Below are 230,686 nucleotides of genomic sequence, written 5' to 3'. Positions count from 1 at the left end.
CTGCAACTTGGCAGCTGGGTGCTGGAGGAAGCATGTGCCCGCCTGCGCGCCTGGCAGGAAGATCCCGGCCTGCGCGCGCTGACGCTTGCTGTCAATGTGAGCGCCGCGCAATTCCACCAGCCCGGCTTTTGTGAGCAGGTGCGCGGCGCTGTGGCGCGCCACGCGATCGATCCGCGCCTGCTCAAGCTGGAACTGACCGAGGGTATCGTGCTGAAAAACGTGGAAGTGACGGCACAAAGCATGGCCGCGCTGCGCGCCATGGGCGTGCGCCTGTCGCTCGACGATTTCGGTACCGGCTACTCGTCGCTGCAATACCTGAAGCGTTTGCCGCTGAGCCAGCTGAAAATCGACCAGTCGTTTGTGCGTGACCTGGTCAACGACCGCAGCGACCAGGCCATCGTCACCACCATCATTGCCATGGCGCGCAGCCTGGGGCTGGACGTGATTGCCGAAGGGGTGGAGACGTCGGCCCAGCGCGCGCTGTTGCAAAAGCTCGGCTGCTTCCACTACCAGGGTTACCTGTTCGGCCGGCCGGTGGCGGTGGCCGAGTTCGAACAGTTGGTGCTGGACCAGGTGAGCGCCAAACCGCGCGCCTGACCGGCTGCTTGCCGCCGCTGCTGTCGTGCACCGGGTAAAGTTTCCAGCCTGAGTCTGACCTCGCCGCTGGCTGTGCTCCTACAAGCGAACCCGGCCAAGGGTGAAACAATAGTCCTTTGTGCTACCAAGGAGTCACCATGTCCAAATGTACTTTCGCGGCGGCATTCGGTGTTGCCGCCCTGTGCCTGGCTGCACTGTCGCACGCCCAGACCACGTCGCCGGTCCAGCCCACCGGTACCACGGGCGCGACCGCTTTTCATCCTGCCGGACAGGGCAAGGCCGAGGCCGACGCCAGCACCACGTCGGCCACCGACAAGTCTGGCAATGCGGGCATGCAGCCGACGACCAAACCCGGCTTCGACAACAAGCCGCCCAAGGGCGTCAAAGAAAATTGCCACCGTCCGCAGGGCGGGGTAGATGCCAGCGGCGGTGAGAACCTGACCGCCACCGGCAAGCAGAATACCGCGTGCACGGGTAACAAGTCCGACAAAGCGGGCAAGCCTGCCAAAGGTTAATCTTTGTCTGCAGCTGGGGCGGCGCCCGCCTCGGCTTCCAGGTTGCCCTTGATGCGCATGAGCAGCGACAGCAACTGCGTGCATTCTTCAGCGCTCATGCCTTGCACTGCCAGGTTCGAGACGTGCGCACCCATGCCTTCCAGGCTGTCGATCACGTTGCGCCCGAGCGGCGATAGCCGCAAGCGCGTGCTGCGGCGGTCGGTTTCATCGACTTGTGCGTCAAGCAATTGCTGGTCGCGCAAGCCCTTGATCAGGCGCGCCACCTGCGCCTTGTCGCGCCCCGAGTGGGCCACCAGTTCGCTCTGGCTGGCGCCCGGGTGACGGGCGAAAAATCCCAGCACCTTGTATTCCATGTGGGTCAGTTCGTGCGCGGGGTCGCGCGTGCTGTCGCGCAGTCCGCGTAATTGCATCGAGCGGTACAGGTGCATGACGTTGTGGACAGCGTCGAATACGGCGTCCGCCGGCTTGTACTGCGATTGGTTGACAAGATCAACTGTTTTCGGTAAATTGGGGGACATTGTCAACTAAGGTGAAAATCATGAGTGAGAATAATCGCATACAACGCGTGCGTCACGAAACCAGGATGCGCGACGTGACGGTGGTGCAGGTCGAGCAATTGGCGCCGGATTTCGTTAGCGTAACATTCGAGGGCGAGAGCCTGGCCGATTTCGTCTCGTCTTCCTATGACGACCACGTCAAGTTCGTCCAGCAGATTGGTGACGAGCGCGTGATGCGCGACTACACCCCGCGTCGCTACGACCGCGCCGCGCGCCAGCTGACCATCGAATTCGCACTGCATGAGCAGGGCGCCGCTTCCGACTGGGCCCGCGGCGTGGCCGTGGGCCAGCCAGCGGTGATTGCCGGACCGCGCGGCTCGATGATCATTCCCATGGATTACGAATGGCAATTTCTGGCCGGCGACGACACCGCCTTGCCGGCGATCCGCCGCCGCCTGGAAGAATTGCCGGCGGGCGTGAAAGTGCAGGTGCTGGTGACCGGTCCGGCGGCGTCACAGCTGGACTTTGCCAGCGCAGCGACGGTCGAACTGCGCATCGTGCCCGACGCCGCTGCGCTGGTGCAAGCGTTGCGCGACCTGGCCTTGCCGGAAGGTGATGGCTTTGTCTGGTTTGCTGGGGAAGCGGCGGTCGCCAAGCAGATCCGCGATATTGTTTTTGTGGAGAAAGCCTTTCCACGACAGGCGGCGCGCATTTCTGCCTACTGGAAGCAAGGCGCCCTGGGGCATCACGAGAACCTCGAATAAATCAGGCGGACACGTCTAAAAATCCGGCAATAACAAGGTGAAAAATAAAGTCGTTGCATTCTTGCTGAAACGTTAGATTGCGCGCATTTGTGCGCGGTTGGTGGTGCGACAATCGAGACCTTCTTCAAGGAGAATCACGATGTCCAGCAGCCATACCTATCGCCCCGACCTGGTGTCGTCGGAAATCGTCCAGACCGGCATCGAGCTGGCGGACCAGCAAGGACCGGCCAGCGCCGCCGCCTATCTCAGCGGGCGTGGCGTACTGCCGACGGTCATCAACCGGGTGGTGTCCGAGCCCGCGCAGCGCCGCAACATGGGACGCTTGCGCGGCAAGGACGAGCACGCGCTGGCCGAAGAAGCCTCGCGCTTTAAATTCATGCTGTGATGTTGTTGCTTTGCCACGGCGACCGGCCTGCCAACCACGCAGCCGGCGCCGTGGCTTTTCCCCGCCTGACAAGGGTGGCGGCTGCTAATTCCCCACGGTTTGCCATGACTCCCATGTTGCGATGCAATACGGATAAATCTTTACAAAATCCGGTATTACGCTAAAGTTCAGTCATCAATGATAACGCTAACTTTTGATCCACCCGCGTCATCAAACACTTTCCCTTATTTGTGAGCCGAGTCCTGCATATGCCAGTCCATGTTTTGAGAATAAAAATGTTAGCGCTAACTTTGGGTCGTGCATGAGCCAAGTACGCTGGGTGGTGATGGGTGTGAGCGGCTGTGGCAAGAGCACCGTCGCCCAGGCGCTGGCTGCGCGCCTGAACGTGGCGTTTGTCGAGGGCGACCAGTTTCACCCGCCCGCCAATGTGGCCAAGATGTCGGCCGGCCTGCCGCTTGACGACGACGACCGCGCTGGCTGGCTGCTGGCCTTGCAAGCGGAATTGCACCGGGCGGCCGGGCAGGGCGTGGGGCTGGTGGTGTCGTGCTCGTCGCTGAAGCGACGCTACCGCGACCTGCTGCGCGCCGGCGATCCGGCACTGCGCTTCGCCCACCTCGACGGTCCGCGCGAATTGATTGCTGCCCGGATGCAGGCACGGCACGACCATTACATGCCGCCTTCACTGCTCGACAGCCAGTTCCACGACCTGCAACCGTTGCAGGCCAACGAGGCGGGCGTGACGCTGTCGATCACGCTGGCGCCGGATGAACTGGTGGCGCGCATCCTCGCCACCGACTAATTTTTCAAGAGAGCCTGAGTAGAAACAACCACAGCAGCGGACCGTCAGCAGTACCGCGCGGACAACACACATAAAACAAACGAAGATCGGAGACAACATGCAACACCCAACCCCAACCCCAACCCGTCATACCATCATGCGCCTGGCCGTGGCCAGTGCTTGCGCCTGTTTCGCGTTATCTGCGCAGGCACAGCAGGCTGTCGCCCCGGCGCAGCAGGCGCCAGCCGATACAACGCCGGCCACTGCCGCGCCAACCGCAGCGCCCGCTGCAGTGGAACCGGTCGCTGCCCCAGTCCAATCGGCACCGGCAGCCATCGAGACGGCGCCGGGATCGGCTGCCGAAGTGGCAAAAGAGAACGTGGTCACCGTTTCCGGCTCGCGCATCGCCGCGCGCGGTTTCACGCAACCGACGCCTACCACGTCGCTTGGCGCCGAAGACCTGGCCAAGACTGCCAAGCCCAACCTGTTCAACGCGATTGCCGAACTGCCGGCCCTGCAGGGCAGCACCGGCCGCACCACCAGCACCAACAGTACCAGCAGCGGCGTGCAGGGGTTGAGTTCGCTGAGTCTGCGCGGCCTCGGTGCGATCCGTACCCTGACCCTGCTTGACGGCCAGCGCGTGGTGGGCGCCAATGTCACCGGCGTGACCGACGTGAGCCAGTTCCCGCAATTGCTGATCAAGCGGGTGGACGTGGTCACCGGCGGCGCCTCGGCCTCGTACGGTTCGGACGCCATCGGCGGCGTGGTCAACTTCATCACCGACAAGAAATTCGAGGGTTTCAAGGCGAATATCGAAGGTGGCATGACCAGGTACCACGACGACAAGAACGGCTCGCTGCAAGCAGCCTGGGGCAAGGCGTTCATGGACAACCGCCTGCACGTGACGGCCAGCGCGGAATACGGCCGCGAGAAGGGCATCGAGTCGCCCGGTTTCGGCGAAGTGGGGCCGAATGGCCGCACCTGGTACAAGAACCCGGCGTTCCAGGTCCGTCCCTTGAGCCAGACCAATGACGGCAAACCACAGTACACGGCCATCGAGCATGCCCAGCAATACCAGTATTCGAAATTCGGCCTGATCACCAGCGGCCCGCTGCAAGGCACGGCGTTTGGCGCCAATGGCCAGCCGTACCAGTTCAACTACGGCTCCAATGGGGTGCCGACCGGTACCGGTTCGGTGACCAATTGCGTCAACCCTTTCTGCGTCGGCGGCGACCTGAGCGGCAGCGTGGGCGCCGGCACCAACCTGGCCATGGACCTCACGCGCCAGGTGGGTTATACCCGCGTGGGCTTCGATATCAGCCCCGACCACGAAATTTACTTTACCGCCAACTACGGCAAGGTCAAATCGCATTTCTCGCCCAACCCTGGCGCGGCCAAGAACGCCAACCTGAACATCCGCTGCGACAATCCCTACCTGCCAGCGTCCATCGTTGCCGCGTGCGCCGCCAACAATATCACCAGCTTCCAGTACGGCACGGCGAACGCCGTGTTCCCGGAAAATATCAATGTCCATCCCACCCGCGAAATGAAGCGGGTAGTGGTAGGCGCCAACGGCAAGTTCCAGCTGGGCGGCAAGGAATGGTCGTATGACACCTACGCCGAACACGGCGTCAACCGTACCGACATCATCGTCCATGACATGACGCTCAATGCGCGCTACAACGCGGCGATTGACGCCGTGCGCGCGCCCGACGGCACCATCGTCTGCCGTAACGCGGTGGCCGCTGCCGCTGGCTGCCGGCCGTTCAACATCATCGGCGACGTGCCGGTGGACCAGGCGGCCTGGCGCTATATCGCGCCGGCCAACGGCCCGCAGCAGCACACGCGCCAGACTCAGGACGTGGCCAGCATCAACTTCAACGGCGAAGCGTTTTCATCGTGGGCCGGTCCGATTGCAATCGCCACCGGCGCCGAGTACCGCCGCGAACACTACAAGGTCACCGGCGATCCGTACGGCAACGGCATCTTCGCCGACAGCCCCAACACCGCCGACTACCCGGCCGACCCGCTGCTCAATACGGCGGTGGGCAACAACTGGTATGCCGGCAACTATCACAATGCCCAGGGCACGTATAACGTCAAGGAAGCGTACGTGGAGCTGAACGTGCCGGTATTAAAATCCCCCACCTGGGGCGAAGCCAACCTCAACCTGGCCGATCGCCACACCCGGTACAGCACTTCGGGCCACGTGGAAAGCTGGAAACTGGGCGCCAACTGGAAGACCGGCCTCGACGGCTGGCGCCTGCGCGCAGTCACGTCCAAGGACGTGCGGGCGCCGAATCTGAGCGAGTTGTACGCGGCGCAGGTAGTGGTGAACAATATCGTGCAATACCAGGGCAACACGGTGGCGATCCAGCAGCGCAGCGTGGGCAATACCCGCCTGCGTCCCGAGATCGCGCGCAATACCATCGTCGGCATCGTGCTGTCGCAACCGTCGTGGGCGCCGGGCTTTTCGGCATCGATCGACTACTTCGACATCAAGGTCGATGGCGTGATCTCGGCGCTGACGGCGCAACAGGAAGTGGATTTGTGCGTGGCCGGCAACCAGGAAATTTGCGGCGCCGTGTCGCTGGGAAACCCGGTGGCCACCAACAACTTTGTGACGGTGCAGGCATTCAACCTGGCTTCGCTGCGCAGCAAGGGCTACGACCTTGAAGGCTCGTATCGGATGAACCTGAAGGACTGGGGCCTGCCGGGCCGCCTGACCTTGCGTGCACTGGTCACCCGCAACATCAGCTTCCTCACCGATCCGGGCGTGGTGGGCACGATACCGTCTGAAGGCGCCGGCAACAACCTCGGCACCACGCCGCGCTGGAAAGGCCTGGCGTCGCAGTCGTGGGATACCGACCAGTACAGCCTGACCCTGGCCCAGCGCTGGATCAGCAAGGGCGTGTACAGCAACGAGTACATCGAATGCCAGACCGATTGCCCGGTCTCCACCATCATCCATCCGACCATTGCCAACAACAAGATGAAGGGCGCGTTTTACGTGGACCTGGGCGGCAGCTACAAATTTTCAGACAAGCTGACCGGCTTCTTCAAGATCGACAACATCGGCGATGTCAATCCGGCGCCGGCGCCGCAGACCAACCTGAGTTTCGGCATCAATCCGCAGCTGTACGATGTGCTGGGCCGCGTGTACCGCGCCGGGTTGCGCTATAACTTCTAAGGAAGGGAAATGCGCCGATGCCGACCGGTTGGCGGACTGGCCGGATCGAGCGTGGGCTGCCTGGTGTCGGGGGCAAGGCGAGGGGGGAGGCGTCGCCAGCGATGAGCAAATGAGCGAGGATTAATGCGTCAGCTTGAGGATCAACGCGGCAATCAGCGCCATTTGCAACACGCCCACCGAGACCACCCAGCGGATCAATTCGCTTTTGACCTCGGCAGCACTTCTGTCGATTTTCAGGTTAAGGGTGGCACCAAGGTTATCGATCGATGCCTTGATGCCGACCAGTTCCTGCGCAACGTCGTGCTTGCTTGCGTAACGCTCGGCAGCATGGGCCTTTTCCTTGCCGATGACTTCAGCAAGGACTTCAGCCTGGGCTTTTGCCTGTGCGTTGGTGAAGCCAGCGCTCTCCAGGCGTTCCATCATTTTCAGGGTGTCGAACGGTATCGATGTCATGAGATCCTCCAATCAGCAAGGCTGACCTGATTGCACCGCACATGCCTTGATCAATATCATATCACCGGTTCAAACCCGTGTCTCCGCCTGCCCGGCACCACTACTTTACCGCGACAACTGGCGCCGCACCTCGCCGACGTTACGGCCCACTTCGCGCACCACCTGGATCAGCCTGGACGGGGTAACGCGGAATTCCTGGGCCCAGTAAGCGACCGCCTGGGCGATGTTCGGGTTGATGTAAGCCTGGTGGCGGAAGTCTCCGGTATTGTTTTGATGTTGGGTGTTCATGATGTCTGTCCGATAATTCTTGGGCGCCCATCATGGCACTTTGGCCTCCCACACTCAGTGCCCTCGCTCACATAAATGAATATACCGGATGTTTTCTTGACGCATGACCAAGCTATCACGATAATAGCAATCATTCTCAATTAAAATCAGGTCTTGCCGTGAAATCCTTGTCCTCCGCGCCCAGCCCCCGCGCGCTTGTTGTGCTCGTGTCCGCCGTGTTGACTGCCTGGGTTGCGCCTGCCGCCGGGGCCCAGGAAGTTACCGACGCCAATACCGTGATCGTCTCCGCCTCGCGCTCCAACATCGCCGCCAACCAGGCGCCGCAAACGGTGGTGATCATCAAGCAGGAAGACATCGAGAAGCAACTGGCCATTTCCGGCAATTCGTCCGACGTATTGTCAAGCATCCTGCCGTCGTACACGCCCAGCCGGGGCAAGATGAATGGTTCGGGCGAAACGCTGCGCGGCCGCACGCCCTTGATCCTGGTCGATGGCGTGCCGCAATCGAACCCGATGCGTCCCACCGGCCGCGAAGCGCACACCATCGATTTTTCGATGGTCGAGCGGATCGAGATCGTCCAGGGCGCCAATGCCATCAACGGCCTGGGCGCCACCGGCGGCACCATCAACATCATCACCAAGCGGCCGGAAAAGGGCGCCTTCAACCAGTCGGTCGATGTGCAGACCACGCTGCCCACCACCGACATCGGCAGCGATACGGCCAACTACAAAACTTCGTACAACGCCAGCGGGCGTAACGACAAGTTCGAATACCTGTTCGGGCTCAGTTACGAAGACCAGGGCCTGTACCTCGATGGTAAGGGCCGCTCGATCGGCGCCGACACCACTCAGGGCGACCTGATGGATTCACGCAGCTACGACGCGCTGGTCAAACTCGGCTACTGGTTCGACGACAACCAGCGCCTGCAACTGTCCGTCAATCGCTACAAGATCAAGTCCAAGGCCAACTACCAGGTGGTGGCCGGCGACCGCGCGCTGGGCATCCCGAGCACCTCGGTCAAGCTCACGCCGGCAGGCACGCCGCCATGGAACGACGTGTGGACCTCGAGCCTCAGCTACCGCCACGCCAACCTGGCCGGCATGGAACTGACCGCGATGATCTTCAACCAGGAATTCGAAGGACTGTTCGGCGCCGACATCTCGGCCACCTTCCAGGACCCGCTGATCGCACCCACCGGCACCTTGTACGACCAGTCGCGCTCCGTCGCCTCGAAGTACGGCAGCAAGGTGGGCCTGGGCCGCGACGATCTGTTGAACGGCCGCCTGAAGCTTACCGTCGGTTTCGATACCCTGTTCGACAAGGGCAAGCAGGACCTGTACCTGACCGGCCGCACCTACGTGCCGAACTCCGAGTACCGCAACTACTCGCTGTTCGCCCAGGGCGAGTACAAGCTGACGGACAGCCTGACCGCACATGCCGGCGCCCGCAAGGAAAAAGCCGATCTCACGGTGGACACCTACCGCACGCTGGCCCAGTACCGCCGCGTACTGGTCCAGGGCGGCAAGCTCGATTTCAGCGAAGAGCTGTATAACGCCGGCCTGGTATGGAATCCGGCGGCGGGCCTGACGCTGTTTACCAGCTACTCCGAAGGCTTCGGCATGCCCGATATCGGTCGCGTGCTGCGCTCGATTAACACGGTGGGGCAGAGCGTCGCGAACATGCGCGACCTGGCGCCGATTCTGACCAAAAGCGTGGAACTGGGCGGCCGCTATCACAAGGGCGCCTGGGACCTGGACGCCGCCTACTTCCGCGCCGATTCCGACTTCGGCACGCGCGTGATCGCGGTCAATGGTGCCTTCATGATGGCGCGCGAAAAGACCCGCACCGAAGGCCTGGACCTGGGCGCCGCCTACCGCTTCAACACCGCGCACCGCGCCAAGGTATCGTATGCCTACACCAAGGGCCGCTACGACACCAACGGCGACGGCTCGCTCGACGGCAAGCTCGATGGCCTGAACGTGGCGCCCAATCGCGTGATCGCCACCTGGAACGCCGACTGGAACGACCGCTGGTCCACCTTCGTGCAGGCGCAGCACGCGTTCAGCCAGTCGTTCGACGAGGCGGCCAAGGAATTCAGCGGCTATTCGCTGGTCGATGCCACCACCGGCTACAAGCTGGGTAAAGGCAATGGCGAGCTGCGCCTGTCGGTGGCCAATCTGTTCGACAAGGACTACATCACCTATTACTCGCAAAGCGCGCTGGTCGAACCGAAGCGTTACTTCGCCGGACGTGGCCGCACGTTGAGCCTCGGCTACGCGCTGCGGTTCTAAGGTGACGCCAACTGACGCCAGCGCCGGCTCTTCCGGCGCGCCGCCGTCCGTGCCGGGAGAACTGCGTCAGCAGGACTATCGGCACAAGCCGCACGAACCGCACAGGGCGCGTGATCACGCTCGCGCGCCGGATGCACTATACCAGCCGCCGGCGTGGCTGGCCCTGGCGCTGCGCGTGGCCGGCGCCATCGTCGGCGGCTACGCGGTTACCGCCCTGGCCGTGGCGGCTTGCAGCGCCGCGCTGGCGCATGCCGGCATGGTGCGCTCCGAGGCGGTGGCCTTGTGCGCCATGCTGGGCTTCGTGTTTTACCTGGTGCTGGCGCTGTGGGCCTTCAGCGTGCGCAGCGTCGTGCGTTTGTGGCTGCTGCTGGGCGGCTTGGCAGTGGTGCTGGCTGCGTTATGGTGGGCGGCAATCTGACATGGGCGATACGTTGACCAAGTCGATGGCGCTGCTGCACACGTGGGCCGGCGTGATCATCGGCAGCCTGCTGTTCGCGATATTCTGGTTCGGCACCCTGAGCGTGTTCGGCAGCGAGATCGACCGCTGGATGCTGCCGCAAACCCGCATCGCGCAAGTGCATGCGCCACTGTCGCTGGACCGGTTGGCGGCAACCGCCGTGCCGCAGGTGCCGGCCGGTGCCAGGCAATGGCGCATCGACCTGCCCACCAGCCGCAACCCGGTGGCGGAACTGACCTGGCGCGACGCCAAGGGCGCCGAGCATGGCCGCTTCATCGACCCGAATACCAACACCTTGCTGGCGCCGCAGCAGTCCGATGCGGCCACCGGTTTCCTGGTGCCGTTTCACTATACCCTGCACATCAAGTGGCTGGAGCTGGGCAAGTGGCTGGTGGGCCTGGCAGCGATGAGCATGCTGGTGCTGCTGGTCTCCGGCGTTGTGGTTCACAAGAAGATCTTCAAACAGTTTTTCACGTTTCGTCCGCACAAGCGCTTGCAGCGCAGCGCACTGGACCTGCACAACCTGACCGGCGTGGTGGCGCTGCCATTCCACGTCATGATCGCGCTCACGGGCCTGATCATCTTCATTACCATCTACTTCCCGCAACTGCATGCGGGCGCTTACGGCGAGGGCGCCAAGGCCAAGGCGGCGTTCATGGCCGAAGCCTACGGCAAGTACACGCGCAAGCCGGCCAAGGCGCCCGGCCAGTTGGGCTCCATCGACGCCATGCGCGCGACCGCTGCAGCCGCCTGGGGCGGTGGCGCGCCGTATTTCGTGCGCGTGTTCCACCCCGGCGATGCCAACAGCTATGTCGAGCTGCGCCGCTCGTACGCCAGCGACGTCACGATGAATTTGGACCAGATTTTCTTCGATGCGCAAACGGGCCGGGTGCTGGCGCGCTTCGAGGCGGGACCGGTGATGACCGCGCAACGCTTCATCTCGGGCCTGCACTTCATCCGCTTCGACCACGCGCTGCTGCGCTGGCTGTATTTCGCGGGCGGGCTGGCCGGCTGCGCGATGATCTGCACCGGCTTCCTGTTCTGGATCGAGGGCCGGCGCGCGCAGCATGCGAAGCGGGGATTGGCCGGTGTGCGCGTGGTGGAGGGACTGACCATCGGCAGCGTGACCGGCATCGTGCTGGCCACGCTGGTGTTCATGGTCGCCAACCGGCTGCTGCCGACAATCGATAGCCATGCCGAGGGCAGCGCGCTGCACGAAGTGCAGGCGTTCTATGGCGCGTGGCTCGCGGCATTTGCGCACGCGTGGTGGCGCGGCCGCGCCGCGTGGCGCGAACAGGCGATCGTCATCGGGGTGCTGGCGGTGCTGGCGGTGGCGCTCAATTGGTCCACTACCGGCGATCATTTGCTGACCGCCCTGGTTCAGGGTCAGCGTGGCGGCGCCGGGGGCGTGGGCGTCGCTGGGGTCGATTCTGTGTTGCTCTGCGTGGCGCTGGCAGCTGCTTACATCGCCAGGCGTTTGCGCACTTCGTAAAGATTGCGGCCTACTTCGCGCACGACAGCGATCAGGCGCGCCGGCGGAATGTGGAACTCCTCGGCCCAGTAGCGCACTTCCTGCACGTGGTTGGGATTGATAAAGCCCTGGCGGCTAGCTACAGTCGAATTAGTGTTTGAATATGCTTGCATGATCGTCCAGCTCCATTCTGCGTAAGGGTGTCTCAGCGCCGTTCTACTGTGCCACTGCTGGCATTCGGTGTCGAGACATTCCCTTAACGCGCGAAGCCCGCCGGTGGTTGACACCAGCAGGAAGACGAAACAAGTGTTGCTTATTTACCCGGATCCTTCATGTTGGGGAACTGGTCGAACTCGATGTTATAGACCTCGTTGCCAACCTTTTCCACCTTGCGCACATACACCGTCTGGACGATGTCGCGGGTGGCCGGGTCGATTGCGATCGGGCCGCGCGGGCTATTGAGTTTGATCGTCTTGAGCACTTCCATTGCCTTGTCGCCGTCGATCTTGCCGTTCAACTTGCGGGCCACTTCGTAAATCGCGGCCATGCCGTCGTAGGCCGCCACCGCCATGAAATTGGGACGGCCGCCGCCGGGATTGGTGGCCGCAAAACTTTTCAGGAATGCGGCGTTTTCCGGCGACTTGTGGGCGGCCGAATAGTGGAAGGTGGTGATCACGCCCAGCGTGGCGTCGCCCATGGCCGGCAGCACGTGGTCGTCGGTCAGGTCGCCGGTGGCGATGACCTTGATGCCGGCAGCGGCCAGGCCGCGCTCGCGGTAGCCCTTCATGAAGGCGATGCTTTGCTCGCCGGCCGGCACGAAGATGAACACCGCGTCGGGCTTGGCGTCCTTGATGCGCTGGATGTACGGCGCGAATTCCGGGTTGCGCAGGGGGACGCGGATCGCTTCGGTCACCGTGCCGCCGCCTATTACCAGTTCGGCCTTGAAGGCGGCTTCCGCATCGATGCCGGGACCGTAGTCGGCCACCAGGGTCACGACTTTCTTGATGTTGTTCTTGGCCGCCCACGTGGCCATCGGCGCCGAGATCTGCGGCAGCGTCATCGAAAAGCGGGCGATGTAACTGGACTTGGTGGTGATCGACGACGTGGCCGCGTTCATGATGATCATCGGCTTCTTGGCCTGCTGGGCAATCGGCGCCACGGCCAGCGCTTCGGGCGTCAGGCCAAAGCCGGCCAGGAAGTCCACCTTGTCGCGCACCACCAGTTCCTGCGCCAGGCGCTTGGCGATTTCCGGCGCCGGGCCGGTCGTGTCCTTGACGATGATCTCGATTTTTTTACCGGCCACGGTGGACCCGTGCTGCGCCATGTACGCCTTGATGCCGCCTTCGATCTGCTTGCCGTAGTCGGCAAAGGGGCCGGAGAACGCGGCGATCACGCCGACCTTGATGGTGTCCTGGGCGTAGGCGTTCGGGCCGATGGCCAGCGTCGCCGCAGCCAGCGCGATCGTGGTCAACGCTGTCTTTACAAAATTTTTCCTGTTCATGCCGGTCTCCTGTTTTTGTCTATGAAATGCGCGGTGTAGCCCCGCGTGGCGCTGCTCGCAATGTTGCATTGTGGCCTAACGATGATATCAGGCAGCTTGACATCGCCTCGCGACGATCATAGTATCCAATTTATGTGCGATTAACAACCAGATGTTCGTTAATCGCACATGCTTATAAAGAGACAATAAAACAAACAGGAGACAGCAATGAAAAACAGTATCCGTGGCGCCGTGGCGCTGATGGCATGCGTAGGTGCGTCCGCAGCGATGGCCCAGTCCAGCGTCACCGTGTATGGACTGCTCGACACCGGCGTGGTCCACACCACCAACGCCAACGCTGCCGGCGATTCGGTCACCAAGATGCCATCGCTGACCGGTTCCTTCCCGTCGCGTATCGGCTTCCGCGGCGCCGAGGACCTGGGCGACGGCCTGCAACTGGTGTTCACGCTCGAAGCGGGACTGACCATGGACAGCGGCTCGATGGGACAGGGCAACCGCCTGTTCGGCCGCCAGGCATCGGTCGGGTTGAAGGGCGCCTTCGGCACCGTTACCCTGGGCCGCCAGATCAACATGACGTATATCGCCGGCATGAAGTCGGACGTGATGGGTCCCAACCTGTTCGCCATCGGCAGCATCGACCCGTACCTGCCGAATGCCCGCAGCGACAACGCCATCGGCTACCTGGGCAACTTCAACAATTTCGTGATCGGCGCCACCTACAGCACCGGGCGCGATGTGTCGGCCGCCGGCGGCCCGGCAGCGACGGGCTGCCCCGGCGAAGTGGCGGGCAACTCGAAAGCCTGCCGCCAGATCACCGGCCTGTTCGGCTACGAAACGCCGGCGTGGGGCCTGAATGCGTCCTACGACATCATGTACGGCAACGTCGGGGCGGCCGGCGGCTTGACCAGCAGCGACAACAGCGACAAGCGCGTGACCGCCAACGGCTATGTCAAGGTAGGCGAGGGCAAGATCGGCGCCGGCATCGTGGACCGCACCACGCGTGCCGCGACCGGCCTGTCGGAATCGGATTTGTACTTCCTGGGCGTGAGCTATCCGGTCACGCCACTGACCACGCTCGACACGCAAGTGGCCCGCCGCGATCTGAAGAACAGCAACGCCGACGCCACCATGGTGGTCGCGCGTCTGACCTATTACTTCTCCAAGCGCACGGCCAGCTACGTCGGCATCGGCCGCATGAAAAACAGCGGTCTGTCGGCAATCGCGCTCGATGCCGGCGGCACCGTCGGCGCGGGAAAAACGCAGAATGGCTTTATGGCGGGCTTGCGCCATTCATTCTAATCGGCCATATCACCGGCGCCATGGCGTCGTTGCAGCGCCTTGCCCTGGCGCCGCTGAAATGGCCTCACTTACGGCAGCAGGATTGAGAGTTCCTGTGCCCCCTTGAGGAGCACGGGCAGGAACTCTTTCTCTAGCTCCTTGACGCTGACACGCGCGGCTTGCGCACCCACGTTGAGGGCGGCCAGCACGGTGCCCGAGGCGCCGCGTACCGGCACTGCGATCGACCGCAATCCCAGTTCCAGTTCCTCGTCGTTGACGGCGTAACCCTGTTCGCGCACGCCGGCCAGGATTTCGCGCAGGCCTTTCTGGCTGACGACGGTGTTCTTGGTCATCGCGCGCAGCTTGGTGTTGGCCAGGTAGCGGTCGAGTTCTGCGGGCGGCAGGTGGGCCAGCATCACGCGGCCCAGCGACGTGCAGTAGGCGGGCAAACGGCTGCCGGTATTCAAGGCGACCGACATCACGCGCGACGTGGCGGCGCGCGCCACGTACAGCACCTCGCCGTCGTCCAGCACTGCCAGCGAGCTCGATTCGTTGAGCGTGCGGCTGATGCTGTTCAGGTAGGGCTGGGCCGACACCGTCAGCGGCGTCGATGACAGGTAGGAGTAGCCGAGCGTGAGGACCTTGGGCCGCAGCGAGAAGTTGTTCAGCTCCGCGTCCACGTACCCGAGCTCGCGCAGCGTATGCAGGCAGCGGCGCACGGCGGCGCGCGGGATGCCGGTCTTCTGGCTGATGTTGGCGATGGTTTGCGGCTTGCGCGAATCGCTGAACGCCTGCACCACGGCCAGGCCGCGCGCGAGCGACGTCATGAAGCTGGGGTCAGTCATGGCGTCGATCTGTTCGGCGATGGTGGGCTCGCGGTCCTCGTCGGCAGTTGCAGGGACAGGCGCAGCGGTTTCGGTTGGTTTGGCTTTTGACATGACGTGATTTTAATCCAGGCGATCGATTCGATAGACGGTTTTTCTTGACCACCGCCGGAGCAAGTCATACACTGAGTGTGCGGTGATCAATCATTAGTTCGATTATCGCACAAACCGAAACAAGAAGAATCATGAAAGCACACGATGATCGACAAAACTTTTGAATCACTGGAGCGCGCGGTAGCCGACATCCACGACGGCGCCACCGTCATGATCGGCGGCTTCGGCAACGCCGGCATGCCGTCGGCGCTGATCGACGCGCTGATCGCACAGGGCGCGCGCGAACTTACCATCGTCAACAACAACGCCGGCAATGGCGAGACCGGCCTGGCCGCGCTGTTGAAGGCCAAGCGGGTGCGCAAGATCATTTGCTCGTTCCCGCGCCAGGCCGACTCGCAGCATTTCGATGCGCTGTACCGCGCCGGCGAAATCGAACTCGAACTGACACCGCAAGGCAACCTGGCCGAGCGCATCCGCGCAGCCGGCGCCGGCATCGGCGGTTTCTTCACCCCCACCGGTTACGGCACGCTGCTGGCCGAAGGCAAGGAGACGCGCCTGATCGACGGCCGCCATTACGTGCTCGAAGCACCGATCCACGCCGACTTCGCGCTGATCAAGGCGCTGCGCGGCGACCGCTGGGGCAACCTGGTGTACCGCAAGACCGCGCGCAACTTCGGCCCGATCATGGCCATGGCGGCCAAGGTGGCCATCGCCCAGGTGCGCGACGTGGTGGCGCTGGGCGAACTCGATCCCGAAACGATCGTTACGCCGGGCATTTTCGTCCAGCGTGTAGTCAAGGAGGCAGCATGACCGATATCACCAAACCCGCAAAACGCTTTACCCGCGACCAGATCGCCGCACGCGTGGCGCAGGACATTCCCGAAGGCGCTTACGTCAACCTCGGCATCGGCCTGCCAACCAAGGTGGCCAACTACCTGCCGGCGGAACGTGAAGTCTTCCTGCACAGCGAAAACGGCCTGCTCGGCATGGGCCCCGCACCGGCGCCGGAAGACGAGGACGAAGACCTGATCAACGCCGGCAAGCAGCCGGTTACGCTGCTCACCGGCGGCGCGTACTTCCACCACGCCGATTCGTTCGCGATGATGCGCGGCGGCCACCTCGACGTGTGCGTGCTGGGCGCGTTCCAGGTGTCCGAACATGGCGACCTGGCCAACTGGCATACGGGGGCGCCCGATGCGATTCCCGCCGTGGGCGGCGCCATGGACCTGGCCATCGGCGCCAAGCAGGTGTTCGTGATGATGGACCACGTCACCAAGTCCGGGGAGAGCAAGATCGTCGAGGCGTGCAGCTACCCGCTTACCGGCGTGGCGTGCGTGAACCGCATCTACACCGACATGGCGGTGCTCAACGTGACCCCGAACGGTTTGGCGGTACTGGAAATGGCGCCCGGCCTTACCTTCGAAGAACTGCAGGCGGCCACCGGCGCCACGCTGGTGCAATGAAAGGATTGATGATGACCGATGCTTATATCTGCGACGCGGTACGCACCCCGATCGGCCGCTACGGCGGCGCCCTGAAAGACGTGCGCGCCGACGACCTGGGCGCGGTACCCTTGCGCGCGCTGGTCGAACGCAATCCCGGCGTACAGTGGGACCAGGTGGACGACGTGTTTTACGGCTGCGCCAACCAGGCCGGCGAAGACAACCGCAACGTGGCGCGCATGTCGTCGCTGCTGGCCGGTCTGCCGGTGGAGGTGCCCGGCACCACCATCAACCGCCTGTGCGGCTCCGGCATGGACGCCGTAGGCACGGCGGCGCGCGCCATCCAGTCCGGCGACGCCAGCCTGATCATTGCCGGCGGCGTGGAATCGATGACGCGCGCGCCGTTCGTGATGGGCAAGGCCGACAGCGCCTTCTCGCGCAACGCCTCGCTGCAGGACACCACCATGGGCTGGCGCTTCATCAACAAGGCATTAAAAGATGCCTATGGCGTGGAGACCATGCCTGAAACGGCGGAAAACGTCGCCACCGATTACCAGGTGAGCCGCAGCGACCAGGATGCGTTCGCGCTGGCGAGCCAGAACAAGGCCGCCGCCGCGATTGCCGCAGGCGTGTTCAAGCGCGAGATCGTGCCGGTCACCATCGCGCAAAAAAAGGGTGATGCGATCGTCTTCGCCCACGATGAACATCCACGCACCACCACAGTCGAAGCGCTGGCAAAGCTCAAGGGCGTGGTGCGGGCCGACGGCAGCGTCACTGCCGGCAATGCGTCGGGCATCAACGACGGCGCCTGCGCGCTGTTGATTGCCAGCGCCGAAGCGGCGCAGCAGCACGGCTTGAAGCCGCTGGCGCGCATCGTCGGCATGGCCACGGCCGGCGTGGCGCCACGCGTGATGGGCGTGGGGCCCGTGCCGGCGGTGCGCAAGCTGCTGCGCCAGACCGGCCTCACGCTCGAACAGATGGACTGGATCGAGTTGAACGAGGCGTTCGCGTCGCAGGGCCTGGCCGTGCTGCGCGAACTGGGTCTCAGTGATACCGACCCGCGCGTCAATCCCAACGGTGGCGCGATTGCACTCGGCCATCCGCTGGGCATGAGCGGCGCGCGCCTGGTGACCACCGCCACCTGGCAGTTGCAACACAACGGCGGGCGTTACGCGCTGTGCACCATGTGTATCGGCGTGGGGCAGGGCATCGCGATCATCATCGAGAAAGTCTGAAACGGTGTGATTTAATGTAAGTCTGAGAATGGCAGGAGACAAAATGAAACAACGACACCAACACGGCGCCGCAGAGCGCCTGGACATGAAACGGGGGCAGCCATGTTAGCCAACTTCGCGGGCGTGCTGTTCGATGGCATCGCCTATGGCAGCTTGCTGTTCCTGATCAGCGTGGGCCTGTCGGTCACGATGGGCATGATGAACTTTATTAACCTGGCCCACGGCGCCTTTGCCATGCTGGGCGGGTATGTGAGCGTGACCGTGTTGTCCGCCCTGGGCGTGCCGTTCCTGGCGTCGCTGCCGCTGGCGTTCATCGCGTCGGCCCTCGTGGGGCTAGTGCTCGAGCGGCTGCTGTACCGGCGCCTGTACAAGGCCAGCCACCTGGACCAGGTGCTGTTCTCGATCGGTCTCACCTTCATGTCGGTGGCCACTGCCACCTACTTCTTCGGCCCTACCCAGCAGCCGGTCACGCTGCCGGAATGGCTGCGTGGCCAGGTGCATGTCCTGGGCCTGGACGTGGGCGCCTACCGGGTATTCCTGATCGGCGTGGTGGTGCTGGTGACGATTGCTCTCGGCCTGCTGATCGAGCGTACCCGCTTCGGCGCGCAGATCCGCGCCTCGGTGGACAACCAGACCGCGTCGGCCGGCCTCGGTATCAATGTGAGCCTGGTATTCAGCCTGACGTTTGCGCTGGGCTCCGGCCTGGCCGGCCTTGGCGGCGGTCTCGGTATCGACGTGCTGGGTCTCGACCCGAGCTTCCCGATCAAGTACATGGTGTACTTCCTGCTGGTGGTGGCTGTAGGCGGCGCCGGCACCATCAAGGGTCCGCTGGTGGCGGCGCTCATCCTCGGCGTGTTCGACGTGGCCGGCAAATACTATGTGCCGGAAATCGGCGCCTTCGTGATCTACGCGCTGATGGTGGTGCTGCTGATCCTGTTCCCCGCTGGCCTGATCAGGAGGAAAGCATGAACGCCATGACCGACACCTTGAAACCCGCAACCGTTGCGAAGACCACCATGACCACCATTCCAACCGCGCATCTGAACCTGCCCAACGACCGCTGGAAGCCGCTGGAAATCGTGTTCTGGCTGCTGCCCATCGCCGCCTACTTCGCCTTCCCCGGCTACCTGGTCCTGATCAGCCAGATCATGATCATCGGCCTGTTCGCCCTGTCGCTGGACCTGATCCTCGGCTACGCCGGCATCGTCTCGCTGGGCCATGCCGCGTTCTTCGGCCTCGGCGCCTACACTGCCGGCCTGCTGGCCGTGCATGGCTGGGGCGAGCCGCTCAGCGGCCTGCTGGCGGGGGCCGTGGTGGCCGGCATCTTCGGCTTCATCGTCTCGTTCCTGGTCGTGCGCGGCCAGGACCTCACGCGCCTGATGGTCACGCTGGGCATCTGCCTGATGCTGCACGAAGCGGCCAACAAGGCTTCGTGGCTGACCGGCGGCGTCGATGGCCTGTCGGGCATGATGGTCGGTAACCTGTTCGGCAAGTTCGAATTCGACTTGAACGGCACGGTGGCCTTCTGGTACAGCTTTGCGGTGCTGTTCATCCTGTTCGTGGTGCTGCGCCGGCTGGTCAAGTCGCCATTCGGTCTGAGCCTGATCGGTATCCGCGAAGGTGTGCGCCGCATGCCGTCGCTCGGCGTCAACGTCAATCGCCGCCTGGTCGCCATCTACACCGTCTCGGCCGTGATTGCCGGTGTAGCCGGCGGCCTGCTGGCGCAGACCACGCAGTTTGTCGGTCTCGATTCGCTCGGTTTCCCCCGTTCGGCCGAACTGTTGATCATGCTGGTATTGGGCGGCACCGGGCGCCTGTACGGCGCGCTGATCGGCGCTGCCGTGTTCATGGTGGCGCAGGATTACATCTCCGGTCTCAATCCCGCTTACTGGCAGTTCTATATCGGCTTGCTGCTGGTGCTGATCGTGCTGTTTGCGCGCGGCGGCATCCTCGGTGGCCTGGAAAAACTGGCGGCTGGCTTCAAATCGAAAAAGGAGGCAGCATGAGCACCGTCGGCACCGACATCACCTTGCGCACCGAAGGACTGTCCAAGCGCTGGGGCGCATTCCTGGCCAACAGCGATGTGAGCCTCACCTTCAAGCCCGGCGCGCGCCACGCGCTGATCGGTCCCAATGGCGCGGGCAAGACCACCTTCATCAACCTGCTGACCGGCAGCTTCATGCCCAGCAGCGGCAAGGTGTTCTTGGGCGGCGAGGATATCACCCAGTTGCCGCAGCATGAACGCGTCCATCGCGGCATGACGCGCACGTTCCAGCTCAACACCCTTTTCGCCGGCATGACGGTACTGGAATCGGTGGCGCTGGCGATCTCCGAGCGGCGCGGCCTGCAGTCGGTCTGGTACAAGACCGTGGCCAACCACCCGGACGTGATCGACGAGGCGATGGCGCTGCTGGCCACCCTCAAGCTCAGCGACCAGGCCAACAGCATCACGCGCAGCATGGCCTATGGCAAGCAGCGGCTGGTGGAAATCGCGCTGGCGCTGGCCACCAGGCCGCGCATCCTGCTGCTCGATGAACCGGCGGCGGGCATTCCGTCAGCCGAGAGCAAGGAGCTGTTCGAAGTGCTGGCCAATTTGCCGCGCGACGTGACGGTGCTGTTCATCGAACACGATATGGGACTGGTGTTCCGCTTTGCCGACCGCATCACGGTCATGGTGGGCGGCAAGGTGCTGACCGAAGGCACGCCCGAAGAAATCGCGGCCGATCCGCGTGTCAAAGAAGTGTACCTGGGGGAGGCGGAGCATGCGTGAATTACTGAAGCTCGATAAAGTCACGGCCGGCTATGGCGAGTCGATCGTCCTGGAAGACGTGTCGTTCACCATGAAAGAAGGCGACAGCCTGGCGCTGCTGGGCCGCAATGGCGTCGGCAAAACCAGCCTGCTGGTGACGCTGATGGGATTGACGCGCCTGCACGGCGGCGGCATTCACTGGGACGGCGCTGACATCGGCCGCATGACCACCCACAAGCGCGCCCGTGCGGGTCTGGGCTGGGTGCCGCAGGAGCGCCATATGTTCCCGTCGCTCACGGTCGAAGAACATCTGACCGTGGTGGCCCGTCCTGGGCCGTGGAACCTGCAAAAGATCTACGAGATCTTCCCGCGCCTGCACGAGCGCCGCACCAACATGGGCAACCAGCTGTCGGGCGGCGAGCAACAGATGGTGGCGATCGCCCGCGCCCTGATGACCAACCCGCGCATCCTGCTGCTGGACGAGCCGATGGAAGGCCTGGCGCCGATCATTGTGCAGGACCTGGTGCGAGTGATCCGCAAGCTGGTGGACGAGGAGGGCATGTCGGTGATCGTGGTGGAACAGCATGCGCGCCTGGCGCTGTCGTTGACCAAGCGCGCCATCGTGCTCGATCGCGGCCGCATCGTGCACGACTCGGACAGCGCCAGTCTGCTGGCCGATGGCGACAAGCTGGACAAGCTGGTCGCGGTGGCTTGATGTCTCCTATTTGACGCTGCCGGTGGCAGCAGTGAGCGGCGCGCGGCTCTGCTCATTGTTTTCCTGGACCAGCTTGGTGAGCAACGCCATGAACTGCAACTGTTCCGGCCCCGTCAACGGCGCCAGCAAACGGCGCCGCAGCCGCTGCGCGCCCGGGATCATGTCGGCCAGTTGCTGCTCGCCCGCGCCGGTGATGGTCAGCGCGCGCTGGCGGCGGTTGGTCGGAATCACCTTGCGCTCCAACAGTCCTTTTTCCTCGAGCCGCGCGCACACGGTGGCGCCGGTGGACGTATCGATGCCGGTGAGCGCGGCCAGCGACACCTGGTCGGTGCCCGGATGGGCCGCCAGGTTGCGCAGTACCGCGTACTGGATCGGCGTCAGGTCGCTGCCCATTTCATCGTAAAAGATCGACACCGATATCTGCTGCGCGCGCCGCAGCAGGTGGCCCGGGTGTTCGTACAGGTCGATCAATTTGCTTTCGGTGTCAGGCATGGCGGTCCTTGGCGCCGCTGGTGCGGCGCAATATGAAAAGAGTTGGGTGCGGTGGTTTACTTCTCCGCTTTCAGGACTATACTTTACGATATTCAGTGTACTGAATATTAAAAACAAAGGAGACAATATGTACCCGAAAAATACCTGGTATGTAGCCTGCACACCGGACGAAATCGACGGCAAGCCGCTGGGCCGCCAGGTCTGCGGCGAGAAGATCGTGTTCTATCGCGGCGCGGACGGCAAGGTGGCGGCGGTAGAGGATTTCTGTCCACATCGCGGTGCGCCGCTGTCGCTCGGCTTTGTCCGCGACGGCAACCTGGTCTGCGGTTATCACGGCCTGGAAATGGGTTGCGAAGGCAAGGTGATCAGCATGCCGGGCCAGCGCGTGCGCGGCTTCCCGTGCATAGTCAGCTACGCGGTGGAGGAGCGCCACGGTTTCATCTGGGTGTGGCCCGGCGACCGCGCACTGGCCGACCCCGCGCAGATCCCTTACCTGGAATGGGCCGAGAGCCCCGAATGGGCTTACGGCGGCGGCCTGTATCACATCAACTGTGAATACCGCCTGATGATCGACAACCTGATGGACCTCACCCACGAAACCTATGTCCACGCATCGAGCATCGGCCAGAAGGAGATCGATGAAGCGCCGGTGACCACCCGCGTCAACGGCGAGGAAGTGATCACCAGCCGCTACATGGAAAACATCATGGCGCCGCCGTTCTGGCGCGCGGCCCTGCGCGGCAATGGCCTTGCCGACGACGTGCCGGTGGACCGCTGGCAGGTGTGCCGCTTCACGCCACCGAGCCACGTGATGATCGAAGTCGGCGTGGCGCACGCCGGTAACGGCGGCTACGACGCCGCGCCGCAGTTCAAGGCGTCGAGCATCGTGGTGGACTTCATCACGCCGGAAACCGAAACCTCGCACTGGTACTTCTGGGGCATGGCCCGCAACTTCAAGCCTGAAGACAAGGAACTGACCGCGACCATCCGCGAAGGACAGGGCAAGATCTTCAACGAAGACCGCGAGATGCTGGAACTGCAGCAGGCCAACCTGATGCGCCACCCGGAACGAAAGCTGCTGGCGCTGAACATCGACGCCGGCGGCATGCAGTCGCGCCGGGTGCTGGAGCAGTGGATGGCCAAGGAAGCCGCGCCGGCTGCCCCTGCGGAGCAGCCGGCATGAGCGCCGGTCTGCTGAGCGTCCGGGTGAACCGCCGGACCCGCGAGGCGGACGACATATGCAGCTATGAACTGGTGAGCGAAGACGGCAGCGAACTGCCGCCGTTTGCCGCCGGTGCGCATATCGACGTCCACGTGGCGCCAGGGCTGGTGCGCCAGTACTCGCTGTGCAACCCGCCGCACGAGCGCCACCGCTACGTGATCGGCGTGCTGCGCGATCCGGTGTCGCGCGGCGGCTCGCGCGCCATGCATGACGGCATCGCGGCCGGCGCCCGGCTGCAAATCAGCGCACCGCGCAACCTGTTCGCCCTGGCGGACGCGCCGCGCAGCCTGCTGCTGGCCGGCGGCATCGGCGTTACGCCCATCCTGGCGATGGCCGAGGCCTTGTCGGCGCAGGGCGCGCAGTTCGAACTGCACTACTGTGCGCGCGCGCCCGAACGCATGGCGTTCCGCGACCGCATCGCCGCTTCGCCCTTCGCTGCTGTCTCGCACCTGTATTTCGATACCGGCGAAAGCGCCCGCAAGCTGGATCTGCCGGCGCTGCTGGCCAGTCTCGATCGCAGCACCCACATCTACTTTTGCGGGCCGGCCGGCTTCATCGACCACGTCAAGGCGGCGGCCGCGCAGCAGCAATGGCCGGCCAACCAGCTGCACCTCGAATATTTCGGCGCTGTCGTGGTGGAGTCGACCGGCGACCAGCCATTCGACGTGGAGCTCAAGTTCAGCGGCGCGGTGTACACCATCCCTGTCGGCGTGACCGTGATGAAGGTGCTGCAGGACGCCGGCGTGTTCGTGCCGGCGTCGTGCGAGCAGGGCGTATGCGGCACGTGCCTGACGCGTGTTCTTGAAGGTGTGCCCGATCACCGCGACCAGTACCTGACCGAAGAAGAACAGGCCGCCAACGACCAGTTCACCCCGTGTTGTTCCCGTTCCAAAACTCCCAGACTGCTGCTGGACTTATAAAAATACCCAAGGAGACATGATGACGAACCATATCAACCAGCCACGCCGCCGCCTCGTGTTGGGCGCTGCCGCTTTATCGACCGGCCTGCTGCCGCTGTCCGCATTTGCCGCCAACCCGTTCAAGGTGGGCCTGATCCTGCCGATGTCCGGGCCGTTCGCCTCCACCGGCAAGCAGATCGAGGCGGCCGTCAAACTGTATCTCGCCCAGAACGGCGCCACGGTGGCGGGCCGGCCGGTGGAAATCCTTCTCAAGGACGACGGCGGCGTGTCGCCCGACGTCACCAAGCGCCTGGCGCAGGAACTGGTCTCGCGCGACAAGGTGCAGGTGCTGGCCGGCTTTGGCCTGACGCCGCTGGCGTTTGCAGCGGCGCCGGTCGCCACGCAGGCCAAGGTGCCGATGATTGTGATGGCCGCCGCCACCTCGGTGATTCCGCAACGCTCGCCGTACATCGTGCGCACCGGTTTTACATTGGCCCAGGTGACCGCGCCCATGGCCCAGTGGGCGGCAAAAAACAAGATCCGCACGGTGGTGACGCTGGTCAGCGATTACGGCCCCGGGCTAGACGCCGAAAAAGTGTTCGTCAAGGGCTTTACGGAAGGCGGCGGCAAGGTCGTGGAAACGGTGCGCGCGCCGCTGCGCAATCCTGACTACGCGCCGTTCCTGGCCAAGGTGCGCGACCTGAAACCGGACGCGCTGTTCGTGTTCGTGCCATCGGGCGAAGGTGCGGCGGTGCTCAAGCAGTTCACCGAGCGCGGACTGGCCGCAGCGGGCGTACGCCTGATCTGCACCGGCGACGTGCTCGATGACGACCTGATGGCCAGCATCGGCCCGGCAGCGGCCGGCGTGGTGAGCAGCCACCACTACTCGGCCGCGCATCCGTCGGCCGAGAACAAGGTGTACGTGGACGCGTTCCAGAAAGCGAACAAGGGCATGCGTCCGAACTTCCACTCGGTGGGCGCGTACGACGGCATGCACCTGCTGTACCAGGCGCTGAAAAAAACCGGCGGCGACAGCAATGGCGACAAGCTGCTGGCGGCAATGAAAGGGATGGCGTGGACCAGTGTGCGCGGACCGGTGAGCATCGATGCAGCAACGCGCGATATCGTGCAGACCGTGTATATCCGCAAGGCGGAGCTGGTGGGAGGAGGGTACTACAACGTGGAGTTCGACCAGGTGGAAAAGGTGCGCGATCCCGGCGTATAAGCCAGACAGGGAGAGAGTCCGTCACCGGCTGTCGCAGCGATGACGGACCCCGAGACTTACAAGTTTGCGATAAACCCGCGTACTGCAGCGCTGAACGCTTCCGGCTGCTCGATATAGCTCAAATGCGAAGCGTCTTTCAGCACCTCCAGCTGGGCACCTTCAATGCCCTCGGCCAGCACCTGCGCCATTGCCACCGGCGTGCCCTGGTCCAGTTCTCCCGCAATCACCAGCGTCGGCGCCTTGATCTGGCCCAGGCGCGCCGTGGTATCCACGGTTCCCACCGCGTGGCAGCAGCCCGCATAGCCGACGTTGTCGGTCGCTGCCACCCGGCGGCGAAAGCGCGTCACGGTGCCCGGATGCGCAGCGCGGAAGGCGTCGTGGAAGTAGCGGCCCATCACCGCATCGGCGATCGGTTCGATGCCTTCGAGCTGCACGGTGGCGATGCGCTGGCGCCAGACTTCCTGGGCCGGCGCCGGGTAGCCGGACGTGGTGTTGGCCAGCACCAGCGCTCGTACCAGGGCCGGATGGCGCAGCGCCAGCTCCTGGCCGACCATGCCGCCCATCGACAAGCCGATCCACACCACCGGGCCGGTATCGAGCTCGCGCAGTAGTGCGGCCGCGTCGTCGGCCAGGTCGGCCATCGCGTAGGCGCCGGGCGGTGATTCCGAACTGCCGTGGCCGCGATGGTCGTAGGTGATGACGCGGTGATCAAGTGCCAGCTGGTTGGCCAGCTGGTCCCACATGGTCAAATCGCAACCGAGCGCGTGGCTCAGTACCACCGTGTGGCGTGGCGCCTTGCCATTGCGTGGTTCGCGCACCGTGTAGTGGAGGGCTGGCCTGCCGCTACTGCGTCCTGCGCGGCCCACGCCCGGATGGCTTGCTGCCAGCGGCGCCGAGGGTTCCAGTTCGTAGCCGATCTGCGGACCGACTTCGCGCAGGATCGCCATGGCGTGGGTGAATGCGGTGTTCGCGGCCGGCACGCCGGCGTAGATGGCGGACTGGATCAATACTTCCTTCAATTCGTCGGGCGTGAGGCGGTTGCTGTCGTCGCCCAGCAGCGCGGCGCGCACGTGCAGGTCGAATTCTTCCCAGCGGCCCAGCGCGATGGTGATCGAGAGGACGATGGCGCGGCGCGTTTTCTGCTCCAGGCCGGGGCGTCCCCAGATCTCGTTCCAGGCGAAACGCGTGATCAGGTTCTGGAAGTCGGCATTGAACTGGTTGGCGTTGCCGAGCGAACGCTCCACCCACGCGTCGCCGAGGATGGCGCGGCGGTTGCCCAGCCCGCGCTCGAAGTCGTGGTCGATCGGGTCGAAACTCATAAGATACTCACTTGGAAAAATGGTGGATGTCGTCGCGCAGGCGGCGCAACTGTTCCTGCGCCAGCTTGTGCGCCGGTGCGGTGGCGGCGACGGGGTCGAACAGGGTGCGCAGGTGCGCCAGGTCGATGGCGGCTTGCAGTTGCGGGTCGGCGGCAATCGCCTCTTCCAGGACGTCGGCCAGGTGGCGCCCGCTGGTCAGCGATTCGCCCGTCATTTTTTCCAGCAGCGCGTGGGCGGCGGACTTGCCGATGGTGGCGGCCAGGTAGCTCGACGCGGCCTCTGCGAACACCAGCCCTTGCAGGCTGTCGATATTGCGGCGCATGCGCGCGGTGTCGATGTGCAGGCCGGCGAACGCTTCGTCCAGCGCCTGCAAGGCGCCGTGCGCGCTCAGGAACAGCCCGGGCCACTCGGCCAGTTCGGCCTGCCAGTTGCCCAGGCCCCGTTCGTGCTGCTGTCCCATGGCGGCCAGCAGCGCGGCGGCGTGTTGCGGAGTGCGGGTGGCGGCGGCCAGCGCGATCATCGCCGAGACAGGATTGCGCTTGTGCGGCATGGCCGACGAACCGCCCCGGCCATTGCCCGAAGGCTCGGCCAGTTCCGCGATCTCTCCTTGCGCCATCAGGCTCAGGTCTGTTGCCAGCTTGCCCAGGCTGCCCGTCAGTACCGCCACTTCCAGGCCCAGGCGCACCCATTCGTCGCGCTGCGTGTGCCAGGCCGCGTCGGCCAGGCGCAGATCGAGCGCTTGCGCCATGCGGGCGCCCACGGCGGCGCCTTGCTCGCCCATCACCGCCAGCGTGCCCACTGCGCCGCCCAGTTGCAGCTGCAAGGCGCGCTGCGCGCATTCGCGCAAACGCGCGCGCGCGCGCACCAGCGGCGCCAGCCAGCCGGCGAGCTTGAAGCCGAAGCTGGTCACCTGTGCCGGCTGCATCAGGGTACGCGCCAGCACCGGCGTGGCCAGGCGTTCTCCAGCCAGCAGCAACAGGCGGCCGGTGAGGTCGTGCAGGCCGTCGTCGAGCAGTTGCAGGGCGTCACGCGTGGCCAGCACCATGGCCGTGTCGATCACGTCCTGGCTGGTGCTGCCCCAGTGGACCTTGCTCGCAGCTTCCTGGTCGTACAGGGCCACGGTCTTGGTCAGCTCCTTGACCAGCGGGATGGCCAGGCTGCCGGCGCGGCGGCCGGCGGTGATCAGGGCGGGGATGTCGTACAGCTGGGCGTTGCACACGCCGGCAATCGCCCGCGCAGCCGATTGCGGCAGCAGGCCTTCGTCGGCCTGCGCCTGCGCCAGCGCCTGCTCGAAACGGAACATGCCCTGCACGATGGCCGCGTCGTCGAACACGGCGATCATGTTGGTAGTGGTCAAAAAGCTGTCGAAGATCGATACACTCACTGCGGCTCCAGGCTAAACGTAGTCGAAGAAGGCGGTTTCCATGTCGCCTTGCATGCGGATGTCCCAGCGATACTGGCCGTCCGATGTTTTCGTTGCGAGCAGGGTGGGGCGGCGCGTGGCCGGCACCTGTTCCAGTATCGCCGATTTTGCCAGCTCGGCGTCGTCGGCCAGGAACACGGCGGTGAACTGGTGCTTGACCAGGCCGCGCGCGAACACGGTAACGTAGGCTACCGGCTGGCCGGGCGCCAGCGCGATATCGGCCAGGGTAAAGGTGAAGCCGCCCTGGTCGTCGCTGGGGATGCGGCGGAAGGCGGGAATATCGCGCGCTGCTTCCACTCCGGCAGCGCCGGGCTGCCAGGCCTCGATCTGGGCATCGTTGATCGGCACGCCGTCGCCATCGTAGATGGTGCCGGCAATCGTGATGCCGGCGGCAGCCGCGCTGGCGACAGTGCCAAGCTCCACCGCCCACTGCCACGCTTCGTGCGAGAACGGACCGATGGTTTGGGAGGTTGTGATAGGTGTGGTCATGTGGTGCTCCTCAGATGCCCATGGGCGTGGCGTTGCGTCCGCGCAGGACGATATCGAATTCGTAGCCCAGCATCTGGTCGCTCACCGTCTCTTCGAGACTGAAACGCGAAATCAGGCGCTGGCGCGCGGCCAGGTCGGGAATGCTCTGGAAGATCGGGTCGTAGTCGAACAGCGGGTCGCTGGGGAAGTACATCTGTGTGACCAGGCGCTGCGCATACACATTGCCGAACAACGAAAAATGGATGTGGGCGGGACGCCAGGCCTTGTGGTGGTTGCCCCACGGGTAAGGGCCCGGCTTGATGGTCACAAAACGGTAGCGGCCTTCGTCGTCGGTCATCATCTTGCCCCAGCCGTTGAAGTTAGGGTCGAGCGGCGCGTCGTGCTGGTCCTTCTTGTGGCGGTAGCGGCCAGCCGCATTGCATTGCCAGACTTCGACCAGCGAATTGCGCACCGGCTTGCCGTCTTCATCGACCACGCGGCCGGTGACCACGATCTTTTCACCCAGCGGCGCGCCGTCGCCTTGCGCGGTCAGGTCGGTGTCGAACGGCAGCAGGATGCGCGGGGAGGGCGCGATGTTCTCGCTCACCGGCACTGGCGCGTTGATGCGCAGCGCCGGCTGCAACGGGCCGCGCTTGAGCGTGGATTTATACGGTGGATAAACGAGTTCGGGATAGACGCCGGCGGCGATGGTGTCGAATTTCACAGCTGTCTCCTTGGTGTTGGTGCCAACGATGTTAGGCAAAGCACCGCGCTGCCACAAGACGCCTGGTGCGTGCTATATTCGACATGCGCACGTTTTGTGCGCATAGCGCCCAAAACCGCATTTATCTGCTTATGACAACCGACATCGACGACAATCCCAGCCCGCGCGACCTGGTGGGCGGCCTGGAAAAAGGGCTGCAAGTGATCCAGGCGTTCGACCAGGAACGCAGCCGCCTCAGTATCGCGGACGTGGCCGCGCACACGGGCCTCACGCGCGCGGCGGCGCGGCGCTACCTGATCACGCTCACGCACCTCGGCTATATGCGGCACGAGAACAAGCTGTTTTCGTTGACGCCGATGGTGCTGCGGCTCGGCCAGTCGTACCTGCATTCGGCGCGCTTGCCGCGCCTGGCGCAGCCGCTGTTGTACCGGCTCGCGTATTCGCTGGGCGAGGCGTCGTCGGTGGGCATACTCGATCATGACCAGCTGGTGTGCGTGGCGGCGGTGAGCGCCGGCCAACTGGTTTCGAGCACGCTGCAGCCGGGCACCCGGGTACCCGCGTGGTGTACCGCCAATGGCCGCATGCTGCTGGCCAGCCTGCCGCCTGCGCAGCTGGACGCCTACCTCGAGCGCGTGCAGCCCGAGCAGATCACCGAGCACACCATCGCCAGCAAGGAACGCCTGGCGCTGGAGATCGCCCGCGCCCGCGCCCAGGGTTACGCGCTGGTGGACCAGGAGCTGGAACTGGGCTTGCGCACGCTGTCGGTCCCGCTGCGCAATTTCCGCAACGAGGTGGTGGCGGCCATGAACATCAGCGTCCACGCGGGCCGCATGCCGCCGGGCGAGATGGTGGAGCGCTGCCTGCCGGCGCTGATCAAGATCCAGGTGGAACTGAACGCGCTATTGTGACGGCACGCGCAGCCGGAACGCCTTCGGCGTCACGCCCACGCGCTTCTTGAACAGGCGGCTGAAATACGCCGGGTCCTGGAACCCCAGCTCGTAGGCGATGCTGGCAATGCTGGCCGGGACATAGGTGAGCTTGCGGCAGGCTTCGAGCATCAGCCGGTCCTGGGCGATGTCGAACGCCGATTTGCCGGCCAGTTTGACGCACAGGCGGTTCAACCGGGTGGGCGTGGCGCGCAGCGCGCCGGCATAGTCGGCCACCTGCCATTGGTCCTTGTAGTGCTGCTCCACCTCGGCGCGAAAGCGCGAAAACAGTTCGAAGTCCAGGCGGCCCGACTGGTCGGCGATGCGGTGCTCGGCGTGCACGCGCACCAGCAGCAGCAACACGCAGCGCGCCAGCCAGTCGAGCATCAGGGTGTGGCCGTGCTGCGGCCAGGTCGCCTCGGCCAGCAACTGCTGCAGCAGCACCTCCAGGCGTGCGCGCATCTCGGGCAGGGCCGCCAGGTCGATCGCCAGCGGCGCCATGAACAGCGACGCGTACAAATCGGCCTGGTTTTCAGCCGCCGAAAACACCACGTTCTGGTCCACCGTCAGCACATAGCCGTGCGCCTCGGGCGCGAAGTCGAAGCCGTGGGCCACGGCCGGGTTGATGGTGATGACGGTCGGCCCCTGGCACTCCCACACCTCGTCTTCCACGCCGGCGCGCACTTCGCCGCCGAACAAAAAAAGTACCTGAAACATGCCCGGATGCGTATGGCGGTCGATATGCCAGTCGTACACGCGGCTGCGGGTTTCGATCAGCTCGATATGAACGGATTCTGCGTTTTCCGCCCGTGTTTGCTCGCCGTACAGGGCGAAGCGCGGAATTGCGGCGGTGGTGTTTTCAAGTAGCGGCGCAGTCTTGGGCATGGCGGGTGCGGTAGGAGGTCTGTCGAAATAGTACAAGTTTTATGCGCTTTCCTCCATGTTTTTTCTGCCGGTGCGGCGCTACGATGCAGCCATAACACTTCAAACAACAACCCGGAGACACACCATGCATACCCAGGTAGCCATCATCGGCGCCGGCCCCGCCGGCCTTCTGTTATCCCATCTGCTGCACTTGCAGGGCATCGAATCGGTCGTCATCGAATCGCGCTCGCGCGACGATATCGAGGCGACCATCCGCGCGGGCGTGCTGGAACAGGGCACGATGGACATCCTCAACGAGTCCGGGGTTGGTGAACGCATGCGCACCATCGGCGCGCTGCACCACGGCGTGGAGCTGTCGTTCGACGGCAAGCGTCACCGCATCGACCTGACCGAGTTGACGGGCAAGGCGATTACCGTCTATCCGCAGCACGAGGTGATCAAGGACCTGGTAGCGGCGCGCCTGGCGGCCCAGGGCCAGATTCTGTTCGAGGTGTCCGGTGTGGCGCTGCATGGCGTGGAGACCGACAAGCCGTCGGTGACGTTCATCCATCGCGGCGAGGAGGCCCGTATCGATGCCGATTTCATTATCGGCGCCGATGGCTATCATGGCGTGTCGCGTGCGTCCATGCCGGGGCAGGAGCAGCGCCGCGATTTCCAGCGCATCTACCCGTTTGGCTGGTTCGGCATTTTGGTGGAATCAAGCCCGTCGTCCGACGAGTTGATCTACGCGCAGCACGATCGCGGTTTTGCGTTGGTCAGCACACGGTCGCCAACCGTACAACGCCTATACTTCCAGTGCGACCCGAAAGACCATGTCGATAACTGGTCCGACGACCGCATCTGGTCCGAACTGCACGCCCGGCTGGAAAACAACGATGGCTGGAAGGTCAACGAGGGCCGCATCTTCCAGAAGGGGATCATCGCCATGCGCAGTTTCGTGTCCACGCCGATGCAGGCAGGGCGCCTGTTCCTGGCCGGCGATTCGGCGCACATCGTGCCGCCCACCGGCGCCAAGGGCATGAACCTGGCGGTGGGCGACGTCAAGCTGCTGGCGCGCGGGTTCGAACAGTTCTACAAGCAGGGCAGGGATGCGCTGCTGGCCGGTTACACCGACGATGCGCTCAAGCGCATCTGGCGCGCCGAGTACTTCTCGTGGACCATGACGCGCCTGCTGCACACGTTTGCCGACGCCACGCCGTTCGAGCGCGAGATGCAGAGGGCGGAACTGGCCAATATCGTCTCGTCGCGGGCAATGGCCACGGCGCTGGCGGAAAACTATGTCGGTGACTTCTAGTAGCAGGTTTCCGCCCGGGTGATCCGGGTAGGACTGGTCTTACGCTGTGTTATGTTCCTAACCTACATCAGGCGTGTAGGTGGTCCTATAAGGTAGCGAACATAGCGGGGATATAGTGTTGTTCATCAGCCGGCACTTGTAAATAGGCGCCGGCAGCAGACAACAACACTATTCGAAGAGGCCCGCCATGTTCCACGCTACTCAAACTTCCGTCTCCGCCAACACCATCGGCAACGCAGCTCGCACCATCGCGACGGAAGCTTCTGCTACCGTGAGCCTGACCGGCGCCCAACAGAACGAACTGCTGCGCGCCCTGTCGCGCGAAGAGCTGATCGCCATGTTCGCCGACCTGGAACTGGTACCGCTGCAGGCCGGCAAACACCTGTTCGACATCGGCGACAAAATGGACTACGCCTTCTTCCCGACCAACGCCATCATCTCGCTGCAATACGTGACCGAAGAAGGCGGCGCCACCGAGATCGCAGTGGTCGGCCGCGAAGGTGTGGTGGGTGTGTCGATGTACGAGACCGAACGCGCCAACTGCTCGGCCGTGGTGCAAACCTCGGGCTACGGCTACCGCGTTCGCGCCTCGGTGCTGCGCAATGCCTTCTTCAGCGGCGGCGCCCTGGCCCAGCAACTGATGCGCCACACCAGCGCCCTGTTCGCCCAGCTGGCGCAAACCGTCGCCGGCGTGCGTCACGGCAGCATCGAACAGCGCCTGTGCCGCTGGCTGCTCGAACGCCTGGACCGCTCGCTGTCGAACGAACTCAAAGTAACCCAGGAAATGATCGCCAACATGCTGGGCGTGCGCCGCGAAAGCATCACCTGCTCGGCCGGCAAGCTGCAGGAAGAAGGCCTGATCGTTTATCGTCGCGGCACCGTCACCGTCATTGACCGCGCCGGCATGGAACGCCGCGCCGGTGGTTGCTACACCCCTGCATAATCCTCGTTTGCACTGAACCGCCCGGTCCCGGTGCGGCTCAGTGCAGATAGCGTGGCGCCTGCTGGAGCTGATCCAGCTTGCGCTGCACCACCTGGTACCAGGCGTTGGCCCAACGCGAAGCCCTCACCGATTCTTCCACCGTAGCAGCGGACATGGTCCGCTGCACGGCCACCATCTGCCGATGCAGAGCGTAGGCCGCTGGGGGATGCTTTTTGACGGTGTTGTGCGAGGTATCCATGGGTTCATTCTGCCCCGGCTCCGATTTCCCGGCTGTACGCTGCCTCACCTTGGTTGATCTGAACGAGAATACGTAAACCGCATAACGATGGAAGTTTTCATTCGTTTTCCAAGTTTGCGGCCGTCTCTATACTTGATTCCGTAGCAGTTCGCGGAGGTCAGGATGGTTGGGCATTATGCAAGGTCGGAATATCTCGATAGTCTTCAGCGCGCCGAAGTGGCATGCGAACGCGCCCGCCCCCTGTGGCGTGCCGAGTGGCCCACCTGGATGCTGATTGTGGCGATCTACGGCGGCTGGCTGCTCACGTTGGCCAACTGGCGCGTATTGAGTACTGTCCCGGCAACGCTGCTCATGATCTGGTGGAGCGCCTGGTACATGTCGCTCCAGCACGAGCTGATACACGGCCATCCTACGCCGTGGCCATCGGTGAATCGCCTGTTCGGCTACGCGCCGCTGGCGATCTGGTATCCGTACCGCCTGTACCGCGAAAGCCACCTGGCGCACCACGTCGATTCGCATCTGACCATGCCGGCGCTCGATACCGAGAGCCAGTACATCTGCCCGCGCGAGTGGGCGGGCATGAGCCGGCCGGTGCGGCTGGTGTACTGGTTCAACAAGACGTTCTGGGGCCGGGTGCTGGTGGGGCCGGCGCTGGCCATCGGCGGCACCCTGTTCGAGGCGGTGCGCCAGCCCTGGCGCGGCGACTGGCGCTACGTGCCGATGTGGCTTGCGCATATCGCCATGGTGGCGGCGCTGCTGTGGTGGATATCATCCGCGTTCGGCGTGCCGGCGTGGTGGTACCTGCTGACGATATCGTACCCGGCGCAATCGCTGGCCATGGTACGCTCGTACCACGAGCACCGCCCTGCGCAAGACCACAAGCAGCGCATCGTGCTCAACGAAGCAGGGTGGTTTTTCCGCCTGCTGTTCCTCAATAACAATCTGCACCTGGTGCACCACGACCTGCCGTCGTTGCCATGGTATTTGCTGCCGCGCGTGTACCGCGCCAGGCGCGATATCTACAATGCGCGCAGCGGCGGTTTTCACGTGGACGGCTACGGCGAATTGATGCGCCGTTACGGTTTTACCGCCATCGACGCGCCGGTGCATCCCCTCATGAATGATCATGCACTGGAAAACCGCGCTGCCCATGTATAACGTCTCGCCCCGTTTGCAGCAGGGTTACGACACCCTGCTCGCGGTGCTGATCGATGAAGCCGGGGTGCGCGCCACGCCGGACCATCCAGCCTCCCTGATCGATTTCTGGCGCCGGCCCGACCTGCTGGTGAGCCAGACCTGCGGCTACCCGTATGTCACCCAGCTGCGCGGCCAGGTGCAGTTGCTGGCCACGCCCGCCTACGACTTTCCCGGTTGTGACGACTGCGATTATTCGAGCGTGATCGTCACCCGCACCGGCAGCGGCATCGCCAGCCTGGAACAGGCGCGCGGGCGCGTGGCGGCGATCAACGACGCCCACTCCAACAGCGGCATGAACGCGCTGCGCCATGCGGTGGCGCCATTCGCTGGCGGCGGCGAGTTCTTTGGCGCGATAAAGTGGTCGGGCAGCCATTCGGCCAGCCTGGCGCTGGTGGCAAGCGGCGATGCGGACATCGCCGCCATCGATTGCGTTACCTATGGCTATATCGCGCAGGAGTACCCGGAGCGGCTGCGCGCGATCTCGGTGCTCGACTACTCGGCGTCTGCGCCGGGGTTGCCGTTCATCGCGGGCGGGCAGGTGCCGGCACACTTGGTGGAGCGCCTGCGGGCAGCGTTGTTGTGGCCGAGTGCGCGGCTGCGCGCGGCCATGGATGTGTTGCGCATCAAGGGTTTCGATTATCTCGACGATGCGGCGTACGACCGCATTACCCGGATGGCTGGCGCCGCGCTTACAGCGTAGCCTTGCCGTTCCACAGCGGCACCGCCGTCGCATCGAGCTTGCGCGGCAGCAGGCCTTCGTTGTGGAAGGCGTCGGCGATGCGCTGCTGTTCGGCCAGCGCGTCCTTGACCACCAGCCGCACTTCGTAGCTGCGGCGGCCGTTGGCCAGTTCCACGGTTTTCGCATCCAGGCCCCACGCTGGCGCCAGCAATTCTGCCGCTTCCTTCGGTGACTGCTTGACCCATTTTCCGGTCTTGCGCAGCGCTTCGAATACCACTGCCAGCACATCGGGGCGCGCCTGCGCATACGCGGTGGAAGCCAGGTAGTAGCGCTGGTAGTCGGCGACACTGCGGCCATCGGCCAGGATGCGCACGGTGGATTGGCGCTGCACGCCGGCCAGGTACGGATCCCACGTGACCCATGCAGCCACGCTGCCGCGCTCGAAAGCGGCGCGGCCGTCGGCCGGCGACAGGTAGGCCGGCTCGATATCCTTGAAGCGCAGACCCGCTTTTTCCAGCGCCGCGATCAGCAGGTAATGGCTGCCGGCCGCCTTGGTCACCGCGATCTTTTTCCCCTTCAGTTCCGCCACGCTGGCAATCGGCGAATCGGCGCGCACCACGATGGCCTGCGCCGAGGGCGACGGCGACTCCTGGGCGAAATACGTCAGCTGCGCGCCGGCCGCCTGGGCGAACACGGGCACCGTGTCGGCCACGTCGGCGCTCAGATCGACGCCGCCGACATTGAGCGCTTCGAGCAGCGGCAGGCCGCTGGAAAATTCGTGCCAGCTCACCTTCACACCGAGCGGCGCCAGGTCCTGCTCCAGCTGCCCGCGCACCTTGAGGATGGTGAGCAGGGTGGACGATTTCTGATAACCGATGCGCAGCGTGGACGCGGGCTTTTGCGCAAACGAAGCCAATGGCAGCAAGGCGATGGCGGTGAGCAGGGTACGACGGCGCAACAAGGTCATGACGACTCCAGGTAGGGTGGTGGTCGCATTCTAGGGCGCTGCGCGGCGTAGCGGGAACGAATGGTTTCGCGTTTGATTATAGCGTTTGCAACTATGGATGCCGGTATCAGATCCGATATGCGCCATGAAATGATATTATTCTCAAAGAACATATTTAATTATGATAAATAATTAGTTCTAGCATAATTATCGTCAGCATAAGATCGTTCCAACTTGATCATTCGTGGAGCTCTTATGCCTGTCAGTCGTCGCAATTTCCTGGTTCAACTTGCCGCCAGCAGCGGGTATGCCGCCGCTGCCGCCGCCATGACCACGCTCGGTCTCGGCGCTGCCACGGTCGTTGCGGCGGCAGGTCCGGCGCCGGTGCTGCCGCAGCTTGCGCCCGGCTCCGGCAAGGGCAAGCGGGTGCTGGTGCTGGGGGCGGGGATTGCAGGGCTGGTGTCGGCGCACGAGCTGCGCAAGGCCGGATACGAGGTACAACTGATCGAAGCGCGCGACCGCGTGGGTGGCCGCAACTGGACCATCCGCGACGGTACCCGCATCGATTACACCGATGGCAGTACGCAGGTGGCGCAGTTCGAGCCGGGCCACTATTTCAACGCCGGGCCGGCGCGCCTGCCCAGCCATCACCAGGCCATTCTCGGTTACTGCCGCGAGTTCGGCGTGCAGCTCGAAGCGGAGGTCAACACCAGTCGCAGCGCCTACTTCCTGCCCGACCCCGCCCGCGGCGACAAACCGATCCAGCTGCGGCGCGCCATCAACGACGCGCGCGGCCACATCGCCGAGCTGCTGGCCACGTCGGTGGGCAAGGGCGCGCTCGATGATGAACTCAGTGCCGGCGACCGCGCCAAATTGGTCGAGTTTCTCAAGGTGTATGGCGACCTGACGCCGCAGGGTCAGTTCAAGGGCACCGAGCGCTCCGGCTACAAGGTCTTTCCCGGCACCGCCGACCAGGTGGGCGAGCGCCAGGAGCTGCTGTCGCTCGACGCGCTGCTCGACCCCGACCTGTGGACGTCGCTGATCTTCGACGAGCTGCTGATTTTCCAGCCCACCATGCTGCAACCGGTAGGCGGCATGGACCGCATTCCCGCCGCGTTTCACGAGCGCCTGAAAGACGTGGTAAGGCTGGGGACCGAAGTCAAATCGATCCACAACCAGGCCAGCAAGGTGGCGGTGGTGGTGCGCGACCGCGCCAGCGGCAAACAACAGACGCTCGACGCCGATTTCGCCATCGTCACCTTCCCGCTGCCGGTGCTGGCAAAAGTGGAAAACAACTTCGCCCCCAACGTCAAGGCGGCCATCGCCAGCGTGCATTACGACACGGCCAGCAAGATCGCCTGGCAGGCCCCGCGTTTCTGGGAGCTTGATACGCAGATTTACGGCGGCATCTCGATTGTCAAGCACGAGACAGGCCTGATCTGGTACCCGAGCGGCGGCTACCACCAGCCGACCGGCGTGCTGGTGGGCTGCTACAACATCGGCCAGGTGGCGCGCGACTTCACCGCCAAGCCACTGGCCGCGCAATTCGCCTCGTCGCGCGACGTCATCGACCGTGTGCATCCCGGGCGCGGTTCTGCGCTGCATCACCCGGTCAGCGTGGCCTGGCACAAGGTGCCCTACAGCCTGGGCTCCTGGGTGCACTGGGCCACTCCGGCCGAAAAGGAATACACGCTGCTCAACCAGCCCGACGGCCGCGTGCACTTCGCCGGCGAGTACCTGAGCCAGATCGGCGCCTGGCAGGAGGGCGCGGTGCTGTCGGGCCACCACGCCGTCGCCGCCATCGCTGCCCGCAACGCATAACCATCCACCCTAGAAGAAAGCCACACCATGAAAACCTCCATCCTCCTCGCCAGTCTGCTGATCTCCGCTGCCACCATTGCGAATGCCCAGCAAATCAAGCGCACGCCGATTCCGAATTCGAATTTCCCGATTTCGGTGGCCGTCACCGTGCCTGCCGGCGCCGACACCATTTATCTGAGCGGCGTGCTGCCGGACGTGGCCGATCCCACAGCCGCCAAGGGCACGCCGGCCGCCTATGGCAACACCGAGACCCAGACGCTGTCGGTCCTGCGCAAGCTGCAGGCGGCGCTGGCCAGCGAGGGCTTGAGCTTTGCCGACGTGGTGTCGCTGCGGGTGTTCCTGGTGGGCGATCCCAGGCTCGATAACAAGCTCGATTTCACCGGCTTGAACAACGCCTTCGGCCAGTCGTTCGGCACCGCCGCCCAGCCCTCGAAGCCGGCGCGCACCGCGCTGCAAGTGGTGGCGCTGCCGCTGCCCGGCGCGCTGGTGGAAATCGACCTGGTCGCCGCCCGCGTCAAGAATTAACCCTTACAGTTACCGGAGCCCTGCATGAAGCCATCCCGTACCAAATTAGCCATCGCCATCTCCGTGCTGTTTACCGCCGCACCCGTGTTGGCGGAAGACGCCGCATCCCCCATCGTGGTCCAGGATGTGGTGGTCACCGGCACCCGCGACATCACCCGCTCGGCCGCCGAGAGCCTCAGTCCCATCGATGTGATCAGCGCCAAGGATTTGCAGCGCACCGGTCAGACCGACCTGCGCGACGCGCTGGTCAAGCTGCTGCCGTCGATTAACCGCCTGGCGCAAGCTGGCGACGCCGCCAATCTCACCAGCGCGCTCACGCTGCGCGGCCTGAGCCCCAACCACGTGCTGCTGCTGGTGAACGGCAAGCGCCGACACACCACCGCCAACATCAGCGCCGACCCGGGCGCGCAGCAGGGCGCCACGCCGGTCGATATCGACCTGATTTCCGTGAGCGCGGTCGATCACATCGAGGTACTGCGCGACGGCGCCGCCGCCCAATACGGCTCGGACGCCATCGCTGGTGTGATCAACGTCATCCTCAAATCGTCGAGCCAGGGCGGCACGCTCACCGCCACCAGCGGCCAGTACTACAAGCGTGACGGCTTTACCCTGGGCGGCGCGGCCGACGTGGGCCTGCCGCTGGGCGCGGACGGCTTCGTGCACCTGAGCGCCGAGTACCGCCGCCACGAACACAGCGTACGCAGCGGCCCCGATGAGCGCACCGGCGGCTACGACAACCGCACCCTGGGCGACCCGCGCATCCGCCGCGAATCGTTCAGCGCCAACGCCGGCATCCCGCTCGGGCCCGACGTGGAACTGTATGCATTCGGCACCGCCGCCCACCGCGCCGGCGCCACCGTGCAGAACTTCCGCCTGGCCTCGCGCCTGCCGCAGGTGTTCCCGAACGGTTTCAGCCCCGTCGAGACCAGCAACGAAACCGATGCCGCGCTCACCGCCGGCATCAAGGGCACCGACCTTGGCGGCTGGCGCTGGGACCTGAGCGCCAGCTATGGCAGCGACAACGTCAAGATCGGCATGAACGATTCGGCCAACACCGACCTGTACGCCGCCACCGGCGCCACGCCGACCAGCTTCCACCTGTCGAAGTTCCACAATATCCAGCAGAGCGCCAATGGCGATATCGCCCGCTCGTTCGAGACCGGCGTGCTGCCGGCCGCACTGAGCGTGGCGCTGGGCGCCGAGTACCGGCGCGAGAGCTACGAGATCGGCGCCGGAGATCCGGCCTCGTACTTCGGCAGCGGTTCGCAAGCTTTGCCCGGCCTGTCGCCGGCCAGCGCAGGCAAGCACTCGCGCAACATCAGCGCGGCGTACCTCGACCTGTCCACCAAGCTCACTAAACAGTGGGAAGCGGAAGTGGCGGCCCGCTACGAGCGCTTTTCCGACGCGGGCAGCACCCGCAACGCCAAGCTGTCCACGCGCTACGAGTTCGATCCGCGCTATGCCATCCGCGCCACCGGTAGCACCGGCTTCCGCGCGCCGTCGCTGGCGCAGTCGTATTACACCAGCCTGGCCGTCTCGCCCACCACTGCCGGCGGCCAGCTGGCAGTGAATTCGGATGCCGCCCGCACCCTGGGCGCGGCGCCATTAAAACCGGAAAAATCGCGCAGCTATAACCTGGGCCTGGTGGCGCAGCCCATCGATAAACTTAACCTGACGCTGGACGCTTATCACATCGAGATCCGCGACCGCATCGTGCAGGGCGGCACCTACAGCGGCGCGGCCGCGATCAATGCACTGACCGCTGCCGGCATCGCGTTGCCCACCGGGCTGTCATCGGTGAGCGCCAGTTATTTTGCCAACGGGGTGGAAACGCGCACGCGCGGCGTGGACCTGGTGGCGGGTTACCCGGCCGATTTCGGCAGCGCCGGCCGCATCGACTGGGACTTCAGCGCCAACATCAACGACAGCAAGGTGACCAAGGTGGCCAACGACCGCAATGGCCGTCCGCTGCTGAACGCCCAGCAGGTCGGCTACCTGACCACGTCCACGCCGAAAAACAAATTGATCGTCGGCGGCACCTGGAGCCTCGACCAGTGGAGCGTGACCCTGCACGCCACCCGCTACGGCAAGACCGAGACCGAGGCCACTTTCTATTCGGGTCCGAACATCTATTCGACGTCGGTGTTCAACCACATCGAGAACAAGCCGAAGACCATCACCGACCTCGAAGTGCGCTACGCGGCCACAAAGAATCTGCAGCTGGCCGTGGGCGCCAACAACCTGTTCGACGTGTATCCGACCGAGACGCCGGCCGCCAGCCGCTACCTGGGCGTATACCGCTTCGACACGTCGGCATCGCAGATCGCCTTCAACGGCGGCTACTACTACGTGCGCGCCAACTACAAATTCTGAATTTGAAACGATACTGCTAAGATGGCGCCTGATACCGCATGCCTTACACCGAAACCCTTATGAAAATTGATGACATCAGCGCCTTCGTGGCCGTGGTGCGCAACCAGAGCATCAGCGCCGCTGCCGACGCGCTGGGGCTCACCCAGTCGGCCATCACGCGCCGCGTGCAAAACCTGGAGCAGGCGCTGGGCGTGGAACTGCTCGACCGCAGCGTCAAACCGCCCAAGCCCAGCGCCATGGGCAAGCAGGTGTACGAGCAGTGCGCCAAGGTGCTGCTGGAGGTCGAGCGGCTGCGCGACCTGGTGCAGGAAGACCATGCACCCACCGGCGTATTCCGCATCGGCGTGATCCAGACCATCGGCGACGTGGTGCTGCTCGACACCCTGCAAAAGCTCAACCAGGCCTTCGACGGCCTGCACACGGAAGTGGCGTCCGGCTGGGGCGCGCAACTGGTGCAGCGCGTGGACAAGGGCGAGATCGATGCGGCGGTGGCGCTGTTCCCGGCCACCAAGGTGCTGCCCGACGGCCTGCGCGGCCGCACGCTGGGCCGCATCGAACTGGTGGTGGTGGCGAAAAAGGATGCGCTGTCGCGCCGCGCCTACAAGCTGCGCGATATTTTCGGCCAGGGCTGGGTGCTCAACCCGGACGGCTGCGGTTTCCGCGCGGGGCTGGCGCGGGCACTGGCCGAGCAGGGACTGTCGTTCAAGATCAACCTCGAGACTTTCGGCACCGACCTGCAACTGGGACTGGTGGCCAACGGTGTGGGGCTGGGCCTGATGCCACGGCCGATCCTCGAGCGCAGCCGTCACCGCGCACAGCTCGACATCGTCAACGTCACCGACTTCAAGCCGGTGCTCGATATCTGGCTGGTGCAGCCGCTGCAACCGGGGCCGGTGCAGCATGCGATCGATCTGTTTGCGGAATCGGTGGAGCAGGCGTTTGCGGCAGCGCCGTTGAAAATTGTGGCGCGCTGACCACGTATAACGATATACAAAATAGCGGCTTAGTAAATGGGCCCCGCTTACCTAGAATGGTGGCGGGGTCTTTTTTTGCGCTCGTCACTTGTTTGCGTAATGCGCATGGTCCGGCATCAAGATTATTCCAGAAAATCATATATCAATAGTCGAAACAATTAGTTCTATCATAATCATTTGCTTTCTATACTAGGTTTCATCGGCTGCACAGCCCTCGATAACCAGCACAGGAAAGCACAATGTCGGTACTCACTCCCGCCTTCAACGCCTCGCCGCCCGGCGCCCGCCGCTGGGCAATCGGCAAGACCATCACGCCCCTGGTCAAGCGCGCCATCGGCCCGCTGGTGCTGCTGGTGATCTGGGAAATCGCTTCGCGCACCGGCGTGCTGCCGGAGCGCATCCTGGCCGCACCGTCGCAAATTTTTGTCACCCTCGGCGAGTTGATCGCGTCCGGCGAAATGGGCAGCAACGTGCTGGTATCGCTGCAGCGCGTGTGCACCGGCCTGGCCGTCTCGCTCACTCTGGGCACCGCGCTGGCGCTGATCGCCGGCCTTACGCGCCAGGGCGAAATGGCGGTCGATTCCACCATGCAGATGGCGCGCACCTTGCCGTTCCTGGGCCTGGTACCGCTGTTCATCCTGTGGTTCGGCATCGGCGAGTTCACCAAGATCGCGCTGATCGCGTTTGCCACCACGTTCCCGATGTACCTGACCTTGTACAGCGGCATACGCGGCATCGATTCCAAGCTGGTGGAGGCGGCGCGCCTGTTCGGCCTGTCGTACCCGCAGCTGATCGTGCACGTGATCCTGCCCGGCGCGCTGCCATCGTTCCTGGTGGGCCTGCGCTACTCGCTGGGCGTGAGCTGGCTGTCGCTGGTGGCGGTGGAGCAGATCAACGCCACGGCGGGCCTGGGCTACCTGATCAACAACGCCCGCGACTTCATGCGCACCGACGTCATTGTCGTCTGCCTGCTGGTCTACAGCTTGCTGGGCCTGGCCACCGACTTGCTGGTACGCGCCATCGAACACTATGCGCTGGCCTGGCGTCCGACTTTTATCAAGGATTGATTCATGCAGACCATACCACTCGATCTGCCGGGCGCTCATTTGCGTAACGATGTGCGCAACGAAGGTGTCCGCCCACAGGTACAAACCGTGCCAACCCCGGTCACCACGGATACCCAGGTGCGCGCACGCCAGCTGACCAAGCGCTTCGGCGACAACACCATCCTCGACCAGCTCGATCTCGATATCCGCCCCGGCGAATTCGTCGCACTGCTGGGCCGCAGCGGCTCGGGCAAGACCACGCTGCTGCGGGCGCTGGCCGGCCTCGATCGCATCACGTCCGGCACGCTCGACGTGCCGCAAGCCCGCGCCGCCGTGTTCCAGGAGCCGCGCCTGATGCCATGGAAGCGCGCCTGGCGCAACGTCACCCTCGGCTTGAACATCGACCAGCCGCGTGAACGCGCCAACCAGGCGCTGGCCGAAGTCGGGCTGGCCCACCGCGAAAACGCCTGGCCGGCCACGCTGTCCGGCGGCGAAGCGCAGCGCGTGGCGCTGGCCCGGGCGCTGGTGCGCGAACCGAAGCTGCTGCTGCTTGACGAGCCGTTTGCCGCGCTCGATGCGCTGACTCGTATCCGCATGCACCAGCTGATCCTGGCGCTGTGGCGCGAACACCGGCCGTCGGTGCTCTTGGTGACCCACGACGTCGATGAAGCGGTGCTGCTGGCCGACCGCGTGCTGGTGCTGGAAAAGGGCCGCATCGTCTCCGACATCGCGATCACCCAGCCGCGCCCGCGCAGCGCCGAGCGGCCCGAGTTCCAGCGCGTTCGCGCCCAGTTGCTGCAATTGCTGGGCGTGGAGATCGAAGCGGCGCCGGAACCGGTAGCCCCGGTACCGACGCCGGTACACACCCCGTTCAACTTCAGCAATTTTTCGATTTAACCCAGCGATCCGACCATGCCTACCTCCGTCCTCCGCTTACCGACCGCAGACCACACGCCGCAACTGGACAGCCCGGAATTTGCCGCGCTGCTGGACACCTTGACGGCGGAATTCGCCGCCACCGCTGCCGACCATGACCGCGATGCCAGCTTCCCGCACGCGAACTTCGAACGCCTGCACCAATTGGGCCTGCTGGGTTTGACCGTGCCGCGCGCCCTGGGCGGTCTCGGCGCCGACCTGGCGCAAACCACGCGGGTCGTGGCGGCCGTGGCGCGCGGCGAACCGTCCACCGCGCTGGTGCTCACCATGCAGTACTTGCAGCATGCGTCCGACCGCAAGGCCAGGTGGCCGCAGCACCTGCTCGATCGGGTGGTGCGCGAAACCTTGCGCGACGGCGCCCTGATCAACGCGCTGCGGGTGGAGCCGGAACTGGGTACCCCGGCGCGCGGCGGTTTGCCCAACACCATCGCCCGCCGCACGCCGGAAGGCTGGCGCATCAGCGGCCGCAAGATTTACTCGACCGGCATTCCGCGCCTGACCTGGCTCGGCGTGTGGGCCCGCAGCGACGATGCCGAACCGCTGGTCGGCAGCTGGCTGGTGCGGCGCGATACGCCGGGCATTACCGTCATCGAGAACTGGGACCACCTCGGCATGCGCGCCACCGGCAGCCACGAAGTGGTATTCGACAACGTGCTGGTGCCGCTCGACCACGCGGTGGAAGTGGCGCCCGCCGGCGCGGCGCCGGACCTGGAACCGGCACTACTGCTGTGGATGTCGGTGCTGCTGTCGGCCATTTACGACGCCGTGGCCCGTTCTGCGCGCGACTGGCTGGCAACCTGGCTGGAAGAGCGGGTACCGGCCAACCTGGGCGCGCCGCTGTCGTCGCTGCCGCGCTTTCAGGAAGCGCTGGGCCAGATCGATGCGCAGCTGTTCTCCAACCGCGTGCTGATCGACGCCGCCGCCAACGGCTCCATCGCCTCGAAAGACGCGTTCCAGATCAAGTATCTGGTGACCAACCAGGCCATCGAGGTCGTGGAAAAAGCGATCGAATTGAGCGGCAACCCGGGACTGTCGCGCACCAATGCGCTGCAACGCCACTACCGCGACGTGCTGTGCAGCCGCATCCACACGCCGCAGAACGACACCATCCTGGTCAATGCCGGCCGCGCGGCGTTTGCTGCGCGCGCGGCCAAAAAAATATCTCCCGCCGGCGGCGCCGGCTTATCTTCAATCACTGCAAAGGAAGCATCATGAGCATCGAATTCATCGGCTTTAGCGCTACCCAGGAAGTCTCCGAAACCGTGCTGCCGCAAGGCCCGGTCGTCAACAAGGCGTTCCTCGGCGCGGTGGCCCGCGCCCACGAATACGCAGGTTTCGACCGCGTGCTGGTGGCGCACAGCAGCGCCTCGGTGGATGGTTTCCAGGTGGCGTCGTACATCGCTTCGCAAACCGAGAAGCTGGGCATCCTGCTGGCCCACCGTCCGGGCTTTGTCGCCCCCACGCTGGCGGCGCGCCAGTTCGCCACGCTAGACCACTTCAGCGATGGCCGCCTGGCGGTCCACGTCATCAGCGGCGGCGACGACACCGAGCAGCAGCGCGACGGCGATTTTCTCGACCACGGCCAGCGCTACGCCCGCACCGACGAATACCTCGACATCGTCAAGCAGACCTGGTCGTCGAGCGGCGCCTTCGATCACGAAGGCCAGATCTACCGCCACAAGGGCCAGAACGCCGGCGTGCGCCCGGTGAACGGCCACAGTGTGCCGGTGTACTTCGGCGGCTCGTCCGACGTCGCCATCGAGGTGGCCGGCAAGCACGCTGACGTGTATGCGCTGTGGGGCGAATCGCTGGCGCAGGTTGGCGAGACCATTGCCCGCGTGCGCGCTGCCGCCGCCAAGTACGGCCGCGCCGACAAGATCCGTTTCAGCCTGTCACTGCGGCCGGTGCTGGCGGAAACCGAGGAAAAAGCCTGGGCCAAGGCCGACGCCATCCTCGCCACTGCCACCGAGCGCGTGGGCCGCAACGACCACTTCAGCCGCCGTCCGCAGCAACCGCAAAACGTCGGCTCGCAGCGCCTGCTCGACACGGCTGCGCAGGGCAAGGTGGTCGATGAGCGGCTGTGGACCGGCATCGCTGCGCTGACCAAGGCGGCCGGCAATTCGACCGGCCTGGTAGGCACGCCGGAACAGGTGCGCGACGCGCTGCTCAAGTACTGGGAACTGGGCGTGACCACGTTCCTGATCCGTGGCTTCGACCCGATCACCGACGCGCTGCAATACGGCCGCGAACTGATTCCGCTGGTGCGCGCTGCCGTTGCCGAGCGCGAAGCGCAGGACCAGTCCCAGCGCCTGGCCGCTTAAGTCATACAGTCATACAGTCATACAGTCATAAAGTCACAAGAGGAGAAGCACATGAGCGATGTCATCGTAGCCAGCCAGTTCGACCCCAAGGTCAACGCCTTGCTGGCGCAGCGCGCCGGGTTGGCCGTGGTCGATGTGCCACCGGGCCCGTTGACCGCGCTGCCGCCGGGCGCCGACGTGGTGTTTGCGCTGCCGGCGCCCAAGGGCCAGTCCCTGCTGCACACGCCCGCGCCCAGCGGCTGGCAGGACGTGCGCTGGGTGCAGCTGGCGTCGGTGGGCATCGACTATTACCCGGACTGGCTGTTCAACGGACCGGTGGTGACGTCGGCGCGCGGTACCGCGTCCGTCGCCATTGCCGAATATGTGCTGGCGGCGATCTTCACTGCCGCCAAGCGGGTGCCGGAGGTCTGGCTGGAGCAGGCCAGCGACTGGCGCCGCCTGTCGCTGCGACTGGTGCAGGGCACCACCCTGGGCCTGTACGGCTTCGGCTCCATCGGCCAGGCGCTGGCGCAGCGCGCGCTGGCGCTGGGTATCAAGGTGGTGGCGCTGCGCCGCTCCAGCGCGCCGTTCGAAGTGGAGGGCGTGGAGCGGGTGGCCACGCTGGAGGAACTGATCGCGCGCTCCGACCACCTGGTACTGGCCGCGCCATCGACGCCCGAAACGCGCCACGCCATCAACCGCGCCACCCTCAAGCACGCCCGGCCCGGCCTGCACCTGATTAATATCGCGCGCGGCAACCTGGTCGATCACCAGGCACTGCTCGATGCACTGAACGAAGGCGCGCTGGCGCTGGCCACGCTGGACGTGACCGACCCCGAGCCGCTGCCGGCCGGCCATGCGTTCTACGGCCACCCGCGCGTGCGCCTCTCGCCCCATATCTCGCCCAGCACCGAGCAGATCGTGCCGGCGCTGATCGACAAGTTTTTGCTGAACCTGGACCGCTTCCGCAGCGGCGCTCCCCTGACCGACGTGGTGGACACCGCGCGCGGCTACTGAACAAGAAGAGGATCATTATGAGCAGCCCATCCCCCCTGCATTCCGCGCCGCTGTCGCGCCCCCATTTGCGTACCGTGGGTAAAGCGGTGCCGCGCCCGGCCATCCACAACGCCCCGCGCGACGCCAACGGCAACATCATCTTTGCCGAGCCGCCACCGCCACCGACCCTGGAAGCGCAACGCCAGCACCGCAAGGAGCGGCTGGCCGTGTCGTTCCGGCTGTTCGCGCGCTATGGGTTCGACATGGGCGGCGCGGGCCACATCACTGCGCGCGATCCCGAGTTCCCGGACCACTTCTGGGTCAATCCGGCCGGCGTGTACTTCGGCCACGTGCGGGTATCGGACCTGATCCTGGTCAGCCACGACGGCAAGGTGGTGGAGGGGGACGGCCTGCTCAACCGCGCGGCGTTTGCCATCCACTCCGAGCTGCACAAGGCGCGCCCGGACGTGATCGCGGCCGCCCATTCGCACGGCTTGTACGGCAAGGCCTTTGCCGCCCAGGGCCGCCTGCTCGATCCGCTCACGCAGGACTCGTGCGCCTTTTACGAAGACCACGCGATCTTTTCGGACTTCAGCGGCGTGGTGCTCGATACCAGCGAGGGTGAGCGCATCGCCAAGACGCTGGGACCGCGCAAGGCCGTGATCCTGCAAAACCACGGCCTGCTGACCGTGGGTTCCTCGGTGGAGTCAGCCGTGTGGCGCTACATCTCGTTCGAGAACGCGGCGCAGGCGCAATTGCTGTCCGAGGCGGCCGGTCCCACCAAGCCGATTCCGCACGAGGTGGCGCGCCACACGGCCGGCCAGATCGGGTCCGACGCCGGCGGCTGGTTCAGCTTCCAGCCGCTGTGGGACGTGATCACGCGCGAAGAGCCGGACCTGTTCGATTAATCGTTTTCAAAAAGGGGAATCCCATGTCCAGCGCCACACTCTCTCTGCGCGACCGCTACCCGGCACAAGCCGCACCTGTCGCCCAGGCCGATGCAGTCGTCGTCACACCTGCTGCCAACGACAGTTTTGTGACCTCGTATCCGGTCCTTGGCGACGGCGGCGCGCGGGCCTGGTGGCGCCGGCCCGGCGCGATCGTCTCCATCGTGCTCCACGGCGTGGCAGCGGTGGCGATCTGGAACTTCAGCAGCACGGTCATCAAGGCGCCGCCGCCACCGCTGGTGGTGCAGCTGATCCACCTGCCGCCGCCCAAGGAAATCACGCTGCCCAAGCCGGAGCCGCTGCAGCAAAAGACCCTGGCGCCGCCGCTACCGGTGGTGCAGCCGGTGCCGGTACCAAAAATAGCGCCGGTACCGCTGGAGACATTCACGCCGCCGGCGCCGGTGCCAGTTGCTGCCGTTACCACGCCGGCGCCTGTCGCGCCAGCACCCGTGGCGCCGCCGGCACCACCGGCGCCAGTGGCCCCCGCAGCGCCAAGGCAAATCAGCACCGAGGGCATCCCGACCGACTACGTGAACCAGGTCTATGCCCGCATCAACAGCAGCACCGATTATCCGCGCGAAGCGAAGATGCGGCGCCAGCAGGGCAAGGTTGGCTATCGCCTGACACTGAGCCCGCAAGGCGCGCTGCTGTCGTTCGATATCGATTCTTCCGGCATACCGGCGCTGGACGAAGCGGCGCGCGAGGCGATCCGCCGGGCGGCGCCGTTCCCCAAGCTGCCCGACCTCGGTGGCGCCAGCTACCTGCTGGCCGGGAACATCGTCTTCAAGATTAACTGAGCAAGCATCAACACTTAATTCAACTCGTACAGGCGGTAGCTATGGATTCGAATGCATCGAAGGGCGGCGCTCGTCGTCAATTTCTACAACGTTCCGCCAGACTGGGCGCGGCGGGCGGCATCGCCGCGCTGTTCGGCGGCTGGAGCACCGGCGTGCGCGCCAACGCGGTCCAGGCCCGCAATGCTTTCCTGCGCGTGGGCACCTACAAGGGCGGCGACTCGTATTACTTCAAGGAGGCGGGCGTGGACCAGATCCCGTACCGCACCCAGCTGGCCGAATTCGCGGCCGGTAACCTGATCGTGGAAGCGCTGGCCGCCGATTCGCTGGACCTGGGCGGCATGAGCGAGATCCCGCCTATCTTTGCCGCCGCCAGCGGTGCCAAGATGAAGGTGGTGGCGGTGCTGCGCGGGGATGTCAACAACCAGGTGGTGCTGGTGCCGAAGGGTTCCAAAATTGCCGATCCGGCCCAGTTCAAGGGCAAACGCATCGGCTATGCGCGCTCCACCACGTCGCACTATTTTTTGATCAAGCTGCTCAAGGAAAACGGCTTGACCTTCAAGGACATCGAACCGGTGGCGCTGGCGCCGCAGGATGCCTTTGCGGCCTTCAAAAGCGGCCAGCTCGATGCCTGGGTGATCTTTGGCCTGGTGGTGGAACTGGCCAAGAGCCAGGGGGCGCGTGTGCTGCGCACGGCCGACGGCTATTTGTCCGGTAACTACGTGATCAGCGCCGCCACCAAGGCCATTGCCGATCCGGTCCGGCACGCGGCCATCGGCGACTACCTGCAACGCATCTCGAAGGTGTACGACTGGATCAACCGCAATCCGCAGCCCTGGTCCGCCAAGAGCGGCCAGATCGCGGGTGTGCCGGCGCAGTACTTCCTCAACCAGGTGAGCCAGCGCAGCCAGCCCTACAAGCTTACCGCCATCGACGACGCGGCCATCGCCTCGCAGCAGCAGGTGGCCGACGTGTTTGCCGATGCGGGCCTGCTGGCGCGCCGCATCGATGTGCGCCCGTTGTGGGACCGCAGCTTTTCAACCTATCTGTAACCAATACATCCAACAAGAGGGAATTACGGCATGCAGCAGACCACTTATAACAATAAATCGCCACGCCTGACGGCATTGCAACTGGCACTGGCGGCAGCAGGCTTGCTTGGCGCTGGCGTGGCCATCGCACAAAGCACTGCGGCACAAACCAGCGTGGGCCAGGTGCAGGACGTGGTGGTGACCACCGGCGTGCGCGGCGAGGCCCGCACCGTGGCCGACAGCCCGGCGCCGATCGACGTGATCAGCGGCGAGCAATTGATCCATACCGGCCGCGCCGAATTGGGCGAGGCGCTGGCGCGCCTGCTGCCGTCGTTTAACTTCGGCACCAACCAGGCTGGCGTCAACTCGGTGGTGCGGCCGGTGAGCAACCGCGGCCTGGGACCGGCATATACGCTGGTGCTGGTCAACGGCAAGCGCCGCCACAACTCGGCGCTGCTGACCAACGGCGGCGGCGACACCAGCGGCGTCAACGCCATCGATCTCGATACCATTCCACTGTCGATTATCGACCATATCGAAGTGCTCAAGGACAGCGCTGCCGCCCAGTATGGCTCGGATGCGGTGGCCGGCGTGGTCAACGTGATCCTCAAGACCGGCAATCATGGCGGTCAGCTGGGAGTGAGCTACGGTGAGCTGAAAGAAGTGGACGGCAATCCGAGCAACGCCAAGATTGAAGGCAATGCCGGTTTCCGCCTGGGCGAGGACGGGTTTGTGAACATCGGCGTGGCGGCGCGCAAGCGCGGCCAGTCGTGGAAAAACTTCCCATCGACGAACCTGGTGGCGTATTCGCCAGCATCGAACCCCAAGAACGCCACCTGGAACCGCGACGGCGCCCACAACGGCGATCCCGGCATCGAAGCCTACGACGTCGGCTTCAACCTGGAAAAGCCGCTCGACAAGGACACCACGCTGTACGCGTTCGGCACGGCCGGCACCCGCAACACGGTGGCCGGCAATAACTTCCGCCGCCCGAACGGTCTGGCGACCTTGGCCCAGGTATACCCGGACGGCTACTTCGCCATCAATAACATGAGCGCCTTCGACTTCCAGCTCAATGCCGGCGCACGTGGCCGCACGGCCGGCTGGAACTGGGACATCAGCACCGGCTACGGCAAGAACCGCGCCCGCCAGTACAGCAACCTTACCCTGAACCCGTCGCTGGGGCCGACGTCGCCGACCAGCTTCGACAACCTGGCCACGTACCAGTTCGAACAGTGGACCACCAACGAAGACTTTACGCGCGCCTTCGACGTGGGCCTGAAAAAGCCGCTGCAATGGTCGTGGGGCCTGGAGCAGCGCCTCGAGCGCTTTTCCACCTATGCGGGCGACCGCCTCGGTTACATCAACGGCGGCTACATCTTCCAGCCCGGCGACCAGGAAGGCAATCCGAACGTGGGCCGGCCGGCAGCGGTGGGCGCGCAGGCTGGCGTGGCCCTTTCACCCGATGACGCTACGCGCGTAAAACGCACGGTGCTGGCGATCTACAACGACATCGGCTTCTACCCGGTGGAGCAGTGGTTCGTGGGTGCGGCGGTGCGCGCGGAGCACTACAACGACAGCGCCGGCAATACCGCCAGCGGCAAGCTCAATACGCGCTACGATTTTTCGCCGGTGGTGGCGATACGCGGCACCGCCGGTTCCGGCTTCCGCGCGCCGTCGCTCACGCAGATCGGCTACTCGCAAACCGACAACCGCACCAACATCAACCCGGTAACGGGCGAGGTGGCGCCAAGCCTGTCCAAGCTGCTGCGTAACGACTCCGACCTGGCCCGCCGCTTCGGCGCGCGCGACCTCGATCCGGAAAAGTCGGTGAACTTCGGCTTGGGGCTGGTGCTCAAACCGGCCGACAATATCAACATCACGCTCGACGGCTACCAGGTAAAAGTAAAAGACCGCATCGTGCGCACCGGTTACATGTTCGGCCCTGCATTCGCACCGACGCTGCGCGCGGCCGGACTGACCGGCACCGAGTGGGTGCAGTACTTTGCCAACGCCATCGACACCCGCACCCGTGGCGCCGACCTGGTGACCGATCTGACCAGCGACTACGGCAGCTATGGCCTGGTGCGCTGGGGCGCGGCAGTGAACTGGAACCGCACCAAGGTCCAGCGCATCAACGCCACGCCTTCGGAGATCACCGCGCTGGGCGCCAATACCGGCGGCAGCTCGGTGTGGTTCGGCTACTCGGCCGGCGGCGGCATCGGCGACTTGAGCGCCACGCCGCGCACCAAGATCATCCTGTCGGCGCGCTGGTTCGCGGGCGACTGGGAAGTCAATGCGCAAACCACGCGTTTCGACTCCTACACCTGGCAAACCACCGCCAACCGCGCCCAGGATTACCACTTTGGCGCCAAGTGGCTCACCGATTTCGACGTCAGCTACGCGGTCAGCAAGAGCATCAAGCTGGTGCTGGGCGCAGCCAACGTGTTCGACACCAAGCCTGACCGCAACGGCCCCGGCGACGCCAACTCGGGCAGCAGCGGTTTTACCTACGGCCCGTCGCCATTCGCACCGAGCGGCGCCTATTACTATGGCAAGGTGGCGTATGACTTTTGAACCCGACCGCCTGCGCCGCCTGCTGACCATGCTGCCGGCGGCGGCATTGCTGGGCGCCTGCGGTAAGCAGGGTGGCGCAACTGGCGCCACCGCTGCTGCCGGCGCTGCGCCCGACCTCTCTAAAGTCACGCTGGTACTGGGTGACCAGGTCAAGCTGTTGCGCACCAAGGCCGAAGCGGCCGGGGTGCTCGACAACCTGCCGTACCAGATCAAGTGGGCCAGCTTCCAGGGCGCCGCGCCATTGTTCGAGGCGGTGGTGTCAGGCGACGTCGATACCGCGATGGCGGCCGACACGCCGGCACTGGCTGCCGCTGCCGGCGGCGCTCGGGTAAAAGTGGTGGCGGCCAGCGTGTCGTCGCCGACCGGTGTGGCGATCCTGGTGCCGCCAGGTTCACCGATCAAGACGGTGGCGGACCTCAAGGGCCGCAACGTGATCGTCTCGTCCGCGCGCGGCAGTGTGTCCCACTACCTGCTGTTCGGCGCGCTGCGCGAGGCGGGGCTGAAACCGGACGACGTGGTCACCGGCTTCATGCTGCCCAGCGACGCCGCCGTGGCCTTTTCGAGCGGGAAGATCGAAGCGTGGGCCACGTTTGGCACGTACCAGGCCAATGCCGAAATCCAGGGCGCGCGCATCCTGCGCGACGGCGTGGGCATCAATTCCGGCATCGGCGTGATCGCCGCGTCGGACGCGGCGCTGGCCGATCCCGGCAAGCGCGCGGCGCTGGCGGACGTGCTGCGGCGCCTGGCGCTGTCGAACACCTGGGCCAATGCCCATCCCAAGGAATATGCCGCAGTTTTCCAGCAGCTGACCGGCCTGCCGCCGGACGTGGTGAAGCTGGTGGTGGGCCGCGACCGCCCGCAACTGCGCGCCGTGGACCAGGAGATCGTGCGCCAGTTGCAGGATGTGGCCGATACGTTTTATGCAGCGAAGCTGTTCCCGAAGCGGGTGGATGCAAGTGCGCTGGTCGATGCCAGCGTGTTCCGCCCGGTCTGAAAACCATACAAGGAATTGATACAAGGAGTCATCATGAGCACACATCAAGCACCGCGCCAACTCAAACTCGGCTTCATCCTCCACGGCGTAGGCCCTGGCTGGGGCGACTGGCGCCATCCCGATGCCGATCCCACGGCCAGCACCAATATCGACTTCTACCTGCGCCAGGCCAAGCTGGCGGAGCAGGGCAAGTTCGACTTCTTGTTCGTGGCCGACAGCGTGCATATCACCGAAAAATCGAGTCCCCATTACCTCAACCGCTTCGAGCCGCTCACCATCCTCTCGGCGGTCGCCACCCATACCAAAAACATCGGCCTGGTGGGCACGCTCACCGTCAGTTACAGTGAGCCGTACACGGTGGCGCGCCAGTTTGCGTCGCTCGACCATATCAGCCGTGGCCGCGCGGGGTGGAATGTGGTCACCTCGTGGTTGTCGGGCAGCGCCGAGAACTACGGCAAACCGACGCACCCGCCGCACGAGGTACGCTACCGCATCGCCGCCGAACACCTGACCACCGTGCAGGGACTGTGGGATTCGTGGGAGGACGACGCGCTGGTGCACAACAAGGAGACGGGCCAGTTCATCGATCCGGCCAAGCTGCATACGCTTAACCACCAGGGCGAGTTCTTCTCGGTGCGCGGACCGCTCAATATCGCCCGCTCGCCGCAGGGGCAGCCGGTGATCTTCCAGGCCGGCGCATCGGAAGACGGCCGCAATTTCTCGGCGCGGTATGCCGACGCCTTTTTCACCGAAGGCTCCACCATCGAATCGTCGCAGGCGTACTATGCCGACATCAAGAAGCGCGCCGCCGCCTTCGGCCGCGCGCCGCACCAGGCCAGCGTGCTGCCGGCGCTGCGTGCCATCGTGGGCGCCACCGAAGAAGAAGCGCAGGCGCTGCATCGCCAGGCCGAAGGGCTGATCCGCATCGAAGATGCGCTGGTGGCGCTGGCGCGCTCCTTCAACGAGCATGACCTGACCCAGTATCCGCTCGACGGCCCGTTCCCGGACATCGCCCAATATGGCGCCGACAGCAACCGCAGCTCGTCGGAGCGCATCATCCGCACCGCCCGCGAGGAAAATCTCACGCTGCGCCAGGCTGCGCTGCGTTACGCCAGCCCGCGCAAGGAGTTCGTCGGTACCGGCGTGCAGGTGGCCGATGCGATCCAGCGCTGGTTCCTCAACGACGCTGCCGACGGTTTCATCCTGTTCGAGGCGCTGCCGTACCAGCTCGATGCTTTCATCACCCACGTGGTGCCGGTGCTGCAGGAGCGCGGCCTGTTCCGGCGCGAGTACGAGGCCACCACCTTGCGTGGTAATCTGGGCCTGGACGTGCCGGAAAACCGCAACACCGCCGCGCGCCGCCAGGCCGCGTAATCAGGGAGTAACCATGGCAGACACCATCGCCACCGGACAGCCGGCGCCGCCCCGGCTGCGCCGCTTCATCGAGGACCTGGGCCGCGTGCTGGAAGCGGGCGCCGACGAACCGCGCGTGGTGCGCGAGGGCGCGACACTGCTGCGCGACCTGGTGGCCCACGACGACTGGCTGCCCGACGACCTGGCCCAGCCCGACGCCCAATACTATCGCCAGTACCTGCTGTACCGCGATCCGCAGGCGCGCTTTTCCGTGGTCAGTTTCGTGTGGGGCCCGGGCCAGTCCACGCCCATCCACGACCATACCGTGTGGGGCCTGATCGGGCTGTTGCGCGGCGCCGAGATTTCGCAGGACTTCGAGCGCACGGCCGACGGCGCGCTGGTCAAACTGGGAGCGCCGCAGCGGCTCGAGACCGGCGATGTGACCGCCGTCTCGCCATCGCTGGGCGACATCCACCAGGTCTTCAATGCCTACGCCGACCGCGTGTCGATCGGCATCCATGTCTATGGCGCCGACATCGGCGCGGTGGACCGCAGCGTCTTCTCGCCTGAGGGCGCTGTGAAACCTTTTCGTTCCGGCTACGCCAATCAACCATGACCCAAAATCTTACCGTCACCTATCAAGACGTGCGCGCCGACCTGCTGGCCGGCCGCGAAATCGCGCTGCTCGACGTGCGCGAGGAAGACCCGCACGCCCAGGCCCACCCGCTGTTTGCCGCCAACCTGCCGTTCGGCCGCATCGAGCTCGATGCCTATACCAAGCTGCCGCGCCGCAACGTGCGCATCGTCACGCTCGATGGCGGTGAAGGCCTGGCCGCACCGGCCGCCGCGCGCCTGCGCCAGCTGGGCTACCTCGATGTGGCCGTGCTGGCGGGCGGCGTCGATGGCTGGCGCGATGCCGGCGGCGAGTTGTTCCGCGATGTGAATGTGCCCAGCAAATCGTTCGGCGAACTGGTGGAGGAACAGCGCCACACGCCATCGCTGTCGGCGCCGGAAGTGCAGGCGCTGATCGACGGCGGCGACAACATCATCATCCTCGACGCCCGCCGCTACGACGAATACCAGACCATGAGCATCCCGGGCAGTTATAGCGTGCCGGGCGCCGAGCTGGCGCTGCGCGCGCGGGAACTGGCGCCCGATCCGGCCACCCGCATCATCGTCAACTGCGCCGGCCGCACGCGCAGCATCATCGGTACCCAGTCGCTGATCAACGCCGGCGTGCCCAATCCCGTCTCGGCGCTGCGCAACGGCACCATCGGCTGGACCCTGGCGGGGCAGAAGCTGGCGCACGGCCAGTCGCGCACCTATCCGCCGGCCACGGAAGCCAATCATCGCCAGGCGGCTTCGGATGCTCGCGCGCTGGCCGACCGCGCCGGCGTGCTGCGCGTGGCGCATGAAGGGTTGGCGCAGCTGATCGCGGAAGCCGGCCGCACCACGTACCTGCTGGACGTGCGCAGCCCGGCGGAATTTGCCGATGGCCGCCTGCCGGGCTTCCGCTCCGCGCCTGGCGGCCAGCTTGTGCAGGAAACCGAGCAGTTCGCACCGGTGCGCGGCGCGCGCTTCGTGCTGGCGGACACCGACGGCGTGCGCGCCAACCTCACCGCGCACTGGCTGCGCCAGATGAACCACGAGGTGTATGTGCTCGACGGCGCGCAGGCGCAGCATTTCAACGTGACCACGCCGTGGAGCGCCGACCTGCCGCCGCACGCGCCGGTGGAGGAAATCGATCCGGCCACGCTGGCGCGCTGGCTCGATGACGATGCCGACGGCACCGTGGTGCTGGACTTTACCTCGGGCGTCAACCACGTCAAGCGCCACATTCCCGGCGCCTGGTTCGCGCTGCGTTCGGACTTGAAGGCGGCGCTGGCGCGGCTGCCGGCAGGCGCGAAGCGCTACGTGCTCACCTGCGGCAGCAGCCTGCTGGCGCGCTACGCGGCGGCCGACGTGCAGGCGCTCACCGACTTGCCGGTCGTGGTGCTGGCGGGCGGCACCACCGCGTGGGCCGACGCAGGGCTGCCGGTGGAGTCGGGCGAGCAGCGCCTGGCGTCGCCGCTGATCGACCGCTATCGCCGGCCGTACGAAGGCACGGACAACCGTGCGGAGGCCATGCAGGCGTACCTGGACTGGGAGTTCGGCCTGGTGGCGCAGCTGGGGCGCGACGGTACCCATGGCTTCCACGTGGTTTAAGCAATAACTTTATAGTTAATCCGTTAGTATAATTGCCCATTGGAAATGGTGCGGGTATAGTGGCAGGAGGCCGCGTCAAGATGGTCGCCACCCCCTCACCTCCATGGAAAAGTCTATGAGTATCACTAAACGCTTGATCTTGACCTTGTCAGTGGCCTTGCTGGCCCTGATTTTCGTTGGCGTCACTGGCCTGTCCCAGCTATCCAACGCCCACCACCGCCTGGACATGGTGCAAACCCGCCTGATCCCGAGCATTGAAGGACTGAACTCCGCCAAGAGCTATGCCGCCGCCACGCGCCTGGCCGGCTACCGCCTGTCGGTGTTCTCCAACCTGGAAGACAAGACGGCGCTCGACAAAGCCTACAACGACGCCCACGCCAAGTTCGACGAGGTGCTGGCCAGCTACGAGAAAAATCGCATTTTCGATGAGACCGACCGCAAGATGCTGGAAGAGGACAAACAGCACATGGCCGCCTACCGCCAGGCGCTGGTGCCGTTCATCGCGGGCGCCCACGCCGGCGACATGGACGCCGTGCGCGCCACGCTGATGCCGGGCACGCCGCTGGCGCTCACCGCCGCCGCGCTGACCAAGGGTTTCGACGACCACATCGCCTACAACAACAAGCTGATTGCCGACATCCGCGACGAAAGCGTGAAAGCCTACGATTTCGCCTTCACCCTGCTGGTAAGCGTGGTGGCGCTGGCGCTGCTGGTCACCGGTGCGCTGGCCTGGCAGCTGTATAAACTGATCAAGGGCAGCCTGGAATCGATCCGCAGCACGCTGGTGCACGTGAGCGAGACGCTGGACCTCACGCGCAAGATCCCGGTTGCGCGCATGGACGAAATCGGCCAGACGGCGGTGGCCTTCAACCAGCTGCTGGCGCAGATCGGCCGCGTGATCGACACCGTGCGCGAGTCCACCGGTGCAGTAGGTTCGGCCTCGAGCCAGATCGCCGCCGGCACCGGCGACCTGGCGCAGCGCACCGCCAGCCAGGCGGCGGCACTGGAAGAGACGTCCGCCAGCATGCATCAACTGACGTCCACTGTCGGCCAGAACGCCGACAACGCGCGCCAGGCCAACCAGTTGGCCCGCTCGGCCTCGCAGGTTGCCTCCGAGGGCGGCGCGGTGGTGGAGCAGGTGGTGGTGACCATGGGGTCGATCAACGAATCGTCGCGCAAGATCGTGGACATCATCTCGGTCATCGACGGCATCGCCTTCCAGACCAACATCCTGGCCCTGAACGCTGCCGTGGAAGCAGCGCGCGCCGGTGAGCAGGGCCGTGGTTTTGCCGTGGTGGCGAGCGAAGTGCGCAACCTGGCGCAGCGCTCGGCCGCCGCCGCCAAGGAAATCAAGACGCTGATCGACGACTCGGTGGAAAAAGTAGGTTCGGGCACCAGGCTGGTGGAACAAGCCGGTACCACGATGCACGAAGTGGTATCGAGCATCCGCCAGGTGACCGACATCGTGGCCGAGATCAGCGCCGCCACCCAGGAGCAGAACGACGGCATCGCCCAGATCCACCGCGCGATCACGGAGATGGACGGCACCACCCAGCAAAACTCCGCACTGGTCGAAGAAACCGCCGCCGCCGCCGAGACGCTGCGCGAACAGGCCGACATGCTGGAGCAGACGGTGGCCGCATTCACCATCGCGGCGGGGCAGGGTGCCAAGCCGGCAGCGAAACCAGCACCAGCCAAGGCTGCACCACGCGTGACGGCCAGGGCGCAGCCGAAGTTGAAGGCGCCGGCGGCGACTGCCGATGAGTGGGAAGCGTTTTAACCGGCATGGCGGCTTGTTTGACACTGCCGGCAGAAGAACACTCTGAAAAACTCAAGGCCATCGCAAGCTGCTCTGCATGGTTCATGCACGCGCTTCGCGCGGCCAGGTCGCTGGGGCTGCCTTCCTGGTGCATTGGTGCGGGCGCGGTGCGTAACCTGGTGTGGGACCACCTACATGGCTACGCAACGCCATCAGATCTTGCCGATATCGACCTTGCGTACTTCGACGCGCAGGAGTTACCGGAAGAAGAGACGCGGCACCAGGAAATAATCGCTCATGCCTGTCCGGGTTTGCCCTGGGAGGTGACGAATCAAGCCCATGTCCACCTGTGGTTTGAAAAGTATTTCGGATATCCTGTCACGCCGCTGCACAGTCTCGCGGAGGCGGTGGCGACATGGCCGGAGTTTGCCACGTCGGTCGGCATCTGCCTCGACGAAAATGACGCACTGCATATCATCGCGCCTTGGGGCCTCGATGATTTATTCGAGATGCGAGTCCGGCGCAATCCAGTGCGTGTGAGCGAGGAGACGTTTTTAAACCGCACCCGGAGCAAGCGTTATGCCGAGCGTTGGCCGAAGGTCTCAGTGCAGGAAGCTTAAGCTCAGCGAAATATACATCCTGCTGCTCCGCTACGGTCTTAGGTGACGCGCCATAAAATCGCCGATACGCCGCTCGTATTCTTCAGGTGCAAACACATGCAAGTCGACATGTGCCGCGCCATTTACTACCCATAATTGCTTCGGCTGCGCAGCCGCCGCGAACAGGCGTCGGGTCTCATTCAATATCGTGTGCTGATCCAGGTCGCCGGCGGCAATCAGCACCGGCGCCTTCAGTTCGGCCATATGGTCGATCGGGCGCAGTTCATCCAGGCCGATGTTCAACCGCAGCGGCAACTGCCATAACAGCAAGGACGACAGCGGCCCGCCGATGGCGCCGAGCCGTATGCGCAGGCGGTCTGTAACAGCTTCCTCGATGGTGGGATACATCGACTCGAGCACCACCGCATCCACCCGTCCGCAGTCGCGGCACAGCACCAGCGATGCCGCGCCGAGCGAGACGCCGATCACGCCGATACGCTGGCCTGGCGTCCGGCGCCGCAGTTCGTCGAGTGCCACGCGCACGCCTTGCGCTTCACGCAGGCCGAACGTCACCGTATTTGCCGTGCTGGCGCCTTGCCCGGGCAGGTCGATCAGCATGACGGCGTAACCTTCGCGCTGCAACCAGCGCGCACGCTGCGCCATTTGCCGCCGGTCGCTGTGGATACCGTGCAGCAGCAGGACGCCGCCTTGGCCGCGACCGGCCAGATAGCTGCCAGCGATCAACTGATCGGCACTGGCCCGCAGCGACAGGCTCTGCGCTTCGAGACCCGTTAGTGGCACCTGGTAGGGCGATACCGCGATCAAGGATGAACCCACCATCCAGATGGCGGAGGTACCGAGCACGATGGCTGCCAGGGGCAGGGTAACGAGGAGGGTACGCAGGCGCATGGGGCAATGGCTTTGGTCGAGGGTGTAAGGCAGCTTTCATGGCATAGCTGCGGTTAAGCTGGTTTGGTGAGATTGATTTGCATTAATTGTAACCTGTCAGCACACTGTGGGAATTCCACGATCACGCTGCGCACTTTTCAGGAAAACCCGATGAAGCTTGGTCCGTCATTGCTCACAGTAGAGCGCTCATCTCGTACTACGGCACCACCTGGTCCAGACTCCCCTGGTCAAAGATCAACGTCTTCACCGGCCCATCCACCTGCACATTGACGGTATTTTTCTGCGCCGGAATCAGGTCTGTCAGTACCGCGTTATGGATGCGCGATCCTGCGCCGAGGCGGGTGCGGGCGATTTCCTGGAAGATCACCACGCTGTCCGCATCGGCCTTCATGCCGATCCAGGTCAACGGCAGGCGTTCGCCCTTGCGGCCCGATATGGTGAACTGCTTTTCGGCGTACTTGCGCAGCAGCGCTTCGCTGCCCGGCTGGCCCAGGTCCACCACGCGGCCGGCCTGTTTGGTCAGCAGCGTAGCGACATCGTGCGCGGTGTAGGTGTGGACGATTTCGGTGCTGCCGGTGCGCGCGTTGTAGCTGATGTCGGCGATGCCCATGTGGTAGTTATGGGCGCTTGCCGCCGCGCTGGAGAACACCAGCGCGGCGGCGCCGCAGCGTAGCAAACGCAGAACCATCAATTACCTGCTTCGGCCTTGGACTTGTCGTCCTTGGCCTTCAACGGCGTATTGTAGTCGCGCATCAGGTTGACCTTGTCACGCTCGGTCTTGAACAGCTCCAGGCGCGACTGGGTCGGCTTGCGCGGCCAGGCGTTGTTGCTGGTGTCGATGTCGGCGGTTTCCCAGTACGGGTCCTGGGTCAGGCCCACCATCGGCTCGTCGGTGACGATCAACTTGGTGATCTTCTTCGGCGAGTAGCGCCATACTTCGGCCGGAATGCGCTCAACGTACTTCTTGCCGCTCTTGAGCTCAATCTCCAGGATCAGCGGCATCACCAGTCCACCCACGTTGGAGAAGTCCACCAGGTACAGATGCTTGCCCTGGTCCAGCAGCTGCTTTTCCCACGGTTCGAGCTTGTCCACCGCTTCGGCATACGTGTTGCGGTCCTTGTTGGTGACCGTGAATTCGTCATGCTCGTTGTAGAAGTCCTTCAGCTCCGGGTGCGCGTCGGTGCGCTTCGGCAGGGACTTGTTCAACTGCTGCGAAATCGAGATCGGTTGCGCTTCCTTCTGCGCGCGGCGCCATGCCTTTTCCTTTTCCGGGTCCTTGGTGTTGACGCCGTACTCGCTGATGCCATCGATGCTGATGTCCACCGCGTCGGTCGTGTAGAACCAGCCGCGCCAGAACCAGTCGAGGTCCGTGCCCGACGCGTCTTCCATGGTGCGGAAGAAGTCGGCCGGGGTAGGGCGCTTGAATTTCCAGCGCTGCGCGTATTCCTTGAACGCGTAGTCGAACAGCTCGCGGCCCAGGATGGTTTCGCGCAGGATGTTGAGCGCGGTGGCCGGCTTGGCGTAGGCGTTGTTCCCGAACTGCAGCAGCGACTCCGAGTTGGTCATGATCGGCACCTGGTTCTGGCTGCGCATGTAGTCGACGATGTTGCGCGCTTCGCCGCGACGCGACGGGTAGTTGTCTTCCCACGCCTGCTCGGCCAGATACTGCACGAAGGTGTTGAGGCCCTCGTCCATCCAGGTCCACTGGCGCTCATCGGAATTGATGATCATCGGGTAGTAGTTGTGGCCTACCTCGTGGATGATCACGCCGATCAGGCCATACTTGGTCTGCTGCGAATACGAAATTTCGCCGGTCTTCTTGTCCTTGGTCGGACGCGGACCATTGAACGAGATCATCGGATACTCCATGCCGCCCACCGGGCCGTTGACCGAGATCGCGGTCGGATACGGGTAGTCGAAGCTGTACTTGTTGTACTGCTCGATGGTGTGCACGATCGACTGGGTGCTGTACTTCTCCCATAGCGGATTGCCTTCTTTCGGATAGTAGGACATGGCCAGCACATTGGTGCCGCCCTTTTTGTAGCCCTGCGCATCCCAGATGAACTTGCGGCTCGACGCCCATGCGAAATCGCGCACGTTGGCGGCCTTGAAGTGCCAGGTTTTCGACGCGGTACTGACCGATTTTTCAGCTTGCTCTGCTTCGGCCTGGGTGACGATCACCACCGGCTTGTCCGACGTCCTGGCCTTGGCCAGGCGGTCGCGCTGCGCTGCGCTCAAAACATCGCCGGGGTTTTGCAGTTCGCCGGTGGAGGCCACCACGTGGTCGGCCGGCACCGTCAGTTTCACATCGTAGTCGCCGAATTCCAGCGTGAACTCCCCGGAGCCGAGGAACTGCTTGTGCTGCCAGCCCGTCACGTCGTAGTAGGCCGCCATGCGCGGGAACCACTGGGCGATTTCGAACAGGTCGTTCTTGTCCGCCTGGAAGTGCTCGTAGCCGGAACGCCCGCCCAGCACCAGCTGCTCGTTGATGTTGTACGACCAGTCGATATTGAAGCTGTAGGTCTGACCCGGCTTCAACGGCGTTGGCAGGTCGATGCGCATCATGGTGCGGTTGATGACGTGCTTGAGCGGCTGGCCGCCGGCTGTCACCGCGCTGATCTTGAAGCCGCCATCGAAGTCGCGGCCGGCCAGCACGCCGCGCAGTCCCTCGAACTTGAAGCCGTCTTCGGCACCGCGTGGCTTGGTCCACGCGTCGCGCGACGGCTGCGTGAGCATCATGCGCGCGTCGGAATCCTTTTTGTAGATGTTCTGGTCCAACTGCACCCACAGGTACGTGAGGGTGTCGGGCGAATTATTGTGGTAGCGGATTTGCTCCGAGCCGGTCAAAGAGCGCTTCGATTCGTCCAGCGTGGCGCGGATGGTGTAGTCGGCGCGCTGCTGCCAGTAGGCCGCGCCGGGGGCGCCGGAAGCCGTGCGATAGGTGTTGGCGGTAGGGAGAACTTCGTCCAGTTGACGGAATTTGTCGTCGAAAGGTTCCGCCGCAAACGCGGATACGGTCAAGCATAAGGCCATGAAGCCGAAGGTTGTGCGCATAGTTTGTGTTCCTGCTCTTTGCCCGAATAAAAGGAAGTAGTGTATAGCAACCTTCTGAATTATTTCCCGCAGATACAATAATATACAAACCAACATATGGTTTATACGATTAGTGTATTTGGATAGTCACAGCTGTCACCAAGCCAGTGCAAAGCCGGACCGGACTGCACTGTTTTGAACCTGCCTGGCGCAGGTCTGCCACAGCTGCTGCACCATTGTCGAGCTGCCGGTGGTCAGCCGCCTGCCGCGCACCGGCGTGTACTACAGTTGACTAACGCACCCGTCCCGCCACCGCGTCCTGGAACTCGAAGCGGGCATCGTCGGGCGCTGCGATAGCGCGCGGTTCGACATCGAGCAGCATCACCGGCGAGCCGGCGCCGGGGAGCGCCCGCGGCCACTTCGGCAGGCCGCGGCCATTGGGGTTGCCGGTCTTGATGAAGTTGGCGAAGTAGCCTTGCATCTGCTTCGACAGCGCGCGGTCCTCGGGTGTCCACGCATAGGTCTTGTTGCCATCGAGGTTGCCAAGTGCGTATTCGATTTCGGTCGAATGGGCCGCCCCCGTGTCGCCGGGCCGCGCGCGCGTGTAGTAGTAGCGGTACACCGGCTTGCCGCTGTTGCGTGCATGGCTGTCGAGCCACCGCCAAGTGCCGTACGAAATGAAGCGGTCGCTGGCCAGGTTGGTGGCGGCCGTTGCCACCTCGTCAGCCGAGGCGCCTGCGCCCAGGTAGGCGAGGCGCGCCGTATCGGCCTGGTCGCCGTAGAGTTTTTGCAGCGCGGTGTTGAAGTTGTCCACGGTGGGTTCGTCCTGGCCCAGCACCTGTTTAAAAGAACCCTCGTGCGAGTTCCAGCCCGCCAGCAGCGGCACCCTGGCTTGCTGGCCGGCCGCGTACAGGATCTCGGGCGAGCGTGGCAGCACGTAGCCATCTTCGATCACGAAGAAACCGGTACGGGTAGCGGGAATGGCGTCGAGCAGTTGCTGGGCCGGCAGGGCGCGCAGCGCAGCCAGGTCGGCTGCGCCGATTTTGGCGGCGAAGGCGGCGCCGGTCCGTTCGGCATCGGCCAGCGTTTGCGGCGCATGCAGGCCAAGCAGCGAACCGCTCTCGCCGATGGCGCCGGCGATCAAGCCCTTTGCCAGCGGCGAGATCATTTGTGCGCTGACCGAGAACGAACCGGCCGATTCGCCGGCGATGGTCACCCGCGCCGGGTCGCCGCCGAACGCCGCGATATTCCTGTTTACCCATTGCAGCGCCGCTGCCTGGTCCATCAGGCCGTAGTTACCGGAGGCCTTGTGCGGCGATTCGGCCGACAGTTCCGGGTGCGCCAGGAAGCCGAACACGTTGAGGCGATAATTGACGGTCACGGTGACGATGCCCCTGGCCGCCATGGCGGCGCCGTCGTAGCGCGGCTCCGAACTGTCGCCGGCCGCAAAGCCGCCGCCGTAAAAGTACACCAGCACCGGCAGCTTGGCGCCCTTGACCTTGGCGGGTTTTACCGGCGTCCAGACGTTCAGATACAGGCAGTCCTCGCTGCCGGTGTCGGACCGGAACACCATGTCGGCAAACAGCGGTAGCTGCATCGGACGCGGTCCGAACTGCGTGGCCGGGCGCACACCGCGCCACGCCTGCGCCGGTTGCGGCGCCTGCCAGCGCAGGTCGCCCACCGGCGGCGCCGCGTACGGGATGCCCTTGTACGACGCCACGCCGGTGGCCAGCACCGCGCCTTCGACAACACCAGTGGCGGTCATCGCGCGCGGCGCCTGGGCAGGCGCCGCCTGCGAGGCGGCGGGCAGGGAGGCAAACGCCAGGGCGCTGGCGGCGAACAACAGGCGGGAGGCATGGGTCATGTCATGTTCAGTAATGAGGAAAACGACAACTATACTCTGGCCATCATTCCAGCGTCGCTCAAGAGTACGCTGGCGAACATACAGGGCACTGGCGCGTTGCTACGATCAACCCATCAACAATCACAACGAGGTCCATCATGGCAAGCGCAAAACAAGTCCTGGTCGTAGACGACAATGTCGAAATGGTGGAAATGCTGTCGGCCATGCTGCAGCACCACGGTTACGAAACCGCGTCCGCCCATAACGGCTACGAGGCATGCGACTGGGTGCGCGAAGGGATGCCGCGCGCGATCATCATGGATTTGGGCATGCCGTGGATGGACGGCTTTGGCGCGGTGCGCGCAATCCGCCGCATGCCGGGCGCCGAAGCGCTGCCGATCATTGCGCTCAGCGGCTCGGCGGACAACGACTCGGCCAAGAAGGCGGTGGCTGCCGGGTTTACCCAGCACTTCTCGAAGCCGCTCAACTTCGAACACCTGAACCACTACCTCAATACCCTGAACTGATCAGCCGGGCGCTGTCAAATGACCGGATTGCCGCGCAGGCGGGAATCCGGTTTGGCGTTTACTTCAGCGTCTCGACCAGCACGCGGCCTTCGGAACCTGCGGGCGGGCGCACGCGCAGGATGTTGGCCAGCGTCGGCGCAATGTCCACCACTTCGGCGTACTGGCCGTAGTAGCCAGGCTTGATCCAGCGTTTACCCATGATCATCAACGGCACGTTGGTGTCGTAGGCGTACGGCGAGCCGTGGGTGGTGCCGGTGGCGCCGCTGGCGAAGTACCAGTATGGACGCGTGATCACCATCAGGTCGCCCGAGGCTGCACGGTTCCAGGCGCGACGCATCAGGGTGGCGATGCGGGTGCCGGTGACGGCGCCGCTCTCGAACTGGGTGCGGGTGAAGGTGTCGCTCACGCCCGGCTGGTTCAGCAGGAACTGGGCGGCAGCGTCTTCCACGTCGGCGTGGCGCAGGCCGGCCTTGTCGGCGGCTGCGTAGTCGAGGTGGATGTTGGGCAGCGACCAGGCGGCCAGCAGCTTGGCGCCGCCGAATTTGTCGGACAGGTGCTGGCCCAGGTCCTTCATTAACTGGTCGCCGTTGATGCGCTTCGATTCGCTGCGCTGCTGGTTCGAGAATTCCGCCGTGTTGGCAAAGCCATGATCGGCGGTGAGGACCACCAGCACGTTGTCCATGCCGATACGCTTGTCGAGGTAGTTGAAGAATTCACCGAGCATGCGGTCCACGCGCTGCAAGTGGTCGTGCGACAGCTTGCTTTCCGGGCCGTAGGCGTGGTTGACGTAATCGTGCGCCGACAGGCTCACACCCAGCAGGTCCGGCACGCCGCTATCGTTGCGGCCCAGGTTTTCGCCTTCCACCGCCGCGCGCGCGAAGTCCAGCGTCAGCTGGTCCAGGTACGGGCCGGTTTTCAGGCTGTTGTAGTAGCCGGCGTCGATCTGGCCGCTCTCGCTGTAATAAGTGTATGGCAGGCGGTTATGGCCGCCCGGCTTGGCGGGGGTGAGGTCGTCGTGGGCGTCGCCGGCATAGGCGGCGTCGGGCAGCAGCGCGCTCCAGGTCTTGCCGTAGTAGCGGTCCTGCGGCTTGCCGGCCTGGTACTGCGTGACCCAGGCCGGGTGCGCCGGCATATAGAAGGTGCTGCTGGCGAAGTTGCCCGTTTGTTCCATATACATATAGGCGGTGCCGGTTTTACCGGCCAGCAGGATCGCGCCCCGGTCCTTGCCCGAAACGGTAATCACCTTGCTGCGGTTGCCGGAGGCGTAGCGCAGCTGGTCGCCCAGCGTATCGACGCGCAGCCTGGTCGGCGCCGTGCCGTCGCTCGGGTCGGTATGTTCGCCGATATAGGTGTAGTTGGTGTCTTCGGTGCAGTACACCGATTTTTTGGTGGTCGGGTCGATCCAGTTATTGCCGATGATGCCGTGCACGTAAGGGTACGCGCCGGTAAGCACTGCCGAGTGGCCGATGGCGGTCACCGTCACGCCGTGCGCCTGGTGGGCGTTGCTGAAGGCGGCCCCTTCGGCCAGCATGCGTCCCAGGCCGCCCTTGCCATCCTTGCCGAACTGGTCGCGATAGCGCTGCACCTGCTCGTTCGGCAGGCCGTCCACCACCAGCACCACGACCAGCTTCGGTTGCGGCGCAGCGGTTACATTGGCGGGGGCGGCGAAGGCGCATGCGTGCAGCGCAAAGCTGGACGCGGCGATCACGAGGGCGGGCAAGGACAGTGATTTCGTCATGTGGGTGGTTTTCTGGTAGATGGAATAACAACGATGTGCAACGGCGCATAGCGTACCATGGGCCGGGCGACAGATTAAGGGATTCATGTGACCGCCTCGTGACATAAGAGCTAGGTATACTGGCAAAGTTTCCGTTGGGAAAAACACACTAATCTGCTCGGTGAGCCGCTAAATTACGTGCCTCTTGGAAAAAAAATTGCTAGAATGATGTCGTGAGGAATCTCTCTTCGGGAGCGGAAAAATGATTACGGTAAACAGTATTGGTGGCGGCACCTTGTCGGCAGTAGTGGTCGCGGAAAAGTCGCAGGGAACCCAGCACATCGCACCGGCGCAGGCGCGCGCGGATGACGACGCCGGCGCCTCGATCGCCGCCTATCTGTCGCTGCCAGGGTTTAATGCCGCCAGTGCTGTTGATACCAGCAACGATACGTCCACTGACACCCAGGCCGATGGCGGCCAGGCCGCCGCGCTGCAAGCCTTGTCGGATTCCGATGACGACGGCCTCAAACAGGCGCTCAAGGATTTCGATGCCGCTCTCAAGAACCTCTCCCAGCGTCCTGAAACCCAGGCTTACCGCGCCAAGTTCGGCAGCGAGCCGCTGGCGGAAGACAGCCTGCCGCCACCCGCGCCTCTGCCGGGCATCGACGAGAACGGCCTGCTGCTGATGCCGGGCCGCGACAGCCTGTCAGCCGACGCCGACCACGACGGCAAGGTGAGCGAAGAGGAATTGCGCCGCTACCAGGAGCCGCTGACCTACCGCATCGCCGCCGGCGCCGGCCGCCTCGACGCGCTGGCCGATGGTCCGTCGGCATTCTCGCTGGTGGAAGCCAACCGCGCCTATGGCGTGGTATCCGCCGCTGCTACTGCCGCCTGACCAGCCAAAATCGCTACGCGAGACGGGTTTTGCCTGCCGGGCAAAGCCCGTTTTTTTTCGCGGGACTGCGTGACAATTGAACACCGCCGTCGCAAAAAATGCGACTATGTTAGCTGATGTTTACCTTTTTCGAGACAGCAGGCTGCGGAGCGCAAGCACTCCGGCTCCCTGCACCACGGGAGTCGGTCTATGGATAAACGGACGTTGCGCGCTTACGTACATCAGGTACGCCATGTACGTCATGTTGGCGTGCTGGCGCTGGTGGTCGGGTTGGCCAGCCTGGCCGGTTGTGCGGTGGGCCCGGACTTCAAAGCTCCGCCCGCGCCGGTAGCGGACGGCGCCAGCTACACCCCCGAACCAATACCCGCGCAGACCACTTCCAGCCCCGGCACCGGCGGCGCCGCCCAGCGCTTCGTCACCGGCATGGACATCCCGGCCCAGTGGTGGTCGGTGTTCCAGTCGCCCGCGCTCGACCAGTTGCTGCGCGGCGCACTGGCGCAAAACCCCAATATGGCGGCGGCCGAAGCGGCGCTGCGCCAGGTGCGCGAAAACTACAATGCCCAGGCGGGGCAACTGGTGTACCCGGCCGTCAACGGCGCGCTGGGCGCGTCGCGCCAGAAAACCCAGGTCGCCACGCCTGGCGGTACCCAGGCCGCCGTGCTCAATCTGTACAACGCCTCGGTCAACGTGTCGTACACGCCCGACGTGTTCGGCGCCACCCGGCGCACGCTCGAAGGCGCGCAGGCGGCGGTGGACTACCAGCGCTACCAGGTGGAAGCGACGTATTTGGCGCTGTCGGCCAACGTGGTCACGGCCGCCATCCAGGAAGCCTCGCTGCGCGCACAGTTGCAGGCCACGCGTGACGTGCTGGCTGCGCTCACCCGCCAGCAGAACGTGATCGAGAAGCAGTTCGAGTTTGGCGCCATCGCGCGCGCCCAGGTGCTCAGCCAGCGCAACCTGGTGGCGCAAACGGCAGCTACCGTGCCGCCGCTGGAAAAAGCGCTGGCGCAAACGCGCCATCTGCTGTCCACGCTGGCGGGCAAGCTGCCGGGGGAGGCCGGCATGCCCGAATTTACGCTGGCCTCGCTCACGCTCCCCGAGGCATTGCCGGTATCGCTGCCGTCGGCGCTGGTGCGCCAGCGGCCCGACATTCGCGCCAGCGAGGAGCTGCTGCGCCAGGCCAGCGCCGATATCGGCGTCGCTACCGCCGCCCTGTATCCGCAATTTACCCTGAGCGGCAGTTACGGGTCGGCGTCGCCCACCTTCAGCAAACTGTTCGAGGGCGACAACGCCATCTGGAGCCTCACTGCCGGCCTGACCGCACCGATCTTCAACGGCGGCGCGCTGCGCGCCCGCAAGCGCGCGTCCGAGGCGGCCTACGATGTGGCGGCGGCCCAGTATCGCGCCACCTTGCTTACCGCGTTCCAGAACGTGGCCGACAGCCTGCGCGCGCTCGAATCGGACGCCGCCGCGCTCACCGCGCAAGCCGAGTCCGAGGCGCTGGCGGCCGAAACCCTGGCGCTGTCCGAGGAGCAGTACAAGCTCGGGGCGATCAGCTACCTGTCGCTGCTCGACGCCCAGCGCGTGTTCCAGCAGGCGCATATCGGCCTGGTGCAGGCGCAGGCCGCGCGCTATGCCGATACCGCCGCGCTATTCCAGGCGCTGGGCGGCGGCTGGTGGAACCGCGCCGACGGCGTGCCGGCCGCTGTACCCGTCTCCACCATGCCGAGTTTGTCGACTATCAGCCAGAATCCCTAATACACCTCTATCGCAGGAGAGAGTTTCATGACCAAGCGTATGCTCATCATGGTTGGATGCGTGATCTTGCTGGTCGCCGCGCTGGCGTTCGGTAAATATCTGCAGATACAAAAACTGATCGCCAGCTCGCCCAAGCCCGGTGCGCAGACGGTTACCGCGATCAAGGTCACGGCGTCCGAATGGCAGCCGCAGATTAGCGCCGTGGGCACGCTGGCGCCGGTGCGCGGCGTCGATGTCACCACCGAAATCGCCGGCCTGGTCCGCAAGGTCAATTTCAAGTCGGGCGACGAGGTCAAAGCCGGCCAGGTGCTGTTCGAACTCAATGCCGAATCGGACCAGGCGCAATTGCGTTCGCTGCAGGCCGCCGCCGACCTGGCCGCCACCACGCTCAAGCGCGACAAGCTGCAACTGGGGGCGCAGGCGATCAGCCAGGCGCAAGTCGATAACAGCGAGGCCGAACTGAAAAGCCGGCAGGCGCTCGCTGCCCAGCAGCAGGCGCTGGTCAACAAGAAAACCATCCGCGCGCCGTTTGCGGGCAAGCTGGGCATCACCGCCGTCAACCCGGGCCAGTACCTGAACCCCGGCGACACGCTGGTCACGCTGCAAACCATCGATACCGTGTATGTCGATTTCTACGTGCCGCAAAAGCAGGTGGCCGAACTGTCCGTGGGCCAGAAGCTCAAGCTCACCAGCGACGGTTATCCGGGCGTGTCGTTCGATGCGAAGGTGACCGCCATCAGTCCCAAGGTCGATGCGGCCACGCGCAACGTGCAGGTGCAGGCGACGGTGCCCAACCAGAAACGCCAACTGCTGCCCGGCATGTTCGCCAACGTGAGCCTGGAGCAGGGCGCGCTGAAAAAATACCTGACCTTGCCGCAGACGGCGATTACCTATAATCCTTACGGCTCCACCGTGTTCGTGCTGGCGCAGGGCACCGGCAAGGATGCACCGAAAGACGACAAGGGCAATCCCCAGCTGATCGCGCAGCAGGTGTTCGTCACCACCGGCCCCACGCGCGGCGACCAGGTGGCGGTGCTCACCGGCGTCAAGGAAGGCCAGACCGTGGTCACCAGCGGCCAGCTGAAACTGAAGAACGGCACGCCGGCGGTGATCAACAACCGCGTGCAGCCGGCCAACAGCCCGAACCCCACGCCGCAGGAACAGTGAGGATGCCCGCGCCATGAACTTTACCGACATCTTCATCAAACGGCCGGTGCTGGCTACCGTGGTCAGCCTGCTGATCGTGGTGCTGGGCCTGCGCTCGTTGTTCAGCCTTCCGGTCAACCAGTATCCGAAGACGCAAAACGCGGTGGTCACCATCTCCACCACGTACTACGGGGCCGACGCCGCCACCGTCGCCGGCTTCATCACCCAGCCGCTGGAAGCGGCCATCGCCCAGGCGCAGGGGATCGACTACCTGTCGTCGTCGTCCAACAGCGGCGTATCCACGATTACCGCCACGCTGCAGCTGAACTACGATTCCAACCGCGCGCTGACCGAGATCACCACGCAGGTGAACTCGGTACGCAACCAGTTACCGGCGCAGGCGCAGCAGCCGGTGATGAGTGTGCAGATGGGGCAAACCACCGACGCCATGTACATGGGCTTTTACAGCGACACGCTGCCCACCAATAATGTCACCGACTACCTCGCCCGCGTAGTAAAACCCAAGCTCGATTCGATCGACGGCGTGCAGACCGCCGAGCTATTGGGCGCGCGCCAGTTCGCCCTGCGCGCCTGGCTCGACGCCGACAAGATGGCTGCCCACGGCGTGACCGCCGCCGAGGTCAGCGCCGCGCTGGCGGCGAATAACTACCTGGCCGGCCTCGGCGCCTCCAAGGGGCAGATGGTGACGGTGCCACTCACGGCCGGCACCGATCTGCACACGGTGGAGGAATTCAAGGCGCTGGCCGTGCGCCAAAGCGGCGGCGCCATCGTGCGCCTGGAAGACATCGCCAACGTCACGCTGGGGTCCGAGAACTACGACTTCAACGTCGCGTTCAGCGGCGTGCGGTCGGTATTCGTCGGCATCAAGGTGGCGCCCGACGCCAACATCCTCGACGTGGCCGAGCGCGTGCGCAAGGTGTTTCCTTCGATACGCGAGCAGCTGCCAGCGGGGCTCACCGGCGAAATCGTGTACGACTCCACGGAGTTCATCAACACGTCCATCGTCGAGGTGGTACACACGCTGGTGGAAGCGCTGATCATCGTCACGGTGGTAATTTACCTGTTCCTGGGCAGCCTGCGCGCGGTGATCGTGCCGGTGATCGCCATGCCGCTGTCGCTGATCGGCACTTTCTTCGTGATGCTGATGTTCGGCTATTCGATCAACCTGCTCACGCTGCTGGCCATCGTGCTGGCCATCGGCCTGGTGGTCGATGACGCCATCATCGTGGTGGAAAATGTCGATCGTCACATGAAGGAGGGCATGAAGCCGTACGACGCCGCCATCCAGGCCGCGCGCGAACTCGGTAGTCCCATCCTGGCCATGACGGTGGTGCTGATCGCCGTATATGTACCGATCGGCTTCCAGGGCGGGTTGACTGGCGCGCTGTTCACCGAGTTTGCATTCACACTGGCCGGCGCGGTGGCGGTGTCGGGCATCGTCGCGCTCACGCTCTCGCCCATGATGTGCGCGCGGTTCTTCAACGAGCACCAGGACGAGGGCAAGTTCGTCAAGTTCATCGACCGCACCTTCGCAAAAGTCCATGACGGCTATCTGCGCGTGCTGCACAAGCTGCTCGAAACCTGGGCGGTGCTGATCGTGCTGGGCGTGATCCTTACCGGGCTGCTGGGCGTGATGTTTGCCATGTCGCAGTCGGAACTGGCGCCGGAAGAAGACCAGGGCATCGTGCTGGCGCAGGTGGTAGGCGCGCCTACCGCCACGTCTGACCAGATGCAGGCGTATGCCAAGGAGATTTTCGAGATATCAAAATCGCTGCCCGAGTACGACCAGATGTTCCAGATCACGGGCGTACCGACCACCAATGCCGGCATCGGCGGGGTGCTGTTCAAGCCGTGGGACAAGCGTTCGCGCTCGGCGCACGAGATCCAGCAGGAGCTGCAACAGCGCTGGGGCAACGTGGCCGGTGGCCGCGTGGCGGCGTTCCAGTTCCCGGCGCTGCCGGGCAGCTCGGGCTTGCCGGTACAGTTCGTGATCACCACCACCGAACCGTTCGAGAACCTCAACACGGTGGCGCAGGCGGTGCTCGACAAGGCCACCAAGGAAGGGAAATTCTATTTTGCCGACGTCGATCTGAAAATCGATTCGCCGCAGGCCAAGGTCGATGTGGACCGCGACAAGCTGGCCACGCTGGGCTTGACGCAACAGGACTTCGGCAACGCCATGGCGGCCGCGCTGGGCGGCGGCTATGTCAACTACTTCTCGATCGCGGGCCGTTCGTACAAGGTGATCCCGCAGGTGCGGCAGGTGGACCGCCTCAATCCGTCCGATGTGCTCAACTTCCACATCAAGACGCCGTCCGGTGCGATGATACCGGCCAGTACCGTCGCCAGCATCTCGTACAGCGTGCAGCCGGAATCGGTCACCCGCTTCCAGCAGCTCAATTCCGCCACCATCTCCGGCGTGTCAGGCGCGTCGCAGGGCGAGATCCTCGAGTACCTGCGCAACGCCGTGGCCGAGGTGGCGCCGTCGGGCTACACCATCGACTACGCCGGCTCATCGCGCCAGTTCATGAACGAGTCGGGCGGTTTCGGTCTGACCATGGGCTTCGCGGTAGTGATCGTGTTCCTGGCGCTGGCCGCACAGTTCGAGAGCTTCCGCGATCCGATCGTGATATTGTTCTCGGTGCCGATGGCACTGTTCGGCGCGATGATGTTCATCTTCCTCGGCTTCGCCTCGATCAATATTTATACGCAAGTGGGGCTGGTGACCCTGATGGGACTCATTTCCAAGCACGGCATCCTGATCGTGGAGGTGGCCAACCACCTGCGCGAAGCCGGCAAGACCAAGCGCGAGGCCATCGAGGAAGCTGCCGCCACCCGGCTGCGGCCCATCCTGATGACCACGGCGGCCATGGTGTTTGGCGTGGTGCCGCTGGTGATTGCATCGGGCGCCGGTGCGGCCGGCCGCCATGCGATGGGACTGGTGATCTTTACCGGGCTGTCGATCGGCACCTTGTTTACGCTGTTCGTGGTGCCGGCGATGTATATGTTCCTGGCCGGGGAGCACAAGGCGGCGCCGCAAAAGAGCGGCGCCGAGCCGGCTGGAGCAGTTCAACACGCGCCGGGATAACACGGCGTTGTAACAATAAATAGAAGAGACCAGCAGTGCCGATACCAGATTCGAGAAACAACAAGGACAGCCCGTTCGCGTGGTTGTCCGACCGTCGCAAGCGCAGCAAGGAAGAGGTCATCCTGATCATCATGTGCGCGCTGAGCATTCCCAGCATCCTGCCGTTCGGCCTGTACCGGCTGTGGCAGGGGGCCTGGCTGTCGGCGGCGGTGGACCTGGCGCTGGTGCTGGCCATGCTGTCGGTGATCGTGCACGTGTGGCACACGGGCCGCTACAAGCTGGCCAGCCTGGGCGTGACGCTGTTTTACTCAGCTGGCATGCTGGCCACGATCTACCTGCGCGGGCTGGCGCTGGTGTACTGGGTGTATCCCACCATGATCGCGGCGTTTTTCATGTTGCGGCCCAAGGTGGCGCTGGGCATCAACAGTGTGTCGTTGCTGGTGCTGGTGGCCTTTCTGTTGCCGCAGATGGAGATGCTCAACCTGCTCACGGTGGTGGTGACGATTTCGCTGGTCAACCTGTTCGCCTACATCTTCTCGCACCGCACCGGCCTGCAGAACCGCGAGCTGCACATCGAGGCCGAGCGTGATTTCCTCACCGGCGTGGGCAACCGCCGCGCCTTCGACAGCAAGCTGGCCGGCTACGCAGCCGAGCGCCGTCCGCAACCGGAAGCCTGCCTGCTGCTGCTCGACCTCGATCACTTCAAGCAGGTCAACGACCAGCACGGCCATCCGGCCGGCGACGAAGTGCTGCGTCGCCTGTGCGACGTGCTGCGCCACCACACCCGCGTGACCGACGAGATATTCCGCTACGGCGGCGAAGAATTCGCCATCATTGCCAACGGCGCCGGCCTGCGCGCAGCCGGCAAGCTGGCCGAGACCCTGCGCAGCGCAGTCGCCGCCGCACCGCTGCTTGACGGCCACCCGATCACCGCGTCGATCGGCGTGGCGCCGATGCCGCGCGGCGGCGTCGCATCGGAGTGGCTGGAGCAGGCGGACCGGATGCTGTATGCGGCCAAGGAGGGTGGGCGTAATGCGGTGCGGGTGGCGGGAGTAGTGGAGGAGCGCGGGTGAGGCGGCTGGGCAGGCTGGCGTTGTTGGCCCGGTCTTTCCTGGCAGGGCCACTCATGGCGGGGCTTCTCCTGGCCGGACCGGTAATGGCCTGGGCGCAGTCGCCGGTTGGTTCACCGGTCGCGGCGGAGCCGCCGATGCCGCAACTGGAAGCGCCGCCGCAGCCTGCGGGCGTGACCGACGCGATCATCCGGCAGGCCGTGCGCGACACCATTGCGGAAGATCCGCAGCCGTTGCAGACGCCGGGGCAGGGCGTGGCAGCGTTGAGCGGCGGCGCGACGCAGGCGCGCCTGAACGCGGCATTCGACCAGGCCAAGGTGCCCGATTGCCTGCATGGCGACGCCCTCAAACACCAGCCGGCGCATATCGGACCGATTGCCGTGGTGGGGATTTATTCGCTGCCGTGGGTAATGGCTGCCGTGGTGAGGGGCAAGTGCAATTGAAGCGGGACTCAAAGCTTGTTGTAAAGTGATAATCTGTGCAACTTGCACATGAGCAAGTTGCTATCCTGAACGCCAGCGGTTGATGTCGGCCAGCAGCAGGGAGCAGGATTTCGCCAACCATGATCGGTACCCGAGTAAATACCATGCATAAACTTAGTAATCGCTTCAATTACCTGCGCGGAATGGAGGCACTGGCTGCCATCGTGTTACCGATTATTTTTATCCTGGACTGGCGCAAGTCGGTAACGGGGGGGCATTGGCCGCTCGGGCTGTCAGCGTTGTTCTCGGTCAGCTATCTGCTGCTGCAGGGAGCTCTTTATTGGCAACTGAAACACCGCGCCCTGTCAGCATCGGCCCCCTTGCCGCGCTACTTTGACCGATTGTTCAGCGGATTCAAGGTATCCAATCTCATGCTGTTCTGCGCAGTCGCGCTCGGCTTCATTACGCAGCTAGCATCGGCCGGGTGGAACATCCAGTTGGCGTGGCCACTTGGAATCTTTCTGTTCGCCGTGCTGGAGCATATTAATTATTACCATTACCAGCTCATGTATGACACTTTCGCGTCGGTCCGTTATGTGCTGCGTAATCGCCGCCTTCGCAAAGCCGCACTGGGTGTTGATTTGGGTCGGTGTGGTGCCCGAAGTGCTTAGGGCCCAAGTTGCGGTTGGCTGGAAGGCAGCTTCCGGCTGAGGCTGTGTAAAAACGAAAAAAAATCCGTCCTTCAAAAGGATAACTCTGGGATAGTTCCTGGTATTTCGCTCACCGGGAATCTCCGGTTAGAATGCGAGCGTATTTCGATCTGAACGGCTTTGACCACGACGGATAGAAACAATCGATTTACCCTGTAGCGAGCGCGACTGGTCAATAGCGAACCAACTTTAGAGATTATATGAGAAAACCGATTATTCTATTAGCATTATTGTTTTTCTCAAAATTGACTTGGGCCGGGGCTTGGGGCGCTAATGCATTTGAAAATGACGATGCACTAGACTGGCTGTCTGTCTGCACTAAAGTTCAAGGAAGTGATGCCGTGTCCGACGCATTGAATGCTGTATTGAAAAGCGAATTTGTTGAAGTAGATGTCGGTGCGGCGGGAATTGCTGCTGCTGAGATTGTCGCCGCAAAGCGTGGGCAGCCTAGTTCTGAATTGCCGGAAGATGCTCGGACGTGTATTGCGAGGCTGCACAAGGTTGAAAGTCTCGCAGCGCGTGCCCGGACAGTGGTCCAGAAGGTGATGAACCCAAAAACATCAGAACTTGCCGCTGAGTGGGCTAACAACGGTTCAAAGGCATGGCAAGCGTCATTAGCGGATTTAGCAAAACGTTTGGCGCGTTGAGGACAGTCGGAGCACGGCTAAAAAGGTTCCATCTCGCGAAAACAACAACAGGAAACAACGTGACGATGCGTTTATCAATGAAAGTCGTTGGAATCATCCTTTTTTAGGCACGACATTTCCGGCAGCTCCTTATCCTGTCGTGCTCGACAGTATTGGCTCAGTGTGGCCGGGATCGTGGTGTGGCTCAGGAAGCGCGGCGCGCTTGGATTGACGGCACATTCGGCCAATAAATCATCGCAGTCTGGCTACAGCGAAAAAAGCCGGAATATCCCGGCTTGTCTCGAATCGAAATAGAAATTGAATCTCAAACGCTTTGAGAAAGTAAGCCAACTGAGACAACTGCCACGACGCCTGCAATGGCCATTGCCGCAGAAACGAATTGAACCACGCGCGCGCGTACGTTGGGGTCGGTCTCAAACTTTCTGATCAAGCTGCTCATTTCATATCCTCCACGCAATGCTCGGCATTGGCTTTGTGCTTGGCAACACACTCTTGAATCTTCATTATAGCGTTTTTGCGTACATTTGCCTCTTGTTCGAGCAGTTTTGCATGAACGACGGTGTACGTTCCAATGACTGCCAGCAGAAAAATAATGGAAGAGCCGAAGATGAATTTATCAGGAATGTGAGGGTTCGCTGTTGGCGTTGGAGGCGGGGCACTTGGTATTGATTCCAAGGAATTCAAACCGACCATGAGTACCGCAAACATGATCACGCAAAAGTGAGCAGCATACGCCCAGTTAGCAATTTTTACAGAGGTCGCGTTCGTTTCGATGGCTTTGAGGGCATCCAGGTCGTAGCATGTGGCCGCAGCCATACCCATTACGGCCCAAAAAAGTTCCCCTTTACCAATTGACTTGATGACGATGTGCTTCGTCAGGGCTGCGACTTTCGTGGGCAGGCTGAAGAGCCACAGGACAAGTAGGGGGCCAAGTACGGGAACCACGATGTTGATTCCGAACCAGTCCCACTGAAAATAGTCGTAGTTCAAGATCCGGTCCGGATTTCAGGTCTAACCAGGCATCAAGCGATGGTAGCAGCGATCCTCGTAACTTGACGCCTCGATACCTGTCAGCATGAAGTGCAAGCGGGTGTCCGACCATCGGCACAGTCTGGGACTGCCGATCGCAAGCCACCCTCAGTCCTCATCATCGTCCGGATCCAGCTCCGGCGCCACTTTCGGATTCATCACAGGCGCCGGCATCGCATCCACCTGCTTGACCACCGCCGCCAGCAACGCCTGCGGCCGGTACTGCAACGCGCGCGGTGTCAGTCCCAGGCGCACCACCACCAGCTGGCGCGACGGCACGATGGCGATTGACTGGCCGTCGTGGCCCTGCATCCAGTAGGTGTCAGGCGGCAGGCCGAACGGGCCGTCCGCGTTCTGTCCTGACGATGGTCCCTGGCGCCACACCTGGCCCTGACCGTACTGGCCGCCGGACGTCGGCGCCGCCGCCTGCATCGATGCCACGAACCCTGCCGGTAAAATCCGCTTGCCTTGCCATACGCCGTCCTGCAGCAGGAATTGGCCGAAGCGCGCCCAGTCCTGGGTGCTCGCGTACATATAGCTTGAACCGACCAGCGTGCCGCGCGCGTCGGCTTCGATCAGGGCGCTGCTCATGCCCAGTGGTGCGAACAGCTGGTCGTGCGGCAGGGCCAGCACGCCGATGGCCGTCGCCCCGGTCATCGGCTTGACCGGCATATTCGGTCCCGCCGCCGCGCGCTGCCAGATGCGCGACAGCAGCACCGTGCTGCCGCTCGAGTAACTCCAGAGCGTGCCCGGCGCGTGCGCCAGCGGTTGGGCGGCGGCGTAGGCCGCCATGTCCGGCTCCAGGTACAGCATGCGCGTGACATCCGAGACGTCGCCATACGCTTCGTTGAATTGCAGACCGGACGTCATCGACATCAATTGCGCCAGCGTGACCTGCGCGCGCGGATCGGCGTGTTCGGGCCAGAAGCCACGACGCTCCGGGACCAGGTTGCCCTTGGCGATCTCGATGCCCACCAACGCTGCCGTCACGGTCTTGGTCATCGACCAGCCCAATAATGGAGTGGAGACCCCGAAGCCGGCGCCGTAGCGCTGCGCCACCAGCCGGCCGCGATGGATCACCACCAGTCCGCGCATGCCGGGGCCGGCCAAGGCATCGTCGTTGACGGCGGCCTGCACCGCCGGCACGGTGTCGGTCATCGAGCCGGTGGGCCAGGGCACGTTGGGGGATGCGCTCCAGATGCGCATGGGGGTGTATTGGTACTGGTTGGCATGGGCCAGGTCGCCGTCCGGCACAGCGGCGCAGCCGGTGCCGGGGCGGTACACGGCGAGGCCTTTGCCGAGCAGGCCGAGGAAGTCGGCGTGGACGGTCTTGTTCTGCTGGTCCACCCGTACCCGCAAATACTTGAGCAGCGGATGACCGGGCGCCTGCACATCGCTGGCCAGCACGGCCTGCGGATCGCGGTGGGCGATGAACACGTTGGAGCAGACGATCTTGGCGCCGTAACTGGCGCCTACGCGCAGCAGTTCGGGCGGACGTCCGATCAGGAATAACGCACCCCCGGCGGCCACCACCAGCACGACGCCGGTGGCAATGATCAGGCGGGACACCAGCTTATTCGGCATAGGAAAACATGCGGTCGACTTTCATTCACAAATCGACTCGATTATGCCTACATCGTCCTGCGAGCACAACGGCCACGCGCGCGCAGTAGCGCGACGGCCGCCATGCCGGCCACGGCGCCCAGCAGGTGCGCCTGCCAGGCCACCATCACGTCCGGCGGCAGGTCCGACCCGCCCAGCGAGAAGCCGCGCGCCTCGGCGGCGATCTTGGCGGCCAATGCCACCGCCAGCAGGGCCAACGCAGCGCGGACCATCGCAACATGGTTACCGCGCGCTTGCTGCCACAGGCCGGCGCCAGCCATTACGGCCAACAGCACGGCCAGGCCGGAAGCGCCGCGATAGAGCGCGCAATCGGGCGCGGTGAGCAGCAGGCCGATGGAGATAACGGGGGCACCCAGCGCCAGCGCACACAATACCCGGCGCGTACCGAATGACTGCGCGGCAATCAGGCCAGCCACCAGCGCGGTAGCGAGGTCGATCAGCGCGTGCTGCGCCGAGTAGTGGACCAGGTGCCCGGTCCACAGGCGCCAGACCTGGCCGCCCAGGATGGCGTGGCGGTCGAACTCAAGCACTGCCGCCACATCTGCCACGTCAGGCGCGGCGGCGAACCACATACGCCAGCCCGGCCAGCAGCGCGATCAGCGCGAGGCTGATCCAGCCCAGCGCCCCCGCGCTCTTGTAGCCGGCCTTGTTCTCGACCTGGTAGCTGGCGTCGTTCTTGACACGTTCACGGAAACTGTCGAGCTGCGCCTGCAACTGCGGTATCAGCTGGTCCACCGCCTTGTCGTAGCCGTCCACGCGCGCGGCGCGGGCCTTGTCGCCGAAGCCGGCCAGCGGGGCGCTGCCCTTGACCTGGCTGGTGCCCGGTGCGCGGAACAGCAGCTTGCGGCTTTGCACGTCGAAGACGGCCGCATCGACCATGGTCTGCACATCGTACTGTTCGCCATTGATCACGTACGCGCCGATGATGGTCCAGTACAGTACCGACAGTGCGTTGGCGTCGTTGAACTGCACCTGGTCGTAGGAGAGCAGGGCCACCACTTCCACATCGAACATGCGGGCCACTTGCTCCAGGTTGGCGAAGCCGCCCTTGGCGCGCATGTACTGCGACGGGATGACTTCGATCTTGCCGATGTATTCGTGCTGCGAGAACGACGCCTTGACGCGCTCCAGCAGGCGCAGGCGCTGCGCTTCGGAGAGGTTGTCGGTGCCGGTTTTACCCGGAGCGAAGGCGATGCCCACCCTTACCGGTGGGCGCAGTTTGACGACGGTCGGCGCCATCGCCGGCGGCTGCTTCGCATCCGGGTACAGGTAATCGACCAGGCTGGCCGATTGGGTGGCGCCCCGCGGGTTGTGCCAGGAGGCGCAGCCGGCGAGGGCGATAACGGCGATGAGGATGATGATCGATTGTATGCGGCGCATGAAGTCTCCTTGATGATCGCGCCATTATATGGTCGCGAATCGAGCGGAGAAAAACATGCGCCCCGGTCGCCGCAGACGGTACGCGAAGTACCATCGGACGGCACCAACCGGTTAAAAGCTCGTCGACAGCCCGGCATACAGCGAGCGCCGCGTGCCGTACTGCGGCGCGCCCACACCCACGCCGGAACCGTCGCGCAGCAGGTAGGATTTGTCGAACAGGTTGATCACCGCGAGGCGGCCCTCGATGTCGCCGGCGCCGGTCTGCTTCCAGTGGTGGGTGAGCGCCAGGTTGACCGTGGTGTACGACGGCAGGTGGCCCGAGTTGGGCGCGGCGCCGTCCGGCGTGGTGCGCAGGCCGCTGCCGTACAGGAAGTCGCTGCTGATCTGCGAATCGCCCCAGTGGTAATGGGCGCCGCCCGATACCGTGTAGGTCTGGTCGTGATCGACGTGGATGTAGTGGTTGCTGATGTACGCCAGTTCGTCCGCGCCGAACAGCGACTGGCCCGAGACGATGTTCTGCGCCTTGGCCTGCTGCGTGGTCAGGTTGAGGAAGCCGCCCCAGTGGGCCTGGCTGTAGATCGCCGACAGTTCCAGACCCTTGGCAAAACCGCGCTCATAGTTGAACGGCGAGAGGATCAGCGCCTGGCCGAACTGGCCTTCGTCGAGCATGTTGTGGATCTTCTTGTAGTAGGCGTCGGCGGTCACGGTCAGCGCGGCGTTCACCTTGTGACTCACGCCCACGTCGAAGTAGTTGGTGCGCTCGGCGCGCACATTGTCCGACACACCTACTTCCGGCGCGTTGGTGGTGCCGGCGTACTTGTTGATGCTTTCCTGCGCGGCCAGCTCCTGCGGCGGCGGCGTGAAGTAGCGCGAGTAGCCGGCATGCAGCGCGGTGTCCTTGCCCACCTGCCAGGCGAGATTGACGCGCGGGCTCCATTGCTGTTCGTTGATGAAGGCCTGCACCTTGTCGTAGCGGATGCCGTAGTTCAGCGTGAGCGGCGCGGCGATATGCCACTCGTCCTGCAGGTACACGCTCGAGAGCTTGCCGGTCTGGCGGCTGTTGTCGATGATGGTGCGTGGATCGGTGCTGGCCTGGGTGCCGTCGCTATTGGTGTCGAACACCGCCACCGAATTGTCGCTGCGGGTGTTCTGGCGCGCATATGACAGGCCGGCGCGCAGCGTGTGCTCGGGATTGAGCTTGTAGCTCGAATCGAACTGCGCACCGCTGGCCGAGTTGGAGCGCAGCGTGTTGGAACCGACGCCGTTGTAAATCAGGTCGCCCAGCGCGTCCGGCGTGTAGTGCAGTTCCGAATACTGGTGGAAGGCCGACACCTGGTAATTGAGGTCGCCCAGGCTTTTTTGCAGCGACAATACCACGAAGCGGTTCACCTCGCGCTGCTTCTGGTCTAGCTGCGACGACGGCGCGTTGGTGGTGCCGGCGCCGGCGTCGCTCTGGCCGGTGAGCGAAAACGCCGGCGCCTGGTCCGGGTTGTTCGGGATCTGGAAGCGGCCGTTATAGGTGCCGAACATCAGGCCCAGGCGGGTCTGGTCGTCGAGGAAGTACGACAGTGCGCCGAACGACTTGGCCTGTTTGGTCTGGTTGTGCAAGGCGTCGCGCGTGGGCAGCGGGTTTTCGATGCCCATGTCGCTTTTCAGGTAGCTGCCCGACAGGTAGTAGTTGAAGGCGCCCTGGGTGCCGAAGAATTCGGCGCTCGGTTCGTAGTGGTTGTTGGTACCGGCCAGTATGCCGATGCGGCCACCCGGCTTGGTCGTGCCTTCCTTGGTCTGGATATCGACAATGCCGGCCGTGCGCAGGCCGAATTGCGCCGGCAGCGCGCCGGTAATGAAGTCGGTCTGCTGCACGAAGCGGGTGTCGATCGACTGGCCGAAGCCGCTGATACTTTCAGGCAGCTGCACGCCATTGACGCGGTACTGCACGTTGGCGTGGTCGTCGCGCACGTGGATCGAGCCGGACGCCTTGGAATCCTGGCTCACGCCGGGCAGGCGCAGCAGCACTTCGTTGAATGGCGTGTTGTCGCCCTGGCCCAGCTGGTCGATCATGTGGCGGTCGATCGTGTAGATGGTGGTGCCCACGTTGGGCGACAGGTCGATACGGGCGCTTTTCAGGTGGGCGGCGGTCACTTCCACTTGTTGCATCGGCTTGTCGGCGCCGGCATCTGCCGCATCTTCGGCGTGGGAGTGGGTGGTGTAGAAAGCGGCGGCCAGCAGCAGTGGCATGGCGCGCAGTTGAGGGGCGTGTTGCATGTTCTATCCTTGGGTGTCGGAGCATGACGGCGCACGGACGTGCGAATGCGTCACGCAAAGCGTCAATTAAGCGTCAAATTAGCGTCGGTTCAGCGGCAAGCGCTGAAACTCAAAACGATCAGAGGGAGAAAACAGCAACGCCTGGCGGCGCTTGCGAAGGCGGGGTGAGATAGCTGGTACGGATGTGCGGTGCATGATGCGCTGGCGCGGGCGGCACAAACGCCACCAGGGCGGCCACCGGCGCCACCGTGGCCGGCGGCGGCAGGTCGCCCAGCGGCATGTCGGCCACCTGGCAGGCGGCGCAATCGGTGTGGTTTTCGGCGTACGCGTGCGCATGGGCGTTGGAACCCAGCAGCTGCAGCGCCAGGAACAGCAGCACGAACACCATCACCAGGCGCTGGTAGCGCGAGTTGCGGTGCGGCGTGTTGGAGCTGGCGGCGAGGGCTTGCATGGGCGCGATTCTACAGGGATGTACCCATAACGACAACGCTTGCTATCGTATCAATGTTGGCTGGCTTCGAGGGCGGCAGCGGCAGTGTTCGAGTAATCGCCCACCAGTCCGCGCCTGGTGGCCAGCACCACGGCATGCGTGCGCGCGGTGGCGCCCAGCTTGTCGAACAGGCCTTTGACATGGGTTTTGACGGTGCCCACGCCGATGCCCAGTTCGCGCGCGATCGACTTGTTGCACTGGCCCTGGGCCAGCAGTTGCAGCACGTCGGTCTCGCGGCTGGTGAGACCAATGCGGGTGAAGCTGTCGGCCACGCAGCGGCTCAGGTCCGCGCTCAGGTAGCGCATGCCGCGTCCCAGCGTGCGCACGGCGGTGAGCAGCTGGTCGGCCGGGCTGTTTTGCAGCAGGTAGCCGTGCACGCCGGCCATCATCGCCGTGCGCACTTCCCATTCGCGATCGAGCTGGGTAACGATCAGTACCCGTGGCTGGGTGTCGCCGTGGTGGCCGCTGCCGGCGTGGCGCATATGCTCCATGCCGGCCTTGTGGTCGAGGATGACGACGTCGGCGCCATGCAGGTCGGCGCCGTCTTGCGCCACGCGCACTTCCACATCGACGTTGGCGCCCAGCAGCGCGGCCAGGCCGGCGCTGACGATGGCGTCCGCATGGGCCACCAGCACCGTGACTTTTTCTCCCTGTTGCGTGGCGCCGTTGTATCCGTTCTGGCCCGAGCTACCTGTCATGACCGCTTGAGGCCAGCTTTTGCTATCGAGTCGCATGTCGTTTCTCCTGGTTGCCATGCCGGCGATGGTTCGCCAGCGTGACGACAGCGTACCCGCCATTGTGCAAATTGCCACGACCCGATCCGGGGGGATCTCCCTCCCTAGATAGGGTGATACGAAAGGGATAGGGGAGGGCATCACCCGAAAGAGGTAGTAGTAAAGGGTCAATACCAGTGATGGCAAGGCCGGGCCGCGCCCCTACACTGTGTGCTCCCGTCTGAAGCGGCGCTCCATGTACAAAGACAGGTGTGGCGCTGGTCTTCGGATAGTACAGTTTTGACTTTTAAGGAGTGGCCCGCCATGAGAATGTATGTCATATCGATTGCCACCGGCCTGCTGGTCGGTGTCATCTACGCGCTGTTGAATGTACGTTCGCCGGCGCCGCCAGTGATCGCCTTGCTCGGCCTGGCCGGCATCCTGATCGGCGAACAGATTCCGCCGCTGGTACGCACCTGGCTCAAGCCCGAAGCCACCAAGGTCTCGTGGGTGGAAGACCACGTCAAGCCACACTGCTTCGGCGAACTGCCAGCCGCCCAAAAATCCGACGACACCAAAAGGAGCGCATGATGTCCCAACCCACTACCAACGCTGTGCCTGACCTGATCCTGCATCGCGGCCTGTTCACCACCCTCGACCGCAGCAACCCGCACGCCGAAGCGGTGGCCATCAAGGACGGCCGCTTTACCCACGTGGGCCGCGCCAACGAAATCATGGCGCTGGCCGGTCCCAACACCCAGGTGATCGACCTGCATGGCAAGCGCGTGCTGCCAGGCCTGATCGACAACCACTGCCACATCATCCGCGGCGGCTTGAATTTCAATCTTGAACTGCGCTGGGATGGCGTGCGCAGCCTGGCCGACGCCATGGGCATGCTCAAGGCGCAGGTGGACATCACCCCCGCGCCGCAATGGGTGCGCGTGGTGGGCGGTTTCACCGAACACCAGTTCATCGAGAAGCGCCTGCCCACCATCGAGGAACTCAATGCCGTGGCGCCCGATACGCCCGTGTTCATCCTGCACCTGTACGATCGCGCGCTGCTCAACGGCGCCGCGCTGCGCGCCGTAGGCTATACCAAGGACACCCCGGAACCACCGGGCGGCCAGATCCTGCGCGACGGCTCCGGTAACCCGACCGGCCTGCTGCTGGCCAAGCCGAATGCGGCGATCCTGTATTCCACGCTGGCCAAAGGCCCCAAGCTGCCGCTCGAATACCAGGTCAACTCCACCCGCCACTTCATGCGCGAACTCAATCGCCTCGGCATCACCGGCGTGCTCGATGCCGGCGGCGGTTTCCAGAACTACCCGGACGACTACCAGGTGATCCAGCAGCTGTCGGACGCCAAGCAGCTGACCATTCGTCTCGCCTACAACCTGTTCACCCAAAAGCCGCAAAAGGAAAAGGAAGACTTCCTCAACTGGACCCAGAGCGTGACGTACCAGCAGGGCGACGATTACTTCCGCCATAACGGCGCCGGCGAAATGCTGACCTTCTCGGCGGCCGACTTCGAGGACTTCCGCGAACCGCGTCCCGACATGCCGGACAATATGGAAGACGATCTGGAAGGCGTGGTGCGCATCCTGGCGCAGAACCGCTGGCCATGGCGCATGCACGCCACGTACGACGAAACCATCAGCCGCGCGCTGGACGTGTTCGAGCGCGTGAACCAGGACATTCCGTTGACGGGCCTGAACTGGTTCTTCGATCACGCCGAGACCATCTCCGACCGTTCGATCGACCGTATCGCCGCGCTGGGCGGCGGCGTGGCCGTGCAGCACCGCATGGCCTACCAGGGCGAGTATTTTGTCGAGCGTTACGGCCACGGCGCGGCGGAAGCCACGCCGCCGGTCAAGAAAATTCTCGAAGCCGGTGTGAAGACGTCGGCCGGTACCGACGCCACCCGCGTTGCCTCGTACAACCCGTGGGTGTCGCTGTCGTGGCTCATCACCGGCAAGACCGTGAGCGGCATGCAGCTGTACCCGCGCGCCAATTGCCTGGACCGCGAAACGGCGCTACGCATGTGGACCGAGAACACTACCTGGTTCTCTAACGAAGAAGGCAAGAAGGGCCGCATCGAAGCAGGCCAGCTGGCCGACCTGATCGTGCCGGACAAGGATTTTTATGCCTGCGCCGAGAGCGAGATCACCGACATGACGTCCGAGCTGACCGTCGTCGGCGGCAAGATCGTGTACGCGGCCGGCCGCTTTGCCGCCCTCGACACGCCACCGCCACCGGCCATGCCCGACTGGTCGCCGGTGCGCCGCTTTGGCGGTTACGCCGGTTGGGGCGAGCAGATCGGCAATAACCGCGCGGCGTTGAAAGAGCTGGAAAAACGCAAGCAGCAGCAAGCGCAATTGCGCGCCCAGGCGGCATCGTGCGGCTGCGCCAACGAGTGCAACGTCCACGGCCACCAGCACGCGTCGGCATGGGCCAGCAAGCTGCCTACCACCGACCTCAAGAGTTTCTGGGGCGCGCTGGGCTGCGCCTGCTGGGCGGTGTGATGGTGCCGGCTTTCCTGCGCGCCCCGTGGGTGCGCTGGGTCTGCCTGTTGCTGCTGTGCTCGGCGTATCTGCAGGGCGGCTTCAACAAGCTCACCGACTTCAACTCGGCCATCGCCGAGATGCAGCATTTCGGCGTGGCGCCGGCGGCGCCGATGGCGGCGCTGGTGATCATCGGCGAGCTCGGCGCTTCGCTGATGATACTGGCCGGGTTTTACCGCTGGCTGGGCGCGGGCTACCTGGCGGTGTTTACCGTCATGGCCACGCTGATGGCCAACCGGTTCTGGGAGATGTCGGGCCCGGAACGCTTTTCAGCCGCCAACGGCTTCTTCGAGCATCTCGGCCTGGCAGGCGCGTTCCTGCTGGTCGCGTGGCTCGATCTACAAGATGTAAACAAGGAATAGTATGGAACGAGGAAATATCAAGCAAGGCATCTCGCTGGCGTTTTTGGGCGGGTATGTCGATACGCTGGGCTTTATTGCGCTGTTCGGCCTGTTCACGGCCCACGTCACGGGCAACTTCGTGCTGATCGGTCGGGCGCTGGTGGAGCCGGCGCATGAGCTGATTCCGAAACTGCTGGTGTTCCCGGTGTTCATCCTGTTCGTGGCCATTTCGCGCATGCTGATCCTGCACTGGGAGCGCAGCAACAGCCCGGCGCTGCGCAACAGCTATCTGCTGCAACTGTTCCTGCTGCTGGCCACCATCGTCTGCGCCTACATCGCTTCGCCGATGGCCAATGCCCATCAACCGTTGAGCCTGCTCACCGGCATGATCTGCGCAGGAGCGATGGCCACGCAAAATGCCTACGGCAAGCTGCTGCTCGGAAAATCGGCCGCCACCACGGTGATGACCGGTAACGTCACCCAGTTGGTGATCGAGCTGACCGACTCGCTGCGCGGCGATCCGCAGGCGATCGGCCGCTGCAAGGTGCTGGTGTGGCCGGTGGTGTCGTTTGCCGCCGGCTGTATCCTTGGCGCCTATGCGTACATCGGGTTCGGCTTTGCCGGCTTGCTGGTGCCGTGCGTGGTGCTGGCGTTCATGGCGGCTGCCACCAAGGACTGAGTCTCCTGTGAAGTGCTTCAGGCCGCGCCGCTTTCGAGCCGCGCGGCTTTTTTTTCGCGGCGGGCGTAGTATCTTCAGTCTCGCCAACCTTCCCGAGGAGAGTGATGATGGCTAAAAATACCATTTGCCTGTGGTATGACCGCGACGCCCTGCAGGCTGCCAACTTCTATGCCAGCGTGTTTCCCGACAGCGCGGTCGGTGCGGTGCACCTGGCCCCCGCCGACTATCCCAGCGGCAAGGCCGGCGACGTGCTCACGGTGGAATTTACCGTGTGCGGCGTGGCTTGCATCGGCCTCAACGGTGGCGACACCTTCCACCACAGCGAAGCCTTTTCCTTCCAGATCGCTACCGACGACCAGGCCGAAACCGACCGTTACTGGAACGCCATCGTCGACAACGGCGGCATGGCCAGCGCCTGCGGCTGGTGCAAGGACCGCTGGGGCTTGTCGTGGCAAATCACGCCGCGTGTGCTGACCGAGGCGATGGCGCAGGGCGGCGAAGTCGCGCAGCGCGCCTTCCAGGCCATGATGACCATGCAGAAAATCGACGTGGCCACGATAACGGCGGCCGTGGCCGGCGCCTAGGTTTCGAGGCTTTTGTATATGGACTGATACATATCGGCGCTGTTTTAGGTATTGCCCGAAAGGTATAATCTTTTGTCACACCGCCGGTGTTACCAATACTGGCGTGCCTCCGATCATACCTAGAAGGAATCTCGTGTACCGTACGCTGATCAGCGCCGCCTGCTGCGCCTTGCTTGCCTTGTCTTCCCCATCGTTGCACGCCGAAACGGCTACGCCGGTCTCCGGCATCGACCTGAAAACCCTCGACCCGGCCGTCAGTCCCAAGGTCGATTTCTATGGCTACGTCAACGGCGTATGGGCCCGCAATACCGAGATCCCGGCCGACAAGTCGACCTGGGGCACGTATATCGAACTGCGAGAAATCGCCCAGCGCCAGTTGCGCGCGCTGATGGACGATGCCGTCAAGCACCCCGGCAAGGCCGGCAGCGATACCCATAAAATCGCCGACCTTTATACCAGCTACATGAATGAAAAGGCGCGCAACGCGGCCGGCTTCAAGCCGCTCAAGGTCGAGCTGGCCAGCGTGGCTGCCCTCAAGGACAAGCAGGACTTGCCGGCATTGTTCGCAGCGCTGCAACGCAGCGGCATCCAGACGCCGTTCTCGGCCGGCGTGGCGCCCGATGCGCAAAATCCCGAGCGCTACACCATCAATATCAGCCAGTCCGGCCTGGGCCTGCCCGACCGCGACTACTACCTGAAGGACGACGACGCCAAGCTCAAGGGCGTGCGCGACAAGTACCTCAAGCATATCGAAACCATGCTGACCATGAGCGGCGACAAGCAGGCCGCCGCCCATGCCGCCCAGGTGCTCGACATCGAGACCCGTCTGGCCGCCGTGCAATGGACCCGCGTGCAGATGCGCGATCCGGTCAAATCGTACAACCGCGTGGACTTCGACCAGTTCGCCACACTGGCGCCGGGCTTCGACTGGAAAGCCTATTTTGCTGCCGCCGGCTACGCAGGCAAGGAGACTTCGGCCGTGGTGCGCCAGCCGAGCTTCCTTAAGGGCTATTCCGAAACCCTGGCTGCCGTGCCGCTCGACGCCTGGAAGAGCTACCTGAACTGGCGCATCGTCGAAAGTTACGCGTCGTACCTGGACAGCGCGGCAGTGAAGGAGCGCTTCGCTTTCGAGGGCACGACCTTGCGCGGCGTGCCGCAAAGCGAACCGCTGTGGCAACTGGCGCTCAAATTCACCGACGGCGCACTCGGTGACGCGGTCGGCAAAAAATACGTGGCGATGTACCTGCCGCCGGAGACCCGTCCGCGCGTGATGGCCATGTTCGACAATTTCGTCGCGTCGTTCAAGGACGGTATCGAACACCTGGACTGGATGAGTGCCGAGACCAAGAAGGAAGCGCAGCTCAAGCTGGCCGCCCTGAAACCGAAGATCGCCTATCCGGACCAATGGCGCGACTACAGCGCCATGAAAACGCAGCCGAAGGACCTGGTTGCCAACGTGCGCGCCGCGCGTGCCTGGAGCCGCCAGTACAACCTCGACAAACTCGGTAAGCCGGTGGACCGCGACGAATGGTCGATGACGCCGCAAACCGTCAACGCCAGCTACAGCCCGGCGCTCAATTCGATCACGATTCCGGCCGCCATCCTGCAACCGCCGTTCTTCAATGTGAAGGCGGAAGATGCCGTGAACTACGGCCTGCTGGGCATCACTTTCGGCCACGAGATCAGCCACGCCTTCGACGACTCTGGAAGCCAGTACGATGCCAAGGGCCGCCTGCGCAACTGGTGGACGGTGGCAGACCGCACGGCCTTCAAGGCCCGCGCCGCCGGCCTGGTCAAGCAGTACGGCGCCTACAGCCCGGTGCCGGGCTACCACATCAACGGCGAACTGACGCTGGGTGAAAACATCGGCGACAACTCCGGGCTGTCGCTCACCTACAAGGCGTACCAGCGTTCGCTGGGCGGCAAGCCGTCGCCGGTACTCGACGGCCTGACCGGCGAGCAGCGCCTGTACATCGGCTTCGCCCAGAAATGGCGCGCCAAGCTGCGTCCCGAAGCGGCGATCGCCCAGATCAAGAGCGACCCGCACTCGCCAGGCGAATTCCGCGCCAAGGGCACGGTCATGAACCAGCCGGGCTTCTACGAAGCGTTCGACATCAAGCCGGGCGACCCGATGTACCTGCCGCCGGAACAGCGCGTGATCATGTGGTGATGACGGAATAGGGAAGGGCCGGTGGCACGATGGCCGGCCCTGACCGCACCGCCATGGTTAACGGCCATGGTAAATTTTCAGTGGGGCTGCGCCACCGGGTTACCGCGCGGCTTCCACGTACTCCACACGATTAACGCCAGCAACGCCACCTGGACCGGCAACCGCAGCCACAGCGCCCATAGCGGCACGTTGAACAACTCGGGCTGTTGCAGCATATAGATATGGGCGGGCGTTACCGCCAGGGTCAGCAGGAAAAGACCGATGCCTGCGGCCTTGCGCAGCGACGGTACCAGGATGCCCGCCGCACCCAGCAATTCGAACACGCCGCTGACTAGCACTGCCGCCACCGGCCATGGAATGTATGGCGGCACGATGGTGGCCTCCAGGTCGGTGGCGACAAAGTGCGCGATGCCGCCGATGAAAAACCAGAGGAAGACGATCGCCAGGCCGATTATTTGCGGTCGGGACATCTGCTGCGCGTGTTTCATCAATTAATTCCCTGTATGCTTGACTGCGTCCACGGTGGCGCAAGCTTCCCACGTTATCAGAAAATATTGAATGCGGAGCAGCGTATGAGGTTGAAATTCTCTGGGCTTCAAGGCTACGCCATGATCCTGATGTTGACTGTTGCCGGCCCGCTGTCGGCCGCAGAGGTGATGGAGAATGACAGTATCCTGGACGTCATCCATGGCATGCGCCAGGTAGCGATGGAACGGGCGGCTGTCGAGGCGCTCTTCGACGCCCAAATTGCCGAGGTGAAAGGCAATGGGTATTGGACATACCACGAAGGCGCGGGGAACATTTTCGAGTATGGATCGAAGATCAGGAAGTTCGGATTCATGACAAAAAATGACGGCACCGGCACCCCGGTGGTGTACGCCGATTTATCGGGACATTGCGTTTCCTTTGCGCAGGTCAAGTATCGTTATCCCGACATGGTTTCGCGCGGCAATGCGCCGTCACCTCACTCCAGCAATCCGACCGTGGGCTATGTGTATCTGAACGAAGAAGGTCAAATGAGTTTCTCATTCACGATCGATAAGCACTTTAAGCCCGCCTGCCTTGTCAACGTCGGATTTTCTCCAGCGCGTACCTTTCGCTCACCGCCCTCGTGAACCCCGCAGGCAGGCATTGGTCAGGCCCCGGTCCCGCCAGCGAGTGGCAGCGTTCTGAGCCTGATCTCGATCGCGGCACGCACTGCATCCGGCACGTCCATCTTCAACATTGCACTCGGCCAAAGATCCCTGGCCAGCATGACCGTGTGCGCCACCGCCGCTTTCGCAATCCGCTCGGATATGCCCGCCTGCCTGGCGATAGTGGCATAAGTGTCGAGCGTCTCTTGCCGTTGCAACTTGTCGATGGCGACATTGGTCGCGAAGCCCTGGAAGCCCGGCAGTGCCGCCACGCAGACGATGTCGTAAGCCGGGGACAGCGCGGGTCGCACGCCATCGCGGTAGAGCACACTGAAGTTTTTCAGGTGGGCATCCGAGTTGCCGAGCAGCGTGTTGACGGTTTGCCGTATAAAAAACTGGCGCACATCGTCGATGCCGTTCGCACCAAGTTGGTCCAGCACCTGCAGGAATTTGACGAACTGTTTTGCGCCGGAATATTTTTGGCCGGGCATCAGCGTCAGCAACTGGCACGCGTCTTCCATGTGTATTGCGCCGCCGGGGCTGCGGTCGAACCGGTCCACCGCCAGGAAACGCGTTTCGGCACCCAGCGCGGCAACCAGTTCCGGGTGATCGGTCATCGTACTCATGGGGGCGGGCCGGCATTCTGCGACGTTCACCCCGGCCATGCCAGCCAACTGCATGCACGCATATTCATTCATGACTTGCGAGTCGTTGCCGGCTGCCGGCAGTTTTGCAATCAGGTCCGATAACTTGCCTTTGACGGGCATGCAGTAGCGCTTTCCGTCTCGCGCACGCGAGAGCGCCAGCTTGTCCTGTACGCCCGATAACGATGCTGCACCCTCGGCAGCCTGCTCGGGCACCGCGATCTCGAGATTGTCTGCGCCGCCGGTGACGCCATATGCGCGCGCCACAGCCGTCAGCTTGTCAAGGTCGGCGGGCACGACGGTCACGGCGCCCGGGAGGTCTTCGCCAGCGGCGGCCAGGATGCCGAAATCATCCATGTCACGGTTGCTCTTGCGCGTGGCGGCCAGGCGGCGACGCAGCGATCCCTCAGGCAACAGTCCTGCGAAGAAAGGCGGTAGTTCGCCACGCTCGTGGTACACGGCCGGGTCGAAATAATTCTTCATGATGGCCTGCGTAATCTGCTCGGCACCGGGGATCGTCAGGGACAGCGAGAGCGTAGCGCGCCGGTTATCTGCCAGGTATTGCTCGGTAGCGATGAAGCGCGTTACCCTTCCTGCTTCGCACAACCAGCCCACGTGCCGTCCGTGTAACAGCACTTCCAGGTAACGTGGACTTAAAGGGTGGCTCATGACGTGCTCGCAAGGAACCGGTCCACTGACGATGGCACATCGTCCGGGCCGATTGCTTTACCGGACAACAGACGTTCCACCTCAGGTAGCAGATGCTTGGGGATCACGACAACGCTTGCCTCCATTGCATTCGCCAGCGCTTCGACGGTGCCGAACCTCGCATCGACTTTCCCACCTAAAACGTTGCTGACCTGGGGCACGCTCATGCCCGTCAAAGTCGCAAGATATTGCAAGGTTTTTCCTTGGGCGTTGCGGCGCTGTTGAAGTTGTTGAAAGATGGTCATCTTATGCTTTCGTATAAATGCATAGATGATTTTACGTTAAAACGTAAGTCGAGGCACCATGTGGATGGTGTCTTCAGCGTGACCGCACCACCTCGTCGATTTCAGCCATCAACACCCGCACCAGCTGCGCCGCCGCCATTTCCCTGATCAGCGGAGCGCCTTGCCCAGCCCAGTGCGCCGCGAATTCGTGGTTGCCGGCCTTGCTGGCTGCTCCATGCAATTGCTTGCCCGCGTCGTACGCGACCGGGTAGTCGGCTGCCGGTGGCGCGCCGGCGGCTTCGCCATGCAGGGTCAGCTGGTTGACCAAGCCTCGGGCCAGGCGGCCCGAGATGGCGGCGGTAAGCCGTGTGGAACGGGCGCGGTCGCTTTGCAGCATGGCGCGGTAGCCGGCGTTGGCGGCTGACTCCGGGCAGAGCAGGAAGGCGGTGCCCAGCTGGGCGCCCGCAGCCCCCAGGTCCAGCGCGGCCTGGATGCCGGCGCCGTCCATGATGCCGCCGGCGGCGATCACGGGCAACTGCGTGTGTTTTGCCAGCAGGCGCACCAGCACCGAGGTGCTCAGCCGTTCGTCGGGCGCTTCGGTATCGAACACGCCCCGGTGGCCGCCCGCTTCCACGCCTTGGGCGACGATGGCGTCGATGCCGGCTTGCTCGATGCGCCGCGCTTCGTCGAGGCTGGTGGCCGTGGCCATGGTGCGGATGCCCGCCGCGCGCAGCGCCGCCAGCCACTCGGCGCGCGGCAGGCCGAAGTGGAAACTCACCACCGCCGGCTGCAGTTCGAGCAGCAACTGGAACGCTTCTTCGTCCTCGATAAAAGTCTTGTAGATTTCGTCCAGCGCGGTGGGCGGCTCGATGCCGGCCTGCGCGAACAGCGGCGCCAGGTAGGCGATCCACGCTGCTTCGCGCTGCGCGTCGCGCCTGGCCGGTGGATGGCAGAACACGTTGACGTTGATCGGGCCGGCGGTGAGCGCTTGCGTCTCTTCGATCATCTTGCGCGACTGCGCCACGGTGGCCGCGCCGATGGCCAGCGAGCCGAGGGCGCCGGCGTCGGTCACCGCTGCCGCCATCGCCGGGGTTGAGAAGGCCGCCATGGGCGCGGCGATCAGGGGATGGCGTACGCCAAGCTGGGTGAAAAACGGGTGGACTGCTGCCATGGTGCCGCCTTCTGACGAGTGGGGGGAGATGTTTACCCTAGATCGTAATGATCCCACGTTTGAGTGCAATCGTCACCGCGTGCGTGCGGTCGTTGGCGGCCAGCTTGGACAGCACGTTTTTCATGTGCGCCTTGACCGTTTCTTCGGAGATCGACAGGTGCTCGGCGATGCGGCGATTGGAGTTGCCGCTGGCGGCGTGGTTCAGCACTTCCATCTCGCGCGGGCTCAGCGGCCCCTGGCCCATGTGCTGCGCCAGCTCCATGGCGATTTCGGGCGGGATGCGGCGCTGGCCGATGTGCACACCGCGCACGGTGTCGAGCAGTTCGCGGCGCAGGGTGCTTTTTAGCAGGAAACCGGCCGCGCCGGCCTGCACCGCGCGCAGGATCTGGGCGTCGCCCTTGTAGGTGGTGAGCATGATCACGCGTGCGTCGCTGTGTTCGCCCCGGATGCGCTGCAAGGCGGTCACGCCATCGAGCTCCGGCATGGCGATATCCATGATCGTGACATCGGGACGCAACTCCTGGTAGCGCTCGATGGCTTCGCGGCCGTTGCTTGCTTCGCCTGCCAAGCGCATGTCGTCCTGGCTGGAAATGGCTTCGCCCAAGCCGGCCCGCAACAGCGGGTGGTCATCGACGACAAGGACGGAAATGGGGCGTGGAGCTTCCATGGTGTAACGAGTGTTGTATTCCAAATTTACTTTTCTAAGGTTTTAGTGTGCGCTGCAACACCAAAGTATGCATCGCACGAAAGAATGGCACAATAGCCAGACGTGCAAATGACCTTTGCACTATCTGCAAACTTTGGAGACCGTCTTGATCGATACCTTGCATTGTCTGCTGGCCGTGGTGGAGCACCGCAGCCTGTCGCGCGCGGCAACGCAGCTGGAAATGTCGGTGTCGTCGGTGTCGCGCAAGCTCGACGCGCTCGAGGCGCAACTGGGCGCGCGGCTGCTGGTACGCGGCGCGCGCCAGGTGGCGCTCACCGACGCCGGCGAACGCTTCCTGCCGCGTGCGCGCAATATGCTGGCCGAACTGGCCGAAGGCATGGCGGCGGTGCAGGAGCTGGACCGCGAGCCGCGCGGCGTGTTGACGGTTACCGCGCCCGCCGGCTTTTCGCGCCTGCACGCGGCGCCGGCCATCGCCAGCTTCCTGGCCTTGTATCCGTCGCTGGAAGTGGAACTGCTGGTGGGTGACAACGTGGTGGATCTGGCTGAACAGCGCGTGGATGTGGCAATTCGCGCCGGCGTGGCGCCCAGTGGCGAACTGGTGGCCACCCGGCTGGCGCCGCAGCACCGCGTGGTGAGCGCCAGCCCGGCCTACCTGGAGTGTCATGGCTGGCCGGCCTCGCCGGCGGAGCTGGTACAGCACCAGTGCCTGACCATGGTGGGCAAATCGCCGCGCGCCTGGTGGCGCTTCGACGGCGTCAATCACAACCAGCCCTTGCCGGTCAAAGCAGCCTTCCGCTGCGACGATACCGATACGCTGCTGCACGCGGCGCTGGCCGGCGCCGGCATCGTCCACCTGGCCAACTGGATGGTATGCGACGCCATCGTCGCAGGTACCCTGGTGCCGGTGTTCCCGATGGCGCCGCTGGCGCGCACTTCGGCTGCGCGCCACGATCCGGCCGAATCGGCGATCCACGCGGTACACATGCCGGGACGCTCCAGCCACGCCAAGGCGCAGCTATTGATCAGTCACTTGAAGGAGTTTTTTGGCGATCCGCCGTATTGGGATGTAGCGATGGAGAAGGCAGGGGCGGCCGAGCGGCGCGCCCCGTAAATTCAGCTAGCGCCCTGGCATAGCCTTCAGAGCATGGCGCAGCGACGAAGGCAGTACGAGTGTACGCCGAGGAGCTGTACCGCAGCTATGGGGCTTATTCCAGAAGCTTTAATTCCAGTCGTCGCCGCCTGCCGGGCCTCCACCTGCATCATCCCAGCCGCCACTGACGCCGAAGTCGGTGCCACCCATGTCGTCGTTCTGGACGATGTTGCTGCGGGTGGGATCTTCGTAAATGATGTCGCTGCGGCCGCCATCTGTCGCAGCGCTGTCGGTGGCGCCGTGGTTGCCGCTCATATTGCGGGCAATCGCCTCGGCTGCCATGAAGCCTGCGCCGACTGCAGCACCGGTGGCGAGGCCGCCCATGATGCGCGAGCCCATGCCCGGACCTTGCTGCGGGTAGCCTGGTTGTGGGTAGCCCTGCTGCGGATAACCCTGCTGCGGGTAGCCGCCACCGGGTGGATAGCCCGGAGGAGGCGGGGTGCCGGGATTGTAGCCTGGGTTGAAGCCGCCGTTACCACCCATGCCGCCACCTTGCTGTTGCTGGCGGTTGCGCATGAAGCGCGTTGCCACGAAGATGAACGCCACCAGCACGCCACCCATCAGCAGCACGCTGCCCCAGGGGATGCCGGCAGAGGCTTGCGGCGCCTCGGCACGGTTGGCGTAGCCGCCGCTTTCACGGCCGGCGCGGTTGGCTGGCGCTTGCTGGTTGTAGTTGGGAGCAGGATTGCCCGCCGCGCCGCTTTCACCCTGGGCGATCAGCGTTTTCAGGTTGGCGACCGAGGTGGCGTTGACCTTGGGCAGGCCGGGCGCCAGTCGTTCGGCGGTGGCCAGCGACCGCTGGGCGGCGGCAAACTTGCCCTGCTTGGCCAGCAGTTCGGCTTCGACGAAGTGCGCCTGCGAGCTGTTCGGATGCTCCTTGAGTACCTGGTCCATCATGGCCTGGGCTTCGGCAAACTTGCCCGCCTCGGCCGCGACGTACACCTCGTGCACGGTGGGCGAGGCGGCAAACACGGGCGCCGACAGTGCCAGCGCGCCGGCCAGCATCAGGCGGGTGGCGACGGATTTTGCATTCATGGTGTTTCTCCTGTGGGAATGATCCCTAAGTGATCCCAGTTTAGGCCATTTTCAAGGGCTGGGTGGTGCGGTGGACCACAGAGCGCGGCCCGCCCACCGAAGCGAGAACGGTCTCGGCAATGGCCTCGGCCGTGGCGGCGGACAAGGTCCAGCCCAGGTGGCCGTGGCCGGTGTTGTAGAACACAAACGGCGCCTTGCCGCGTCCTACGCGCGGCACCAGGTTCGGCATCATCGGCCGCAATCCGGCCCACGGCGTGATGTTGCGGGTGGAAACGCCGGGGAAGCAGCGCTGCACCCAGTCCACCAGCGGGGCGATGCGGTCGGCGCGGATGTCGCGATTAAAACCGTTGAACTCCGCCGTGCCGGCCACGCGGAAGCGGTCCTGGCCCAGGCGGCTGGCCACCAGCTTGGCGGCGTCGTCTTCCAGGCTCACCAGCGGTGCGCAGGCGCGGCTTTCATCGTCGTCCAGGTGCACCGTGATCGAATAGCCCTTGACCGGATAGACGTTGACGCGGTCGCCCACCATGGCGGCCAGCGCGCGGCTGGCGGTGCCCGCGCAGACCACCACGCCGTCGTACACGGCGATGTCCGGCGCGCCGTCCTGCAGCAGCGTGACGCAGGCGCCACGGGCATCGGCCGACAGGCCCACCACCTGCTGCGCGTAGCGTGTGTGCACGCCCAGGCGCTGGGCGGCAAGCGCCAGACCGGCGGTAAATTTATGGATGTCGCCGGAGCTGTCGCTCTCGGTGTAGTGGCCTGCGTAGTAGTCGCCGGCCAGCGCGGGTTCGATGGCGCGCATTTCTTCAGGCGTGACGGTGCGCCGTTGTACGCCGCCCTGCGCCAGCAGCAGCGAGACATCTTCTCCATGTTGGAAGTCGGCGCGGTCGCGGTAGATGTGCAGGATGCCGCGCCGCTCCAGGTCGAAGGCGATGTTCTCTTCTTCGGCCCACTGGAACAGGTGCTGGCGCGCCGCCACCGCCAGTTTGGCAATCGCGATCGTGTTCTCGCGGTAGTCGGGCATGGCCGATAAAAATTCGGCCAGCCAAGAGAGCTTGTGCCAGCTGGGCTTGGGGTTGAGCAGCAGCGGGGCGTCGCTGCGCAGCATCCAGCGCAAACCTTTGCCGACGGTGCTGCGGTGGTTCCACACCTCGGCGTTCGATGCCGAGAGCTGGCCGCCGTTGGCATACGAGGTTTCCATCGCCGGATAGCGGTGGCGCTCGATCAGCGTCACGCGCATGCCACGCCTGGCCAGCGCGTAGGCGGTCGTCACGCCGGTAATGCCGGCGCCGATGACGGCGATGGTCTTCATGGCGCCTCCGGCTTGCCTCAGGTGCGCTGGGCGGCGGCGATGTAGCGGTCGATCACGGTCGGCAGCACCGTGAGCGGCACGCCGCAGCTTTGCACCAGCGCGTCGTTAAAGCCCGGCAGGTCGAACCTGGCGCCCAGCGCGGCGCGCGCGCGTTCGCGCTGACGCACGATCTCGTTGTGGCCCACCTTGTAGCCGCACGCCTGGCCCGGCGACACGCTGTAGCGGTCGATCTCGCTGGTCATGGCCTGCTCGCCACGGCCGGTGTTCTCGACCAGGAAGCGGATTGCCTGTTCGCGGTTCCATTTCATCGCATGGATACCGGTATCGACCACCAGGCGGCAGGCGCGGAACTGCTGCGCCTGCAGGTAGCCGATCTGGCTGAACGGGTCTTTCGCGTACAGGCCCAGTTCATCGACCAGCTGTTCGGCATACAGCGCCCAGCCTTCGATAAAGGCGTTGAAGCCGATCAGCGACGAGATCAGCGGCAGGCGGTCGTGGTGCTCGGCCAGGTAGGCGCCCTGGAAGGCGTGGCCTGGCAAGCCCTCGTGCGCGGTGAGCGTGGTCAGTTCCTGCTTGGGCCACAGCGTGGTCGATTTCAGGTTGACGTAGTAGATCGCCGGGCGGGTGCCGTCGAGCGAGGCGAAGTTCATGTAGCCGAGCGGTGCGCCCGCCTCGATATCGGTAGGTACGCGCTTGATTTCGAGCGGCACCTTGAGGTTCATGCGCGAGATCTTCGGCATCAGGTCGCGGATCGCTTCCACCCGCTCGTTGCAGAAGGCGATCAGTTCCTCGCGGCCCTTGTCGTTGTCGGCATAGAAGCGTTTTGGATCCTTGGTCAGCGCCAGCAGGCGCGCGCCCACCGTGCCCTGGGTGATGCCCTGCGCTTTCAGGATGGTGTCGATACGCGCTTGCAGCGCCAGGTTCTGTTCCATGCCGATCGCGTGGATTTCCTTGGCCGACAGGCGGGTGGAGGTGCCGAGGCGCAGCGCCCATTCGTAATAGGCTTCGCCGTCCGGCAGGCGGTGCACGCCGGCGACATCGGTGGCCTTGGCGGTGGCGGCGGCAAACGCTTTGATCTGGCGGTCGAGCGCCGGATACACCTGGCGTTCCACCAGTTTGGTCGCGCGCGCGGCCCAGTCGCCGTCGATGCCGAGCTTCTGGGTACGATCGACCAGCGACTGCACCAGCTTTTGCTGGCCCACCGGAGTGGCGCGGAATTCCTTCAACTGGGCCAGCGCGGTGCGGGCGATGAAGTCGGGCGGCATGATGCCACGGCCGGCCTGGTTGGTTATCCGCGTGTTTTCCTGCTCGAGCATACGCGCCAGGCCGCTCAGGCGCTCGAGGTAGGCGTTGGCGTCGGCCGCGTTGGCGATCTGGTGCTGCGAGTGCAGGAACTCCGGCACCCGGATGATGGCGCCATCCTGCTGCGTGACCGGGAACGGCGAGGCATAGCCATTGAAACCGCTCGACGCGCCGCCGTAGGAAAAGCGCAGGCCCTCGATGCCCTCGTTGGCGGCGTAGCGCACGGTGTCGTAGCGCAGCTGGGCGTCTGGCCCCAGCTTGACGCGGTCCACCCCATCGAGCCGCTTGAGCATCGACTTGACCTGGCTGGCCCAGGCGGCGTCGCCGGAGCGGCTGATGTTTTCCAGCTTCGACTTGAGGTCGGCGCGCGCGCCCTTGTCGAGTCCCAGCGAGGTGGCGGTGGTGGGCGACAGGCGCAGGATTTCATCGGCAAAGGTGTCGAGCAGCTTGGCGAACGCGGCGTCGCCCGGCGCAGCAGGCGCGACATTCCCCGCTTGTCCCTGTGCCAGTGCAAAACCCGGCAAGACCGAGACAGCGGTGGCGGAGAGGGCGGATAACAACAGGTCGCGGCGGGAGAAATTCTGGGGCTGGTGGCTCATGACATCCTTTTTTTCTTTGTTAGAAGTATTTTTCGTAACTTGAGGGTAATGCAACAGTTGCGAAAAAACAGCGCGACGATGACCATAGCGCGCCGTGCTGATCGATGTCAATGGGAATTGCGTGCGGGTTAAGGTGGGATTAATGTTGAAATAGCGATGTTACGCTTGCCACGGTGGCGTCACTATCGGCCCAATCTCCAAAAGGAAATTATGTTGTTTCAGCATGTTGAATTATGGGATGTCAGTGTCTGGGTTTTTGTGAATATATTGATTCCAGTACTAGGGCCTCTGGGCATCCTGTGGGTTCTCATGAAAATCCCTGCGTCCGCGTCCTTCGTCGGCAGCCTTGCTACGTATAAATCTATCGGTAAGGGCGAATTGCTCTGGGCGGCGCTTGCGATGGCGGCCGCTACTATTTACGAACTTCAGTCCCTCGAATCCCTGCTGCCACCCAGAAGCCTGGAGAGCCGGGCAACCAATGCGGTCACTTGGCTACACGTACTTCTGATGTTTCCCGCGGTATTAGTCGTTGGCGTCGGCTCTGCTGGTACGCCGTCGACGGCGATGGTGATTCCAGAAATTCCGGATCCGCTAGTATTTAAGATCTCGGTATGGTCGTTGGTATTTGTGGCGTGCACCTATACCGCAACACACGCACTCCTTAACGAACAAGAGGCCAAGCGCGTAGTAATGCAGCAACGTTCGGTGGAGGAGGCTACGAACCACAAAAATGCTATACTCAATCAGATAAGCGATTGCTTGACAAGAGCGCCGGATGCTCGCATTAATTGCATTGAGAGAATCAAATGACCACCTACGTGAAAGCAAATGCAGAAGAGAAAGCACGTGTTTTACGCGCTATCGCCGCAGTGATGGGTTTTTTGGGCCTGGCTGCAGCAACTGCGCTTGGCTATCTGTCATGGGCCGTTTTTTGACCATCGGGAATCCCATTTCAAGCGTGTTTGTTCGACTATTCGCCACCGTGCTGTTCAATCCGCGTCTTTTACAGCGCGAATCTCGAAATCAGCCTGCGATTCGGCATACGTCATTTTCCGAATCTTGTAAGTGAACTTGCCGGCACCGAGTATTTTCTCTCCGTAAAAACAGTATTCGGCGCTGTGGATTTTTTCGTCCGGCGTCGCTGCTTCCAGCCCGGCGTAGCGATAGGCGCGTGCGTGGGGCAGGTACCCGCTGAACGCCCCGGCAGCCAGATCGCCATAGTCGATACCATTTACCCGCACGCCAAGCAGTGTGACGCCGGTGTCGTTGTGGAGTCTGATGTTCGATGGGGGCCTGAATGCTTCCAGCGCGCACAACATATAGACCACCGACAGGGTCAAGCCCAGTCCTGCGGCCAGGATGGAAAAGCGCAACCAGGGTCTGTCAGGGATGCTGTCCATCGTTACGGTCCTGTTCCAGGAAGTTTGTACTATGCCATAGTGTACGGTGTGGTTGCTCCAAGAACAAGCATCTCACTGCGGCGGCTGCACCGGATCCTCTTCTCCAAACCGCAACCCCCACTGCGCAATCAACTCCTGCAGCACATCGGTTTCCTGGCGCGGCAAGGCCAGCGCCACGTGCAGGTCGGGACGCAGCAGGTAGGCGGCGTCTTCGAGCAGGCCGGCTTGCTCGGCTGCGGCGCTCCACGGCCAGGCGCGCAGCGGCAGGTGCAGGGCGGCGGCCAGCGCCGCCAGTTGCGGGTCGATTGCGCCGTACACGTGCAATTGCCAGTCCAGCGTTTGCAGCGGCGCGAAATTGTCGTGACCATCAGCGCCGTCCGGGCCCGGCACCCACGGCAGCCGGTCGCCGCCGATGATCTCGCCGGCGCGTCCGCCCGACAGCGCGCTGTCGTGGTAATGGATGCGCACCTGCGAGATGGTGCGGAACAGCGCCCGCCGCGCGGCGTCGAAACCGGCCAGCGCCGGCAGCACGTGCGGCACCAGCCAGTTACGCAGCAGCCGGCCACCCGCGCCTTGCGCCACGATCAGCTGGAACGCACGGTCGGTGGTGGACACCAGCTTGCGGGCAAAGGCGCTGCGTTCGGGTTCGTAGGTGTCGAGCAGCGCTGCATCGGCGTCGCCGCGCAGCACCTGCGCCAGTTTCCAGGCCAGGTTGACGGCGTCCCCGATGCCGGTATTCATGCCCTGGCCGCCGGCCGGGCTGTGCACGTGGGCGGCGTCGCCGGCCAGGAAAACCCGGTCCACGCGGAAGCGGGCGGCCACGCGGTGGTGCACGCGGTAGGTGGAAAACCAGTTCACCTGGTCGATGGCGATGCCGAGCAGCGCTTCGAGCCGGGGCCGCAGGTCGTCGAAGATCACGTTGTCGCTGCCACTTTCAGGCACGATGCCGATCAGCCGCTGCATGCCGGCCGTGCGCACCGGCAGCATCAGCGCGAAGCTGTTGGCGTCCAGGTGGACCATGATGTCGCGGTTGGCGCAGGCGGTATGGACGTCGGCCACGTAATACAGGTGGTCGTAGGTGCCACCGTCGAAGGCAAGGCCCAGCGCGTGGCGCGTGCGGCTGTGCACCCCGTCGCAGCCGCACAGGTAGGCCGCGCTGGTGTTGATGCGTTGCGCGCCCTGCAGCAGCACGGCGCGCACGCCCCATTCGTCCTGCTCCAGGTGTTCCAGCGCCGTGTTCCATTCCACTTCCACGCCGGCCGCGCGCAGTTGATCGACCAGCAGCCGTTCGTGCTCGTCCTGCGGGAACGACAGTACGAACGGGTAGGGGCTCAGGTCCGCGCCGATATCGCCCAGTGGCAGTTCGGCGGCGTCTTCGCCGTCCTCGCGCAGATGCACCGCGTGGATGGGTATGCCCAGGTCCACCACCTGCTGCGCAAAGCCGAGCTGGCGGTAGAACTCCAGCGTGCGCGCATGGACCACCATGGCGCGCGAAGCCTGCCCCGGGCCGCAGGCCTGGTCGAAGATGCGCACGGCCACGCCGCGCCGCGCCAGGCAAAGGGCGAGCGCCAGCCCGGTGGGGCCGGCGCCGGCAACGAGTACTTGTGGTTGGGGTGGTTGTGGTTGCATCGGCACAGTGTAGCGCCGCATGCTGCGCCGGTGCGCGCGATTGGGCCACTTCGCGTGCCCGGGCGCTGGTATGATGGTGATGCATATTGCATAACCAATTTTCACCTGGGCGAATTTTCGATGACCTGTTTTACGACCCGCCGCAGCTTGCTGCTGGCGCTGGCCGCCGCGCCCATGGCCGGCATGGCGGAAATCCTGGACAAGCCGCCGGCAGCCACCGTGCTGTCGCCGGCCGCGCAACTGGCGCGCCTGGAAGCCGATACCAGGGGGCGCCTCGGCGTGGCGGCGATTAACACCGCCGACGGCCGCATCCTGTCGCATCGCGGCGACGAGCGCTTCCCGCTGTGCAGCAGCTTCAAGGCCATGCTGGCGGCAGCGATTTTGCAGCACGAGCCGTCGCTGCTCGACAAGCGCATCCGATACACAGCGGCCGACCTGGTGAGCCACTCGCCGGTCACCGAGCAAAACCTGGCCGACGGCATGACAGTGGGCGAATTGTGCGCGGCCACCATCCAGTACAGCGACAACGCCGCCGCCAACCTGCTGATGAAGCAGATCAAGGGCCCGGCCGGCGTGACGGCCTATGCGCGCGCCATCGGCGACAAGGCATTCCGGCTCGACCGCTGGGAGACCGAATTGAACACCGCGATTCCGGGCGATCCGCGCGACACCACCACGCCGCTGGCGATGATGAAGTCCCTGCAAAGCTTTACGCTGGGCCCCGCGCTCACGGTGGACAAGCGCAAGCTGATGACCGAATGGCTGATCGGTAATACCACCGGCGACACGCGCATCCGCGCCGGCGTGCCCTACGACTGGCAGGTGGGAGACAAGACCGGCACCGGGTCGTATGGCAGCACCATCGATATCGGCGTGGTGTGGCCCACGGGTAAGGCGCCGGTGGTAATCGCGCTTTATTTCACGCAGCCGGGCAAGGACGACAAGGCCAACTCGGAGATCCTGGCATCCGCTGCGCGCGTGGTGGTGGAGGCGTTCAAGCTGGCATGAGCGACGTGGCGCCGTCCACGTACACCAGAGTTCCCACCAGGCCTTCGGGCAAATCGAGCGTCACGGTGGCTCCCGACGACTGGCTGTGCGCCGGCCACTCGTCGAGCCCCACGCCCAGCCACTTCAGGTGTGCTTCGCGCGCGGTCCAGGCCCGCGCGAATACGGCCGCGCGTTCGTCGCGGGGTGTGGCAGCGATGCGCGCCGTGGCCTCCGGTCCCAGGTAATCGCGCGCCACGGCCTCCCAGCCCGCCACTTCTTCCGACAGCATCAGGTCCACCCCCACCGGGCCGTTGAAGCACACGGCCGCCAGCGACATGCCGCCATCGTGTGCGAACGAGCAGTGCAGGCGCTGGCCGTCGGGCATGACCGCCATCGGCGCGGCGCCCGGCGAGGCTTCGATTTCGATCTCGCGCGGCGGCACGTCGAACAACGCGCCCAGCGCTTCGGCCAGGGCCTGGCGCAGCTGCAGGCGCGCTTCTTCGCGCTGCTCGCCGGTGGCAAGGCCCATCACGAATACGCCGTCGTCGATGGTGGGCGCGGCGCCAGGCCAGGTGTGGACAGTGAGTTTTTGCATGCTATTCATGTTCTTATGCCTTTGCTGGCGCGGCGGGGCAGCCGGCCCAGTTGCCGTTGGCGGGAATATGCTCGCCCTTCATCACCAGCGTGAGGGCGCCCAGGCGCGCATTGCGCCCGACTACTGCGCTGTATAGTACCGCGCTGCGCGGTCCCAGGTATACCCGTTCGCCGATATCGACCCGGTCGATCTTCATCACCCGGTCTTCGAACAAATGGGTTTGCGGGCAGGTGAGGGCATTGAGCTCGCTGTGGTCACCAATGCGCACGCAGTCGAATTCGGTGATGTCGGTGGTGTCCATGTAAACGCCCTTGCCGATTTTTGCGCCCATCAGGTTGAAGGCGAGCGGCAGCCACGGCGTGCCGCGCAGGTAGCGCATGAAGTTGGGCACGGCGATGCCTTCGTACAGGTTGGTCACACCCTCCGACAGCCATACGAACGGCGTCCACATCGGCTCCGACTGTTTGCGGTAGCGGCCGATCAGCAGCCACTTGAGCAGCACCACGAACACGTAATTGCCTACGCCGTACACCAGGCCGGCCAGGGTCAGGTCCCAGATCACTTCTGCCCAGCGGCCGGCGCCGGCCGCTGGCATCACTTCCAGCACCACCGTGTAGCCCACCGCGATCACCAGCGCATGCGGCGCGACGATGCGGAACGCCTCGATCAAACCGCGCCCCAGGCGGCGCATGGGCGACGGGTGGAACGTGAGCGACTCGGGATAACCGCTGGTCTGCTCGCGTGCTGGCAGGTTCAATGGCGGGGAGCCGAGCCAGGTGTCGCCGGTGTTCATGCGGGCGTTGCCCGGTGCGCACGAGTGCACGCCGATCAGCACCTGCTCGGGCAGCACGGTGCCGTCCGGGATGTAGGCGCCGTTGCCGACGAAACTGCGGTTCGAGATCACGGTGGGCTGCATGGTCATCCAGCCGCCGTCGATTTCCTCGTCGCCCAGCATGACGGCGTCGGCGATGAAGGTTTCGTCGCCGAGGGTCAGCATGTCTGGCACCACGCCCAGCGCGGTGGAGATTTCCGCATCCTTGCCCACCTTGGCGCCGAGCAGCCGGTACCAGTACGGGGCAAAAACGGTGGCGTAGATGCCGTGCAGGACGTTCAGGCTCGATTCCTGGATCTGGCTCACCAGCCACTTGGCGCAGTATGTATTGCTGTGCACCGCGAAGCGGCCCGGTTTCAGGCGCGGCAGCACGGTCCAGCGGATGCCGGCCGACAGCAGCGCGGTGAGCACGATCAGCACCGCGCTGGCAGGGAAGGCCAATACAAAATAGCGCAGCAGGCGGATGCCCATGCCTTCGCCCTGTAACCACGGCATCCAGCCCGCCTCGTCGAACCAGTCGATCAGCACAAAACTCGGGAACACCGGCATGAAGAACAAGGTGACGATCAGCAGGATGCCGAACACGAAGAACACGCCCTCCGCCACGCTGCGCGCGGCCGATACCACGGGGCGCGGCGGCAGGCGCGCGGGATCGAACGCGCCCACGTCGCCGGCCGGCGAACCGGCCCAGATGCGGCCGGCCGGCACGTGCGCACCGTCGCCCAGCGCCGACTGGCCTTCCAGGTGGCCTTGCGCCTCGATGCGGGTATTGCCTTCCATGACCGCAAACGAGCTGACGCAGGCGTCGCGCTCCAGGGTGATGCGGCCGAGTTTGAGCACGCCGCGTTCTACCCGTGCGTTCTCGAAATTGACGGCGTTGCCGATGCTGGCAAAGTCGCCCACGCTCAGCAGGTCCGGCGCCCGCAAGGTCATCGAGCCGATAATGACATCCTTGCCGATCTTGGCACCCAGCGCCCGCAGCCACCAGTTATTCAGCGACGAACCGGCCAGCAGGTACACCGGCGCGGCTTCCACCAGCCGGTCGGCCAGCCACCAGCGGTAGTAGGCCAGGCTCCAGAGCGGATATTCGCCCGCCTGCAGGCGCCCGGCGATCAGCCATTTGCCGGCAATTGCAATGGCAAACTCCAGCACCGTGGCGATCAAAAAGACACCGACCGACGCGGCGATCGCGCGCGGCACCGAGTCGCCGGGGTCGCCGGTAAAGAAGTGGTACGTGAAGAACGGCGCCAGCCACTGCGCCATGCGCAGGGCAACCAGCACCGGCATGGCGGCTGCCTGCGCCAGCCCGCAGGTCCAGCGCTTGATGTTCGATGGCGGCGTCCATTCGACTTCGGCCCTGGCCGCGCCGGCGTCATTGGCGCCGTCGGCCAGGGCCTGGGCGATCTTGCCCACCTGGCGCTGCTGGTAGATGTCGCGCACCGTCATGTGGGCGAAGCGCGGATCGGCGCGCAGGGTTGAGGCCAGGCGCGCGGCAAAGAACGAGTGGCCGCCCAGGTCGGAGAAAAAGTCGGCCTGGCGCAGGATGGCCTGGCCGGGGAACAGCGTGGCCAGCGCCGCGAACAGTGCCGCTTCGGCCGGCGTTTCGGGCAGATCCGATTCCGCGACGCTGCCGGCTGGCGGCGCCGATAACGGCATGGCTTTTAATGCCTTGCGGTCGATCTTGCCCGAGGTGAGTCGCGGCATGGCCCTCTGCATCTCATAACGGCCCGGCACCATGTACGGCGGCAGGCTGGCAGCGAGCGCGGTGCGCAATGCCTTGGGTTCGAGCGTGACGCCGGTTTCCGGCACCAGGTAGGCCACCAGTTGGTCGATGCCGTCGTCCTTGCGCAACAGGACCGCCACCGTACCCACGCCCGGCTGCTGCGCCAGCAGCGCCTCGATCTCGCCCAGCTCCACGCGAAAACCACGGATTTTCACCTGGTCGTCGGCGCGGCCCAGGCACGTCACTTCACCGTCGGGGCCGATGCGCGCCAGGTCGCCGGTGCGGTACAGGCGGCTGTCATGGCCGCCGCTGGCCCAGGGATTGGCCAGGAATTTTTCCGCAGTCAGGTCGGGGCGGCCCAGGTAGCCGGCGGCCAGGCCCGGTCCGGTGATGCACAGTTCTCCGACTTCGCCGATCGGCAGCAGCCGCAAGTTGCCGGCTTCGACGTTGGCGTCCACCACCAGCAGGCCATAGTTCGGCAGCGGCGTGCCGATGGTGACCGGGTGGCCGGGGCGCAGGCGCGCCAGGCTGGCGGAAACGGTGGCTTCGGTGGGACCGTAGGTGTTGAACAGCTGCCGGCCCGGGCGCGACCAGCGCTCGACCAGCGCTTCCGGGCACGCCTCGCCGCCCAGGTTAATCAGGCGCAGCGACGGCACTTCCTGGTTGAATAACGCCAGCAGGGTGGGTACTGCGTGCAGCACGGTCACCTGGTTTTCATCGAGCATGCGCGGCAAGGTTTCGGGGTCGCCGCTGATCTCCTTGGGGCCGATCCACAGCGTGGCGCCGGCCAGGTAAGAAATCCAGATCTCCTCGAACGACATGTCGAAGGCCACCGAGAAGCCCTGGTACACCTTGTCGGCTGCCGTCACCTGCAGCACCGCGTTTTCGCTGCGCAGGAAATGGCAGATGCTGCGCTGGGTGATCAGGATGCCTTTCGGCTTGCCGGTGGAACCGGACGTGTAAATCACGTAGGCTGGCACGTCGGGCGAAACCGGGCCGCGCGTGGCCAGCACTTCGCTGTCCGTGGGCGCGGCCAGCAGGGTTTCGATGGTCCAGGCCGGGCGTGCGATGTGTTCGAGGCGCGGCGCCAGCGCGGCGCTGGTGACCACGCCGGCGCCGTCGGCGTCATCGAGGCATACCTGCAGGCGTTCGACCGGCGTGTCTTCGTCCACCGGCAGCCAGGCTGCGCCGGCCTTGGCGATGCCGGCTTGCGCCACCAGCAGAGTGATCCCGCGCGGCAGCCACAAGCCGACGATCTGGCCCGGGCGCACGCCGGCGGCCAGCAGGCGCGCCGCCACCAGGGCGGCTTGCGCATCGAGTTCGCGGTAGGTGAGGATGACATCACCGAAAACCAGGGCCGGGTGATCGGGGGCGCGGACGGCGCTTGCTTCCAGCAAGTCGGCCAGGATTTCCTCGCGCAGCAGCGCGGCGTCGGGTTGGCCGAACAGGATGTCGGGATGCGTGTTCGTAAGGCCCTGCGGTGCTGGCTCGGTCATGCTGGAAAAGTGTGAAAAAGAGGTGCCCATTGTACGTTACGCGCACCGGCTTTTTTGCTTACCTCTCCTAGCGGTAAGGAGAATTATGCAACTTCCGCTGGCAGCCCTTACAATGGAATCCAGAGCTATCTTTTAAGGAGTCGTATGTCACCGAACCGTCCTTTCATCGCCCCCGTGCAATTCGACGATCCTGAAGCCGCTTTCGACCAGGTGCTGGCCATTTACGACGCCAACGTCGCCCACCTGCGCGACGCCATGAAGCGCTTCGTGGCCGGCGAAGACGTGGGTGAGCATGTGCGCGCCTGCTACCCGTTCGTGCGGGTCCATACCGACACCGTGGCCCGCGCCGACTCGCGCCTGGCCTTCGGCTTCGTCGCCGGCCCCGGCACCTACGAAACCACCGTCACCCGGCCCGACCTGTTCAAGCGCTATTACATCCAGCAGTTCAAGCTGCTGCTGAAAAACCACGGCCACCGCCAGCAGGTGCGCATCGAGGTGGGTACCAGCGCCCAGCCGATCCCGATCCACTTTTCGTTCGCCGAACACGAACATATCGAAGGCAGCCTGACCACCGACCGCCGCATGCTGATGCGCGACGTGTTCGACCTGCCCAACCTGGCGGCCATGGACGACGGCATCGCCAACGGCACCCACGAACCGGCGATGGGCGAGGCCCAGCCGCTGGCGCTGTTTACCGCGCCGCGTGTGGACTATTCGCTGCAACGCCTGCGCCACTACACGGGCACGTCGTGCGAGCACTTCCAGAAGTTCGTCCTGTTTACCAATTACCAGTTCTATATCGACGAATTCATCAAGCTCGGTCACGAGTTGATGAGCCAACCGGTGGGGGAGGGCGACAACGAGTACATCGCCTTTGTCGAACCGGGCAACCTGGTCACGCGCCGCGTGGGCCAGCCGGCGGCGCCGGGCGACGCCTACGGCACCCAGCCGCCACGGCTGCCGCAAATGCCGGGCTATCACCTGATCCGCGCCGACGGTTCCGGCATCTCGATGGTCAATATCGGCGTCGGTCCCGCCAATGCCAAGACTATCACCGACCATATCGCCGTGCTGCGCCCGCACTGCTGGCTGATGCTGGGCCACTGCGCAGGCCTGCGCAACACCCAGGAACTGGGCGACTACGTGCTGGCCCACGGCTACGTGCGCGAAGACCACGTGCTCGACGAAGACCTGCCGCTGTGGGTGCCGATCCCGCCGCTGGCCGAGGTGCAGGTGGCGATCGAAGCCGCCGTGGCCGAGGTGACGCAACTAACGGGCCACGACCTCAAACGCGTGATGCGTACCGGGACCGTTGCCAGCACCGACAACCGCAACTGGGAACTGCTGCCGCAACGCACGCCGGAACGACGCTTCAGCCAGAGCCGCGCCATCGCGCTTGACATGGAAAGCGCGACGATTGCCGCCAACGGTTTCCGCTTCCGGGTCCCGTACGGCACGTTGTTGTGCGTGAGCGACAAGCCGATGCACGGTGAAATCAAGCTGCCGGGCATGGCCAACCAGTTCTACCGCGACCGCGTGGACCAGCACCTGCGCATCGGCATGAAGGCGCTCGAGATGCTGCGCAATCTCGGCGTAGATAAGCTTCATAGTCGCAAGTTACGCAGTTTTACGGAAGTTGCGTTCCAGTAAAGATTGTAATACCGTGCCATCAAACCCGCCATGTGCGGGTTTTTTTACGCTCCGGATGCCATGTTGATACCATTTTCGGTATCGAAAACGCCAAAAAATTGATTGGTTTGTTTTCCCGCTCACAAATAAGATCATTTCAACAGCCGATACAGGCTGGGGTAGAGCCACATAACAAAGAGCACTGGAGACACATGAACACCACGATCAACGGGACGGCATCGTCCCGCGCGCAGCATCGCCTCGTCCTCAAATCGAGCGTCGCAGTCCTGGCAGCCGCCGGCCTGCTGTCTGCTTTCCCTGTATTGGCGCAAGAGGTTCCGGCTCCAGCACCTGCACCGGCAGCTGAAACGCCTGTTGCCGATCCTAATGTTTCGGTTGTTACTGTCACCGGCATGCGCCGCGCGGTCGAATCGGCGCAAAAGATCAAGCAGGATGCCGACAATGTGATGGATTCTATTGTCGCCGACGACATCGGCAAATTCCCGGACACGAACGTGGCCCAAACCCTGGCCCGTGTGACCGGCATCCAGGTGCGCCGCGACGCCGGGGAGGCCAACTCGGTACTGATCCGAGGCCTGCCCTTTATTGCCACGCTGCTCAACGGTCGCGAGATGTTCACCACCGCCGGCCGTTACATTCAGCTGGCCGAAATCCCGTCCGCCATGCTGCAGCGCGTGGACGTCTATAAATCGCAGAGCGCCGATCTGATAGAGGGCGGTATCGCCGGCGTGATCGACGTGCGCACCAACCGTCCTTTTGACTTCAAGGAATTTACCGCGAGCGCCCAGGTGGGCGGCAGGAACAAGGACAAGGCCGACGCCACCGACCCCGAGTTGTCGGGCATGATCTCGAACCGCTGGAAAACCGGCGCCGGCGAACTGGGCGCCTTGTTCGGCGTATCGTCGGTGAAGGATCGCTTTACCGAGGAGCGCGTGTTTCAGACCTTCCCGATCAATAAAAGCTTTGCCGCGCCTAACCTGACCGGACCGGACCTGGTGGGGCTGCAGAACATCTACGGCCAGCGCAAGCGCGAGGCCGCCAATTACGCGTTGCAGTGGAAGCCGAGCCAGGACCTGGAAATCTACGCCGAAGGTCTGTACGCTACCCATAAAAAAACCGACCAGACGGACTTCTTCGTCGGCCTGCCTTGGGCCACCACCGCCGATCAGATCAAGGTCACGAAGATTCCTGGCACCGACCAGACCGAGACCATCAACTCGACCAATTCGTTTACCATCCTGTCCACCCAGGCTCGCCAGTCGAAGACAACGACGTCGCAGCACGCGGTAGGCGCCAGGTGGCGGGCTGCACCGGGCCTGCGCCTGAGCACCGAGCTGGCCGTCACCGACAGCAAGTACGACTGGGTCAATCCGATTCTCGATACCAGCACTTCTGCCGATGCGGCCTATATCAAGACCAATGCCGGCAAGAGCCCCTACGCGCAGTACACCGGGGCAGGCCTGACCGATCCGACCAAGATCGTGCTGTCGCAGTTCTTTGACCGCTACGGGTACGACACCGGCAAGTCCACCGACTGGCGCGCGGACGGCACCTGGACCCCGGAAAGCGACGGCTTCCTCAAGGACGTGAGCTTCGGTGTGCGCGCCAATGACCGCGAAGCCAGCTCCATCAAGTCCAACGAAAGCAGCGTCCAGTCACGACCGGGCATTACCATGGCCAGCGTGCCGGGACTGTCTTGCACGACGCCGGGCATGTCGGAAAACTATGGTACGGGCGGCTGGGCCACGCCGTGCGCCAGTTACCTGCTAAACAACACCGCTTCGGTGCGGCAGCTGACCACCGGCGAGTCGGCCGCCAAGGAAATCGATCCAGCGTCGCGCTTCAAGAACACCGAGAAGAACTACGCCGCATACGTGAAAACCCGCGTAGGCTTCGACCTGGGTCAGTACCCGGTAGAAGGTGTGATTGGCGTGCGGGTGTCGAAAGCCGATACGACCACCCAGGCCACCAACGTGACTATCGTTGACGTCGTCAATCCTGACGGCACCATCAAACCAGTCACGACCTACACCCCGACCACCAGCAAGTCGTCGGGCACCGAAGTACTGCCGAGCATGAACTTCAAGCTGGCGATTCGCAGCGACCTGCTGGCCCGCTTTGCGTACAACAAGACGCTGAACCGCCCGGAATTTGCGCAGCTCAATCCAGCCACCGCGTACATCAAGCCGAATGGCACCACCAACGTGGCCAGTGCCTCAGGCGGCAATCCTGACCTGAAGCCGTTCTCCGCGCAGAACTTCGAAGGCACCCTAGAGTGGTATTTCGCATCGACCGGCTCCGTCAGCGGTACCGTGTTCCGCCATAACTTCGACGGCTACATCGTCAATCGCGTGATATCGGAAAACTTCGAGGGAGTACCGTACAACGTCACCCGCCCGGCCAACTCCGAAAAAGGCCACCTGCAAGGTGTGGAACTGGCATACCAGCAGTTCTACGATGGCTTGCCGGGCTGGCTGAGTGGCTTTGGCCTGCAAGCGAACGTCACGTACACCGAAGGCGGCATCACGTCGGGGAACACGCCGCTGTTATTGAACAAGCCATTCCAAGGACTGTCGCGCCTGTCGTACAACATCGTGGGCCTGTATGAGAAGGATGCCTGGTCGGCGCGCCTGGCGTACAACTGGCGCTCGAAGTTCGTCGACCTGTATGCCGATACGCCCGACCGGGCCAACCTGGCAGGCAAGGACCTGATCGTGGCGCCGACATCGTCGCTCGACGGTTCCCTCAGCTACAAGCTCAACAAGCACGTCACGTTCAACCTGACCGGCACCAACCTGCTCAACTTCAAATACCGCGACTACTGGGATAACGAGAACGACTTCCCGCGCGATACCCGCCGCTACGACCGCACGGTGGGGCTGTCGATGAACTTGAAGTACTAAGTCATTCCGTAGTATCCCAAGCCATCCCGCCGCGTGCGGGATGACTGCATTGATAAGAGGTAGCTAGCAGATGTCGAATAAAAAATTATCGCTGTTGGAAAAAGTGGGCTTTGGCGCCGGCGACATGGCGCTCAACGTGGTGATCTCGTCGATGATGTTGATCATCACGTTCTTCTACACCGACATCTACGGCCTCAAGACCTCCGACCTGGCGCTGCTGTTCTTCGTCGTCAAGGTGGTGGGCGCCATCGGCGACCTGGTGGTCGGCCAGCTCACCGACCGCTACACCAGCCTGCGCATGGGCCGCTATCGTCCGTGGCTGCTGGCGCTGGCCGTTCCCTACGGGATCAGCGTGTTCTTCGTGTTTACCACGCCGGACTGGGAATACAGCGCCAAGCTGGTCTGGGCATACTCCACCTACATCATCATGACGCTGATGACGTCGGGCGTGGGCGTGGCCTACATCTCGCTGCCCAGCAGCCTGACCGACGACCCGCAAGACCGCCTGTCGGCCAACGGCTACCGCCTGTTCTTCGCCAAGATCGGCGCCTTCATGGTGACGGTGGTGGTGCCGGTGCTGTCCGAGCGCTGGGGCGGCGGCAATCCCGCCGTGGGCTACCAGGCCGCCATGGCGGTGATGGCGATCGTCGGCATCGCATTGTTCCTGTTCTGCGTGTTCACCACCACCGAGCGCGTGCGCCATGTGGTGCAGCGCCAGTCGCTGTCGGACCAGTTGAAACTGCTGCTCAAGAACGACCAGTGGCTGATCCTGTGCGGCGTGTGCGTGGTGGGCACCATCGGCTACGTGGTGCGCGCATCCGCCGCCATCTACTACGCCAAGTACTACCTGGGCGGGAACACCGCCACCGTCTCGACCTTTTTGTCGATCGGCGTGGTGGCGGCGATCCTGTCGATGATCGCGTCCACCTGGATCACCAAGTTCTATTGCAAGGTCAAGCTGTTCCGCTGGTCGCAAATCGCCGTCGGCGTGATCAGCGCGCTGATCTACTTCGTGGTCAAGCCGGGCGATGTGATGCTGGCGTTCGTGCTGTACGTCCTGCTGTCGTTCGTGGTGGACCTGCACGCGCCGGTGTTCTGGTCGGCGATTGCCGAGACCATCGACTACGGCCAGGTCAAAACCGGCAAGCGCGTCTCGGGCTTTGCCTACGGCGGCATTTCGGTATGCCAGAAAGCCGGCATGGGCATCGCCGGCGTGCTGGTGGGCTGGTTGCTGACGTACTTCCAGTACGCGCCCAACCACGAACAGACCGCGTTCGCGCTGCACGGCATCGTGCTGATGGTCACGCTGATTCCCGGCTTCTTCCACACCGTGATGGGACTGATGATGTTCCGCTACCGCGTGACCGACGAGTACTATGCGCAGGTGAAGAAACAGATGGCTGTGCAAGCCCCGGCCTGATTGAATAACTTAGTGAACAACTTAGAGTGGAAACCGAAGCAATGCAAAACCCCGACATCCTGCAACCGCTGATCGAACAGCGCGCCGACCCGTTCATCATCCGCCACACTGACGGCTACTATTACTTCACCGCCTCGGTGCCGCAGTACGACCGCATCGAACTGCGTCGTGCGAAATCCATCGCCGGCCTGGTGGACGCCGAAAAGGTCGATGTCTGGCACAAACCGGACACCGGCGCTTACAGCGAACTGATTTGGGCGCCCGAGATCCACTTCAACGACGGCGCCTGGTATGTGTACTTTGCCGCCGCGCCGAGCCGCGAGATCAAGCACAAGCTGTTCCAGCACCGCATGTACGCGATCCGTAATACCAACGCCAATCCACTGGAAGGCGAGTGGGAGTTCATGGGCCAGATCGACACCGGCATCGATACCTTCTGCCTGGACGCCACCACCTTCACCCACAAGGGCCAGCTGTACTACCTGTGGGCGCAAAAGGACGTGGCCATCGAGGGCAATTCCAACCTGTACATCGCGCCGATGAAAACGCCGTGGCAGCTGGGCGGCCCGCCGGTCATGCTGAGCAAACCGGAATTCGACTGGGAGATCCGTGGCTTCTGGGTCAACGAAGGCCCGTCGGTCCTGAAAAAGAACGGCAAGATCTTCATCAGCTACTCGGCCAGCGCCACCGACGAAAACTACGCGATGGGCATCCTGTGGGCGGACGAAAACGCCGACGTGCTCGATCCTGCCGCATGGACCAAGAGCCCGCAGCCGGTGCTGCAGACGTGCTTCGAGCACGGCGTGTACGGCCCAGGCCACAACAGCTTTACTATCGGCGACGATGGCGAAACCGTCATGCTGGTTTATCATGCACGCACGTACACCGAGATCATCGGCGACCCGCTGTGGAACCCGGACCGTCATACCTATGTGAAACCACTGAAGTGGGATGAACAGGGCATGCCGGTATTCGGCAAACCATCGATCGCTTGATGACCGTGAGCTGATGAGCCGTCATTCCCGCGCACGCGGGAATCCATAGAACATGCGCGCGGCCGGGCAGGTGATCAACCTCTCCGGCCGCAGTACCATCGAGAGACCTCCACATGCAACCATCGATTACCGAATCGCCGTTCGGCCAACTGCCCGACGGCCGCGCCGTCACCCAATATTCCCTCACCAACGCCAACGGCATGATCGTCAAGATCCTCGACCTGGGCGGGATCATCACCGAAATCCACGTGCCCGACCGCGACGGCAATGTGACCGATGTGGTGTGCAGCTTCGACGACGTGGCCGCCTACCTGGGCGAGTCGCATTACTTCGGCGCGCTGATCGGCCGTTACGGCAACCGCATCGCCAACGCCAGCTTTACGCTCGACGGCACGCAGTACCAGCTCGACGTGAACAACGGCGCCAACCACCTGCACGGCGGCGTCGATGGCTTTCATCGCCGCCTGTGGACCGCCGAAACCTTCAACACTCCCAAGTCGGCCGGCCTGATACTCACGTACCTGAGCGCCGACGGCGAGCAGGGCTACCCCGGCAACCTGGAAACCACGGTGATCTACGAACTGCGCGCCGATAACGAGTTGCGCATCGCCTTCCACGCCATCACCGACCGGGCTACACCGGTCAATCTCACCAACCACGCCTACTTCAACCTGGCCGGCGCCGGCGACATCCTCGGCCACGAATTGACCATACACGCCGACCGCTACACGCCGATCGACGGCGTGCAGATCCCGCTGGGCGACCTGCCGCCGGTGGCCGGTACGCCGTTCGATTTTCAGACGCCGCACGCCATCGGCGCGCGCATCGACGCCGACGACGAGCAAATTCGCAACGGTTTTGGCTACGACCATAACTTCGTCCTCGCCAAAAAGACGGAGGGCGCCCTGGAGTTGGCCGCGCGCGTGCGCGAGCCGGCATCGGGCCGGGTGCTGGAGGTATGGACCCAGGAGCCGGGCGTGCAGTTCTACAGTGGTAACTTCCTCGGCGATTCGGTAAAAGGAAAAGGGCGCATCTACGGCCATCGTAGCGCCTTCTGTCTGGAACCCCAGCACTTCCCCGATTCGCCCAACCGGCCCGCGTATCCATCGACGATTTTGCGCCCGGGCGAGGAGTACACGACCGTCATGGCCTACAAGTTCACGACCGAATAAGCGCCAGGGACCGATATCCATTTCGGTATCGAAGTCGTTTAACAATTTATTGGAAAGTTATCTCAGTACATTTTAGACTGCTTTCATCGCTGTGCTGGCGTGGTTTGGCCGGGCCGGCGCACAAGAATAACTGAGGAGATTTGCATGTCCGAGAACGACAACAAGAAGGTAAAGCTGCGCTCCGCCGAATGGTTCGGCTCCAATGACAAGAACGGTTTCATGTACCGCAGCTGGATGAAAAACCAGGGCATTCCCGATCATGAATTCCAGGGTAAACCGATCATCGGCATCTGCAACACCTGGTCCGAACTGACCCCATGTAATGCCCATTTCCGCAAGCTGGCCGAACACGTCAAGCGCGGCATCCTGGAAGCGGGCGGCTTCCCGGTCGAATTCCCGGTCTTCTCGAACGGCGAATCGAACCTGCGTCCGACCGCCATGCTGACCCGTAACCTGGCATCGATGGACGTGGAAGAATCGATCCGTGGCAATCCGATGGACGGCGTGGTCCTGCTGGTAGGCTGCGACAAGACCACTCCGGCGCTGCTGATGGGCGCCGCGTCGGTCGATATCCCGACCATCGTCGTCACCGGCGGTCCTATGTTGAACGGTAAACTGAACGGCAAGAACATCGGTTCCGGCACCGCCGTCTGGCAGCTGCACGAGCAGGTCAAGGGCGGTGAAATCAGCATGCACGAATTCCTGGCCGCCGAAGCCGGCCACTCGCGTTCCGCTGGTACCTGCAACACCATGGGCACCGCATCGACCATGGCCTGCATGGCCGAGTCGCTGGGCACCTCGCTGCCGCACAACGCCGCCATTCCGGCCGTCGATGCGCGCCGCTACGTGCTGGCGCACATGTCGGGTATCCGCATCGTGGAAATGGTTCGCGAAGACCTCAAACTGTCGAAGATCCTGACCAAGGAAAACTTCGAAAACGCGATTCGCGTAAACGCCGCCATCGGTGGCTCCACCAACGCCGTGATCCACCTGAAAGCCATCGCCGGCCGTATCGGTGTCGATCTGGAACTGGAAGACTGGACCCGCGTGGGCCGTGGCATGCCGACCATTGTCGACCTGCTGCCATCGGGCCGCTTCCTGATGGAAGAGTTCTATTACGCCGGTGGTTTGCCGGGCGTGATCCGCCGCATGGGCGAAGGTAACTTGCTGCCCAACCCGAACGCGCTTACCGTCAACGGCAAGACCATCTGGGAAAACTGCGTGGATGCGCCGATCTACGATGACGAAGTAATCCGTCCGCTGGAGAAGCCGCTGCTGAAAGACGGCGGCATCTGCATCCTGCGCGGCAATCTGGCGCCACGCGGCGCGGTGCTGAAACCATCGGCTGCCACCCCGGCGCTGATGCAGCATCGCGGCCAGGCCGTGGTGTTCGAAGACTTCGAGCACTACAAGTCGCGCATCCTCGATCCGGACCTGGAAGTCGATGCGAACTCGATCCTGGTCATGAAAAACTGCGGCCCGAAAGGTTATCCCGGCATGGCCGAAGTAGGCAATATGGGCCTGCCGCCGAAGCTGCTGGCAGCAGGCGTGAAAGACATGGTCCGCATCTCGGATGCCCGCATGAGCGGCACCGCCTACGGCACCGTGGTACTGCACGTGGCGCCCGAAGCGATGGCCGGCGGCCCGCTGGGCATCGTCAAGGATGGCGACTGGATCACGCTGGACTGCGCCGGCGGTGAACTGAACCTGGAAATCTCGGATGCCGAGATGGCCGAGCGCCAGGCAGTACGCGTGACCGGCAGCGCGCCGGGACCGAAAACCGGTTACCAGCAGCTGTACATCGAACACGTGCTGCAGGCCGACGAGGGCTGCGACTTCGACTTCCTGGTCGGGAACCGTGGTTCGGCTGTGCCGCGTCACTCGCACTGATTCGCCTTCATCCAGGCAGCAATCCCTACCCTTAGCCACGCTCCGTCTCCCGCAACGCCGGGATGACGGAGCCCCGGCCCCCCGATTCAAGGAGACACCCCATGCTGATCATCCAATTCACCAACGAACAAGGCGCGCGCCAAATCGGCGTGCTGGAACAGGACACCGTTCGCATCATCGACGGCTACACCACCACCTACGCCCTGGCGCAGGACGCGATCCGTAAATCGGTCGGCCTGGCCGCCCTGGCCGACAAGTCCATCGGCACCAACACCGCGTCGTTCGCGGCGATTGCCGCCGACGGCCGCCTGCTGGCGCCACTCGATCACACCGACGACGCCCACACCTACGTCACCGGCACCGGCCTGACCCACCTGGGCAGCGCCGACACCCGCGACGCCATGCACAAAAAAATCGGCGGCGACGTCGAGACTTTGAGCGACTCCATGAAGATGTTCCGCATGGGCGTCGAAGGCGGCAAACCTGCGGCCGGCGAGGCTGGCGTGCAGCCGGAATGGTTCTACAAGGGCGACGGTTCGATCGTGGCTGCCAGCGGCAAGGACCTGGCCATGCCGGACTTCGCGCTCGACGGCGGCGAGGAGCCGGAGGTGGCAGGCCTGTACGTGATCGGCGACGACGGCCAGCCGTACCGCGTCGGTTTCGCGATCGGCAACGAGTTCTCGGACCACGTGACCGAGCGCCAGAACTACCTGTACCTGGCCCACTCCAAGCTGCGCGTATGCGGCCTGGGCCCGGCCCTGCTGGTCGGCGCAGCGCCGGCGCACATCGAAGGCACCTCGCGCATCTATGATGTTGACGGCAAGGTACGCTGGGAAAAGGCGTTCTTCAGCGGCGAGCAGAATATGTCGCATACCATCGCCAACCTGGAGCACCACCACTTCAAGTACCCGCTGTTCAACCGCGCGGGCGATGTGCACATCCACTTCTTCGGCACCGCCACCCTGAGCGTGGCCGACAACATCGTGGTCAAGGAAGGCGAAACCTTCGAGATCGATGCGCCGCAATTTGGCCCGGCACTGCGCAACAAGCTGGCCGTGTACAAAACCGAAGTCGCGAAAGTGAAAGCCTTATGATCGATACCAGCATTCTCACCGGCGAAGCACTGATCGCGGGCCAGGCCGTCAAAGGCACGGGCGCCTCCCTGCGCGCCTGGGACCCGGCAGCGGGCAAGCTGCTCGAAACCGAATTCTTTGCGGTCGATAACCAGCAAATCGACGCCGCCTGCCGCGCGGCCGAAGCTGCATTCGACACCTTCCGCTCCATCAGCGACGAGCAACGCGCAGTGTTCCTGGAAACCGTGGGCGAACAGATCGTCGCCCTCGGCGACACCCTGGTCGAACGCGTGATGGCCGAAACCGGCCTGCCGCGCGCCCGCGTGGAAGGTGAGCGCGGTCGCACCGTCGGTCAACTGAAGCTGTTCGCCAACCTGCTGCGCGAAGGCTCGTGGAACGATGTGCGCATCGATGCCGCGCTGCCCGACCGGGCACCGCCGCGCCCCGACCTGCGCCTGCGCATGATCGGCCTCGGTCCGGTGGCGGTTTTCTCGGCCAGTAATTTCCCGCTGGCGTTCTCGGTGGCCGGTGGCGATACCGCCTCCGCCTTTGCTGCCGGTTGCCCGGTCGTGTTGCGCGGCCACTTCGCCCATCCCGGCACGTCCGAGCTGGTGGGCCGTGCAGTGGCCAAGGCTGTAGAAATTTGCGGTTTGCCGGGCGGCGTGTTCTCGCTGCTCACCGGCGCCGACAATGCCATCGGCCAGGAGCTGGTGCGTCATCCTGCGATCAAGGCGGTGGGCTTTACCGGTTCGCGCGGCGGTGGCATGGCGTTGATGGCGGTGGCTGCCGCCCGCCCGGTACCGATTCCCGTGTATGCGGAAATGAGCTCGATCAATCCGGTGTTCCTGCTGCCGGCCGCACTGGCCAACCGCGCCGAAGAAATCGCGGCCGGTTTCGCCGGTTCGTTGACGCTGGGCGTGGGCCAGATGTGCACCAACCCCGGCCTGGTGCTGGCGTTGGCCGGTCCCGAACTCGATCGCTTCACCACGACTGCTTCGCAGGCGCTGGCTGGTGGCGCGGCAGTGACCATGCTGTCGCCCGGTATCGCCGGTAACTTCCAGCGCGGCGTGGCCCAGTTGAAGGATCAGCCCAATGTCTCGACCGTGGCGCTGGCGCCGCAGGAAGAAGGCAAAGGCGCCCCGGCGCTGTTCGTTACCACCGGCGCGGCCTTCCTGGCGCAGCATGCGCTGGGCGAGGAGATCTTCGGACCGGCATCGCTGGTCGTGGCGTGCAAGGACGTTGCCGAACTGTTGCTGGTAACTGAAAACCTGGAAGGCCAGTTGACCGCCACCCTGCAACTGGACGACGCCGACCTCGAGGCCGCGCGCGCACTGCTGCCGGTACTGGAGCGTAAAGTGGGCCGCATCCTGGCCAACGGTTTCCCGACCGGGGTGGAAGTGGCCAGCGCCATGGTGCATGGCGGTCCGTTCCCGTCCACCTCGGACGGCCGCAGCACGTCGGTGGGCACCGGCGCCATCGTGCGCTTCCTGCGCCCGGTGTCGTATCAGAACCTGCCGCAGGCGCTGCTGCCGGAAGTATTGCGCGATACCGGCACCGCAGCCTGGCGCCGCCGCGACGGTGAGCTGACCCGCAATTAAGTCGTTGTACGGCGCGAGCCCTGCGCAGACGGGGCCGCGCTGATCCTTCAGGAGACTGCATGACCCAGTTGGCCAAGTTCCCCAGCTTGCGCGGCAAGCGCGTATTCATTACCGGCGGTGGCAGCGGTATCGGCGAGGCGATGGTGATCTCGTTTGCCGAGCAGGGCGCCAAGGTAGCTTTCGTCGATATCGCCCGCGACCCCAGCCTGGCCCTGTGCCGGCGCGTGAAGGAAGCCGGCTATCCCGAGCCGCTGTTCCGCCTGTGCGACATCACCGACATCGCCGCGCTGAAGGCCACGATGGCCGAGCTGACTGGCGCCATCGGCAACTTCGACATCCTCGTCAACAACGCCGCCAACGATCAGCGCCACGACACGCAAGACGTCACGGTCGAATACTGGGACCAGCGCATCGCCATCAACCAGCGCCCGATGTTCTTCACCTGCCAGGCCGTGTTCGACGGCATGAAGGAGAAGGGGGCCGGCGCCATCATCAATGTCGGTTCGATCTCGTGGCACGTCAAGAACGCCGGTTATCCCGTCTATGCCACCGCCAAGGCGGCCACCCATGGCCTCACGCGCGGCCTGGCCCGCGAATTCGGCGCCCACGGCATCCGCGTCAATACCGTCACGCCGGGCTGGGTGATGACCCAGCGCCAGATCGACCTGTGGTTAGACGACGCCGGCGAGCAGGATATCAAGCGCAACCAGTGTTTGCCCACCAAGCTGCTGCCGCAACATATCGCCTCCATGGTGCTGTTCCTGGCCGCCGACGACGGCGCCATGTGCACGGCGCAGGAATTCATCGTCGATGGAGGCTGGGTTTAGCCGTTGAGTTTAGTAGTTGAGTTTAGTATTGACTCAAGCAGTACCGCAGTACCCGCAGCACCGTTCGCCGCCCCGGAGACGAGCGCCCAGCATGAGGCGCCTGGGCCACATAACCCTAAAAAATGGTATGAACAATGGTGAAGAACTTCATTTCCGCACTCGCGGTTGGCGTGATTGCCACGCCTGGCGCAATGGCCCTCAGCCCGGTCTACGATCCGGCAAAAATGCCGCTGTCGAGCCCCGATTCCCGCATCCAGGTCAGTGTCCATGCCACTCCCGGTGAGCCACTCAGCTATTCCGTCAGGCGTGATGGCAAACCGGTGCTGCTGCCTTCAGAACTTGGCCTGCAAATGCAGGGCGCTGACTTGTCCGGTGCGCTCGCCGTGGTTGGCGCAAACAGTGGCAAGACCGTCGCCAGCAGATATCGCATGGCGGTCGGCAAGAAGCGCGACATCAGCTACCGCGCCAACGAGAGAACCTGGACCGTGCAGAACGCACAAAACCAGAAAATGGACATCGTGTTCCGCGTTTCGAACGACGGCGTGGCCTTCCGCTACGTCGTTGCCGAACCGTCGCTGCCACGCAAACAATTGATCCAGGAGCGGACCACGTTCGCCTTCCCCGGCACCGCCAGGGCGTGGCTGCAACCGATGTCGGTCGCGCAGACCGGGTGGGAACGCACCAATCCCTCGTACGAAGAACACTACAAGATGGACATCGCCGTGGGCACTGCCTCTCCATCGCCGGCCGGCTGGGTATTCCCGGCGCTGTTCAAGACCGACGAGACCTGGCTGGCGCTGTCGGAGGCAGGCATGGACGGCACCTACCAGGCTTCGCGCCTGGCGCCGGAGTCGAAGAACGGCGTGTACAGCATCGGCAATCCGATGCCGGCCGAGGCTTACGGCGGCAAAGGCTTGCTGGCCGACGTCGAGGGCACATTGACCACGCCGTGGCGGCTGATCGCGCTTGGTTCGCTGGCCACGGTGACCGATTCCACGCTGGGCACCGACCTGGCTGCGCCCGCGATCAGGTTCGACGAGAAGCTGGTCAAGCCGGGCCACGCGTCGTGGAGCTGGGCGCTACTCAAGGACGATTCGATCGTCTACGATGTGCAGAAAAAATTCATCGACTATGCGGCCGACATGAAGTGGGACTACACCCTGATCGACGTGAACTGGGATACCCGCATCGGTTACGACAAGATCCGCGAGCTGGCCGAGTACGGCGCCAGGAAAGACGTGGGCCTGATCCTCTGGTACAACTCGTCCGGTCCCTGGAACGGCACCAAGTACACGCCCAAGGACAAGCTGCTCACCCGCGAGCAGCGCACAGCGGAGTTCAAGCGCATCCGCGACCTGGGCGTCAAGGGCGTGAAGATCGACTTCTTCAACGGCGACTCGCAGGCGATGATGGCGTATTACGTCGATATCCTCAACGACGCGGCGGCTGCCGGCCTGCTGGTGAATTTCCACGGTTCGACCATCCCGCGCGGCTGGCACCGCACCTGGCCCAACCTGATGACGATGGAATCGGTGAAGGGTTTCGAGTTCACCAGCTTCGAGCAGAAGGATGAAGACGCGATGCCCACCCACGTGGCCATGCTGCCGTTCACCCGCAACCTGTTCGACCCGATGGATTTCACGCCGATGGTGTTCGGCGACATCCCCAACATCAAGCGCACCACCAGCAACGGTTTTGAACTGGCCACGTCGGTGCTTATGCTCTCCGGTATACAGCACTTTGCCGAACGTCCGGAAGGCATGGCCACCGCGCCGGCATACGTCAAAGACTTCCTGCGCGAACTGCCGCGCAGCTGGGACGACAGCCGCTATGTCGATGGCTATCCGGGCCAGTACGCGGTGATCGCCCGCCGCGCCGGCGACACCTGGTACATCGCCGGCATCAACGCCACCGAGTCCGACAAGACGCTCACGCTCGACCTGTCGTTTGCCGGCAGCGGTGCGGCGCAGATCATCGCCGACGGCGAAGCCGTCACCGGCAACCCCGCCAGTTTCAGCCAGCGCAGCATTGCCGCCGGCACGAAAGCAGTAGTGACCATCAAGCCGCGTGGCGGCTTCGTGATAACAAAAAAACAGTAACCAGGAGACCAGAATGAATCATATCAAGAATGCCGTAGCCACCCTGTGCCTGATCGCCGCCGGCGGTTATGCGTACGCCGCGCCAGTGACCGTCACCATCGACACGTCGAAACCTGGCCCGGTAATCAACAAGAATGTCTACGGCCAGTTCGCCGAACACCTGGGCACCGGCATCTACGAAGGCATGTACGTCGGCCCGAAATCGAAGATCCCGAATACCCGTGGCTGGCGCAACGACGTCATCGGCGCGCTCAAGGAAATGCACGTACCGCTGGTGCGCTGGCCGGGCGGCTGCTTTGCCGACGAATACCACTGGCGCGACGGCATCGGCGCGCGCGAGAAACGCCCGGTCAAGGTCAACACCAACTGGGGCGGCGTGGAAGAATCGAACGCGGTGGGCACCCACGAGTTCTTCGACCTGGCCGAGCAACTGGGCGCCGACACCTACGTGAACGGCAACCTGGGCACAGGCACGGCGCAGGAGATGTCGGAATGGGTGGAGTACATGACCTCCGACAGCAAATCGACGCTGGCCGAACTGCGCCGCAAGAATGGCCGCGACAAGCCATTCAAGGTGGACTTTTTCGCCATCGGTAACGAGGCCTGGGGCTGCGGCGGCAACATGACGCCGCGCTACTACACGGACTTGTACAAGCAGACCGAAACCTTCCTGCGCGCGCCGAAGCACCTGCGTCCGCAAATCATCGCCAGCGGCGGCAACGACTACGACACCACCTGGACCGACATGATCAGCCGCGAGGCCAAGAAGCAGACCTACGGCATCAGCTTCCACTACTACACCATCCCGACGGGCAAGTGGGAAGTGAAGGGCGCGGCCACCGGCTTCAAGGAAGACGAATGGTTCTCCACGCTGTCGAACACGCTCAAAATCGACGGCATGATCAAGAAGAATGTCGAAGTCCTGGACCGCAACGACCCGGAGAAAAAAGTCGGCTTCCTGGTGGACGAGTGGGGCACCTGGTATGACGTCGAAAAGGGCACCAACGCCGGCTTCCTGTACCAGCAAAACACGCTGCGCGACGCAGTAGTGGCAGCGCTGAACTTCAACATCTTCCACGACCACGCCGACCGCGTGCGCATGACCAATATCGCGCAGATGGTCAACGTGCTGCAGGCGATGATCCTGACCGACAAGGACAAGATGCTGCTCACGCCAACGTACCACGCGTACCATATGTACGTGCCGTTCCAGGACGCGACGTCGCTGCCACTCACGCTCAAGGACAATCCGCAGTACTCGTACAACGGCAGCAGCATCCCTGAAATCAGCGCCTCTGCCGCGCGCGCCAAGGACGGCAAGCTGTACCTGGCACTGGTGAACACCAACCCGAACAAGGATGCCGAAGTGGCGGTGGATGTGCCGGGCGTGACCATCAAGTCGGTCAAGGGACGCGTGCTGACCGCGCCGGCCATCGACACCCATAACACCTTCCAGGCGCCGGACACCATCAAGCCTGCGCCATTTAGCGCCAACGCGGGCGCGGACGGCAAACTGACGATCAAGATCCCGTCGAAAGCGGTGATCGTGGTGGCAGTGGAGTAAGCCATGGAAGACTTCATGCTCTCGCGCCGCAAGGCGATCGCCGGCGGCGTGGCGCTGCTGCTGGCCGGCTGCGGTGGTGGCGACGGGGGAAGCAATCCCGTCACCGCCACGCCGACGCCAACGCCAACGCCAACGCCAACGCCAACGCCAACGCCAACGCCAACGCCAACGCCGACACCGACGCCCACCACGATCGCCTTCACGGAAGCATCGGTGCACGATCCGTCCGTGATCCGGGTCGATGGCACGTACTACGTGTTCGGCTCGCACCTGGCTGCCGCCAAGTCCACCGACTTGATGAACTGGACCAAGATCGCCGACGGCGTGGACGCGGCCAACCCGCTGTTTGGCAACGTCCTCACGGCGCTGGCTCCCACCTTCGCCTGGTCGCAGGTGAACGGCCTGTGGGCGGCGGACGTGGCGCGCCTGGGCGACGGCAAGTTCTATTTCTACTACAACTCGTGCAAGGGCGATTCGCCGCGGTCCGCCATGGGCGTGGCCGTGGCGGACAAGGTGGAAGGTCCGTACGTGGACAAGGGCATGTTCCTGCGCTCCGGCATGTGGGACCAGGTCAGCGAGGACGGCGTCAATATCTATAACGCGCTGACCATGCCCAACGTGGTGGACCCGCAGACCTTCTTCGACAAGGACAGCAACCTGTGGATGATCTACGGCTCGTACTCGGGCGGCATCTTCATCCTGAAAATGGACAAGATCACCGGCAAGCCTGTGGCAGGCCAGGGGTACGGCAAGCACCTGATGGGCGGTAATCACAGCCGCATCGAAGGCGCCTATGTGCTCTACAGCCCAGAGTCGAAGTTCTACTACCTGTTTACGTCCTTTGGCGGCCTGGATGCCAGCGGCGCGTACAACATGCGGGTGGCGCGGTCGCTCAACCCGGACGGTCCGTACGTCGATGCCAAGGGCAACGACATGGCCATGGTGAAATCCGATCCGGCCAAGCCGCTGTTCGACGACGCGACTATCGCGCCGTTCGGCCAGAAGATCATGGGCAACCACCAGTTCGCGCTGGCGGCGGGGGAAAGCGGCCCGGCGCTTGGCTACGTCTCGCCGGGCCACAACTCGGCCTATTACGACACTGCCACCGGCCAGTACTTCCTGATCTTCCACACGCGCTTCCCCGGGACCGGGGACCTGCACCAGATCCGCGTGCACCAGATGTTCATCAACGCCGACGGCTGGCTGGTGGTGGCGCCGTTCCGCTACGCGCCGCTCAGCAAGAACGCGACGCCGTTGTCGGCGGTGGTCACTGCGGCGGATGCTGCCGGCAGCTACAAGATGATCAACCACGGCAAGGATATTTCGGCGGCCATCAAGCCGTCGCAAAATATCCAGCTGGCGTCCGGCGGTGCGGTGACCGGTGCGGCGACCGGCACCTGGACCCATGATGGCGACAACCGCATCACGCTGGTGCTGGGTACGCTCGGTACGTTCAAGGGCGTGCTGTCGCGCCAGTGGAATACCAACGCCAGTGCGTTCGTGGTGACGTGGACGGCGCAGTCGGTCGATGGAGTGTCGATCTGGGGTGCGCGCACGGGCAGTTAAATCAAGACCCGCCATTGCTGTTGTCCGGTAATGGCGGGGGCTTTCAGTCAAAGGCATTACATGAAGTCTCTCATCTCCTCCATCATTCTCGCTGCTGCCACCGTGGCGGCACTCCCGTCCACCGCCAAGGAAGTCAGCGTCCACGATCCCGTGATGGCCAAGGAAGGGGATACGTATTACGTGTTCTCCACCGGCCCCGGCATCACTTTCTACAGTTCGAAGGACATGAAGAACTGGAAGCCGGAAGGACGCGTGTTCGCCGGCCAGCCCACGTGGGCCAAGCGCGCCGCACCGACGTTCGACGACCATATCTGGGCGCCGGACATCCAGCACCATAATGGCAAATACTATTTATATTATTCCGTCTCCGGTTTCGGCAAGAATACGTCCGGCATGGGTGTTACCGTCAACAAGACGCTCGATCCGCGTTCGCCCGACTACCGCTGGGAAGACCAGGGCATGGTGCTGCAATCGGTGCCGGTGCGCGACGACTGGAACGCCATCGACCCGAATGTGATCGAAGACGAAAACGGTGATGCGTGGATGTCGTTCGGTTCGTTCTGGAGCGGCCTGAAACTGGTCAAGCTCAACCGGGAGTGGACCGGCCTGGCCGAGCCGCAGGAGTGGCACGCGATCGCCGCCCGGCCGCGCAGCGACAAGGTGGCCGGCGAGTCCGCGGGGCCTGCCGAAATCGAGGCGCCGTACATCTTCAAGAAAAACGGTTATTACTACCTGTTCGCCTCCTTCGGCCTGTGCTGCAAAAAGGCCGACAGCACCTACCGCCTGGTGGTGGGACGCTCGAAGTCGGTCAAGGGCCCGTACCTGGACAAGCAGGGCGTGGACATGGTCAAGGGCGGCGGCTCGCTCCTGATCGCCGGCGACAAGGACTGGAAGGGCCTCGGCCACAACAGTGCCTACACCTTCGACGGCAAGGACTACCTGGTGCTGCACGCGTACGAGACAGCCGATAACTATCTGCAAAAGCTGAAGATCATGGAAATGAAATGGGACAAAAATGGCTGGCCCACCGTGGACCAGGCTGACCTGAACAACTACCGCAGCGTGCAGCTGCCCGCCAAATGAAATACCAGCTTCGCCTGCTGGCCGCCGCAGCCCTGATCGCGGTATCGAGCGTTGTCCATGCGGCGCCCCTGAAACTGTTCCCGCTGCAGGACGTGCGCCTGGGCGCCAGTCCGTTCCTGGAAGCGCAGCAGACCGACCTCCATTACATGATGGAGATGGAACCGGACCGCCTGCTGGCGCCGTTCCTGCGCGAGGCGGGTCTGCCATTGAAAAAGCCGACGTACGGCAACTGGGAGTCCACCGGCCTCGATGGTCATATGGGCGGCCATTACCTGTCGGCGCTGGCGCTGATGTACGCATCTACCGGCGATGCGGAAGTCAAGCAGCGGCTCGACTACTTCGTGGCGGAGCTCAAGCGCTGCCAGGAAAAGAACGGCAACGGCTATATCGGCGGCATCCCCGAGGGCAGCGCCGTGTGGCAGGCCATCGCCCGTGGTGAAATGAAAGCCGATAACTTCTCGGTCAACGGCAAATGGGTCCCGTGGTACAACCTGCACAAGGTGTACGCGGGCCTGCGCGATTCCTACAAATATGCCGGCAACGAGGATGCGCGCGCCATGCTGGTCGCGCTCTCAGACTGGGCGCTGGCACTGAGCTCGCACCTGACCGATGAGCAGATGCAGAACATGCTGCGCGCGGAGCACGGCGGCATGAACGAAGTGCTGGCCGACGTGGCCGAGATGACGGGGCAGAAAAAGTATATGGACCTGGCGGTGCGATTCTCGCACCAGGCCATCCTGCGCCCGCTCGAAGAAAAACAGGACAAGCTGACCGGCCTGCACGCCAACACGCAAATCCCGAAAGTGATCGGCTTCAAGCGCATCGGCGACATGACGGGCCGGCGCGACTGGCAGCAGGCCGCGCAGTTCTTCTGGCAGACGGTACATGATCACCGCACGGTGGCCATTGGCGGCAACAGCGTCAAGGAGCACTTCCACGACTCCAACGATTTTACGTCGATGATCGACGAGGTGGAGGGGCCGGAGACCTGCAATACGTACAATATGCTCAAGCTCACCGAGATGCTGTTCCTCGGCGACGCGAAAGGTTCGTACACCGACTACTACGAGCGTGCGCTGTACAACCACATCCTGTCGTCGCAGCGGCCCGATACCGGTGGCTTCGTGTATTTCACGCCGATGCGGCCCAACCACTACCGCGTGTATTCGCAGGTGGATAAGGGCATGTGGTGCTGCGTGGGTTCGGGCATCGAGAGCCACGCCAAGTACGGTGAATTCATCTATGCCCACGGCAAGGATGCGCTGTACGTGAACCTGTTCATCCCGTCCACGCTCAAGTGGAAGGAGAAGAACCTCACCATCACCCAGACCAACCAGTTCCCGGACCAGGACAGCAGCACGATTACCGTGACCGGCAACGGCAAATTCACGATGAAGATCCGCTACCCATCGTGGGTGGCGCGCGGCGCCATGCAGGTGACGGTCAACGGCAAGGCGGTTGCCGCCAAGCCTGGCGCAGACAGCTATGTCAGCGTCGAGCGTACCTGGAAGAGCGGCGACAAGGTGGAGGTCAGGCTGCCGATGACCACCTGGCTCGAACAGATGCCGGACAAGTCGAACTACTACGCCGTGCTGCACGGCCCCATCGTGCTGGCCGCGAAAACCGCGCCGATCGCCAATGAAAAACTCAGCTTCCTGGCCGACGATACGCGCATGGGCCATATCGCTTCCGGTCCGATGTGCCCGCTGGAGTCGGCGCCCACGCTGGTGAGCGACACCAAGGACTTCATGGATCGCTTCAAGCCGGTGCCGGGCCGTCCCCTTACGTTTACCGCGCCGGGACTGGTGCAAGGTAAGGACGTGGGCAGCGTGGTCTTCATGCCGTTCTTCCGCCTGCACGATGCGCGCTACGTGATGTACTGGCCGTACTCCACGCCGGCCAACCTGCAGGCGATGCAGGCCAGGGCGGCCGAAGGGGAGAAGGAGCGGCTGGCCTTGAATGCGCTCACCATCGACCAGGTGGCGCCGGGCGAGCAGCAGCCCGAATCCGACCACTTCTTCAAGTCCGACGGCGGCGAGGCGGGGATCAACCAGGGCAAGCACTGGCGCCACGCGACCGGCTGGTTCAGCTACGACCTCACCGACAGGAAGGGCGAGGCGAGTGCGCTGCGCCTGACCTATGCCAGGGGCGATGCCGGCCGCAAGTTCGACATCGTCGTCAACGGCCAGTTGCTGGCGGAAGTGACGCTGGACGATCAGGCCGCGCAGCCGTTCTACACGGTTGACTATGCGTTGCCGCCGGCGCTGGTGGCAGCGGCGAAGGGCAAGCTGGTGGTGAAGTTCGTGGCCAAGCCGGGGTCGATCGCTGGCGGCTTGTACGGGCTGCGGCTGCTCCGGCTATATCCGAAATGATATCGAACAAGCGCAAAATGTGATTGGATAGATATTTCCCCAGCCCTTAGTATTTGCTCGATAAATACGAGCTATCCATACGAGCCATTCGGAGACTTAGGAGTTGTACATGAAACTGAAGAAAATTGCCGCCATCATTGCTGCCGGCGTGGCGTTCGCCGCCGCCAACGTGGCCACCGTGGCGCATGCCGCCAATCCGCTGTTCCCTAAAATTTTCACCGCCGATCCGGCCGCCTTCGTGGAAGACGGCGTGGCCTACCTGTACGTGGGCCGCGACGAAGCCACGCTCAAGGACAAGGATTACGTGATGAAGGAGTGGCGCCTGTACTCGAGCTGCGACATGAAGAACTGGACCGACCGCGGCGTGCCGCTCAAGCCGTCCGCCTTCAAGTGGGCTATCGGTAAGGTGGATGCCTGGGCCTCGGACATCGTCAAGCGCGATGGCAAATACTACTTCTATTCCACCGTCGATCACGCCACCATTCCCGGCCGCGCCATCGGCGTTGCCGTAGCCGACAAGCCGGAAGGTCCGTTTGTCGATGTGCGCGGTTCGGCGCTGGTCACCAACGACATGACCAAGGAGTCGCCGATTTTCTGGGACGATATCGACCCGGGCGTATTCGTCGATGACGACGGCCAGGCTTACCTGTACTGGGGTAACACGGTGCTGAAATACGCCAAGCTGAAAAAGAACATGATGGAGCTCGCCGGCCCGATCGTCACCGTGGGCATGGACCGCTTCACCGAGGCGCCGTATCTGCACAAGCGCAATGGCATCTACTACCTGTCGTACTCGCGCGAGTATCCGGAAGAAACCGCGTATATGACCGGCCCGAGCCCCACCGGCCCGTGGACGTATCGCGGCGTGATCATGTCGAAGAATAAAATCGTCAAGACCATCCACCACGCGTTCATCGAATTCAACGGCAAGTCGTACATCGTGTACCACAACGACAAGCTGCCCGGCGGTGGCGAGTTCCGCCGTTCGGTGGCGGTGGAAGAGTTTACCTACAACGCCGACGGCACCATCCCGTACATCAAGCAGACCAAGGAAGGCCCCGCAGCCAACCCCAGCCCTGCTTGCGGCAAGTAAGCGAGTGATATCGAAACAAACGGTGTTGACTAAAAATCTATACCGTTTGTGATATCATTTTCCTATGGAAACAAACCCAAACTGGTTTTTACGTGCACGGCTCAAGACGCGGCAGCTGCTGCTCCTGATCGCGCTCGACGAACAGCGCAATATCCATCGCGCCTCTGAAGAGTTGCACATGACGCAGCCGGCCGCCTCCAAGCAATTGAAGGATCTTGAAGAGATGCTGGGCGTGCAGCTGTTCGACCGCCTACCGCGCGGCATGGAGCCGACCATCTACGGCGAGACGATGATACGTCACGCCCGCATGGCGCTCACCAGCCTGTCGCTGGCGCACGAGGATATCGTTGCCATCAAGGCAGGCCTGGCCGGCCAGGTCGATATCGGCACCATCATGACGCCGGGGATCGCGCTGCTGCCGCAGGCGATCACGCGCACCAAGCAGGCCGCGCCGCGCCTGCGCATCGGCGTGGAGATGGAGCAGTCCAACGTGCTGCTCGAGCAGTTGCAGCGCGGCCGCCTCGATTTCATGATTGGCCGCATACCCGAGCGCCAGAGTGCCCAGGGCTTGAGTTACGAAGAGCTGGGCGATGAGCCGGCATGCGCGGTGGTGCGTCCCGGCCATCCGCTGCTGGCAGCGCGGAACCTGCAACTGCGCGACATCTCGTCGCAGCCGTGGATCCTGCCGCCGCAAGGCAGCATCCTGCGCGCGCGCTGCGAACTGATGTTCCGCCGCGCCGGGCTGGAAGTGCCATTCAACGTGATCGATACCACGGCAGTGCTGATGATCAAGCCGCTGTTGCAGCAGACCGACGCGCTGAACGTGATGCCGGTGGCGGTGGCGCAATACTACGAATCGCAGGGCGTGTTGAACATTCTGCCGATCGAGCTGCCGTGCCGGATGGACGCCTACGGCATCATCATGGTCGATGGTCACCTGATGTCGCCGGGGGCGGAGCTGTTGTTGCGGTACGTGCGCGAGGTGGCGCGCGAAATTTATTAAGCGCTGCCGCCTAGCCGAAGCTGGCGAACGTATCGAGCAGCACCTTGGCCCGGAACGGCTTCACGATCACCCGGCTGATATCGCGGCTGCGCAATTCCTGCAGCAGCGCTGCCGTCGGATGGTCCACCATCACCGCGATCGGGATCGTCGCGCGGCTGGCCGACATGCCGCCGCGTACCCGGTCGAGCAGCGTGAAATTGTGGGCGGCGCCGCCAAAGGCGCCGCATTCGAGCGAAATCACCGCACCCTGGAAACTGCGTTCGCGCAGCAGTTTTTCGGCCGCTTCGGCGCTTGCCGCCTCGTGCACCGTACCCATGCCCAGCGAGCGCGCCGTCATCGACACGGTCTTGCGCAGCAACGGCTGTTCTTCCACCAGCAGCATGTCGATCGGATTGCGTGGACGTTCAGGCATGGTCATTTCCTCCCGATAGTTCCTCTTGCAGCAGGTCGCGCAGGCTGGCCAGGATCGCCAGTTCGGTGGTATCCAGGGTGCGCGGCTCGTGGTCGATCAGGCACAGCGTACCGATGGCGTGGCCCGATGGCTCAAGCAGCGGCGCGCCCGCATAGAAAATCACGCGCGGCTCGCCAGTGACGACCGGATTGTCGGCAAAGCGCGGATCCTGGCGGGCGTCGGGTATCACGAAGATATCGGGCTGCACGATGGCGTGGCCGCAGAACGAGATGTCGCGCTGGGTCTCGCAGGCGTCGATCCCCACGCGGGCCTTGAACCACTGGCGGTTTTCATCGACCAGCGACAGCAGCGCGATCGGCACGCCGAATTCTTCGGCCGCGAAGCGCACGATCCTGTCGTAGCGCTCTTCCGGTGGCGTATCGAGGATCAGCAGCGCGCGCAGCGCAGCCAGGCGTTCCTTGTCGTTGGCGGGTATCGGTGCTGCAAGCATGGTCGGTCGGGGCGCGGCGGCCAGATAGTCATTTTCGGTAAACTTTACCACTACCACGATACAAATGGCACACACCATCGGCAAGCACATGGCTGGCGAAATCTGCGCTCCCGGTCTCCGGTGCGATTGCCCGGCCGGCGCGGCTCTGGCACACTGGCCGGCATATCAATCATGGTCGCGGGGACGTATGCGTAACAAGCGGTGGTGGAAATGGCCGGGGCGGGTGCTGCTGGCCGTGATGGGCCTGGTGCTGCTGGCGGTGGCCGGTGGCTGGTTGTACCTGCGCGCCAGCCTGCCCGCGTTGGACGGCATGCGGACGGTGCCCGGTTTGCAAGGCACGGTCAGCGTGGCGCGCGACCAGCATGGCGTGCCTGTCATCAGCGGTGAGAGCCGGCTCGATGTGGCGTATGCCACCGGCTTCGTGCACGCCCAGGAGCGCTACTTCCAGATGGACCTGCTGCGCCGGGTGGCGGCCGGCGAGCTGTCCGAGCTGTTCGGACAGCGCGCGCTGCCCACCGACCAGGCCCACCGACTGCACCGCCTGCGCGCCCGCGCCGACCTGGCGCTGGCCGCGCTGCCGGCCGGCGACCAGCAACTGCTGGCGCGCTACACCGACGGCGTCAACGCCGGCCTGGATGCGCTCGGCGCCAGGCCGTTCGAGTATGTGCTCACCGGCGCCGCACCGCGTCCGTGGCGCGCCGCCGATTCGCTGCTGGTGATCTGGGCCATGTATTTCGACTTGCAGGGCAACCAGCTGCCGCGTGAGCTGGCGCGCGGCTGGCTGCGCGACCACACCGATGATGCCCAGCGCGCTTTCCTGGCGCCGTCATTTACGCCATGGGATGCGCCGCTCGACGCTGCCACCGTCACCGGCGACGAAGCGCCGATACCCGCCACCGCGCCCGCATGGTGGGGCCGTCCGCGCGCACAAGGCTTGCAGACGCCGCGCCGCCTTGCTTTGGCCGATCCTTCGGTCGTCCCCGCGACGGCGCCGCGAGCCGAACCTTCCATCGCCCTGGTCCCGACCTTAGCCGAATCGTCCACCGCCTCGCTCGTACCATTCGCTCAACCGTCCACGGCCTGGCTCAACACCATCGGCAGCAACAACTGGGCGGTGGCCGGCAGTCGCAGCGACAGCGGCGCGGCCATTGTCGCCAACGATATGCACCTCGGCCTGCAACTGCCGGTGATCTGGTACCGCGCCGCCTTGCAGTTCGCCGATGGCAAGGGTGGCCAGCGCCGCGTGGTGGGCGTGACATTGCCAGGCGCGCCGGTGGTCGTTGTCGGCAGCAACGGCCAGGTGGCATGGGGCTTTACCAACAGTTATGGCGACTACCTGGACCTAGTCGAAGTCGATGCCGACTCGGCCCATCCGGGGCAGGTGCGCACCCCGGCTGGCCTGGAGACTCCGGTGGTCCACCACGAAACCATCATCGTCAAGGGACACGCAAGTCACACCTTGACAGTGCGCGATACCTCGTTCGGGCCGCTGCGCGAGGCTGGCGGCAAAACCTACGCGGTGCGCTGGACCGCGCACCAGCCGGGCGCTGTCAATGTCCGTGCGCATTTGCTCGAAAGCGTAGCGACGGTGGAACAGGCGTTGGCGCTGGCCCCCACGCTCGGCATCCCGGCGCAGAACATGGTGGCTGGCGACAGCGGCGGCCATATCGGCTGGACCATCGCCGGCCGCATTCCACGCCGCGCGATCAACGCGCTGAATGCCACGGACGCCAGCTATCCGCTGCGCGCCGACGACCCTGCCGCCGCCTGGCAGGGCTGGCTGGGGGCGGACGACTATCCGAGGTTGATCGACCCGGCCGGAGGCCAGCTGTTTACCGCCAACAGCCGCCAGTTGAATGGCGCCGGCGCGGCGTTGCTGGGCGACGGTGGTTACGACCTCGGTGCGCGTTCGCGCCAGGTGCGCGACGGCTTGACCGCGCTGGGGCCGGGCACCGGAGTGAAGCAAGTGTACGCGGTGGCGCTCGACGACCGCGCGCTGTTCCTGGCGCCGTGGCGCGACCGGGCCATGGCCGCGCTGGATGCGCAAGCGGTGGCCGGCCAGCCGCTGCGCGCCGAAGCGCTGGCGCTGCTGCGGTCCACCTGGACCGGCCGTGCCAGCGTCGATTCGGTGGCATACCGTCTCACGCGCGGCTACATGTATGCGCTGTACGACATCTTGTACGGCGGGGCCGACCAGCAGTTGTCCGCCCTCGATCCCAAGGCCGGCATGGCGGCAGCCAGCGCGCGCTGGCCGGTGGTAGTGGCGCGCCTGCTCGATGCGCAACCGCCGGCCTGGCTGCCGCCGGGTCACGCCAGCTGGCACGCGGTGCAACTGGCAGCGCTGGACCGCGTGATCGCCGATCTGACGCAGGACGGCCGGCGCCTGGCCGACGCCACCTGGGGCCAGCGCAACACCGCCGCCAGCGCGCATCCGATGGCCGCATCGATACCGGTGCTGGGGCGCTATCTGAAAGTGGCGCCCGACATGCTGGCCGGCGACCAGCACATGCCGCGCGTGGCGGGCCCGACTTTTGGCGCGTCCGAGCGGCTGACGGTGGCGCCGGGGCGCGAAGAAGAGGGCCTGTTCAACATGCCGGGCGGCCAGAGCGGTCATCCGCTGTCGCCATACTTTCTCGAAGGCCGCGACGACTGGGTGGCGGGACGGGCCACGCCGCTTCTGCCCGGGCCGCCTGTCCACACGCTGCATTTCAGCAGACCTTGATCCAGATCTAATCAGGCTCACGCAGGCGGAACCGCGCCGCCCCGATGGAACTCCAAGCATGATAACCAGGAGTTCCCCCATGCTGAAAATTGCACTCATCAGTTCGTACGCGTCGCCGCTGGCCGTTAGTGGCAGCGTCGATTGCGACAGCCTCGGCTTCTACGTCGGCCAACTCGGTTCGGAGCTGGGCGCGCTCGGCTGCCAGGTCGATATCTTCACCCGCCGCGACCGTATCGAACAGCCCCAGGTCCATTTTTGGCGGCCCAATGTGCGCATCATCCACGTGCCGGCCGGTCCGCCCGGCGTGTTCGGACGCGAACCCCTGCAACCTTATATCGAGCAGTTCGGGCGTTTCATGGTGGGCTTTGCGCGGCGCCAGCGCGGCGGTTACGACATCGCCCACGCCTGCGACCTGCGGTCCGGTTGCGCGGCGCAGCAGTTGCGGCGCACGCTGGGCGTGCCGTATGTGGTCACGCTGCACGCGCCGCCGGCGCAGCAGGGCAGCGCGGCGGCGGTCGCCTTGCAACAGCAACTACTGAAAGATGCCGACAGCGTTCTGGTGCTGTGCCGCCGGCAGCGCGATGCACTGCAAGGCGTGTCGGGCGGGCGCCACACCCGTATCGACATCGTGCCCTGCGGCTTCGACCCTGCGCTGTTCTGGCCGGTGCGGCTGCGCGCGCGTGTCGTGCTGGGGCTGCCAACCGATGCTTTTCTGGTGCTGCACGTGGGGCGGCTGGGGCCCGGGCATGACATCGATACGGCTATCGAGGGCATTGCGCAACTGGCTGGCCAGCACGCGGTGACGGCGCGGCTGCTGGTGCTCGGCGCGGCTGTGCCGGACGAGGGTGGCCATCTGGCGCGCCCGCTCGATGCATTGCTGTCGCACCAGCCATGCGAGACGCCGCAGTCAACCCGGTCGCAGCAGTCATCCACATCGCAGTCGCTCGATCAGTCGCACCCATCGGTCCAGTCGCACCAGTTATCGCATCTGGGCGAGTTTAATCGCCTGCGCGACCTGGCAATCCGGCTTGATGTCGAGGTTGCTTTCCTGGGGCCGCAGCCGGCTTCCGCGCTACGCCACTGGTATAGCGCGGCGGATGTTTGCATCGCCACGTCGTGTTACAACGCTTTTGGTGCGGCGGTGCTGGCGGCCATGGCGTGCGCCACGCCGGTGGTCGGCTGCATCGACGGCGCGGTGGTCGATGGTGAAACCGGCTATCTGATTGCGCCGCGCGATCCGGCAGCGCTGGCCGACCGGCTGGCTAGCCTGCACGCCAACCCGGTGCAGGCGCGCAGTTTCGGCGTGCAGGGCTGGCGCCGCGCCCATCGCCACTACACCTGGCGCAGCGTGGCGCAGCGCCTCACGGCAGTCTATGCGCAGGTGCTGGCCGGCGTGGCCGCCGACGTCGCTGCTGACGGTGCCTGCGAACTTGCCGGCAAGGTAGCCAGCAAGGTGGGCGCCAGCGCCTCGCTGGCCTGAGCGGGGGCTTGGACATGGCTCGTATCCCGCTCTGCCCGGCGCACTTTGCCCAGCCCGAACAAGGGCCGCAGCACCGCCACCCGCCGCACCAGCTCGAACACGGCAAAGCTGATGGTCACGGTCAGGATCACCAACACCGCGCCTTCCACGGCCGGCGCCAGCCTGACCGGCTTGAACCAGTGTGCCATGCTCACGATCAGGGTCTGGTGCAGGATATATACAGGGAATACGGCTTCGGTCAGGTAGCGGCGCGGGGCGCTGTCGGCGGTCACGTGGCGGTGGGCGTAACCGCACACGGTCAGGATTGCCACCCACTGGTTCAGGCTATAGATTGCGCCCATCACCGGGCGCCACGGCGCCACGGCCGGGCTGTGCATCAGTTCGTGCGGCATGGTGTAGCACACCACCAGGATGGCCCAGCTGCCCAGCCACATGCCCAGCGAGGTCCAGCGCATGCGATCGGCTTCCTGCCACACGCGGCGCTGGCTGGCCAGCAGCGCGCCCAGCACGAACAAGTAAAAGTACTGCGCATGGTTGTACCAGTCGCCAGCCAGGGCATGGGTGCTGGGGTAGCTTGCGGAAAGCGTCAAGCGGGCCACTACCAGTACGATCACCGGCAGCAGCACCAGCTTCCAGCCGGCCAGCACGCGGCCTGCCAGGTTCGACAGCGCCGCCAGGCGTTTGCCCGCCATCCAGGCCAGCGCGCCGAACACCATCGTGTACACCCACAGGTAGGCCACGAACCACAGGTGATTCCAGGTCGGCATGGCCAGGCAATCGTCGCCCCGGCAAAAGCCGTCGTAGCTGGTCATGTACAGTTTGAGGAAGTCGCCGTAACCGCCCTGGTAGGCTACTTTTTCCACCACCTCGAAGTACGCTTGCGGCGGCACGATCACCAGCATGCCGAAGGCAAGCGGCACCAGCAGGCGCCAGCTGCGCTGCGCCATCAGTTTGCCGACGTGCAGTTTGCCCAGCATGAAGGCGGTGGCCACGCCCGAGATCATGAACAGCAAGCCCAGCCGCCACGGCGCAGACAGGATCATCAGCGGTTCGATGGCATGGCCGGCATCCGGACTTTTTACGTGCCAGTCCCAGCTGACGTAGTACATGCCGGTGTGGTAAAGGATCAGCACCAGGAAGGCGATGATGCGTATCCAGTCGAGAAAATACAGGCGTTGGTGGTTGTGCATGCTGGCTCCGTGGGGGATGCGTGGTTCGATGGAGCCAGCTTATGCGGCCGTCCGCTCAGGGTCCAGCGTCGTGGGGCGAACCGGGATGCCGGTGGGGCGAGTTGGAATTATTGGAGCTGCCAGGTGCGCCAGGGACGTCGCCTGACACCGTGCCCGCTTGCAGCCGCGCCACCACCTCGTTGCGGAACTGGCGCGAGCACGGCACCCGGGCGCCGCCGCGCAACAGCAGTTCGCCGTCGCCCTTGTCCAGTGCTTCGATGCCGGCCACCCAGTCCAGCTGCACTGCGGCGCGGCGATGGCAGCGCACGAAGCGCGGGCCGAGCTTGTCGAGCAGGCCGGCCAGGGTCTGGCGCATCAGCGGCTGAGCATCGGCCATATGCAGCACCACGTAGTTGTCGGCCGTTTCGATCCACTGGATGTCTTGCACCCGCACCACGCGCATGCCGCCGCGTTCCGGTACCAGCAGTTGCGCAGGGACGGGCAGGGCCGTGTGTGGCGAAGCAGGGCATGGCGAAGAAAAAAGCGGCGCAAGCGCACCGTGCGGCAAGCGCGCGCGGGCGCGGTCCAGCGCACGCCGCAGCCGCTGCTGGTCGTAGGGTTTGAGCAGGTAGTCGATGGCGCTGGCGTCGAAGGCGCGGATGGCGTAGTCGTCGTAGGCAGTGACGAACACCACCAGCGGCGCCTGGACCGGCAGCGAGGCCGCCACGTCCAGGCCGTTTATTTCCGGCATCTGGATGTCGAGCAGCAGCAGGTCGGGCGCGAACGCCGGTAATTGTTCGAGCGCATCGACGCCATCGCGCGCTTCGCCGATGGCGGTAATGTCCGGCTCCTGCTCCAGCAGGCGCCGCAGCTTGTCGCGCGCCGGGCGCTCGTCGTCAACGATCAGGATCCGCATGGCAACCGCATTTCCGCCCGCACGCCGGCAGGCGCAAGCTGGATCAGGTTGAACGTCGCCCCGGCGCCGTACCCGGTCGCCAGGCGCTCGCGCAAATTGCGCACACCGATGCCGGTGTTGTCGCCAGCGTCACTCGCCGTCGCCAACCGCCCGCCATCATCCTCCACCCGCAGCACCAGCAATCCATCTTCGCGGTGCGCGGTGATGGCGATGACGGTTGGCTGGCGTCGCCGTTCCACCGTGTGCTTGAAGATGTTTTCCAGCAGCGGCTGCAGGCTCATCACCGGTACCGGACAGTTCAGCAGCGCTTCGTCGATCTGCCAGGCGATGCTGACGCGGTCGGAGAAGCGTTCGGCCATCAACGCCGCATAGCCGCGCAGCAGGCGCAGTTCGGTGGACAGTGGCACCTGGTGTTGCTCGCCCACGTCGAGCGTGGCGCGCAGCACGTCGGCCAGCTGGATCAGCATGGCGTCGGCGCGGTCCACGTCGGTATGCATCAGCGACGAGACGGTGTTGAGGGCGTTGAACAGGAAGTGCGGCTGCAGTTGCTGGGTGAGGCGCAGCAATTGCACTTCGCGCAGCGAGGCGTTCGCCCGTTCCAGTCTGAGCTTTTCGCTGAGCATGGCGTGGTACGACAGGATGCCGAAGGTAATCGTGGCAAAAATGAAAAAGAACACCGTCATCTTGACGTTCTCGTACAGCAGCACTTCGGGCCAGGCTTCGTGGGTATAAACATCGCCGGCCATGCGGTACAGCAGGTGGCGCATGCCGAAGGCAAGCGGCGTAAATGCCACCCAGTACACGGGCAGCCAGACCAGCTGGCGCGCGAACCAGCGCACCGGCGAGCCCACCAGGTCATCGTAGCGGGCGGTATAACGGCGTTGCAGATAAAGCAGCACGGTGACAGCCAGAAACGATGTCGCCTCCCACGAGATCGGCTTCCACAGCGCGCCGCCACCGTTGCGGATGAATTCCTGGATGGCAGTGGCCGTCATCAGGCTCCAGAACAGGAGCCAGGCGATGGCGAGGTTGAGCCTGGTGCGGCTATGGAATATGGAAGACATGGCGGCCATGATTGGTGATTCTTGTTACATTGTCAAATGGTAGCTTGTGGCTGAAATCGTTTTCAGATACGCTGTCATCATAACTATGGAGACCATGATGACCAACGATGCCCGCCGCAAGGCCTTTAAAACCATGCTGGCCGGCGCCGCCTCGCTGTCGGCGGTGCCCGCGCTGGCTGCCACCGCTGCCGCCGTTAATGCCGCCAGCACCAGCCGCAGCGCCACAGGCACAGGCAACGCCACAGGCATCGGCGCAGACGCCGCCGACACCAGCGGCAATTCCAACGCGGCTACCAGCCCAGGCGCGGCTGGCTGCACGCCACCCTCACCAGGCTGGGGCAAAGGCGTGGAAGGCCAGCGCCAGGCCGACCTCGGCAACGGCTTGTACCGCAACCCCATCATCGCTGGCGACCATCCCGACCCGACCGTGCTCAAGGACGGCAGCGACTACTACCTGACGTACTCGTCGTTCTACTCGTACCCCGGCCTGGTGATCTGGCATTCGACCGACCTGGTCAACTGGCGGCCGATCACCGCCGCCCTGACCAAGCCGCTGGGCGCCGTGTGGGCGGTGGACCTGTGCAAGCACAACGGCCGCTACTTCATCTATATTCCCGCCGCGCCCGATGGCGACGCCTGGTCGATTTACGCGATCTGGGCCGACAACATCGCCGGCCCGTGGAGCGAGCCGGTCGATCTCAAGATCGCTGGCTGCATCGATCCCGGCCACGTGGTGGGCGAGGACGGCAAGCGCTATCTGTTCGTCAACGGCATCCGCAAGATCCGCCTCACCGACGATGGCCTGGCCACCGACGGCCAGCTGGAAAAGGCCTACGAACCGTGGCGCTACCCGGCCGACTGGGTGGTGGAAAACTTCGCGCCCGAAGGCCCCAAGCTGCTACGTCGCGGCAAGTGGTTTTACCTGGTGACGGCGGTGGGCGGCACTGCCGGACCGGTCACCGGCCACATGGTGATTGCCGCGCGGTCGGCGTCGATCCACGGACCGTGGGAGCATTGCCCGCACAATCCACTGGTGCGCACCACCAGCACCGCCGAGCCCTGGTGGTCGCGCGGCCATGCCACGCTGGTGGAAGGCCCGGCCGGCGACTGGTGGATGATTTATCACGGCTACGAGAACGGCTACCGCACGCTGGGCCGCCAGACCCTGCTCGAACCGATCGAGTGGACTGCCGACGGCTGGTTCCGGGCGCTGGGCGGCGATTTGTCGCGGCCGTTGCCGAAACCGCGCGGAGGCAAGGCCGGACCTTCGGGCCATGCGCTGTCCGACGACTTCAGCAGCAACCGCATGGGCGTGCAATGGGCGTTTCACGATCCTGCGCCCGACGAGTCGCACCGTGCGCGCTACACGCAGCAGGGGCTGGAACTGGCCGGGCGCGGCCGCACGCCGGCCGACAGCCGGCCGCTCACCTGCGGGGTGGGCGAGCACTCGTACCAGGCTGAAATCACGCTCACCCTGGACGGGCAGGCGGAGGCCGGCCTGCTGCTGTTCTATAACAGCAAGGCGTTCGTGGGACTGGGCTTTGCGCCGGACACCATCAAGACTTTCCAGTATGCCGAGGAGCACAGCTGGGCCCGCGTGCAGCGCGCCACCTCGACAGTGCGGGTGCGCCTGACCAATGTGGAAAACGTAATCACCTTTCATTACTCGCACGATGGCGGACGCCATTGGACGTTGCACGGTACGCGCATGGAAGTATCGGGCATCCACCACAACGTGTTCGGCGGTTTTCTCAGTCTGAAGCTGGGCGTGTATTGCGCCGGCGTGGGCACGGTGCGGCTGAACGACTTCACATTCCAAGCCATTGATGCGTCAAAAAAGTAACGAATTAGGAGGTGGTAATTTACAAAATTTCTGCGCGGAATTAATTGCTGTATAGTTGGATATTCCCCATGTAACACCTCCATGCTATGACTGCCGTTAATTCCGACCTGATGTATCGCCTGCTGGTGCAAGGCGTTTCCGACTATGCCATTTACATGCTCGATCCCGACGGCCATGTGATCAACTGGAACGCCGGCGCCGAGCGCGCCAAGGGCTACCAGGCGGACGAAATCATCGGCAAGAATTTCGCCCTGTTCTACAGCGACGAGGATCGCGCTGTGGGCCTGCCGCAGCGCGCGCTGTCGATTGCGCGCCAGGACAGCCGCTTCGAAGCGGAAGGGTGGCGCCTGCGCAAGAACGGCAGCCGCTTCTGGACCAGCGTGGTGATCGAGGCGATCCGCGACCAGCGCGGCGTGTTGCTCGGCTTTGCCAAGATCACGCGCGATGTCACCGAACGCCGCCAGCAGCAACTGAGCCTGATCGAAGCGAAAGAGATGGCCGAGCAGTACAGCGTGCAGATGGCCGGCATGTCGCGCTTCCTCGATTCGGTGATCGCCAATATTCCGGCCAGCGTGCTGGTGCTGGACCGCGCCACCGGCGAAATCCTGCTGGCCAACCAGCAGGCGCAACTGCTGTTCGCCCAGCCGCGCCACGACATGGTGGGCCGCACCCCCGGCCAGTGCCTGACATCTGAAATCGCCGCGTACATCGCGCGCCAGACCTCGGGCGACCTGTCCGAAGCGGAGCGGGTGGACAGCGAAAGCCTGGTGCAGACGTCGATCGGTCCGCGCCACCTGCGCAGCCGGGTGGCGATCGGCAGCCGGCCCGACGAGGGCGGCGATTATGTGCTGGTGATTACCGAGGACGTCACCGAGGAACTGGCCGCCTACGCGCAAATCCACCACATGGCCCAGCACGACGGCCTGACCGACCTGCCCAACCGCGCCTTTTTCAACGCCCGCCTGGAGCAGGCCATCTTGGACGGGGAGGGCAGCGAGACCGGCACCGCCATCCTGTGCCTGGACCTCGACAACTTCAAGAACATCAACGACGCGCTGGGTCACGCTTTTGGTGACAAGATCCTGCTGGCGCTGGGCAAGCGCCTGAAAAAATCGCTGCGCGAGCAGGACACGCTGGCCCGCCTGGGGGGCGACGAATTTGCCGTGGTGCTGCCGCGCGTGAAACGGCTCGATGAAGCGCGGCTTGCGGCCCAGCGCCTGATTGACGCGGTGGCGCCGGCGTTCCTGATCGACGGCCACAGTTTTTCGGTGGGGCTGTCGGTGGGCATCGCGCAGGCCACTGCCACCGAACCGGCCAGCGGCGAGGAGCTGATGCGCTACGGCGACATGGCGCTGTACGAAGCCAAGCGCAACGGCCGCAATCGTTTCGAAGTCTTCCGCCCGGAGCTGGAAGAAGCGTCGCGTCACCGGCGCCAGATGGAAACCGAATTGCGCCGTGCGCTGCACCAGGGCCAGCTCGAAATGCACTACCAGCCTGTGATCGAAACGGACGGCCGCATTTCCGGTTACGAGGCGCTGATGCGCTGGCAGCATCCCGTGCGCGGGCTGGTTCCGCCGATGGAGTTCATCCCGATTGCCGAGGAAACCGGCTTGATCCACGAGATCGGCGTGCGTGCGCTGAACCTGGCGTGCCAGGAGGCGGTGGGCTGGGAAAATAATGCGGTGGTGGCGGTCAACCTGTCGCCGGTGCAGTTCAAGTGTACCGACCTGGTCAAGGTGGTGGCGCTGGCCTTGGCCGACTCGGGCCTGGACCCGGCGCGGCTGGAGCTGGAAATCACCGAATCGGTCCTGCTCGACAACAGCGACGGCAATATCCGCACGCTGCGCGCGCTCAAGCACCTGGGCGTGGCGATTTCGCTCGACGATTTCGGCACCGGCTACTCGTCGCTCAGCTACCTGCGCTCGTTCCCGTTCGACCGCATCAAGATCGACAAATCGTTCGTGCGCGACATGGGCACCAGCAAGGAAGCGATGGCCATCATCCGCGCCATCACCGGCCTGTCGAGCAGCCTGCTGATCAAGACCACGGCCGAGGGCGTGGAAACCGAGGCGCAGTTCCTGCAACTGAAAAACGAGGGCTGTTCGCACTTCCAGGGCTTTTTGTTCGGCCGCCCGGAGGCGGCCGAGAACATGCTGCAGGATGCCTCGGCCCCGATGAATTTTTAGCGCTTACTTTTTAACGCTCATTTGTAACGCTCCTCCATCAGGTCGATTTCGCGCACCAGCTTGCGCGAAATGGAATCCGAGATCTTGTCGTGCCGCGCCAGGTCGAACACCACGCGCCGCTCGGCTTTCAGCCCGGCCAGGCGCAGCTCGCGTTCGGCCGAATCGGTGCGGCGCCAGGCGCCTTCCTTCTCCGGTTCCACTTCCTTGAGCCGGTGCTCATAGAACGCGATCACGCGGCCTGCCGCTTCCGGATACACATTCGGATCGGCGCAGGTACCCGACTCCATCAGCTTGATCTGCGCATCCTTCACTGCTTCGAGTGCGGCGGTGGCGGCGGCGCGACGCCCCAGGTCTTCCTCCTGCTGCTCTTCCGGTTCGGCCGGGAAGGTCACGCCCTTGAGCAGGCGCGGCAACCCGATACTGGCGATCAGCAGGGACAGCAGGATCACCGAGCAGGCCAGGAAGATGGTCAGCGCACGGGCGGGGAATGGTTCGCCATTGGGCAGCAGCAGCGGCAGCGTCAGCACGCCGGCCAGGGTGATGGTGCCGCGTGCGCCGGCCAGCGTGGTGGCCATCACCAGGCGCCACTTGATTTGCGGACCCGGCGCATGGCGCAGGCGCTGCTTGAAAATGGTCAGCCGCAGCGACGCCCACACCCAGGCAAAGCGCAGCACCAGCAGGCCGCCGGTAATGGCCACCGCGTACACCGCCAGCCACCACGGGTTGAGGTGGCCGCTTTCCTCGATGGTGGCGCGGGCGCCCTTGAAGATATCGGGCAGCTGTTCGCCCAGCAGCACGAACATGATGCCGTTGAGCGCAAACTGCACCGTGTCCCACACGGCCGAGCGCTGGATGCGGGTATTGGCCATGGCCTGGCCGCTCAGCTCCACGTAGCTCATGGTCACGCCGGCCGCCACCGCCGCCAGGATGCCGGACGCGTTGAGCCGCTCGGCCACCAGGTAGGCGCCGAATGGCAGCAGCAGGTTGACCAGGATCGGCGAGCCGACCGGTTCGCCGAAGTGGCGCGTGAGCCAGCGCTGCACCCAGGTCACGACCATGGTGACGGCCACGCCGGAGCCGAGGCCCGCGATCACCACCCACACAAACGTCAGGCTGGCGCTGCCGATCGAAAACGCGCCGGTCATGGCAGCGGCCACCGCGAAGCGGAAGCACACCAGGCCGCTGGCGTCGTTGAGCAGCGATTCGCCTTCGAGGATGTGCATCAGGCGCTTGGGAATCGGCGTGTTGGACGCGATCGAGCTGACCGCGATCGGATCGGTGGGCGAGACGATGGCGGCCAGCGCAAAAGCGACGGCCAGCGGCATGGCGGGAATTAGCCAGTGGATCAGGAAGCCGGCGCCGATCACGGTAAAGAACACCAGCCCGAACGCCAGTTCGAGGATGGTGCCCTTGTCGCGCAGCAGCCCGCTTTTGGGGATGCGCCAGCCGTCAAGGAACAGCAGCGGCGGCAGGAAAATCAGGAAAAACAGGTCGGGCTCCAGTTCCACGCCGTGCGTGGACTTGGCAGCGATCAGCGCCCCCAGCGCGATCTGCACCAGCGGCAGCGGAATCGCACTTGGCAGCAGCCGCATCAGGTACGCGCTGGCCACCACGGCCAACAGCATGACCAGCACAATTTCAATCGAATCCATTCCAGTCCTTCATTACCATTGCTAAATGGTATGGAGTTTAACCGATGGGCCGCACGGTAAGAACTTGGCAAAGGGATAGCACCGGGCACTGGTGTTTTTGAAAAAGTTCTGTCATAATCTTGCCTCTCCAAGCGGGAGTAGCTCAGTTGGTAGAGCGCAACCTTGCCAAGGTTGAGGTCGAGAGTTCGAGACTCTTCTCCCGCTCCAGCATTCAGATGCGCAGATTGTTGAATCTGTATATCGCTCAAAAGGACCTGCGGGTCCTTTTTTTGTGGCCGTCATTTGCAAGTGACAATGCTTGTTTTTTTATTCATAATGAATTTTCTTGTGAATGGAGAAACTGCATGGCACGCCACTTTATCGCTCCCCTGGTTGCAACATCATTGGTCTTGCTCTCGTCACCGGCAGCAGAAGCCGCCGATACCCCGGATTTCGGCATGCTGGCCGACACCGTCTGCACCAAGGCCAATCAGGCAGTCGACGAAAAAGGCTTCGTGCGCATCGGTGGCATGGACCAGTGGGTGCGCATCAAGGGCAGTAGTTGTACCAACCCGATCATCGTGCTGATTCATGGCGGCCCCGGCAACCCGACCACGCCGTTTGCCGACGCCGTGTACCAGCCTTGGGAACAGCATTACACCATCGTCCAGTGGGATCAACGCGGTTCCGGCATGACGTACGGCCGCACACCGTTGTCCGACGACGTCCCCCTGCGCATCGAACAACTGCGCGATGACGGCATCGAGGTGTCGCACTATGCGGCCAGGCGTTTCGGCAAGAAGCAAGTGATCCTGATGGGTGGTTCGTGGAGCTCGGTATTGGGCGTAAACATGGCCAAGGCCGATCCGGCCATGTTCTGCGGCTACATCAGTTCATCGCAACTGGTGGGCAAGTTTGGCCAGAATGGCAGCTACAGCGCCACGCTGGCGCGCGCCCGCGTTGCCAACGATGCCGATTCGATCGCCAAGCTCGACGCCATCGGCCCGCCGCCGTGGACCAATCCGCGCAACGCCGGCATCTTGCGGCGGGTGATCGTCAAGTACGAGCGGCTGGTGACCACACCAGCACCCGCCTCGTGGTGGGTAACGCCGCCCGAGTACGAAACACCCAAGGCCAAGGCCGACTACATGGCCGGCGAGGATTATTCCTGGCTGCAGTTCGTCGGCATGAAGGGCGACGGCATTGGCTATTCGATCGACCTCTACCAGCTGGGGCCGAAGTTTGCCGTGCCTTTCTACATGGTGCAGGGCCAGGAGGATCTGCTGACGATGGCCGACCAGAGCCGCCGCTACTTCGACTTCATTGAAGCACCGCGCAAGCAATTCGTGCTGGTGCCCGCCGCCGGCCACGATCCGAATCCACCGATGGTGGCGGCGCAGTACAAGCTGTTGCGGGAGAACTTTGATCGTTGTGATTGAGGTTCAGGCTGCGGGCTTGCCGCCTCGGCCAATATTGCTTGTGTCGAGCGCGATCCCGAGCGATATACATTGTTTGATAAACTCATTGAGCGTCTGCCCCATGCCAGCAGCCTTGATCGCCGCTGCGCGGTGCATTTCCTGCGTGAGTCGAACGTTCAGCGTGCCGCTAAAAGGCTTGTCAGGTTGCAGGCCTTGCGCACTACACTGTTCAACGTATAAGTCCACGGCGTTTTCGAACGCCGATTTTAACTGTGCCGGTGTTGTCGCCTCATATGTGACGAGATCTGTTATGAAGAGTATTTTTCCAAACAAACAGTCATCTTCGACGCTGGTTTCGATAGAGCCGCAGTAGCCCTTGTAGTTCAAGGTGATGTCACTCATGATAACGTCCTCATAGCAGACCAAATTCCTTCAATTTACTGACAACTTCCCGTACCGCGTATCGCCTCATAATTTTTCCGGGATGTGGCTCATGTAGAAAGATCTTTCGACCGTGCTTATCCGTGAAGGTGCGATACGAACCACCTCCAGCTTTCCCTTCTGTAAAACTGAAGCCGGCGAGCACAGTGCACAACTCATCCCAAGTGAAATCAGCGGGTATGCATATCATTCGTGCAACGAGCTTTGCGGTCTTGGACATGAGATTATGTAACCCGTATCGGTGAAGTGCAACTGAAATTTAGTTGCGAATCTGGTGGCCAACGGCGAGAGAGAAGATGACTACATCAGCTGCTGAATAATTCCAGACCTTGATCACATTAGACATCGAGCTTCGCCAAAAGCTCCCCACTATGGCCCAGGGAAAATCATTCAATCCACATTCACCTCAAATCCCTGCTTGAATTGACAATGTTGCCTCACAGACCGTTGTTTATCGTGCTGTAGGACAAGATTACGCCACTGAAAGTGCTCCGTAACAGTGTTGCGAACGTTATACTTCTCAGGCAATGGCAGCAGGGGTCCGCGGTGGACTCGCTGTTCTGCGCACCCGACGGAGACGATCTATGAAATCAGTTCAGCAGGAAGTGGATGAACGCAGTAATTTGACCAATTCCAACAAATTCGAACTGTTGCTGTTCCGCCTCGGCGCTGACGCCAATGGCGAACACTCGGAATTGTTCGGTATTAACGTCTTCAAAATCCGCGAAATCGTGGCGATGCCTGAAGTGACAGCTGTGGCCGGATCCCCGCCACACATGCTGGGCGTCGTCAATTTGCGCGGTCAAATTATCACGGTGCTCGATTTGCCGGGCATCGTCGGTGTGACCCCAAAAACTGGTCTCAATATCATGCTGGTTACCGAGTTCGCGCGCACCACGCAAGCGTTCGCTGTGGAATCGGTGGAAGAAATCGTGCGCCTCGACTGGAGCCAGGTGCTGACGGCCGAAGGTACCGCCGGCGGCAAGGTCACCAGTATCGCGCGCGTCGATGGCGATGTGCAAAACACCCGCCTGGCGCAGGTGCTGGACGTGGAAACCATCTTGCGCGAGCTGGTGCCGCCCGATGGTAAAGACGTGGACATGGAAACCATCGGCCCGAAAGTGCTGTTGAAGCCAGGCTCCGTGGTGCTCGCTGCCGACGATTCGGTGGTGGCGCGCAACCTGATCGAAAAAGGCCTGGAAGCGATGGGCGTGCATTTCATCATGACCAAGTCGGGCAAGGAAGCCTGGGAGCGCCTCAATTCGATTGCCGATGGCGCCAAGGCTGAAGGCGTACCGGTCAGCGACCGCGTGGCGATGGTGCTGACAGACCTGGAAATGCCGGAAATGGACGGTTTTACCTTGACGCGCAAGATCAAGCAGGACGCCCGTTTTGCCAAGATCCCGGTGGTGATCCACTCTTCGCTGTCAGGCAAGACCAACGAGGATCACGTCAAGGGCGTGGGCGCGGATGCGTACGTGGCCAAGTTCTCGGCCGAAGATCTGGCTTCCACCATTCGTAACGTGATTGGCAAGGTTGCCGCTTAAGGCAGCAAAACACGGTAGTATCGAGGGCCACGGCGGTAACGTCGTGGCCTTTTTTCTTTCACTCGAAAGGATCTATCGTGACAGCCAAAAACATCCTGTTTCTGACCGGCGACTTTGCCGAGGATTACGAGACCATGGTGCCATTCCAGGCGCTGCAAATGGTCGGTCATGTCGTCCACGCCGTCTGCCCGGGCAAGCGCGCCGGCGACACCATCAAAACCGCCATCCACGATTTCGAAGGCGACCAGACCTATACCGAAAAGCCCGGCCACCTGTTTGCGCTGAACGCCAATTTCGACGAGGTCGATACCGCCAACTACCATGCGCTGGCAATTGCCGGCGGCCGCGCGCCCGAGTACCTGCGCCTCAATCCGCGCGTGATCGCCATCGTCCAGGAGTTTGCCGCTGCCGGAAAACCGATCGCGGCGGTGTGCCACGGCGCCCAGTTGCTGGCCGCCGCCGAGGTCATACGCGGCAAGACCATCGCCTGCTACCCGGCCTGCTCGCCCGAGGTCAAGCTGGCCGGCGCCACCTATGCCGATATCGCGGTGGACCAGGCTATTACCGACGGCAACTTCATTACCGCTCCCGCGTGGCCGGCCCATCCGGCGTGGCTGGCCCAATTCCTCAAAGCGCTCGGTACCGAAATCAAGCTGTAGCACCTGTTCCGGCAGCGGTGCATCGCATCGCTTATGCCAGGTTCCTGGCGTGGAAGCGGATGTGGTCTTCGATGAAGGTCGCGATGAAGTAATAGCCGTGGTCGTACAGCGGATGCTGCCGCAATTCCAGTGGCTGCGCAGCGTTGCGGCAGGCCGCCTCGAACACTTCCGGATAGAGCTGCTCGGCGAGAAACTTGTCGCCCAGGCCCTGGTCGATCAGGATGCCGGACGGGAAGGGCGTCTGCAGGCGCGACATCAAGACCGAGGCGTCGTACTGCTCCCATGTTTCCTGGTCGTCACCGAGGTAGCCGGTGAACGCCTTCTTGCCCCACGGCGACTTGATCGGCGCGGCAATCGGCGCGAAGGCCGACACCGACTTGAACGCCTGCGGATTTTTCAGCGCCAGTGTCAGCGCGCCATGGCCGCCCATCGAATGGCCGAAGATACCGACCCGCGCGCCATCCACCGGCAGCTCGGCGATGACCAGCTCGCGCAGTTCGTGGATGTAGCTTTGCATGCGGTAATGCTTGCTCCACTCAGGCTTGGTGGCGTCCAGGTAAAAACCGGCGCCCACGCCGAAGTCCCAGCTGTCCGACTCGCCTTCAACGTTGGCGCCGCGCGGGCTGGTGTCCGGCGCGATCAGGATCAGGCCGGCTTCGGCGGCAAAGCGCTGGGCGCCTGCCTTGATCATGAAGGTTTCTTCGTTGCAGGTCAGGCCGGCCAGGTAGAACAGAGCCGGCAGGCGCGCATTGTCCGGGTTGGCGGGAATGAAAACGGAGAAGCGCATCGGCAAGCCGATCTCGCGCGAGTCGTGGCGATAAAAGCGTTGAACGCCGCCGAAACAGGCGTGTTCACTCAGTAATTCGAGCATAGAAGTTTCCTTATGTTTCTTATGGAACAGTAGTCGATGGCGTAATCGGCCATAATACTACTAGTAACGTTAAGTGTTTTGCAAAAAATAGGAGAACTACATGCCGGATTTCCAGGTCATCCTGGCCGACCTCGGTTGGCCGCTTGCCATCGCTCTTGCCTGGCTGTTGGGCGAATTCATACACCGCTGGACCCAGCTGCCGCGCATCAGCGTGTACGGTATCGTTGGTTTCCTCTTGTCGCAGGCGTTTCCCGAAGCGCTTACCAGCGGCGCCTCCAGCACCGTCACCTCGCTGGCCAACTTTGCGTTCGGCCTGATCCTGTTCGAATTCGGTTACCGCATCAATTTGCGCTGGTTGCGCATCAATCCCTGGATCCTGGTCACCGGGCTGGTCGAATCGGCCGCCACCTTTGGCGTGGTGTACCTGATCGCCACGCTGTCCGGCATGCCGTCGCTGACGTCGCTGCTGCTCGCTTCGCTGGCCATGTCCACGTCGCCGGCCGGGGTGCTGCGCGTGATTAACGAGCAGAACAGCTCGGGGCAGGTCACCGAGCGCGTACTGCACTTGGTGGCCATCAATTGCGTGCTGGCCGTGTTTGTCTTCAAGGTCGTGGTCGGTTTCTGGGTATTTGAAACCTCGGGCAGCCTGACGCAAGCAATCTCGCATTCGCTGATCGAGTTGCTGATTTCGGCCGCCATGGGCGCCATCCTCGGCTTCCTGGTGCCGGCCGTGCTGCGCCGCCTGGGCGCGCTGGCGCAGGATGGCACCATCGCGTTCGCGCTGGGCGTGGTGCTGCTGGTGGCCGGTTCGTCGGCGTTCGAGGTGTCACCGGTGCTCGCTACGCTCACGTTCGGCCTGGCCGCGCGCCACAGCCGGGTGGCGTTCAGTCGTACCGAGCGCAACTTCGGTGGTATCGGCGAACTGCTGACCGTGCTGCTGTTCGTGTTTGCCGTGTCAACCCTGGAGTGGAGCCGCGTGGTGGAAGGCGCCGGTCTCGGCATGGTGCTGCTGCTGGCGCGCTTCCTGGTCAAAACGGCCAGCGTGACGGTGTTTGCCAAGGTGGGCGGCATTTCGTGGCGCAAGGGCATGTTGACCGGCGTGGCGCTGGCGCCGATGTCGGTGTTCGTCACCCTGCTGCTCGAGCAAACCCGCTACATGGGCATCGTGCTGGTCGACGAGCTGGCCGCGCTGGCTGCCATGACCCTGGTGCTGGAAGTGCTGGGACCGATCTTCACCCAGCGCGCCCTGATCTGGGCTGCCGAAACGACCAAGAAGGAGATTTGAGATGTCATTGGAAAAATTTAACAACTCCGAGCCGTTGACCCTGGGTGTGGAGCTCGAACTGCAACTGGTGAGCCTGTCCGACTACGATCTGACCGCCTCGAGCCCCGACCTGCTGCACCTGCTGGGCCGCAAGCCGTTCCCCGGCAACGTCACGCCCGAGATCACCGAGAGCATGATCGAGATTAACAGCGACGTCCACACCCGCCACAATGAGCTGGTCGCGCAGTTGCAGGTGATCCGCGACACGCTGGTGCAGGCCGGCGAGCAACTCAATATCGGTATTTGCGGCGGCGGCACCCACCCGTTCCAGAAATGGTCGGAGCGCCGTATCTTCTCCAAGCCGCGCTTCAAGGAAGTGTCCGAACTGTACGGTTACCTGGCCAAGCAGTTCACCATTTTCGGCCAGCACGTGCACGTCGGCTGCGCCAACGGCGACGATGCGCTGTTCCTGCTGCATTCGCTCAGCCGTTACGTGCCGCACTTTATCGCGCTGTCGTCGTCGTCGCCGTTCGTGCAGGGTAACGACACGCTGTTCAATTCGGCGCGGCTGAACTCGGTATTTGCATTCCCGATGAGCGGCCGGGCGCCGTTTACGCTCAGCTGGGACAGCTTCGAGCACGAGTATTTCGCCAAGATGGAACACACGGGCGTGATCAAGAGCATGAAGGATTTTTACTGGGACATCCGCCCCAAGCCCGAGTTCGGCACCATCGAACTACGCGTATGCGATACGCCCTTGACGGTGGAACGCGCCGCCGCGCTGGCGGCGTACCTGCAGGCGCTGTGCGCGTACCTGCTGGAACGGCGCGAAGAGGCGCCGGCCGAGGACGACTACCTGGTCTACAACTACAACCGTTTCCAGGCTTGCCGCTTTGGCCTCGATGGCACGCTGGTGCACCCGAAAACCTACGAAAGCCTGTCGCTGCGCGAAGACATCCTGACCACGCTGCGCAAGATGGAACCGTACGGCGTCACGCTGGGCGGCACCGAGGGGTTGCAGCACCTGGTGCGCGCCACCCACGAAGGCAGCGACGCCCACTACCTGCGCCAGCAATACGACCGCAGCGGCAGCGCCGAAGGCATGGTCGATGCGGCCATCCAGCGCTTCCGCGGCCGCTAATCTTATGTAAGGATGGGCACGATCTGGTCCAGCGCGGCCACCTCGAACGTGGGCACCGCCTGCGACGTATTGGCCAGCCGGTCGCGGTTGAACCAGCAGCTGTCGATGCCGTAGCGGTTGGCGCCGAGGATGTCGGCGTCGAGGCGGTCGCCGATGATGATGGCCTGGTCCTTGCTGAACGGCTTGGCCATCTTTGCCGCGTACTCGAAGAAGCGCACGTCGGGCTTGGCGTGGCCGGAGCCTTCCGAGGTGGCGACGAACGAGATGTAATCCTGCAGGCCGGAGCTGGCGATGCGCAGCCGCTGGATATGTTCCGCGCCATTGGTGATGATGCCCACTTCGCCGATCGCGGCCAGCGTTTCGCATACCTGTTTGGCGCCGTCGATCAGCACTACCGAGTTGGCCAGCGACGCCAGATAGATGTCGCTCGCTTCCTTGGGATCGAGGTCCATCTGGTGCGCCAGGAAGGTCATGCGGAAGCGCTCGACCTTGAGAAACTCGGTGGTCACTTCACCGAGTTCCAGGCTGCGCCACAGCGCCACGTTGATCGCCTGGTACTGGCTGAACAGGCCGTCGGGGAGAGTGTCCAGGCCCAGCACCTGCATGGTGTGCTGGAACGAAAGGTGTTCGGAGGCGCGGAAATCGAGCAGGGTGTCGTCGAGGTCAAACAGAAATAGCCGGTGCTTCATGTCTGGTCAGGGCAAGAGTTTCTAATTGGCGATGTTAGCACGCCCGGCCGGTGATCCGCATTAGGCGCCTGTAAGCGGTCTCGGGTGTGACCACAAGCGATTGCTTGCGGTAGACTGTCGGTCCATCCTCCGCCAGGCCAGTCCAGTGAGCAACATCGATCCGCCCGTTTCGCCCGCCGCGTTTGCGCCCGATGCCGATTTTACGGCGTTGTTCGATGCCGTGCCCACGCCATGCCTGGCGGTCACGCCCGACCTGGTGATCGTGGCAGTCAATGACGCCCACCTGCGCGCCACCGGTGCCCGGCGCGCGCAGTTGCTGGGTCGCCACCTGTTCGATGCGTTTCCCGATAATCCCGATCTTGACCAGCCGGATGGCTCGGCCAATATCGGCGCGGCGATTGCGCGCGTAATACAGACCAAGGCGCCCGACACCTTGCCGATCCAGCGCTACGACGTGCCGGCCGAAGATGGCGTGGGCTTCGTGGAGCGCTACTGGAAACCGGTGCACGTGCCGGTACTGGGCGCCGACGGCGAGGTGCGCTACGTGATCCAGCACGCCGAGGAAGTCACCCAGCGCGTGCACGAGGCCGATCAGGCTGCCCAGATGCGCTCGGAACTGGTGGCCCAGGCGCAGACCATTCGCGACCATCATTCGATGGCCGAGCTGTTCCAGCAGGCGCCCGTGTTCATGGCCATGCTCGAAGGCCCGGAGCACCGCTTCACCTTCGTCAATTCCGGCTTCCTGCAACTGATCGGCCAGCGCCAGGTGCTGGGCCAGACCGTGGCACAAGGCCTGCCCGAAGCGGTGGCCCAGGGCTTCATCACGCTGCTCGACGAGGTGTACCGCAGCGGCAAACAGTATGCCGCCAATGGCACCCGCTACCTGATGCCCGCCACGGCAAATAGTCCCGCCACCGAGCGCCACATCGATTTCGTCTACCAGCCGGTGCGCGACGGCGACGGCTTGGTGACCGGCATCCTGGTCCAGGGTATCGACGTCACCGACCGCGTGCTGCGCGAACTGCGGCGCCATGCATTGGTGCGCCTGGGCGACGCCGCGCGCAGCGTACGCCAGCCCGACGATCTGCTGATGCGGGCCTGTGTGATCCTGGGCGAGACCCTGGGCGCGAGCCGGGTGGGGTACGGCAGCGTCGATCTCGACACGGAGACCTTTACCGTGGCGCGCGACTGGTCCGCGCCAGGCTTGCAGGCGCCGCCGACCACGCTCAGGTTCAGCGACTACGGTAATTTTCTCGAAGAACTTAGCCAGGGCAAACTGATTGCCATCGACGATGTCGATTTCGATCCGCGCACGCGCGACATGGCCGTCAAACTCAAGGCCCGCCACGCCGGCGCTTTTGTCGATGTGCCGGTGATCGAGCGCGGCACGCTGGTAGCGATGATCTTTGTCACCAGCGACCAGCCGCGCTGCTGGAGCGAGGACGACTTGGCCCTGATCCGCGAAGTGGCCGAACGCACCCGCTCCACCAGCGAACGGCTGCGCAGCGAGAGTGCGCTGCGCGCCAGCGAGGCGCGGTTTCGCACCATCGCCAACGCCATGCCGCAAATGGTGTGGTCCACGCTGCCCAACGGCATGCACGACTACTTCAACCAGCGCTGGTACGATTTTACCGGCGTGCCGCCCGGTTCCACCCACGGCGAGGCCTGGAACGGTTTGCTGCACGCTGACGACCAGCCCCGCGCCTGGGCGCTGTGGCAGCAGTGCCTGGCCACCGGCGAGACCTACGAAATCCAGTACCGGCTGCGCCATTTCTCGGGGCGCTATCACTGGGTGCTGGCGCGCGCCTTGCCGATACGCGGTGACACCGACCACATCATCCGCTGGATGGGCACCTGTACCGACATCCACGAACAGAAGCTGGCGGAAACCGAGTGGCGCCAGGCCAGCCAGCGCAAGGATGAATTCCTGGCCATGCTGGCCCACGAGCTGCGCAACCCGCTCGCACCGATCAGCACCGCCGCCCAGCTGCTCAAGCTGCGCGGCAGTCACGAGAAACCGATCCAGCACGCCAGCGACATCATCATCCGCCAGGTCAAACACATGACCGACCTGGTGGACGATCTGCTCGATGTGTCGCGCGTAACGCGCGGGCTGGTGCAGCTCGAACAGCAGGACCTGGAGCTGATGGCCATCGTCAACGGCGCTGTTGAACAGTCGCGCCCCTTGCTCGAAGCGCGCCACCACGCGCTGGTGTTGCGCCTGCCGCCGGGCCAGCTGCACGTGCGCGGCGACCGGACGCGGCTGGTGCAGGCGCTGGCCAACCTGCTCAACAACGCCGCCAAGTACACGCCGCAGGGCGGCGAAGTGGTGCTGGCGCTGGAAGCCCGCGCTGACAGTGGCGAAGTGGCCATGTCCGTGACCGACAACGGCATCGGCATGTCGGCCGAGCTGCCGCGCGTGTTCGACCTGTTTGCCCAGGCCGAGCGTACCCCGGACCGGGCCCAGGGCGGCCTCGGTCTGGGCCTGGCGCTGGTGAAAAGCATCGCCGCGCTGCACGGCGGTAGCGCGGCAGCCGCCAGCGACGGTGCGGGAAAGGGCAGTACCTTCACCATCCTGCTGCCGCTGCTGCCGCCAGCGGCGGTCGCCCCGCAGGCGCCGTCCGCGGCGCCGCTGCCAACCATGGTGCCCGAGGGCCGCAGCCTGCGCCTGATGGTCGTGGACGACAACCAGGACGCCGGCCGCACGCTCGGCGCGCTGCTCGAAGCGCAGGGCCACCAGGTACTGATTTTCGAGGACGCCGAAACCGCGCTGCGCGCCAGCGCCAGCCACGAGGTAGATGCGTTCATCCTCGACATCGGCCTGCCCGACATGGACGGCTACGAACTGGCGCGCCGGCTGCGCGCCCAGGCTGGCACCGCCAACAAGCTGCTGATCGCGCTGACCGGCTACGGCCAGGCGCATGACCGGGTAATGTCGAAGGTCGCCGGATTCGACCACCATTTCGTCAAGCCGGTTGACCACGCGGAGCTGGGCCGGGTGCTGGCAGGTTGACGTTTTAACTTGAGGTTTGCAACAAAGCGGCATATAATTTTATTTCACGAATTAAAGTTCGCTATCCGAATAATTTCAGCATGGTCTTGGCCGGCATTGACCGGCTCTGGTTCGCTGAATTTGTCGAATAAAAGTTCGCAGTCCGAATATTTTTCCCTGTCTTTTGCCAGGGAGCCATCATTCGACCGCTGAACCAAACTATAATTCGCACTCCGAACTTGATGGAGTGCAGCATGACCCGACCGACAGAATCGACCAAAGCGGCGCCTGCCGATCCGAAAAACACGGTGCAGTCCCTGGCCAAGGGTTTCAAGGTATTGCAGGCCTTCACGGCGCAGGAGCCGGAACTGACCATGGCCGAGGTGGCGCGCAAGGCGGGGCTCGACAACGCCACCGCGTTCCGCTTCCTCAACACGCTGGTCGGTCTCGGCTACGTGGACAAGGTGGACAACAGCCGGCTGTTCCGGCTGTCGCTGAATGTGCTGGACCTGGGCTTTCACGCCATCGCGCGGTCGGACTTGCGCACGCTGGCGCGGCCCGTCCTGCGCGGACTGGTGGGCGAGGTGAACGAGGCGGCGTCGATCGGCGTGCTCGATGGCAGCAGCGTGGTGTACGTGGAGCGGGTGCAGGCGGGGCTCACGCAACTGGGCGTGGATGTACGGATCGGCAGCCGGGTGGCGGCCTATTCGAGCGCGGTGGGGCAGGCGATCCTGGCCTGGCTGCCGCAGGACCAGCAAGTGAAGGTGCTGCGCGGCCAGCCGCTGGTCAAGCTGACGGAAACCACGCTGACCGACATCGACGCCCTGCTCGAGCGCCTGGCGCAGATCCGCGCGACCGGCTACGCGGTGTCGAACCAGGAAACCGTGGCCGGCCTGTACGTGATGGCGGCGCCGGTGCTCGACATCGACGGCCTGCCGGTGGCGTCGCTGAGCGTGGCCGCGCCGGCGCACCGCAGCACCTTGCGCCAGTTCGAGGAGAACACGATTGCCGGCGTGGTGGCGGCAGCGGGGCAGTTATCGAAGTCCTTGCAGGCGACCGGCGGTTACGCCGGCCAGGGCCGCTAGGCTGCGCCGATGGCCATCATGGGCGCCGCCGGATTCACGGGCACCACCATCATCGTGGCGATGGTGGTGGCGTACATCGCCCTGACGGGATGGCTGACGGCGCGCACGCGCAGCAAGACTGCCAGCGAATTCATGGTGGGCGCGCGCACCATGCCGGCGGTGGTGGTGGGCGTGTTGATGGTCTCCGAGTTCGTGGGCGCCAAGTCCACCGTGGGCACCGCGCAGGCGGCGTTCGAGTCAGGAATGGCGGCGTCGTGGGCGGTGCTGAGCGCGGCGATCGGCTTCCCGATATTCGGGCTGCTGCTGGCGCGCAGGTTGTACAACTCGGGCGAGTACACGATCTCCGGTGCGATCTTCCAGCGCTACGGCCGCGCCACCCAGATGATCGTCTCGCTGATCATGATTTACGCGCTGCTGCTGGTCAACGTGGGCAACTACATCAGCGGCGCGGCGGCGATTGCCACCGTGTTGCAGGTCAGTCTGCCGATGGCGGCGTTTGTGATCGCGGCGGTCAGCACGTTCTATTTCGCCTTTGGCGGCATGAAGAGCGTGGCGTACGTGACGCTCCTGCACAGCGGCGTCAAGTACCTCGGCGTGCTGGTGGTGCTGGCGGTGGCATTGAAATTGAGCGGCGGCGTGGCGCCGATGGTGGCGACGTTGCCGCCCTGGTATTTCACGTGGGACGGCGCCATTGGCGCACCGACCATCGTGGCGTTTTTCATCGGGAATGTCGGCGCGATTTTCTCGACGCAATACATCATCCAGGCGATTTCCTCGACCCGGAGCGCCAACGCGGCACGCCGCGCGACGTTTATCGCGGGCTGGCTGGCGCTGCCGATCGGAATCGCGCTGGGGCTGATCGGCGTGGCCGCGCGGTATCTGTACCCGGACCTGCCCAGTTTATATGCGCTGCCGGTCTTCATGCAGGGCATGAATGTTTACCTGGCCGGGTTTGTGGCCGTGTCGCTGGTGGCGGCGATCTTTGCCGGCGTGAGCACCGTGTCGCTGGCGATCGCCTCGCTGGTGGTGCGTGATTTTTATGTGCCGTTGTGCCAGCCCTCGCCGGAGCGCGAATTCCGCGCCACGCGGTGGATGGCCCTGGCGATCGGGCTGGTGCCGCTGGTGTTCGTATTCTTTGCGCCCGGCCTGTTGCAGTTGTCGTTTTTTACGCGCGCCTTGCGCCTGTCGATTTCCGTGGTGGCCGTGATCGGCCTGTATCTGCCATGGTTCGGCGGCAGGCGGGGCGCCATGTGGGGGCTGCTGGCATCGAGCGTGGCTACCACCGTCTGGTACCTGCTGGGGGATCCCTGGGGTATCGACAATATGTATATCGCGCTGGTTACACCAGCGATCGTGATTCTGGTCGAGCGGGTGCTCGGTCCTGGGGGCGGCGTCAAACAATAGGCGCTGCCTATTTTTGTCGCTCTGCGACCCTTTTGGAGATGATGCAACCGTTGTTCCGCCTGGAAGCCGGGCCAGGAATCGCGGTTGCCACGACATATGAAGCAAACTCACAACCTGATCCTGGGCGGCATGCTGCTGTCCGCCGCCTGTGGCACCGCTGCCGCGCAATCGAGCAACGCCAATGCCTCCAACGTCAGCATCTACGGCATCGTTGACGTGGCCGTGACCCGCGTGGACCACCTGCCGGGCGGCGCCAAGACGTATATGCGCTCCGGTCCCAAGGACGGCAACCGCGTCGGCTTCCAGGGCAGCGAAGACCTGGGCGGTGGCACCAAGGCCATCTTCAAGCTCGAAGCAGGTTTCAATACCGACGACGGCACCGCCGGCCAGGCGGGCAGCCTGTTCAACCGCGCCGCGTTCATCGGCCTGACCAACAACAAGCTCGGTACGCTGACCATGGGCCGCCAGTACTCGTCGTACTTCGACGCCCTCAACGCACTGGGTCCGGTGCCGATTGTGACCGGTTCGGCCGGCGACCACCCGGGCGATATCGACGGCTTCGACATCACGATCCGTCACAACAACTCGATCAAGTACACGTCGCCCACCATGCGCGGCTTCACCGGCAGTGCGATGGTCGCGTCGGGCGAGCAGGCTGGCCACACGGGCAGCGGCGGTTCGGCGGCCGCGTCGGTCAAGTTCGACGGCAGCCAGTGGCACCACGCGATCGGCTACCAGCTGCTGAAAAACGGCCCCAACCAGTTGAACTGGGATGCCACCACGGCGGGCAGCTTCAGCAAGTCGCCAGTCAACGCCGGCTACCTGTCGGCGCGCGATATCCAGTTCCTGGCCGCCGGCACCCGTTACCAGATGGGCGCAGTGAGCCTCGGTGGCTCGGTGAGCAATGTGCAATACACGCCGAATACGACTTCCGTGTTCCGCGACAAGGCCATCTTCAACACCGGCGCGCTGCTGGCGCAATGGCAAACGTCCACCCCGTGGCTGCTGGGCGCGGGCTACACCTATACCCAGGCCAACCGCGCCAACGGCATCACCGACGGCGCCCGCTATCGCCAGTTCGCGTTGCAGCAAGCGTACTGGTTCACCAAGCGTACCTCGGTGTACTTCCTGGAAGCGGTGCAGCGCGCCAGCGGCCAGACCCTCGCTGCCAACGGCCGCACCGTGATCGATGCGGATGCCGTGATCGGCACGTCGCAGGCCGGCCTGGTTGGCGATGGCGCCCACCAGACCATGTTCTCCGTTGGCCTGCGTCATTCGTTCTAAGTCTCCCGCCTGACCCGTGCCGCCTGTGTGTGGCGCGGGCATCGACCGCATAGAGGTAACACAATGGCACTATCTAGACGCAAATTCCTGCTGGGCGCAACTGCCGTATCCGGCGCATGGGTGACCTGGGGCGCGCTGCCCGCGTGGGGCGTGGGTACTACCGCCTCCCCGGCCCAGTTTTTGGAAGTATCGAAGCTGCTGATCAACCACCAGCTCGACGAAGCGGTGGGCGCGCGCATTGCCGCCGCCGCCGCAACCAAATATCCGCAAGCGGCGCAGATGATGACGTCCATCGCCGCGCTGGCGCAGGCAAAACAGGCCAGGCAAGTGGAAGACTTCTTCGGCGACATCCCGGAAGGACCGCTGCAGGAATTCGCCCACTGGGTGATCTTCGCCTGGTACTCGGGCTGCTCGTCGCCGAAAAAAGATGCGCAGCTGTTTACGTTCGAACACGCGCTCACCTACAAGACCACGGCCGATACCGTGGCGATGCCGTCGTACGGCTTCTCCGGTCCCAACCTGTGGAGCCGTCCGATCGTGCCGCTGTCCAACATGCCGATCTTCTGATCGAAGGAACACACAATGTCCAACCCAACTAGCGCCGACGTGGTCATCGTCGGCACCGGCGTCGTCGGTGTATCGATTGCCGAAACCCTGCTCGATGCCGGCCTGTCCGTGCTGATGCTCGAAGCCGGCCCGCGCGTCTCGCGCGCCGAAGTGGTCGAAAACTTCCGCAACCTGCCGCTGGCCCTGAAAGGCGATCCGTCGTCGTGCTACCCGCCGGCCGCCTGGGCGCCGCACCCGATGCCGTCGAGCGAAACCAAGGAAGACTCGTACCTGCAACTGTCGGGCCCCGACCGTTACGCGCAAAGTTATATCCGTTATGCGGGCGGCTCCACCTGGCACTGGGCCGGCACCTGCTGGCGCCTGACGCCCGAAGACATGCGCCTGAAAACCCTGTACGGCGTAGGCCGCGACTGGGCCATCGACTACAAGACGCTGGAACCGTACTACACCCGCACCGAATACGCGCTGGGCATCTGCGGTCCGTCCGAACCGGCCGAACAATGGCCGCCGCTGTCGGAAGGCGCCGCGCGCTCGAAGCCTTACCCGATGCCGCCGCTGCCGTTCGGCCCCGGCGAGCAGCGCTTTACCGAAGTAGTGAAAACGCTCGGCTACAGCAATATTCCGACCGCGCAGGCCCGCAACAGCGGCACGTCGTACGACGATCGCCCGGCCTGCTGCGCCAACAACAACTGCGTGCCGGTATGCCCGGTAGGCGCCAAGTACGACGCCGCCACCGCGCTGTCGCGCATCGAAGCCAAGGGCGCGAAAATCACCGCGAATGCCGTGGCCTATCGCCTGGAAACCGATGGCGCCAACCGCGTCATCGCGGTCAATTACTTCGACCAGAACAAGGCCAGCCACCGCGTGACGGGCAAGCTGTTCGTGCTGGCCTGTAACGGCATCGAGACGCCGAAGCTGCTCTTGATGTCGGCCAATGCGCGCAACCCCAACGGCCTGGCCAACAGCTCCGACCAGGTGGGCCGCAACATGATGGACCACCCGCAGCTGACCATGACCCTGACCTTGGCCGAGCCTTACTGGGCCGGCGTTGGACCGGTGGTCAACAGCGGCATCATGGAGACCTCGCAGGGCGCGTTCCGCAGCGAGCACGCGGGCGCGTACTTCCGTTTCAATAACTTTGCGCGCAACCGTTTTGTGACGTTCGGTGCGCTGAAAAAAGGCCTGGTCGGTAAAGCGCTCGACGCCGAAATCCGCCGCATGACCGCGTGCACGGCCGACGTGGTGCTGGCGCACGAAGTGCTGCCCGATCCGAACAACCGCCTGACGCTGTCCGACAAGAAGGACTGGCTCGGTCTGGCGAAACCGGCGATCCATTACGACGTCGGTGACTACACGCGCAAGTCGGCCGAGGTGTATTCGGTTCCGATCGGCAAACGCATCGCCCAGGCCATGGGCGCGACCGACATCAAGCTAAGTCCCCAGTTCAACCAGAGCAAGCACATCATGGGCGGCACCATCATGGGCCTCGACCACCGCGATTCCGTGGTCGATGCCGATTGCCGCGCGTACGACCATGACAACCTGTTCCTGCCCGGTGGCGGCGCCATGGCCAGCACGGCCTGCGGCAACAGCACCATCACCATGGTGTCGCTGGCGTTCAAGGCCGCCGACGCGATGGTGCGCCAGATGAAGGGGGCGTAATGAAAGCACTGTTTAAATCCTTGAGCGCAGCCGTGGTTCTGACGTCGGCGATGTGGTCGGCCGCCGCGCTGGCCCAGGCGCCGGCGCCACAATTCGACGCGGCCGCCATCGCGCGCGGCAAATACCTGGCCACGGCCTCGGACTGCATGGCATGCCACACGGCGCACCATGGCCAGCCGATGGCCGGCGGCCTGGTGATGTCGTCGCCGGTGGGCGACATCGTCTCCACCAACATCACGCCATCGAAACAGCACGGCATCGGCAAGTACACCGCGCAGCAGTTCAGCGACGCGGTGCGCAAGGGCGTGCGCGCCGACGGCCAGATGCTTTACCCGGCCATGCCGTACACCGCATACGCCAAAATGACCGACGCCGATGTCAATGCCATGTACGCGTACTTCATGCAGGGCGTGCCGGCGGTGGACAAGGCCACGACCGAGACCAGTCTGCCGTTCCCGATGAATATCCGCCAGTCGATGAAGGTGTGGAACGCGCTGTTCCTCGACGACCAGCCGTTGAAGGCGGAGCCGGAGCGTTCAGCGCAGTGGCTGCGCGGCCAGTACCTGGCCGAAGGCGCCGCCCACTGCACCACCTGCCACACGCCGCGCGGCGTGCTGATGCAGGAGGATAAGTCGCGCCACCTCGCCGGCGCGCAAGTGGGGCCGTGGTATGCACCGAACATCACCTCGCACCCGGTGGCCGGCATCGGCGCCTGGACCGAGGACGAAGTGGTGCAGTACCTGCAAACGGGCCGCGTGGCCGGCAAGGCGCAGGCGGCGGGCAGCATGGCCGAGGCGATCAGCCTCAGTTTCAGCCACCTGGAACCTGCCGACCTGCGGGCGATTGCCGTGTACATCAAGTCGCTGCCGGCCGCTGTGGGCGATGCCGACCAGGCCGTCGGCCTGTCGCGCTTCGAGCAAGGTAAATCGGGTAATGCACTGGACAAGATCCGTGGCGTGAGCTACGCCGAAAACGTCAAGGGCGCCAACCTGGGCGCACAGATCTTCTCGGCCAACTGCGCATCGTGCCACGGCTTCAACGGCCAGGGCACCAAGGATCGCTACTATCCGAGCCTGTTCCACAACTCGGCCACCGTCAACACCAGCAACCTGCTGGCGACGATCCTGCTAGGCGTGGACCGCAAAACGCTTGAGGGCCACGTGTTCATGCCGCCGTTCGGCGAGCAGGCCAATGCGGTCAACCACCTGTCGGATACCGAGGTGGCAGCGCTGGCCAACTACATGCTGGCGCAATTCGGTCCCGGCCAGGCTGCCGCCACCATCACGCCAAAGGCCGTGGCGGAAATCCGCCAGGGGGGGCCGCAATCGCACCTGTTGATGATGGCCCGTGCCGGCGCGGTGCTGGGTGTGCTGGTCCTGGCACTGGTGATCGTCTTTGTCCTGCGCCGCCGCAAGCGCGCTGCCTCCGTTTAAGGAACCGATATGCATAGCATTCTCACTTCGCGGCGCGGCGCGCTCAAGGCGCTGGGCGCGCTGGCGCTGTCCGGCGTAGCCAGCCAGTTGCTGCTGTCCACCCGCGCGAGCGCCGCGCTGGCGCCGGCAGGACAGGGACTAAAGGACTTTATCGCCGTCTCGCGCACGCTGACCGGCGAGGCCGAGATCAACCCCACGCTGGCGCTGGCCTTGTACCAGGCCTTCGCCAGGAACTCGCCAGAGATCGATACCGAGCTGGCCAGTCTGAAAGCCGCGCTGGGCGCCGGCGGGGTGCTGGCGCAGGACGACAAGACGGCGTTCGCGGAAGCGCAAAAGGCCGAACAGGCACTGGCGCAGGCCATCCTCCAGGGCTGGTACTTGGGCGTGGTCGGCAAGGGCAAGAAATCGGTGTGCGTGGCGTACGTCGAGACCTTGTCCAACCGGGCCGTGGCCGACGTCCTCGTGCCGCCGAGCTATTCGTACGGGCCTTGCGGCAGCTGGTCCGCGAAACCGTGATCACCTCATTTAAATAATCTATATGAACACTATCAATTCTGCCGACATTTGCGTGATCGGTGGCGGTATATGCGGCGCGCTGCTGGCGCGCAAGCTGGCGCTGGCCGGCAGCTCGGTGCTGATGCTCGAATCGGGTCCGCGCGTGGGTCGCGGCGAACTGGTGGAGCGCTATCGCCATTCCGCCTTCAAATCCGACTTCATGGCGCCGTATCCATTTTCGGAAATGTCGCCGCACCCGGTGTTCACGCCGGAAGCGAACAAGTACATCGAGCAGGTGGGACCGCACGCGTTCCAGGCCCAGTACATCCGCATGCTGGGCGGTACCAGCTGGCACTGGGCGGCGCAGATGTGGCGCTACCTGCCGTCCGACTTCAAGACCCAGTCGCTGTATGGGGTGGGCAAGGACTGGCCGATCAGCTACGAGGAACTGGAACCGTACTACTACGAGGCGGAAGTGATTTCCGGCGTGGGCGGTTCGCTCGATACCGGTTCGCCGCGCTCCAAGCCGTTCCCGATGGAGCCGGTGCCGGCATCGTACTTCCAGCAGCGCGTGACCGAGCGCCTGGCGCCTGAGTTCAAGGTGCTCGACGACTGCACCGCGCGCAACAGCCGCAGCTTCGACGGCCGCCCGGCCTGCTGCGGTAACAACAACTGCATGCCGGTGTGCCCGATCGACGCCCAGTACCACGGCGGCATCGCCGCCACCAGCGCGGAGAAGGCCGGCGTCCACACCATCACCGAAGCGGTGGTGTACAAGCTCGAACACGACCACCAGGGCGCCATCACGGCGGTGAACTACTACGACTGGAACAAGACCAGCCACCGCGTCACGGCCAAGACCTTCGTCATCGCCGCCAACGCCATCGAATCGGTGAAGCTGCTCTTGATGTCGGCCAGCACGAAATTCCCGAACGGCCTGGCCAATCGAAGCGACCAGATGGGCCGCAACCTGTGCGACCATCCGGCCATCGGCGTCACGTTCGATGTCGATGAACCGATCTGGCCGGGCCGTGGCCCGGTGAGCCCGTGCTCGATCGGCCAGTTCCGCGACGGCGACTTCCGCCGCGAACACGCGCCGTTCCGCATCGATATCTCGAATTCGTCGCAGGTGGCATCGGTGACCAAGGAGCTGATCGGCGCCGGCTACTACGGCGTCAAGCTCGAAGGCGCGATCCGCGACCGCGCCTCGCGCCGCATGAGCATCAAGAACGCACTTGAGCAACTGCCCGACCCGGACAACCGCGTGACCCTGAGCGACAAGAAGGACGCGCTGGGCCTGCCCACGCCGCGCATCTACTGGGACATCGACGACTACGTCAAGAAGGGCACGGCGGAGACGCGCAAGCGCTACGACGAAATCGCCAAACAACTGGGGGCGACCAACATCAAGCATAGCAAAGAGGGTGCGTTCAGCAACCGCCAGCACATCACCGGTACGCTCTCGATGGGCAAGGACGAAAATAACAGCGTGACCGATCCGTTCGGCCGCGCGCACGACCATCCCAACCTGTACATGGTTGGTACCGGCGTGATGCCCACGGTGGGCACGTGTAACGTCACGCTCACCGCCGTGGCGCTGGCCCTGCGTACTGCGGACAAGATCTTGTCGGAGGCGCGCCATGCTTAAGCTCTGTCGTGATGTTCTTCGTGCCGGCGTGGCCGCTGCCGCCGGCCTGGTGCTCGCTGCCACCGGTGCGTCGTACGCGCATGCCGCCGACGGCGCCACTCCGGCGCTGATCGAACGCGGCAAGAACCTGGCCGTGGCCGGCGACTGCATCGCCTGTCACAGCGCTGCCGGCCGGCCCGAGTACACGGGCGGACTGGCAATCGCCAGCCCGCTTGGAACCATCTATTCGACCAACATCACGCCGTCCGTCAAAGCCGGCATCGGCGGATACACGCTCGAGCAGTTCAGCCGCGCGGTGCGCACCGGCGTGCGCGCCGATGGCAGCCACTTGTATCCGGCCATGCCATACACCGCGTACGCCAAGCTGACCGATGACGATACCGCCGCCTTGTACGCGTACTTCATGCACGGCGTGGCCGCCAACGATGCGCCGGCGCCAGTGACCAAGCTGCCATTTCCGTTCAATATCCGCCTGTCGATGGCGGTGTGGAACGCGCTGTACCTGGACGACCAGCCCTACGTGGCCGACAAGTCAAAATCGGTGGAGTGGAATCGCGGCGCCTACCTGGCGCAAGGACTGGCCCATTGCGCCACGTGCCATACGCCGCGCAATTTCCTGATGGCGGAAGACGCTGCGCAGTACCTGCGCGGCGGCTCGCTCGGCACCTGGTATGCGCCCGATATCAGCCCGGGCGCCTTGTCCGATGGCGGTTGGGACCAGGCCGCGCTACAAGCGTACCTGGCGACCGGCCATGCGCTGAACGGCGCCACAGCCGGCGGCCCGATGCTCGAAGCGATCGACAAGAGCTTTTCGAAGATGGATGCGCAGGACATCAAGGCAATCTCGGTGTACCTGACCGACTTGCCGGGTACTGCACGCAAGGCCGCCACGCCGGCCAACGTGCCGGCGCTGCTGTCGAGCGACATCGCCGAGATGGCTGGCAAGATCGGCGCCGGCGAACGCCTGTACCGCAACAACTGCGCCGCCTGCCACCAGGTGAACGGCGACGGCGTGCGCGGTTTGCCGGCGCTGCGCAACCACCCGTCGCTGCGCCACCCGAACGCCGACAACGTCGGCATGGCGGTCCTGGAAGGCGTGTGGCCCGAGCATCGGCAGGGCATGCCCGGCTTCGAGGAAGAGCTGACCGACCGCGAAGTGGCCGAACTGACCAACTACGTGATGGCCACCTTCGGCGGAAGCCGCGTGACCATCGACGAGCAGCGCGTGCGCACGCTGCGCGCCGGCGGTGAAACCTCGTCGCTGTTGCTGCTGGCCCGTGCTGGCATGGCGCTGGCGGTGTTGGCGGTGATCGTCGCGCTGGTACTGCTGGCGCGCCGCCGGCGTCAAGGCAAAGCCGCCCCTTAACCGAATCGAACGGACATTATCATGCAATGGTTTTACGATCTTAAAATCAGTAAAAAGTTATTCCTGTCGTTCGGCGCGGTGCTGGCCCTGACGCTGGTGCTGGGCGTGTTGACGATCGCCAGCATGGGCCGGCTCAATACCGCGTCCAACCTGCTGTCGTCGCAGTCGCTGCCGAGCATGCGCTACATCCTGGCGCTCAAGGCGGCGCTCAACACCACGCGCCGCTACGAGATGGAGCAGCTGCTGTCGAGCGATCCGGCGCGCGTGGAAAAATACGACGACATGATCGCGCGCATGGTGGCCAAGGTGGACAAGCTGCAAGGCCAGTTCCAGGGCACCGTCACCACCGAGGAAGATCGCCAGTTGCTGGCGCAACTGGTGGCCGTGCGTGCAGACTACGCGGTGGAGCGCGCAAAAATGGTCGAGCTGCGCAAGCAGGACCGCCGCGACGAGGTGCTGGCGATTGCCGAAGGCCGCTCCTTCAAATTGATTAACCAGACCGCCGACGTGATCGACAAGATCGCCCAGCGCGCCCAGGACCAGGGCGATGCTGCCAGCGATGCGGCGGAAGCGCAGTACCTGTCCGCGCGCAACCAGGCCATCGGCCTGCTGGCAGCGAGCATCGTGATCGGTATGCTGCTGGCGGCCTGGATCGCCCGCATCGTTTCGCGTCCGCTGCAGCACGCGGTGGACGTGGCGCGCCGGGTGGCCGACGGCGACCTCACCGCCGACGTGCGCGTGACCTCGCGCGACGAGAGCGGCCAGTTGATGGCAGCGCTCAAGCACATGAACGACAGTCTGCAACGCCTGGTGGGCCAGGTGCGCGGCAGCACCGACACCATCGCCACCGCGTCGAGCCAGATCGCGGCCGGCAACCAGGACCTGTCTTCGCGCACCGAGCAGCAAGCGAGCTCGCTGGAGGAAACCGCATCGTCGATGGAAGAACTGACCGCCACCGTCAAGCAGAACGCCGACAACGCGCGCCAGGCCAAGGGGCTGGCGCTGTCCGCGTCGCAGATCGCAGTCAAGGGCGGCGACGTGGTGGGGCAGGTGGTGGGCACGATGGCGTCGATCAACGCGTCGTCGAAAAAGATCGTCGATATCATCGCGGTCATCGACGGTATCGCCTTCCAGACCAACATCCTGGCGTTGAATGCAGCCGTGGAAGCGGCGCGCGCCGGCGAGCAGGGACGCGGCTTTGCCGTAGTCGCCTCCGAAGTACGCAACCTGGCGCAACGCTCGGCCGCCGCCGCCAAGGACATCAAGGTGCTGATCGACGACTCGGTGGCGACCGTGGGCGCCGGCACCGCGCTGGTGGACCAGGCCGGCGCCACGATGGGCGACATCGTCGCCAGCATCACGCGGGTGGCGGACATCGTCAGCGAAATCACCGCCGCCAGCCAGGAACAAAGCGCCGGCATCGAGCAGGTCAACCAGGCCATCACGCAGATGGACCAGGTCACCCAGCAGAACGCGGCACTGGTGGAGGAAGCCGCTGCGGCGGCCGAATCGATGCAGGAGCAGGCGGCGGCGCTCAGTGAGCGGATGGGGGTGTTCAAGCTGGCGACGCAGTCGTCGCCACCTGCGTTCACACGACCTACGCTGCGTCTGGATGCTCGATAACGTCTGCAGTTGACAGGTCCTGGTATGTTCAACCGCGACCTGTCGTGGACACCGTGGAGATCAGCGTGGCGCCGCAGGTGGTCTTGTGCCCTTCGAACGCCACCGGCACCCCGTCAATCAGCACTTTCGCATCGCCCTCGGCGATCTTGCATTTGTCATGTCCCTTGATCGGACAGATGCATTGATCGCCCTGCCGCGCGACCGCGACGCCCAGCACCTTGCTGTTGGGCGCAGCGGAAATGACTTTGCCACCGTGGCTGGTGGGGTCGTTGAGACGGATGACGCCTTTCATGGCAGGTTCCCCTTTTGCTCGGTTATTTTGAATAGCCTTGTGGATAAGCGGGTGCATCGTCGCGCAATCCCCACCACGGCAAATAGGCGTCGTTCATGCTGCGGGCGCGGAACCAGGGTTTGTCGGGATCGATGGGACGCACTTGCGCCGGCGGCGAGACCACCACTGCAGTGGGGTGCTCAGGATCAGTTGTTCCCGCAACCAGCACGTGCTTGCCAAAATGGTTGGCGTAGCCAATTGCAAGCGCAACATTGGTCAGCGCCGAACCGGCGCGCATTTCTCCGAGCAGGGCCGGGGTGTTGAACGATTGCTTGAGCAATTCCAGATCGGGAATCTCGGTGGTCAAGGTTTGCGCCATGGGTGCGATTCTTGTCGAGGAGTCGGGGTGAGTGTTGTTGGCGTCGTGGATGACGTAACCGATTTCCCCAGGCTCGATTTGGGCATTGTTTGCGGCGGCGTGCAGCGTTTTTTTCCAGGACTGTGCCGACCGCGATTCGCCATCCTTCGCTTCGAAGTCCTTGACGTTGCCCATGTCAGGTCGTCCAACCCAGGCAAGTGCTTTTCGGCCGGTCTGATATTTGGCCCCTGCCAGCACCAGCACGACCAGATTTTCGTTGATTTGTTCGTCCAGTGGACGGCTGGGAGCGTCCCAGTTCATGGCCCAGGCGGTTTTGTCGGGGTTTTCCTGGAGATATTGAATCGCTGCGTCCAGGGATTTGAAACCGGCGTTGGCTCCACCGGCTGTCACCCTGAGATCTGGTGGGGCGTTCTTGGTCCAGAGCGTGGGCCGATGGACGCTACCAATCGCGAACGTCTTTCTAATAAACTCCCGGGCCTCCTCTCCCTCATTAATGGCATCAAAATTCTGAGCGGGGACAGCATATTCTATTCGTATTCCAGACAGCTCACGCCAATCATTTTTTCTTTCGAGTCCATGGACATTGTAGAAATAGTTGGGATCTGAAAAATAGTTATCGTGCAGTCTTTTCATCAGTTCATGAAGATATTGGTCATGGTACTCAGAAAACAGAGTTTCACCCCGGTCCCCGTTTGCGATCGATGCTACAGCTTTGACCTTGGAGAATGCATCCGGCGATTTTTTCCTGACGTCGTCGTTCTCGTTGGGTTTAGCCAAGCCGAGTGTCCATAGGATCTGCCATTCGGTTGGGTAGTCTCGGCGATGTAATGGATTCAGCCAGATTACTCCGGCTACCTTTACGGGTGCGGCGTTCACGATAAATTCATCGGATAGCTTCTCTTCTACCTCTGTGGACCGTGGATGTTGGGTGGAAGTTACGCAGCCCGTCAGGGTGGCCAGTGACGTGATCAACGCAGATACGGAGATAAACGATTTCATGTTTGTCCAATATATTAAAATTAATAGAACCTCAATGCAGTCTACGCGCGCGAATCTTTAATATTCTCTGGAATTGCCACCTCGTTGCCATCCCTTTGAATCCATTCTTTTAAGGTCGTCTCATCAATTGTGCTGCGCTCAAAATACTCAGACATTTTTTTGCTATGGCTAAAATTTAATTTATCTAAATAACGCCAGTCCGCGAGTGTCGATAATTTTCGAAGATGATCTGATGTTATATTGCTGACCCCGATACTCACATCAAACGCCAGTGCCCTCTCCGAATGCACCGGATTAGTAAAAATCGTCGAATGATCAGTTGCCGCCGCATCAACGGTCTCTGCCAGGCTCACCTTGATGTGCTGCGTTCTCCAGGCTGTGTACTCTGCGCTTGCCTTCGACGGTTCATCTTCCTCGACCACTTGCGCATCCGCCGCATACCGCTTTTCGCGCTTGGCCCGCAGTCGCAGCATCGCGTGATGCTCGTAACGTAGCGACGCTTCGTCCCGGTTATTGCCCTGCGCGGCATCGGTGCTGTTGTCTGGTGATTTGTTGACGCCGGCATAAGCGTCACCAGACTCTCGAACCCGGGTAACGCTTCGGGAAGCACCGGGCGGGTCGTAGCCTTGATCGAATTTGTCGCTCAGTTGGCCGAAGCGCATGCTTTGTGGCAGAAAGGGAGGGACGAGCGCAGGCGCGTCGACGGGAATTTCCCAGTCCGCGTCCGGCAAGGCGTTGACGCGTTGTCGGAGAAGAGCCGTAACTGCCGCAGCCACCGGCGCCATCACTACGGTGAACAAGGTGCCGAGGAGCGTTGTACTAGCCTCCAGTCCCTTCTTCATCGAATGCTTGGCGATCTTTGAATGGGGCATCCAGAAGTCGTGGCTGCCGGTTTTCGGCTTGCGCCAGTGGTGATGCCAGTAGTGGTATTTGCCGATCTCTCCCACTGGAAAACCTTGGGCGAACACGCGCTGCACCAGCACACCTTGTGCCCGAGTCGCGTTGATCTCGTTGAACTTTACGCGATTGGTGATCCCGAGCCAGCCGATGCCGCGCACCGTTACCGCGGAGATAACCTGGTCATGGGGATTGACATACAAGGTTACGCGGCCATAGGTAGAACCCTGGACGCCGTATTTATTACGGTCGGTCTGGGCATCGAAACCTCCGGCACGGTTGGCCATGCGGCGGTCGATGCGCTCGGTGGTTTGCAAGGCATCGAGCGCTTTGCGGGTCCGCATGATGTCAAAGAACGCTGCCAGGGTAGCAATGCGCGCTGCATGGGTCTGGCGCCCGGTATTGCCGTGCGGGTCCACCAGGTTTTGCTGGGTCCAGTCTTCGGAAAGGTTGTCCTTCACCAGGCTGTAAGGCGGATTGGCCAGGACGTAATTGTCGGCCACGCACGGGCCACTTTTGCCGTCGGCGTCCGTGACGTGCGGCATGCGGTCGCCGAGAAACGCTGCCGCCATGCCGATCATATTGCCCTGGCTGTGGCAGACGATGGTGATCGGCACATCGGCTTGCGCCTCGCGGATCGCTTCGACCAGCTTGGCGAGGCGATACGCGGCCAGCACGAAGTAGCCGCGTGGCGGGCACGCGTATACTTCGCGTTCGTTGACCGGATTGAGGTGCTGGACCTGCATCCACAGGAACAGCTTTTCCGACAGCCCTTCGTTCCACAGGTCGGGCAGCGAGGTGCAGCCGTTGGCGAACGGGCCGCCGCCCCAGTAGTTTTGTTCGTTGAGATAGATCTTGTCGCCGAACGCCTGCAACTCTTCGCCGCCCGCCTTGTAGCCCCACCTGAAGCGGATCACCGGTGAGCAGGCGTTGCCCATGTCGAAAAAATTGTTGGAATTGAGTTCGGGGTTGATGAAGCCGTCGCCCGTCAATTCCTGCGCATACTTGATGGCCTTGAGCTGCCCCGAGGCCGGCCCCGGATACTTCATCTGGTCGTCCCGGCGTGCCAGCCGGGTATTCAAACCTTCGCATAGTCCTTGTTCGCAGGCGTCGTACCACTCGCCATCCGAATTGACGCCGTGGACCAGGATCACGATGCCCGGCAACGGCAGGGCGTGCGGGATGTCGTAGTGGGTCGCATCGAAATCGGTGTGGGCGCTGCCCCGGGCAAATGCCACGCAGTCGTTGTCCGCTGGAATCCCCATGGAAGCCCCTTGTCCGCTATTTCGAGAATCCTTGTGTGTATGCGGGTGCATCATCGCGCAACCCCCACCACGGCAGATACGCGTAGTTCATGCTGCGGGCACGGAACCAGGGCTTGTCGGGATTGATGGGGCGGACCACTGCTGGCGGCGAGATGACTACGGCGGTTGGCCGCTCGGGATCGGTGGTGCCCGCAACGACCACGTGTTTGCCAAAGTGGTTTGCGTAGCCGATGGCGAGCGCGACATTGGTCAATGCCGAACCGGCGCCCATTTCTCCCAGTAGGGCAGGGGTGTTGAAAGATTGTTCGAACAGGTCCAGGTCGGGTACTTCGGTGGTAAACGTTTGCGCCAACGGGCCTATCCGGTTGGATGAATCGGGGTGAGCGTTATTAGCGTCGTGAATTACGTAGCCGATCTGGTCTGGCCTGATGGTGGCGTTGCTGGATGCTTTTTGCAACGTGGCCTTCCACGCCTGGACGCTTCGCGGCGTATCGCCACCATTGCCGATATCCGCGACACTCGTGGCATCAGGCCTGGCGATCCAGGCCAGTGCGCTGCGGCCCGTTTTATAAGTCGGTCCGGCCAATACCAGCACCACCAGGTTTTCATTGATTTGATGGTCGAGTGGTCGGCTCGGCGCATCCCAACTCATGGCCCACGCGGTTCTGTCGGGATGGGCTTCGAGGTAATCGATGGCGGCCTTCAGGGACGTGAAGCCGGCGTTGGGGCCGCCGGCGGTGACGTTGACTTCAGGGGGCTCGGGGCGGGTCCATAAGGTTGGACGACTTGGATTACCCATGGCGAAGGTATTTTGAAGAATCTCCTGCGTCTTTTTTCCTGCTGCCTCAGCATCGAAATCCTTGTTCGGCAACGCGTATTCGACGCGTATGCCAGCGAGCTCACGCCAAAATTTTTTCCGATTTACACCGTTGACGTTGTAGAAGTAGTTCGGGTCTGAATAATAGTTGTCGTGTAGTAGCCCAATAAGCTCATATTGATATCCACGATGGTAGTTGATTTTTGATGTTTGGCCGTCATTCCCATCGGCTATCAGTGACACATACTTCACGGTGGAATAGTTGGAAGGTTTCTTGCGTAACATGTCATCATCCGCGTTCGGCTTGACTATGCCCATAACCCATAGCGTTTGCCACTCTGTTGGGTAGTCTTTACGATGAAGTGGATTTAGCCAGATCAGTCCTACGACTTGTACACTAGATTTTGTTGCTGTTTTCATACTTTGATTTTCTTTCATGGCTAGATTTTTCTCATGCAAGGGAAGATTGTTGCACCCGGTTAGTAAAGCGAAAGATAATAAAAGCGTGCTGGCGGCCACGTTAGTAAGCATTTCTTTTCTCCCTTGTTTTGATCTGATTTCTAACTGCGTCTATCAACAATTTTTTTCGGTATAAGTAAATTGTTCTCTGCCTTTGCTATCCATTTGCTTACAGGTAACCCATCGATGCTTCCAGATTCGAAATGCTGTGAATCGGGATCGTTTTCAATGTCTGTTACATCCGTTAGATATCGCCAATCTGAAAATTTCAAGAATCGTTTCATATCCTTTTCCGATATCTGGCAAACCCCCACAGCAACGTCATAAGCCAGTGCCCGCTCCGAGTGCATCGGATTGGTAAATATCGTCGAATGATCAGTCGCCGCCGCATCCACGGTCTCCGCCAGGCTGACCTTGATGTGTTCTGTTCTCCACGCCGTGTATTTCGCGCTCGTCTTTGACGGGTCATCCTCCTCGACCACCTGCGCATCCGCCGCATACAGTTTTTCCCGCTTGGCCCGCAAGCGCAGCATCGCGTGCTGTTCGTACCGCAGTGACGACTCGTCGCGCTTGTCGCCCAGCGCCGCATCGGTGGAGTTGTCCGGGGCTTTATGGACGGCCGCATACGGGTCGCCAGCTTCCCGAACCCGGTTGCTATCGCGCGAAGCGCCGGGCGGGTCATATCCCTGGTCGAAGGCAGCGCTTACCTGGCCGAAGCGCATGCTTTCTGGCAGGAAGGGCGGGTGGAGCGCAGGCGCATTGACGGGAACCTCCCAGTCCGCCTCCGGCACGGCGTTGACCCGTGGTCTGGAAAGGGCGGTTGCCAACATGGACAATGGCGCCAGGACGACGGTGAAAAATCGGCCAATGAACGATTCGCTGGCCTCCAATCCCTTCTTGATCGAGTAACGGGCGATCTTGGAGTGGGGCAGCCAGAAGTCGTCGCTCTTGATTTTCGGCTTGCGCCAGTGGTGATGCCAGTAGTGGTACTTGCCGGGTTCTCCCACCGGAAAACCCTGGGCAAACACGCGCTGCACCAGTACCCCCTGCGCCCGGGTTGCCTCGATCTCGTTGAACTCTTCGCGATTGGTGATCCCGAGCCAGCCGATTCCGCGCACGGTCACTGCGGAGATGACCTGGTCATGGGGATTGGCATACAAGGTCACGCGGCCATAAGTCGAACCCTGGACGCCGTATTTATTACGGTCGGTCTGGGCATCGAAACCTCCAGCGCGGTTGGCCATGCGGCGGTCGATGCGCTCGGTGGTCTGCAAGGCATCGAGCGCTTTGCGGGTCCGCATGATGTCGAAGAACGCTGCCAGCGTAGCGATGCGCGCTGCATGGGTCTGGCGCCCGGTATTGCCGTGCGGGTCCACCAGGTTTTGCTGGGTCCAGTCTTCGGAAAGGTTGTCTTTCACCAGGCTGTAAGGCGGATTGGCCAGGACGTAATTGTCGGCCACGCACGGGCCGCTTTTGCCGTCGGCGTCCGTGACGTGCGGCATGCGGTCGCCGAGAAACGCTGCTGCCATGCCGATCATATTGCCCTGGCTGTGGCAGACGATGGTGATCGGCACATCGGCTTGCGCCTTGCGGATCGCTTCGACCAGCTTGGCCAGGCGATACGCCGCCAGCACGAAGTAGCCGCGTGGCGGGCACGCGTACACGTCGCGTTCGTTGACCGGGTTCAGGTGCTGGACCTGCATCCACAGGAACAGCTTTTCCGACAACCCTTCATTCCACAGGTCGGGCAGCGAGGTGCAGCCGTTGGCGAACGGGCCGCCGCCCCAGTAGTTTTGTTCGTTGAGGTAAATCTTGTCGCCGAACGCCTGCAACTCTTCGCCGCCGGCCTTGTAGCCCCACCTGAAGCGGATCACTGGCGAGCAGGCGTTGCCCATGTCGAAAAAATTGTTGGAATTGAGTTCGGGGTTGATGAAGCCGTCGTCGGTCAATTCCTGCGCATACTTGATCGCCTTGAGTTGTCCCGATGCGGGTCCCGGGTATTTCATCTGGTCGTTCCTGCGCCCCAGCCGGTTATTCAAACCTTCGCATAGTCCCTGTTCACAGGCGTCGTACCACTCGCCATCCGAATTGACTCCATGAACCAGGATCACGATGCCCGGCAACGGCAAGGCGTGCGGGATGTCGTAGCGGGTTGCATCAAAGTCGGTATGGGCGCTGCCTCGGGCGAAGGCCACGCAGTCGTTATCGGGTTTCAGCGCCATGGCATCTCCGTGTCCGTTCAATCGCGCGGGATGAAAAAGGTGGCGGTCAGCTGTTGCAGCTGGTCGCCGGTGATGGTCGGGCCTTTGCCATCCGCATCGGTAACGCCGGAGACGACCTTGCCGTCCTCGGTTGCCACCGACACCTGCACGCCTTCGCACGGCGCGCCGTCGAGGGGGCTGACCAGGCGCGGCGTGCGTCCCAGTTGGCCTTCGCCGAAAGTGGGCAGTTCGCCGCGCTGGCTGGCGGGGCCGTTCCAGTGGTGGCCATTGGTCTTGATGGTGAGCGCGCCGGGCCCGCCCAGTTCCACGGTGCCGCCGGAGAGCTTGAGGTAGGCGCCGCCTTGGGTCATCAGGGTGATTTCGTCTTGCGCCACGCCGACGATGCGGGTGGCGGAGGTGAGCCGCAAGTCGCGTGCGGCGTCCAGTTGCATCAGGTCGTGCTGGCTTTGCATCCGGTACTTGCCGTGGTGGGCGATCTGGGTGATCCCTTGCTGGTGCGCGAACAATGAAATGCCCTGGCCGGCGTTGATGTTGCAGCACTTCGCTGCACTGAACTGCAGGTGTTGCAGGGCTACCTGGTCGATATTGCCCACGGCGTAGTGGACCATGGTTTTTCGCGTGCCCAGCGCGATGCCTTCAGGTGCGGTGACGGCGATGGTCGGCAGGTCGGCCGGCTTGACCGCGCTGGCGCTCGAGAGCTGTTGATGCAGCTCGCTGGCGCCGGCAGCGTCAAGCGCCAGCGCCTGGTGCTGCGCTGCGTACGTGCCCAGCGACTTGAACAAATCGAGGCAGTCCTGCATCAGCGCCAGGTGTTCTTGCTGGTCCAGCTGCGCGCCGGCGGCTTCTAACCGCTGCCATGCCGAGATCAGCAGCGAGCGGGCCGTGCGCAGGCTGCCGCTGCCGTCGGTGCGCAGCTCGAAGCCGTCGCCGCGCTGGTCGGCGCTGCCAGCCTGGCGCGGGGTGGTCAGATAGCCGAGATTTAAAGCGCTGGCGGCGTGGTCGCTGGCCAGTTGAGCGCTGATCTGGCCGGTGGTGTCGTCGAAGCGCAGCTGGCTTTTGCGCTGGCCCCGGATTTCCTTGCTGCGCATGCCGGACAGGTAGCGGTTGCCGGGCAGGCCGCCGCCTTTGCCCAGTTCCGGCGGCACGCCGACGCCGTTGAACAACTGGCCCACGATCACCGGCCGGTCGGGATCACCGCCGAGGAAGTCGATCAGCACCTCGCTGCCCACGCGCGGCAAGCTCACGGTACCCGCTTGCTGACGGGCGGGCCCCGCGCCGGCCCATGACGTGGCCACGCGGATCCAGGCGCTGTCGGTCTCGGTGTTGGAGGCTCCGGCGCCACTCGCATGCTGGTGATCCTGCCCCCGGGTGGCAGGAAAGCGTACCTTGACCCGGCCCAGCGCATCGCAATGGACTTCCTCGCCGGCGGGGCCGACGACGATGGCGCTTTGCGGCCGGGCGCCCGGCACATCGATGCGCGGATCGTAGGCCGGCACGAGGTGCACATCCTTGCGCACGCACGTAAAGCGGTTGCGATAGCGGTTGCTGTGCGCATGGGCGACGGCGCGCCAGCCGCTCTGCACGTACAGGCCATCGAGGCGCGCATCGAGCGCTTGCGGGAAGTTGTTGCGGGCTTCGATTTCCAGAGCGGTGATCACGAAAGCGCGTTCGGCTGGCGGGTGCTGGTCGATCTCCGGGTGGCCGGCCAGGATGAACCACTCGCCAGCCCGTAAATCGCGCACGCCGCTCTCGCCGTGAAAGCACTTGGTCTCCAGATCGAACCGCGCCATGCGTAGCGCGCCCAACTGGCGCAGGTCGTCGTTGTCGCTGCCGGCGTGCGGCGTCTCGACCAGGTAGTCGCTGAGCGCGGCGGCAAAAGGGTTGCCGTGGCTACCCTGGTCGGCCAGTGCCTCGCTGCCGGTTTGCATGAACTCGACGCCTTTCGGGCGCTTGTAGTCCCAGCTGAAGCGCTTGACGGCGCCCGGACGTAACTGGCGTGCGCCGGTCCAGGCGGTGATGGCATCGCGCTCCTCGGTGGCGTGGTTGCGGTGGAAGCGGATGGTCTCTGCGGCGCTCGGCGGCAGGCGCGCGGCGTCGTCGAACAGCACCAGCGTATGGGCAGGATGGTCGGCATCCTGTGCGCCGGGCCGTACGTACCACGAGATGCCCCGACGCTTCAGCAGCCGGCGCAGGAACTGCGCATCCGATTCGTTGTACTGCATAGTGAATTCACGCGCGGGGAACGCGCGCTGCGCCAGTGCGGCGTCGATCTCGTAGTGGAACGTGGTGGCCATCACCGGGTTGGTTTGGCGCCACTCGGACATCAGTATTTGAGCGATGTGCAGCTCGCTCTGGTTGCGGAAGATACGGGTGTTGGTGCGCTGCTCCATCAACGCCAGTCCGTCGCGCAGCACCAGCTGATAGGTGGCCAGGCCGCCATCGCTCATGCCGGCACAGGCTTCGGCGACGATGCCGCATACCGCGTGCAGGTCGCCGCGATCGGTGACCAGTTGCAGCTCTGCTGGCACGGCGATGAACTGCTTCAGTGGCAGCGTGGCGTCGGTGGATACGCACAGCACGCGGTACTCGATGCCGCCGCACACGGTTTCCGTGCCGGAGATGCGGTGCGGCAGCAGCAGGTCGTCGCTGATGCCATCGTCAAAAGCCAGCCGTAGCCGCAATGGACGGTTGCTGGTGTTGAGCAGCGCTAGCGCTTTGTCGATGGCCATGTGTGCTCCTGTGCGGTCAGTTGCCCAGTATCACTGTTCCTATCGGCAAGTTATTGCGGAGGCGCAACTTCAGGATGCGGTGCGTACTGTTCCAGGATGGACGATGTCATGGCAAAAATCGTCGCTGTCGCCGCTGCGGCCGTGCAGGAATACGCCGTGGCCGAGGCCCACGCTGGCGGACAACTGGCAGGGTTCGATATCGTCTGCGTGGAGAATCAGCCGCACCCGGTAGCGGACATTGACCACGCCGAACATGGCCAGGATGTCCGCCAGTCTTTTCGCATCGTTTGCGCCGGGCAGGAATTGCTCGTACCGCTCACGGCGCAGCGGGCCGATTTTTATCTCGGCAGCCAAGTCGGCGCGATGACAGCGCTCACCGAGCATGGCGCCCTGGCCCAGCGTGCAATGTTTGGCGCCCAGGTGCAGCCGGTCCTCGCGCAGGTACCAGCCGCCGACGAGCGGCTGAAACGTCACTGGCACATCGAAATAATCAGTAATGACAGCGGTGATGGCCGCCGCCGTCACCGGCCGCTGGCGGAACAGCGCGGCATGGCGGGCCAGCGTTTGCGGTGGCAATCCAGTGCCTGCAGGCGGGGCGCCCGCCAGCGCCAGTTGCAGCGCCAGGAACTGGTCGCGCTCCGGCGGCTGGCTGTCGATGCGGTGCGCCGCCCAGGCCTGGTAAAACTGCATGGTGGCGCGCATGCCCAGCAGGTCGAGGAAGGCGCGCGGGCCGGCGTCGTGGTGCTGGCGTTCGGCGTCTGCGATGGCTTGCGTGTAGTGGGCGGGCAGGGCGCTGCTGTTACCGAGCAGGCTGAATGATGCCGGGGTGAGGTGGATGACTTGCGCGGTATCGTTCTCGAGCAGGTCCAGCAACTGCTCGCCGGTGCGCACTTCGCGGTTGTCGCGCGTGCGCGCCCACAGCGCCGCCAGCTCGCTGGGCTGGAAGCTGCTGGCCATGCGGCTGTGAAAGCGCAGACGTGCCGGTGAATCCGCGATGCCGGATTGTTCGAGCCAGCGCAGCAGCAGGCGCACGGCCTGGAACAGCTCGAACCGCGTGGGGTCGGCCAGCAACTGCCCGATCAAACCAGGGCCTGGTGGCCGCTTCGGGGCGGGCATCGCAGCAATTCCTTTCCGGAGTTCGACAGCACGATCAGGCGGGTGAAACTGTTGAATTGGACGGTCAGCGCCAGCACGTGATCGATCACCTGGGCAAACAGCGACAGCCCGACGCCAGCGAACGCGTGGTCGTCCACGGTGAGCATGATATCGATGCCGTAAACCAGGCTGCCGCCACTGCTGTCACTGCGCCAGACGCTTGCGCTGCGGTGCTGCAAGTCGGTGATGCCGTCGATTTGCCGCTGCGTGACGTCGGAGGCGGCCAGGTTGTGCAGCGCCAGCATCTCCTTCAATATCGGCAGGCCGTCGCGGGTCAGGCTCTGGTGATTGAGATTGAGGAGCGACACCAGGCGCCATTGGGTGCTCTGGTTGATGGCGAAACGCCGTGGCCGGGTTGGCCGGCGCAGCAGCAGCACCGGCAAGTCGCTGGCCGGTCCTTCGTGGTGCAGGTCGCCGGTTGTTTTGCCAAAGGGTAGCCGGCATGACATCTCGCCGTTGGTGCAGGTGAGGTTGATGGAAACGGATGCGGTGGTGGCTGCGGTGTGGACTGCGGTGGTGGCGGTCAAAGGCTGCATGGCGCTGTCGATGAAAGCGATCTTCATGGCGTGGCCGGGCGCCGAGATGGCCAGTGCCTCATCGCGGCGGATGGTCCAGTAACGGCCACCCGCTTCGCCGTGGCGCATCGCGTATAACGGGTGCAGGTCCGCGACCCGGCTGCGGGCGCCGTCGTGGCGCAGCATGCTCACCTTGTCCACGCTGAAGATCTCGAACGTGTGCGCGCGCGGGCTTTCCACTGTCAGCGGGTATTCCGCGCGCGTGTGATCGAGTTCGATCGGGCGCGCAGGGTGGCGGAACAGGTTGACGACCGGTGCACAGCTGGTGAGCAAATGCCTGGCGTCGAGCGACTTCAGGCGGTTCATGGTATCGTCGCGGTTGGTATCGGCCAGTACCAGGTGCAGGGTAAAGTTGCGGCAGTCGGGCGGCAATGTGGTGCCGATGGCGTCCATGTCGAGATCGACGAAATTGAATTTTTCGGGAAAGCAGAAATACTCGGTGAGCAGGCGATAGGGCGACGGGTGGTTGCCGGTGGGGAGCAGCGCCTGGTCCGGCCGGAAGCCGACCGCACGCAGCGGCGGCTGCACCAGCAGCGACCATATTGCGTCGCCGCTTTCCACCAGCGCGCAGGTGGTGCGCAGGAACAGCGCGTCGCGCAGCGCGGCGGCCAGGCCGGCGTCGGCGTTGAGGTAGAGACGCAGCGCATGACCGCTGCTGGCAGCGGTGGCAGTGAGCGAGATGCTGATGGCCGGTCCCGCGTTGACGGGCAGGCGCAAGCTGCGCGGCACCTCGAGCGCGGACTGCAGCCGCACGCTGTCGATCCTGAGCGGTTGCAGAACCAGGTCATCGGTGGTGGTGAACTTGCACAATACGCCATCGTGTTCGGCAGCGCTCATGACGGTGCCGCGCGGGATCACGGCGGTGTGATCGAACGGATCATCGGTAGCCGCATGCACGATCGAGCAGGAAGGAAAGGGGCGCAGGCAGTGCGGAAAATTGTTGTGTAAAACCGATTCGACGAACTGCACATGCGAATCGTCGAGGCGCTTGGCGGTGCGCGCGTTGAGCAGGGCGCAAGCCTGTATCAGGCGCTCGACGTGAGGATCGTTGCAGCCTTCGCCGCTCATGCCCAACCGACCGGCGACCGCCGGATAGCGCGAGCAAAAATCGCCAGCCAGCGCGTTGAACAGCGCCAACTCCGCCTCGTAGTATTTCAGCAGGTCTTTCATTATCATTCTGATCCCCATAGCCGCCCGGGCGAACGGCCATTATTGAGGAGAACAATAAATTAATACTGAGATGCAACAATGTAAGGTCAGCCGATCGAAATTTTAGAACCGCGTCTCACGCGCCACCCGCAAAAACTGGTCAAGAATACCCGTGCAGTCGAGCAGCTCCACGCCGCCGGCGCGGTGGAATTCCGGGTGCCATTGCAGGCCCATGACGAAGGGAGCCTTGCGGTAGCGGATTGCTTCCACCATGTTGTCGGGCACCGACAGCGCTTCCACCATCATGTCGCGGCCCAGGGTTTTGACGGCCTGGTGGTGAATCGAGTTGACCGTGCCGCTGGCCTGGCCCTTGAACATGCGCGACAGCGACGAGCCGGCCGGGAAGGTGATGTCGTGGCGGTTGCGGTCGTAGTCGTCGTTGACGTGGGCCAGCGAATCGGGCACGTCGGAGGCGATGTCCTGGTACAGCGTGCCGCCGAACGCCACGTTGATCAGCTGGCAGCCGCGGCAGATGCCCAATACCGGCTTGCCCGCTTCCACGAACTCGTGCAGCAGTTCCAGCTCGTACATGTCGCGTGCACGGTCGCCGCTCCACTCGGGGCGGGTGGGCGTTTCGGCATAGCTTTGCGGCGAGACGTCGGCGCCGCCTTGCAGCACCAGGCCGTCGAGGTGGCGCGCGTAGTCGCGCAGGCGGATGTTCGACGGGTGCAGCAGGCCGTCGGTGTTCACGGTGGGGATCATGAAGACCAGCACGTCGCGCGACATCACCCATTGGGCGATCGACTCTTCGAGGTATTGCAGGTTCTTGCTGCGCAGGCCGGTGGAGCCGGCTTCGGGGTGGAAGATGCGCGCCGAGATGCCGATGTGGAGCGGGCGCTGCACGATGTGGCGGGTGACCGAGGCGGCCACGCGCCGGTAGCGCGCCATCAGCACCCGGCCCCACAGGCTGAACACGGTGTCGCCGGGGTCGAGGTAGCGCGGCGTGGCAGTGTTGATCTTGCTGTCACCGCGCGCCGGCCGGCGTTCCTGGTCGGAGGCGCGACGGTGCGGTGTGCTGTCCTTGTCGTCAGGTCCGTCAGTCATGCTGTTCCTCATTTACTGTTGACGTGTTGTTAGTGTGCCACAAGCCAGCGTCGGCAGTCGCCCGGTTCACATTTCCTTACATGTGGTCCGCGCATGTCACCCTGTATCAATCGGAAAGCCCGGCCCGCCTGGGCGGCCCTATAATCGGGCCATGAGAAAACTATGGAAAACCATCGGCCGCGTGGTCGCCTCGATTGCGATAGGCGTCGCTACCGCCTGGGGTGCGCTGGCGCTGTGGTTCCAGCCGCCGTTGCAGGTGGAGGCGTTGCGCGTGCCGGCCATGGGCCTGTGGGTATCGATTGCGCCGGTCACGCTGTTCTGGTGGTGGCGCCTGCACCGCGCGCGCGTGCTGCTGCCGTGGGGCGCCGCCATGGTGGCGCTGCTGGTGTGGTGGGGCACTTTGCAACCGAGTCACGACCGCGTGTGGGCCGACGACGTGGCGCGCATGGTGACCGGGGACGTGCAGGGCAGCGTGGTCACGCTCGACCAGGTGCGCAACTTCGACTGGCGCAGCGATGACGACTACACGCCGCGCTGGGAACGCCGCAGCTACAACCTCGATCAACTGCGCTCGGTGGATGTGGCGCTGTCGTACTGGATGGGCCCTGCCATCGCCCACACGCTGGTGTCGTTCGGCTTTGCCGACGGCCGCTACCTCACATTTTCCATCGAAATCCGCAAGGAGCGCGGCGAAAGTTTTGACGCCATCGCCGGTTTTTTCAAGCGCTACGAAACGGTGCTGATCGCCGCCGACGAGCGCGACATCCTGCGCGTGCGCACCAATGCGCGCGGCGAGGATATGTATTTATATCGGTTGAACATTCCGCAGAAAACCATGCGCTCGCTGTTCCTGTCGTACTTGGACGAAGGTGCGCAACTCAAGCGCACGCCGCGCTTCTACAATACTCTCACCGCCAACTGCACCACCATCGTGTTCGAGATGGCGCGCAGGATCGATACCGCGCTGCCGCTCGACTGGCGTCTGCTGGCCTCCGGCTACCTCGATCGCTACCTGTTCGACCTGGGCGTGCTGGCCGGCCCACAAAATTTCGACACGCTGCGCCAAGCCGCCCACATCACGGCCCGCGCGCGGGCGGCGGACCAGGCGCCCGACTACTCTGCTGCCATCCGCCAACCGGCATCCTGAGAGCCGATTCCAGCACTGCACAGACATCGGTAGCGGCAGCAGCGCCGGCGTCGCTGCCGTGGTGCGCAAGCCGCGCCTCACTCCTTGCCGGGGCAGGTTCTTAGCCGTCCTTTGAGGATCTTGCCGGTGGCCGCTGCCGGCAGGGCCGCCATCACGATGATCTCGGCCGGCCGTTTATAGGGCGCCAGGTGTTGCGCCAGCCAGGCGTGCAGGTCTTCCAGCGCCACCGGGTGGCGCACGTCCAGCTCGATATACGCCACCACGTCTTCGTCGCCATGCGCACCGGGGCGGCCCACCACCGCCGATTGCGTCACGCCCGGGTGGGCGTTGAGCACCGTTTCCACTTCCAGCGGGTAGACGTTGAAGCCGGCGCGGATGATCAATTCCTTCGTGCGGCCGACGATGAACAGTGCGCCGTCTGCATCGCTGCGCGCCACGTCGCCGGTATCGAGCCAGCCGCCGTCGCGCATGCTGGCGGCAGTGAGTTCCGCATCGCGGTAATAACCGAGCATGACATTCGGACCGTGCACCCACAGCTGGCCATCGATGCCGGGTGCAACCGGCACGCCATGCGCATCCACCACGCGCACCGCCACGCCAGGGATGGCATGGCCGACCGAGGTATCGGTGCGCGGCTGGTCCAGGCGCGTCTGGCTGACGGTGGGCGATGTTTCGGTGAGGCCGTAGCCGTTATGCAGCGGCACGCCCAATACCCGCTCCACGCGCGCCTTGAGGCTGGGCGAGAGCGGCGAACCGCCCGCGTAGGCGAAGCGCAAATGATTCGGTAAAGGGTCGTCAACGCTGCCGAGCCTTTCCAGCAGCTTCGCATACATGGCCGGCACGCCCTGGACGATGGTGAGTGCGTGCTCGCGCAGCGCGGCCAGCAGCGCATCGGGCGTGAAGCGCGGGCAAAGGTACAGGCAGGCGCCCGCGTACAGGGTGCCCAGCATCACCGACGTCAGGCCATAGACGTGGGTGATCGGCAGCACGCCGTATGCGCGGTCGGACGGTACCAGCCCGCGCAGGCGGCTCGACACGGCAGCGACGAACAGCAGGTTGCGGTGGCTGAGCATTACACCCTTGGGCGCGCCGGTGGCGCTGGTGGTGCCGGTGGTGTACACCAGCGCTGCCACCTGGTATTCGGACGCCGCATGCACCGGCTCCGGTACGCGGCCGGTATGCAAGGCGCCAACCATCCAGGCACCGAAGGGCGAGTCTGCAACGGTGGCCGCGTGGCGCAGGCCGTGGGCGGCGGTCTCGGGCGAGGTGTTGGACGATGCGTTGGTCGATGCATCGCCGCCGGGAGCGCTGGTATAGATCACGCGGCGCGCGCCGCAATGGTCGCGTATCTGGTCCACCTCGTGCGCGGAAAGGCGGCCGTTGACGTGGACGATCCAGGCGTCGAGATCGGCGGCGGCAAAGGTGAGCGCCACCTGCGCCACGCAGTTTTCGCCGACCACCATCAGGCGGTCGCCGGCGCGTACGTCCAGCGCGCGCAAGGTGGCGGCGGTATCGTCGATGGCGGCGGCCAACTGGGCGTAGGTCCAGTGGCGGCAGCCGTCGTGCAGGGCGGGGGCGTGCGGGGTATCGTGCGACCAGCGGCGCACGATGGCGCCGAGCCGCGCCGGCAGGGATGCCAGCAGGGTATGGGGATCGAAATCGTTCATCTGGCCGGGACCGTTGTTGGCGAAAAAGCGGCCAATGTGACGGCACCGCGCGCCAGTGTCAAGCCTTGATGTCGAGCAGCGAGCCCAGCGTTTCGTCGGAGGTCTTGATGACCGACAGCGATGCTTGCGTCTGCGCCTTGTACACCAGCGAGTTGGTGATGTCGCTTGCCAGGTCGGTGGCGCTGGGTTGATCGCCTGCCGCCAGTTGCTGTCCTTGCAAGGAAATCGAGACGCCACCACCGGCCGGCGTCGACTCGCGGAAGTTCACCTGCGCCGGCTGGAAGCCTTGCGTGGATGCATTGGAGATCGAGTGGGCGCTGTTGGACAGCGCGCTGAGGCCGGCGGTAACGCCGCTGGCGCCGATGTGTAGGGCAAAGATGGCCATGATGAAATTCCCCTAGGGCAATACCTCGATTGTACACCTTTGATCCAGATCATGCTTCGTGCGGGATGCTCACTTAGGCTTGCAGTTCGACGTGCGCTGGCGCAATGCGTCCGGTTCGCTTTCCTTGTTGGTCAACCCGTAACACATTTGTGGAGGACTCCTTAATGTTTCCATATTCTCAATCCGTCACGCCCGCCGTCAAATCCCATCTCGACGCCCAGATGGCATTTTTTAATGATATGTCGCGGTCGGTATTTCGCACTGCCCAGCAGTTCAGCGATCTCAATTTGCAGATGGCGCAAACCATGCTGGAAGACGTCACACACACCGGTTGCGATTGCCTCACCGCCCATCGCGCCACCGACATGATGTCGGCCGCCGCCAGCCGCGCCCAGCCGGCCACCGACAAGCTGCGCGCCTACCAGCAGCACCTGTCGCGCATCGCCGCCGACACCCAGCTCGAAATGTCCAAGGTCGCCGGCGAGCACGTGGAATCGACCACCCGCACGGCCAAGGCGCTGGCCGATGAAGTGGCGCGCACCGCCCAGGAAGAAGCCCAGCGTGCCCTGCACAATCAGCAATTGGCCATGGAGCGCTCCATCGATCCTTTCCGGCAGAACGGTAGCCAGCGCATGCAGGACGGCCAGGACCACCAGTCCTATGGCAGTAGCGCCGGCTCCCAGGCGCCCGGCCAGGCCACGGCAGCGCAAACCGCAGCCCAAGCCGCCGCCCAAAGTGGCAAGCAAAGCGGCGCCCGCAAGGAGGCATGAGCATCGGATTCCCCCTCCTGAGGCAGACGGCACCATCGTCAACGATGGTTTATCATCGGGGCTTGTTGCCCTGGAGATAAAGATATGACGAATGCCACCGCCCAAACCGATTCATTGCACATCGTTTGCCCCCACTGCGACGCCGTCAACCGGCTCCCCGCCGCCAAGCTGGCGGCGCAGCCGGTGTGCGGCAAGTGCCAGAAACCGCTGTTTACCGGCCAGCCGGTCGATCTGACCAGCGCGCGGTTTTTAAAGCATATCGAGCGCAGCGACATTCCGGTGCTGGTGGACTTTTGGGCGCCGTGGTGCGGGCCTTGCCGGACGATGGCGCCGTTTTATGCGCAGGCAGCAGCCAAACTCGAGCCGCACTTCCGCGTGGTCAAGGTCGATACCGAGCAGGCGCAGGACCTGGCCACCCGCTACGCGATCCGCAGCATTCCCACGCTGGCACTGTTCAAGGGCGGCCGCGAAATCGCGCGCCAGCCGGGCGCCATGGATGCAAGCAATATCATTGCTTGGGCCAATCAAAACAATCGTTAAATCGCCATCGCCATCGCCATCGCTGTATTGCAGCGCCTCGCCGTACGTTCGTACCGCCTGGCACTGAAGGTTTTATCAGGCGCGGTTAATGGCTGGCCGCGTTGCGCATGATGCGTACCGGCTTGCTGCCGGACTCGGCCGGCTGCGCGGGCAGCATGTCGGCCAGCGTTTGCTGGTCGAGCACGGCGAGAAATGCCCTGGTGGCGTCGTTGAGCGTGTGTTTGAGCTTGCAGTCGTTGGTGAGCGGACAGGTATCGTGGGCGCGGTCGAAGCACTCGGCCATGAAGAAATCGGTCTCGGTAGTGCGCACCAGCTGGCCGATATTGATGTCGGCCGGTTCCTTGGCCAGCCGCAGGCCGCCGTTGCGGCCGCGAACAGTCTCCACCAGCCCGGTTTGCCCCAGCTGGTACACCACCTTCATCAGGTGATTTTTCGATATCCCGTGCAGGTCCGCGATGTCCTGAATGGTCACCAGGCGGTCGCGGTTGGCGCTCAGGAACAGCAGCGTGCGCAGCGAGAAATCTGTAAATTGGGTGAGGCGCATCTGCGGAGATTCAGGTAGATTGAGGCGCTATTTTAACCGGGGACAGGGTTTTGTGCGGATGCGCACCGACGCCCTGGCGGCCCCGGCCGACACTATCCGAAATACCTAGGAGGAAACATGATCGACGACCAGGCACGCCGAGAGTTCATCAATGAACTGTGGGAACGCTTCGAACAACTGCAACAATGGGCCGAAGCCAACTGGCCCGACCAGGAAAACCCGCTCACCAGCGCCGACTTCGTGGAAGCGCGCAAGGAAATCCTGGGCCTGCGCAATCCAGCGCAAGCACCGGGCAAAGTGCCCGAGGCGCGCGAGCCGGAGCAGGGCGGCGCCCAGTACGAAAACCTCAATCCTGCCCCATGGCCGTAATTTGTTCCGTCATCCCCGCGCGGCGGGGATGGCACATTCAGTGCACCACCGGCTTGCCCACCTGCGCCAATAACCACGCCAGCACCGCCACCACCAGGCTCCCCAGCACACCCCACGCCAGATTGAGCGCACTGTCGAACAGCAGCGGCGCCACCAGGCCAGACACCAGCGCAAACAGCAGCATCTGCACGAACGACTGCATCGACGACGCCAGTCCGCTATTGTTGGGGAAGTACTCGAGCGCCATCAGCGTAATCGGCGTCATCATCAGCGACAGGCCGAACGAATAGATAAACAGCGGCAGCACCGCCCACGGTACGGCTGCGGTGAAGTACAGGTTGTAGCCGACGTTGATCACGCCGGCCAGGATCATTACCGCAAAGCCCATCCAGGCCTGCGCCTTGCGCGCAAACTTGTGGGCGAATTTGCCCGACAGCGCCGAGCCTACCACCATGCCGCCGATCAGCGGCACGAACATCCAGGCAAACGCGGTTTCCGGCAGGTGCAGGATGTTCATCACGAAGTACGCGGCCGAGCCGATGTACAGCGCCACACCGGCAAAGCTCATGCCCACGGCAATCGCCAGCAGCAGGAAATGGTGGTGGCACAGCACCTTCCAATAATTGCGCGCGATGACCCCGAGGTGGAACGGGTGGCGATCCTTCACCGCCAGGCTTTCCGGCAGCAGGCGCGTGACGGCAACGTACATCACGATGCCGAAGGCGGCCAGGAACCAGAAGATCGAGCGCCAGCCAAAGCTCACTTGCAGCCAGCCGCCCAGTACCGGGGCGATGGCCGGCGCCAGGCCGAACACCATCATGATGTGGGCCAGGATTTTTTGCGCGGCGGCGCCGGTAAAACGGTCCTGCACGATGGCGCGGCCGACGACGGAACCGGCGCCCGCTGCCAGGCCCTGCACGATGCGGCAGGCCAGCAGCACGCCGATCGACGGCGCCAGCGCGGCGCCGATCGACGCAGCGATGTACAGCACCAGCGACACCAGAATCACCGGGCGGCGGCCGAACGAATCGGACAGGGTGCCGTAAAACAGCATCATGAAGGCAAAGCAGAACAGGAACATGCTCAGGGTTTGCTGCACCATGATCGGGCTGGCGTCGAACGCCACGCCGATGGCAGGGAACGATGGCAAATAGGTATCGATAGCGAGCGGGCCGACCATGGTCAGGCCGGCCAGCAGGATGGTCAGCAGAATATTCATTAAAGGCGTATTGTTCGTTGGACCCGGCATTTTACGCGATATGCGGCCAGCGCATATCGGGCGACATTTTGATTCGTTCACCTGGCGGCGTGGTGCGCGTATGCTTGATCATCGGCGTACTATAGCCAGAATTATCGCCAAAAATTTTAGATTATCGAGACATGACTATTGATACCTTCGACGCCACCGGCGTCAAACCATCGCACTGGAACCTGGCCAGCGTGATCGAACAGCTGCGCGTCTCGCGCGAGGCCACCCACAATATCCGTCACCAGGGCAGGGTGCGCGAGCTGCCGTCGCGCGAGGCACTGCAAATCATCGTCAACGGCCTGTCGGCGGTGCTGTTTCCCACCCATTATGGCCGGCCCAACCTCACCGACGAGAGTATCGACTACTTTGTCGGCGATACTTTGAACACCACGCTCAACCGCCTGACCGAGCAGGTGCGGCGCGGCCTGCAATTCTCGGCCACCGAAGAAGTGCCCGACGACGCCGTGCTCACCCAGCAGGCCCACGCCATCACCCGCGAATTTGCCGCCAACTTGCCGGCCATCCGCGCGCTGCTGGTCTCCGACGTGCATGCGGCGTTTTCCGGCGACCCGGCCGCCACGTCGGTGGCCGAGATCATGCTGTGCTACCCGGGCACCATCGCCATCCTGTACTACCGTCTGGCGCACTGCCTGCACCGCCTCGGTTCGCCGTTCCTGGCGCGGCTGATCTCGGACATCGGCCACTCGCTCACCGGCATCGACATCCACCCCGGTGCCCAGATCGGCGGCAGCTTCTTCATCGACCATGGCACGGGTGTGGTGATCGGCGAGACCGCCATTCTCGGCCAGCGGGTGCGCCTGTACCAGCACGTCACGCTGGGCGCCAAACGCTTCCCGGCCGATGACCAGGGCGTGTTGATCAAGGGCGTGCCGCGCCACCCTGTGGTCGAAGACGACGTAGTGATTTATGCAGGCGCCACCATCCTGGGCCGTATTACCATCGGCGCTGGATCAACCATCGGCGGCAATGTGTGGCTTACCCAGAGTGTGGCGCCCAACAGCAATGTCTCCCAGGCCCAGATGCGCAACGACTAGAGCAAGCCTTCAGCGGGCCAGCAGCGTGTAGCAGATCGAACCCGAAAACCCCATCAGCACCACCGACGCGATCCGGTGCACCATCGGCTGGCGCGGCGTGGCGCTGGGGTAGGCGAGTACGGCAGCGCCCATCGAAATCCACAGCGCGGCGATCGGCAGCAGCAGGGCGCTGAAGATCAGGTATGCCTCGAGCAGCGCTGCCGGGCCGGCCGCCAGCGGCGGGAAGACCACCGTCGCAAAAAAGAACGCCTTGGGGTTGAGCAGCGTGACCGTGAACAGGTCGCGTGGACCGATGCCCTTGCTGCCGGCTGCTCCGGCCTGCAGCGCGGTGCGCCACAGCTTGATGGCCGACCAGGCTATGTACACGGCCGCACAGGCGCGCGCCACCGGCGGCGCCCATGGCGCCACGGCAGCGGCCAGCGCCAGGAACACGCACCACACCCCGATCGCAATCAGGTAGCCGACCCACTCCGCCGCGATCAGCGGCAGCGAGCGGCGAATGCCGTCGCGGCTGCCTGCCAGGAATAGCAGCGTGTTGGTGGGACCGGGCGTGAGCAGCACGGCGGCGATGGTCAGCGCAACGAACGTGGTGCCGTGCGGCGCGAGCTCCGACAGGGAAGGAAAAGCCATGGATGCTCCGAAAAATATGCAGGCGCCAGTGTGCGGCAGTTTTGATGCTTTGGCAATCTTTCAGTATCAGAGCCGTACCGCGTGCGCCACGTGACCGGGCGCCAGCCGCGCGCCGCCACCGAGCACCTGTTCACGCAAGGTACCGCCGTCGTACGCCTTGCGATACCGCCCGCGCCGCTGCAATTCCGGCACGATCAGCTCCACCACGTCGCGCATGTTGTCGTGGGCCACGGCAAAGGCCAGGTTGAAACCGTCGATGCCGGTGTCGTCCTGCCATGCTTCCAGCTGGTCCGCCACCTGGCGCGGATCGCCTACCAGCACCGGGCCACGGCCACCGAGGCCGATGAACAGCGCAGCCTCGCGCACGGTCCAGGTACGGTCGGGATCGGCCTGGGTGAACGACGCCAGCGCCGAGCGGCCCGCGTCCGATTCGATGTACTCGACGGTGGCGTCGAGCGGAAACTGGCTGAAGTCGATGCCGGTCCAGCCGGACAGCAGGGCCAGCGCCGCCTCGATATCGACGTGGTTGCGGTAGTCCTGGTACCTGGCCCATGCTTCGGCCTCGGTGGGGGCGGTGACGATCAGCGCCTGGGCGTAAATTTTGAGGTCGTCGCCGTCCCGGCCGGTCGCGCGCACGGCTGCGCGCAGGTCATCGGCGTACTTGCGCACCACGGTCTTGCTGGGACCACTGACGAATGTGCACTCGGCGTGGCGCGCCGCAAAGGACGTGCCGCGCGGCGAGGTGCCGGCCTGGTACAGCAACGGCGTGCGCTGCGGCGACGGTTCGCACAGGTGAAAGCCCGGCACCTTGTAGAAGCGGCCTTCGTGGTTGATGGCGTGGATGCGGGACGGCTCGGCATACACGCCGCGCGCCTTGTCGTTGACCACGGCGTCGTCGTCCCAGCTTTTCTCCCACAGTTTATAGACCACGTCCATGTATTCGTCGGCCAGGTCGTAGCGCTCGTCGTGGCCCAGCTGCCGGTCCAGGCCCAGGTTGCGCGCCGCGCTGTCCAGATACCCGGTGACGATATTCCAGCCGATGCGCCCGCGCGTCAGATGGTCGAGCGTGGAAATGCGCCGCGCGAACGTGTACGGATGCTCGTAGGTGAGGGCGCAGGTCACGCCGAAGCCCAGGTGGGTCGTGACTTGCGCCATCAGCGGCACCAGCGCCAGCGGGTCGTTCAATGGCGCCTGCACCGCGTGGCGCAGCGCGGCGTCGGCGTTGCCCTGGTACACATCGTAGGCGCCCAGCACGTCGGCCAGGAACACGGCGTCGAACAGGCCCGCCTCCAGCAGGCGCGCCAGGTCGGTCCAGTGGTCAGGATCGGTGTAGCGGTGTCCCGTGTCGCGCGGATGCGTCCACAAGCCCGGCGACTGGTGGCTCACCGTGTTCATCTGGAAGGCGTTGAAGCGGATTTGCTTGCTCATGTCACTTGGCCGGTTTGGCTGCCACCTCTTTCGCCAACGCCAGCTGGTAGTCGGTCCTGGAATAGTCGGCGAAGTGCTTGTTGGTGATGTCGAGGAATTCGCGCGAGCGGTAGGCGGCAGCGATATCCTTCGCAAATGGCTTGTCCTTGTCGGCCGTGCGCACCGCCACCAGATTCACGTAGTTGTCCGAGATTTTTTCGGTCTTCAACGCATCCTTGAGTTTCAGGCCCGAGGCTAGTGCGTAGTTACCATTGACGAAAGAGTAGTCGGTGTCCTGCAGCGAGCGCGGAAGCTGCGCTGCTTCCAGCGGGATCAATTTGATCTTTTTGATGTTGGTAGCGATGTCGCGTTCGGACGCGCGCACCGGATCGTACTTGTCGCGCAGCTTGATCCAGCCTAGCTGGTCGAGCAGCACCAGCGCGCGCGCCTGGTTGGTCGGATCGTTGGGCAGCGCCACCGTCGTGCCGTCCTTCACATCCGCCAGCGTCTTGTGGCGCTTGCTGTAGATGGCGATCGGCGCGGTCGGCACTTTTACCAGTTCGGTGATAGGCAGCTTGTTCTCGGTGGCGAACTTGTTCAGGTATACGATGTGCTGGAATACGTTGGCGTCGAGCGAGCCTTCGGCCAGCGCGAAATTGGGCTGGATGTAGTCGTTGAACTCCACCAGCTTGACCTTATATCCCTTCTTCTCCAGCAACGGCTTGATGCCCAGTTTGATCTGGTCCGCGTAGGGGCCGGCGCTGGTGCCGATGACGATTTCTTTCGGGTCTTTGGCGTGAACCGGCGCGTTGGCGCCGAGCGCCAGCGCCAGTGCTGCCAGTATCGTGGTCAATGCGGCATGGCGGCGTATCGGTTTGATCATGGTTGTTCCTTAACGTTTGTCGATGCGTTTTGCAATGCGGTTGCCGGTGAACTGGATCAGTTGCACCATGATGATCAGGATGGCGACGGTGGCCACCATGATGTCGGTTTCGAAGCGGTAATAGCCGTAGCGGATCGCCAGGTCGCCGATGCCGCCGCCGCCCACCACGCCGGCGACGGCGGAATACGACAGGAAGCTGATCGCCAGCACGGTCAATGCCAGCACCAGGCCGGAGCGCGCCTCCACCAGCAGCACGCGCAGCACGATCTGCAGTTCCGAAGCGCCCATGGCGTGCGCCGCCTCGATCACGCCGCGCGGCACTTCGCGCAGGTTCTGTTCGACCATGCGGGCGAAATACGGAATGGCGGCAAACGACAGCGGCACGGCGGCCGCCAGCGGTCCGATCGAGGTGCCGGCGATCATGCGCGTAAATGGCACCAGGGCGACCAGCAGAATGATGAACGGGAACGAGCGCACGGTGTTGACCAGCCAGCCCAGTACCAGCGCGGCCGGGCGGTTTTGCAGCGACTGGTCATCGGCCACCAGAAACAGCACGATGCCGAGCGGCCCGCCGATCAGCACTGCTGCCGACAGGCCGATGCCGAGCATGGTGAGCGTCTGGCCGACGGCAGTGCCCATCTCGGGCAGCATGGCGACGATGGCGTTGAACGACACGCCCAGCGTGGAAAACAGTTCAGACATGGGCGGCCTCCCGGTGTGTGCCGGCCAGCGTTTTGGCAGCGTTGAAGGCAGCCAGTTCGCGGCCCAGTGCCGTCTTGCGCGGCGCATTGTGGCCTGCCGGTTCGTTCAGCGCGAATTCCTCGGCGATCGCGCCATCCTCGATCACCGCCACGCGGTTGCAGATCTCGGCCAGCACCGACAATTCGTGGCTGACGATGACGATGGTGACGCCGAGCCGGTGGTTGATGTCGCGCAGCGTGGCCAGCAGCGCGCGCGTGGTCTCGGCGTCGAGCGCGGACGTCGGTTCGTCGCACAGCAGCACGGCGGGGCCGCTGGCCAGCGCACGGGCGATGGCCACGCGCTGCTTCTGGCCGCCCGACAGCTGGGCCGGATAGCTGTCGGCTTTGACGCCCAGTTCCACCAGTTCCAGGCACTGGTTCACGCGCGCGGCGATCTGTTCCGGTTTCTGGCCGCCGTGGATGCGCAGCGGGAAGGCGACGTTGTCGAACACGGTGGCGTTTTGCAGCAGGTTGAACTGCTGGAAAATCATGCCGATATTGCGGCGCGCATCGCGCAGGTCGCGCTTCGACAGCGACGTCAGTTCGCGGCCGGCGACGGTGATGGCGCCGGCGTCGGGCCGTTCGAGTAAATTGAAAAGGCGGAGCAAGGTCGATTTGCCGGCGCCACTCTTGCCGATCAGGCCGAAGATGTCGCCCTGGCGCACGTCGAGCGACACGTCGCGCACGGCGTCGAAGCTGCCGCCATCGGGCAGGGTAAAGGTCTTGCTCGCATGTTCGATGCGGATCAGTGGAATAGTCATCGGGTACTTCAGGAGTAGGCGGTGGGTTCAGGCAGCGAGCCATCGAGCGCATGGCGCCCGAGGTCGCGGATCTTGTAGTCGACCGGGTCGTGCAGGGTATGCACGCGGACGTTGCGCCAGAAACGGTCGTAGCCATAGCGGGCCGACGTCGACCGGGCGCCGGTCAGTTCGAACATCTGGTTGCTGATGTCGATGCCGGCGGTATGGGCCAGCACCTTGGCTTCCGCCACGGCGATTGCCAGTTCGCCGCGCTGGCGGGCGGTAACTTGCGGGCCAATGCGGAACAGCCGTTCGAGTTCGCGCGCCGCGTGGTCGGCCAGCACGGCGGCCGGCCGCAGCTTGAGCCACAACTGGCCGAAGCGGTGCTGCACCAGCGGATCGGCAGCAGCCGATTGGGCGCCGGACGCAAACCACGGCCGCGCCTCGTCCACGGTATAGGCGCGCGCTGCCTCGAACGCGCCTTCGCCGATGCCCAGGTACAGGTTCGTCATGATCAGTTGCGCCACCTGCGAGCGCAGCGTCGATTGCGGCGTGGCCGCTACGCCGGGCGCCTGCAGCACCTGGGTGGCCGGCAGCGCCACGCCGCTGAAGTGGACATTGCTGCTGTCGGTCTGCTTCTGGCCGAAGGCGTCCCAGTCGGCCTGCACCTCCACGCCCGGCTGGCGCGTGGGAAGCACGCCGATCAGCGCGGTGCCGGTGGGTTCGTGCCAGGCCGAGACGGTCAGCCAGTCCGACCCCACGGAGCCGGACGAAAAACTCTTGATGCCATCGAGCGTGTAGCCATAGTCCGCATCCACGGCCGCCGTGCGGCGGTCGAGCGGATTGAGGGCATTGCCCCAGAACAGATTCTGCTCGACGGTGAGCGTGAGGAAGCGGCGCTGCTGCTGCGGTGTGCCGTACAGCTGGATGCCCGCCAGTTGCAGATGGTGAAAACCGAAGATGTGGGCCAGTGCGCTGTCGGCGCGCGCCAGGATGCGCACCACTTGCAGCACCGTGGGCCAGTCGGCGCCCTGGCCGCCGAATTCGGTCGGTATCGACAGCGTGAGCAGGCCTGAGGCGCGAATTGCGCCGCGTTCCAGCGCCGCGTGGCCGCCGGCCTGGTCGCGGGCGTTGGCGGTTTCGCCCAGGCGGCGCGCCAGGTCGGCGGCCACCTTGAGCGGATCGGGAGACGTCGGCGGCGCCGGATCGGGCGTCGCTGTTCTGAGTGCGTTAGACATGGTATGTCCGTTGTAGTTAAGGATGCGGTGGCGCAGTATTGCACCGGGCTCCAAACCGCGTACACGAAGAATTCCGGCTATTTATATGCAAAAAAGTCATGTGTCGTAAACCGCATATGGATGCGCAAAACTATTCGTTCTGATTTCAACAGGACGGCTCTATTCTGGCCGGCACAAACAAATTGACGGGGATCGGATCATGAGCATTCTTCTATTAGGCGGCAGCCCGGCTGCGGTATCGAGCACCGGCCGTTTGCTGGACCATGTAGCTGAAAAACTGGCTGAGCGCAGTACCGGACATCGCTACACCAAGGTGCAGGTGCGCGAACTGCCGGCCCATGCGCTGCTGCACGCCGAGACCTCGGACCTGGCCATCAAGCGCGCGCTGGCGGCAGTTAGCGAAGCAGATGCCGTGATCATCGCCACCCCGGTGTACAAAGCCTCTTATACCGGTTTGCTGAAGGCCTTCCTCGACTTGCTGCCGCAGGACGGCCTGGCCGGCAAACTGGTGCTGCCGCTGGCCACCGGTGGCAGCCAGTCGCACATGCTGGCGCTCGACTACGCGCTGCGCCCGGTGCTGCACGCGCTCGACGCGCGCCACGTGTTGGCCGGGATTTACGCCACGTCGTCGCAACTGGTGTGGAACGAGGGCAGCGGCCTGGCCGTCGATCAGGCCATCGCCTGGCGCGTGCAGGCTGGCGTGGAAGGGCTGGCCGCTGCGCTGCACGGCCACAAATCGTGGCAACGAGCTCAGGAAAATGCGCAAGCGCAGGCGCCGTTCGTGGCGCCGGTCGAGCCGATCCGCCTGGCGCGCTGAGTGGAGACGCGTACATGACCATCAAGACCATCAACGCAACCGGACCGGCCGACACTCGTGCGCAGCAACGCACCGCGCGGCGCCATACCCTGGGACTGCTGTTTGCCGTTGGCGTGCTGGGCGTCACCGCCCACGCGCCGACGCTGGCCCAAGCCAACGCTGCCCAAGGCAAGCAGGAAATCCGCATCGGCTACCAGAAATACGGCACGCTCACCCTGCTCAAGGGCCGGGGCACGCTGGAACAGCGCCTGGCGAGTAAAAACATCACGGTCAAATGGACCGAATTCCCGGCCGGACCGCAGCTGCTCGAGGGGCTGAACGTGGGCAGTGTCGATTTCGGCACCGTGGGCGAGGCGCCGCCGATTTTTGCGCAAGCCGCCGGCGCCAACCTGGTCTATGTCGGCAACGAGCCGCCGTCGCCGGCCAGCGAGGCGATCGTCGTGCCGAAATCGTCCACCGTGCGCAGCGTGGCTGACCTCAAGGGCAAGAAGATCGCCCTGAACAAGGGTTCCAACGTTCACTACCTGCTGGTCAAAGCGCTGGAAAAAGCCGGCGTCGCCTACAAGGACGTGCAGGTGATCTACCTGCCGCCAGCCGATGCGCGCGCCGCGTTCGAGCGTGGCAGCGTCGATGCGTGGGTGATCTGGGATCCGTTCCTGGCCGCCGCCGAGAAGCAGATCGGCGCCCGCGTGCTGGCCGATGGCAAGGGCTTGGTCAACAACTACCAGTTCTACCTGGCCGCGCGGCCGTACGCCGAAAAGAACCAGGACACCGTGCGCATCGTGCTCGAAGAAATCGCCAAAGTTGACGAGTGGGGCGCTGCCAATCCGAAGGACGTGGCAGCCATCCTCTCCACCCAGACCGGCCTGGAAAATGAAGTCGTGGCGCTGGCCGCCTCGCGCTATGCCTACGGCGTCAAGCCGATCAGCGCCGGCGTGCTGGCGCAGCAGCAGCAGGTGGCCGACGCTTTCGCCCATCTCAAGCTGATTCCGAAGCCGATCGCGGTCAAAGAAGCCCAATTGGCGCCAAGCCAGGTAGCGAAGAAATAAGGATTTACATCATGTCGTTGAATATTTTCTGGTTCATCCCCACCCACGGCGACAGCCGCTACCTTGGCACCACCAAGGGCGCGCGTCCGGTCGATGCCGATTACCTCAAGCAGTGCGCGGTCGCCGCCGACACCCTCGGCTACGACGGCGTGCTGCTGCCCACCGGGCGCTCGTGCGAGGATGCGTGGGTGGTGGCGTCGTCGCTGATCTCGGTCACGCAAAAGCTCAAGTTCCTCGTCGCTATCCGTCCCGGCCTCACCACGCCCGGTCTGGCCGTGCGCATGGCCGCCACGTTCGACCGCCTGTCCAACGGGCGCCTGCTGATCAACGTTGTCACCGGCGGCGACCAGGGCGAACTGGAAGCGGACGGCCTGTTTGCCGACCATGCCAAGCGCTACGAGATTTCCGACGAATTCATCCGCGTATGGCGCGCCTCGCTGGCGGGCGAGGGCGGCGATGCCGGCTACGATTTCGAGGGCAAGCATATCCAGGTCAAGGGTTCTAAAACCTTGTACCCGGCCGTGCAAAAGCCGTATCCGCCGCTGTACTTCGGCGGCTCGTCCGAACCGGCGCACGCGCTGGCGGCCGAGCAGATGGACGTGTACCTCACCTGGGGCGAGCCACCCGCAGCGGTGGCCGAAAAAATCGCCGACATCCGCGCGCGCGCCGCCAAGCATGGCCGCACCGTCAAATTCGGCATCCGCCTGCACGTGATCGTGCGCGACACCAACGAAGAAGCATGGCGCGCAGCCGATGAGCTGATTAGCCACCTCGACGACGAGACCATCGCCAAGGCCCAGAAGGCGTTCGGCAAGATGGATTCGGTGGGCCAGCAGCGCATGGCGGCCCTGCATGGCGGCCGCCGCGACAAGCTCGAAGTCTCGCCCAACCTGTGGGCCGGCGTAGGCCTGGTGCGCGGCGGCGCCGGCACGGCCTTGGTGGGCGATGCCGAAACAGTGGTGGCGCGCATCCGCGAATACGCGGACCTCGGCATCGAGACCTTCATCTTCTCCGGCTATCCGCACCTGGAAGAATCGTACCGCTTCGCCGAGCTGGTATTCCCGTTGCTGGGCAAGGGCAAAGCGGCCGGCACCCAGTCGCTCAGCGGTCCGTTCGGCGAGATCATGGCCAGCGATATCATTCCCAAGAAGGCGGCGTAATGGCTCAGGCAAAGAATAAAGCGCCGAGCGCGCTGGCGCCGTGGATATTGCCGGTCACGCTGATCGTGCTGTGGCAGGTGGCCTCGCAGGCCGGCTGGCTGTCGAGCCGCATCCTGCCCGAACCGTGGGCCGTGGCCAAGGCCTTCTGGGCGCTGGCCGTGTCGGGCGAGCTGTGGGTGCACTTGCGTACCAGCCTGTGGCGCGCGGCGTCGGGCTTTGCCATTGGCGCCGGCCTCGGTTTGCTGCTTGGCCTGTTGACGGGCAGCTTCCGCCGCGCCGAAACGCTGCTCGACACCACGCTGCAAATGGTGCGCAACATCCCGGCGCTGGCGCTGATCCCGCTGGTGATCCTGTGGTTCGGCATCGATGAAACGGCCAAGCTGTTCCTGCTGGCGGTCGGCGTGTTCTTCCCCGTGTACCTGAACACCTTCCACGGCATCCGCTCGGCCGACCAGGGCTTGATCGAGATGGCGCGCAGCTATGGCCTGTCCGGCTGGCCTTTGTATCGCGACGTGATCCTGCCGGCGGCGCTGCCGTCGATCCTGGTGGGCGTGCGGTTTTCGCTGGGGCTGGTGTGGGTGCTGCTGATCGTGGCCGAAACCATTTCGGCGCAGGCCGGCATCGGCTACATGACCATGAACGCCCGCGAGTTCCTGCAAACGGACGTGGTGCTGGTGGGGATTTTGCTGTACGCGCTGCTGGGCAAGGCTGCCGACCTGGCGTCGCGCGGGATGGAAAAGCGCTTCCTGCGCTGGAATCCGGCCTACCGCTAATCGATCTGAATTGGAGTAAACCGTATGAATATTTCCACCACCTTGTTCGATGTCGGCGGCCTGGCCCGCGAGAACCTGTCGTCGCTGTCGGCGGCCGATGTCAACCGGCCACCGGCGCGGCGCCAGGGCGTGTCGCTGTCGCTGGAGGGTTTAAGTAAATCGTTCGGCGAGCGCGCGGTGTTGCACGACATCGAACTGCAACTGCAGCCGGGCGAATTCGTCGCGGTAGTGGGCCGCAGCGGCTGCGGCAAGAGCACGCTGCTGCGCGCCATCGCCGGGCTGGAGACGGTGGAGCAGGGCACCATCGCGGTGGGCAAGGGTGCCATCGGCAGCAGCATTCGCATCATGTTCCAGGAGGCGCGCCTGCTGCCGTGGAAGACGGTGCTGGAAAACGTGGCGCTGGGCCTGCCCCGCTCGTTGAACGCGGCGGCCGCCACCTTGAACACGGTGGGCCTGGGCGCACGCGCCAACGACTGGCCGGCCGAACTGTCGGGCGGCCAGCGCCAGCGCGTGGCCCTGGCGCGTGCATTGCTGCACGAACCGCAATTGCTGCTGCTCGACGAACCCCTGGGTGCGCTCGATGCGTTGACCCGCATCGAGATGCAGCAACTGATCGAAAGCCTGTGGCTGGCGCGCGGCTTCACGGCAGTGCTGGTCACGCACGATGTGCAGGAAGCGCTGGCGCTGGCCGACCGCGTGGTGCTGATCGAAGAAGGACGCATCACGCTGGACCTGAAAGTGGACCTACCCCGGCCACGCGCACGCGGCAACGCGGCGTTTGCGGCGCTGGAGCAGCAACTGCTGGAAAGCATCCTCCATCCGGCACCTGCCAGGCACGCCGGCAAGATCGCGGCTGCAGCCTGAGCCTTGAGTCCCACTGCGCCATCCTCCATCCGGAGGATGGCAGGCTCAAGGTGACTCAATCCTCACCCTTCCGACAGATTCCTCTCCCTCCCATCCCCCAGTATCATTCCCACCTGTGCACGAGATTGAACTTAACCGTCGGTTATGATCGATTTTCTCGATAGTAACGAGGCAAATTTTTCGTTTTACAACGTCAATTGTGCAGAGCATAATCATTGCCACCCGAGACATGGACTTGGCCGGAACCCCGGACCGGTCGCATGTCTCACTGTTCCCAACACACAGGAGTCTGACAATGAAAAAAATCTTTGCCCTGCTGGTCGCCGCCGGTATCTCGATGTCCGCATTTGCCGCACCGGAAACCTTCACTTCCGATGCCAACCACACCTTCTCGAGCTTCAGCTACAGCCACTTCGGCTACTCGATCCAGACCAGCCGCTTCAACACCACCACCGCCAAGTTCACGGTGGACCGCGCTGCCAAGACCGGCTCGGTGGAAGCGACCATCGACACCAAGTCGGTCGATACCGGCTCGAAACTGTTCGACGGCCACATCCAGGGCGAAGATTTCCTGGACACCGGCAAGTTCCCGACCATCACCTACAAGTCGACCAAGGTCAACTTCAAGGGTGACGTGCCTGCCACCATCGACGGCAACCTGACCATCAAGGGCATCACCAAGCCAGTGACCCTGACCGTCACGCACTTCCAGTGCGCCGATCACCCGATGATGAAGAAACTGGCTTGCGGCGCCAACGCCACGGCCAAAATCAAGCGTACCGAGTTCAACGCCGGTAAATACGCACCGAACGTTGGCGATGAAGTCACCCTGACCCTCGCCATCGAAGCCATCAAGGAGTAATTGAAACGGGCCGGTCCGTTGGGCTGGCTTCATTTCATTGCACTGACCTGGACTGTTGCGACATCGTGTCGCAGCAGTCCATTTTTTTAGGAGCAAGACAATGAAAATGACGCAGCTCGCGTTTGCCATAACCGTATTGGCCGCCACGTCGGCGCACGCAACCGACCTGATCATCACCAACGGCAAGGTCGCCACCATGACCAAAGAGGGCGCTTTCGCCCAGGCCGTCGCCATGAAAGACGGCAAGATCACCGCCGTGGGCAGCAATGCCAGCGTACTGAAACTCAAGACCGCCGCCACGCAAGTGATCGATGCCGACGGCAAGACCGTGATTCCCGGCCTGAACGATTCGCACCTGCACATCATCCGCGAGGGCCTCAACTACAATGCCGAGCTGCGCTGGGACGGTGTGACGTCGCTGAAACAGGCGATGCAGATGCTCAAGGAGCAGGCCGCGCGCACGCCGGACGGCGCCTGGATCAAGGTCGTCGGCGGCTGGAACGAATTCCAGTTCGAGGAAAAGCGCCTGCCGACCCTCGAAGAAATCAACGAAGCAGTGCCGGACAAGCCGGTATTCCTGCTATACCTGTACGGCCTGGGCTTCCTGAATAAAAAAGGTATCGAAACGCTGGGTTACACCGCCGAGACCAGGTTCAAGGACGGCGTGGTGGAACTGGGCCCCGACGGCAAGCCCACCGGCAAGCTGATCGCCAAACCGAACGCCATGATCCTGTACACCACGCTGGCCAAGACCACCGTGCTGCCGCGTGATGAACAGCTCAATTCCACCATCCAGTACTACCGCGACCTCAACCGCCTGGGCCTGACCAGTGCGATCGATGCCGGCGGTGGCGGCCAGGCTTATCCCGACGATTACGCCGTCAGCCTGGAACTGGCCAAGGATGGCAAGCTGACCGTGCGCACGTCGTATTACCTGTTCGCGCAAAAGCCGGGCAAGGAGCTCGAAGACTACCAGCGCTGGCTCACCCAGACCAAGCCTGACAAGAACGAACACCTGTTCTATGCGAATGGCTACAACACCGAGGGCGGCGGCGAAAACCTGGTGTGGAGCGCGGCCGACTTCGAGAACTTCCTCGAGCCGCGCCCGGACATGCCGCATGAAATGGAAGGCGAACTGGAACCCGTGCTGCGCCTGTTGATCAAGAACCGCTGGCCGTTCCGCATCCACGCCACGTACGACGAGAGCATCGACCGCGACCTGGCCGTGATCGAAAAGGTCAACAAGGACTTGCCGCTGAACGGCCTGCGCTGGCTCTTCGACCATGCCGAAACCATCAGCGACAAGCAACTGAAACGCGTGAAAGCGCTGGGCGGCGGCATCGCCGTGCAAAACCGCATGTATTTCCAGGGTGAGCACTACTGGAAACAATACGGCGCCCAGACCCGCCAGATGCCGCCGATCAAGAAAATGCTGGAGATGAAAATCCCGGTGGGCCTCGGCACCGACGGCACCCGCGTCAGCAGCTACGGTCCGTGGCCGTCGATCTACTGGGCGGTGACCGGTAAAACCGCCGGCGGCCTGAAATTGTGGCAACCTCAGGACGTGCTGAGCCGCTACCAGGCACTGAAGCTGATGACCCAGGGCAGCGCCTGGATGAGTGGCGAAGAAAAGCTCAAGGGCACGCTGGCAAAAGGCCAGTACGCCGACGTGGTGATCCTGCCGCAAGATTATTTCAGCATGGACGTCGAGCAGATCAAGAACTTGGAAAGCGCGCTGACCATCGTCAACGGCAAGGTGGTGTACGCCGGCGAGCAATTCAAGCAGCTGGCGCCACCGGAGCTTGAAGTCAAGCCCGACTGGAGCCCCGTCAAATATTACGGCGGCTACCAGAACAAGTAGCTTCTAGACCAGCTGGAACCATCCCAGGATGGCGCCGGCTGCCAGCAGCCACAGCAGGTGGATGCGGGTGCGCCAGATCAGCACGCCTGCTACCATCGACAGCAGCCACAGCGGCCAGTCGAGGGCGAAATCGCGGTGGGCGCTGCCGAGGGTAATGCCCACCGATACCATCAACCCCACCACCACCGGCGCCATCCCCTGCTTGAAGGCGCGCACGCCCAGCTTGTCGCGGTGCAGGCGCGCCCAGCGCGCGGCCATGTAGGTGAGGCAGGTGCTGGGGATCAGGATGCCGCACATGGTCACCACCACGCCGGCAAACGCGGCGACGTAGCTGCCCGCATTCAGACCCACGTTCCAGCCCATCAATGCCACGAACAGTACGTTCGGCCCCGGCGACGCCTGGGCGATGGCCACCGAATCGTTGAATTGCGATTGCGTCAGCCAGCCTTGTTCGAGTACCAGGTAGCGGTGCATCTCGGTCGTGGTGGAAATCGCGCCGCCCACCGACAACAGCGACAACAGCAGGTAATGGCCGAACAGGCTGCACCAGTCCGCCAGGCTGAGCACGATGTGGATCGGTGCGCCGCTCATGGCGTTGCCGCTTTCAGGCTGCGCGTCTTCAAGATGCGGTACGTCAGGCCCACGCACGTGCCGCCGAGCAGCAGCAGGGTCCAGGCCAGCGGCACCTTGAAGACCACCAGCATCGCCACGCACAGCACGGCAGCGGCGCCGCTGAACCAGCCGGGCAGTGGATGGTTGCGCAGTGCCGAGGCGAGCTTGATGCCGGTGGCAGCGATCAGCCCGGCCGCCACCGCCGCCATGCCGCGCAGCGCGCCGGCCATGCCCGGGTGGTTGGCGTAATGCGAGTGCAGCACGGCCAGGCACAACACCAGCAGCAACGGCACGGTCAGGATGCCGGCCAGCGCCGTCATGGCGCCGCGCAGGCCAAAATAACGGTCGCCGATCATCAGCGACAGGTTGACCACGTTGGGACCGGGCATCACTTGTGCCACGGCCCAGTCTTCGATGAATTCTTCCTGGGTGAGCCAGCGCTTGCGTTCGACCATCTCGCGCTGGACCACGGCCAACACGCCGCCGAAGCCCTGTAACGCCAGCACGGTAAATGACATAAACAGGTCGGTAAGGGAGGCGGGGCGGGGATGGTCTTCAGTCATCTTGGCATTATGACCCTGCTCATTGCTTCGTGTCCACGCACATCAAATTCGCGCAACATTTTAATTGCGAAATGATAGGAGCCTGACATTGACTTTACAAAACGGTCGCGCATACTCCCGTTGCATGTCTGCTTGATCCTGATCAAAACCCCTAATTTTTAGCGAGGCTCATGATGAACGATTTGCACTTCCCCCCGACCATGCAACAGCACTACCAACGCAGCGATAGCCATAGCAGTGCCATCGTCGAGCGCGGCATCATTGTCCAGTCCACCTTCAATACCGTGTGCGCCATCGAATACCTGCGGTCGCACAACGTCCAGCCCCAAATCATCGAACGGGTGCTGCTCCATCCGCAGCAACGGCGTCAGGCCGTGCATTAGCCATCCATAAGCTTTACCTCATGTAAGTGGCTGGATTACTTATGCACACATCATGATGGCAAGAATGAATTTGAAAATTTTTCGTGTTGAAAAATATATCAACGTAAGTGCTTGATTTATATGGGGATAAAAACTGCCTGTTGGATGGGCAGTTTGTTGAACCCCGCGCCGTTACAGGCGCGCTTCGTTGTCAATGGGGAGATATCCACATAGATATCCACAGAGCTTGTGGATATCGTAAAAAACGCTTGAAAATCCTGTACTTAGCGTTGTCTGCGCGGGATCAAAGCGGTTTCTTCAAAGGCTGCATCACGCTGCCCACCACCACGTACGGCGCGACCGGGTCGTCCACCACGCTTGCGGTCACGCGCAGCCGCAGTTCCTGGCCGTCGCGGCGCCAGCCGGTGACCACGTCGGTCCAGGTTTCGCCGGCGCCCAGTGCGCTCAGGGCGTCGGCCAACTGGTCGGGCGGGTAGGGCGGCGTGTGCAGCAGGCGCAGGTCGGCGCCCACCAGTTCCTGGCGCGAAAACTGGAATTTGGCGCAAAACTTGTCATTAACGCTGGCAATGCGGCCGCGCGTGTCAAACGTGGCGATGACGGCGTGCTGGTCCACGGCGTCCAGCAGTCGTCTCGCATGGTCGAGCTGGGTTTGCAGGACGGCGGCGTGTTCCTGCGCCTCTTGCAGGCCGGCATAGGCGCGCAGCGACGAGATCACGGTAGTAAACAGCTTGCGGGTGGTGAGGTCGGTCTTGCACCAGAAATCGTTGATGTCGTAGTCGAGAATGATGCTGTGCTCGAGCGCCTGGCCCGGCTGTCCCGTGCGCAGCACGATGCGCACCAGGCTGTTGTGCAGATTGTCACGGATTTGCCGCGCCACGTTGAGGCCGGCATCGCTGGTTTCCATGATCACGTCCAGCAGCACCAGTGCGATGTCGGGGGTGTTGCGCAGCGTGGTCAGCGCTTCTTCTCCGCTGTAGGCATGCAGGAAACTCAGGCGCCGTCCACGGAAGCAAACATTGCTGAGTGAAAATTTTGTCACAACGTGGACATCGACGTCGTCATCCACGATCAGTACCCGCCACGGCGGTGGCGCGGCAGCGGCCGCCTTGCCGCTTGACTGCGCTTCAGCGGCGACGGCTTCGTCGTCGTCGATCATCCAGTCTGTGTCGTCATCATTCTGATTCATGCATTGATCCCGAAACGAGTTCTTGGAAGAAAATTGCGAAACTCTGGAGTTACACTATTCCTCGTATGCGGATTTGTCAAAGAATTCGCGGCCTGAGATTCCATGGACCGTATTTATGCACACAAAAATATTTTTCAAGCGGGCTCAAAAACACGCGAGGGCCTTTCGGCCCTCGCTGTAAGTCATTGATTTTATTCGGCTAAAATTTTGCCTTCCGATTGGGCATTTTGTTGAAACGCCCGCCATTAAAGGCGGTCCCGGCTGTCAAGTGGCTGTTATTCACAACCTTATCCACAATTCGTGTGGATATCTTTAAATCGCCACAATTTCGGACAATTGCTTGCGTACGGCGCCGTGCGCCATCACCAGCTCTGGGCCATCGTGCAACATGGCGTTGTACTTGGCGCGGAACTCGAGGTCGCCCTGTTCGGACGGGCCGATCAGCGCTTCGATGGCGCGGCGGAAGGTGACCGCGTCTTCGGCTGTCACCGGTTCTTCTTCGTCCAGGCGTTCGTCCATCTGCGCCATCAGGCCCGACAGTTTTTGCAGCCAGGCAAAGTTGGGATGGTTGGTGACTAGTTGCAGCAGTTCCAGCGGGCCGCCCACGGCGCCGAAGTACTGGCTCTCGATGTGGATCAGCTGCTTGTGCAGGTCGCGCAGGGCGCGGCCCAGGCTGGTCAGTTTGGTGCGTTGCGCGGTATCGTCGTTATTCATGGCTCTTCCTGATCATGGGGATGGCCGCAGCTTAGCAGAGTCCCCCCTATGGCGGAGCCTATCTTATTGCAGTGGTGAAGGGCGGTTGCGCGCCCTACCATGAGGGTTCCTTTACACCACTCTGGAAGCATGATGATGAACCCAAAACTCGAAGTCCTGACCCCGCAAAACTCGCAGCTGATCTTCATCGACCAGCAGCCGCAAATGGCGTTCGGCGTGCAGTCGATCGATCGCCAGGTTCTGAAAAACAATACCGTTGCGCTGGCCAAAGCCGCCAAGGTCTTCAATATCCCGACCACCATCACCACCGTCGAAACCGAATCGTTCTCGGGCCACACCTACCCTGAGCTGCTCGACGTGTTCCCGGGCAAAGATATCCTGGAACGCACTTCGATGAACTCGTGGGACGACCAGAAAGTGCGCGACGCGCTGGCTGCCAACGGCAAGAAGAAAGTGATCGTGTCGGGCCTGTGGACGGAAGTGTGCAACACCACGTTCGCCCTGTGCGCGATGCTCGAAGGCGGCTACGAAATCTACATGGTGTCCGATGCATCGGGCGGCACCTCGAAAGAAGCGCACGATATGGCCATGCTGCGCATGGTGCAAGCCGGCGTGATTCCGGTGACCTGGCAGCAAGTACTGCTGGAATGGCAGCGTGACTGGGCCCACAAGGAAACTTATAACGACGTGATGGCCATCGTCAAGGAACACTCGGGCGCATACGGCATGGGCGTGGACTACGCTTACACCATGGTGCACAAGGCTGCTTCGCGCGCCAACCCGGACCACAGGACGCTGGCGCCCGTGCCAGCCAAATAAGCGGCCAAGTAACTAAAACGCGCTGAGCAAGCCGCGCCGGGACGCCACCGTGGCGGCCTCGGTGCGGCTTCCGACGTTGAGCTTGGCAAGAATATTGTTGACGTGAAATTTGACCGTGCCCACCTCGATGTCTGCGCTGCGCGCGATCATCTTGTTGCTCTTGCCGGTGGCCAAGTGCGCCAGGATTTCCAGCTCGCGCGGCGACAGCCGTGCAACTTCCGTGTGTGCGGCCAGCTTGCTGGCCACTTCCGGCGGCAGGAATTTGCGGCCCTGGGCCACGGCGTGGATGCATGCAACCAGCTGTTCCGGGCTGCTGTCCTTGAGCAGGTAGCCACGCGCACCGGCGCGCATGCCCCGGTGCACGTCTTCGTCGCCCTGGTACGTGGTAAGAATGACGATGCGGGCATCGGGATCGAACGCCAGGATTTGGCCGATTGCTTCGAGCCCGTGCATGACCGGCATGCTCAGGTCCATGATCGTTACCTGGGGGCGATGCTGGCGGTACAGTTCCACCGCGCGGGCGCCGTTGTCTGCTTGCCCTGCCAGGGCGAGGCCCGGCATGGCAGCGATCAGGGCGGCCAGGCCGGCCAGGATCAGCGGGTGGTCGTCGGCAATCAGGACGGAAATGGTGTCGTCGGGCGTGTTCATCCGGGATGTCCTTTGAGGCTGATGTGGAAGGCGGCGCCATGCGGCTGGCGCGAGGTGGACCAGATGCGCCCGTTATGCGCCTGGACGATGGTGCGGCAAATCGCCAGCCCCAGTCCGGTGCCGCCGGGCTTGGTGGAAAACAGCGGATCGTACAGCCTCTCGGCCAGCTTGGCCGGCACGCCCACACCGTTATCTTCCACGCTGATGCGGACCGTGCCGGCAATATCGGCCAGCACCGAGCGCACGTGCAGCTGGCGCGGGCGGGTATGCACGTCCTTCATCGCTTCGATGGCGTTCAAAACGAGGTTCATCATCACTTGCTGCAACTGCACGCGGTCGGCGCACAACTGGTGGCCGTTCAGCGCCAGCGCGTCGTGGACAGCGATGCCGTGCTTGTGGAATTCGGCGCGCAACATGCGCAGCACTTCGCGCAGCGCTTCATCGACATCGAAGGTGGTGGGTTCGGCGCTGGTGCGGCAGGACATGCCACGGATGCTGCGCACCACGTCGGCAGCAGTGGCGCCCGCGTGGCGGATCAGCTGGAGAGCGTCGCGCACGCGCTCGGTGTTATTCGATTGCAGGGACATCAGTCCCACTTCGGCCTGCAGCACGATGGCCGCCAGCGGCTGGCTGACCTCGTGCGCCAGCGAGGCGGCGAACTCGCCCATGGACGAGATGCGCGCCAGTCTTGCCAGTTCTTCCTCGGCTTCCCGCAGCGCCTCTTCCGCCTGCAGGCGGCGGGCTTTTTCGGCCAGGTAGCGACGGTACAACTGCTCGTTGTCGAGCGACTTGTCCGTCGCGAGGTCTGCGGGTGCGGGCATGTTGCCTACTTGGCGGCCTGGGTTTGCGCGGCCAGGTGTTCGCCGATGAACCAGCTGTGCAGCTCATTGCTGCGCACCACCTGGCTGACGATCAAGTCGTTGGTGCCGTCGTCGCCATTGTCGGCAGCAGCGCGCGCCAGCGGGCGGGCCTCGATCAGGATGGTTTCATGCGCGTCCAGCAGGCCCGACAGCTGGGCTGCCGCCGTCTCGCGGCCACGCGGGGCGCTGCGCGAAATGGTCGATTCTTCCATGACGTCCTGCGCCAGGGCGAAGGTGACGCCGCCCAGGGTTTGCACGCGTTCGGCGATGGCATCCATGATGATGACCTGCTCGTTGTAGTGCTGGTCGAACAGCAGATGCAGTTGATGGAAGGTGGCGCCCGATACTTGCCAGTGGGCTTTCTTGTAGGCGTCGCGGATGGCCATGGTGTGGGCCAGCAGGCGGTTCAACGCCTGCACGCTGTGCGCGCGCACTTCGGCCGACAGGCCGATGCGCACGTCCGCCAGCGAACCGAAGTCTTGCAGCACTTGTTTTGTATTTGCTTTGCTCATGATGTGTTTCCTTTAAAAGTGCCTTCTTGCCCACCGATTGATTATGGACCGTGATCGCCATGGCGTTTAGCTCCGAAAGAGTGAGGCAGAAGATTGAACAGGGGAGGGATTTGACTCACCCTATCGGGTGATCAGGACTGCAGGAATTCCAGCAAGTCCGCATTGAGCTTGTCCTTGTGGGTGGTAGGCAGACCGTGCGGCGCGCCTTCGTAAATCACCAGTTTGGCGTTCTTGATGATCTTGGCCGAGGCCTTGCCGGCGGCGTCGATCGGCACGATCTGGTCGTCGCTGCCATGCACGACCAGTACAGGCACGTCGATCTTTTTCAGGTCTTCGGTAAAGTCCACTTCCGAGAACTGCTTGATGCAGTCATAGGCGTTCTTGATGCCGCACTGCATGCCCTGGGCCCAGAACGTGTCGCGCACGCCTTCGGACACCTTGGCGCCGGGGCGGTTGTAGCCGTAGAACGGCAAGGTCAGGTCCTTGAAGAACTGCGAGCGGTCGGCCAGCACGCCGGCGCGGATGCCGTCGAACACTTCCATCGGCAAGCCGCCCGGGTTGGTTGCGGACTTGACCATTTGCGGCGGCACGGCGCCCACCAGCACGGCCTTCTTGACGCGGGCGCTGCCATGGCGGCCGATGTAGCGCGCCACTTCGCCGCCACCGGTGGAGTGACCCACCAGCGTGGCTTCCTTGATGTCGAGCGCGTTCAGCAGCGTGGCCAGGTCGTCGGCATAGGTGTCCATGTCGTTGCCGCCCCAGGGCTGGCTCGACAGGCCGTGGCCGCGACGGTCATGGGCGATCACGCGGTAGCCGTGGCTGGCCAGGAAGATCATCTGGTCTTCCCAGGCATCGCCTTGCAGCGGCCAGCCATGGCTGAACACCACGGCCGGGCCGGTGCCCCAGTCCTTGAAATGGATGCGGGTGCCATCTTCGGTGATGACGCTGTCAACTGAGAGATTGCTGTTTGCCATGTTGTTGCTCCTTGGTGTGTGAGGGGTGACTACCTACCCAGTGTAGTCAGCGCACCGTTGAAAAGCTCCTGCCAAAAGTGCAGTGCCGGTGCGCCCGTATGGGGTGCTCGTCAGTTGACGGTGCCGGGCGCGCCGTCGTAGTTGAGCGGCAGCCAGTCGTATGCCTTGCCGTTCTGGCGGATGCGGCCCAGGCCGGGGAAGGCGATATGGGCAGCGCCGACCAGCGTGTGATCGTTGGCGAGAGATTGCAGCAGACGGGCGCGGGTAGCAGCGGCGTCCGCTTCGCTGCTGTCGTACTTGACGGTGGCTTGCGGGTGCTCGAGCTGGATCGCGGTCACGTGCACGATATCGCCCCAGATCAGCAGCGACTGGCCGGCGCTTTGCACGCGGTACATGGCGTGGCCCGGGGTGTGGCCCGGCGCCGGCAGCGCTTCGATGCCGGCGTCGAGCTGGCCGAACTGTTGGTACGGCTGATAGTGGTTGGCGGCCTGGTATGGCGCCACGGCGGCCCTGGCTGCATCAAAAAAGGTCGAAAGGAAGTCGGGCGCCTTGGCTTGATTGGCGGCGGACAGCCAGTAGTCGGCTTCCAGCTGCGACAGGCGCAGCACGGCGTTCGGGAACACGGCCTTTCCCTGCGCCATGATGCCGCCCGCGTGGTCCTTGTGCAGGTGGGTGAGCAGCACTTCATCGACCTGTTCCGGCTGGTAGCCGGCGGCGCGCAGGTTGCTCAGCAGCTTGTTGCAGCAATCGCCATACAGCACGCCAGCGCCGGCATCGACCAGGATCAGCTTCTTGCCGGTGTTGATCAGGAAGGCGTTGATCGAACCTTGCACTGGCTGCGCCAGTTCGGCCTTGGCCAGGTCCTGCTTGATCAGCGCCGCTTCGATATGGGTCATCACCGTATCGATGGGGAATGGATGGCTGCCATCGGACAGCGCGGTGATTTCGAACTCGCCCAGCATGGTGCGGTAGTAGCCGGGCGCCTGGGTCTTGACCAGCGGCGCAGCGGCCTGGCTGGCCACGGCGATCAGCAGGGCGCACGCTGCAAGCAGGGGCAGCAGCAGGGTTTTATTGATTTTCATGGCGGTCCTTTACGTGTCATCTTGAATAGATGAATGGTAAAGGTCCGCTGTCGTTACGCCACCTCCATTAAGGCGGGGCTGAGGCTCCTGCCTAGACTTCGGTTTCCGCTTCGTCGATGGCTTCGCGCACCTCGTCGGCAAAGCCGAACTGCACGTCGTGGCCGTCGACGCCGTCCTGGTAGAAGAAATGTACCGGGCCGTCTTCGTCGGCGACGAGCCAGGCATCGACCTCGGCGCGCTGGTGGCGGTCGCCGATGCGCACGATGTCGATCTTGTGGCGCTCGCCGGGGGCGAGCAGGTGCTTGACCACGTCCTTGGTGCGGGCGGTGGCCAAGGGAACGTAGTGGGCGGTATGGCGGTCGATCATGGTGACTCCTTGTGATATAGGGGCAATATGCTCCCGCGAGTGTACCGCGCGCGGGAGCATGGCACCTCTGCCATTGGGGGAGTTCGGTGCGCCAGCTTACTATCCGATTACGGTTTGATGCCGTAGCTGGCGTACTCGGCGTCGATGCCGGGGCGTTTTGCCCGCGCCGCTTTCAGATCCGCTGCAGCGCCGGCATGCTGGCCCAGGTGTTGTCTGGCGATGCCGCGTACGAACTGGGTGCCGGCCATGGCGGGCGCCAGCGCCAGGGCGCGGTCGAAACGCTCGACCGCCTGATCGAATTTGCCCAGGCGCAGCAGGATCACGCCTTCGGTGTCGAGGAAGGCCGGTGCGTCCGGCTGGCCGGCATTGGCCTTTTGCGCCAGCGTCAGCGCGGTGGGCAGGGCGGCATTGTTCGTGGCCAGGATCCATGCGAGATTGTTGAGCCGCTGTGCCGTGTCGGCCCGGGTGCGGGCCTTTTCCACATCGTCAGCGGCCTGGTCCGGCTTGCCCGCCATGGTGTAGGCCACGCTGCGCAACGCCAGCAGCTGGATCACGGTATCGGTATCGTCCAGGCGCTCCATCGCTCGCTTGTAGGTGGCGATGGCGTCGTCCGGACGGCCCGCTTCGCGCTCCCACCATGCCCGTGCACTGAGTACTCCTATCGGATTGTCGGTCAGCGCAAGGGCCGAGTCGAAGTCGCGCTCCCTGCCGGCCCGGTCGCTGGCCGGGCGCAGCAGGGCGTGGTCAAGGTACATCGTGGCGTCGGGCGCGCTGGCCACGCCCCGCATCAGCACCTCCATGGCCTTCTCCATGTTGCCGTTTTTTTTGTGGATAAAGGCGATCAGGTGATACACGCGCGGCTTGTCGCTGAAATGCGTGAGCATCGATTCCAGTTGTTCCAGCGCTTCCGGCGACCGCTGTACATTGAGCAGGACTTCGACCTGCAAGATCCGCGTGAAATAGAGGTCCTCGTCGCCGGGCAGCAGCCGGTCGATATCGCGCAGTGCTTCCTGGTAGTTGCCGCGATTGGCCGAGATTGCAGCGCGCAGGCGCAGCAGCCGTACGGAGTCGGGATTGAGCGCGGCCGCTTTTTCCAGCATGCTGTCGATCGGCTGGTCTGCGCCGGCCAGTTGCCACAGGTAGGCGCGCATGGCGTAGGCGTCGGCAAAGTCGGGCTTCAGGGCGTTGGCCTGGTCCAGGCTTGTCATCGCCGCTTCCATCTGGCCGGCGAAGTACTGATTTTCGGCCTGGTCTACCAGGGCCATTTCGTCGAGGATGGCGCCGTGTGGCGCAGTGTCGGCCTTGTGGTTGCCGCTGTTGACCAGCATGCGGATGAGGAATACGGCGATCACGAATGCCAGCCAGCCCCAGCGCCAGCTGGAACCCCCGCTGTCCAGCTTGCCGCTGGATGCCGGGCGCTTCTGCCCCAGCAGCGCCAGCGCGCGGCGCCAGCCCGGCATGGCCTCGTTCATCTTGCGCCAGCTGACGATGGTGTCGACATCCGCCACCATGGAAAGCCAGTTCGGGAAGCGCGATACCATGGTCTCAAGCGTATGCGATTGCAGCGCCAGCTCGCGCCACGTGGGTATGGCCAGGGCCGGATCGCGCAGGCGTTGCAGCAGTCGGCGCTGGTCGTCGGTGTCGCCGTCGTCCTGCGAATCGAATAGCGCGCGCTCGTCGATGGATATGTCGATCAGCATGCCGGCGTGTCCCAATCCCTGCACGCGGCGGCGGTCGGCCGCCCAGCCGAAAGTGTCCACGGCTGCCACCAGCAGCGCCTCGTGGCCCGGCCGCCAGCCCTCTGCCAGCAGCATTGCCACGCGCCGCTCGAACTGCTCGCGCGCGTCGATACCGAACAGGCGCAGGTCGTCCAGGCAGGTTTGCAGGGCTTGCGTCCACGGCGTTTCGCTTTTGATCGGACCGTGCGCGGCGGCGGCCAGCGCGGGCAGGCGCGCAGTGAATTCTTCGAAAACTTCGTCGCCCAGCGCTTGCGGGTCTTCGTCGGCCGGCAGCACCTCGGCTGGCAATGCGGTGGCTTTGATAATCTCGGTGCTGCCGGCATCAGGGGCGGGTGGCGCGTCGGCCTGCACTTGCGCGCGCTTATCTTCGCCATCGCCATCGCCATCATCATCACCGGCGAAATACTCGGGATTGCGCACCCAGAACAGCGCCGCCTCGTACGCTTCGCGCAGGCTCTGGAAACCGGCCGCGTCGTGCTCCTGGTCGATCAGCTTGAGTTCGCGCGCATAGGCGCGGCGTATGGTGCGCTCGTCGGCATCCCCGGCCAGCGACAGCCGTTGCAAAAACATCAGTTCCATCACAGCCTTATTGCGGTTCGTTGGGTGGCATACTTAGTGGCGTAACGAAGCTGTCATGCTCGATATCGTTGAGCATGGCCTCGAACTGCTTGCGGGCCGGTTCGACCACGCGCTTGTCCTGGCTGTCGAGCGCCTGCTCGAACAGCACGATTTGGGCGCCGAACCATTCGCGGCCCTGGCCGCGCATCAGCTGGTACAGCCGTTCGCCGCGCGCCAGCAGGGTGCGGTGTTCGATGCGATCGCGCGGGTGGATCTTGAGTTCCGACAGCGAGACAAAACGTTTGGCGATATCAGCTTCCGACAGCAGGCCCGGATTGCCTTCGATGACCAGCGTGTGCACCGCGCTGGTGGCGGTCACGGTCGCCTCCACTTGCAGCAGGCCGTTGACGTCGTAGGTAAAGCGAATATCGACGCCGCTGTCGGTAATGGCGCCGCCAGCCAGTTTCACTTTCAGGCTGCCGAGCAGGATGTTATCGCGCGTCATGCGCGCCTCGCCCTGGAACACGCGCAGCTCCAGCCATTTCTGCTTGTCGCTCACCGGGTGGTACTGCTTGACGCGGCTGACCGGCACCGGCGTATTGCGCTCGATGATGGGATCGAAGTGGCCGCCGGCGAAATTGCGTTCGCCCAGCTGCATCGACACCTCGATGCCCAGCGAATAGGGCGAGACATCGGTCATTACCACTTCGTCCAGCGCGGCGTCGCGCATTTTCAGGCCGGCCTGCACGGCCGCACCGAGCGCCACCACTTCGTCGGGATTGATGTCGCAGGCAGGGAAGCGGCCGAACATGCGCGCCACCAGCTTGCGCACCACGGGCATGCGGGTAGCGCCGCCGGCCAGCACGATGTTGTCGAGTTCGGAGATTTTCAGGTTGGCGTCGCGCAGCGCCCGTTCGATCGGATCGCGCAGGCGGCGCAGCAGCACCGTGCAGATGCGTTCCAGCGCCGCTTCGTCCAGCGCCAGCGTGTACTGGGTGTCGTCGTGGTAAATCTCAATGCTGGCGCTGGCAGTGTCGCTCAGCGCGCGCTTTGCCCGTTCGCACGACGCCAGCAGGCGCTGCATGAAATACGGCTCGTTCTTGAGCGTGGCCGGCAGCTTGTGGTGGGCCAGAAAATGATCGACCATGGCCAGCACGAAGTCTTCGCCGCCCAGCATATTGTCGCCGGCCGAAGCGCGCACTTCCATCACGCCCTCGAACAAGTCGAGCACCGACACGTCGAAGGTGCCGCCACCGAGGTCGAAGACCAGGAAGCGGGTTTCGGCATCGCGCTGGTGGATGCCGTAAGCAAGCGCCGCAGCGGTCGGCTCGTTCAGCAGCCGGTCCACCTTCAGGCCGGCCAGTTGGCCGGCTGCGCGCGTGGCCTTGCGCTGGCTGTCGGAAAAGTAGGCGGGCACGGTGATGATGGCTTCCGTCACCGGGTGGCCCAGTACGGCCTCGGCGTCTTCCTTCAGCGAGCGCAGGATCAGCGCCGACAATTCCTCGGGCCGGAAATCGCGCTGGCCCAGGCGCAGCGTGCGGTCGCTGCCCATGTAGCGCTTGAACACGGCAGCCGTGCGGTCGGGATGGGTTTGCAGCCGTTCGCGGGCAGCCCGGCCGACGAGGATGGTGCCGTCCTCGTCGACACTGACACACGACGGTGTCAGGATTTCTCCCAGGCTGTTCGGAATCAGGCGCGCGGCGCCGTCTTCCCATACTGCGATCAAACTGTTGGTTGTGCCTAAATCTATCCCGACGATCATTTTTGGTGCTCAGCAAAAATAGTTATGCTAGCACAACTTGCAAACTTTGTAATGGTGTTGCTGGACTGAAAATATCAGGCGAAATGGACCAGGCCCCGGCGCGCCGCCACCATGGCTGCCTCGGTGCGGGTGCAAACGTTCAGCTTGGACATGATGCTCTTGACGTGGAACTTGACGGTGCCGACGCCGATGCCGGCGGCGCGGGCGATGACCTTGTTGCTCATGCCGGTGGCCAGGTGACCGAGGATGTCGCGCTCGCGCGGGGTCAGCTGGTTGCCGTGGATGCGGCTGGCAAGCTTGATCGCCATTTCCGGCATCATGTATTTTTTACCGGACAGCACGGTGTGGATGCAGGCCATCAAGTCGTCGAGCGGCGCGCTCTTGGCCATGTAGGCGCTGGCGCCGGCGCGCATGCCGCGGTCGGCTTCGTCTTCGCCTTCGTGGCCGCTGAGGATGATGATCTTGGCGCCGGGATGACGGGCGCTGATGCGGCCGATCGCTTCGATGCCGTCGCAGTCGGGCATGTTCAGGTCCATCAGCAGCAGGTCCGGTTGCAGCCGGTCGCACATTTCCATCGCCTGCATGCCGCTGGCGGCCTGGCCCAGCAAGGTGAACGAATCCTGCTTTTCGATCAGCGACGCCATGCCGGCACGGATCAGCGGGTGTACGTCGGCGATAACGATGGATGCGGAAGTCAGGGTATTCATGGTCGTGCTCCTCGTGTGGTTGGATGAGCACATTTTGCGCAAAGCTGGCGGTTACGGATAGTTATACAAAGGTATGGTGAAACGGTTAAAAAGGTTAAATTCACCATGGCCATCACCCGAAAGAGTGAGCGATGGCCACTCCCTATGACGCGCTGCGCGCTTATTGCACTGCGCGGGCCACCGGTACGTTTTCCACGTGCACGTTGGCGTAGTTGAAGCCGCCGGTGCCGTTCCACTCGCCGTTGATGGCCAGGTGGGCTTCGAATGGCAGCACGACCGTCGACGGGCTGTCGGGGCGGATGGAGCCGGTCAGAGCGACGACCTGGGTGACGTTACCGAAGCCGGTGGCATAGATGGTGCCGGACACCTGGCCCGTGTAATTGCCGTTCTCGACGGCCTGGGTGACGTGCACGCTGCCCGTCACGCTGTGGGTGGACGGCACCACCACCAGGGCGAAGCTGACGATGGGCGCGCCCGGCAAGCCGACGTTGCCGATCGTGCCTTTGACCAGATAAGCGCCTGCCAATGCATTTTGTTCAGACATGATGACCTCTTGAGTTTGGTTTAGTTGGAGTTCCCGGTTTTGGTACTGCACGGGCCTTATTGCAAAGGCTGTGCCAGCCTGAAAGTCCAGTAAAACCGTAGTGGCCCGCTGTCAAATGCGAGGTTTTGTCATGTCAACCGGCGGTCTTTACATGTCAAGGCCGCAGCTCTTCGAACCGTTCCAGGAACAACGCATACGCGCGCTCCGGACCCACCGGCACGATGACGGCTTCGGCCGGTGGCGGCAGGTGGCCCCATTCCATCCAGGCCGGCGGCAGCAGGTCGCGCAGCTCGGTAGCCATGCACACCAGGTCGGCGTGCTTGATTGCCGGGACGTCGTCCTGGAAGCCGAAGCGGCGCCGCAGCGCCTGCTTGACGGGATGCATGCGTTCTTTTACATAATCCCTTCCGAGCATGACCTTGACCGGCGACGGCCAGTCGCCGAGGAATTCCTCGCAGTCGTGCAGCAGCGCGGCGTACGCGTGTTCGGGCGCTACCAGGCGCGAACACATGATCGAGTGTTCGGCAACCGAGTACCAGGGCCGGGCGGCGCCGCCCCAGCGCGGTTGCGAAGCCAGGCACAGCGCGATGTCGGTGATGGGCAGTCCGGTAGCGTCCGGCGCCAGCAGGTTGAGGACGAAGCCGGAAGGCAGCAGGATGGACGTGCGGCCATCGGGTTTGTGGGAAGCGTGTTGGGTCATCGCCAGATCGTACACCAGCAGCGAAAATTTTATTTCGGCAACTTAATCGGCAATTTGTCCGAGTTTTGTCCTACACTATTGATCTTGTTCAATCCTTAACCTAAGCTTTTATGGCAACCAGACCTTCATACATTTATCAGGGCGGTTCGGCGTTGATGCACTCGCCGCTGCAATTGAAAAACGCCGAGATGTACGGCTTTTTCATCAAGGGCGACAGCGCCCGCCTGCAGGCCACGCTCGACGACACGCTTAACTGCGTGGCCGGTGCACGGATGCGCTTCAAGGCGATTTCTCCGTACGTGCTCACCACGTTTACGCGCGTTAATCACGCCAATTCGGCGGTGACGGTGGACCAGGCCAAGGGCTGGATCACCGAGATCGACATCGTCACCTGGATCATGGTGGGCGCCATGGACGAAGAGGGCGAGCTGGCCCACATCTATTACTACCCGGCGCACATTTTTGTCGATGACGGCATGGCGCTGATCAACGGCCGCGAGCTGTTCGGCTACCCGAAATACCTGTGCGAATACGAGATCCCGACCGCCGGCACCGAGCCGCTGCGCTGTGCGGTGGCTGCCAAGGGTTTTCAGCCGTTTTCGCCAGAAACCCGCATTGCGCTGCACCCGTTATTGGAAGTCAACGCCACCCACAAGACCGGGATCGAAAAGCCCGTGCACAGCGTGCTCGACCTGATCGAGGAAGCGATCACGCTATTCCTGTCGATCCCCGATTTCTTCAACCTCGACGTGGCGGGGTGGGACGACATCATCTCGCTGCTGCGCAACCCGCGCATCGACCAGATCTTCCTCAAGCAGTTCCCCGACAGCGCCGGCATCAAGGCCGTCTACCAGGCCATCCTGGCCGCGCCTGCCACCATCGAGAAAATCCACGGCGGCAAGCTGCTCGGCTACGAGTACCAGGCCGTGCTGCACGCCTTCGACAGCTTCCCGCTCGACCAGACCCTCGGCTTCAAGCTGGGGCCGCAGCAAGCGATCCTGCCGTTCAACCTCAATTTCGATTTCACTGCCCAGCCGGGCGAGGAGCTGATCGACAACTCCACCATCGCGCCGCAAAAGATTGCCGTGCTTGGCGGCGGCGTGTCGGCTATGACAGCGGCGTACTACCTGAGCGACCAGCCGGGCTGGCAGAACAACTACGACATCACCGTGTACCAGCAGGGCTGGCGGCTGGGCGGCAAGGGCGCCAGCGGGCGCAACCCGCAATATGGCCAGCGCATCGAGGAGCACGGCCTGCACATCTGGTTCGGCTTCTACACCAATGCCTTCAAGATGATCAAGCAAGCGTACGGCAGCTTGCACCGTCCACCCGGCGCCCCGCTGGCCACCTGGCAGGACGCCTTCAAGCAGCACGACTACGTGGCGCTGTCGGAAGACGTGCGCGGCCACTGGCGCAACTGGTCGATCGTGTTCCCGACCCTGCCGGGCGTGCCGGGCGAGGGCGACCAGGAAATCACCTTGTGGCAGCTGGCCGTGGCCATGGTCGGCTGGATCGAAAAATGGATCAAGAGCCTAGACCGCCTGACCGAAGCGCTGGGCCTCGAAGACCACCCCCATCACACCGGCATCGTGCCCGACTGGCTGTACCACCTGGCCGAGGGCGTGGCCAACACCGTGGGCGAGCTGGCCGACGACTTCAAATTGCTGGGCAGCGCCTTGTCCGGCATGGTGGCCAATTTGTCGCCCGATACCCGCCGCCATAGCGCGCTCGAGCACCACGCGCTGGCCGGTGTAATGGCCGGCGTGCGCTCGCGCCTGCACAGCCGCTACGGCAAGCTCCTGGCGCGCGCGGAAAGCGCCAACGCCAGTGGCGCCGGCGCCGACATCATGGACGATGTCCGCCGCCTGTTCATCTGCATCGACCTCGGCACTACCGTCATGAAGGGCGTGTTCGACGACGGCGTGCTCAAGCACGGCTTCAATGTCATCAACGACATCGATTTCCGCGCCTGGCTGCGCAAGCATGGCGGCAACGAGGAGCTGTCGGTCAACTCGGCGCCGGTGCGCGGCTTCTACGACCTGGTGTTTGCCTACGAGGGCGGGGACTTCGGCAAGCCGAATATCGAGGCCGGCACGCTGCTGCGGGCGATGGCGCGCATCGGCCTGTGCTACAAGGGCGGCATCATGTTCAAGATGCAGGCCGGCATGGGCGACGTGGTGTTTACGCCGCTGTACGAGGCGCTGGTGGCGCGCGGCGTCAAGTTCAAGTTCTTCCACAAGGTCGAGGAGCTGGTGCCGGACGGGTCGCAGATCGGCAGCATCCGCATGACCGAACAGGTGACCATGGCCGCCGGCCAGGAATACTACCCGCTGGTGGACGTCAAGGGCCTGGCTTGCTGGCCGAGCCAGCCTTTGTACGAGCAGCTCGATCCCGACCAGGCCGAGCTGCTGCAAGTCAAGGAAATCAACCTGGAGTCGCACTGGACCGACTGGCCGCAGCAGTACCAGGAACGCTTCGGCAAGCCGCTGCCCACGCACACGCTCAAGCGCGGCATCGATTTCGACCAGGTGGTGTTCGGCATTTCGATCGGCTCGCTGCCGGTGCTGTGCCCGCAGTTGCTGGCGCAAAGCCCGGCGCTGCTGGCCACGTCCGAACATGTGAAGACGGTGGCGACGCAAGCCTACCAGGTGTGGCTGGACAAGGATCTGACCCAGATGGGCTGGAGCTACCAGCCCAAGGGCCAGCAACCGGTGCTCAGCGGCTTTACCGAGCCGTACGACACCTGGGCGCCGATGGACCAGCTGCTGGTGCGCGAAGACTGGCCGGCCGGACTCGAGCCGCGCAACGTCTCGTACTTCTGCAGCGCGCTGACCGTGACCGACTACCCGCCGGCCACCGACACCGGCTTCCCGGCGCGCATGGCGCTGCAGGCGAAAGAGGGCGCGATCAACCAGCTCAGCCACGAGATCGCTGCGCTGTGGTCGGCTGCCGGCCCCGCCGGCGCGTTCCCGTGGCAATGGCTGGTCGATGGCTCGGACGCCACCGGCGTACAACGCTTCGACGCCCAGTACTGGCGCGCCAATGTCGATCCGTCGGAGCGTTACGTGATGTCGGTGGTGGGGAGTACGAAATACCGGCTGCGCACCGATCAGTCGGGGTTCAGCAACCTGTTTTTGACTGGGGATTGGATCAAGACTGGTCTCAATGCCGGTTGCGTGGAGGCGGCGGTGATGGCGGGGATGCAGACGTCGCGTGCGATTAGTGGCTACCCAGTAGATATAGACGGCGAAACCGACTTCATCTGATGGAGCGCCAAACGAAGCCACCAGCGCTTCGTTGCAGCAACTCGCCGTACATTCGTACTGTCTTTGTTGCTGCGCCTCGCTCTGGAGGTGCTCCGAGACGTCCGCTCGATACACAAAAAGGGCGCTAGCTGCGCCCGTGTTCTGCAGTGGTGTGCTTAGCGGCTCTTGCCGGTATTGCTGTCGCCCCTGGCGCCGGCGGCGTTGTAGCGGTGGGTGGTTTGGGCGGCTGCGGAGGCGGCTTGCTTGCTGTCGTAGTAGCTGCGGCCCAGGTTACCCTGGCGCACGCTTTGCTCGGAGCGGGCGGGCTGGCGGCCGTGTTGTGCGTTGGTGGTGGGGTTGTCGTTGCCGGGATGGCCCACGGCGTGGTTGCCGCTGTCGGACATGCCCTGTTCCATGGGATCGTAATCGTCGTGCGGCATGTTGGCGCCGGGTTTGAAACCGCGTTTGTTCGCTTGGTTCATGATGATTCTCCTGGAAAGGTGCTGAAAAAGTGCTGAAATGGCAACGTTAAATTTAACATTGTCATTGCCCGAACTCACATTCTATGCCTTCCCCCTTGCCTCGCGCGTAGGCGCACATGCCGTGCAAATGTAGGAAGCTTCTTGATGAGACTTCTGGAAATCTAGGTACGCAAGCGTACAGAGGGAGATATCTCCACGTGCCACGCTGGAGTATCAAGGAGACTATCATGACCAAACCCATTCCCGACGTCCGCACCGGCCAGGCGCCCGCCAAGCTGGGCCGCAACGAGTTTCACCTGCAATTCATGCGCTCCTACGCCGACCCGCGCTTTGACGATGTCCATGATGCGCTGGCCCAGGTCGAGGAAGTCGCCTGGCGCAACTATGACGACAGCCGGAAGGCGCCGGTCACGCAAAAGGCCGGCCCCGGCTTTGCAGATCCTGACTACGATATGTCGGTGGAGTGGAAGGCAACGCGCGACCGCCTGATCGAGGCCGAGCGCGTGCAGAAGGATGGCGCCACGCGGTCGCGCGTATTGCTAATCAACGCCTCGGCCCGCAACGATGGTACCTGTCCCGGCGAAATCTCCAAGACCCACCGCATGGTGGAATGGGCGCAGCAGACGCTGGCCCGGTCCGATATCGAGACCGATGTGCTCGACCTGAGCCTGCTCACCTCGAGCTACGATTTGCACATCCATCCGTGCAAGGGCTGCGTTTCGACCGCGATGCCGTTGTGCCATTGGCCATGCACGTGCTACCCGAATCACGCCGAACGCCAGACCAGCGACTGGATGGCGGAAATCTACGAAAAATGGGTGGCCGCGCATGGCGTGATCATCCTCACGCCCACCTACTGGTACCAGGCGCCGGCCGTGCTCAAGTCGATGATCGACCGGCTGGTCTGTGCCGATGGCGGCAATCCCGATCCCACCACCACGCACGGCAAGAAGGCGGCGGAAGCAAAGGCGATCGAACTGGCGGGGTGGGATTATCCCAAGCACCTGGCGGGCCGGGCGTTCGGGCTGGTGGTGCATGGCGACGTGGCCGGCATCGAAACCCTGCGTCGCAACCTGTCGGACTGGCTGACCTGGATGGGGCTGATCGATGCGGGCAAGCAGTCCACGCTGGACCGCTACATCGGCTACTACGAATCGTATGCCGAGAGCCACGAAGTGCTGGACCGCGACCACGCGTTCCAGCAGGAGGTGCACAACGTGGCGGCCTCGGTGGCGCAGGCGGTCAAATTGCTGCGCGCCGGGCAGTTGCAACAGCCCGATGCCGAGGTGCCGCCGGCGCGGCCCAAGTAGCTCCGGCTACTGCTTCAGGCCACTGCGTCAAGCCGCCGCATCAGGCCAAGTACGTCAGGCCAGTACGTCTGGCCAGTATGTCAGGCCACTTCGTCAGGCCAGCGCGTCAGGCCACCGCGTCAGGCCACCGCGTCAGGCCACCGCATCAGGCCAGTACGTCAGGCCAGCGCAGCCATCGCCTCGCCCAGTCGCACCGGGCCGGCCGGTTGCCAGCCGGGGTTGAAGCAGAGCGTGTCTTTCGGGAACAGCATCACCACGGTGGAGCCCAGCAGGAAGCGGCCCAGCTCAGCCCCCTTTTTGAGCACGATGTTCTGGTCGTCGTATGTCCATTCGGTGACCTTGGGCAGGCGCGGCGGGTTGACCAGGCCGTGCCACACGGTGGCCATGCTGCCGACGATGGTGGCGCCCACCAGCGTCATCACGAACGGGCCGTGGGCCGTGTCGAACACGCATACCACGCGCTCGTTGCGGGCGAACAGGCCGGGGATGCCGCGCGCCGTGGTGGGATTGACCGAGAACAGCTCGCCCGGCACATAGATCATGCGCGTGAGCTTGCCGTCCACCGGCATGTGGATGCGGTGGTAGTCGCGCGGGCTCAGGTACAGGTTGGCGAAGCTGCCATGTTGAAACTTGGCCGCCAGCGCGGCGTCGCCGCCGACCAGCGCGGTGGTCGAAAACTTGTGGCCCTTGGCCTGGAAAATCTGGTCGTCCTCGATGGCTCCGAACTGGCTGATGCGGCCATCGACCGGGCAGATGAACGCGGCATCGGCCAGCGGCCGCGCGTCCGGGCGCAAGGCGCGCGTAAAGAATTCGTTGAAGCTCGGGTAGCTGGCGATGTCCGGATTGAGTGCCTCGCCCATGTTGACGTCGTAACGGCCCACGAACCAGCGGATCAGGCGCGTGGTCATGGCGCCGCCCTTGGCGCCGGCAACACGGCCGGCGAAGTTGGTCAGCGCTCCCTTGGGAAGCAGGTATTGGGGCAAAACGGCAAGGCGGTCGGACACGATGGCATTCCAATAACGAAGAGACGATCGCGCATTATAAACGGATCGCCTCTGTTGTAGCGAAGTCACGCGCCGGTGAGATTTTTACCAAACCCCGTTATGAAATTTCGCCAAACCGGCGCGTGGACGCAACAGTAGTGCCCTAATTCATCAATGTTTAACATGGGCAATGCATAATGACGCATCCCATCGTCTATCTCCTGGTCATCCCATGTCCAAGTCCGTCCTGCGTCCTACCCGGATCGCTGCTGCCGTTTGCTCCATATTCCTTGTCAGCCATGCCGCCCGCGCCGAAGACGCGCCAGCGCCGGCGCCGGTCAAGGCCAACTCCACCAGCGCGCAAGCACCGGTCATGCAGACCGTGATGGTCAAGGGCAGCGCCGCCACCTACGATGCACGGCGCGACGATACCGCCAGCAAGGTGGTAGTGAACAGCGAGGAAATCCAGAAGTACGGCGACACCTCGGTCAACGATGTACTCAAGCGCCTGCCCGGGATTACCGTCGGCGGCGCGGCGGGGCGGGGCGGCGGCGAGATCCGCATGCGCGGCCTCGGTTCCGGCTACACGCAAATCCTGATCAACGGTGAAAAAGCACCGGCCGGCTTTTCCATCGACAACCTGGCGCCGGACGTGATCGAACGCATCGAAGTGCTGCGCGCGGCCAGCGCCGAGTTTTCCACCCAGTCGATTGCCGGTACCATCAATATCGTGCTGAAAAAGACCGTCAAGCTCGACCAGCACGTGGTGAAAGTCAGCGGCGCCAAGGGCAACACGTTCAGCTCGCCCAGCGCCAGCATCCAGTGGTCGGACCGCGACGGCGCGCTGTCGTACTCGATGGGCGCCAACGCCTGGCGCTACCAGTACAACCGCACCACGCCCAGCTACGAGACCGGCACCGATGCCGCTGGCGTGCCCGATGTGGCGCGCGCATCCACCTGGTCCGACCGTGGCCGGTCGGACGGCTTCAACCTGTCGCCGCGCCTGAACTGGGCGCTCGGTGACGGCGACACCCTGACCTGGCAAACTTTTATCAACTACAACACCTTCACCAGCAACAGCCAGAGTTTGACCAGCGTGGAGCTGGCCGCCGACCGTGGCCCCGACTACGACCGCATCGACGGCAGCTTTGGCAGCCACAACGGCTTTGCCCGTACCGACCTCAACTGGGTGAAGCAGTTGGGCGATGGCGCCAAGCTCGACGCCAAGTTCGGCATCAGCGGCAACCGCAATGCGTCCGACGGTTACAACCTGGGCAGCAAGGGCGGTGCAGCGCCCACGCTGGACCGCAAGGTGGTGTCAAAAACCACCGAGCAGGGTTTCAGCAGCCAGGGCAAGTACTCGCGCCCGCTGGTGCTGGGGGCCACCCAGGATGGCGTGGAGGCCCCCGAGCACGCGTTGTCGCTCGGCTGGGACGTGGGCGTGACCGACCGCGACGACACGCGCCGCCAGCGTGAAGCGCCACTGCCCGGCAGCAATCCCGCCAACTTCGACGAGGATTTTTCCGCCCGTATCACCCGCGTGGCAGTGTATGGCCAGGACGAGTGGAACGTCAGCCCGAGCTGGTCGATGTACGCAGGCGTGCGCTGGGAGGGCTACCAGACCGAGATCGACGGCGCTGGCTTTGCATCCGTCAACGAGCGCTCCAGCGTGCTCAGCCCGCTGTTCCAGACCCTGTACAAGCTGCCCAACAAGAAAGATCAACTACGCCTGGCGCTGACCCGCACCTACAAGGCGCCGGCCACCTCCAATATGGTGCCGCGTAATTTCATTTCTGCCAATAACAGCCGGCTTGACCCCGACCGCCGCGGCAACCCGCGCCTGAAACCCGAGGTGGCGCTGGGCCTCGATGCGTCGTTCGAACATTACTGGGGTGACGGCGCCATGCTCAGCGCCAGCGCCTCGCTGCGCCAGATCGACGATTACACGCACAATGTGCTGATGCAGGATGGCGAACGCTGGCTGGCGATGCAGGTCAACGACGGCCGCGCGGAAACCCGGGGCATCGAACTGGAAGCCAAGTTCCCGCTGCGCGCCATGTTCAACGACGTGCCGGCGATCGATGTGCGTGCCAGCGTCAGCCGCAACTGGTCGCGCGTGGACAGCGTGCCGGGACCGGACAACCGGCTCGACCAGCAAGTGCCGCTGAGCGCTACCGTGGGCCTCGACTATAAAAGCGCCGATGGCGAGCTGAGCACCGGCACCAGTTTCAGTTTCCGTAACGGCGGACTGGCGCGGCTGACCGATATCCAGAGCGGATACAACTCGGTGCGCCGCGATCTCGATGTTTATGCGTTGTGGAAAATTGATACCCGCAATAATGTGCGGGTAGCGGTCTCGAATTTACTGGCACAGGATTACTCCACCGAATCCCTGTATGCCGATGCCCAGGGAACCTCGACCCGTTCCACCACCAATGCCGGAGAAACCCAGTTCCGCCTGACGGTCGAGCGCCGGTTTTAACGTCTTGAACCGGGCAGTGCAATGCTGCCCGGTATATCTGTGCGCCGGATAATCGATCCGGCCCTTTAGTCCCTGCCTGCCGATTCAAATCCCTTTATCGATTCGCTGTTGCCATGATACTGGTCGAACCTGCGTTCGATAGACAACGAGATTTGTGGAAAAACTCCGGTTTTATAGCTATATTGGTATTTGTAACGTGCGCCTCTGGAGAAAAGCGCCAAAGTTATGGTAAATTGCGCCTATAAAATTCTCACACATTCTCACTTGTGGTTTTTTAGTGAACAACCCGCCGATAAGAAGGATTTAAGATGACGACCTACCAAGAGTACAAAGCAAAAATCGCCGAGCTGGAAAACCTGGCTGAAAATGCCCGTAAAAACGAAGTCACCAAGGCCAAAGAGCAAATCGCCACCATCATGCGCGATTACGGCCTGACCATTGCCGACCTGGGTACTGTTGCCAAAGTTAAACCAGTCAAAACCCGCGCACCGGTGCCAACCAAATACCGTGACGAAGCCACTGGTCAAACCTGGACCGGCCGTGGCCGTGCCCCGAAATGGCTCGAAGGTAAAGACAAGAACCAATTCCTGATTAAATAATCTGAATCTCCAAAAACCTACTGCGCGTCTCGCTATCGCCTCTCCGTTGCTCAGCGTACATCCGTACGCCTCCGCTACTCGAGACGATAGCAAGCCGCTCGCTACGGTTTTTTGGAGATTCATTATTAGGTATTAGTTTTTGCAAGTTTATTTGCAACCTCTGCTTGCAGTGACAGGCACGCGCTCTTGCCACGCATGGTAATTAACGCGTGCCTTGCATTCCCTCTCGGCATTTACAGCCGTTGCTTTTCTGATGAAAGGCGAACGCGCTGAAACCGGTCGCGGCTGTTTCGTGCGATGATGGCGGCATGGCTTCGATTCCTCTTTTCCCCCTCAATACCACTCTGTTCCCAGACGGGCATTTGCCGTTGCAAGTGTTTGAAGTTCGTTATCTG

The 230,686-nt window shown here is 63.7% G+C and carries 203 protein-coding genes and 1 tRNA gene (2 of these 204 running past the window's edge); 120 read left to right on the top strand and 84 right to left on the bottom strand.

Features of this window, described 5'->3' with window-relative positions; translation table 11 throughout:
• Window positions 1–597, top strand: partial view of a bifunctional diguanylate cyclase/phosphodiesterase gene (locus F8197_RS14380; RefSeq protein ID WP_227012248.1) — the end only. Its footprint begins 1,173 nt before the window's first position; 597 of the gene's 1,770 nt are visible here — the last part of the coding sequence; its start codon lies beyond the left edge, outside the window; its stop codon occupies window positions 595–597.
• Between the two features lie 137 nt (window positions 598–734).
• Complete coding sequence (locus F8197_RS14375) at window positions 735–1,112, top strand: hypothetical protein (RefSeq protein ID WP_152882416.1); 378 nt, start codon at window positions 735–737, stop codon at window positions 1,110–1,112.
• Here F8197_RS14375 and F8197_RS14370 read toward each other — a convergent pair.
• Window positions 1,109–1,630: a MarR family winged helix-turn-helix transcriptional regulator gene (locus F8197_RS14370; protein ID WP_152882415.1), complete on the bottom strand. Its 522-nt coding sequence runs from the start codon at window positions 1,628–1,630 to the stop codon at window positions 1,109–1,111. The genes F8197_RS14375 and F8197_RS14370 overlap by 4 nt on opposite strands.
• A gap of 20 nt (window positions 1,631–1,650) precedes the next feature.
• Here F8197_RS14370 and F8197_RS14365 point away from each other — a divergent pair, with 20 nt between their 5' ends.
• The 4 genes from F8197_RS14365 (at window position 1,651) to F8197_RS14350 (ending at window position 6,726) form a co-directional block, all read left to right on the top strand.
• Window positions 1,651–2,373, top strand: a complete 723-nt coding sequence (locus F8197_RS14365) for a siderophore-interacting protein (protein WP_227012247.1) — start codon at window positions 1,651–1,653, stop codon at window positions 2,371–2,373.
• 139 nt (window positions 2,374–2,512) lie between these two features.
• On the top strand, window positions 2,513–2,758 hold the full coding sequence (locus tag F8197_RS14360; RefSeq protein WP_019922300.1) for a hypothetical protein: 246 nt from the start codon (window positions 2,513–2,515) through the stop codon (window positions 2,756–2,758).
• A gap of 301 nt (window positions 2,759–3,059) precedes the next feature.
• The gene (locus F8197_RS14355) at window positions 3,060–3,557 is read left to right on the top strand and encodes a gluconokinase (protein WP_152882414.1); all 498 of its coding nucleotides are present in this window, start codon (window positions 3,060–3,062) and stop codon (window positions 3,555–3,557) included.
• A gap of 97 nt (window positions 3,558–3,654) precedes the next feature.
• The gene (locus F8197_RS14350; protein WP_227012246.1) at window positions 3,655–6,726 is read left to right on the top strand and encodes a TonB-dependent siderophore receptor; all 3,072 of its coding nucleotides are present in this window, start codon (window positions 3,655–3,657) and stop codon (window positions 6,724–6,726) included.
• Window positions 6,727–6,846: 120 nt separating this feature from the next.
• Here F8197_RS14350 and F8197_RS14345 read toward each other — a convergent pair whose 3' ends face one another.
• A complete protein-coding gene (locus F8197_RS14345) occupies window positions 6,847–7,179 on the bottom strand; it encodes a coiled-coil domain-containing protein (protein ID WP_019922303.1) in 333 nt (110 codons plus the stop codon).
• A 105-nt stretch (window positions 7,180–7,284) separates the two neighbouring features.
• Window positions 7,285–7,467, bottom strand: coding sequence for a DUF3606 domain-containing protein (locus F8197_RS14340; RefSeq protein ID WP_019922304.1), 183 nt, complete (start codon window positions 7,465–7,467; stop codon window positions 7,285–7,287).
• Window positions 7,468–7,682: 215 nt separating this feature from the next.
• On the opposite strand from F8197_RS14340, the gene F8197_RS14335 reads away from it, so the two are divergent.
• From F8197_RS14335 to F8197_RS14325, 3 genes are read left to right on the top strand one after another with little or no spacing between them, the layout of a single operon-like run.
• The gene (locus tag F8197_RS14335) at window positions 7,683–9,758 is read left to right on the top strand and encodes a TonB-dependent receptor (protein ID WP_373996876.1); all 2,076 of its coding nucleotides are present in this window, start codon (window positions 7,683–7,685) and stop codon (window positions 9,756–9,758) included.
• Window position 9,759: 1 nt separating this feature from the next.
• Window positions 9,760–10,176 carry a hypothetical protein gene (locus F8197_RS14330; protein WP_152882413.1) on the top strand — a complete coding sequence of 139 codons (417 nt, stop codon included), beginning with the start codon at window positions 9,760–9,762 and terminating at the stop codon, window positions 10,174–10,176.
• Between the two features lies 1 nt (window position 10,177).
• Complete coding sequence (locus tag F8197_RS14325; RefSeq protein WP_152882412.1) at window positions 10,178–11,707, top strand: PepSY domain-containing protein; 1,530 nt, start codon at window positions 10,178–10,180, stop codon at window positions 11,705–11,707.
• Here F8197_RS14325 and F8197_RS14320 read toward each other — a convergent pair.
• Both F8197_RS14320 and F8197_RS14315 read right to left on the bottom strand, forming a co-directional pair.
• Window positions 11,677–11,859: a DUF3606 domain-containing protein gene (locus F8197_RS14320; RefSeq protein WP_152882411.1), complete on the bottom strand. Its 183-nt coding sequence runs from the start codon at window positions 11,857–11,859 to the stop codon at window positions 11,677–11,679. The genes F8197_RS14325 and F8197_RS14320 overlap by 31 nt on opposite strands.
• Window positions 11,860–11,999: 140 nt before the next feature.
• Window positions 12,000–13,187: an ABC transporter substrate-binding protein gene (locus tag F8197_RS14315; RefSeq protein WP_152882410.1), complete on the bottom strand. Its 1,188-nt coding sequence runs from the start codon at window positions 13,185–13,187 to the stop codon at window positions 12,000–12,002.
• 207 nt (window positions 13,188–13,394) lie between these two features.
• Here F8197_RS14315 and F8197_RS14310 point away from each other — a divergent pair, with 207 nt between their 5' ends.
• Window positions 13,395–14,486 carry a porin gene (locus F8197_RS14310; protein WP_152882409.1) on the top strand — a complete coding sequence of 364 codons (1,092 nt, stop codon included), beginning with the start codon at window positions 13,395–13,397 and terminating at the stop codon, window positions 14,484–14,486.
• 68 nt (window positions 14,487–14,554) lie between these two features.
• Here the strand turns inward: F8197_RS14310 and F8197_RS14305 are convergent, their stop codons facing one another.
• On the bottom strand, window positions 14,555–15,403 hold the full coding sequence (locus F8197_RS14305; protein WP_152882408.1) for an IclR family transcriptional regulator C-terminal domain-containing protein: 849 nt from the start codon (window positions 15,401–15,403) through the stop codon (window positions 14,555–14,557).
• Between the two features lie 144 nt (window positions 15,404–15,547).
• On the opposite strand from F8197_RS14305, the gene F8197_RS14300 reads away from it, so the two are divergent.
• The 7 genes from F8197_RS14300 to F8197_RS14270 all read left to right on the top strand — a co-directional run bounded on the left by F8197_RS14300 (window position 15,548) and on the right by F8197_RS14270 (window position 21,544).
• Window positions 15,548–16,213, top strand: coding sequence for a 3-oxoacid CoA-transferase subunit A (locus F8197_RS14300; protein ID WP_019922312.1), 666 nt, complete (start codon window positions 15,548–15,550; stop codon window positions 16,211–16,213).
• On the top strand, window positions 16,210–16,866 hold the full coding sequence (locus F8197_RS14295; protein WP_056144314.1) for a CoA transferase subunit B: 657 nt from the start codon (window positions 16,210–16,212) through the stop codon (window positions 16,864–16,866). The genes F8197_RS14300 and F8197_RS14295 overlap by 4 nt, the downstream gene beginning before the upstream one ends.
• Window positions 16,867–16,877: 11 nt before the next feature.
• Complete coding sequence (gene pcaF, locus F8197_RS14290) at window positions 16,878–18,080, top strand: 3-oxoadipyl-CoA thiolase (RefSeq protein WP_152882887.1); 1,203 nt, start codon at window positions 16,878–16,880, stop codon at window positions 18,078–18,080.
• A gap of 102 nt (window positions 18,081–18,182) precedes the next feature.
• Window positions 18,183–19,049 (top strand): branched-chain amino acid ABC transporter permease, encoded by an 867-nt coding sequence (locus tag F8197_RS14285; protein WP_152882407.1) that lies wholly within the window; start codon window positions 18,183–18,185, stop codon window positions 19,047–19,049.
• Window positions 19,050–19,096: 47 nt separating this feature from the next.
• Window positions 19,097–20,086: a branched-chain amino acid ABC transporter permease gene (locus F8197_RS14280; protein ID WP_152882886.1), complete on the top strand. Its 990-nt coding sequence runs from the start codon at window positions 19,097–19,099 to the stop codon at window positions 20,084–20,086.
• Window positions 20,083–20,850: an ABC transporter ATP-binding protein gene (locus F8197_RS14275; protein ID WP_152882406.1), complete on the top strand. Its 768-nt coding sequence runs from the start codon at window positions 20,083–20,085 to the stop codon at window positions 20,848–20,850. Before F8197_RS14280 ends, F8197_RS14275 begins: the two co-directional genes overlap by 4 nt.
• On the top strand, window positions 20,843–21,544 hold the full coding sequence (locus tag F8197_RS14270) for an ABC transporter ATP-binding protein (protein WP_152882405.1): 702 nt from the start codon (window positions 20,843–20,845) through the stop codon (window positions 21,542–21,544). Before F8197_RS14275 ends, F8197_RS14270 begins: the two co-directional genes overlap by 8 nt.
• A gap of 6 nt (window positions 21,545–21,550) precedes the next feature.
• Here F8197_RS14270 and F8197_RS14265 read toward each other — a convergent pair whose 3' ends face one another.
• Window positions 21,551–22,036: a MarR family winged helix-turn-helix transcriptional regulator gene (locus F8197_RS14265; RefSeq protein ID WP_152882404.1), complete on the bottom strand. Its 486-nt coding sequence runs from the start codon at window positions 22,034–22,036 to the stop codon at window positions 21,551–21,553.
• A 127-nt stretch (window positions 22,037–22,163) separates the two neighbouring features.
• Here F8197_RS14265 and F8197_RS14260 point away from each other — a divergent pair, with 127 nt between their 5' ends.
• Genes F8197_RS14260 through F8197_RS14250 form a run of 3 tightly spaced genes read left to right on the top strand, consistent with a single transcriptional unit; the run spans window position 22,164 to window position 25,382 of the window.
• Window positions 22,164–23,219: an aromatic ring-hydroxylating dioxygenase subunit alpha gene (locus tag F8197_RS14260; RefSeq protein ID WP_152882403.1), complete on the top strand. Its 1,056-nt coding sequence runs from the start codon at window positions 22,164–22,166 to the stop codon at window positions 23,217–23,219.
• On the top strand, window positions 23,216–24,178 hold the full coding sequence (locus F8197_RS14255) for a PDR/VanB family oxidoreductase (protein ID WP_152882402.1): 963 nt from the start codon (window positions 23,216–23,218) through the stop codon (window positions 24,176–24,178). Before F8197_RS14260 ends, F8197_RS14255 begins: the two co-directional genes overlap by 4 nt.
• A gap of 16 nt (window positions 24,179–24,194) precedes the next feature.
• Entirely contained in the window at window positions 24,195–25,382 is a 1,188-nt protein-coding gene (locus F8197_RS14250) for an ABC transporter substrate-binding protein (RefSeq protein ID WP_152882401.1), read from the top strand.
• Between the two features lie 56 nt (window positions 25,383–25,438).
• On the opposite strand, the gene pcaD is transcribed toward F8197_RS14250, so the two are convergent.
• The 4 genes from pcaD to pcaH are packed head-to-tail and all read right to left on the bottom strand — an operon-like array spanning window position 25,439 to window position 29,316.
• Window positions 25,439–26,701, bottom strand: coding sequence for a 3-oxoadipate enol-lactonase (gene pcaD / locus F8197_RS14245; protein ID WP_152882400.1), 1,263 nt, complete (start codon window positions 26,699–26,701; stop codon window positions 25,439–25,441).
• 7 nt (window positions 26,702–26,708) lie between these two features.
• Window positions 26,709–28,085, bottom strand: a complete 1,377-nt coding sequence (pcaB, locus tag F8197_RS14240; RefSeq protein WP_373996875.1) for a 3-carboxy-cis,cis-muconate cycloisomerase — start codon at window positions 28,083–28,085, stop codon at window positions 26,709–26,711.
• Window positions 28,086–28,097: 12 nt separating this feature from the next.
• Complete coding sequence (locus F8197_RS14235) at window positions 28,098–28,613, bottom strand: hypothetical protein (protein ID WP_056144343.1); 516 nt, start codon at window positions 28,611–28,613, stop codon at window positions 28,098–28,100.
• A gap of 10 nt (window positions 28,614–28,623) precedes the next feature.
• Entirely contained in the window at window positions 28,624–29,316 is a 693-nt protein-coding gene (gene pcaH / locus F8197_RS14230) for a protocatechuate 3,4-dioxygenase subunit beta (RefSeq protein WP_373996874.1), read from the bottom strand.
• Between the two features lie 131 nt (window positions 29,317–29,447).
• On the opposite strand from pcaH, the gene F8197_RS14225 reads away from it, so the two are divergent.
• A complete protein-coding gene (locus tag F8197_RS14225) occupies window positions 29,448–30,224 on the top strand; it encodes an IclR family transcriptional regulator C-terminal domain-containing protein (RefSeq protein ID WP_152882398.1) in 777 nt (258 codons plus the stop codon).
• Here F8197_RS14225 and F8197_RS14220 read toward each other — a convergent pair.
• On the bottom strand, window positions 30,216–31,127 hold the full coding sequence (locus F8197_RS14220; RefSeq protein ID WP_152882397.1) for a helix-turn-helix domain-containing protein: 912 nt from the start codon (window positions 31,125–31,127) through the stop codon (window positions 30,216–30,218). The genes F8197_RS14225 and F8197_RS14220 overlap by 9 nt on opposite strands.
• Window positions 31,128–31,251: 124 nt before the next feature.
• Between F8197_RS14220 and F8197_RS14215 the strand changes: the two genes are divergently transcribed.
• Window positions 31,252–32,421, top strand: a complete 1,170-nt coding sequence (locus F8197_RS14215) for a 4-hydroxybenzoate 3-monooxygenase (RefSeq protein ID WP_152882396.1) — start codon at window positions 31,252–31,254, stop codon at window positions 32,419–32,421.
• 187 nt (window positions 32,422–32,608) lie between these two features.
• On the top strand, window positions 32,609–33,364 hold the full coding sequence (locus F8197_RS14210; protein ID WP_152882395.1) for a Crp/Fnr family transcriptional regulator: 756 nt from the start codon (window positions 32,609–32,611) through the stop codon (window positions 33,362–33,364).
• A gap of 37 nt (window positions 33,365–33,401) precedes the next feature.
• On the opposite strand, the gene F8197_RS14205 is transcribed toward F8197_RS14210, so the two are convergent.
• Complete coding sequence (locus tag F8197_RS14205) at window positions 33,402–33,602, bottom strand: hypothetical protein (RefSeq protein ID WP_152882394.1); 201 nt, start codon at window positions 33,600–33,602, stop codon at window positions 33,402–33,404.
• 162 nt (window positions 33,603–33,764) lie between these two features.
• Between F8197_RS14205 and F8197_RS14200 the strand changes: the two genes are divergently transcribed.
• Both F8197_RS14200 and F8197_RS14195 read left to right on the top strand, forming a co-directional pair.
• On the top strand, window positions 33,765–34,760 hold the full coding sequence (locus F8197_RS14200; RefSeq protein ID WP_152882393.1) for a fatty acid desaturase: 996 nt from the start codon (window positions 33,765–33,767) through the stop codon (window positions 34,758–34,760).
• Window positions 34,729–35,499, top strand: coding sequence for a phosphate/phosphite/phosphonate ABC transporter substrate-binding protein (locus F8197_RS14195; RefSeq protein WP_227012245.1), 771 nt, complete (start codon window positions 34,729–34,731; stop codon window positions 35,497–35,499). The genes F8197_RS14200 and F8197_RS14195 overlap by 32 nt, the downstream gene beginning before the upstream one ends.
• Here F8197_RS14195 and F8197_RS14190 read toward each other — a convergent pair.
• On the bottom strand, window positions 35,489–36,445 hold the full coding sequence (locus F8197_RS14190; protein WP_152882392.1) for an aliphatic sulfonate ABC transporter substrate-binding protein: 957 nt from the start codon (window positions 36,443–36,445) through the stop codon (window positions 35,489–35,491). The two genes, F8197_RS14195 and F8197_RS14190, sit on opposite strands and share 11 nt — an antisense overlap.
• Before the next feature lie 234 nt (window positions 36,446–36,679).
• Here F8197_RS14190 and F8197_RS14185 point away from each other — a divergent pair, with 234 nt between their 5' ends.
• The 19 genes from F8197_RS14185 to F8197_RS14090 all read left to right on the top strand — a co-directional run bounded on the left by F8197_RS14185 (window position 36,680) and on the right by F8197_RS14090 (window position 59,675).
• Window positions 36,680–38,245, top strand: coding sequence for a flavin monoamine oxidase family protein (locus tag F8197_RS14185; protein ID WP_227012244.1), 1,566 nt, complete (start codon window positions 36,680–36,682; stop codon window positions 38,243–38,245).
• Between the two features lie 27 nt (window positions 38,246–38,272).
• Window positions 38,273–38,770 carry a RidA family protein gene (locus tag F8197_RS14180; protein WP_152882391.1) on the top strand — a complete coding sequence of 166 codons (498 nt, stop codon included), beginning with the start codon at window positions 38,273–38,275 and terminating at the stop codon, window positions 38,768–38,770.
• 24 nt (window positions 38,771–38,794) lie between these two features.
• Window positions 38,795–41,143, top strand: coding sequence for a TonB-dependent siderophore receptor (locus F8197_RS14175; protein WP_152882390.1), 2,349 nt, complete (start codon window positions 38,795–38,797; stop codon window positions 41,141–41,143).
• 59 nt (window positions 41,144–41,202) lie between these two features.
• On the top strand, window positions 41,203–42,117 hold the full coding sequence (locus F8197_RS14170) for a LysR family transcriptional regulator (protein WP_026637376.1): 915 nt from the start codon (window positions 41,203–41,205) through the stop codon (window positions 42,115–42,117).
• Window positions 42,118–42,356: 239 nt separating this feature from the next.
• The gene (locus F8197_RS14165; RefSeq protein WP_152882389.1) at window positions 42,357–43,184 is read left to right on the top strand and encodes an ABC transporter permease; all 828 of its coding nucleotides are present in this window, start codon (window positions 42,357–42,359) and stop codon (window positions 43,182–43,184) included.
• A gap of 3 nt (window positions 43,185–43,187) precedes the next feature.
• A complete protein-coding gene (locus F8197_RS14160; RefSeq protein ID WP_152882388.1) occupies window positions 43,188–44,060 on the top strand; it encodes an ABC transporter ATP-binding protein in 873 nt (290 codons plus the stop codon).
• Window positions 44,061–44,075: 15 nt separating this feature from the next.
• Window positions 44,076–45,314 (top strand): acyl-CoA dehydrogenase family protein, encoded by a 1,239-nt coding sequence (locus tag F8197_RS14155; RefSeq protein ID WP_152882387.1) that lies wholly within the window; start codon window positions 44,076–44,078, stop codon window positions 45,312–45,314.
• Window positions 45,311–46,420, top strand: coding sequence for an LLM class flavin-dependent oxidoreductase (locus tag F8197_RS14150; RefSeq protein WP_152882386.1), 1,110 nt, complete (start codon window positions 45,311–45,313; stop codon window positions 46,418–46,420). Before F8197_RS14155 ends, F8197_RS14150 begins: the two co-directional genes overlap by 4 nt.
• Before the next feature lie 51 nt (window positions 46,421–46,471).
• Window positions 46,472–47,416 (top strand): D-isomer specific 2-hydroxyacid dehydrogenase family protein, encoded by a 945-nt coding sequence (locus F8197_RS14145; RefSeq protein ID WP_152882385.1) that lies wholly within the window; start codon window positions 46,472–46,474, stop codon window positions 47,414–47,416.
• Window positions 47,417–47,433: 17 nt separating this feature from the next.
• A complete protein-coding gene (locus F8197_RS14140; RefSeq protein WP_152882384.1) occupies window positions 47,434–48,303 on the top strand; it encodes a class II aldolase/adducin family protein in 870 nt (289 codons plus the stop codon).
• A gap of 23 nt (window positions 48,304–48,326) precedes the next feature.
• Window positions 48,327–49,139, top strand: coding sequence for a TonB family protein (locus F8197_RS28595; RefSeq protein WP_193333433.1), 813 nt, complete (start codon window positions 48,327–48,329; stop codon window positions 49,137–49,139).
• Window positions 49,140–49,180: 41 nt separating this feature from the next.
• On the top strand, window positions 49,181–50,188 hold the full coding sequence (locus F8197_RS14125; RefSeq protein ID WP_152882381.1) for an ABC transporter substrate-binding protein: 1,008 nt from the start codon (window positions 49,181–49,183) through the stop codon (window positions 50,186–50,188).
• 30 nt (window positions 50,189–50,218) lie between these two features.
• A complete protein-coding gene (locus F8197_RS14120) occupies window positions 50,219–52,744 on the top strand; it encodes a TonB-dependent siderophore receptor (protein ID WP_152882380.1) in 2,526 nt (841 codons plus the stop codon).
• The gene (locus tag F8197_RS14115) at window positions 52,734–53,738 is read left to right on the top strand and encodes an ABC transporter substrate-binding protein (RefSeq protein ID WP_152882379.1); all 1,005 of its coding nucleotides are present in this window, start codon (window positions 52,734–52,736) and stop codon (window positions 53,736–53,738) included. Before F8197_RS14120 ends, F8197_RS14115 begins: the two co-directional genes overlap by 11 nt.
• 33 nt (window positions 53,739–53,771) lie before the next feature.
• The gene (locus tag F8197_RS14110) at window positions 53,772–55,112 is read left to right on the top strand and encodes an LLM class flavin-dependent oxidoreductase (RefSeq protein WP_152882378.1); all 1,341 of its coding nucleotides are present in this window, start codon (window positions 53,772–53,774) and stop codon (window positions 55,110–55,112) included.
• Between the two features lie 13 nt (window positions 55,113–55,125).
• On the top strand, window positions 55,126–55,707 hold the full coding sequence (locus tag F8197_RS14105) for a cysteine dioxygenase (protein ID WP_152882377.1): 582 nt from the start codon (window positions 55,126–55,128) through the stop codon (window positions 55,705–55,707).
• Entirely contained in the window at window positions 55,704–57,296 is a 1,593-nt protein-coding gene (locus tag F8197_RS14100; protein WP_152882376.1) for a rhodanese homology domain-containing protein, read from the top strand. Before F8197_RS14105 ends, F8197_RS14100 begins: the two co-directional genes overlap by 4 nt.
• Before the next feature lie 115 nt (window positions 57,297–57,411).
• A complete protein-coding gene (locus F8197_RS14095) occupies window positions 57,412–59,076 on the top strand; it encodes a methyl-accepting chemotaxis protein (RefSeq protein ID WP_152882375.1) in 1,665 nt (554 codons plus the stop codon).
• 5 nt (window positions 59,077–59,081) lie between these two features.
• Window positions 59,082–59,675, top strand: coding sequence for a nucleotidyltransferase family protein (locus tag F8197_RS14090; RefSeq protein WP_152882374.1), 594 nt, complete (start codon window positions 59,082–59,084; stop codon window positions 59,673–59,675).
• 30 nt (window positions 59,676–59,705) lie between these two features.
• Here F8197_RS14090 and F8197_RS14085 read toward each other — a convergent pair whose 3' ends face one another.
• The 4 genes from F8197_RS14085 to F8197_RS14070 form a co-directional block, all read right to left on the bottom strand.
• Window positions 59,706–60,563, bottom strand: a complete 858-nt coding sequence (locus F8197_RS14085) for an alpha/beta hydrolase (protein ID WP_152882373.1) — start codon at window positions 60,561–60,563, stop codon at window positions 59,706–59,708.
• Between the two features lie 196 nt (window positions 60,564–60,759).
• Window positions 60,760–61,251, bottom strand: a complete 492-nt coding sequence (locus tag F8197_RS14080) for a DUF6702 family protein (RefSeq protein ID WP_152882372.1) — start codon at window positions 61,249–61,251, stop codon at window positions 60,760–60,762.
• Entirely contained in the window at window positions 61,251–63,617 is a 2,367-nt protein-coding gene (locus F8197_RS14075) for a M1 family metallopeptidase (protein ID WP_152882371.1), read from the bottom strand. Before F8197_RS14075 ends, F8197_RS14080 begins: the two co-directional genes overlap by 1 nt.
• Window positions 63,618–63,888: 271 nt before the next feature.
• The gene (locus tag F8197_RS14070) at window positions 63,889–65,460 is read right to left on the bottom strand and encodes a carboxylesterase/lipase family protein (protein ID WP_152882370.1); all 1,572 of its coding nucleotides are present in this window, start codon (window positions 65,458–65,460) and stop codon (window positions 63,889–63,891) included.
• 137 nt (window positions 65,461–65,597) lie between these two features.
• On the opposite strand from F8197_RS14070, the gene F8197_RS14065 reads away from it, so the two are divergent.
• Window positions 65,598–65,966, top strand: a complete 369-nt coding sequence (locus F8197_RS14065) for a response regulator (RefSeq protein WP_056144424.1) — start codon at window positions 65,598–65,600, stop codon at window positions 65,964–65,966.
• A 58-nt stretch (window positions 65,967–66,024) separates the two neighbouring features.
• Here F8197_RS14065 and F8197_RS14060 read toward each other — a convergent pair whose 3' ends face one another.
• Window positions 66,025–67,704, bottom strand: coding sequence for an alkaline phosphatase family protein (locus F8197_RS14060; protein ID WP_152882369.1), 1,680 nt, complete (start codon window positions 67,702–67,704; stop codon window positions 66,025–66,027).
• A 241-nt stretch (window positions 67,705–67,945) separates the two neighbouring features.
• On the opposite strand from F8197_RS14060, the gene F8197_RS14055 reads away from it, so the two are divergent.
• From F8197_RS14055 to F8197_RS14020, 8 genes are all read left to right on the top strand, one after another.
• Entirely contained in the window at window positions 67,946–68,578 is a 633-nt protein-coding gene (locus tag F8197_RS14055; RefSeq protein WP_152882368.1) for a hypothetical protein, read from the top strand.
• Between the two features lie 189 nt (window positions 68,579–68,767).
• Window positions 68,768–70,336, top strand: coding sequence for an efflux transporter outer membrane subunit (locus tag F8197_RS14050; protein ID WP_152882367.1), 1,569 nt, complete (start codon window positions 68,768–68,770; stop codon window positions 70,334–70,336).
• Window positions 70,337–70,363: 27 nt separating this feature from the next.
• Complete coding sequence (locus F8197_RS14045; RefSeq protein ID WP_056144434.1) at window positions 70,364–71,503, top strand: efflux RND transporter periplasmic adaptor subunit; 1,140 nt, start codon at window positions 70,364–70,366, stop codon at window positions 71,501–71,503.
• Window positions 71,504–71,516: 13 nt separating this feature from the next.
• Window positions 71,517–74,591, top strand: coding sequence for an efflux RND transporter permease subunit (locus F8197_RS14040; RefSeq protein WP_152882366.1), 3,075 nt, complete (start codon window positions 71,517–71,519; stop codon window positions 74,589–74,591).
• 35 nt (window positions 74,592–74,626) lie between these two features.
• A complete protein-coding gene (locus F8197_RS14035; protein ID WP_373996873.1) occupies window positions 74,627–75,664 on the top strand; it encodes a diguanylate cyclase in 1,038 nt (345 codons plus the stop codon).
• Between the two features lie 53 nt (window positions 75,665–75,717).
• Entirely contained in the window at window positions 75,718–76,104 is a 387-nt protein-coding gene (locus F8197_RS14030) for a hypothetical protein (protein ID WP_227012243.1), read from the top strand.
• Window positions 76,105–76,223: 119 nt separating this feature from the next.
• On the top strand, window positions 76,224–76,754 hold the full coding sequence (locus F8197_RS14025) for a hypothetical protein (RefSeq protein ID WP_152882365.1): 531 nt from the start codon (window positions 76,224–76,226) through the stop codon (window positions 76,752–76,754).
• A gap of 239 nt (window positions 76,755–76,993) precedes the next feature.
• Complete coding sequence (locus F8197_RS14020; protein ID WP_152882364.1) at window positions 76,994–77,440, top strand: DUF4259 domain-containing protein; 447 nt, start codon at window positions 76,994–76,996, stop codon at window positions 77,438–77,440.
• A 435-nt stretch (window positions 77,441–77,875) separates the two neighbouring features.
• Here F8197_RS14020 and F8197_RS14015 read toward each other — a convergent pair whose 3' ends face one another.
• The 7 genes from F8197_RS14015 to F8197_RS13985 form a co-directional block, all read right to left on the bottom strand.
• Window positions 77,876–78,430 carry a hypothetical protein gene (locus tag F8197_RS14015; RefSeq protein ID WP_152882363.1) on the bottom strand — a complete coding sequence of 185 codons (555 nt, stop codon included), beginning with the start codon at window positions 78,428–78,430 and terminating at the stop codon, window positions 77,876–77,878.
• 147 nt (window positions 78,431–78,577) lie between these two features.
• Complete coding sequence (locus tag F8197_RS14010; RefSeq protein ID WP_373996872.1) at window positions 78,578–80,038, bottom strand: serine hydrolase domain-containing protein; 1,461 nt, start codon at window positions 80,036–80,038, stop codon at window positions 78,578–78,580.
• Between the two features lie 62 nt (window positions 80,039–80,100).
• The gene (rrtA, locus tag F8197_RS14005; RefSeq protein ID WP_152882361.1) at window positions 80,101–80,664 is read right to left on the bottom strand and encodes a rhombosortase; all 564 of its coding nucleotides are present in this window, start codon (window positions 80,662–80,664) and stop codon (window positions 80,101–80,103) included.
• Window positions 80,642–81,472 carry a rhombotarget lipoprotein gene (gene rhlP, locus F8197_RS14000; RefSeq protein ID WP_152882360.1) on the bottom strand — a complete coding sequence of 277 codons (831 nt, stop codon included), beginning with the start codon at window positions 81,470–81,472 and terminating at the stop codon, window positions 80,642–80,644. The genes rrtA and rhlP overlap by 23 nt, the downstream gene beginning before the upstream one ends.
• A gap of 111 nt (window positions 81,473–81,583) precedes the next feature.
• The gene (locus F8197_RS13995; RefSeq protein ID WP_152882359.1) at window positions 81,584–83,737 is read right to left on the bottom strand and encodes a TonB-dependent receptor; all 2,154 of its coding nucleotides are present in this window, start codon (window positions 83,735–83,737) and stop codon (window positions 81,584–81,586) included.
• Window positions 83,738–83,855: 118 nt separating this feature from the next.
• Window positions 83,856–84,188 carry a hypothetical protein gene (locus F8197_RS13990; RefSeq protein ID WP_152882358.1) on the bottom strand — a complete coding sequence of 111 codons (333 nt, stop codon included), beginning with the start codon at window positions 84,186–84,188 and terminating at the stop codon, window positions 83,856–83,858.
• 50 nt (window positions 84,189–84,238) lie between these two features.
• Window positions 84,239–84,961 carry a response regulator transcription factor gene (locus tag F8197_RS13985; protein ID WP_227012242.1) on the bottom strand — a complete coding sequence of 241 codons (723 nt, stop codon included), beginning with the start codon at window positions 84,959–84,961 and terminating at the stop codon, window positions 84,239–84,241.
• 303 nt (window positions 84,962–85,264) lie between these two features.
• Between F8197_RS13985 and F8197_RS13980 the strand changes: the two genes are divergently transcribed.
• The 6 genes from F8197_RS13980 (at window position 85,265) to F8197_RS13955 (ending at window position 91,275) form a co-directional block, all read left to right on the top strand.
• Window positions 85,265–85,531 carry a XapX domain-containing protein gene (locus tag F8197_RS13980; protein WP_026637382.1) on the top strand — a complete coding sequence of 89 codons (267 nt, stop codon included), beginning with the start codon at window positions 85,265–85,267 and terminating at the stop codon, window positions 85,529–85,531.
• Window positions 85,531–87,462, top strand: coding sequence for an amidohydrolase (locus tag F8197_RS13975; protein WP_227012241.1), 1,932 nt, complete (start codon window positions 85,531–85,533; stop codon window positions 87,460–87,462). Before F8197_RS13980 ends, F8197_RS13975 begins: the two co-directional genes overlap by 1 nt.
• Entirely contained in the window at window positions 87,462–87,863 is a 402-nt protein-coding gene (locus tag F8197_RS13970; protein ID WP_019922381.1) for a DoxX family protein, read from the top strand. The genes F8197_RS13975 and F8197_RS13970 overlap by 1 nt, the downstream gene beginning before the upstream one ends.
• A 1-nt stretch (window position 87,864) precedes the next feature.
• Window positions 87,865–88,521, top strand: coding sequence for a YoaK family protein (locus F8197_RS13965; RefSeq protein ID WP_056144467.1), 657 nt, complete (start codon window positions 87,865–87,867; stop codon window positions 88,519–88,521).
• 104 nt (window positions 88,522–88,625) lie between these two features.
• Entirely contained in the window at window positions 88,626–89,105 is a 480-nt protein-coding gene (locus F8197_RS13960; protein ID WP_193333432.1) for a VOC family protein, read from the top strand.
• A gap of 133 nt (window positions 89,106–89,238) precedes the next feature.
• Complete coding sequence (locus tag F8197_RS13955; RefSeq protein WP_373996871.1) at window positions 89,239–91,275, top strand: M13 family metallopeptidase; 2,037 nt, start codon at window positions 89,239–89,241, stop codon at window positions 91,273–91,275.
• A gap of 77 nt (window positions 91,276–91,352) precedes the next feature.
• Here F8197_RS13955 and F8197_RS13950 read toward each other — a convergent pair whose 3' ends face one another.
• Window positions 91,353–91,763, bottom strand: coding sequence for a hypothetical protein (locus F8197_RS13950; protein ID WP_152882356.1), 411 nt, complete (start codon window positions 91,761–91,763; stop codon window positions 91,353–91,355).
• 120 nt (window positions 91,764–91,883) lie between these two features.
• On the opposite strand from F8197_RS13950, the gene F8197_RS13945 reads away from it, so the two are divergent.
• Window positions 91,884–92,390 carry a hypothetical protein gene (locus tag F8197_RS13945; protein WP_152882355.1) on the top strand — a complete coding sequence of 169 codons (507 nt, stop codon included), beginning with the start codon at window positions 91,884–91,886 and terminating at the stop codon, window positions 92,388–92,390.
• A gap of 20 nt (window positions 92,391–92,410) precedes the next feature.
• On the opposite strand, the gene F8197_RS13940 is transcribed toward F8197_RS13945, so the two are convergent.
• The 4 genes from F8197_RS13940 to F8197_RS13925 form a co-directional block, all read right to left on the bottom strand.
• On the bottom strand, window positions 92,411–93,721 hold the full coding sequence (locus F8197_RS13940; RefSeq protein WP_152882354.1) for a type II toxin-antitoxin system HipA family toxin: 1,311 nt from the start codon (window positions 93,719–93,721) through the stop codon (window positions 92,411–92,413).
• Window positions 93,718–94,005, bottom strand: coding sequence for a helix-turn-helix transcriptional regulator (locus tag F8197_RS13935; RefSeq protein ID WP_152882353.1), 288 nt, complete (start codon window positions 94,003–94,005; stop codon window positions 93,718–93,720). The genes F8197_RS13940 and F8197_RS13935 overlap by 4 nt, the downstream gene beginning before the upstream one ends.
• Before the next feature lie 73 nt (window positions 94,006–94,078).
• Window positions 94,079–95,155 carry a nitronate monooxygenase family protein gene (locus F8197_RS13930; protein ID WP_152882352.1) on the bottom strand — a complete coding sequence of 359 codons (1,077 nt, stop codon included), beginning with the start codon at window positions 95,153–95,155 and terminating at the stop codon, window positions 94,079–94,081.
• Between the two features lie 37 nt (window positions 95,156–95,192).
• The gene (locus tag F8197_RS13925) at window positions 95,193–95,822 is read right to left on the bottom strand and encodes a response regulator transcription factor (protein ID WP_056144488.1); all 630 of its coding nucleotides are present in this window, start codon (window positions 95,820–95,822) and stop codon (window positions 95,193–95,195) included.
• A 145-nt stretch (window positions 95,823–95,967) separates the two neighbouring features.
• On the opposite strand from F8197_RS13925, the gene F8197_RS13920 reads away from it, so the two are divergent.
• On the top strand, window positions 95,968–96,933 hold the full coding sequence (locus F8197_RS13920; protein ID WP_227012240.1) for a LysR family transcriptional regulator: 966 nt from the start codon (window positions 95,968–95,970) through the stop codon (window positions 96,931–96,933).
• 108 nt (window positions 96,934–97,041) lie between these two features.
• Here F8197_RS13920 and F8197_RS13915 read toward each other — a convergent pair whose 3' ends face one another.
• From F8197_RS13915 to F8197_RS13905, 3 genes are read right to left on the bottom strand one after another with little or no spacing between them, the layout of a single operon-like run.
• A complete protein-coding gene (locus tag F8197_RS13915; RefSeq protein WP_152882350.1) occupies window positions 97,042–98,007 on the bottom strand; it encodes a M48 family metallopeptidase in 966 nt (321 codons plus the stop codon).
• A gap of 40 nt (window positions 98,008–98,047) precedes the next feature.
• Window positions 98,048–99,316 carry a D-amino acid dehydrogenase gene (locus F8197_RS13910; RefSeq protein ID WP_152882349.1) on the bottom strand — a complete coding sequence of 423 codons (1,269 nt, stop codon included), beginning with the start codon at window positions 99,314–99,316 and terminating at the stop codon, window positions 98,048–98,050.
• A gap of 17 nt (window positions 99,317–99,333) precedes the next feature.
• The gene (locus tag F8197_RS13905) at window positions 99,334–101,217 is read right to left on the bottom strand and encodes a DUF885 family protein (protein ID WP_152882348.1); all 1,884 of its coding nucleotides are present in this window, start codon (window positions 101,215–101,217) and stop codon (window positions 99,334–99,336) included.
• 210 nt (window positions 101,218–101,427) lie between these two features.
• Here F8197_RS13905 and F8197_RS13900 point away from each other — a divergent pair, with 210 nt between their 5' ends.
• Entirely contained in the window at window positions 101,428–102,027 is a 600-nt protein-coding gene (locus F8197_RS13900; RefSeq protein WP_152882347.1) for a hypothetical protein, read from the top strand.
• On the top strand, window positions 102,024–102,152 hold the full coding sequence (locus F8197_RS29165) for a hypothetical protein (RefSeq protein ID WP_255472956.1): 129 nt from the start codon (window positions 102,024–102,026) through the stop codon (window positions 102,150–102,152). Before F8197_RS13900 ends, F8197_RS29165 begins: the two co-directional genes overlap by 4 nt.
• A gap of 54 nt (window positions 102,153–102,206) precedes the next feature.
• Here the strand turns inward: F8197_RS29165 and F8197_RS13895 are convergent, their stop codons facing one another.
• Together F8197_RS13895 and F8197_RS13890 are read right to left on the bottom strand one after the other, a co-directional pair.
• Entirely contained in the window at window positions 102,207–102,617 is a 411-nt protein-coding gene (locus F8197_RS13895; RefSeq protein ID WP_152882346.1) for a hypothetical protein, read from the bottom strand.
• Window positions 102,618–102,689: 72 nt separating this feature from the next.
• Window positions 102,690–104,246, bottom strand: coding sequence for an FAD-dependent monooxygenase (locus F8197_RS13890; protein WP_152882345.1), 1,557 nt, complete (start codon window positions 104,244–104,246; stop codon window positions 102,690–102,692).
• 120 nt (window positions 104,247–104,366) lie between these two features.
• Here F8197_RS13890 and bla point away from each other — a divergent pair, with 120 nt between their 5' ends.
• On the top strand, window positions 104,367–105,254 hold the full coding sequence (gene bla / locus F8197_RS13885; RefSeq protein ID WP_152882344.1) for a class A beta-lactamase: 888 nt from the start codon (window positions 104,367–104,369) through the stop codon (window positions 105,252–105,254).
• Here the strand turns inward: bla and F8197_RS13880 are convergent.
• Both F8197_RS13880 and F8197_RS13875 read right to left on the bottom strand, forming a co-directional pair.
• Entirely contained in the window at window positions 105,241–105,828 is a 588-nt protein-coding gene (locus F8197_RS13880) for a 4'-phosphopantetheinyl transferase superfamily protein (RefSeq protein WP_152882343.1), read from the bottom strand. The two genes, bla and F8197_RS13880, sit on opposite strands and share 14 nt — an antisense overlap.
• A 13-nt stretch (window positions 105,829–105,841) precedes the next feature.
• A complete protein-coding gene (locus F8197_RS13875; RefSeq protein ID WP_152882342.1) occupies window positions 105,842–109,879 on the bottom strand; it encodes a Pls/PosA family non-ribosomal peptide synthetase in 4,038 nt (1,345 codons plus the stop codon).
• Between the two features lie 144 nt (window positions 109,880–110,023).
• Between F8197_RS13875 and F8197_RS13870 the strand changes: the two genes are divergently transcribed.
• The 16 genes from F8197_RS13870 to F8197_RS13795 all read left to right on the top strand — a co-directional run bounded on the left by F8197_RS13870 (window position 110,024) and on the right by F8197_RS13795 (window position 134,187).
• Window positions 110,024–111,529 (top strand): AMP nucleosidase, encoded by a 1,506-nt coding sequence (locus tag F8197_RS13870; protein ID WP_056144505.1) that lies wholly within the window; start codon window positions 110,024–110,026, stop codon window positions 111,527–111,529.
• Between the two features lie 191 nt (window positions 111,530–111,720).
• Window positions 111,721–114,432 (top strand): TonB-dependent receptor, encoded by a 2,712-nt coding sequence (locus tag F8197_RS13865; RefSeq protein ID WP_152882341.1) that lies wholly within the window; start codon window positions 111,721–111,723, stop codon window positions 114,430–114,432.
• Between the two features lie 70 nt (window positions 114,433–114,502).
• Window positions 114,503–115,852: an MFS transporter gene (locus F8197_RS13860; protein WP_152882340.1), complete on the top strand. Its 1,350-nt coding sequence runs from the start codon at window positions 114,503–114,505 to the stop codon at window positions 115,850–115,852.
• 41 nt (window positions 115,853–115,893) lie between these two features.
• Entirely contained in the window at window positions 115,894–116,847 is a 954-nt protein-coding gene (locus F8197_RS13855) for a family 43 glycosylhydrolase (RefSeq protein WP_152882339.1), read from the top strand.
• 113 nt (window positions 116,848–116,960) lie between these two features.
• Window positions 116,961–118,019 carry an aldose epimerase family protein gene (locus tag F8197_RS13850; protein ID WP_152882338.1) on the top strand — a complete coding sequence of 353 codons (1,059 nt, stop codon included), beginning with the start codon at window positions 116,961–116,963 and terminating at the stop codon, window positions 118,017–118,019.
• Between the two features lie 144 nt (window positions 118,020–118,163).
• A complete protein-coding gene (locus tag F8197_RS13845; RefSeq protein WP_152882337.1) occupies window positions 118,164–119,909 on the top strand; it encodes an IlvD/Edd family dehydratase in 1,746 nt (581 codons plus the stop codon).
• 101 nt (window positions 119,910–120,010) lie between these two features.
• Entirely contained in the window at window positions 120,011–121,003 is a 993-nt protein-coding gene (gene araD1, locus F8197_RS13840) for an AraD1 family protein (RefSeq protein WP_152882336.1), read from the top strand.
• A complete protein-coding gene (locus F8197_RS13835; protein ID WP_152882335.1) occupies window positions 121,000–122,580 on the top strand; it encodes an aldehyde dehydrogenase (NADP(+)) in 1,581 nt (526 codons plus the stop codon). The genes araD1 and F8197_RS13835 overlap by 4 nt, the downstream gene beginning before the upstream one ends.
• Window positions 122,581–122,639: 59 nt before the next feature.
• Window positions 122,640–123,407, top strand: coding sequence for an SDR family NAD(P)-dependent oxidoreductase (locus F8197_RS13830; protein ID WP_152882334.1), 768 nt, complete (start codon window positions 122,640–122,642; stop codon window positions 123,405–123,407).
• Between the two features lie 134 nt (window positions 123,408–123,541).
• Window positions 123,542–125,506, top strand: coding sequence for a glycoside hydrolase family 97 protein (locus F8197_RS13825; RefSeq protein WP_152882333.1), 1,965 nt, complete (start codon window positions 123,542–123,544; stop codon window positions 125,504–125,506).
• Between the two features lie 13 nt (window positions 125,507–125,519).
• A complete protein-coding gene (locus F8197_RS13820) occupies window positions 125,520–127,070 on the top strand; it encodes an alpha-N-arabinofuranosidase (protein WP_152882332.1) in 1,551 nt (516 codons plus the stop codon).
• Window positions 127,071–127,073: 3 nt separating this feature from the next.
• Window positions 127,074–128,636 (top strand): glycoside hydrolase family 43 protein, encoded by a 1,563-nt coding sequence (locus F8197_RS13815; RefSeq protein WP_152882331.1) that lies wholly within the window; start codon window positions 127,074–127,076, stop codon window positions 128,634–128,636.
• Between the two features lie 60 nt (window positions 128,637–128,696).
• Complete coding sequence (locus tag F8197_RS13810) at window positions 128,697–129,719, top strand: arabinan endo-1,5-alpha-L-arabinosidase (protein WP_152882330.1); 1,023 nt, start codon at window positions 128,697–128,699, stop codon at window positions 129,717–129,719.
• On the top strand, window positions 129,716–132,091 hold the full coding sequence (locus F8197_RS13805) for a glycoside hydrolase family 127 protein (RefSeq protein WP_152882329.1): 2,376 nt from the start codon (window positions 129,716–129,718) through the stop codon (window positions 132,089–132,091). Before F8197_RS13810 ends, F8197_RS13805 begins: the two co-directional genes overlap by 4 nt.
• Window positions 132,092–132,200: 109 nt before the next feature.
• Window positions 132,201–133,184: a glycoside hydrolase family 43 protein gene (locus F8197_RS13800; RefSeq protein WP_152882328.1), complete on the top strand. Its 984-nt coding sequence runs from the start codon at window positions 132,201–132,203 to the stop codon at window positions 133,182–133,184.
• Window positions 133,185–133,248: 64 nt separating this feature from the next.
• Window positions 133,249–134,187, top strand: a complete 939-nt coding sequence (locus F8197_RS13795) for a LysR family transcriptional regulator (protein ID WP_019922415.1) — start codon at window positions 133,249–133,251, stop codon at window positions 134,185–134,187.
• Between the two features lie 10 nt (window positions 134,188–134,197).
• Here the strand turns inward: F8197_RS13795 and F8197_RS13790 are convergent, their stop codons facing one another.
• Both F8197_RS13790 and F8197_RS13785 read right to left on the bottom strand, forming a co-directional pair.
• The gene (locus F8197_RS13790; protein ID WP_152882327.1) at window positions 134,198–134,599 is read right to left on the bottom strand and encodes a response regulator; all 402 of its coding nucleotides are present in this window, start codon (window positions 134,597–134,599) and stop codon (window positions 134,198–134,200) included.
• Window positions 134,592–135,089, bottom strand: coding sequence for a GAF domain-containing protein (locus F8197_RS13785; RefSeq protein ID WP_152882326.1), 498 nt, complete (start codon window positions 135,087–135,089; stop codon window positions 134,592–134,594). Before F8197_RS13785 ends, F8197_RS13790 begins: the two co-directional genes overlap by 8 nt.
• Window positions 135,090–135,276: 187 nt before the next feature.
• On the opposite strand from F8197_RS13785, the gene F8197_RS13780 reads away from it, so the two are divergent.
• Window positions 135,277–137,811, top strand: a complete 2,535-nt coding sequence (locus F8197_RS13780; protein WP_152882325.1) for a penicillin acylase family protein — start codon at window positions 135,277–135,279, stop codon at window positions 137,809–137,811.
• Between the two features lie 79 nt (window positions 137,812–137,890).
• Window positions 137,891–139,291, top strand: a complete 1,401-nt coding sequence (locus F8197_RS13775) for a glycosyltransferase (protein ID WP_193333431.1) — start codon at window positions 137,891–137,893, stop codon at window positions 139,289–139,291.
• On the opposite strand, the gene F8197_RS13770 is transcribed toward F8197_RS13775, so the two are convergent.
• From F8197_RS13770 to F8197_RS13760, 3 genes are read right to left on the bottom strand one after another with little or no spacing between them, the layout of a single operon-like run.
• The gene (locus tag F8197_RS13770; RefSeq protein ID WP_152882323.1) at window positions 139,183–140,481 is read right to left on the bottom strand and encodes an acyltransferase family protein; all 1,299 of its coding nucleotides are present in this window, start codon (window positions 140,479–140,481) and stop codon (window positions 139,183–139,185) included. The genes F8197_RS13775 and F8197_RS13770 overlap by 109 nt on opposite strands.
• A gap of 55 nt (window positions 140,482–140,536) precedes the next feature.
• On the bottom strand, window positions 140,537–141,376 hold the full coding sequence (locus F8197_RS13765; RefSeq protein ID WP_152882322.1) for a LytTR family DNA-binding domain-containing protein: 840 nt from the start codon (window positions 141,374–141,376) through the stop codon (window positions 140,537–140,539).
• Entirely contained in the window at window positions 141,364–142,440 is a 1,077-nt protein-coding gene (locus F8197_RS13760; protein ID WP_152882321.1) for a sensor histidine kinase, read from the bottom strand. The genes F8197_RS13765 and F8197_RS13760 overlap by 13 nt, the downstream gene beginning before the upstream one ends.
• A gap of 97 nt (window positions 142,441–142,537) precedes the next feature.
• Between F8197_RS13760 and F8197_RS13755 the strand changes: the two genes are divergently transcribed.
• Both F8197_RS13755 and F8197_RS13750 read left to right on the top strand, forming a co-directional pair.
• On the top strand, window positions 142,538–144,283 hold the full coding sequence (locus F8197_RS13755) for a family 43 glycosylhydrolase (RefSeq protein ID WP_227012239.1): 1,746 nt from the start codon (window positions 142,538–142,540) through the stop codon (window positions 144,281–144,283).
• A gap of 86 nt (window positions 144,284–144,369) precedes the next feature.
• Window positions 144,370–146,469 carry a GGDEF and EAL domain-containing protein gene (locus tag F8197_RS13750; protein WP_152882320.1) on the top strand — a complete coding sequence of 700 codons (2,100 nt, stop codon included), beginning with the start codon at window positions 144,370–144,372 and terminating at the stop codon, window positions 146,467–146,469.
• Window positions 146,470–146,486: 17 nt separating this feature from the next.
• Here F8197_RS13750 and F8197_RS13745 read toward each other — a convergent pair whose 3' ends face one another.
• Window positions 146,487–148,121, bottom strand: coding sequence for a Na+/H+ antiporter (locus F8197_RS13745; protein ID WP_152882319.1), 1,635 nt, complete (start codon window positions 148,119–148,121; stop codon window positions 146,487–146,489).
• 131 nt (window positions 148,122–148,252) lie between these two features.
• On the opposite strand from F8197_RS13745, the gene F8197_RS13740 reads away from it, so the two are divergent.
• Window positions 148,253–148,328 (top strand) — tRNA-Gly (locus F8197_RS13740).
• A 137-nt stretch (window positions 148,329–148,465) separates the two neighbouring features.
• Complete coding sequence (locus F8197_RS13735) at window positions 148,466–149,539, top strand: alpha/beta fold hydrolase (RefSeq protein WP_152882318.1); 1,074 nt, start codon at window positions 148,466–148,468, stop codon at window positions 149,537–149,539.
• 3 nt (window positions 149,540–149,542) lie between these two features.
• Here the strand turns inward: F8197_RS13735 and F8197_RS13730 are convergent, their stop codons facing one another.
• Together F8197_RS13730 and F8197_RS29460 are read right to left on the bottom strand one after the other, a co-directional pair.
• Complete coding sequence (locus F8197_RS13730; RefSeq protein WP_056144778.1) at window positions 149,543–149,920, bottom strand: type II toxin-antitoxin system HicB family antitoxin; 378 nt, start codon at window positions 149,918–149,920, stop codon at window positions 149,543–149,545.
• Window positions 149,921–149,930: 10 nt separating this feature from the next.
• On the bottom strand, window positions 149,931–150,149 hold the full coding sequence (locus F8197_RS29460) for a type II toxin-antitoxin system HicA family toxin (RefSeq protein ID WP_227012295.1): 219 nt from the start codon (window positions 150,147–150,149) through the stop codon (window positions 149,931–149,933).
• Between the two features lie 394 nt (window positions 150,150–150,543).
• Between F8197_RS29460 and F8197_RS13720 the strand changes: the two genes are divergently transcribed.
• Window positions 150,544–151,506 (top strand): chemotaxis protein, encoded by a 963-nt coding sequence (locus F8197_RS13720; protein ID WP_056144570.1) that lies wholly within the window; start codon window positions 150,544–150,546, stop codon window positions 151,504–151,506.
• Between the two features lie 77 nt (window positions 151,507–151,583).
• A complete protein-coding gene (locus F8197_RS13715; protein WP_373996870.1) occupies window positions 151,584–152,165 on the top strand; it encodes a DJ-1/PfpI family protein in 582 nt (193 codons plus the stop codon).
• Window positions 152,166–152,196: 31 nt separating this feature from the next.
• Here F8197_RS13715 and fghA read toward each other — a convergent pair whose 3' ends face one another.
• Complete coding sequence (fghA, locus tag F8197_RS13710; RefSeq protein ID WP_152882317.1) at window positions 152,197–153,036, bottom strand: S-formylglutathione hydrolase; 840 nt, start codon at window positions 153,034–153,036, stop codon at window positions 152,197–152,199.
• A gap of 100 nt (window positions 153,037–153,136) precedes the next feature.
• Here fghA and F8197_RS13705 point away from each other — a divergent pair, with 100 nt between their 5' ends.
• Window positions 153,137–154,321, top strand: a complete 1,185-nt coding sequence (locus tag F8197_RS13705; protein WP_152882316.1) for a cation:proton antiporter — start codon at window positions 153,137–153,139, stop codon at window positions 154,319–154,321.
• A 1-nt stretch (window position 154,322) separates the two neighbouring features.
• Window positions 154,323–155,441: a YbdK family carboxylate-amine ligase gene (locus F8197_RS13700; protein WP_019922431.1), complete on the top strand. Its 1,119-nt coding sequence runs from the start codon at window positions 154,323–154,325 to the stop codon at window positions 155,439–155,441.
• A 2-nt stretch (window positions 155,442–155,443) separates the two neighbouring features.
• On the opposite strand, the gene F8197_RS13695 is transcribed toward F8197_RS13700, so the two are convergent.
• Window positions 155,444–156,130: a YjjG family noncanonical pyrimidine nucleotidase gene (locus F8197_RS13695; RefSeq protein ID WP_152882315.1), complete on the bottom strand. Its 687-nt coding sequence runs from the start codon at window positions 156,128–156,130 to the stop codon at window positions 155,444–155,446.
• A 145-nt stretch (window positions 156,131–156,275) separates the two neighbouring features.
• Here F8197_RS13695 and F8197_RS13690 point away from each other — a divergent pair, with 145 nt between their 5' ends.
• The 11 genes from F8197_RS13690 (at window position 156,276) to F8197_RS13640 (ending at window position 171,689) form a co-directional block, all read left to right on the top strand.
• Window positions 156,276–159,143, top strand: coding sequence for a PAS domain-containing protein (locus F8197_RS13690; protein ID WP_193333430.1), 2,868 nt, complete (start codon window positions 156,276–156,278; stop codon window positions 159,141–159,143).
• Window positions 159,144–159,376: 233 nt separating this feature from the next.
• The gene (locus tag F8197_RS13685; protein ID WP_152882313.1) at window positions 159,377–160,207 is read left to right on the top strand and encodes an IclR family transcriptional regulator; all 831 of its coding nucleotides are present in this window, start codon (window positions 159,377–159,379) and stop codon (window positions 160,205–160,207) included.
• 18 nt (window positions 160,208–160,225) lie between these two features.
• Window positions 160,226–161,611 (top strand): sodium:solute symporter family protein, encoded by a 1,386-nt coding sequence (locus tag F8197_RS13680; RefSeq protein WP_056144781.1) that lies wholly within the window; start codon window positions 160,226–160,228, stop codon window positions 161,609–161,611.
• A gap of 96 nt (window positions 161,612–161,707) precedes the next feature.
• Entirely contained in the window at window positions 161,708–162,895 is a 1,188-nt protein-coding gene (locus F8197_RS13675; protein ID WP_152882311.1) for a porin, read from the top strand.
• A 63-nt stretch (window positions 162,896–162,958) separates the two neighbouring features.
• Window positions 162,959–163,462, top strand: a complete 504-nt coding sequence (locus F8197_RS13670) for a sugar dehydrogenase complex small subunit (RefSeq protein ID WP_152882310.1) — start codon at window positions 162,959–162,961, stop codon at window positions 163,460–163,462.
• Between the two features lie 15 nt (window positions 163,463–163,477).
• The gene (locus tag F8197_RS13665) at window positions 163,478–165,124 is read left to right on the top strand and encodes a GMC family oxidoreductase (RefSeq protein ID WP_152882309.1); all 1,647 of its coding nucleotides are present in this window, start codon (window positions 163,478–163,480) and stop codon (window positions 165,122–165,124) included.
• Window positions 165,124–166,557 (top strand): cytochrome c, encoded by a 1,434-nt coding sequence (locus F8197_RS13660; RefSeq protein ID WP_152882308.1) that lies wholly within the window; start codon window positions 165,124–165,126, stop codon window positions 166,555–166,557. The genes F8197_RS13665 and F8197_RS13660 overlap by 1 nt, the downstream gene beginning before the upstream one ends.
• A gap of 9 nt (window positions 166,558–166,566) precedes the next feature.
• Entirely contained in the window at window positions 166,567–167,073 is a 507-nt protein-coding gene (locus F8197_RS13655) for a sugar dehydrogenase complex small subunit (protein ID WP_152882307.1), read from the top strand.
• A 22-nt stretch (window positions 167,074–167,095) separates the two neighbouring features.
• Complete coding sequence (locus F8197_RS13650) at window positions 167,096–168,700, top strand: GMC family oxidoreductase (protein ID WP_152882306.1); 1,605 nt, start codon at window positions 167,096–167,098, stop codon at window positions 168,698–168,700.
• Window positions 168,693–170,066: a cytochrome c gene (locus tag F8197_RS13645; protein ID WP_152882305.1), complete on the top strand. Its 1,374-nt coding sequence runs from the start codon at window positions 168,693–168,695 to the stop codon at window positions 170,064–170,066. Before F8197_RS13650 ends, F8197_RS13645 begins: the two co-directional genes overlap by 8 nt.
• A 21-nt stretch (window positions 170,067–170,087) precedes the next feature.
• Window positions 170,088–171,689: a methyl-accepting chemotaxis protein gene (locus F8197_RS13640; protein WP_152882304.1), complete on the top strand. Its 1,602-nt coding sequence runs from the start codon at window positions 170,088–170,090 to the stop codon at window positions 171,687–171,689.
• Window positions 171,690–171,717: 28 nt separating this feature from the next.
• Here F8197_RS13640 and F8197_RS13635 read toward each other — a convergent pair whose 3' ends face one another.
• The 9 genes from F8197_RS13635 to F8197_RS13595 form a co-directional block, all read right to left on the bottom strand.
• Window positions 171,718–171,981 carry a PAAR domain-containing protein gene (locus F8197_RS13635; protein ID WP_056144616.1) on the bottom strand — a complete coding sequence of 88 codons (264 nt, stop codon included), beginning with the start codon at window positions 171,979–171,981 and terminating at the stop codon, window positions 171,718–171,720.
• Between the two features lie 22 nt (window positions 171,982–172,003).
• On the bottom strand, window positions 172,004–173,338 hold the full coding sequence (locus F8197_RS13630; RefSeq protein WP_227012238.1) for a hypothetical protein: 1,335 nt from the start codon (window positions 173,336–173,338) through the stop codon (window positions 172,004–172,006).
• A gap of 41 nt (window positions 173,339–173,379) precedes the next feature.
• Complete coding sequence (locus F8197_RS13625) at window positions 173,380–175,500, bottom strand: hypothetical protein (protein WP_152882303.1); 2,121 nt, start codon at window positions 175,498–175,500, stop codon at window positions 173,380–173,382.
• A gap of 16 nt (window positions 175,501–175,516) precedes the next feature.
• Entirely contained in the window at window positions 175,517–176,848 is a 1,332-nt protein-coding gene (locus tag F8197_RS13620) for a hypothetical protein (RefSeq protein WP_227012237.1), read from the bottom strand.
• Window positions 176,849–176,877: 29 nt separating this feature from the next.
• A complete protein-coding gene (locus F8197_RS13615) occupies window positions 176,878–178,998 on the bottom strand; it encodes a hypothetical protein (protein WP_152882302.1) in 2,121 nt (706 codons plus the stop codon).
• 17 nt (window positions 178,999–179,015) lie between these two features.
• A complete protein-coding gene (locus F8197_RS13610; protein ID WP_152882301.1) occupies window positions 179,016–181,727 on the bottom strand; it encodes a type VI secretion system Vgr family protein in 2,712 nt (903 codons plus the stop codon).
• 69 nt (window positions 181,728–181,796) lie between these two features.
• Window positions 181,797–182,843 (bottom strand): type VI secretion system baseplate subunit TssG, encoded by a 1,047-nt coding sequence (gene tssG / locus F8197_RS13605; RefSeq protein ID WP_152882300.1) that lies wholly within the window; start codon window positions 182,841–182,843, stop codon window positions 181,797–181,799.
• Window positions 182,807–184,627, bottom strand: a complete 1,821-nt coding sequence (tssF, locus tag F8197_RS13600; RefSeq protein ID WP_193333429.1) for a type VI secretion system baseplate subunit TssF — start codon at window positions 184,625–184,627, stop codon at window positions 182,807–182,809. The genes tssG and tssF overlap by 37 nt, the downstream gene beginning before the upstream one ends.
• A gap of 102 nt (window positions 184,628–184,729) precedes the next feature.
• Window positions 184,730–185,710: a gamma-glutamyl-gamma-aminobutyrate hydrolase gene (locus tag F8197_RS13595; protein ID WP_019922460.1), complete on the bottom strand. Its 981-nt coding sequence runs from the start codon at window positions 185,708–185,710 to the stop codon at window positions 184,730–184,732.
• A 151-nt stretch (window positions 185,711–185,861) separates the two neighbouring features.
• Between F8197_RS13595 and F8197_RS13590 the strand changes: the two genes are divergently transcribed.
• On the top strand, window positions 185,862–186,857 hold the full coding sequence (locus F8197_RS13590; protein ID WP_152882298.1) for a DUF4105 domain-containing protein: 996 nt from the start codon (window positions 185,862–185,864) through the stop codon (window positions 186,855–186,857).
• A 77-nt stretch (window positions 186,858–186,934) separates the two neighbouring features.
• Here F8197_RS13590 and F8197_RS13585 read toward each other — a convergent pair whose 3' ends face one another.
• Both F8197_RS13585 and F8197_RS13580 read right to left on the bottom strand, forming a co-directional pair.
• Window positions 186,935–188,524, bottom strand: a complete 1,590-nt coding sequence (locus F8197_RS13585; protein ID WP_152882297.1) for a class I adenylate-forming enzyme family protein — start codon at window positions 188,522–188,524, stop codon at window positions 186,935–186,937.
• 58 nt (window positions 188,525–188,582) lie between these two features.
• Entirely contained in the window at window positions 188,583–188,909 is a 327-nt protein-coding gene (locus F8197_RS13580; protein WP_152882296.1) for a hypothetical protein, read from the bottom strand.
• Between the two features lie 221 nt (window positions 188,910–189,130).
• Between F8197_RS13580 and F8197_RS13575 the strand changes: the two genes are divergently transcribed.
• Together F8197_RS13575 and trxC are read left to right on the top strand one after the other, a co-directional pair.
• Complete coding sequence (locus F8197_RS13575) at window positions 189,131–189,679, top strand: phasin family protein (RefSeq protein WP_229214497.1); 549 nt, start codon at window positions 189,131–189,133, stop codon at window positions 189,677–189,679.
• An 84-nt stretch (window positions 189,680–189,763) separates the two neighbouring features.
• Window positions 189,764–190,219, top strand: a complete 456-nt coding sequence (gene trxC / locus F8197_RS13570; protein ID WP_152882294.1) for a thioredoxin TrxC — start codon at window positions 189,764–189,766, stop codon at window positions 190,217–190,219.
• Between the two features lie 85 nt (window positions 190,220–190,304).
• Here the strand turns inward: trxC and F8197_RS13565 are convergent, their stop codons facing one another.
• Entirely contained in the window at window positions 190,305–190,763 is a 459-nt protein-coding gene (locus tag F8197_RS13565; protein WP_019922467.1) for an Rrf2 family transcriptional regulator, read from the bottom strand.
• 117 nt (window positions 190,764–190,880) lie between these two features.
• On the opposite strand from F8197_RS13565, the gene F8197_RS13560 reads away from it, so the two are divergent.
• A complete protein-coding gene (locus tag F8197_RS13560) occupies window positions 190,881–191,132 on the top strand; it encodes a hypothetical protein (protein WP_019922468.1) in 252 nt (83 codons plus the stop codon).
• A gap of 37 nt (window positions 191,133–191,169) precedes the next feature.
• On the opposite strand, the gene F8197_RS13555 is transcribed toward F8197_RS13560, so the two are convergent.
• Window positions 191,170–192,351 carry a multidrug effflux MFS transporter gene (locus F8197_RS13555; RefSeq protein WP_019922469.1) on the bottom strand — a complete coding sequence of 394 codons (1,182 nt, stop codon included), beginning with the start codon at window positions 192,349–192,351 and terminating at the stop codon, window positions 191,170–191,172.
• A gap of 161 nt (window positions 192,352–192,512) precedes the next feature.
• Here F8197_RS13555 and epsC point away from each other — a divergent pair, with 161 nt between their 5' ends.
• Window positions 192,513–193,436: a serine O-acetyltransferase EpsC gene (gene epsC / locus F8197_RS13550; protein WP_056139697.1), complete on the top strand. Its 924-nt coding sequence runs from the start codon at window positions 192,513–192,515 to the stop codon at window positions 193,434–193,436.
• Between the two features lie 9 nt (window positions 193,437–193,445).
• Here the strand turns inward: epsC and F8197_RS13545 are convergent, their stop codons facing one another.
• From F8197_RS13545 to F8197_RS13520, 6 genes are all read right to left on the bottom strand, one after another.
• A complete protein-coding gene (locus tag F8197_RS13545; RefSeq protein ID WP_152882293.1) occupies window positions 193,446–194,066 on the bottom strand; it encodes a LysE family translocator in 621 nt (206 codons plus the stop codon).
• A gap of 66 nt (window positions 194,067–194,132) precedes the next feature.
• Window positions 194,133–195,494, bottom strand: a complete 1,362-nt coding sequence (locus F8197_RS13540) for an LLM class flavin-dependent oxidoreductase (protein ID WP_152882292.1) — start codon at window positions 195,492–195,494, stop codon at window positions 194,133–194,135.
• Window position 195,495: 1 nt separating this feature from the next.
• Window positions 195,496–196,356, bottom strand: coding sequence for a MetQ/NlpA family ABC transporter substrate-binding protein (locus tag F8197_RS13535; protein ID WP_152882291.1), 861 nt, complete (start codon window positions 196,354–196,356; stop codon window positions 195,496–195,498).
• A gap of 9 nt (window positions 196,357–196,365) precedes the next feature.
• Window positions 196,366–197,058, bottom strand: a complete 693-nt coding sequence (locus tag F8197_RS13530) for a methionine ABC transporter permease (RefSeq protein ID WP_152882290.1) — start codon at window positions 197,056–197,058, stop codon at window positions 196,366–196,368.
• Window positions 197,051–197,857: a methionine ABC transporter ATP-binding protein gene (locus F8197_RS13525; RefSeq protein WP_152882289.1), complete on the bottom strand. Its 807-nt coding sequence runs from the start codon at window positions 197,855–197,857 to the stop codon at window positions 197,051–197,053. Before F8197_RS13525 ends, F8197_RS13530 begins: the two co-directional genes overlap by 8 nt.
• An 8-nt stretch (window positions 197,858–197,865) precedes the next feature.
• Window positions 197,866–199,074, bottom strand: coding sequence for an acyl-CoA dehydrogenase family protein (locus tag F8197_RS13520; RefSeq protein ID WP_152882288.1), 1,209 nt, complete (start codon window positions 199,072–199,074; stop codon window positions 197,866–197,868).
• A 199-nt stretch (window positions 199,075–199,273) separates the two neighbouring features.
• On the opposite strand from F8197_RS13520, the gene ssuE reads away from it, so the two are divergent.
• From ssuE to F8197_RS13485, 7 genes are all read left to right on the top strand, one after another.
• Window positions 199,274–199,891 (top strand): NADPH-dependent FMN reductase, encoded by a 618-nt coding sequence (gene ssuE, locus F8197_RS13515; protein WP_152882287.1) that lies wholly within the window; start codon window positions 199,274–199,276, stop codon window positions 199,889–199,891.
• A gap of 14 nt (window positions 199,892–199,905) precedes the next feature.
• On the top strand, window positions 199,906–200,940 hold the full coding sequence (locus tag F8197_RS13510; protein WP_152882286.1) for a sulfonate ABC transporter substrate-binding protein: 1,035 nt from the start codon (window positions 199,906–199,908) through the stop codon (window positions 200,938–200,940).
• Window positions 200,941–200,957: 17 nt separating this feature from the next.
• Entirely contained in the window at window positions 200,958–202,100 is a 1,143-nt protein-coding gene (gene ssuD / locus F8197_RS13505; RefSeq protein ID WP_200931075.1) for an FMNH2-dependent alkanesulfonate monooxygenase, read from the top strand.
• Window positions 202,100–202,873, top strand: a complete 774-nt coding sequence (gene ssuC / locus F8197_RS13500; protein ID WP_152882285.1) for an aliphatic sulfonate ABC transporter permease SsuC — start codon at window positions 202,100–202,102, stop codon at window positions 202,871–202,873. The genes ssuD and ssuC overlap by 1 nt, the downstream gene beginning before the upstream one ends.
• Window positions 202,874–202,897: 24 nt before the next feature.
• Entirely contained in the window at window positions 202,898–203,737 is an 840-nt protein-coding gene (locus F8197_RS13495; RefSeq protein WP_152882284.1) for an ATP-binding cassette domain-containing protein, read from the top strand.
• 295 nt (window positions 203,738–204,032) lie between these two features.
• The gene (locus F8197_RS13490; protein WP_152882283.1) at window positions 204,033–204,599 is read left to right on the top strand and encodes a YceI family protein; all 567 of its coding nucleotides are present in this window, start codon (window positions 204,033–204,035) and stop codon (window positions 204,597–204,599) included.
• A 100-nt stretch (window positions 204,600–204,699) separates the two neighbouring features.
• A complete protein-coding gene (locus F8197_RS13485; RefSeq protein ID WP_152882282.1) occupies window positions 204,700–206,460 on the top strand; it encodes an amidohydrolase in 1,761 nt (586 codons plus the stop codon).
• A gap of 3 nt (window positions 206,461–206,463) precedes the next feature.
• Here the strand turns inward: F8197_RS13485 and F8197_RS13480 are convergent, their stop codons facing one another.
• Window positions 206,464–207,051 carry a chromate transporter gene (locus F8197_RS13480; protein WP_152882281.1) on the bottom strand — a complete coding sequence of 196 codons (588 nt, stop codon included), beginning with the start codon at window positions 207,049–207,051 and terminating at the stop codon, window positions 206,464–206,466.
• Window positions 207,048–207,635: a chromate transporter gene (locus F8197_RS13475; RefSeq protein WP_152882280.1), complete on the bottom strand. Its 588-nt coding sequence runs from the start codon at window positions 207,633–207,635 to the stop codon at window positions 207,048–207,050. The genes F8197_RS13480 and F8197_RS13475 overlap by 4 nt, the downstream gene beginning before the upstream one ends.
• Before the next feature lie 170 nt (window positions 207,636–207,805).
• On the opposite strand from F8197_RS13475, the gene F8197_RS13470 reads away from it, so the two are divergent.
• Window positions 207,806–208,018, top strand: coding sequence for a hypothetical protein (locus F8197_RS13470; RefSeq protein WP_227012236.1), 213 nt, complete (start codon window positions 207,806–207,808; stop codon window positions 208,016–208,018).
• 283 nt (window positions 208,019–208,301) lie between these two features.
• Here F8197_RS13470 and F8197_RS13465 read toward each other — a convergent pair whose 3' ends face one another.
• The gene (locus F8197_RS13465; protein WP_227012235.1) at window positions 208,302–209,204 is read right to left on the bottom strand and encodes a PAS domain-containing protein; all 903 of its coding nucleotides are present in this window, start codon (window positions 209,202–209,204) and stop codon (window positions 208,302–208,304) included.
• A 312-nt stretch (window positions 209,205–209,516) separates the two neighbouring features.
• A complete protein-coding gene (locus F8197_RS13460; RefSeq protein ID WP_152882279.1) occupies window positions 209,517–209,918 on the bottom strand; it encodes a hypothetical protein in 402 nt (133 codons plus the stop codon).
• Between the two features lie 132 nt (window positions 209,919–210,050).
• Here F8197_RS13460 and F8197_RS13455 point away from each other — a divergent pair, with 132 nt between their 5' ends.
• Window positions 210,051–210,737, top strand: a complete 687-nt coding sequence (locus F8197_RS13455) for a hydrolase (protein WP_152882278.1) — start codon at window positions 210,051–210,053, stop codon at window positions 210,735–210,737.
• Window positions 210,738–210,749: 12 nt separating this feature from the next.
• Here F8197_RS13455 and F8197_RS13450 read toward each other — a convergent pair whose 3' ends face one another.
• From F8197_RS13450 to F8197_RS13400, 11 genes are all read right to left on the bottom strand, one after another.
• A complete protein-coding gene (locus tag F8197_RS13450) occupies window positions 210,750–211,385 on the bottom strand; it encodes a response regulator transcription factor (protein ID WP_152882277.1) in 636 nt (211 codons plus the stop codon).
• Window positions 211,382–212,206 (bottom strand): sensor histidine kinase, encoded by an 825-nt coding sequence (locus F8197_RS13445; RefSeq protein WP_152882276.1) that lies wholly within the window; start codon window positions 212,204–212,206, stop codon window positions 211,382–211,384. Before F8197_RS13445 ends, F8197_RS13450 begins: the two co-directional genes overlap by 4 nt.
• A gap of 5 nt (window positions 212,207–212,211) precedes the next feature.
• Window positions 212,212–212,757, bottom strand: coding sequence for a Dps family protein (locus tag F8197_RS13440; RefSeq protein WP_152882275.1), 546 nt, complete (start codon window positions 212,755–212,757; stop codon window positions 212,212–212,214).
• A gap of 131 nt (window positions 212,758–212,888) precedes the next feature.
• A complete protein-coding gene (locus F8197_RS13435; protein ID WP_056139669.1) occupies window positions 212,889–213,731 on the bottom strand; it encodes an alpha/beta fold hydrolase in 843 nt (280 codons plus the stop codon).
• Window positions 213,732–213,841: 110 nt separating this feature from the next.
• Window positions 213,842–214,813 carry an MBL fold metallo-hydrolase gene (locus tag F8197_RS13430; protein ID WP_152882274.1) on the bottom strand — a complete coding sequence of 324 codons (972 nt, stop codon included), beginning with the start codon at window positions 214,811–214,813 and terminating at the stop codon, window positions 213,842–213,844.
• Window positions 214,814–214,904: 91 nt separating this feature from the next.
• Window positions 214,905–215,180, bottom strand: coding sequence for a hypothetical protein (locus F8197_RS13425; RefSeq protein WP_056139665.1), 276 nt, complete (start codon window positions 215,178–215,180; stop codon window positions 214,905–214,907).
• A gap of 107 nt (window positions 215,181–215,287) precedes the next feature.
• Window positions 215,288–217,498 (bottom strand): tetratricopeptide repeat protein, encoded by a 2,211-nt coding sequence (locus tag F8197_RS13420; RefSeq protein WP_152882273.1) that lies wholly within the window; start codon window positions 217,496–217,498, stop codon window positions 215,288–215,290.
• A 7-nt stretch (window positions 217,499–217,505) separates the two neighbouring features.
• On the bottom strand, window positions 217,506–219,239 hold the full coding sequence (locus F8197_RS13415) for a molecular chaperone HscC (protein ID WP_152882272.1): 1,734 nt from the start codon (window positions 219,237–219,239) through the stop codon (window positions 217,506–217,508).
• 74 nt (window positions 219,240–219,313) lie between these two features.
• Window positions 219,314–219,946 (bottom strand): response regulator transcription factor, encoded by a 633-nt coding sequence (locus F8197_RS13410; protein WP_152882271.1) that lies wholly within the window; start codon window positions 219,944–219,946, stop codon window positions 219,314–219,316.
• Window positions 219,947–220,106: 160 nt separating this feature from the next.
• Window positions 220,107–220,490 (bottom strand): DUF1842 domain-containing protein, encoded by a 384-nt coding sequence (locus F8197_RS13405; protein ID WP_152882270.1) that lies wholly within the window; start codon window positions 220,488–220,490, stop codon window positions 220,107–220,109.
• A 154-nt stretch (window positions 220,491–220,644) separates the two neighbouring features.
• Entirely contained in the window at window positions 220,645–221,190 is a 546-nt protein-coding gene (locus tag F8197_RS13400; RefSeq protein WP_152882269.1) for a hydrolase, read from the bottom strand.
• Between the two features lie 110 nt (window positions 221,191–221,300).
• Between F8197_RS13400 and F8197_RS13395 the strand changes: the two genes are divergently transcribed.
• On the top strand, window positions 221,301–224,456 hold the full coding sequence (locus F8197_RS13395; protein ID WP_152882268.1) for an NAD(P)-binding protein: 3,156 nt from the start codon (window positions 221,301–221,303) through the stop codon (window positions 224,454–224,456).
• Between the two features lie 155 nt (window positions 224,457–224,611).
• Here F8197_RS13395 and F8197_RS13390 read toward each other — a convergent pair whose 3' ends face one another.
• On the bottom strand, window positions 224,612–224,917 hold the full coding sequence (locus F8197_RS13390; protein WP_019922505.1) for a hypothetical protein: 306 nt from the start codon (window positions 224,915–224,917) through the stop codon (window positions 224,612–224,614).
• A 227-nt stretch (window positions 224,918–225,144) separates the two neighbouring features.
• On the opposite strand from F8197_RS13390, the gene F8197_RS13385 reads away from it, so the two are divergent.
• The gene (locus F8197_RS13385) at window positions 225,145–226,227 is read left to right on the top strand and encodes a flavodoxin family protein (RefSeq protein ID WP_152882267.1); all 1,083 of its coding nucleotides are present in this window, start codon (window positions 225,145–225,147) and stop codon (window positions 226,225–226,227) included.
• A gap of 158 nt (window positions 226,228–226,385) precedes the next feature.
• Here F8197_RS13385 and asd read toward each other — a convergent pair whose 3' ends face one another.
• Window positions 226,386–227,231 (bottom strand): archaetidylserine decarboxylase, encoded by an 846-nt coding sequence (asd, locus tag F8197_RS13380; RefSeq protein WP_373996869.1) that lies wholly within the window; start codon window positions 227,229–227,231, stop codon window positions 226,386–226,388.
• Window positions 227,232–227,442: 211 nt separating this feature from the next.
• On the opposite strand from asd, the gene F8197_RS13375 reads away from it, so the two are divergent.
• The 3 genes from F8197_RS13375 to F8197_RS13365 all read left to right on the top strand — a co-directional run.
• A complete protein-coding gene (locus F8197_RS13375) occupies window positions 227,443–229,692 on the top strand; it encodes a TonB-dependent siderophore receptor (protein WP_227012234.1) in 2,250 nt (749 codons plus the stop codon).
• A gap of 308 nt (window positions 229,693–230,000) precedes the next feature.
• Window positions 230,001–230,291 carry an H-NS family nucleoid-associated regulatory protein gene (locus F8197_RS13370; protein ID WP_019922509.1) on the top strand — a complete coding sequence of 97 codons (291 nt, stop codon included), beginning with the start codon at window positions 230,001–230,003 and terminating at the stop codon, window positions 230,289–230,291.
• 308 nt (window positions 230,292–230,599) lie between these two features.
• Window positions 230,600–230,686, top strand: partial view of an LON peptidase substrate-binding domain-containing protein gene (locus F8197_RS13365; protein ID WP_152882266.1) — the start only. It continues 531 nt past the right edge of the window; 87 of the gene's 618 nt are visible here — the first part of the coding sequence; it begins with the start codon at window positions 230,600–230,602; the stop codon falls past the right edge of the window.

The organism is Duganella sp. FT27W, assembly GCF_009295655.1.
In the GTDB taxonomy this organism is placed as follows: Bacteria; Pseudomonadota; Gammaproteobacteria; order Burkholderiales; family Burkholderiaceae_D; genus Rugamonas; species Rugamonas zoogloeoides.
This window is presented reverse-complemented; position numbering and strand designations above follow the sequence as displayed.

Bases quoted from the DNA above. Each gene is read 5' to 3' on its own strand.
- F8197_RS14160 (WP_152882388.1), top strand. From the start codon at position 43,188: ATGCAGACCATACCACTCGATCTGCCGGGCGCTCATTTGCGTAACGAT.
- F8197_RS14020 (WP_152882364.1), top strand. From the start codon at position 76,994: ATGAGAAAACCGATTATTCTATTAGCATTATTGTTTTTCTCAAAATTG.
- F8197_RS13595 (WP_019922460.1), bottom strand. From the start codon at position 185,710: ATGACTGACGGACCTGACGACAAGGACAGCACACCGCACCGTCGCGCC.
- F8197_RS13485 (WP_152882282.1), top strand. From the start codon at position 204,700: ATGAAAATGACGCAGCTCGCGTTTGCCATAACCGTATTGGCCGCCACG.
- F8197_RS13480 (WP_152882281.1), bottom strand. From the start codon at position 207,051: ATGAGCGGCGCACCGATCCACATCGTGCTCAGCCTGGCGGACTGGTGC.
- rrtA (WP_152882361.1), bottom strand. From the start codon at position 80,664: ATGTGGTTCGCCGCCGCGCCTGACGTGGCAGATGTGGCGGCAGTGCTT.
- F8197_RS13745 (WP_152882319.1), bottom strand. From the start codon at position 148,121: ATGGATTCGATTGAAATTGTGCTGGTCATGCTGTTGGCCGTGGTGGCC.
- F8197_RS14065 (WP_056144424.1), top strand. From the start codon at position 65,598: ATGGCAAGCGCAAAACAAGTCCTGGTCGTAGACGACAATGTCGAAATG.
- F8197_RS14250 (WP_152882401.1), top strand. From the start codon at position 24,195: ATGATGACGAACCATATCAACCAGCCACGCCGCCGCCTCGTGTTGGGC.
- bla (WP_152882344.1), top strand. From the start codon at position 104,367: ATGACCTGTTTTACGACCCGCCGCAGCTTGCTGCTGGCGCTGGCCGCC.
- F8197_RS13465 (WP_227012235.1), bottom strand. From the start codon at position 209,204: ATGAATCAGAATGATGACGACACAGACTGGATGATCGACGACGACGAA.
- F8197_RS13700 (WP_019922431.1), top strand. From the start codon at position 154,323: ATGTCATTGGAAAAATTTAACAACTCCGAGCCGTTGACCCTGGGTGTG.
- F8197_RS13370 (WP_019922509.1), top strand. From the start codon at position 230,001: ATGACGACCTACCAAGAGTACAAAGCAAAAATCGCCGAGCTGGAAAAC.
- F8197_RS13530 (WP_152882290.1), bottom strand. From the start codon at position 197,058: ATGTCTGAACTGTTTTCCACGCTGGGCGTGTCGTTCAACGCCATCGTC.
- F8197_RS13850 (WP_152882338.1), top strand. From the start codon at position 116,961: ATGCAACCATCGATTACCGAATCGCCGTTCGGCCAACTGCCCGACGGC.
- F8197_RS14260 (WP_152882403.1), top strand. From the start codon at position 22,164: ATGTACCCGAAAAATACCTGGTATGTAGCCTGCACACCGGACGAAATC.
- F8197_RS14070 (WP_152882370.1), bottom strand. From the start codon at position 65,460: ATGACCCATGCCTCCCGCCTGTTGTTCGCCGCCAGCGCCCTGGCGTTT.
- F8197_RS13810 (WP_152882330.1), top strand. From the start codon at position 128,697: ATGAAGTCTCTCATCTCCTCCATCATTCTCGCTGCTGCCACCGTGGCG.
- F8197_RS14270 (WP_152882405.1), top strand. From the start codon at position 20,843: ATGCGTGAATTACTGAAGCTCGATAAAGTCACGGCCGGCTATGGCGAG.
- F8197_RS13615 (WP_152882302.1), bottom strand. From the start codon at position 178,998: ATGGCGCTGAAACCCGATAACGACTGCGTGGCCTTCGCCCGAGGCAGC.
- F8197_RS14285 (WP_152882407.1), top strand. From the start codon at position 18,183: ATGTTAGCCAACTTCGCGGGCGTGCTGTTCGATGGCATCGCCTATGGC.
- F8197_RS14320 (WP_152882411.1), bottom strand. From the start codon at position 11,859: ATGCAAGCATATTCAAACACTAATTCGACTGTAGCTAGCCGCCAGGGC.
- F8197_RS13975 (WP_227012241.1), top strand. From the start codon at position 85,531: ATGTCCCAACCCACTACCAACGCTGTGCCTGACCTGATCCTGCATCGC.
- F8197_RS13630 (WP_227012238.1), bottom strand. From the start codon at position 173,338: ATGAAATCGTTTATCTCCGTATCTGCGTTGATCACGTCACTGGCCACC.
- F8197_RS14080 (WP_152882372.1), bottom strand. From the start codon at position 61,251: ATGGTTCTGCGTTTGCTACGCTGCGGCGCCGCCGCGCTGGTGTTCTCC.
- F8197_RS14075 (WP_152882371.1), bottom strand. From the start codon at position 63,617: ATGCGCACAACCTTCGGCTTCATGGCCTTATGCTTGACCGTATCCGCG.
- F8197_RS14100 (WP_152882376.1), top strand. From the start codon at position 55,704: ATGACCCAAAATCTTACCGTCACCTATCAAGACGTGCGCGCCGACCTG.
- F8197_RS13960 (WP_193333432.1), top strand. From the start codon at position 88,626: ATGATGGCTAAAAATACCATTTGCCTGTGGTATGACCGCGACGCCCTG.
- F8197_RS14305 (WP_152882408.1), bottom strand. From the start codon at position 15,403: ATGTCAAAAGCCAAACCAACCGAAACCGCTGCGCCTGTCCCTGCAACT.
- F8197_RS14125 (WP_152882381.1), top strand. From the start codon at position 49,181: ATGGATTCGAATGCATCGAAGGGCGGCGCTCGTCGTCAATTTCTACAA.
- F8197_RS13475 (WP_152882280.1), bottom strand. From the start codon at position 207,635: ATGACTGAAGACCATCCCCGCCCCGCCTCCCTTACCGACCTGTTTATG.
- F8197_RS13980 (WP_026637382.1), top strand. From the start codon at position 85,265: ATGAGAATGTATGTCATATCGATTGCCACCGGCCTGCTGGTCGGTGTC.
- F8197_RS14140 (WP_152882384.1), top strand. From the start codon at position 47,434: ATGAGCAGCCCATCCCCCCTGCATTCCGCGCCGCTGTCGCGCCCCCAT.
- F8197_RS13575 (WP_229214497.1), top strand. From the start codon at position 189,131: ATGGCATTTTTTAATGATATGTCGCGGTCGGTATTTCGCACTGCCCAG.
- F8197_RS14055 (WP_152882368.1), top strand. From the start codon at position 67,946: ATGATTACGGTAAACAGTATTGGTGGCGGCACCTTGTCGGCAGTAGTG.
- F8197_RS13900 (WP_152882347.1), top strand. From the start codon at position 101,428: ATGTTGTTTCAGCATGTTGAATTATGGGATGTCAGTGTCTGGGTTTTT.
- F8197_RS13950 (WP_152882356.1), bottom strand. From the start codon at position 91,763: ATGAAACACGCGCAGCAGATGTCCCGACCGCAAATAATCGGCCTGGCG.
- F8197_RS13650 (WP_152882306.1), top strand. From the start codon at position 167,096: ATGAACACTATCAATTCTGCCGACATTTGCGTGATCGGTGGCGGTATA.
- F8197_RS13870 (WP_056144505.1), top strand. From the start codon at position 110,024: ATGTCACCGAACCGTCCTTTCATCGCCCCCGTGCAATTCGACGATCCT.
- F8197_RS13995 (WP_152882359.1), bottom strand. From the start codon at position 83,737: ATGCAACACGCCCCTCAACTGCGCGCCATGCCACTGCTGCTGGCCGCC.
- F8197_RS13880 (WP_152882343.1), bottom strand. From the start codon at position 105,828: ATGCAAAAACTCACTGTCCACACCTGGCCTGGCGCCGCGCCCACCATC.
- F8197_RS13435 (WP_056139669.1), bottom strand. From the start codon at position 213,731: ATGGCAAACAGCAATCTCTCAGTTGACAGCGTCATCACCGAAGATGGC.
- F8197_RS13800 (WP_152882328.1), top strand. From the start codon at position 132,201: ATGAAACTGAAGAAAATTGCCGCCATCATTGCTGCCGGCGTGGCGTTC.
- F8197_RS13495 (WP_152882284.1), top strand. From the start codon at position 202,898: ATGAATATTTCCACCACCTTGTTCGATGTCGGCGGCCTGGCCCGCGAG.
- F8197_RS14345 (WP_019922303.1), bottom strand. From the start codon at position 7,179: ATGACATCGATACCGTTCGACACCCTGAAAATGATGGAACGCCTGGAG.
- F8197_RS13385 (WP_152882267.1), top strand. From the start codon at position 225,145: ATGACCAAACCCATTCCCGACGTCCGCACCGGCCAGGCGCCCGCCAAG.
- ssuC (WP_152882285.1), top strand. From the start codon at position 202,100: ATGGCTCAGGCAAAGAATAAAGCGCCGAGCGCGCTGGCGCCGTGGATA.
- F8197_RS29460 (WP_227012295.1), bottom strand. From the start codon at position 150,149: ATGATATGCATACCCGCTGATTTCACTTGGGATGAGTTGTGCACTGTG.
- rhlP (WP_152882360.1), bottom strand. From the start codon at position 81,472: ATGCGCCGCATACAATCGATCATCATCCTCATCGCCGTTATCGCCCTC.
- F8197_RS13925 (WP_056144488.1), bottom strand. From the start codon at position 95,822: ATGGAAGCTCCACGCCCCATTTCCGTCCTTGTCGTCGATGACCACCCG.
- F8197_RS13585 (WP_152882297.1), bottom strand. From the start codon at position 188,524: ATGAACGATTTCGATCCCCATACCCTGCTGGCATCCCTGCCGGCGCGG.
- F8197_RS13665 (WP_152882309.1), top strand. From the start codon at position 163,478: ATGTCCAACCCAACTAGCGCCGACGTGGTCATCGTCGGCACCGGCGTC.
- F8197_RS13440 (WP_152882275.1), bottom strand. From the start codon at position 212,757: ATGAGCAAAGCAAATACAAAACAAGTGCTGCAAGACTTCGGTTCGCTG.
- F8197_RS14195 (WP_227012245.1), top strand. From the start codon at position 34,729: ATGCACTGGAAAACCGCGCTGCCCATGTATAACGTCTCGCCCCGTTTG.
- F8197_RS13805 (WP_152882329.1), top strand. From the start codon at position 129,716: ATGAAATACCAGCTTCGCCTGCTGGCCGCCGCAGCCCTGATCGCGGTA.
- araD1 (WP_152882336.1), top strand. From the start codon at position 120,011: ATGCTGATCATCCAATTCACCAACGAACAAGGCGCGCGCCAAATCGGC.
- F8197_RS13890 (WP_152882345.1), bottom strand. From the start codon at position 104,246: ATGCAACCACAACCACCCCAACCACAAGTACTCGTTGCCGGCGCCGGC.
- F8197_RS14265 (WP_152882404.1), bottom strand. From the start codon at position 22,036: ATGCCTGACACCGAAAGCAAATTGATCGACCTGTACGAACACCCGGGC.
- F8197_RS13620 (WP_227012237.1), bottom strand. From the start codon at position 176,848: ATGCTTACTAACGTGGCCGCCAGCACGCTTTTATTATCTTTCGCTTTA.
- F8197_RS14210 (WP_152882395.1), top strand. From the start codon at position 32,609: ATGTTCCACGCTACTCAAACTTCCGTCTCCGCCAACACCATCGGCAAC.
- F8197_RS14340 (WP_019922304.1), bottom strand. From the start codon at position 7,467: ATGAACACCCAACATCAAAACAATACCGGAGACTTCCGCCACCAGGCT.
- F8197_RS13830 (WP_152882334.1), top strand. From the start codon at position 122,640: ATGACCCAGTTGGCCAAGTTCCCCAGCTTGCGCGGCAAGCGCGTATTC.
- F8197_RS13935 (WP_152882353.1), bottom strand. From the start codon at position 94,005: ATGACCATCTTTCAACAACTTCAACAGCGCCGCAACGCCCAAGGAAAA.
- pcaF (WP_152882887.1), top strand. From the start codon at position 16,878: ATGACCGATGCTTATATCTGCGACGCGGTACGCACCCCGATCGGCCGC.
- F8197_RS13640 (WP_152882304.1), top strand. From the start codon at position 170,088: ATGCAATGGTTTTACGATCTTAAAATCAGTAAAAAGTTATTCCTGTCG.
- F8197_RS13635 (WP_056144616.1), bottom strand. From the start codon at position 171,981: ATGAAAGGCGTCATCCGTCTCAACGACCCCACCAGCCACGGTGGCAAA.
- F8197_RS13610 (WP_152882301.1), bottom strand. From the start codon at position 181,727: ATGGCCATCGACAAAGCGCTAGCGCTGCTCAACACCAGCAACCGTCCA.
- F8197_RS14205 (WP_152882394.1), bottom strand. From the start codon at position 33,602: ATGGATACCTCGCACAACACCGTCAAAAAGCATCCCCCAGCGGCCTAC.
- F8197_RS13430 (WP_152882274.1), bottom strand. From the start codon at position 214,813: ATGAAAATCAATAAAACCCTGCTGCTGCCCCTGCTTGCAGCGTGCGCC.
- F8197_RS13580 (WP_152882296.1), bottom strand. From the start codon at position 188,909: ATGGCCATCTTTGCCCTACACATCGGCGCCAGCGGCGTTACCGCCGGC.
- F8197_RS13895 (WP_152882346.1), bottom strand. From the start codon at position 102,617: ATGGACAGCATCCCTGACAGACCCTGGTTGCGCTTTTCCATCCTGGCC.
- F8197_RS13455 (WP_152882278.1), top strand. From the start codon at position 210,051: ATGATGAACCCAAAACTCGAAGTCCTGACCCCGCAAAACTCGCAGCTG.
- F8197_RS13785 (WP_152882326.1), bottom strand. From the start codon at position 135,089: ATGCTTGCAGCACCGATACCCGCCAACGACAAGGAACGCCTGGCTGCG.
- epsC (WP_056139697.1), top strand. From the start codon at position 192,513: ATGACTATTGATACCTTCGACGCCACCGGCGTCAAACCATCGCACTGG.
- F8197_RS13970 (WP_019922381.1), top strand. From the start codon at position 87,462: ATGGTGCCGGCTTTCCTGCGCGCCCCGTGGGTGCGCTGGGTCTGCCTG.
- F8197_RS13510 (WP_152882286.1), top strand. From the start codon at position 199,906: ATGACCATCAAGACCATCAACGCAACCGGACCGGCCGACACTCGTGCG.
- F8197_RS13825 (WP_152882333.1), top strand. From the start codon at position 123,542: ATGGTGAAGAACTTCATTTCCGCACTCGCGGTTGGCGTGATTGCCACG.
- F8197_RS13705 (WP_152882316.1), top strand. From the start codon at position 153,137: ATGCCGGATTTCCAGGTCATCCTGGCCGACCTCGGTTGGCCGCTTGCC.
- F8197_RS14115 (WP_152882379.1), top strand. From the start codon at position 52,734: ATGACTTTTGAACCCGACCGCCTGCGCCGCCTGCTGACCATGCTGCCG.
- F8197_RS14370 (WP_152882415.1), bottom strand. From the start codon at position 1,630: ATGTCCCCCAATTTACCGAAAACAGTTGATCTTGTCAACCAATCGCAG.
- F8197_RS14350 (WP_227012246.1), top strand. From the start codon at position 3,655: ATGCAACACCCAACCCCAACCCCAACCCGTCATACCATCATGCGCCTG.
- F8197_RS14185 (WP_227012244.1), top strand. From the start codon at position 36,680: ATGCCTGTCAGTCGTCGCAATTTCCTGGTTCAACTTGCCGCCAGCAGC.
- F8197_RS13835 (WP_152882335.1), top strand. From the start codon at position 121,000: ATGATCGATACCAGCATTCTCACCGGCGAAGCACTGATCGCGGGCCAG.
- F8197_RS13780 (WP_152882325.1), top strand. From the start codon at position 135,277: ATGCGTAACAAGCGGTGGTGGAAATGGCCGGGGCGGGTGCTGCTGGCC.
- F8197_RS14255 (WP_152882402.1), top strand. From the start codon at position 23,216: ATGAGCGCCGGTCTGCTGAGCGTCCGGGTGAACCGCCGGACCCGCGAG.
- F8197_RS13820 (WP_152882332.1), top strand. From the start codon at position 125,520: ATGAATCATATCAAGAATGCCGTAGCCACCCTGTGCCTGATCGCCGCC.
- F8197_RS29165 (WP_255472956.1), top strand. From the start codon at position 102,024: ATGACCACCTACGTGAAAGCAAATGCAGAAGAGAAAGCACGTGTTTTA.
- F8197_RS13790 (WP_152882327.1), bottom strand. From the start codon at position 134,599: ATGCCTGAACGTCCACGCAATCCGATCGACATGCTGCTGGTGGAAGAA.
- F8197_RS13405 (WP_152882270.1), bottom strand. From the start codon at position 220,490: ATGTCTGAACAAAATGCATTGGCAGGCGCTTATCTGGTCAAAGGCACG.
- F8197_RS14365 (WP_227012247.1), top strand. From the start codon at position 1,651: ATGAGTGAGAATAATCGCATACAACGCGTGCGTCACGAAACCAGGATG.
- F8197_RS13765 (WP_152882322.1), bottom strand. From the start codon at position 141,376: ATGCGGATCCTGATCGTTGACGACGAGCGCCCGGCGCGCGACAAGCTG.
- F8197_RS14190 (WP_152882392.1), bottom strand. From the start codon at position 36,445: ATGACCTTGTTGCGCCGTCGTACCCTGCTCACCGCCATCGCCTTGCTG.
- F8197_RS13420 (WP_152882273.1), bottom strand. From the start codon at position 217,498: ATGGAACTGATGTTTTTGCAACGGCTGTCGCTGGCCGGGGATGCCGAC.
- F8197_RS14355 (WP_152882414.1), top strand. From the start codon at position 3,060: ATGAGCCAAGTACGCTGGGTGGTGATGGGTGTGAGCGGCTGTGGCAAG.
- F8197_RS13415 (WP_152882272.1), bottom strand. From the start codon at position 219,239: ATGATCGTCGGGATAGATTTAGGCACAACCAACAGTTTGATCGCAGTA.
- F8197_RS13735 (WP_152882318.1), top strand. From the start codon at position 148,466: ATGGCACGCCACTTTATCGCTCCCCTGGTTGCAACATCATTGGTCTTG.
- F8197_RS13535 (WP_152882291.1), bottom strand. From the start codon at position 196,356: ATGATCAAACCGATACGCCGCCATGCCGCATTGACCACGATACTGGCA.
- F8197_RS13760 (WP_152882321.1), bottom strand. From the start codon at position 142,440: ATGTCTTCCATATTCCATAGCCGCACCAGGCTCAACCTCGCCATCGCC.
- F8197_RS14060 (WP_152882369.1), bottom strand. From the start codon at position 67,704: ATGACGAAATCACTGTCCTTGCCCGCCCTCGTGATCGCCGCGTCCAGC.
- F8197_RS13470 (WP_227012236.1), top strand. From the start codon at position 207,806: ATGATGAACGATTTGCACTTCCCCCCGACCATGCAACAGCACTACCAA.
- F8197_RS13865 (WP_152882341.1), top strand. From the start codon at position 111,721: ATGAACACCACGATCAACGGGACGGCATCGTCCCGCGCGCAGCATCGC.
- F8197_RS14150 (WP_152882386.1), top strand. From the start codon at position 45,311: ATGAGCATCGAATTCATCGGCTTTAGCGCTACCCAGGAAGTCTCCGAA.
- F8197_RS13695 (WP_152882315.1), bottom strand. From the start codon at position 156,130: ATGAAGCACCGGCTATTTCTGTTTGACCTCGACGACACCCTGCTCGAT.
- F8197_RS13855 (WP_152882339.1), top strand. From the start codon at position 115,894: ATGCAAAACCCCGACATCCTGCAACCGCTGATCGAACAGCGCGCCGAC.
- F8197_RS14090 (WP_152882374.1), top strand. From the start codon at position 59,082: ATGGCGGCTTGTTTGACACTGCCGGCAGAAGAACACTCTGAAAAACTC.
- F8197_RS13425 (WP_056139665.1), bottom strand. From the start codon at position 215,180: ATGATCGACCGCCATACCGCCCACTACGTTCCCTTGGCCACCGCCCGC.
- F8197_RS14375 (WP_152882416.1), top strand. From the start codon at position 735: ATGTCCAAATGTACTTTCGCGGCGGCATTCGGTGTTGCCGCCCTGTGC.
- F8197_RS14200 (WP_152882393.1), top strand. From the start codon at position 33,765: ATGGTTGGGCATTATGCAAGGTCGGAATATCTCGATAGTCTTCAGCGC.
- F8197_RS13905 (WP_152882348.1), bottom strand. From the start codon at position 101,217: ATGAGCCACCAGCCCCAGAATTTCTCCCGCCGCGACCTGTTGTTATCC.
- F8197_RS14175 (WP_152882390.1), top strand. From the start codon at position 38,795: ATGAAGCCATCCCGTACCAAATTAGCCATCGCCATCTCCGTGCTGTTT.
- F8197_RS13730 (WP_056144778.1), bottom strand. From the start codon at position 149,920: ATGAGTGACATCACCTTGAACTACAAGGGCTACTGCGGCTCTATCGAA.
- F8197_RS14280 (WP_152882886.1), top strand. From the start codon at position 19,097: ATGACCACCATTCCAACCGCGCATCTGAACCTGCCCAACGACCGCTGG.
- F8197_RS13775 (WP_193333431.1), top strand. From the start codon at position 137,891: ATGCTGAAAATTGCACTCATCAGTTCGTACGCGTCGCCGCTGGCCGTT.
- F8197_RS13490 (WP_152882283.1), top strand. From the start codon at position 204,033: ATGAAAAAAATCTTTGCCCTGCTGGTCGCCGCCGGTATCTCGATGTCC.
- F8197_RS13555 (WP_019922469.1), bottom strand. From the start codon at position 192,351: ATGAATATTCTGCTGACCATCCTGCTGGCCGGCCTGACCATGGTCGGC.
- F8197_RS14360 (WP_019922300.1), top strand. From the start codon at position 2,513: ATGTCCAGCAGCCATACCTATCGCCCCGACCTGGTGTCGTCGGAAATC.
- F8197_RS14165 (WP_152882389.1), top strand. From the start codon at position 42,357: ATGTCGGTACTCACTCCCGCCTTCAACGCCTCGCCGCCCGGCGCCCGC.
- F8197_RS13795 (WP_019922415.1), top strand. From the start codon at position 133,249: ATGGAAACAAACCCAAACTGGTTTTTACGTGCACGGCTCAAGACGCGG.
- F8197_RS14300 (WP_019922312.1), top strand. From the start codon at position 15,548: ATGATCGACAAAACTTTTGAATCACTGGAGCGCGCGGTAGCCGACATC.
- pcaD (WP_152882400.1), bottom strand. From the start codon at position 26,701: ATGAGTTTCGACCCGATCGACCACGACTTCGAGCGCGGGCTGGGCAAC.
- F8197_RS14180 (WP_152882391.1), top strand. From the start codon at position 38,273: ATGAAAACCTCCATCCTCCTCGCCAGTCTGCTGATCTCCGCTGCCACC.
- fghA (WP_152882317.1), bottom strand. From the start codon at position 153,036: ATGCTCGAATTACTGAGTGAACACGCCTGTTTCGGCGGCGTTCAACGC.
- F8197_RS13450 (WP_152882277.1), bottom strand. From the start codon at position 211,385: ATGAACACGCCCGACGACACCATTTCCGTCCTGATTGCCGACGACCAC.
- F8197_RS14155 (WP_152882387.1), top strand. From the start codon at position 44,076: ATGCCTACCTCCGTCCTCCGCTTACCGACCGCAGACCACACGCCGCAA.
- F8197_RS14040 (WP_152882366.1), top strand. From the start codon at position 71,517: ATGAACTTTACCGACATCTTCATCAAACGGCCGGTGCTGGCTACCGTG.
- F8197_RS14310 (WP_152882409.1), top strand. From the start codon at position 13,395: ATGAAAAACAGTATCCGTGGCGCCGTGGCGCTGATGGCATGCGTAGGT.
- F8197_RS13940 (WP_152882354.1), bottom strand. From the start codon at position 93,721: ATGAGCCACCCTTTAAGTCCACGTTACCTGGAAGTGCTGTTACACGGA.
- F8197_RS14050 (WP_152882367.1), top strand. From the start codon at position 68,768: ATGGATAAACGGACGTTGCGCGCTTACGTACATCAGGTACGCCATGTA.
- F8197_RS14325 (WP_152882412.1), top strand. From the start codon at position 10,178: ATGGGCGATACGTTGACCAAGTCGATGGCGCTGCTGCACACGTGGGCC.
- F8197_RS14235 (WP_056144343.1), bottom strand. From the start codon at position 28,613: ATGACCACACCTATCACAACCTCCCAAACCATCGGTCCGTTCTCGCAC.
- F8197_RS14030 (WP_227012243.1), top strand. From the start codon at position 75,718: ATGGCGGGGCTTCTCCTGGCCGGACCGGTAATGGCCTGGGCGCAGTCG.
- F8197_RS14045 (WP_056144434.1), top strand. From the start codon at position 70,364: ATGACCAAGCGTATGCTCATCATGGTTGGATGCGTGATCTTGCTGGTC.
- F8197_RS14105 (WP_152882377.1), top strand. From the start codon at position 55,126: ATGGCAGACACCATCGCCACCGGACAGCCGGCGCCGCCCCGGCTGCGC.
- F8197_RS14225 (WP_152882398.1), top strand. From the start codon at position 29,448: ATGACAACCGACATCGACGACAATCCCAGCCCGCGCGACCTGGTGGGC.
- F8197_RS13680 (WP_056144781.1), top strand. From the start codon at position 160,226: ATGGGCGCCGCCGGATTCACGGGCACCACCATCATCGTGGCGATGGTG.
- F8197_RS13930 (WP_152882352.1), bottom strand. From the start codon at position 95,155: ATGGCAGCAGTCCACCCGTTTTTCACCCAGCTTGGCGTACGCCATCCC.
- F8197_RS13655 (WP_152882307.1), top strand. From the start codon at position 166,567: ATGCATAGCATTCTCACTTCGCGGCGCGGCGCGCTCAAGGCGCTGGGC.
- F8197_RS13670 (WP_152882310.1), top strand. From the start codon at position 162,959: ATGGCACTATCTAGACGCAAATTCCTGCTGGGCGCAACTGCCGTATCC.
- F8197_RS13560 (WP_019922468.1), top strand. From the start codon at position 190,881: ATGATCGACGACCAGGCACGCCGAGAGTTCATCAATGAACTGTGGGAA.
- F8197_RS14275 (WP_152882406.1), top strand. From the start codon at position 20,083: ATGAGCACCGTCGGCACCGACATCACCTTGCGCACCGAAGGACTGTCC.
- F8197_RS14145 (WP_152882385.1), top strand. From the start codon at position 46,472: ATGAGCGATGTCATCGTAGCCAGCCAGTTCGACCCCAAGGTCAACGCC.
- F8197_RS13625 (WP_152882303.1), bottom strand. From the start codon at position 175,500: ATGGGGATTCCAGCGGACAACGACTGCGTGGCATTTGCCCGGGGCAGC.
- F8197_RS13525 (WP_152882289.1), bottom strand. From the start codon at position 197,857: ATGACTATTCCACTGATCCGCATCGAACATGCGAGCAAGACCTTTACC.
- F8197_RS13565 (WP_019922467.1), bottom strand. From the start codon at position 190,763: ATGCGCCTCACCCAATTTACAGATTTCTCGCTGCGCACGCTGCTGTTC.
- tssG (WP_152882300.1), bottom strand. From the start codon at position 182,843: ATGCCCGCCCCGAAGCGGCCACCAGGCCCTGGTTTGATCGGGCAGTTG.
- F8197_RS13445 (WP_152882276.1), bottom strand. From the start codon at position 212,206: ATGCCCGCACCCGCAGACCTCGCGACGGACAAGTCGCTCGACAACGAG.
- F8197_RS13755 (WP_227012239.1), top strand. From the start codon at position 142,538: ATGACCAACGATGCCCGCCGCAAGGCCTTTAAAACCATGCTGGCCGGC.
- F8197_RS14085 (WP_152882373.1), bottom strand. From the start codon at position 60,563: ATGCGCCTGCGTACCCTCCTCGTTACCCTGCCCCTGGCAGCCATCGTG.
- F8197_RS14120 (WP_152882380.1), top strand. From the start codon at position 50,219: ATGCAGCAGACCACTTATAACAATAAATCGCCACGCCTGACGGCATTG.
- F8197_RS13990 (WP_152882358.1), bottom strand. From the start codon at position 84,188: ATGCAAGCCCTCGCCGCCAGCTCCAACACGCCGCACCGCAACTCGCGC.
- F8197_RS13685 (WP_152882313.1), top strand. From the start codon at position 159,377: ATGACCCGACCGACAGAATCGACCAAAGCGGCGCCTGCCGATCCGAAA.
- F8197_RS13875 (WP_152882342.1), bottom strand. From the start codon at position 109,879: ATGACCGAGCCAGCACCGCAGGGCCTTACGAACACGCATCCCGACATC.
- F8197_RS13400 (WP_152882269.1), bottom strand. From the start codon at position 221,190: ATGACCCAACACGCTTCCCACAAACCCGATGGCCGCACGTCCATCCTG.
- F8197_RS13520 (WP_152882288.1), bottom strand. From the start codon at position 199,074: ATGTCTAACGCACTCAGAACAGCGACGCCCGATCCGGCGCCGCCGACG.
- F8197_RS13545 (WP_152882293.1), bottom strand. From the start codon at position 194,066: ATGGCTTTTCCTTCCCTGTCGGAGCTCGCGCCGCACGGCACCACGTTC.
- F8197_RS13675 (WP_152882311.1), top strand. From the start codon at position 161,708: ATGAAGCAAACTCACAACCTGATCCTGGGCGGCATGCTGCTGTCCGCC.
- F8197_RS13540 (WP_152882292.1), bottom strand. From the start codon at position 195,494: ATGAGCAAGCAAATCCGCTTCAACGCCTTCCAGATGAACACGGTGAGC.
- F8197_RS13965 (WP_056144467.1), top strand. From the start codon at position 87,865: ATGGAACGAGGAAATATCAAGCAAGGCATCTCGCTGGCGTTTTTGGGC.
- F8197_RS14215 (WP_152882396.1), top strand. From the start codon at position 31,252: ATGCATACCCAGGTAGCCATCATCGGCGCCGGCCCCGCCGGCCTTCTG.
- F8197_RS14315 (WP_152882410.1), bottom strand. From the start codon at position 13,187: ATGAACAGGAAAAATTTTGTAAAGACAGCGTTGACCACGATCGCGCTG.
- F8197_RS13375 (WP_227012234.1), top strand. From the start codon at position 227,443: ATGTCCAAGTCCGTCCTGCGTCCTACCCGGATCGCTGCTGCCGTTTGC.
- F8197_RS13750 (WP_152882320.1), top strand. From the start codon at position 144,370: ATGACTGCCGTTAATTCCGACCTGATGTATCGCCTGCTGGTGCAAGGC.
- F8197_RS13390 (WP_019922505.1), bottom strand. From the start codon at position 224,917: ATGAACCAAGCGAACAAACGCGGTTTCAAACCCGGCGCCAACATGCCG.
- F8197_RS13590 (WP_152882298.1), top strand. From the start codon at position 185,862: ATGAGAAAACTATGGAAAACCATCGGCCGCGTGGTCGCCTCGATTGCG.
- F8197_RS13985 (WP_227012242.1), bottom strand. From the start codon at position 84,961: ATGCGACTCGATAGCAAAAGCTGGCCTCAAGCGGTCATGACAGGTAGC.
- F8197_RS13660 (WP_152882308.1), top strand. From the start codon at position 165,124: ATGAAAGCACTGTTTAAATCCTTGAGCGCAGCCGTGGTTCTGACGTCG.
- trxC (WP_152882294.1), top strand. From the start codon at position 189,764: ATGACGAATGCCACCGCCCAAACCGATTCATTGCACATCGTTTGCCCC.
- F8197_RS14095 (WP_152882375.1), top strand. From the start codon at position 57,412: ATGAGTATCACTAAACGCTTGATCTTGACCTTGTCAGTGGCCTTGCTG.
- F8197_RS13395 (WP_152882268.1), top strand. From the start codon at position 221,301: ATGGCAACCAGACCTTCATACATTTATCAGGGCGGTTCGGCGTTGATG.
- F8197_RS13460 (WP_152882279.1), bottom strand. From the start codon at position 209,918: ATGAATAACGACGATACCGCGCAACGCACCAAACTGACCAGCCTGGGC.
- F8197_RS13845 (WP_152882337.1), top strand. From the start codon at position 118,164: ATGTCCGAGAACGACAACAAGAAGGTAAAGCTGCGCTCCGCCGAATGG.
- F8197_RS14295 (WP_056144314.1), top strand. From the start codon at position 16,210: ATGACCGATATCACCAAACCCGCAAAACGCTTTACCCGCGACCAGATC.
- F8197_RS13770 (WP_152882323.1), bottom strand. From the start codon at position 140,481: ATGCACAACCACCAACGCCTGTATTTTCTCGACTGGATACGCATCATC.
- F8197_RS14110 (WP_152882378.1), top strand. From the start codon at position 53,772: ATGAGCACACATCAAGCACCGCGCCAACTCAAACTCGGCTTCATCCTC.
- F8197_RS13910 (WP_152882349.1), bottom strand. From the start codon at position 99,316: ATGAAGACCATCGCCGTCATCGGCGCCGGCATTACCGGCGTGACGACC.
- F8197_RS13410 (WP_152882271.1), bottom strand. From the start codon at position 219,946: ATGAATACCCTGACTTCCGCATCCATCGTTATCGCCGACGTACACCCG.
- F8197_RS13815 (WP_152882331.1), top strand. From the start codon at position 127,074: ATGGAAGACTTCATGCTCTCGCGCCGCAAGGCGATCGCCGGCGGCGTG.
- F8197_RS28595 (WP_193333433.1), top strand. From the start codon at position 48,327: ATGTCCAGCGCCACACTCTCTCTGCGCGACCGCTACCCGGCACAAGCC.
- F8197_RS14025 (WP_152882365.1), top strand. From the start codon at position 76,224: ATGATCGGTACCCGAGTAAATACCATGCATAAACTTAGTAATCGCTTC.
- F8197_RS13915 (WP_152882350.1), bottom strand. From the start codon at position 98,007: ATGAATGCAAAATCCGTCGCCACCCGCCTGATGCTGGCCGGCGCGCTG.
- F8197_RS14170 (WP_026637376.1), top strand. From the start codon at position 41,203: ATGAAAATTGATGACATCAGCGCCTTCGTGGCCGTGGTGCGCAACCAG.
- ssuE (WP_152882287.1), top strand. From the start codon at position 199,274: ATGAGCATTCTTCTATTAGGCGGCAGCCCGGCTGCGGTATCGAGCACC.
- F8197_RS13945 (WP_152882355.1), top strand. From the start codon at position 91,884: ATGATCCTGATGTTGACTGTTGCCGGCCCGCTGTCGGCCGCAGAGGTG.
- tssF (WP_193333429.1), bottom strand. From the start codon at position 184,627: ATGAAAGACCTGCTGAAATACTACGAGGCGGAGTTGGCGCTGTTCAAC.
- F8197_RS13860 (WP_152882340.1), top strand. From the start codon at position 114,503: ATGTCGAATAAAAAATTATCGCTGTTGGAAAAAGTGGGCTTTGGCGCC.
- F8197_RS14220 (WP_152882397.1), bottom strand. From the start codon at position 31,127: ATGCCCAAGACTGCGCCGCTACTTGAAAACACCACCGCCGCAATTCCG.
- F8197_RS13720 (WP_056144570.1), top strand. From the start codon at position 150,544: ATGAAATCAGTTCAGCAGGAAGTGGATGAACGCAGTAATTTGACCAAT.
- F8197_RS13645 (WP_152882305.1), top strand. From the start codon at position 168,693: ATGCTTAAGCTCTGTCGTGATGTTCTTCGTGCCGGCGTGGCCGCTGCC.